The sequence below is a fragment of the Xanthomonas citri pv. citri genome, from assembly GCF_000961215.1.
In the GTDB taxonomy this organism is placed as follows: domain Bacteria; phylum Pseudomonadota; class Gammaproteobacteria; order Xanthomonadales; family Xanthomonadaceae; genus Xanthomonas; species Xanthomonas cissicola.
In genome coordinates, this window is sequence record NZ_CP008998.1 from 3,166,340 (window position 1) to 3,397,025 (window position 230,686).

The window sequence follows — 230,686 nt, forward strand, 5'->3', positions numbered from 1 at the left end:
GACTGCGCCACCGCATGGCTGGACTCGAGCGCGGCAAGAATGCCTTCGGTATGCGCCAGCAGATGGAAGGCGGCCATCGCCTCGTCGTCGGTGATGCCCTGATACACCGCGCGACCGCTGTCCGAGAGAAACGAATGCTCCGGGCCTACACCGGGGTAATCCAGGCCAGCGGAAATCGAATGGGTCTCGGTGATCTGGCCGTCGTCGTCGCAGATCACATAGGTGCGATTGCCGTGCAGCACGCCCGGGCGCCCGGCGGCGATGGAGGCGGCATGGCGGCCAGTGGCGATGCCATCGCCGGCCGCTTCGGCGCCATAGATCTTGACGCCCGGATCATTGAGGAAGGCATGGAACAAACCGATCGCGTTGCTGCCGCCGCCCACGCAGGCACTGATCGCATCCGGCAGCCGGCCATAGTCCTGCAACATCTGTTCGCGCGCCTCGCGGCCGACAATGGCGTTGAAGTCGCGCACCATGCGCGGGTATGGGTCCGGGCCAGCCACGGTGCCGATGATGTAGAAGGTGTCGCGCACGTTGGTCACCCAGTCGCGCATGGCTTCGTTGAGCGCGTCCTTGAGCGTGGCAGAGCCGGAGGTCACCGGGATCACCGTGGCGCCGAGCAACTTCATGCGGTAGACGTTGATCTTCTGCCGCTCGATATCGGTGGCGCCCATGTAGACCACGCATTCCAGGCCCAGGCGTGCCGCCACGGTGGCACTGGCGACGCCGTGCTGGCCGGCGCCGGTCTCGGCGATGATGCGGGTCTTGCCCATGCGGCTGGCCAGCAGGGCCTGGCCGATGGTGTTGTTGATCTTGTGCGCGCCGGTATGGTTGAGGTCTTCGCGCTTGAGCAGGATCTGCGCCCCACCCACTTCACGGCTGAGCCGTTCAGCGTGGTAGATCGGGCTGGGCCGGCCGACGTAATGCTTGAGGTCCTTGTCGTATTCGGCGATGAAACTCGGATCTTGCCGTGCCTGATCGTAGGCGGCGGACAGTTCCTGCAGCGGGCCGATCAAGGTTTCGGCGACGAAACGGCCACCGAACTTGCCGAAGTGGCCGGCAGCATCCGGATAGGCGTAAAAGTCACTGATGGGCTGGGCCGACATGAAAATCCTCTGCAGCAATGCGTCATACGAGAGGCATCACTCTAGCGCAGCCGCGGCATGGGATAAATCGATAAGATTGCTGCAACCTGTGACCTGGAATCACATATGAATGCTTCGCTTCCCCCGTTGGCGGCGCTGCGCGCGTTCGAAGCTGCCGCGCGCTTGCAGAGCGTCAGCCGTGCTGCCCAGGAACTGCACGTCACCCATGGCGCCGTCAGTCGGCATGTGCGTTCGCTGGAACAGGCATTGGGCACCGCGCTGTTTGCGCGCCAGGGCCGCGGCCTGATGCTGACCGCTGCAGGGGTTCGGCTTCGCGATGCCACCGGCGAAGGCTTTGGCGTGATTGGTCAGGCCTGGGCGGCATTACAACGCCCGGCCGCCGGAGCGCCGCTGGTGCTGGGATGTTCGGGCAGCTTGTTGGCGCGCTGGGTGATTCCGCGCCTGGGACTGCTGCAGCAAGAGCTGCCGGACGTGCGCCTGCATCTGTCGGCCAGCGAACAGCCGCCTGGACCGGACCTGGACGGTCTGGATGCCGCCCTGCTGCTGGACACCCCACCCTGGCCGGGCGAATGGCAGGTACACGCGCTGGGCGTGGAGTGGATTGGGCCGGTGCTGAGTCCGCAGCTTGCATCGACCTTGCAGATCGAGGGGAGCGACCCGGCCGTGCTCGGCGATCACGCGCTGCTGCACACCCGCTCGCGCCCGCAGGCCTGGCCGGAATGGGCACAGGCGCACGGGCTGGCACCTGAGGCGCTGCGCTTCGGCACCGAATTCGAGCACCTGGTGTATCTGCTGGAAGCCGCTGCCGCTGGCCTGGGGATCGCGATTGCGCCGCAGCCGTTGGTCGCCGCGGACCTGGCAGCCGGGCGCCTGCTGGCGCCGTGGGGATTCGCCGCCACGCATGGCCGCTGGGTATTGTGCGCCGCCAAGCGCAACCCCGATCCACGCATCGAACGGTTGGCCGGCTGGCTGGGTAGAACACTGGCGACAGACCAGCACACCTCTTCGACCATGAATGTGGCGAAGAACTGAGCCACCATCGCGCGCGATCGCCACATGACCACATCACCAATAGCAGGGGATTGCGAACACACGCAGGGAGGAAGCGACTGCCCAGTGGACCCAGACGCAGCGGCGCTGCGCGCAACAAGCAGCGCTCAGACGCCTTGGCGTAGCCGCTGCTGCGAATCCCGAATCCCTACCCCCACCTTCACGACATCTCGTGACAATCCGCCCGCCGTACTTCCTCGACGAACTTGCGCATCTTGTGGCCGTCCTTGATGCCAGGCGCCAACTCCACGCCACTGGAAACATCCACGCCCCAGGGCAACGTGGCCACGATGGCGTCGAACACGTTGTCGGCGTTGATGCCACCGGCCAACAGGAACGGACGATGCAAGCCGGTGGGCAAGCGCGACCAGTCGAAGGTCTTGCCGGTGCCGCCGCCAGCGCCGGGCGCATGGCTGTCGAACAGAAAACCCGCGGTATTGGGATAGGACAGTTGCAGCGTGCGCGCGTTGGCGTCTTCGCCATTCACGCCGCTGCTGCCCATCGGCACCGCCTTGAGATACGGCAGGTTGAAGCTACGGCAGAACGCGTCGTCTTCCTCGCCATGGAACTGCAACAGGGTCGGGCGCACGGTGCGCACCACTTCGCGCACTTCTTCTTTCGAATTGTTGCGAAACAATGCCACCACATCGACCATCGGCGCGGTGGCCTGGCGCATCGCGCGCGCCTCGGCCGGCGCCACGCGCCGCGGACTGCCATGCGCAAAGATGAAACCTACCGCGTCCACACCCAGTTCGCCGGCCAGCCGGATATCGCCGGCGCGGGTCATGCCACAAAACTTGATACGGGTGCGGTACAGCGATCGATTCATTGGGTCACCTCAGCAGGCAGATGCCACTCTGCAGGATACAGAGGTCCGATAAATACCAGACCTTGTGGCGGCGCTGTCGGGCCGGCCACAGTGCGGTCGCGTCCGGCGAGCAACGTCGCGATCCAGTCGGCCGGCTGTTCGCCGGTACCGACCAAAATCAGCGAACCCACAATATTCCGCACCATGTGATGAAGGAATGCATTGGCCTGGACCTGCACCTCCACCACCTCGCCGATACGCTGCACATGGATGGCCTGCAGGTGACGGCGCGCGTGCAAGGCCTGACATTGCACGCTGCGGAACGCGCTGAAATCGTTCTCGCCCAATAACGCCTGCGCTGCGCCATGCATGGCATCGGCGTCGAGCGGGCGACGCTCCCAGCTCAGGGTCTGCCGATACAGGGCCGGGCGAATCTGCCGATTGAGCAGGCGATAGCGGTAACGACGCGCGCGCGCGGAAAAGCGCGCGTGGAAGTCATCGGCAGCCGGTACGCACCAGCGCACGGCGATCGACGGCGGCAGGCGCGCAGTGGTGCCCAGCATCCAGCCACGCGGCTCGCGGCGCGCATCGCTGTCGAAATGCACCACCTGGCATTCGCCGTGCACGCCGGCATCGGTGCGGCCTGCGCACACCACCTGCACAGGGGCATCGGCCACCGACGACAAAGCTGCCTGCAGGCTGGCCTGCACGCTCGGCCCGCCATGCTCGCCCAACTGCTGCCAGCCCTGGAACTCGCTGCCGTCGTATTCCACGCCCAGCGCGTAACGCATCGGTACCTGCCCTATGAGTGAATCGATGAAATCTGCGTCCGGTCATGCTGCCGCCATCGCCGGCGATTGCCAGCACAGCCCCGCCGCTGCAAAGAAGGTGAAGTGTACGAGCCGCATTGCCTGGTGTGTGCCGAGCCGCTGCAACGCGCGCGCGGCCGGCACGCAAGCGCGTGGTCAGTCGCCGGACGCGACGCTGCGCTCGGACCACACGGCCAACGTGGTGCCGCCGGGCTCGCGGAAATGAAACCGGCTGCCGCCCGGAAAGCCGAAGACCGGCTTGACGATCACCCCGCCTGCGCCACGCACGCGCTCGATCACCGGGGCCAACGCGTCGGCATACAGCACAACCAATGGTCCACCCTCGTCCGGCGCTGGCGCGGCTGCACGGTAGAAGCCGCCGTCCAGGCGGCCATCGTTGAAGGCCAGATAGTCCGGGCCGTAGGCCTGGAATTGCCAACCGAACACCGCTTCGAAGAACGCACGGCTGGCGTCCGGATCGATGGAGGCGAACTCCACATAGTCGATCCGGCGCTCGCGTGCGTCACTTTCCTGCGCCGGGAGGCGATCGATCGCCGGGCTCATGCCAGGCGTTCCAGCAGTTCGGCGGCTTCGGCGCGGGTGGCGTCGTCGCCGGTGGCGGCAACTTCCAGCAGCAGGCCGCGCGCGGTGTCCTTGTCGCCCAGGTCCAGGTAGGCCGCTGCCAGTTCCAGGCGATCGCGCCCGGCCGAGGCGACGTCCCGGCTGCTGGCCGACGGGCCGGGCGCGGTACCCGGTGTCGCAGGCGAACGCTCGAAATCCAGGCTGTCTTGCGTGGCCACCGCGACAGGGGACACCGCAGACGGGACATCGCGGATCGTAGGCGCGACGTCTGCGTGGCTCGTCTCCACAGCCTCGGACGCCAGGTGCGGCGGAGCCTGCGCCTCGTCGACGGGCGTGGTGTGCGGCGCCGGCGTTGCCGCCACCGGCGGCGTGGCACGCAGCGCACGCCAATCGTCGCTATTGACCGCCGTGGGCGCAGCAGCCGGTTCAGACGGCAGCGGCTCGCGACGCAGCACGTCCGACAACGGTTGGTGCGCGTCCTGGGCGCGCTCTTCGTCGCGCAGATCGGCCTGCTCGAATTCGGTCTCGTGCACCACATCGCGCTCGCTGGGCTCGGCGGTTTGCGTCGCCTCTTGCGGTTCGGCGGCCTGCACCGGCGCGCCAGGCAGGACGAAGTCGAACTGCCGACGCGGCAACGGCGGCAGCGGTGAGGGCTTGCGACGACGCGCGGCCAGCCACGCCACCACGGCAGCGACGATCAACACCAGCCCGCCGATCAACCACAGCGGAAAACCGCCCCCCTGTTGCGCGGCCGCAGGGGTTTCCGACAGGCGCTTCTGTGCGGCCGCCAGATCGCTGTCCTTCATGGCGATCAGCGCTTGCTGTTGCTGCTTGAGCTTTTCCAGATCCGCCACGCGGCTCCGCAGGTCCTGCAACTCCGCATCGCGGGTGGCGATGTCTTCCTTGGCCTGCTGCAACTGTTGATTGGCCGCCATCTCGCCCTCGCCTTCGGCACTGGTGCCGGACGTAACGCCGGCCTTGTTGGTCTGACTCGCCACTGCAGGGGCGATTTCGAGCCGCGCGCCGTTGCCGGCCGCTGCGGCAGGCGTGGCGGCCGGCGGCGTTGCGGCAGCGGCAGCGGCAGCGCCGGCCTCGGCCGGTTGCGGCACCGCCGATCGCGCCTGCCGCCACTGGGCGGCCTGCTCACGCACCATGACCGCCGCTTCGGCCGCACCGACCTGGGCAAGCGCATCTTCCTGCGGCGTGCGCAGCACCGCGCCCTGCTTCAGGCGGTTGATGTTGCCGTTGATGAAGGCGTCCGGGTTGGTGCGCAGCAACGCCAGCATGGTCTGGTCCAGCGAATGCCCGCTGGAACGCGCCACCCCCGCGGCGATCTCCGACAAGGTCTGGCCCGCGCGCACGGCCGGCAACGCATCGCCGGCCTGCGTGGCAGCCGCAGCAGATGCACTGGCAGTTGCACGCGCGGCGGCTTCGGTCCTGGCGTTGTCTTGCGCGGCGCGGTCGGCGACCGGCGCCGGCTCGCGTGCAATCGCATTGCTGGAACCGGCACGCGGCGCTTCGATGGCCGGCTCGGCAATCGCGGCCGCGGTGTTGGGCGCATCGACCAAGGCGGAATATTCGCGCACCAGCCGGCCCTGGCCCCACTCCACTTCGATCAGGAAGTTGATCGCCGGCTGGTCCACCGCCTGGCTGCTGGTCACGCGGATCACCGCACGCCCGCGCGCGTCCTGCGCGAACTGGAACTGCAGATTGCTGACCAGCCCTTGCGGACGCTCCAGGCCGACCCGCGCAAACGTAGTGGCCGATGCCAGTGCCACACGCGCGCTGTCGAGTTCGCCCGGCTCGTTGGAGATGACCGGAATCTCGGCCACCAGCGGTTGCCCGGGCTTGGACAGCACCCGGATATCGCCCAGTCCCAACGCCATTGCAGCGCCGCTGCAGGCCATCAGCAGCAACGCACCTATGCCTTGTATCGGACGCATCGCGCCCCCGCCCCTATGTTTCATGGGCATCAATATAGCCGCTGGATGAGCGAAAAAGTCGGTGCCGTGACGCAGAGCGCTGCGACGGCGACACTGCCGCAGTGCGGCATGCATGCGTGGCCAATGCAAACCGGCACGCGCTGATGGGCGATGACACTGCGCGAGGCATCAAGCGTGCAACGGCTTGTCGGCAGCTTGCGTGGTGCGAGGCGACACGCGCACGTGCGTATGTCTGCAGGCGCGCGATGGGCAGCGCGCCTGCAGGTTGAACTTTGGTTGAGAATCGAGCCGACCTTCCACGCGCCGACCTGCACCCAGCCGGAGCGCTTGCGCGCGGTGAGTCTCTTTGGAAAGCATCGTCGCGCGCCGGAACGCTCCAGCACGTGCACGGCGGTCCAGAACGCCAACAACACGTCTCGACCGGTCGTCATGCGGGTGCGGACGGCGCGCTCGGCACCGCTGTGGCCGGGTGATGCCTGCACCGGCCACGCCCGCATAGCGGCTGCGCGGTCGCTTTTATCGCGACCCTCAGCCTTCCTGTGCGACCAGTTCGGCCAACTGCACGGCGTTGAGCGCGGCGCCCTTGCGGATGTTGTCGGAGACGATCCACAGGTTCAGGCCACGCGGGTGCGAAAAGTCTTCGCGGATGCGACCGACGAACACCGCGTCCTTGCCCGAGGCGTGCGTGACCGGCGTCGGGTAGCCGCCGGGGGCGCGCTCGTCCACCACTTCCACGCCCGGCGATGCTGCCAGCAGCGCGCGCGCCGCTTCCACGGTGATCTTGTCGCGGGTTTCGATCGCCACGGCTTCGGAGTGGCCATAGAACACCGGCACGCGCACCGCGGTGGGGTTCACCTGGATGCTGTCGTCGCCGAGGATCTTGCGGGTTTCCCAGACCAGCTTCATCTCTTCCTTGGTGTAGCCGTTGTCCTGGAAGTCGTCGATGTGCGGAATCAGGTTGAAGGCGATCTGCACCGGGAACCGCTGCGGGTCTATGTCCTGGAAGCTCAGCAGCTCGCTGGTCTGCTTGCCCAGTTCTTCCATCGCCGAGCGCCCGCCGCCGGAGACCGACTGGTAGGTCGCCACATTGATGCGCTCGATGCCGTAGGTGCGGTGGATCGGGCCCAGTGCCACCAGCATCTGCATGGTCGAGCAATTGGGATTGGCGACGATGCCGCGCGGGCGCTGCTTGAGCGCTTCAGGGTTGACCTCGGAGACCACCAGCGGCACGTCGTCGTCGTAGCGGAACGCCGACGAGTTATCGATCACCACCGCGCCGGCAGCGGCGAACTTGGGGCCGTATTCCTTGGACACGCTGCCACCTGCGGAGAACAGCGCGATATCCACGCCGGCGGGGTCGAACTCGGCCAGGTCCAGCACATCGACCTTGCCGCCATTGAACTCCACCTGCCCGCCGGCCGAGCGCGCCGACGCCAGTGCGTACAGGGTGGCGACCGGGAAGTTGCGCTCGGCCAGGATGCTCAGCATGGTCTCGCCGACAGCGCCGGTGGCGCCCACGACCGCGACGTTGAAACGACGGTTTTCGTTGCTCATGAGTTTGTCTTTATCGAAAGGGGAAATGAGGAAGCACTGCGCGCTGGGTTCGGGGAACCTCCAATGCTGGCCGCGGAGGTTCCCTATCGTTTGGTCGAGATGGTGCCGGTGACGCCGGCTTTTTTCGCATCCGCGCCGGTGCCGCCACGTTTGGCAGCGGCAACCGCGGCGGCATTGAGCGCGCTCGGCGGATGGCCGGCACGAGGGCCCTTGCCCAGCGCAGCGATCAGGTTGTCCACCGCCAGTTGCACCATCGCGCGGCGCGTGGCCAGGCTGGCGCTGCCGATATGCGGGGTGAGCACCACGTTATTGAGCGCCAGCAGCTCCGGCCGCACGCGCGGCTCGCCCTCGTAGACATCCAGGCCGGCGCCAGCCAAACGCCCGTTGGCCAGCGCATCGGCCAGCGCCAGCTCATCGACGATGCCGCCGCGCGCGATGTTCACCAGTGTGGCGGTGGCGCGCATCTTGCCCAGCGCCGCCGCGTCGACGATGTGGTGCGAGTCCTTGGTGTATGGCAACACCAGCACCAGGTGATCGGACTGCGCCAGTAGGGTGTCGAAATCCACGTACCGTGCGCCCAGCGCCTGTTCGGTAGCGGCCGGCAACTGGCTGCGGTTGTGATACAGCACGCGCATGCCGAAGCCGTGCGCGCCGCGCCGTGCGATGCCCTGCCCGATCCGGCCCATGCCCAGGATGCCGAGCGTGCTGCCATGGATATCGGCACCGAGCATGGTCTTGAACGACCATTGCCCCCATTGCCCGTCGCGCAGCCAGCGCTCGGATTCGGTGATGCGGCGCGCGGTGGCCATCAGCAACGCAAAACCCAGGTCGGCCGTGGTTTCGGTGAGCACGTCGGGCGTGTTGCTGGCCAGGATGCCGGCCGCGCTCAGCGCATCCAGATCCAGATTGTTGTAGCCCACGCCGACATTGGCGATGGCGCGCAACTGCGGGGCCGCCGCGATTTCGGCCGCGCCGATGCGCTCGTTGAGGGTGATCAGGGCGCCGTCCAGCGGTGCCAGCTGCGCGGCCAGTTCGGCCGGCGAATACGCGCTGACGCGCTGCGTGGTGGTCAGCTCGAAATGCTCGCCCAGCTGCGCGACGACATCGTCGAACAACGGCTGGCTGACCCACACCCTGGCGCGACGGCCGTCAGACATCGACCTGACCGGGAATGCGCGGCGACACCTCACCTACATCGCCGCACTGCGCACGGTGGCGCAGCGCCTGGTCCATCAGCACCAGCGCCATCATCGCCTCGGCGATCGGGGTGGCGCGGATGCCCACGCACGGGTCGTGCCGGCCGGTGGTGATCACATCGACCACGCTGCCATCGGCATCCACCGTGGCGCCGGGCAGGCGCAGGCTGGAGGTGGGCTTGAGCACCATCGAGGCGGTGACCGCCTGGCCAGTGGAGATCCCGCCCAGGATGCCGCCGGCATGGTTGCTGAGAAAGCCTTCCGGGGTGATCAGGTCGCGGTGTTCGGTGCCCCTCTGCGCGGCGCTGGCGAAGCCGTCGCCGATCTCCACGCCCTTGACCGCATTGATGCTCATCAACGCAGCGGCAAGTTCGGCATCGAGCTTGCCGTAGATCGGCTCGCCCCAGCCTGCGGGCACGCCGCCGGCCACCACGTCCACGCGCGCACCGACCGAATCGCCGGATTTACGCAGCGCGTCCATATAGGTTTCCAGCTCCGGCACCTGCGCGGCATGCGGCCAGAAAAACGGGTTGTCTTCCACCGCATCCCAGTCGAAACCAGCGGGACGGATCTCGCCCAGCTGCGACAGGAACCCGCGCACCAGCACGCCATACCGTTGCTTGAGCCACTTCTTGGCGATCACGCCCGCGGCGACGCGCATGGTGGTTTCGCGCGCCGACGAGCGCCCGCCGCCGCGCGGATCGCGAATGCCGTACTTCTGCCAGTAGGTGTAATCCGCATGGCCCGGACGGAACTGCTGGGCGATGTTGCTGTAATCCTTGCTGCGCTGATCGGTATTGCGGATCAGCAAGCCGATCGGCGTGCCGGTGGTACGGCCTTCGTACACGCCGGACAGGATCTCGATCTCATCGGCCTCGCGGCGCGCCGAGGTGTGCCGGCTCTTGCCGCTGGCACGGCGCTGCAGATCGTGGGTGAACTCTTCCGGCGCAATCTCCAGGCCGGGAGGGCAGCCGTCGACGACGCAGCCGATCGCCGGCCCGTGCGATTCGCCAAAGGTGGTGACAGTGAACAGCTTGCCGAACGAATTGGCACTCATGCGCGCAGGCTCATCGCTGCGCGGCCAGCTCGGCGATGCGGGCGCCGTGGGCGATCAATTCGCGGCATTCCACCGCGAAGATGCCCATCTGCCCGACCTTGAACTCGACCCAGGCCAGATCCACTTCCGGCAACAGCCTGACCAGGTGCTGCTCGGATTCGCCCACTTCGCAGATCAGCAAGCCGTCTTCGCTCAGGTGCTGCGGCGCATCGCGCAGGATCTTCAGCACCAGGTCCAGGCCATCGTCGCCGGCACGCAGGCCGAGTTCGGGCTCGTAGGAATACTCCTGCGGCAGCGCGTCGGTTTCCTCGTTGGTCACGTACGGCGGGTTGGTGACGATCAGGTCGTACTGGCGACCGCCCAGACCGCTGAACAGGTCCGACTTGAGCAAGGTGATGTTGTCGGCATGCAGGCGCGCCTTGTTTTCGGCCGCCAGCGCCAGCGCATCGTCGCTGATGTCCACGCCATCCACGTCCCACTGCGGGTTGTAGTGGCCCATCGCAATGGCGATACAGCCCGAACCGGTGCACAGGTCCAGCGCTCGGGTCACTTCGCGGCCGCCCAGCCAGGGCTCGAAGCCGGCTTCGATCAGTTCGGCGATCGGCGAACGCGGCACCAGCGCACGCGCATCGCTCTTGAAACTCAGGCCGGCAAACCAGGCCTCGCCGGTCAGGTACGCCGCCGGCACGCGCTCGCTGATACGGCGCTCGAACAGGCCGAGCACCTGCTCTTTTTCCGAACGCAGCAAGCGCGCCTGGCCATAGGCCGGACCCAGATCGTGCGGCAGATGCAGGCTGTGCAGGACCAGTTGGGTGGCTTCGTCCAACGCATTGTCGTAGCTGTGGCCGAAGGTCAGACCGGCTGCATTGAAACGGCTGGTGCCGTAGCGGATCAGGTCGATGATGGTGTGCAGTTCGTCGGCCGCGGCGGCAGTCATGGCAACAACTAAAGAGGAATCGGCCCCCGATTATAGAGGTCGGATCGGTATCATGAGCGTCCGTTGCAGTGGAAACCGCCATGTTCAATCGCAATACCGGCATCGTGCTGCTGGTGGCCCTGGCCGCTGGCCTGGGGATGTTGCTGGGCCAGAAGTTCCTTGGCGGCGCGCCCAGTTCGCCATGGCCACCCACCAAGACCATCACCTTTTATCCGCAGCCGCGCCCGCTGCCGCAATTCAGCCTGCGCCAGTCCGACGGCACCCAACTGGTGCCCGGCGAGCTCAAGGGACATTGGACGCTGGTGTTTCTGGGCTTCACGTTCTGCCCCGATGTCTGCCCCACCACCTTGACCGATCTGGCGGTGGCGCAACAGCAATGGGAAGCCATTCCCGATGGCTTGCGCCCGCGCGTGCTGTTCGTGTCGGTGGACCCGCAGCGCGATCCGCCTGCGCGCCTGGGCGAGTACGCGCATGCCTTCCACAAGGACACCCTGGCCGCCACTGCCGACGTGCCGGCGCTGGAGCGCTTCGCCACCGCGCTGGGCTTCGTGTTCCAAAAGGTCCCTGGCAAGGGCTATGCGCAAAATCCCAACGACTACAGCATGGACCACTCGGCCGGCATCGCCGTGCTCGATCCGCAGGGCCGCCTGGCCGGCCTGATCCGCCCCCCGCTCGACCCGAAGGCGATTGCCGCCGACCTCCAACAGCTGACCAAGGTAACCGCTCCGTGAGTCTTGTCACTTCCCTGACCTACGTGCTGCCGCACCGGCTGCTGTCGTCGCTGGCACGCGCGCTGGCCTATTCGCAGACACCGTCCACCAAGCAGTGGTTGATCGACACGGTGACGCGTAAGTTCGGTGTGGATCTGAGTGAAGCGCAGGAGCCGGATCCGCACGCCTACCCCACCTTCAACGCGTTTTTTACCCGCGCCTTGAAGCCCGGCGCGCGCGTGCCGGATGCCGACCCTTCGGCAGTGCTGATGCCGGCCGACGGCCGCATCAGCCAGCTCGGCCCGGTCGAGAACGGCCGCATTTTCCAGGCCAAGGGGCAGTCGTTCACTGCTGCAGAATTGCTCGGCGACGAAGCCGCGGCAGCGCCATTCAACGACGGCGTGTTCGCCACCGTGTATCTGTCGCCCAAGGACTACCACCGCGTGCATATGCCGTGGACCGGCACCCTGCGCGAAACCGTGCATGTGCCCGGCCGGCTGTTCAGTGTGGGCCCGGATGCAGTGCGCAAGGTGCCGCGCCTGTTCGCGCGCAACGAGCGGCTGGTGTGTCACTTCGACACCGAGTTCGGCCCGATGGCTTCGGTGATGGTTGGCGCGTTATTGGTCTCGGGCGTGGAGACGGTCTGGAGCGGCGTGGAGATTCCGCGCTATGGCGACCGCATCACGCGCAAGGACTATCGCGGCAAGGGCGTCGTGCTGGAGAAGTTCGCGGAGATGGCGCGCTTCAACTACGGCTCGACCGTGATCGTGTTGCTGCCGCCGGGTGTGGCCACGCTCGATGGCGGACTTGCGGCCGAAACATCGGTTCGTCTTGGCCAGGCACTCGCCCGTCGTCAGTGAATTGCAACGACGCGTCGTAGGAGCGGACCTGGCGCGGCCAGGCATTCCCGACGATGCGCCGCCCTACGCGCACGCCATCTTGCTCAGCTTCAGATAAAGAACATCCGGCATAAAACGGGCTATTTGCACGGCTTCGTCGCGGCCGGGTCCGCCCCTACGGCAACCAGGCTTGTCGTGCGCTCGCCGCCATCGGTAGGAGCGGACCGGGCCGCGACGAAGCATTCCGGACAACGCGTCGCGCACCCACGCGCCGTTTGCCAAACCTTACGACTGCAAACACGCTGCCCGTGCCGGGCTAGCAAAAACGGCGTTCGCGCGGCTGGCCTGCCCCACGCCAGGGTTCAGGCCGATGCGCACCGCCGTCTAGAGGGTGCGGCGATCAGCACGGCACCGCCAGCGCACGGTTCAGCGATCGCAACCCGCCAGTTTGATGCTCTGACCCGGCTTGAGCGCATACGACGGCGCCTTCAAGCCGTTGGCCTTGGCCAGCTCCTTGATCTCGCATTGGTATTTCTGCGCAACGCGACCGAGCGTGTCGCCCCGGGCGATGGTGTAGCTGCGCACCTGCTTGGCCTTGGGCTTGGCAACTGCCGGCTGACCGGTGGCGACGGTGGTCGGGACGCCCGCCATCTGGCTGACATCGCCCACCGCCACGCTTGGCACGTACTCGGGCGCGCTGCTGCTGCGCACGATCGCGCTGTTGAGATCGGCAGTGATCAGGGTGCGCGCCAGATCCGCACGCGGGCCATTGACGCAGTAACGGGTGTAGAGGTTGACGATGCGGTTGGTGGCATTGATGACCGTGCCGGCCGGAATCCAGCCATCGGATTCGTAACGCGGGTTGAGATTGCGCAGCGCACGCATGTAGCCGTCGCGTGTACCCATGCTGCCCAGGCAGATGGTGAGTTCGTAGATGGTGGTCGACTTGGCCAGCTTGAGCGTGGCCGGCTGCGCATCGAGCTTGGGGAAGTCCACCCCATACTGGCGCGGGTGCAGGAAGATCCACGCCGCCGCGATCACCATCGGCACGTAGTCCTTGGTTTCGGCCGGGAACTGGTTGTAGACGTCCTGATCCCAGAAGCCGCGCCCGCCGCTCTGCGAAAACACGCGCGCGGCACGGCCTTCGCCACCGTTGTAGGCGGCCAGCGCCAGTTCGATGCTTCGGTTAAGCCCGGCCATGCGCTCGTTGAGGTAGGCGGCGCTGGCTTCGGCGGCGCTGCGTGCATCGAAGCGCGTATCGAAGCCGGTGCCGTCCGGGCCCAGCCCGAAGCGACGTCCGGTGGCGGGCATGAACTGCATCAACCCGGCTGCACCAGCGCGCGAGCTGGCGTGCACCTTGCCGTTGGATTCCTTGGCCATGATGCCGAACAGCAACGCTTCGGGAAGGCCGCGCTTCTGCCATTCCGGCCACATCACGCCGCGCAGGTTGCTGTAGTTCTCGTAGCTGGTCAGCAGCGCCGGGCGCATATCGGTGAGCCAACGCCGGATACCGGCCTGCACGGCCGGGTTGTACTGCACCATCTTGTCGAAGTCGTGGCGCTGGTCGTTGAGCAGCGTGGCGGCACGCGCGGCCTCGGGCACGCCGTTCGACGCCGGGCCGAGATGGTCCGGGTCGGCTTGCAGCAGGGTGTCGTCGTCTTCCGGATCTTCGGCGGCCGGCGCCTCGGCATCGGCGCGCGCCTTGAGCAGTCGCTTGTAGGTGGCCAACTGATTGGACACCAGGCAACCGCGCTGCTTGATGCAGGCGTCGATGATGTCTTCCATGTCCTCCAGCGCGGCATCGCCTTCGGCAGTGCCCTTGGGGTCGGAGTTGTTCACCAGCACCAGCGCATCGCGATAGCGCTTTTCGGCGGCGGCCATGCGCGCATCGAGCGCGGCGGCCTTCTCCGTGTCGCGTTTGGAGATGGCGTGGGCGGCGGGGACGACAGACATCAGCGCCACCACGGCCAGGACAGGCCATGGGCGCAAACCAAAATGAGCGAGCGGCATCGTAGGCAGTACAGCGGAAAGGCAGGCAGGGTAGCTGCCGGGGCAACATCGGGGCAAGGCAGCGGGGCCGCCGGGGTCAGTGGGCCGTTAGCTTGGTGGGCGCGATCGATGCAGGCGACACCTGCAAACCGGCTCATCGCCGCGATGATTTGAGTGAGCCTGCGGCGCAGCGTGGCGTGTGCGTGGTCGCCCGTTCGACCCAGCCTGCCTGCCAGAATCCGCTGAGTTGACGGATGGCGTTGCCCGCCGGGATTGCCCGCTAGAATCGGCCCTTTCCCACCGGATCAGCGCAATGGCCTCGTTCCTGCTCGGCAAAGGCGTCACCGACGACATCCCGGTTGTGCTGGAAGCCCGCTTCGGCAATCGCCACGGGCTGGTGGCCGGCGCCACCGGCACCGGCAAGACCGTGACCCTGATGACCCTGGCCGAAGGCTTCTCGCGGCTGGGCGTTCCGGTGTTCCTGGCCGATGTAAAAGGCGATGTCGCCGGCCTGGCCGTGGCCGGCGACGGGGCAGCCGGCGTGCTGCAGCGCGCCAACGATACGGGCATGACCGACTACGCCCCAGCGGCTAACCCGGTGGTGTTCTGGGACCTGTATGGCCAGCTCGGGCATCCGGTACGTACCACCGTCAGCGAGATGGGCCCCACCCTGCTCGCCAGGATTCTGGAGCTCAACGACACCCAGTCCGGCGTACTCGACATCGTGTTCAAGCTGGCCGACGACCGCGGCTTGCTGTTGCTGGACCTGGACGACCTGCGTGCACTGCTCGCGCTGGTGGTCCAAGAGCGCAAGGAGCTCTCCACCAGTTACGGACTGGTGTCCAGCCAATCGGTGGCCGCCATCCAGCGCGCCTTGCTGCGCTTGTCGCAGGACGGCGGCGAACAGTTCTTCGGTGAACCCGCGCTGGAGCTGGCCGAACTGATGCGCGTCACACCGGATGGCCGTGGCGTGATCGGCATCCTGGCTGCCAACCAATTGGTGCTCAAGCCGAAGCTGTATTCCACCTTCCTGCTGTGGCTGCTGTCGGAACTATTCGAACGCTTGCCCGAAGTGGGCGACCTGGAACAACCCACACTGGTGTTCGTCTTCGACGAGGCGCACCTGCTGTTCGACGATGCGCCGGCGGCGCTGGTGCAGCGCATCGAACAGGTGGTGCGCCTGATCCGTTCCAAGGGCGTGGGCGTGTATTTCTGCTCGCAGTTTCCCGATGACATTCCCGACAATATCCTCGGCCAGCTCGGCAATCGCGTGCAGCACGCGCTGCGCGCCTACACGCCGCGCGACCAGAAGGCGGTGAAGACCGCCGCGCAGACCTTCGTCGGCAATCCCAAGCTCGATGTCGCCACCGCCATCTCCAGCCTGGGTACCGGCGAGGCGCTGGTATCGCCGCTGCAGGGCAAGGGCGTACCGGCGCCGGTGCAGCAGACATTGATCGCCCCGCCGCGTTGCCGTATGGGCGCCATCAGCGAGACCGAACGCACGCAGGTGCGCGCCACCAGCCCGGTCGGCACCCGCTACGACACCGCGATCAATCGCCAATCGGCGGCCGAACTGCTGGCGCGCCGTGTCGAACAGGTGGCCGAACACAACGCAGCACCACCTGCCCGCACTCGCGCAGACGACGACGCGCACGACAGCGGCTTCGGTCAGGCGGTCAAGGACGCGGTCTTCGGCACCAACCGCCGCCAGGGCATGCTCGAAGCGATGGCCAAGCAGACCTCGCGCACGGTAGGCAACAAGATCGGGCAGCAGATCGTGCGCGGCATCTTCGGTAGCATTTTTGGTGGGAAGCGTTGATCGGCTTGATCATCGCCGCCGACACGTCTCGATGACACCGTCGCCCTGAAGGGCTATCGCGCGTTGGCGTGGATGGACTCCAACACACCATGCAACTTTGCGTACTGCAACAGCATGATGGTCTTGGCATCGGCGATCTCACCTGTGCCGATCATCGCCAATGCTGCATCCAGGGACAGCTCCAGCACTTCGATCTCTTCGCCGTCTTCTTCGAGTCCACCGCCATCACCAACCTTGTCGGCGTCGAAGTATTCGCCGACGAAGAAGTACAGGCGTTCGGTGACCGAGCCAGGGCTCATGAAGGCCTCGAACACCTTGCGCACGTTGTCGATCCGGTAGCCGGTTTCCTCTTCGGTTTCCTTGCGGATGCAGGTCAGCGCATCGTCCTGGTCGAGCAGGCCTGCGCAAGCTTCGATCAACATGCCATCCGGGTTGCCATTGAGCAGCGTCGGCAGGCGGAACTGGCGGGTGAGCATCACCGTCTGCCTGGCGCGGCTATACAGCAAAATGGTGGCGCCATTGCCACGGTCGTAGGCCTCGCGCGACAAGGACTGCCAGCGGCCGTCCTTGCGCTGGAAATCGAACGTCACCTTGCGTAGCACATACCAATTGTCCGAGAGCACATCGATGCTGCGAATGCGGACCTGCGGGTTGCCGGTGGCAGAGGGAATCAAGCGACACTCCTTGTGATGCGAGCGATGGCAGTGCCACGGTTGCGGCGCGCGGTCGCTCGTAGGACCGCGAGAGTGCGGCGGGCCACCATTTTACCTGTCGCTCCGCTGGAACCTCAGACAGTCACGCACGCAACGCATCGACGGTCTGCCGATGCGCTTACGGTGCTGTCGGACACAGCATGCTCCGATGCAATGCCGGCACTGATGCACGGCCTGGCCAGCAATATCCAGACCATGCCCGCGACATGTCGCCAGTCGCTGGCGATCCTGGTTCGTCGGCTTGCCCCCCGCCCCAATTGCGTGGCGGCGCACGTCACCGCACAATCCGATCACACCACACGCCTGGGGAGCGTCATGGAAGACCGTTTTCGCGCACGCACGGTGGCCGCGCAGGCTGCGCCCGCACCGTTCTGGACGCGCATTCCCGCCATTGCCACCTACCCGCTGCGTGGCTCGGCGCTGTATGCGCTGATCGCATTGACGCTGTGCGGCGCTTTGCTGGTGCTGCCGGGCATCCTGAAACTGGTGATTGCCGGGGTGCTGGGCATGGCGACCTACACCTATGCCTTCGACATTCTGCGCCACACCGCCGATGGCGAGCCCGACGCGCCGCGCCTGGGCTATAACAGCTTCGACAGCGCGGTACTGCGCCTGATCCTGCTGGCCATCGCGCTGGGCATCGTGATCGGCGCGGGGGCCGTGATCGCCGGCCCGTTCGGGCTGACCATCGCCTATCTGGGCACCATGTTGCTGCTGCCGGGCATGCTGATCTCGCTAGCCATCGACGGCAGCCTGCGCCGGGCGCTCAATCCCGCCGTCTCGATCGACATGGCGCTGCGGATCGGCTGGCCATATCTGGCCGCCTACGGCCTGCTCTACGTGATCCAGGGCAGCGGTACGGCAGCGGTCTTTTTCGCTATCACGTACCTACCGCCGCTCGTGCGCGCAGCCACGGTCATGGCGACCTCGATCTGGACGCTATTCGCCAGCTTTCACCTGCTGGGGTATCTGGTGTACCAGTACCACGAGGAGCTGGGCTACGTGCCCAGCAGCGGAGAAGCGCACGAACGCCGCGACCCGGATCAGCGCCTGCTCGACGAAGCGGAACAGTATGTGCGCGACGGCCATTCCGACGAAGCCTTTCAGGCCTTGCGTGGCGCGGTGCGCTCGCGCGCGGTGAGCCTGGCGGTGCACGAGTTGTATCAGCGCCTGCTGCGCCAACACCATCGCAACGACGAGCTACGCGAACACACCCGCCAGTACATCAATCGCCTGTTGCAGGAAAAGCAGGAACGGCGTGCGCTCGCGCTGCAGCGCGAAGCGCTGGACATCGACGCAAGGTTTACGCCGCTGACGCCCGAGCAGGCCAACCTGCTGGCCGAGCGCGCAAAGATGGCCGGGCAGTTCCAACTTGTCACCGATGGCCTGCTGGCCGCCATCGCTGCATGGCCGCGCGACCCGATGCTGCCTGCCTGGTCGCTGGACGCCGGCGTGCTGCTGGCCGAGCGCTTCGGTCGCGACGATCAAGCGCGCGCCGTATTGCAGGACGCCATGGATCGCTGCGACGACGAAGCACTGCGCGCGAAGCTGGATGCAGCACTGAAAGCGGTGACGATTCAGCCGGCGTGATCGGCTGAAGACCCCTTCTGCAGGATCCAGGCGGACAGATCCCATCAAGCGCAGAACCATGCATGCCAGCCAACTCGACCGGTCTTTGCCCGCCCAGCGTCGCGCGAGTCAGAGAGCACGCCTCGAGCAGAAGCCGCTCACCCGTTCTCAAGCAAAAAGCGCGCCTTGTTCGCCTGTCCCTGCCCGGGAAACTGATCCAGCACTTGTCGCAACAAGCGCGTACGTTGCGCACCGTCTTGCAGTTCACCGTGACGCAAGGCAAGCACGAACCACTGTTGGGCCAATTCGTCGCGAGGCGTACTCAGTTCGCTTTCTTTCAATAGACGCTCGGCATCGGCCAACAGGCCGTTACGCATGCACGCAGCGATCAGCGCCCTGCGCGCCGTCAGACTGCAGGCAGTCTTGGCCTTGCTGAGTTCGGCGGCGACTGCCAGCTGGATGCGTGTCTGTTCGGCGCTATGGGCCTGCAGGGCCAGCAGCGTCTCGGCATGGCGCAGGCTGTCCTGGCTGCGACCTGCATGACGCGCCGCGCGATAGCGCGCAAGCGCAACCTCTAGATTGTGCGGCTGCTCGCGCGTCAACTCCGCCAGCAAATGTTCGGCCTCGGCGTTTTCCATCCGGCCCAGATGGCGCTGCGCACGCTCCCAGCGATCGTCCACCGCAACCGTGTCGCCCTCTTCCATAAATGCCGGCCGGGTTTGCCGCAATACCACCAGCAAGGCGCCCAGCAACGCACCGCTCAGCAGTCCCCCCGCATGCGCTTCGAAGGCGACTGCACCGTCGTCGCTGGATGCCAGGCTGTACAACTCCCAGCCCAGCCACAGCGGCAATAGCAGGATCGCTGGGCCACGCGCGTAATTGAAGACCACGAAGAACCAATAGAAAAAGCGCACCCTGCGCCTGCCCCATACCATGCAGAACGCGCCCATCAGGGCGGCGATGGCGCCGGACGCCCCCAAGCCGCCGCCAGGCTCGCCCCAACGCCACCACAAGCTGGCCAGGCTGGCGCCGAATCCGCCGAGCAGATACAGCGCCAGGAACCAGCCGCTGCCGATTGCGCCTTCCAGCAAGGTACCCAGGGCAAGCAGAAACAGCATGTTGCCCAGCAAATGATCGAAGCTGCCGTGCAGGAACGTGGCGGTCAGCATGCGCGCTGGCGACCATTCGGAACTGCGCTGCACATGGCGCAGCGTAAATATCCTGGACAGCCGCGTGTCGTAAGGCGCACGCAATGCGCGCCATTCGCGCAGACGCGCGTCGTCGTTGAACAGTGTGCCGCTGCGCAGTGCGTGTTCGAAGGCGACATCGTGCATCGTCAGGTGCGCCAGATACGCGATGCGTTGCGGTTCAGGCACGCTGCCCAGCTTTGCCTGGCGCGCCGCGCGCAGCTTGGCGTCGGCGGTCTGCTGCAGGTAACGGGTATGTGCATCGGCCTCCAGCGCGCCCAAGCCGGAGTGCACGTAATAGTGCACGGCGCTCTCGACCAGGCTGTCGTCCTTGCGCTGGTAGCCCATGTAGACCGCCACATTGATCAGCACCAGCAGCAGCGTCACCCATGGGATGTTCTGGCGCGACCAGGGTTTGTGCAGCGGCATGATCAGCATGACAACGTCCGTGTCCGAGAATGGCGCAAAGCTTCGCTGTGCGGCGGAAGATGCGCAAGCACGTCATGCGCGCTAGCATCGCGGGCCCGCCGTTCTAACCTCCCTGCCCCATGAGCCGCTGGCGCCCACCTGCCGAAAAAAGCACTGCGCTGATCACGCCCGAAGGCCACGCCCGCCTCAAGGCCGAGCTGGACGACTTGTGGCGCGTGCGCCGCCCCGAGGTGGTACGGGCCCTGGCGGCAGCGGCCGCCGAAGGCGATCGCTCGGAAAATGCCGAATACACCTATCGCAAGAAGCAGCTCGGTGAAATCGATCGGCGTGTGCGCTATCTGAGCAAGCGACTGGAAGCGTTGCGCGTGGTGGATACCGCACCTACCGACGCGAACGCAGTGTTCTTCGGCGCACAGGTGGAGCTGGAAGACGCCGGCAGTGGCGAGCTGCTGCGCTACCGCATCGTCGGCCCGGACGAAACCGATGCCGGACGCGGCTGGATCAGCATCGACTCCCCCCTGGCGCGCGCCCTGCTGAAAAAGCGCGTGGACGACGAATTCGACGCACACTTGCCGGCCGGCAAGCACACATTCGTCGTGGTGTCGGTGGATTACGCCTCGCTGTAGGGGATACCCAAGGGGCGGATCGATCCTGGCGCCGTGCATCAGCAACGACAGTGATCGACACCCGGAGAACCGAACACCCAGTGCCCCAGGACTGCATCGTGGCCTGCTGATACGCACACACGCCGGCTACCCTCATCCGGCGATATCATGCCTAGCGGCGATGTTGGCATTGCAGCGCGTCGTGCCGGGACGGATGCGCGTGGCAAGCCTCGTCGCGCGCAGGCACGCTCCTACCGGTTGGCGTGCCCACCGGGGCATGTGCGGCGACGGTGCGGCACAGTCTGGCGCCGACGCCATCGGCCAGCCGGCGCCCTGCTGCGGCTAAACGATCTGCAGGTTCAATGTCCGCCCTGGCTGCACCGCATGGCCAGACGGCAGTGCATCGCCAAACAGATCGTGCTCGTCGCTGTCGGTGATTTCAACATCCACCAGATCGCCCACCTTCAAGCCGAGCTCGCCACCGTTCTGGATGTGCACCAGCCCATCGATTTCAGGCGCATCGGCACGCGAGCGGGCCACCGCGATGTCGTCTTCGATCACATCCACCAGGCACTGCTGCACGCTGCCGATCTTGGATTCCAGACGCAACGCAGAGATCTGCGCCTGCTTGGCCATGAAGCGCGCCAGGCGCTCCTGTTTCACTTCTTCGGGCACCTGATCCGGCAGCGCGTTGGCGCTGGCGCCATCGACCGGCGAATACGCAAACGCACCGACGCGGTCCAGCTGCGCCTGATCCAAGAAGTCCAGCAAGGATTCGAATTCGGCATCGGTCTCGCCGGGGAAGCCGACGATGAAGGTCGAGCGCACGGTGATCTCCGGGCACATCGCCTTCCAGCGCTGCACGCGCTCCAGGGTTTTTTCCACCGCGCCGGGGCGCTTCATCAACTTGAGAATGCGCGGGCTGGCGTGCTGGAACGGAATGTCCAGATACGGCAGCAGCTTGCCTTCGGCCATCAGCCCAATCACATCGTCCACGTGCGGATACGGGTACACGTAATGCAGGCGCGTCCACACGCCAAGCTCCGACAACCCCTCGCACAGCGCCTTCATGCGGGTCTGGTACAGGCGGTCCCGCCACGGACGCTCGGCATATTTCAGGTCCACACCGTAGGCCGAGGTGTCCTGCGACACCACCAGCAATTCCTTGACGCCACCGCGCACCAGCCGCTCGGCTTCGCGCAGCACTTCATCGACCGGACGCGAGACCAGATCGCCGCGCATCGAGGGAATGATGCAGAAGCTGCACCGGTGATTGCAGCCTTCGGAAATCTTGAGATACGCGTAATGGCGCGGCGTCAGCTTGATGCCGTAGTCCGGCACCAGATCCACGAACGGGTCGTGACGCGGCGGCAACGCGGCATGCACTGCCTCCATGACGCTCTGGTAGTCCTGCGGGCCGGATACCGCCAGCACTTGCGGGTACGCCTCGCGAATCTGCTCCGGGCGCTTGCCCAGGCAGCCGGTGACGATGACCTTGCCGTTGGCGTTCATCGCCTCGCCGATCGCGTCCAGCGATTCGGTCACTGCCGAATCGATGAAGCCGCAGGTGTTGACCACCACCACATCGGCAGCGTCGTAGCTGGGCACGATGTCGTAGCCCTCTACGCGCAGCTGGGTGAGGATGCGTTCGGAATCGACGAGCGCCTTCGGGCAGCCAAGGCTGACGAAGCCGACTTTAGGGTTCAGCTGGGACATGGAAGCAGGAGCCTGGGAAGCGGAGCGGCCTGGGGCCTGAGCGGGCCAATTATAGCGGTGTGGGGGCGGCGCTCTGAACCGCATGCCGCGCACGCGGGGGCATCTTAGCGGAACCCTCACCTTCGCCCCCGCCGATCCGGTCGATAATGCGCGCCTCCCCGGACTGCAGCAGGAGTTTCCATGGGTCACTGGACCACGCTCGACACCCCCGACGGCCAGGTTGCCGCCTGGCACGCCACGCCCGCTTCCAGCCCGCGCGGCGGCCTGGTGGTGATTCAAGAAATCTTCGGTGTCAACGAACATATCCGCGCAGTGGCCGACGACTACGCCGCACGCGGCTATGAGGTGCTGGCACCGGCCTTTTTCGATCTGGAAGAGAAGGACGTGCAGTTGCCGTACGACCAGGAAAGCCTGCAGCGGGGCCTGGCGCTGGCCAATGCGGTGGGCCTGGAGCGCGCGGTGGAGGTGGTGAAATCTGCCGCCACCCTGCTGACCCGCGCCGGCAAGGTGGGCACGGTGGGCTACTGCTGGGGTGGCTCGGTCGCACTGCTGTCGGCGATACGCCTGGGACTGCCGTCGGTGAGCTACTACGGCGGCCGCAACACCCAGCTGCTGGACGAAACCCCCAAGGCACCGGTGATGTTCCACTTCGGCGAGCGCGATGCCAGCATTCCGCCCGAAGCGATCCAGGCCCACCGCGAGAAACTGCCGCAGATGGAAACCTTCGTGTATCCGACCGGACATGCCTTCAACCGCAGCATCGACCCCACCCACTACGACGCCGACAGCGCCGAGCGCGCATTGGAGCGCACCCTGGGCTTCTTCGCGGCGCATCTGGGATGAGCGACACCGCACCGGGCACGCCGGCGGGCGGTTTCCTGCTCGATCCGCGCCTGGCGGCCGACACGGTGTTCGTCGCCGACGGGCCGCTGTCGCAGGTGCGGCTGATGGACGACGCCCGCTTCCCGTGGCTGGTGCTGGTGCCACGGGTGGCCGATGTCAGTGAGTGGATCGATCTGGATGGCGGCCAGCAGCGTTTGTTGCTGGCCGAAATCAACCAGCTCTCGCAGTTGCTGCGCGCCGAACCTGCGGTCAGCAAGCTCAATATCGGCGCGCTGGGCAATATCGTGCGGCAGCTACACGTGCATCTGGTCGGCCGTCACCCCGGCGATGCCGCGTGGCCTGGGCCCGTCTGGGGCAGCGGCAGTGCGCAGCGGTTTGTGCCCGAGACGTTGCAGCAGCATGTCGCGGCGTGGGCGCAACGGCTACGATAGGCGCCTGTCCTTCAACCAGTCTCCCGCATGAAATCCAATGTCGTCGCCGCGCTGATCCTGATCCTCGTCGGCCTGCTGTTCCTGGCCAACAACCTGGGCTGGACCAATCTCAGTCTTGGTCGCTTGATCGCCACCTGGTGGCCGGCTGCGCTGGTCGCTTGCGGGATCGGCATGCTGTTCGGGCGCGGCAAGTAAGCGGAGCCGGGCTTGGGGACTTGGGAGCCGGAATTGGTCACAGCGGGCTATCGGCGCTGCTGACATTCCAGCGGAATGGCGGAATGGCAGATTGGCGGATTGGCGCTTGCGAGTTGAGGTGCGGTACTGCGCTCGGGTGGCGCGGTCGCTGACTGCGCTGGCGGCAGTTCGGTTTGACGGCCGATCTGTTATCTACGCTGACCACAGCATCAGTGGCGACGGAGTTGGGCGGATTTAGCCCTCACTGATTTGGCATCGCCGTCGCCCGTCGCCTGCCTGCAGTCTTCGTCGCCTGTTGGGACATTGTCCTCCTTCATGGAAGTGCAGGTGCCCCAAGGGCCGGACAGGGGTACGGGCGACGCCTGGTGGGCTGTCGATTGCGCCTCAGAACGTTGGGGCTGCGACCGGACTGCGTCGGCTATCGCATCGGCAACGGCCAATCACATGCGGCACAGCCCTCACCTCTGCCCGTCCCGCCGGTGAGGCGACCGACATGACGTTTGTCATCTGCGATTGTTGACTTCCGGCACCTGATCGTGGGGCGCATCCGGCGCAGCATGGCCTCATACCCAACGAGGACCTCGCCATGAACTACCGTCTGATCCCCGCCCTGTTCCTGATTGTCATGGGCGCGCTGTTTCTGCTGGACAACCTGGGGCTGGCCCATATGGACGTGGGCAACCTGATCGCGACCTGGTGGCCGGTGTTTCTGATCGCCGCCGGCGTGCGCCAACTGCTGCGCTACCGCCAGAGGGCTGCCGCGACCTGCTGAGGGTCACGGCCGCGCCATTGCACCAGGAGCGGCCAAAAAACCCGGCGAGCAGCCGCCAGACGGGCATGGACGAACCGGAGTGCACGCGTGGCACAGCCGATTCCGAGTATCGGTTGCGCCCGCCTGGCGGCGAGCGCAGTCGTTTCGGTCGCTGCTCTAAGTGCGCGGCAGGGTTACACCGGTCTGGCCCTGATACTTGCCGCCGCGGTCCTTGTACGAGGTTTCGCACACTTCGTCGGACTGGAAGAACAGCATCTGCGCCACGCCTTCGTTGGCATAGATGCGCGCCGGCAGCGGCGTGGTATTGCTGAATTCCAGCGTCACGTGGCCTTCCCACTCCGGCTCCAGCGGGGTCACGTTGACGATGATGCCGCAGCGTGCGTAGGTACTCTTGCCCAGGCACACCACCAGCGTGTCGCGCGGGATGCGGAAATATTCCACTGTGCGCGCCAGTGCGAAGCTGTTCGGCGGAATGATGCAGACATCCGATTCGATATCGACAAAGCTGCCGGGATCGAAGTGCTTGGGATCGACGATCGTCGAGTTGATGTTGGTAAAGACCTTGAACTCGCGCGAGCAGCGTACGTCGTACCCATAGCTGGAGGTGCCGAAGCTGACGATGCGCTGCCCGGCGGCATCGTGCTTGATCTGGCCGGGTTCGAACGGCTCGATCATCGCGTGCTGTTCGGCCATGCGCTTGATCCAGCGGTCGCTCTTGATGCTCATGCGGTGTTCCTTGAAGACGGAAGGCGGCGGGCCGAGCGGCCCGCGCGAAGACGGCGAATTCTACCAGCGGCCGGCACCCGCAGCCGGCCGGACGCGTTACAGCAGCGACGCCGAAATCGGGATGCTGGCGCGTGGGCGCTTGCCCAGTTCCTCGGCAAGCCGCGTCGCCGCCGCCAGGTAGGCCTGGGCTGCCACCGACTCCGGCGCGGCTACCACGATCGGCTGACCGACATCGCCTTGCTCACGGATTGCAATCACCAGCGGCAACGCCCCCAATAACGGCACGCCGTACTGCGCCGCCATGCGCTCGCCGCCGCCTTCGCCGAACAGATGCTCGCGGTGACCGCAGTTGCTGCAGGTATGCACCGCCATATTCTCGACGATGCCGAGCACCGGCACCTCGACCTTTTCGAACATCTTCAAGGCCTTGCGCGCGTCCAGCGTGGCGATGTCCTGCGGCGTGGTGACGATCACCGCACCGGCCACCGGAATCTTCTGCGACAGGGTCAACTGGATGTCGCCGGTGCCCGGCGGCAGGTCGATCAGCAGATAGTCCAGGTCGTCCCACAGGGTGTCGTTGAACAGCTGGGTCAGCGCGGACGTCGCCATCGGCCCGCGCCAGATCATCGGGGTGTCCTGATCGACCAACAGGCCGATCGACATCGCCTCGATCCCGAACGCACGCAGCGGTTCGATCGACTTGTTGTCCGGGCTATCCGGCCGCCCGCTCAGGCCCAGCATCGCCGGCACGCTGGGGCCATAGATATCGGCATCCAGCACGCCGACGCGCGCGCCCAACTGACGCAGCGCCAGTGCCAGATTCACCGCAGTGGTGGACTTGCCCACGCCGCCCTTGCCGGACCCCACCGCAATCACGTTGCGGATGCGCGGGTGCGGCGCCAACGCCCCCTGCACCGCATGCGCGGCGATTCTGCGTTCGCCCGTCATGCGCCAACCGCCTTCGCAACAGCGCGCGCCGCCCAGAAACCACTTTGCACCATCGTGTTCATCGCCTACCCGAGTTGTCGTGTGCCACCGCGAGCGACTCAAGCATCGCTTTGCGCCGCATCAAAGAGGGGCATGAGTGTACCGGCTCGGTCGGAAGCAGCCGGCCTGTCTGCCAACGCAACACAAACGCACGCGCAGCCAGCACGTGACATTCAGTGACAAATTTCGCAGATATGGACACAAGATTAAAGAATTGTTACGGTCAAAACACAGTTCAGCTGGCGCTCAGCGAGCCCAACTGCGCGAATCGAATCTCAGCAAGGAATCTGCGAAATCATGTCGAGCCGTACCTCGCAACGCATCCGTCGCCACCGCCTTAGCACTGCACTTTTCGGCGTACTAGCCGCATCCGCAGGCACTGCCGCCGCCCAGTCCGACAACGGGGTCGCACCCGATACGACCGATCTGGACAAGGTCACCGTCACCGGCTCGCGCATCGCGCGTACCGGATTTGTCACGCCTTCGCCCGTGACTGCCATCAGCGCCGAAGAAATCCGCGCCACCGGCGCGACCACCATCAGCGACCTGATGGCGCGTATGCCGGCGCTGGCGCCGAGCTACACGCTGGGCAACTCCACCCGCTTTATCGGCACTGCCGGCCTGGGCCTGCTCGACCTGCGCGGCATGGGCGTTGACCGCACATTGGTGCTGGTCAACGGGCGTCGCCATGTGGGCTCCAGCCCTGGCTCGACTGCGGTGGACGTCAACACCATTCCGGTGGAATGGGTCGAGCGCGTGGAAGTCATTACCGGCGGCGCGTCGGCGGTGTACGGCGCCGATGCCGTGGCCGGCGTGGTCAATTTCATCCTCAAGAAATCGTTCACCGGTTTCGAGACGCGCGCGCAGACCGGCCTGGCCGACGAAGGCAATTACAACCGCTCATTTGCCAGCTTTTCTGCCGGCACCGATTTCGCAGGCGGCCGCGGCAATATCGCGGTGTCCGGCGAATACAGCAAGCAAGATCGCTTCGGTCGCGGCAACCGCGCCATCGGCCGCGAGTACCTGGTGAGTGTGCCCAACCCCGCGTTCGACCCCACCCTTCCGCCGAGCGAGCGCAACCCGCAGAACGTGCTCAGCGGCCCCGGTGGCAACCATTCGACCTCCTACGGCGGCACCTTCAATCTGGGCACGTTCGATTTCCGCAACCCGGCAAGCTACGGCAACCGTTATCTGTTCAACGACGATGGCAGCTTCCGTCGCAACCGGTACAACGGCACGGTGGTGAGCAACACCTCGTGCGTGGATTGCGATTTCGTCGACCTCAACGCGGTGGCCGACCTGCAGCCCGGCTTCGATCGCAAAAGCGTCAACACCATGATCAACTTCGAGATCAGCGAAAACCATCGCGTGTTCTTCGAAGGCAAGTACAGCGAAACCGATTCGGAATTCTTCGGCCAGCCCGCATTCGACAGCTCGCTGCGCGTGCGTCGTCAGAACCCCTATGTCAGCCCCGAACTCGGCGCCCTCATGGATTCGCGCGGCGCCACGCAGATCCTGATGAACCGCTTCAATGTCGATGCCGGCCGCCGCGGCGAAAACATCGAACGCAAGACCTACCGCGCCGTTCTCGGCGCCGAAGGCAACGTCACCGACAACTGGACCTACGACGTGTCGGCCAACTACGGCAAGACCACGGTGGACCGCCTCAACCTCAACAACCGCATCAACGAACGCTGGCAGGCCGGCATCGACGCCGCACGCGATGCCAGCGGCGACATCGTCTGCCGCACCACGCTGGATCCGACTGCGGTCAATCCCCATACCGGTCGCGTGTACTCGGCACTGGCCCGCGAAGGCTGCGTGCCCTTCAGTGTCTTCGGTAACGGCGCGGTCACCCCGGAAGCAGCTGCGTGGTTCAACACCACCGCGCGCTCGCAAGCCAAGATCCAGCAGACCGTGTTCAGCGCCTCGGTGGCCAACAGCAACCTGCTGTCGCTGCCGGCAGGCGACATCGGCTTCGCCGGCGGCGTGGAATACCGCAAGGAACAGAGCGAGGAAGTCACCGACCCGTTGGCCGCGTCGGGCGCGACCTTTCTCAACGCCATCCCGAACAGCGGTGGCGACTACAGCGTCAAGGAAGTGTTCGTCGAGAGCACCATCCCGTTGCTGGCCGGCCTGCCGGGCGTGGATCGTCTGGCGCTGGACGTTGCAGGACGCTATTCGGACTACAGCAGTATCGGCTCGACCAAGACCTGGAATATCGGTCTGGACTGGACCATTATTCCGTCGCTACGGTTGCGTGGCACCCTGGCGCAGGCGGTGCGTGCGCCCAGCATTGGCGAGCTGTACGACTCGCAGAGCGAAAACTTCGCCACCATCAACGACCCCTGCAATTACCTGCCCACCAATACCAACCGTCCGGGCACTGCGGGCGATGTGGGGTTGCGTCAGGCCAACTGCAGCGCACTGGGCATTCCGGTGGGCTGGATCGACACCTACACCGCTACCCGCCCGGGCGTGAGCGGCGGCAATCCGGAACTCAAGCCGGAACGTGCGCGCAGCCTGTCGTACGGACTGGTGTGGCAGCCGGAGTTCTTCGAAGGGTTCGGCATGTCGATCGACTACTGGCGCATCGACCTGCGCGATGCCATCGGCGCCGTGACGGCAGAGACCAATGCCACGCGCTGTGTGGATAACCCCGGCGGCATCGGCAATAGCTTCTGCGGTTTCGTGCAGCGTGCACCGCTGGGTGGCTTCACCGACCCGCAGGGCCGCATCTATCCCGAACACAGCATCATCGGGTGGCAGGCGCTGAACGAAAACCTGGCGCGTTCGCGTCGCGTGGGCGTGGATCTGGAAATGGACTACCGCTTCCAGCTCGGCCAAGGCAATACCGTGCTGCGGTTTGTCGGCACCCGCCTGATCCAGTCGCGCGAGTGGGTATTCCAGGACTTTCCGCAGGAATACGACGAGTACGTGACCTACGTGACCGACCCGCGCTGGCGTGCGCAGTTCCAGACCAAATACAACTGGAACGCGTGGCGCGCGTCGTGGGACATGAACTACGTGGACGGCAACCTGCGCGTGACCCCGGAGAGCTATAACAGCAATCCTGGTTCGGCCAGCCCGATCAAGAACGGCTCGTACGTGTACCACAACTTCCAGTTCGGCTATCAATTCCCCGGCTCGAAGATCGACGTGTACCTGGGCATCGACAATGCCTTGGACAAGGATCCGCCGCGCAACTACTTCGGCTCGGATTTCACCTCTGCGCTGTACGACAACGTGGGCCGGTTCTTCTATCTGGGAACGACCGTGCGATTCTGACGGCCTCACGCGTGTCGAAAAAGCCCCGCGTGTCGGGGCTTTTTTGTTGCGGCTTGGCAACGCGGTGGATCTTTCGCTCGCGACAACGGACACCCAGGGACGTTCGATCTGGTCGTACAGGCGACGCAATCTGTATCGAACGTAACTATTAATCCGAGAGCCCGCTCCAGGTCGTTTGCCCAGGTGTGCGACACAACGCCATTTTGTGCCGAATTCCTCACTTCCGATGCGGATTTGAGTTATTTCATTAACAAATCATGTCGGATGCTTGCACTCGGTAGCAGGCATTCATTACGTTCGGGTTAAGGCCATCTGACTCCCCGATGACCGCCCTTATCCGAACTCCAGTTGAAAGGTCAGGAATGAGCAATCAGTTTCGTCGCCAAGTCCTCAAACGCACCGCCCTTGCTGTCGTGCTCGGTGCTTGCCTAACCAACGGCGCGGTCTATGCGCAAAGCACCACCGGCAGCATTTACGGCAGCGCCCCGTCCGAAGCCGGCAGCACGATCGTGGTGCAGAGCGACACCGGTCTCAGCCGCACCATTACGGTGGATGCCAATGGCCGCTACAACCTCGGCTCGCTGCCGGTGGGCGCCTACACCGTCACCCTGAAGCGCGGCGATCAGGTCGTCGACACCCGCAAGAACGTGCAGCTGCGCGTCGGCTCGGGCACCGAGGTCTCCTTCGGTGGCGCGGCCGCATCGGGCGGCAATGCCGATGCAACCACGCTCGGTGCGATCACCGTCACCGCCGCCAACGCGCCGAAGATCGATGTCAGCTCGACCAGCTCGCGCTCGGTGATCACGTCCGAGCAGTTGGCTACGCTGCCGCTGGGCCGTAGCGCCGAAGCGATTGCGTTGCTGGCGCCGGGTGCCATATCCGGAAGCGGTGCGTTCAACAATGGCTCGCGCTCCACGATCTCCTTTGGCGGCGCAGGTGTCACGGAAAACGCTTATTACATCAACGGCGTCAACGTCACTAATCCCTTCAATAATCTTGGGGGCTTGAGCCTTCCCTACGGTGCCATCGACCAGCAGGAAACCTATACCGGTGGCTACAGCGCCAAGTACGGCCGTTCCACCGGCGGCGTGATCAGCCAGGTCGGCAAACGTGGCACCAATGAGTGGCACTTCGGCGCGCAAGCGGTGTGGGAACCGAAGTCACTCGCCAGCTCACGCGGCGATGCGTGGTACCCGAACAGTACGCTGCCCGAAAATTATGGGTATGAGGACGACACCTTGCCCGGCACTATCTACCGCCGCGGTAAAGACGATGTACAGAGCAGAACGGTGTACAGCGCATATGCTGGCGGTCCGCTGATCGAAGATCGGCTGTTCTTGTTCGTCGCGGGCGAGTCCGACAAGGTCGACGGAGCGACCACAAACACTGCCACGGCGGCAGGCAATCAAGGCCGCAACCACTACGACAATAGCTCGCCCAAGTTTTACGGCAAGCTGGACTGGAACATCAACGATAGCAATATCTTTGAATACACACGTATCGAAAACACCGATCGCCGTTCCGGCGTCTACAGCAATTACGATTATTCGACGTACACGGATCAGGGTCCATCCGGACTGTTTACTGACACCTACAAGCTGAAGGACAGCGTCGATATCCTGAAGTTCACCAGCTACCTCACCGACGACCTGACCTTTAATGCGACCTGGGGCCGCGACACCCAGCACAATCAACAGTGGAACCCCGGGGCGTCGTCGTTGCCCAATATCGCCAGTTCGAATCTGCAAGATCCGACGATCACGGGTGGCAGGCGCATCATCAATGATCAGGCCACGACCACGGTCAAGGCACGCGACCCCATCAATAAGAGCCGCAATCTACGACTGGAGTTGAACTATCGCCTGGGCGACCACGACCTGACCGCAGGTGTGGACAACATGTACTTCAACGCCTACGACGAAGGCGTGTTCACCAGCGGTCCGGGCTATCGCTGGATCTATGGCAAACAGGACGATCCCACCCAAGCGATCAATGGCGCTCTCGGTGTTGGTCCATCGGGCGGTCAGGGCTACTTCGTGAACCGCCGTATCTTTACCACGGTCACCAGCATGTCGGTCGAGCAGAAGGCCTACTACCTTGAAGACCGTTGGCAGGTCAGCGACAACTGGCTGCTGACATTGGGCATCCGCAACGACAAGTTCACCAACTACAACAGCGATCACGTGGCTTACGTGGACAGCGGTGACCAATGGGCTCCGCGCCTGGGCGTCAGCTGGGACGTTTTTGGCGACTCTTCTTTCAAGGTATTTGCCAACGTCGGCCGGTACTATTTGGCGTTGCCGAATCAGGTTGCCATCCGCGGAGCATCCGCCTCGACGTATACCAATGAGTACTTTAGTTACTCGGGGATCAACGCCAATGGTGAGCCAACCGGCCTCACGGCACTCGGCCCGGGCCCTGTTTCTTCCAACGGAGAATATGGTGAAGCGCCGGATCCGAACTCGTTCGCTCCAAGCGATCTGAAGTCGCAGTATCAAGACGAGTTCCTGGTCGGCTTCGAAAAGACACTCGGCGAGAAGTGGAATTCGGGCGCCAAAGTCACCTACCGCAAGTTGCAGACCGCGATCGATGATGTCTGCGATCCAGGACGAATGTACGATGCGCTCGAAGCGGCTGGCGGCGACCCGAGCAGCGTGACCATTCCTGGTTGCGTGATGTTCAACCCTGGTGAAACCAATACCTACAACCTTGCCAACAACGAGGGCTCTGGCTATACCCAGCTGCGTATGTCGCAGTCCGATTGGGGCTTTACGGACAAGGCCAAGCGTAACTACGTAGCCGTGGACCTGTTTATCGAGCATCCTTTCGACGAAAAATGGTATGGCCGCGTCGACTACACCTGGTCGCATCTCTATGGAAATACCGAAGGACAGGTGAAGTCGGATCTTGGGCAAGCCGACATCTCCAAGACACAGGATTGGGATGCGGCACAATTGATGTATTACGCGGGTGGCAACCTAGCCAACGATCGTCGACATCAGTTGAAGGCATTTGGTGCCTATCAGTTCACGCCTGAGTGGCTGGCATCGGCAACGGTGCGCGTCACGTCTGGCACACCGAAGTCGTGCCTGGGTTACTACGAGGGCCCTGACGCCGCAGCTGTGGATTACGACCCGGTGGGCTATGGGTCTGCCTACCACTATTGCTATGGCCAACCTGTATCTCCGGGCGGTGCTGGCGAGACTCCATGGATCAAAAATCTGGATCTAGGCGTCACCTATCGTCCAGGCTTCGCCGATCACAAGCTGGCGTTTTCGCTGAATGTGTTCAATGTACTGAACGACCGTTCGGTCAATCGGATTTCCAGCACCAATGAAGTCACTCGCCGAACCGTATCCAACACTTATGGGCTGGGCACCGAAGCGTGGAGCTACAACCAGCCGCGCTATATGCGCCTAACTGCGTCATACGATTTCTGATCGTCTGATCGCGAGCGAAGGTGAAGTTGGCTCATTTCGCCTTCGTACTGCAAGCGTACTGTCTCTGGCCCCGGTTTTTCCGGGGCCTTTTTTGGCTGCCATCTTTTTGGAGCCATTGCCAACCACCTCACCCACCCAAGATCACCCGCGCCGCGTTATGCCCAGGCGCACCCGTCACGCCTCCACCGGGATGGGTCCCGGAGCCGCACAGATACAGCCCTGGCACCGCGCCGCGATACGCACCCTGGCCCAGTAGCGGGCGTGCGCTGAACAGCTGATTGAGGCTGAGGGCGCCGTGGAAGATGTCGCCGCCAACCAGGCCGAACATGCGTTCCAGATCGAGCGGGCTCAGCACTTGCCGGCCCAGTACCGATGCGGCGAACCCGGGCGCGTAGCGTTCCACCGTGGCGATCATCAGATCGGCCACCTCTTCGCGGTGATCGTCCCACCGCCTGCCGTCGGGCAGTTGCGGGGCCACGTGCTGGCAGAACAGGCTGGCGACATGTTGGCCAGGTGGCGCAAGGGTGTCGTCCAGGGTGCTGGGAATGAGCAGTTCGACCACCGGCTCACGCGACCACCCGAAAGCGCGCGCGTCGTGCCAGGCGCGGTCCATGTAGTCCAGGCTCGGCGCCAGGATGATGCCGGCGGTCAGATGATCGCCATTGCCGGGTAATGCCGCGAAGTCCGGCAGGCGCGAGAGCGCGACATTCATGCGGAAGGTGCCCGACCCGCAGCGGTAATGCGCAATACGTTCGCGCGTTGTCGCAGGCACGTCGTCTGGCCGCATCAGGCGCTGATACAGCAGTTTCGGGTTGACGTTGGCCACGACCGCGCGAGCGCGGACGGTTTCGCCGGCGGTCGTGACGACACCGACCGCATGCCCCTGCTCTACCAGCACGCGCTCCACCGCGCAGCCGGTACGCAGTTGCGCCCCGTACTCGCGCGCGCTGGCGGCCATGGCCTGAGTGATCGCGCCCATGCCGCCAATGGCGTGGCCCCACGCCCCCTTGACCCCGTTGCTCTGCCCGAACACGTGGTGCAACAACACGTATGCGGTGCCCGGCGTGTGAGGGCTGGCGTAATTGCCGACGATGCCATCGAAGCCGAACAAGGCCTTGATCGGCGCGCTTTCGAACCAGCGATCCAGATACTCGGCCGCTGAAATCGTGAACAGGTCCAACAGCTCCTGACGCAATGTCAGCGGCAGGCCCTGCAACTGCAGTCCGAGCTTGCCTGCCCGCCATAGCTGCGGCAATGCCTGCAGCCAGCCGCCATCGGTGACATCGGGCGGTGGCTGCAAGGCCAGCGCACGCAATACATCGGCCAGTTGCTCCAATCGCGCTTCGTAGGCGGGCAAGGCAGCCGCATCCCGCGCTGAGAACCTGGCGACGTCCTGTGCCGTGCGCCCTGCCCCGGCAAGCAGATAGTCGCCGTTCGGCAACGGCAGAAAGTTGTTGATGCGTCGCGGCACCACCCGCAGGCCATGGCGCTCCAGTGCCAGATCGGCGATGACCCTGGGCTGCAGCAACGACACCGTGTACGCCGCCACCGAATTGCGGAAACCGGGATGAAACTCCTCGGTCACCGCCGCACCGCCGACCACCTCGCGCGCTTCCAGCACCAGCACCCGTTTGCCGGCCCTGGCCAGATAGGCAGCGCACACCAGCCCGTTGTGGCCGGCGCCGATGATCAGTGCATCCAGGGGTTCAGAGGCGATGGCCATGCACCGGTATATAGCACCGCTCACCCGCGCCCACCATCTGGCAGCGGCAGCGCATGCACGCCCGCCCGTCGCTATCGACGCAACACCGCGCCGGCGCGTGCAGTGGTAGGCGAGGAACAGCCGCTGCAAAGTGCGGATGGTGTTTGCTGCAGCAAGTGCCGCGCTCGATGATTCGAGGTTGAGCACGCCGACGCGTCCAGCCGGCAGCTGCACGTTGTGTGATCGGCAGTGCCGCCGTTGCCCGTTGGCGATGGCGGGGCGGCTCAACTCGTGTAAGGGACCACCGCGCCCCCCAAAAGCTGGTGCCTCGCCCGGCCCCCTACGCCCCGCACCCATGACCTTCGACACCATGCCATCCGGCTGGCGAGGCGTAGAGTGCCGGCCACGGCCCCGGCGACGGGGCTTCCCATTGATGCCTCTGGAGTCCTTCGTGATTCGTACACCTCATTTATTGACGCTGACCCTGGCCGTGGCCACCGCCCTGAGCGGTTGCAAGAAGTCCGAAGACGCCGCACCTGCGGCCCCGGCGGGCGACACCGCGGCCGCTACCCCGGCGGCGCCCAAGGCGCTGACACTGGACCAGAGCAAGCTGCCGGCAGTGAACCAGTTCACCGCGGCCGACCTGGACCCCAACAGCAATGCCTGTACCGATCTGAACGCCTACGCCAATGCCAAGTTCCTGGCCGCCAACCCGGTGCCGAGCGACCGCACCAGCTGGGGCGCGTTCGAGATGCTCGACGAGCGCTCCAATGCGATCCAGCGGCAGTTGGTGGAACAGGCCGCCGCCGACAGCAAGGCCACCGGCGTGGAAAAGATCGTCGGCGACCTGTGGTCGACCGGCATGGACGAAGCCAAGATCAACGCGCAGGGCATCGAGCCGCTGAAGCCGGAACTGGCCGCCATCGACGCCATCAGCGACCAGGCCAAGCTGGTCGACTACCTGCGCAGCAGCGCGGCCAAGGGCAACAACGCGCTTTTCGGCTTCGGCGCCGAAGCGGACTTCAAGAAGTCCAGCCAGAACATCGCCTATGCCATGCAGGGCGGCCTGGGCCTGCCGGACCCGGAGTACTACACCAGCCCCGCCAACAAGGCCAAGCTGGAGGCGTATCAGGCGCACGTGGCCAAGGTGCTGGAACTGTCCGGCGTGGCTGCGGCCGATGCCGCCGCGCAGGCCAAGCAAGTGGTCGCTTTCGAAACCCGCCTGGCCAAGGTCTCCAAGACCAGCACCCAGATGTCGCGCGACGCCTCGCTGGCCTATAACCCGATCTCGCCGGCCGAGGCCGACAAGCTGACCCCGAACTGGTCGTGGACCGAGTTCTTCAAGTCGCAGGGCGTGGCCACACCGGAGATGTTCTCGCTGGCGATCCCGGCCTTCCACCAGGAAGTGAGCAAGATGATCGCCGACACCGACCCGGCGATCTGGCGCGCGTACCTTCGCTTCCACACCGTCGATGGCGCTTCGCCGTTCCTGAGCCAGCCGTTCGTCGATGAGAACTTTGCGTTCTACAACAAGACCATGCGCGGCCAGAAGGAAATCAAGCCGCGTTGGAAGCGCGTGCTGGCCACCATCAACGGCCAGGCCGGCGAAGCGCTGGGCCAGCTGTACGTCAAGGTCGCCTTCCCGGCCGATTCCAAGGCCAAGATGGAAACCCTGGTGACCAACCTGCGTACCGCGCTGAAGGCCCGCATCGAAAAGCTGGACTGGATGAGCCCGGAGACCAAGACCAAGGCCATCGCCAAGTGGGAGAGCTTCACGCCCAAGATCGGCTATCCGGAAAAGTGGCGTGAGTGGAACGGCCTGAGCACCGGCCGCGACAGCTACCTGGGCAACGTGATGGCCGCCCAGGAGTTCAACTACAAGTGGAACCTGTCCAAGATCGGCAAGCCGGTGGACAAGACCGAATGGGGCATGAGCCCGCAGACGGTCAACGCGTACTACAACCCGCTGCAGAACGAAATCGTGTTCCCGGCCGCCATCCTGCAGCCGCCGTTCTTCGACCCGAATGCGCCGGAGGAAATGAACTACGGCGGCATCGGTGCAGTGATCGGCCATGAGATGACCCACGGTTACGACGACCAGGGCAGCCGCTTCGGCGCCGATGGCAACTTCATCCCCGATCCGGGTTGGTGGACGCAGAAGGATCTGGACGCGTTCAAGGCACGCACCGGCAAGCTGGTGGCGCAGTTCGACGGCTACCGCACGCCGGCCGGCGACAAGGTCAAGGGCGACCTGACCCTGGGCGAAAACATCGCCGACCTGGGTGGCCTGAACACCGCCTACGACGCCATGAAGGCCGCCACTGCCGGCAAGGACGACCCCAAGACCGACGGCATCACCCGCGACCAGCGCTTCTTCCTGAACTGGGCCACGGTGTGGCGTCGCAACTTCACCCCGGAAGAACTGGTCGTGCGCCTGAAGACCGACCCGCATGCACCGGCGAACTTCCGCGCCATCGGCGCACCGTCGAACATGCCGGCATTCGCCGCCGCGTTCTCGTGCAAGGCGGGCGATGCGATGGTGCGTCAGGGCGACAAGCAGGTCGTGATCTGGTAATTGCGCAGTCGCGGTAAAACGACGGGCGGCCATCGAAAGACGGCCGCCCGTTTTCTTTGTACGCCCGGTATTTCCCGCATCGTCTTTTCCATATCCGCCAACCGGCGCCAACGACCGATGCAGGCCATGCCCCGGCAATGGATGACCTTTCCTGCACACACACGTCGCCAGACGCATGCCGACCGACGCGTACAACGCACATCCTGCTGCCACGCCATCGCTGCGCCTGGCCGCAAGCGCAGGCTGTACGCAAGACCCGCAAACACCAGCTGCAATGCGGTGCGATCTGCAATCGCGCCTGCATGCAAGCCTCAACAAACCTCAACACGTGCGCTCCTGTTGATGGGTCCGCTTATGCTCGGCGTTTATCCCAGCCACTGGCGCCCATGTCACCGACCAAGACCTCCACGCTTGCCCTTGCCCTGCTGGTCGCCCTGACAGGCTGCCAACGCGAAGCGCAAACCAGCAGCACACCGGAAAAAAACGCAACCTCGGCACCCGCAGCGACGCCAGCGGCAGCGAAACCTGCGTTCGATATCGGCGAACTGGATGCAACCACCAGCGCGTGCCAGAACCTGGACGATTTCGTCAATGGCCGTTGGAAAAAAGCCAATCCCATCCCGGCCGACCGCACCAGTTGGAGCGTCACCGACGTGCTCGTGGAGAACAGCCTGACCACCCAACGCCAGATTGTCGAAGACGCCGCAACGCAGTCGGGTACCCAACCCAATCCTGTCGCCCACAAGATCGGCATGCTGTATGCCTCGGGCATGGATGAAGCGGCCATCGAAGCGGCTGGCGACCAGCCGATCAAGCCACAGCTCGACGCCATCGCCGCGCTGACCTCAGGCAAGGACGTTGCCGACTACATCACTCATCGTTTTGCCGAAGGCGATAAGCATGTCTTCGACTTCGGAGCGGCTGCCGACTTCAAACATGCAGACAGGCAGATCGGGTTCGCGCAGGAAGATGGGCTAGGCCTGCCGACCAAGGAGTACTACACCGCGCCCGAATACGCGCCCATTCGGAAGGCATATCTGGCGTATATCGCCAAATCCTTCGAACTCACCGGCAGCACCGCCGATGCCGCCAAGGCGCAGGCGAGCCAGGTCCTGGCGCTCGAAACGCGGCTGGCGGCCGCCTCGCTCACGCGCACCGAGGCGCGCGACCCCAAGAACCAGTATCACTTCGTCAGCACGGCCGAGGCCGACAAACTCACGCCGCACTTTGCATGGAGCAATTTCTTCGCTGTGCAAGGCCTCGACGGCGGTGCCGGCTTTTCCCTGTCGCAGCCGCGGTTCTTCGCTGAATTCGATCGTCAGCTGGCGAATGCTCCGATCGCACAATGGCAGGCCTACCTGCGCTTCCACACCATCGACGATGCATCCAGGCAGCTCAGCAAGGCGTTCGTCGACAACAACTTCGCCTTCTACGGCAAAACGCTATCCGGGCAACCCGAACAGCAGCCACGTTGGAAACGCGTATTGCGCACGGTCAACGGCGCAATGGGCGAAGGGCTGGGGCAACTCTACGTCGCCAAGGTGTTCACGCCGGAAGCAAAACAGCGTGCCAGCGACTTGGTCGACAACGTGCGTGCCGCGCTCAAGGCACGCATCGAACGCGTCGACTGGATGAGCCCGGAAACCAAAGCCAAGGCCATCGCCAAGTGGCAAACATTCCTGCCAAAAATCGGCTACCCCGACACCTGGCGCGACTGGTCGGGGCTGGAGATCGTGCCCGGCGCGTATTACCGCAACCTACAGGCGGCAGCGAAGTTCAACTATCACGACGACATCGCCCGGATCGGTAAACCCACCGACCGCATGCGTTGGTCGATGACGCCGCAGACCGTCAATGCGTATTACAACCCCAGCACAAATTCCATCAATTTCCCGGCCGGAATTCTGCAGCCGCCGTTCTTCGACGCCAGCGCAGACGATGCCTTGAACTACGGCGGCATCGGCGCGGTGATCGGGCATGAAGCCACGCACGGCTTCGACGATGAGGGCAGGCAGTTCGACGGCGCCGGCAACAATGTCGACTGGTGGACGCCGCAGGATCGCAAGGCCTTCGAGCAGCGTGCCGACCGACTGGTCAAACAGTTCGATGCCTACGTGCCGCTACCCGACCACCCTACGGTGCACGTCAATGGCAAGCTCAGCCTGGGCGAGAACATCGCCGATCTGGGCGGCCTCAACGTCGCCTACGATGCGTTGCAGGCAGATCTGCGCGCGCACCCGGAACGCGCCATCGCGATCGACGGGTACAGCCCGGATCAACGCTTTTTCCTGAACTACGCACGCACTTGGCGTGGGCAGACACGCGAGCAGCAGCAGCTGGTCTACCTGGCGAGCGACCCGCATGCGCCGGACAACCTGCGCGCCATTGCCCCGCCCTCGAACATGCCCTCTTTCGCCAAGGCATTTTCCTGCAAGGCCGGCGATGCGATGGTGCGGCCAGAACAAGACCGCGTGGTGATCTGGTAAGCCTGCACAGGCGGCGGCTGCAAGCGCTTCCACCACGATGGCGCCCGGCACAGGCCCGCACGCGCGGGCCTGTCGCATTCATGCAAGCGGCCGGCAGCGAGCACGAACCGGCGCGCGCGCCTGCCTGCGCGGCACGCAGCCTTGCTAAACTCCGCCGACTTCAATCTGGCCACCCTTCTTCTCGATGCCCACCATTCGTCCGCTTGCCCTCGCTCTTGGCTTCAGCCTGATCTCGCTGCTGTCCGCCCCCGACGCCGACGCCGCTCGCAAGAAGAAGGCCGCGGCGCCCAAGGCTCCGGCCGTCTCGGCGGCCTGCACCAATTTCTACGACTACGCCAACGCCAGCTGGCTCAAGGCCAACCCCGTGCCGCAGGCCGGCGCCGTCACCGCGCTGGGTCAATTGTCCGAGCGCGCCCTGCAGCAGCAGCGCGAGTTGCTCGACGCATCGATGAAGTCCCCGCAGGGCAACGTGCAGAAGCTGCTTGGCGATTTCTGGGCCAGCGGCCTGGACGAGGCGGCTGTCGAAAAGGACGGCTCCAACCCGATCGCCCCCCTGCTCTCGCGCATCGACGCGATCAAGAAGGCCAAGGATGTGCCCGCTTCCATCGCCGCGTTGCATCAGGTCGGTATTCCGGTCGGCTTCAATTTCGGCCCGGACGTGGACCTGAAGGCGCTCGATCGCCATATCGGCTACTTCATGCAGGGCGGCATGGGCCTGCCCGACCCGGCCTTCTACACCCGCACCGACGCCGACACCCAGGCGCTGATGGGCCGCTACCGCGCCTACGTCAAGCAGATCCTGGCGCTCACCGGCACCGCCGCCGACAAGCTCGACGCCGACGCCGCCTCCGTGCTGCAGATCGAAACCGCGCTGGCGCGTAGCGCGCAGTCGGTGCAGGGCATCAACAACCCGTTCAACAACTACGCACCGATCGCCACCAAGGAACTGGGCAAGCAGTACAAGAACCTGCGCCTGGCCGACTTTCTGGAAGCGCAAGGCGTCAAGGACGACCTGGTGTCGATGGCCGACCCGGCCATGTTCAAGCAACTCGACAGCATGATCGTCAGCATCAAGCCGGACCAGTGGAAGGCCTACCTGCGCTGGCGCGTGGGCGATGCGATGGCGCCGTACCTGTCCAAGAGCTTCCACGATGCCGAATACCAGTTCCGCGGCCGTCTGCTGCGTGGCGATGCGGTGCCGCCGCAGCGTTGGCAGCAGGTGCTGGACGCGATCAACGTGGCCGCCGGCCCGATGCTCGGCCGCGAATACGTGTCGCGTTATCTGAGCAGCGACACCCGTCGCCAGGCCGAAGCCATCGCCGACCAGGTGCGCGATGCGCAGCTGGCCGCGCTGGAGCGCACCGGTTGGGGCAACGGCGAGGTGGTGGCCGAAGCCAAGGCCAAGCTGGCTGCGATGAAGATCGAAGTCGGCGCGCCGCGACGCGACCTGGATTACACCGTGCAGCCGATGGGGCGCGGCAGCTTCGGCGGCAACATGCTGATCGCCTCGACCTGGCGCCACCGCGAAGAGATGAAGCGCATCGGCAAGGGCAACGCCGACCGTCGCTGGGACGTGCTGCCGCAACAGCCGGCGGTGGCCTACGACATCGCGCAGAACCGCCTGATCGTCACTGCCGCCGTGTTGCAGGCGCCGGTGTTGACCACCGGCGGAACGCAGGCGGCGCAGTACGGTGCGTACGGTGCGCTGGTCGCACACGAGATCACCCGTGCGATCGATGCCAAGGGCTCGCTGGTCGATGCCAAGGGTGAATTGCGCAGCTGGTGGACGCCGGCCGAAAAGGCGAGCTGGACGATGCTGACCAACAAGGTCGCCACGCAGTTCTCGGCCTACCCGTATCCGGGCGTGCCCAACGCCAAGGTCAATGGTGCGCAGACCGCCGAAGAGAACCTGGCCGATCTGGCCGGCGTCGAATTGGCCTGGCAGGCATTCAGCAAGGCGCAGCCGGCAGCCACCGAGGCCGACAAGCAGGCCTTCTTCACTGCCTGGGCCGGGCTGTGGGCGCAGCAGTTGTCGCCCAACGAAGCGGTACAGCGCGCAAGCGCCGACATCCGCGCACCGGGCCAGTGGCGCACCAACGGCCCGCTTTCGAACCTGCCCGAGTTCGGTGCAACGTTCAGCTGCAAGGCCGGCCAGCCGATGCAGCGCGTGGATGCGGACCAGATCAAAGTCTGGCGCTGATCCTCGCCGAGGTTAGGCCATCAAAAAAGAGCGCGGATCCCGCGCTCTTTCTTTGTCTGTGGCATTCGCGGGAAAGCGTGTCAGCTACGATCCGTGCTGGCTTCTGCGACGTCCATCCATGTAGGAGCGGCCCAGGCCGCGATGAGGTGTTCCCGATGATGCCCATCGCGGCCAAGGCCGCTCCTACGGATCACGCGCAACGAAGCAGCATTGCCCGACTCAACGCACCACGCGTAACGGCGGCTTGCGCTTCCCACCGCCCTTCCTTCCGCCGCTGCCGCCGAATGGCGACTGGCCGCGCCAGTAGCGGATCATCAGCCAGCCGAACAGCATGCCGCCCAGATGCGCGAAGTGGGCCACGCCAGGCTGCCAACCGGTCGCCCCCAGCAATAACTCGATTGCGCCGAACACGATCACGAAGGTCCGCGCCTTCATTGGAATCGGCGGGAACAGCAGCATCACGCGCTGATTGGGGAACAGCATTCCGTACGCCAGCAGCAAACCGAACACGCCACCCGATGCGCCCACGACCGGCGCACCGCTTTGCGTGAACCAGGCCATCAACAACTGGCACAGCCCGGCGCCGGCCACGCACACGAGGTAGTAGGTCAGAAAGCGCTTCTGGCCCCAGGTCTGTTCCAACGGCGCGCCAAACATGAAAAGCGCCAGCATGTTGAAAAACAGATGGTTGAAGCCGCCATGCAGGAACGCGTAGGTCAGCAGCTGCCACGGCATGAAGCTGGCGCCCGGCGAAAATGCATCGAAGCCGTTGGACAGCGGCCACAACATCAGCCACGACAACACGCTGTCCGATGGCAACACGCCGGCGCCCAGGTCGCCCACCGCCCATTGCAGCAGGAACAAGCCGATGTTGGCGATCAGTAATGCTTTGGTGATGGGCGGTAGTTGAGGCATGGTGGCTTCCTTCGGAATGCTGCCGATGATAACGGCAGGCTTATGAAGGCCCCCACACGGCCGCATCCAGCCGCTGTGCGGCGCTGGCCCGGCGCACACGGCCCCGTTCCACCTGGACGCCCTCGGCGCGCAGGCGCTGGCATTGCTCCCGGTAGCCTGCCGAGCCTTCGGGCAAGGCAATCCGGCCATCGCTACGCAATACGCGATGCCAGGGAAGCTTTGGGTCGTCGTTGCCGCTGAGCACGCGTGCCACCAGACGCGCACGGCCCGGCAGGCCGGCGCGCCGGGCAACTTCCCCATAACCGGCGACCTCGCCCGCGGGAATTGTGCGGATTATCTGGACAATCCGCAGCCGCGCCTGCTCGCCGGACAGTGACTCACCCTTGGAGCCGGCACGCACAGCAGGGCTGGTGGATGGGCGCGACGCTAGATGGCGAGATTTGGACATCGCGCAAGCATGCCAGCTGAGGGGCGTGCGTGTGCGCATCGAACCCTTCCACGCGGAGGGGAGGCTAAAGCCCCTCTCCCTCCGGGAGAGGGGTTGGGGTGAGGGTACGGGCGCAGCCACGCACAGACGATTAGGCAATGCGCTCAGTTGTCATTCGACCCTGGATACCGGCTCGACCAATCTTAAGTATCAGATCGAGTTGAATCGATGAGTCGCGTGTACCGAACCCTCACCCCAACCCCTCTCCCGCAGGGAGAGGGGCTCTCATCCCTTCTACCTGCCGGAGATTGTGCCCCCTCATGGGGAACAGGTGGCGCGCAGCGCCGGATGAGGGTACGCCGCTTACGAAAACCACAGCTCGATGCTAGATCGCGGCAGGGTCCGCTGCTGCTGCCATTTTTTGCGACCTGCGATGGTGCACCGATCAGAGCGTCACCAGCCCGCTAACCTGCCACCTCCGGCCACCTCGGCCTCAGTGCATCAACACAATCTCTTCAGACGAGGTGGGATGAATCGCCACGGTTTCGTCGAAGTCGCGCTTGGTCGCGCCCATCTTCACCGCCACCGCAAAGCCTTGCAGCATTTCGTCGGCGCTCTCACCCAGCAGATGCACGCCGACCACACGTTCTTCTTCGCCCACGCACACCAGCTTGAACAGGCTGCGCTGCGGCGCGTCCGCCAGTGCGTGCAGCATCGGGCGGAAATTGCTGCGGTACACGCGCACCGCCCCGTTGTAGCGCGCACGTGCCTGTTCTTCGGTGAGCCCGACGTTGCCAAGCGGCGGGTGCGAAAACACCACGCTGGGCACGTTTTCGTAATCCATGCGCGCATCCGGTTGGTGACCGAACAGGCGGTCCATCAGCTTGCGCCCCGCCGCAATCGCCACCGGCGTCAGTCCGACCTTGCCGCCCACATCGCCGATTGCGTGAATATTCGGCACGTTGGTGGTCTGCCTGTCGTCCACCACCACTTCGCCCTTGTCGCCAAGCGCAACACCCACGGTGTCCAGACCCAGCCCTGCGGTATTGGCGCGGCGGCCCACCGCGAAAAACACCTTGTCGAAGACGTCGTTGCCCTGCTCGCGCGGATGTACGGAATGCCCATGCACGCGCAGCGCACCGTGCATATCGCGCTCCAATGCGGTGGTGGTGAAACCGAAGTGCAGCCGCACGCCCAGATGGCGCAGGTTGTCGGCCAACTGCAAGGTCAGTTCCGCATCGAAGCGTTCCAGCAAGCGCTCGCCCTGCACGAATAGATGCACGCGGCTCCCTAAGGCCTGCAGCAGCCCGGCGATTTCCACCGCGATATAGCCGCCGCCGATAATCGCGACCTGCTCGGGCGCATGGCAGAGATTGAAGAAATCGTCGGAGACCTCGCCATGCTCTGCGCCCTCCACGTCCGGGCGTAACGCGTGCGCGCCAGTGGCGATCACGATGTGCCCGGCGGTGACCGGCACGCCGTCGCTGCCCATGACGGTATGGCGGTCCTGCAATACGCCGCGCTGCGGGATCAAGACCACGCCATCTTCGTTGAGGCGGCGTCGATAGCTGGCGTGGATGTTGGCGATGTACCCCTGCCGATGCGTGACCAGCTCCTGCCAGACCAACGTCGGGCGCGGCACATCGAATCCCAAGGCGCTGGCCAACTCGATCTTGCCGGCCAGATCGGCGGCCAGCCACATCGCCTTCTTCGGCACGCAACCGAGATTGACGCAGGTGCCGCCCAATTCGTCGGGCTCCATGATCGCCACGCGCGCGCCATGTTTTGCCGCGCGAAATCCCGCCGCGAGGCCGCCGGACCCGCCGCCCAGAATCACCACATCGTAGTCGTAACGCGCACTCATGCGAAACGCTCCGCCCGGTAAGGATGCGGGTCCAGCGCAGGTGCGCGGCCCGTGATCAGGTCGGCCATCAATTGTCCGCTTGCAGTGCTCATGCTGATGCCGAGCATGCCATGCCCGGCTGCGAGCCAGACGTGAGGATGGCCTGGCACCGCGCCCAGGACCGGCACGTCGTCCCAGGTCATCGGCCGCCATCCGTACCAGCGTTCGATCACTGCAGGTCCGCGTGGCGTATGCAGATATTCGGCCGCCGCGCGCTCCAACGCAGCCAGGCGCGTGGCATTGAGCTGCGTATCGCGCCCGGAAAATTCCATCGTGCTGCCGATGCGCAGGCGGTCGCGCCACGGCACCACGAACACCCAGCGGTCCTTCAACACCACCGGGCGACGCGGCATCAGATGCGGCGCGCTGTAGGTAATCGAATAGCCCTTGCCGGCCTGCACCGGCAGGCGCAGACCAAGTTGCGCCGCCAGCGCCGGCGACCATGGTCCGGTTGCGATCACTACCTCGCGCGCACGGCGCTTGCCGTGCTCGGTCTGCACGCAGCTGCCGCCTCCATCGGGCACGATTGCCTGCACGCGGCAGTGCGCATCGATCACCCCGCCACGTGCGCGCAGCACTCTCGCAAGCTCTGCGGTGTATTGCTCCGGGCGTAGATGCGCATCGCCCGGGAAGTGGATCGCGCCAGCGATCCCATCGCGAAATGCGGGATCCTGACGCATATAGTCCGCACCATCGATGACCTCTGCCCGGATACCCCACTGCGCCAGCAGCGCGCATTCGTCGCGGTATTGCGCAAAGCGGCGCGCATCGCCGAACACGTAATCCAGCCCGTCGTTGCGAAACTCGCACTCCAGCGCGTACCGCGCCACCCACGCGTCGAAACGCTGCCGCGCATCGCGCAACAGCGCCGCCCGCGCCTGTGCACTGGACTGCCAATCGCGTGCATTGCAGCATCGTGCGAAGCGCAGTAGCCAGCGCCACAACTCCGGATCCAGACGGGGCGGGATATACAGCGGGGCATCCGGGGTGAACATCCATTTCAGTGCCTGCGCGATCATGCCGGGCGCGGCCAGCGGCGGTGCATGGCTCGGCGTGATGGTGCCGCAATTGCCGTAGGAAGTCGCCGCCCCAGTCGCACCGGCATCGAGCACACGCACCTGCCGGCCCGCTTCGACAAGTGCCAGCGCGGTGGCCAGGCCAATCGCGCCCGCGCCGATCACCAGCACATCATCGCGGCTGCCGTGCATGCAGGCGCTACCCGGCGCGCCCGGCGCCACGCCACATCGGCGGCACCTGCAGATAGGTCACGCTGCGCCATAGCCATTCCATCGGCCCGAAGCGGAACCAATGCAGCCAGCACCGGCTCAGCAGCACCTGCAGCGCGAACAGTGTCAGTGCGAACGGCAGTTGCCACACCCGCGGCAGCTGTTCGAAATAGCCCAGCCCGTAGCCGTAGAAGATGCCGGTGCAGACCAGCGATTGCAGCAGATAGTTGCTCAATGCCATCCGCCCTGCTGGCGCAAGCCATGCCAGGCGCGATGCCAGGCGCACCACCCATGCGGCGTAGCCCAGGCACATCAACGGCCCTGCAATCAGCGACAGCGCGAAGGCGCCGGACAGGCGCAGGTCCAGACGCGCCGGATCGATCCACGGCTCCAACGCATAACTTGCCAGCATCACGCCCAGCCCTAGCGGCAATACGCCATAGCGTAGCGTCGCAAACAAGCGTGGGAAGCGCTCGGGCGTGGCGATCGCACCGCTGCGCACGAACCAGCCACCGAGCAGGAACATGCCGAGCATGGCCGGGCCGTTGATGCTGAGGCCGGTCATCGCTTCCTGAAAGTCATGCCAGCGCTGCACCGTCGCTTGCAGGTAAGTGCCACTGCCGAATGCGGCGCGCTGCGCCTGCACATTCGCCAGCGCCTGCTGCGCGGCGTCGGCCATCGCCGCTTTCCACTGCACCGTCGCGGCAGGATCGGCCTGCGCCAGCTCGCCTGCCACGCCATACAGGAGGGTCAACCCAGGTGCACACAGGTACACCAATGCAGCGAACCACGGCAGCGTCACCGTCGGCACGTTGCGCGCGCTCAGCAGCAGCAACGCCAGCAGGGCATAGGTCACCAGAACATCGCCGGACCACACCAGCAATGCATGGGCAAGCCCGATCGCCAACAGCCCGAGGGTGCGGCGTAGATACAGGCCGAAGAATGCGCGCCCGGCCTGTGCGGCGCGCTGCGCCATCACCGCAAAGCCCATGCCGAACAACAGCGAAAACAGCGTGTAGAACTTGCCTTGCACGAACACGTAGATCAGCGCATCGGCAACCCGGTCGGCGCCATGCCAATGCGGCTCCACGCCGGTCATGGCCAGATCGAGCGGCCCGACGAAGGCTTCCATGTTCATCAGCAGGATGCCCAGCAGCGCCACGCCGCGCAGGACATCCAGCACGACGATGCGTTCGGTCGCAGCAATGGGAAGCAGCACGTCGCGGGATGTCATCACGGCTCAGGCAACCAGACGCGGCGGCGCGCGCCGCAGAATGCAAACGGCCCGCCGATGGGGCGGGCCGTCAGGAACAGCAATCATGCACGCACCGCGGCAACCCACAGGCATGGGCCGATGTGCGTGTGGCGCGCATGCACCACCGTCGCGCCGGATGGCCGGCCTACGTCAGTGGTGCGCATGCGTCCCATCCGTCCAACCGCCACGCGAGCGCGTGCGTGCGTGACCGACCTTAGTGGTGATGACCGCCGTCGCCGTGCACATGGCCGTGGTCGCGTTCTTCCGCGGTGGCTTCGCGCACTTCGACGATCTCCACGTCGAAATGCAGATCCTTGCCGGCCATCGGGTGATTGAGGTCCACATCGACCACGCTCATGCCGACCTTCTGCACCGTCACCGCGCGCCGGCCGAAGTTGGTCTGCAGCACGACCTGGGTGCCGGGCACCAGCTTGGTGGCGCCGAAATGCTTCTTGGGCACGCGCTGGCTCAGGCCTTCGCGGTATTCGCCATAGGCTTCGGTGGCCTTGACGTCAACGCCGAAGCTCTCGCCGGCTTCCTTATCCATCATGGCCGCTTCCAGGCCCGGGATGATGTTGCCGTGGCCGATCATGATCGCCAACGGGTCACGCTCCTTGGAGCTCTCGATCGGCTCCTGGCCGATCTCCGAAACGGTGTAATGGAAGCGGACGACGCTGTCTTTTTCGATCTTCATGCCTGGCTCTGAATGGGCTGCCCGGTGGCAGACGGTTGAGGACGGCTTGTCGGCCGCCGGGTGCGCCGCCATCATGGCGACCTTTCGAACCGCCCATTATCCCGGCTCCATGCATATCACGCCAGTTTTCGCCGCCAGCGCCCGACGCGCCGCGGCCAGCCTGTTGCTGGGCCTGCTGCTCCTGGGGGGCTGTTCGTCGCATGCGCCAGTGCGGCGCCCGGCCGCGCCACCACCGGCTGCGCGCGTATGGCCGCAGGTGCCGCCGGCCGACCCGGCCGCCGCCAACAACATCCTGATGCGCGCGCTGGGGCTGGTGGGCACCCCGTACCGGTTTGGCGGCAATACGCCTCAGACCGGCTTCGACTGCAGCGGGCTGGTCACCTATGTCTACCAAGACGTATTGGCCCTGGCGCTACCGCGCACCTCGCGCGAACTGGCCGCGATCCAGGGCCCGCGCATCCCGCCCGAGCGACTTGCCACCGGCGATCTGGTGTTTTTCGGCGCTGGAGGCAACGTGACCCATGTTGGCATTTATGTCGGTGAAGGCCGCTTCGTGCATGCCCCTACCACCGGCGGTACGGTCCGCTTGGATTTTCTGGATGGAGCTTACTGGCGTGACCATTATTCAGGTTCAAAGCGGGTTTTGCACTAAAATGTGATGAACATCACAAGTCATAAAACGGAAAGTTAACTTTTTTTGAACGTAACGATTCTTTCACCAGGGCATCATCTCGCATCGACAGCAGAACTGTGATTCCCGCGTGACGAACGACGAACAGATCAAACCTGGCGCCGCACCGCTTCCGCCCCGGAAACCGCTCCGCCTGCTATGCGCCACCGCGTTGTTGATTGCAGCACTTCCTGCATTCGCGCAGACCGCCAGTAGCACGCCATCCGCTCCGCAGACGACCACGCCGGACAGCGCCGTCGCCGCCGAGAAGGCCGCAACCCGCAGCCGCGCCGACGCCGCTGCCACCGCAACACTGGCCGCCCTGCTTCCGCACCTGGCTGCCAACGACGCCATTCCGCTGATGGACCGCTCGGCGATGTTCGCTGGCGATCTCAGCCGCCTGCTCGCTAATTACGACGTGTCGCAGAGCGCAGCCAATGCTGCTCAGAACGCCGTGGCCGATAGCCGCGTGCAGGTGATCCTGCAGCGCGCCATGGCCCTGCTCGGCACTCCGTACGTCTGGGGCGGCGAATCCACCGAAGGGTTCGACTGCAGCGGCCTGGTCGGCTATGTATTCAAGACTGCGCTCGGCATCGACCTGCCGCGCGTCTCGCGCGACATCGCCCGCGACGAATCGGCCGAACTGATCAAGGACCCGAGCGCGCTGAAAGCTGGCGACCTGGTGTTCTTCGGCAAGCGTGGCCGTATCGACCATGTCGGCCTGGTGGTCGGCGACGGCAAGTTCCTGCACGCGCCCAGCCGCGGCAAGGACGTGCGCGTGGATTCGCTGGCCAGCGGCTACTGGAGCGAAAAGTTCATCCAGGCGCGCCGGGTGCTGTAACGCTCGGTTGCTTTCGACTCATTCGAAGAGGGCCGCGACGATCTCGCGGCCTTTTGTTGCGCGGAACCGGGCCGCGACGTCCATGTGCGACCGCGCAGCCTCTATCGGCGCCTACCGGCCCACTCGCCAGGCGCACCAGGAGCCGCGCTGCCCGCACCGCCTACGCCGTCATCGGGCAGATGATCTACCGGTACACGGGATGCGGCTTACTGCGAGGCGTCGGCCTTGTACCGTGCCATGGTGTCCTCGATGCCCTTGCTCAACTCCATCACCTTGAGCGCGTATTCCGCCAGGCGTTGATCTTCCGGGGTATCTGGCCGCCAGGACGGCACTTCCACCGGGGTGATCCCGTCCGGATCCATCGCCACGAACACGATGATGCAATGCGTGCACAGGCGCGAATCGCCGCCCATCGGACTGCGCGCGCGTACATCGATCGCGAAATGCATGCTGCTGCGGCCGGTGTAGACGAGTTTGGCCGACACGGCCACCAGATCGCCGATGCGCACCGGCGCCACGAAGCGGATACCGCCCACCGCCACGGTGACGCAGTAATGCCCACTCCAACCACTGGCCGCCGCAAAACCAACCTGGTCGATCCACTTCATCACCACGCCGCCATGCACCTTGCCGCCGAAGTTGACGTCGCTGGGCTCGGCCAGAAAACGAAATGTCAGATCACGCTGTTGGCCAATCACAGCCCGCCCTCGTCAATGAATGAGCTGGAAGTGTGCCATGTGGGTGGAACTCGTCGTACCCACGACGCGATTGCCATACCGGTCGACGTGAGCGCAACGAAGATCGGCACAAGACCTGTCATCAGCCAAGATGCGGGATGCCTTGAAATTCGTCCCGTGAGCCTGAGCAGCGCCATCGTCAGATCGCCCGACTCCCGCTGCCCCGCGTGATCGAACAACGTCAACAAGCACGCTCAGCCGCCAATCACCTCAAGGTTGTCCCGCTTGCGCAGACACAGCCACGGGAAATGCGGCTGCGGCAACCCGAACGCCTTTCGCATACGGGCGCTCCAACGACGCGGGTCGAACAACCACTGCACCGCAAAGCGGTCGAACGTCGCGTAGGTATGCTGGTGGTAATGCGCAGCCAGTTCCGGAACGCCCAGCTCGGTGAAGTAGCGCAGGCTGCGTGCGGCACTCTCTTGGCCCTGCTGCGGCGTGGCGTAGAGCGGGCTATCGAGAATATGCAGCACGCCATCCTCGCGCAGATGCGCGAACAAACGCTCGATCAACGCGCCAGGATCAGCGAAATATTGCACGCAGGCGGGCAGCACGATGATGTCGAACACCTCGCGCGGCAGTGCCACGGTCTGGATGTCGCCAGCGATGAAACTCAGGCCCGTTGCATGGCCGAACACGCGTGCGGCCTGGCTGAGCTCGGTGCGATTGACGTCGATGCCGCAGACCTCGCGTTGCAGCGACTGCGCCAGCAAGTGCGATAGCCAGCCATTGCCGCAACCGAGTTCGAGGATGGCGCCCTCGCCGGCATGCGTGGCCAGGTGCTGCGCCAGCAAACTGCTCGACAGCGCGCGCACGCGCCATTCCAGCGTTGCCCCCAGTTTTCCGCCCGGACGCGGCAGGCTGCGCACCTGCGCATCGGTATAGAGTCGGCCTTCCTTGCGCCGGATCTCCAGGTAGTGCGTCTCGAAGGGGTCATCGGCCAAGCCGCGCTGCACCAACACGCCATCCATGCGCTCCAGCTCGGGCAACTGCTGCAGCCGTTCGCGCAGGTGTGGAGATCCGGCACGCATCAAGCTGCCTCAGCGCAGTGGTTTGGCGCTGTCAGCCGGCGGTTCTTCCAGTCCCACATTGGTGGAGGCGGATTCGTAGATGCTCTTGTCGAGCAGGCCGGTTTGCTTGGCCACCAGCACCGGCACCAGCATCTGCCCGGTGACGTTGGTCATGGTGCGCATCATGTCCAGGATGCGGTCGATCGCATACAGGTACCCGATCACTTCCAACGGCAGATTGGCCGCACTCAGCACCACCGTGGCCATGATGACCGCCGTGCCCGGTACGCCGGCCGTGCCGAAGCTGCCGAGCACCGAGGCGATCAGCACCACGAAATACTGGTTGGCGGTCAGGGGGACGCCGGTGTATTGCGCGATGAACACCGCGCACAACGCCGGAAAGATTGCGCCGCAGCCATCCATCTTGATGCTGGCGCCCAGCGGTACCGCGAATGCAGCGTAATCCTTGCTGACCCCCAGGTTGTGGGTAATCGAACGCATCGCCACCGGCATTGCCGCAAAGCTCGACGAACTGACGAACGCCACCTGCATGCCAGGCGCGGCACCGCGGAAAAACTTCCACGGGTTGAGCCCATGTGCGAGCAACAGGCTGCTGTAGACCACCACAATGTGGATCGCGCAGGCCACATACAGCGCCAGCACGAAATTGCCGAACGGCAGCAGCTTCGAAAAGCCGTAGCTGCCGACCAGGCCAGCGATCAGCCCAAAGGTGCCGAGCGGAGTCATCTCCAGCACGAAGCGCGTCACCTGGATCATGATGTCGCTCATCTGCCCGGTGAGCTTGCGCGCCTCGGCCACACGCTCGCCAAGCTTGACCATCGCAAAGCCCAGCAACGCGGCGAAGAAGATCACCGGCAGGATCGAGCCACGCCCCGCCGCCAGCACCGTTTCGCCGGCCGCGTTGGTCTTGGTGCCGATGCCGGTCAATGCGTAGAACGGGTTGGACGGCACCACATCCAGCAGCACTTGGACCGGGCTGGGCACATCGCGCGGTTTCCAGCCCGAATCCACGCTCAAGCTGAAATGGCCGGCACCCGGCTGCATGATCGTGCCGACCGCCAGGCCCACGGCCACCGCCAATGCTGCGGTGATCACAAACCACAAGAACGTGCGCCCGCCGAGTGCGGCAACCGACTTTTGCCCGTGCAACGACGAGATCGCATTGATCACCGCAAAGAACACCAGCGGGATGGCGATCATCTTGATCAGCGTGACGTACAGGTCACCCAGGGGACCGAACCACACATCGGCCGCCGGGCCCATGGCCCAGCCGACCAGCGCGCCGAGGACGAAGCCGGCCACCACGCGCTGCCAGAACGGAATGCGCAACCACGCCGCAACCAGTTTCATGTCGTCGAATCTTCCGGGGGAAAGTGCATGCACCATAGCCCAGGGCTGCCCTGCTCGCGAGACCACAGCTGGAACAGCGCTGTGTCATCGGTGTGACACCACCCAGCGCGGCATAATGGGGATTGATTCAGTCACGAGTTCGATGCCGATGCGTTACCGCCTGCCTACCCTCGCCGCCCTGACCACGCTGTGCGTCGCTGCCTGCGCTTCCACCACCGGGAGCGGCACCTCCGCACCCGCGTCGGTCCGCGTGGAGGTGCCGCCGGTCACGCACCCGGCCGGCGAAACCCCGCAATGGTGGTACCGCTCGGGCGCCGCCCGCGCGGCCGGCAACGGCGCCATGGCCGGCAAGGCGCGCAACGTGATCCTGTTCCTGGGCGATGGCATGAGCCTGACCACGGTGGCCGCCGCGCGCATCCTGGACGGCCAGCGCAAGGGCGGCCCAGGCGAAGAGAACCTGCTGTCGTGGGAGCAGTTTCCCGCCACCGCCTTCAGCAAGACCTACAACACCGACTCGCAGACGCCGGATTCTGCCGGCACCATGACCTCCATCACCACCGGCGTGAAGTCGCACATGGGCGCGATCGGCGTCAGCAGCGGCAACCGCAGCGACTGCGCCGACAGCTTGAACAAGGGCCTGCTGAGCTGGCTGCAGCTGGCCGACAGCGCCGGCATGGCCACCGGCATCGTCACCACCACGCGCCTGACCCATGCCACGCCGGCGGCAACCTATGCGCATTCGCCGGACCGCAACTGGGAAAACGACACCGACCTTCCCGAGTCGGCGCGTGCTGCCGGTTGCCAGGACATTGCCCAGCAATTGCTCTCCACCGCCCGCTACGGCCGAGGCCCGCAGGTGGTGCTGGGCGGAGGACGCAGCCAGTTCCAGAGCGTGCAGGAGCGCGACCCGGAATACGACGACAAGGTGGGCCTGCGCCTGGACGGTCGCGATCTGGTCGCCGAGTGGAAACAAGCGCACCCGCAGGGCGCCTATGTCTGGAACGAGCAGCAATTGCAGGCAGCGTCCGGTGCACCTGCGCTGCTGGGGCTGTTCGAACCGGACCACATGCAGTTCGATCACGACCGCAACCGCACCCCGCAGGGCGAGCCCAGCCTGACCGAGATGACCCGCACCGCGATCCAGTCGCTGTCGCGCGAGCCGAATGGGTTCGTACTGATGGTCGAAGGCGGCCGCATCGATCACGCCAACCACGCCGGCAACGCCTACCGCGCGCTCGATGAAACCGTGTCGCTGTCCGATGCCGTGCGCGTTGCTGTGCAGACTGCGCCACCGGACACGCTGATCATCGTCACCGCCGACCATTCGCACACGCTCAACTTCGTCGGCTACCCGGTGCGCGGTAACCCGATCCTGGGCAAGGTGCGCGGCACCGGCGGCGAAGAAGGCGACCGCAGCCAGCTGGCCACCGACCTGGCCGGCCAGCCGTACACCACGCTCAGCTACGCCAACGGCCCCGGCTATACAGGTGCCAGCAACGCGCAGCCGGCCGGTCCGAAGAAGTATCCGCACGAACCCAGCAGCAGCGAGCCGGCCACTGGCCGCCCGGACCTGAGCCATGTCGACACCGAAGCCCCCAGCTACATGCAGGAAGCGCTGGTGCCGACCAAATCCGAAAGCCACGGCGGCGAAGATGTCGGCATCTGGGCCACCGGCCCCGGCAGCGCGGCATTCCGCGGCACGCTGGAAGAGAACGTGATCTACCACGTCATCGTCCAGGCCACTCCGCGCCTGCGCGAGCGCCTGTGCAAGGCCGGCACCTGCAATGCCGCTGGTGTGCCGGTGGAATTGCCCAAGCCGGCCACGTTCGAGGCTGCGGTCAAGCGCTGATGCGCAGGCGGCGCTGCAGCGATGGCGGGCGAGCCGGCGCATGATGCGGTCGACGCATCGCCGCTCGACCTGCCTGCCTGGCGTCGCCAATGCCGTGTGCGAGCACGTCTGCAAACGGCCGCAGTCCCCGGCTGTCGGTGTGGTGCTCAGACGGGCCGTCGCGGAGCGATGCGGTAACCGTGCACGGCAGCCAATTGCAGCCAAGGCTGCAGCTGCGCACCGTTGTTCGCGCTGTGGGACGCCGAGAACACTGGAATCGTCGCTGTATCTTCAGCAGGCAACACCGCAGGCAGGCGACCGACCGGCCATCACGCAGCCGGGACGGCATCTGCTCACCAGGCGCGCAGGATGCGCTGCGAGGTCGCGCCTGTGCTGACCGGCACCCCGCTGCTGCCAGCCACCCCGCCTGGCCCGGTGCTGCTGGCCTACAGCGGCGGGATGGATTCCAGCGTACTGCTACATCTGCTGGCGGCGAGGCCGCGCTATCGACACGCAGGATTGCGCGCGCTGCATGTGCATCATGGGTTGCACGCCGATGCCGACGCCTGGGCGGCGCATTGCCAACGCACGTGCGACGCGCTGCAGGTGCCGTTGCAGATCGTGCGGGTGCAGGTGGCACGCGACAGCGGGCTTGGGCTGGAAGCGGCAGCACGCAATGCGCGCCACGCGGCTTTTGCGCAGGCCCTCATTGCTGGCGAATGGCTGGCGCTGGCGCATCATCGCGACGACCAGGCGGAAACGTTCCTGCTGCGTGCGCTGCGCGCGTCCGGCCCCGAAGGCCTGGCGGCGATGCGCCCGCAGCGCCCGTTCGCCAGCGGCACGTTGTGGCGCCCGATGCTGGCGCATGCGCGCGCCGATCTGCTTGCCTACGCGCATGCGCACCGATTGCGCTGGATCGATGACCCCAGCAACACCGACCCACGCCACGACCGCAATTTCCTGCGCTCCCAGGTGTTGCCGTTGCTGCAGCAACGCTGGCCGCAGGCGACCGACGCGCTGGCGCGCAGTGCGCAACTGAGCGCCGATGCCAGCGCGTTGCTGCTGCAGCAAGACATGGCGTTGCTGCCAGGCGTGCTTACCGCCAGCGGCGCGCTGGATCTGCAAGCATTGCGCGCGCAATCTGTGGAACGAAGGGCAAGGCTGTTGCGCGCCTGGGTGAGTGCGGCGCACGCGCCGCCGCTGCCTGCGCACGGCGTGGCCGCACTGGAGCAGGAAATCGACAATCACGCTGCAGATCGGCACGCCTGCTTTGCGTGGCAGCAGGTAGAAGTACGCCGCTGGCGCCAGTGCCTGTTTCTGCATCGCCCCGCTGCGGCCTGGCCGTCGGACTGGCACGCGCAGTGGGACGGCGCAGCGCCCCTGCAACTCCCCGACGGTGCGCAGTTGCGGTTGCTCGGCGCACCGGGCCTGCGCTTTGCGCAACCGCTGCTGGTTCGGGCCCGCCAGGGCGGCGAGCGCATCGTGTTGCCGCAGCGCGGGCATTCGCACCAACTCAAACATCTGCTGCAGGCGCTGGATCTACCGCCGTGGGAACGCGAGCGCCTGCCGGTCCTGTGGGAAGGCGCGCAGGTGCTCGCCGCCGGCGACTGCATCATTTCCGGCACCTTGGACGCATGGCTGCAGGCCAATGCCGCAGCGCTGCAGTGGCGCACGGCTGCCGATGCGAATTGACCCGCCTGCGCGCGCGCCGCACACTTTAGCGATGGCCAAGAAGTCCTTGAACGAAACGTCCCCGGTTGCCCGCTTCGAACAGTCGCTGGAAGAACTCGAGCAACTGGTGCAGAAGATGGAAGTCGGCGATCTGAGCCTGGAGCAATCGCTCACGGCCTACGAGCGCGGCATCGGCTTGTACCGTGATTGCCAGCAGGCGCTGGAACAGGCCGAACTGCGCGTGCGCCTGTTGACCGACCCCGCCCGCCCCGAGCTTGCCGAAGCCTTCGAACCGCCGTCGCTGGACGGCTGAGGTGAGCTCGGCGTTGTTCGACCACTGGATCGCCCGCACCGAACGCAGCCTGGAGGCCGGCTTGCCGAGCGCCACGCATGCGCCGCAGCGCCTGCATGCAGCGATGCGCCACGCCGTGCTGGGCGGGGGCAAGCGCATGCGGCCGCTGCTGGTCTACGCAAGCGGCGCATTGTTCGGTGCCGCTGAGGATCAACTCGACACGCCCGCGGTGGCAGTAGAGCTGATTCACGCTTATTCGCTGGTGCACGACGATTTGCCGGCGATGGACGACGACGCGCTGCGACGCGGCCAGCCCACCGTGCATATCGCCTTCGACGAGGCCACCGCGATTCTGGCCGGCGATGCCTTGCAGACGCGCGCGTTCGAATTACTCGCCGCTGCCTCTGCCAGCGCCGAACTGCGCGTGGGCTGGATGCAGAGCCTGGCCACCGCGGCGGGCGCGGCCGGCATGTGCGGCGGCCAGGCGCTGGACATCGATGCGACCGGGCAACTGCAATCGCTGCAGCACCTGCAGCGCATGCATGCGCTCAAGACCGGCGCGTTGATCCGCGCAGCGGTACGGATGGGCGCACTGACCGGAGGCGCAGCGTTGGCCGACCAGCAGCGCCTGGACGAATTTGCCGACGCGCTGGGCCTGGCCTTCCAGGTGCGCGACGACATCCTGGATGTGGAATCGAGCTCGGCGCAGCTGGGCAAGACCGCCGGCAAGGACGCGGCGCAATCCAAATCCACCTACCCCGCCCTGCTGGGGATGGACGGCGCCAAGGCGAAGCTGGCCGAACTGGCCGCGCGCATGCATGACGTCCTGCAGCCCTACGGGCAACCAGGCGAGACATTAGCCACCTTGGCCCGGTTTGCGGTGAACCGCGCGCACTAGGCGCCGTTGCCAACGCCGCTACGCCGCAGCAAGCGGGGGCGGCCGATGCCCAATGGATCTGAAGTTCCTGCGTGCCGCGACGGCGCGCTGGTCGCTCGCGGCCACATCTCGACCATTGACGACATAAATCGGACGCAAAGGACATGATTTGCGCACTCCGTGCGCCAGCGCACGGTCAACGCCTGCAGCAGCCGCGACCAACCAGCGAACTCGGTCACACATTGCAACTTTTCTTGGGTGCGTTTGTGCCAGTCGTTGACACATTCGAAGTCGCAGCACGTCACCGAATGCACATTTAAAGCTGAATTGTCGACATTTGTGATATTTCGGCACCGTGCATAAGTTCGATACGAACAAAAATATTCGCAATTGAATAACTTGTCGCGTTCGCTCGTCCTGCCTAGGTTTGGCTTGCCCGCATCCGCGGACATCCCCCGATCACACGGAGAGTTACTGGTGAAGAACGTTTCTTTTGCATCGTTTGCAGCAGGCACGCTGGCCGTTGTTGGCGTCTTCGGATCGGCGCAGGCGCAGTCCGTGCGCGGCCCGGTTCCGTTGACCATCGAACTGTCGCCAGTGGCCGACCAGGCTGGGCGTCATCAGGGCAAGATCGCCGTCACCGTCACCAATAATGGCAGCCGGATCGCGCGCGTGCCGACCTATCAGCTGCCGCTGAAATCACTGGATAACGGCATTCTGGAAGTGAGCCGCGACGGCAAGCCAGTGGACTACACCGGGCGCCTGGTCAAGCGCGGCCTGCCCAAGGCCGCCGACTTCACCGTCCTGCAGCCGGGCCAGAGCGTGAAGGGCGAGGTCGATCTGGCCGGCGCCTACGATCTGTCCACCAGCGGCAACTACACCATCCAGGTGCGCTCGGCGCTGCAGTACGCCTCCTTCTCCGACGGCAGCCTGATGAAAGCGGCCAACGGCGAGCCGGCCGTGGCCACCAGCACCCCGCTTACCGTCTGGCTGGACGGCGCGCGGCGCGGCGTGCAGCGCCAGCTCGCAGTCGGCCCGACCGCCGTGGTCAACGGCATCAACTACCTCAACTGCAGCACCACCCGCACCAGCCAGGCCGGCAGCGCCGTCACTGCCGCGCGTAACTACTCGCAGAACGCGCGCAACTACCTCAACGCCGGCAGCACTGGTGCGCGCTACACCACCTGGTTCGGCACCTATAACGCCTCGCGCTACAGCCGGGTGAGCTCGAACTTCGTCAACATCGACAATGCGCTCGACCAGAACAACGGCCAGCTGACGATCAACTGCAGCTGCGAGGCGGATCTGGCGGATGCCTATGCCTACGTCTATCCAAACCAGCCGTATGAGATCCACGTCTGCAACGCCTTCTGGAGTGCATCGACCACCGGCACCGACTCCAAGGCCGGCACGCTGGTGCACGAGACCAGCCACTTCACCGTGGTGGCCGGCACCCAGGACCGCGTGTATGGCCAGTCCGGCGCGCGCAGCCTGGCGATCAGCAACCCCGCGCAGGCCATCACCAATGCCGACAGCCATGAGTACTTCGCAGAAAACACCCCGGCGCAGAACTGATCGCTCCATCGCCTGACACGACAAAGGCCCGGCATCGCTGCCGGGCCTTTGTTGTTTCCACTGCACCAGTTACTTGATCAGACGCAGCGCGAACGGGTAACGGTAATGCTCGCCATTATTGGCCTTGACTGCGGCCAGGATGCACAGCACCAGGTTGGCAATCCACACCAGCGTCGGCAAGAAGAACAGGATGCCGAACGAGACAATGGTCAGAATGATCGCTGCCACGGTGGCAATGAGCACGGTAATCTGGAAATTCAGCGCTTCCTTGGCTTGATCGGTCGCAAACGGCTTGGACGGGCTGGCGTCCTTGCTGATCAACCAGATCACCAACGCGCCGACGAACGAGCTCACGATGCCGAGCAGATGCGCGGCCAGCGCGAGCGTGCGCTCCTCCGACGGACTGCTGGTGCCCACCGGCGGCGGTGGTGGCGGTGCGGCGTGCGATTCGAATTCGCTCATCATGTCTCCCCGTGCATGGTTGTGGTGCGGCGGACTATAGCAACGATTCAACCAGCCACCAGTGCGGAAAGACATGGGCGCACGGCCCGGCCGTGGCTGCAATGGGCGACAAGACCGCCCTGCCTTGCGGCGAGCTAGCGCCGCTCACAAGACGCAGATGGCTTATTCAATAGCGTCGTAAGGTGCGCAGATAGCGCTCGCACGTCGCGCGCGCCGCCGCATGATCCATACCCTCTTGCATCGCGCGTCCGAGAACGCGGGGGCGAACCGTGACTGCCCGCTTCGGCCCCACGCGCATGCACCGTCAGGCTCGAACGACTGCTCGCGCGACGTGCGCCGACACAACAAGCCGCCGCTTCGGAAACCGGTGAAGCCGGTACAGCCGATGCCGCTCAGCTGTCGCCTGCCACCGTCATGCGGTTGATCAGCACCGAGCCGATCTTGACGTGCGAGCGCGGATCGACATCGCTGCCCACCGCTTCGATGCCGGCGAACATGTCGCGCAGATTGCCGGCGATGGTCAGGCCATCGACCGGATAGGCAATCACGCCATTCTCGATCCAGAAGCCACCAGCCCCGCGCGAATAGTCGCCGGTGACGGGATTGACGCCATTGCCCATCAATTCGGTGACCAGCAGGCCGCGCGACATGCCGGCAATCATCGACGCCAGATCGCCTGCATTGGCGGTGACCTGCAGGTTGTGGACGCCGCCGGCATTGGCGGTGGTCTGCAGGCCCAGCTTGCGTGCCGAATAGCTGCCCAGCACATAGCGCTGCAGCACGCCGTCGGTGACCAGCGCCGAACGCCGCGTCGCCACGCCTTCGCCGTCGAAGGCGGCCGAGCGCAAGCCGCGGCGCAGGTGCGGCAGCTCTTCGATGTTGAACCAGTCCGGGAACAACTTGCTGCCGACGCTGTCGAGCAGGAAGCTGGCGCGGCGATACAGCGCGCCGCCGGATACCGCACCGAGCAGGTGGCCGACCAGCGAGCGCGCCACTTCCGGAGCGAACAGCACCGGCAACTGGCCGGTGGGCAGCGAACGCGGCTGCAAGCGCGCCACGGTACGCGCGGCGGCATGGCGGCCGATGGCGTCGGGCGCTTCCAGGTCCTCGCGTGCCAGTGCACTGCTGTACCAGCCGTCGCGCTGCATGCCGTCGCCCTGGCCGGCGATCAGCGCACAGCTGATCGAATGATGGGTACCGCGCTCGCGGCCGACGAAGCCATGCGAATTGGCGTACACCGACAGGCTGAGCCCGGTGCTGGCCGAGGCGCCGTCGGAGTTGCTGATGCGCGCATCGGCGTCGCGGCCGGCGGTTTCGCAGGCCAGCGCCAGATCCACGGCGGTGTCGGCGTCCAGCGCCCACGGGTGCCAGCTATCCAGCTCGGGGAACTCGCGCGCCATCAACTCCGGGTCGGCCAGGCCGGCGGCCACGTCGTCCTCGGTGAAGCGGGCGATCGCGCAGGCCTGCGCCACGGTGGATTCCAGGCTGGACTCCTGCAGGTCGGCGGTGCTGGCACTGCCCTTGCGCTTGCCGAAGTAGACCGTGACCGCAATGCCGCGATCGCGCGTGGATTCGACCGTCTCCACATCGCCCAGCCGCACATTGACGTCCAGGCCGCGCTCTTCGCTGCAGCTCACTTCGGCCTGCGTGGCGCCGGCCGCGCGCGCGCGCTCGAGCAGGCGCTGGGAGATGTCGGTGAGCGCATCCAGGCGCTGCAGGCTGTCGTCGGTGACGCGGATTTCGGAGGAGAGTACGTTCAATGCTTTATCCTTGGAAACGCGGATCCGTCCGCGAAAGCCCGGCTGTCCATGGCCGGAGTGTTTGAATTCGGTGCGGAGTTGTTCCGCCGACGCCCGGCCGTTCGAGGCCGGAGATGTTTATCAACCAAGTTTCGGGATGTGGTGGCAATGCGCGGACGCGATGAAGAGACCGGTGAATTTCGCGGCGCCAGCCGCAGCCAGCAGCGGCGCGAGGCGCTGGAGATTTTCGACCTGGGCGAAAAGCTGGTGGCGCTGACCCCGGCGCAGTTGGCCAAGTTGCCGGTGCCCGAATCGCTGATCCCGCATATCGAAGAGAGCAAGCGGATCACCTCGCATATCGCGCACAAGCGGCAATTGGCGTTTCTGGCCAAGCACATGCGCCGCGAGGACGAGCAGACCCTGGCCGCGATCCGCGATGCGCTGGACGCCAATAGCGACACCGCGCGCCGCGAAGTGGCGGCGATCCACCGGGTCGAGCGCTGGCGCGAACGCCTGCTCGCCGAAGGCGACGTGGCGCTGGCCGAACTGCTGGAAGCCTACCCGGCTGCCGACCGCCAGCAACTGCGTCAGCTGGTACGCAACGCGATCCACGAACGCGCCAAAAACAAGCCCCCGCGCGCCTACCGCGAACTGTTCCAGGTGCTGCGCGACCTGTCTCAAGAGCAGGGATTGGAGAGTGGGGATTCGGAATTGGAAGACGGCGAATCGGCGTCGGAGGACGACGAATAAGGATCCGCTCGATCCATCAATCGAGGCAACGGCCATCCCAGCCGTTGCCAATTCCAAATCCCGACTCCCGATTCCCCTCTGCTGAACCGGCAAACGGCAAAGGCCCGACGCGCTGCTCTGCGCTCCTGCCGCTGCGATTCCCCTATCCCGATTCCCGATTCCCCGCATCTCAGGCCTGCGTTCCGCCAACCGTGATGCCGTCGATCAACAGCGACGGCTGGCCGACGCCGACCGGCACGCTCTGCCCGTCCTTGCCGCACACGCCCACGCCTTCATCCAATGCCAGGTCGTTGCCGATCATGCGTACCTTCTGCATGGTCTCCGGGCCGTTGCCGATCAGGGTGGCGCCCTTGACCGGTGCGGTGACCTTGCCGTCTTCGATCAGGTAGGCCTCGGTCGCGGAGAACACGTACTTGCCGCTGGTGATGTCGACCTGGCCGCCGCCGAAGTTCACCGCATAGATGCCCTTCTTGACCGAGCGGATCATCTCTTCCGGGTCGTGCTGGCCGGCACGCATGTAGGTATTGGTCATGCGCGGCATGGTCAGGTGCGCGAACGATTCGCGGCGGCCGTTGCCGGTGGGCGCAACGCCCATCAGGCGCGCGTTGTGGCTGTCCTGCATGTAACCCACCAGCACGCCGTCTTCGATCAGCGTGGTGCACTGGCTGGGCGTGCCTTCGTCGTCGATATTGAGCGAGCCGCGACGGCCGTCCAGGGTGCCGTCATCGACGATGGTCACGCCCGGCGAGGCCACGCGCTCGCCGATGCGCCCGGCGTAGACGCTGGTGCCCTTGCGGTTGAAGTCGCCTTCCAGGCCGTGGCCCACCGCCTCGTGCAACAGCACGCCGGGCCAGCCCGGGCCGAGCACTACCGGCATCACCCCGGCCGGCGCCGGGATCGCATCCAGATTCACCAGCGCCTGGCGCAGCGCTTCGCGCGCGAAGCCTTCCGGGCGGCCGTCGGCGAACAGGTCGGCATAGCCATAGCGCCCGCCGCCGCCGGAATAACCGGATTCGCGCCGGCCGCCCTGTTCGACGATCACCTGCACGTTCAAGCGCACCAGCGGGCGCACGTCCGCTGCCAGCACGCCATCGCTGCGGGCGATCAGCACCGTGTCCACGCCGCCGGACAGGCTCACCATCACCTGCTTGACGCGCGGGTCGGCAGCGCGCAGGAACTGGTCGATCCGGCGCAGCAGGTCCACCTTGGTGGCGCTGTCCATGTCGTCGATCGGGTCGGTGGCCGGGTACAGCGCACGGCCACTGCCGCGCACCAGCGAGCGGGTGGATTGCGCGCCGCCCTCGCGCGAGATCGCGCGCGCGGACTGCGCTGCTTCGAGCAGGGCATCGCGATGGATATCGTCGGAATAGGCGAAGCCGGTTTTCTCGCCGGCGATTGCGCGCACGCCCACGCCTTGCTCGATGGAGTGCGCACCGTCCTTGACGATGCCGTCTTCCACGCTCCAGCTCTCGCGCCGCGAATGCTGGAAATACAGATCGCCGAAGTCGATGCCCGGGCCCAGCAGGGCGCCGAAGGTGCGGTCGAGATGGCCGGCGTCCAGGCCGGAGGGAAGCAGCAGCCGGGTTTCGGCCAGAGTGAGAGCGTTATCGGTCATGCGGTCAGGATGGGGCCCGGACGCCGGGGAGACAAGTCGTTCGGCTGAACATGCGGCGCAGCTATCATCGTCGGTCAGCTCTTCACCGATCGCCCGCGCATGAAGCTCATCGCCCACGTTCTGGACGGCCACACGCTGGACATCCGCCCTGCCCCGCACGAGCGCGCGTGGATGGACGCCACCGAACAACGCTACGCCTACCGTTGCCTGCCGCTGGCGATCGCCAACGCGCATGGCTGGGAGCTGCTTTGCCAGTCCGGCTTCGAGGCCAGCTGGGACGGCAGCAACGCGCTGGCGGCGATCACCATCAGCGCCGATGCAGACACGCAGGCACCGGCGATCAGCCACTTCGGCTATGGCGTGCTGACCTTCCACGTCCCGTGCCTGTTCCGCACCGACACCGGCATCGACCTGTTCGTCACCGGGCCCCTGAACCGGCCCAAGGACGGCATCGGCGCGCTGAGCGGCATGGTGGAAACCGACTGGAGCCCGCATACCTTCACCATGAACTGGCGCTTCACCCGGCCCGGGCGGGTGCGCTTCGAGGCGGGCGAGCCGTTCTGTCATCTGTTCCCGCTGCAGCGACAGTTGATCGAGCAGGTGCAGCCGCAGTGGAAGCCGCTGTCCGAGGCGCCGCAGCTGGCGCAGCAACACGCCGACTGGACGCGGAGCCGCACGCGCTTTCTCGATGACCTGCCCGATGCGCAATCGGCCGCGGCGCGCGAGAAATGGCAGCGTGGCTACTTTCTTGGCGTGGCTGCACCCGCGCAGCCGCCAGTGCCGGGGCATCGGTCGCGACTGCGCTTGCCGATGTTTACCCGTGCCGGCAGCGAGGACACGCCCGCAGAGTGAGGCCGACGGACTCCGTCAGCGCTGCGTCGGATCGGTCTTGCCGGACTTGCCGGAGGGCGCGGCCGGTTTGCTCGGCGGCCGCTCGCGCGCCTCGCGCTCCACCACGTCCACCTGCGGGTCTTTCCACGGCCCGGTGACGTGATAGGTCTTGGCACCGATGGCACCGAGCGGTTTGCCGAGCACTGCGTTGGCCGCTGCGCCGACGGCGGCACCCACCGGGCCACCGGCAACCGCGCCGACCACGGTCAGCAGGTTGCCGGCCTTGGGGTTCACGTCCACGGTCTGGTCGAAGGTCTGCGCGCGCAGGTCGGTCTGGCCGCGGATCGCGATGTCGGCGGCCGGGCCTTCGATGCGGATGGCATCGGTCCGCGCGAAGCCCTCGCCGAAGCGCACCTCGCCGGCCAGCTTGTTGAAGGCCAGCCCCTTGGAGAAGAAATCGCGGAAGTCGAACATCAACCGGCGCGGCAGCTGCGCCACGCTCAGCAGGCCGAGCACGCGACCGGCGCCCGGGTCCACTTCCAGCAACTGGCCGTTGCGCACATCGACCTTGAGGTTGCCGTCCAGCGAACCGAGCGCGAAACCGGTTGGTGAGCCCTGCCAGCCGGCATTGAGTTCCAGTTGCCCCTCACCGCCGCGCAGTTGGCCGCCCAGGGTGAGGTTCTGCAGCAGATTGCCCAGGTTGCGGCTGTCCACGCGCGCCGACAGGCGCGTGCTGGCCGCCTCGCCCTTGCCGCGCCAGGCCCCGGTGAGGCCGATGTTCTGATCGTCCGAGCGCAGCTGAAGCTGATCCACCTGCATGCCATCGGTGAGCCGGCTGCTGCGCAGGGTGGCCGCACCGAAGGTCATTTTGCCGATCTGCAGATCGTCGATATCCAATGCCAGCGGGGGGATCGACACCGGGTCGAATTCGGCCACTGCACGACGCGCGGGCTCCGGCAACGCGCCTGCCAATGGGTCGCCAGGTTCGGGCGCGGCCGGCTCGGCAGGCGCCTCCACCGGCTGCCAGTGCACGGTCTTCAACGTGCCCTGCACCGTTGCGCCGTCGGCATTGGGAACGGTGAGCTGGCCGGCCAGCGAGGGTCCGTCCAGCGTCACCGCCACGGTATCGCGGGTGGGGCGCAGACGCAGACGCGTCTGCGGGAACACCCCACCGATCATCAGCAACCGGTCTGCCTGCACATCCACCTGCTGCAACGGCATCGGGTCTTTGCTGGGCACGGCCGGCTGGCCGGGCAGCGGTGGCATGTCGGCGTCGCCGCTGCTGCCGCGCGCCAGGCTGATCCAGTCGATCGCATCCAGCGACGCGGCACGGCCGGTGACCACCAGCCCGTTGGCGGGTGGCCGTTCGGTGACGGTATCGGTGCCCATCACCACACGCACGCCGGTCTGCGCGCCATGGCTGCTGGCCTTGAGCGCCACCAGCTTGCCGAACCCCACATCGATGTCGCCATCGCCCAGCGGCAGCGCAACCTTGACCCGGGTATCCAGTGGCTCGCTGGCTGCCTTGTCCAATGGCGCGGGCAGATCCAGCGTGGTGCCGACCAGAGTGGAGCGCAGCGTCAGTACCGCGTTCGCATCGGTCTGTCCCGGCGGCGGCAGCGGCACATCCACGCCCACCTGCCAGGGCGCACTGCCATGCACGTACGGGCGCAGCCATTCCATCTGGGGTGCACGGTCGAACAGTTCCTTGGCATCCAGGGTGGCGCCAAGACGTGCTTCGAAGGCTTGCTTCGGGTCCTGCACCAGCCCGCCAGCGCGCAACGACAATTCGCCGCTGCGGCCTTCGTGCTGCACGCTCAACCGCTCGGCGGCAAAGCCGGTGTCGCGATACTCGGCCTGCCCGCTGACCTGATCGAAGGCCAGATCCCAACGCGCGTCGGCCAGCTTGGCGCCCTGTAGAGCCACCGTGCCCTGCAGATGGCCACCGACGCCATGCGTCCGCAACGGACGCAGCAGGTCGAAGGTCACGGCGGCCGGCCCGGACACGGTGAGATTGCGCAAGGTGTCGCCATAGCGCCGCTCCAGCGGACTCTTGCGCAGCATGCCGAGCAATTGCGCCGCATCGGCCTGCGTGGAGGCGCGGACGTAGAGTTCGGAGGTGGCAAAGCTGGGAATGCCAGCTTCCAGCTGCGCGATCGGGGTACCGGCAAGATCGCCCTGCCCGTGCAGCGAGAAGCCGTTGCCGATGAAGCTCAGGTTGGCCTGGACCTGCTCCATCGCCGGCCAGTCCGGCTGAAAGCGGATCACGCCATCGCGGATCTGCCCGAACGCTTCGAAGCGCCCGTCGTTATTGTCGAAAGGCCAATCGTCCAGATCGCCGCTGACCAGGCCAGTGCCGCCGGTGACGGTACCGCCGGCGACGGCCATGTCGAGCCAGTCGATGGCGGCCTCGCTCATCTTGGAGCGGATCCAGAACTTGCGCGCCACCGGCAGCGCCACATCGTCCAGCTGGGCCGCCAGCTGCATGCGCGGGCGGCTGCCATCGCCCTGGAACCACAGCCCGCCACGCACGTTGGCGCCGTAGTCCTTGCCCTGCACACGCAGCGCCGGGGTGGCGACCTGCCAGCCAGCACCTTCGCGCCAGCCGACGATCTTGCCGGCCAGTTGGATCTCGTGCACCACGCCAAAGCCGGTCGGCCAATCGAAACGCAGCGTGGCGTCGGGCGCGGGGTCCAGCTCGACGCCCTGCGCATCGCCATCGATGGTGCCGCGCAGGCCACTGATGCCAGGCGCATTGCCCACCGGCAAAAACCCCAGCTCCTCGATCTGGCCCTGCGCGCGCAGTGCGCCGCCCGGCTCGCCGGCGACCTGCAGGTCGGCCACGCGCAGCTGCGGTTTGGACAGGCTCAGCCAGCGCCGCAAGGCCGGCGACAACTGCTCGCTCAGGGCGGCCGCTGCGATCAGGCCCGAGGCATCCACATGCCTGCCCATCACCGCGTAGCGGCGCCCGCCGGCAATGCTCAGCCCGTCCAGGCGCTGCAGTTGCGCCGCCTGGCCCAGGCGCAGTAGCGGCGCGTCCACGCGCCAGCCGCCATCGATGGCCTGCCAGCGCGCACGCGCCTGCAGCCGTTCCCAGGTGAGCGTGCGCCGCGCGGTCTCGTCCGGCAGCGCGGCCCCGGACAGGCGTAGCTGCTGCAGGTCGACATCCACGTTCACCGCAGCGATCCGGCGTGCGCGCAGTTGCGCCCAGGCCTGCAAGCGCCCCCCACCACCATCCACGCGCATGCCGCCGAACTGCAGCAGCGACGCCCATGCGGACAGGTCGGCCGGGTCGGCTTGCACATAGGCGCTGCCGTCGCCGCTGTCGCGATCGAATTCCAGCACCGCCGTCAGCGGCGCGCGCTTGAGATCGATCCAGCTACGGCTACCCACTTTCACGGTCGAGCCGCTGACGCGCAGGCGCAGGTCGATGCGCGGCAGCGTGGTGTCCAAGCCGATCGAAGGCGCGGCCACATGCAGGCGCGCTTCGGCCAGCTGGATCTCGCCAAGCCGGCGCAGCGCATCCAACGGATCGGAGTTCCCGCCGCTGGGCATGCCCTGGACCGACCACACACCGTCATCGCTACGCTGCAAGGTCAGCGCCAGGCCACGCAGGCGTATTTCGGTCAGCGAATGGCCCGGCAGCAACCCGGCGTACATCGCCAGCAGCACCTCGGCCTGGCCAACGCGCACCTCGCCGTGCCGACCGATGCGCAACCCATCCAGCCGCAGCAGCGGACCGCGCCGGGTCCATTCGGTTTGCAGCCGATCGAACGCAATCGGCTGACCGGCACGCTGGCTCAGCCACTGCGCAATCTGCTGCGGATGTTCCTCGGCCAACGGCAGCGCCTGGCTGGCCGCGCCCACCAACAACGCGACCGCCACCAGCGCAAGCGCGCAGGCAGTGATCGCATAGCGGCGAAACAGACGGAGACGGCGGCGCAGCGGGGTGGGCATTAACGGCTGGGAATGGGGAATGGGGAATAGGGAATCGTAAGAGCACCAGCGCAGGCGCACGACCGGTTAGCCGCCCGCCTGCGCAACGAAGTTGAAGTGGTACCAAAGGTCCCGTGGAGCGGCTGTTGCTCCACACCCATTCCCCACTCCCCATTCTCCATTCCCGGCCTCACAACAGCACCACATCGAACTGCTCCTGCAGGTACTGGTCGTCGGACTGGAAGCGGATGCTCTTGCCGAGGAACTCCTCCAGCTCGGCGACGGCTGCCGATTCCTCATCGGTGATGCGCGCGACCACCTTGGACGAGGCGATCACCAGCAGGCGCGCGGCATCGAACTGGCGCACGGCGCGGGTGATCTCGCGGAAGATTTCGTAGGTCACCGTTTCGGCGGTCTTGATGGTGCCTCTTCCGCCGCACTGGCCGCAGGTTTCCGAGAGCTGGCGCTCCAGGCTTTCGACGGTGCGCTTGCGGGTCATCTCCACCAGGCCCAACGGCGAGAACTCGTACACGGTGGTCTTGGCGTGATCGCGCGCCAGCGCTTTTTCCAGGGTGCGCAGCACCTGCCGGCGGTGCTCGGAGTCGTCCATGTCGATGAAGTCGATGATGATGATGCCGCCCAGGTTGCGCAGGCGCAGTTGCCGCGCCACCGCCTGCGCGGCTTCCAGGTTGGTGCGGAAGACGGTTTCTTCGAGATTGCGCTGACCGACGAACGAACCGGTGTTCACGTCGATTGTGGTCATCGCCTCGGTCTGGTCGATCACCAGATAGCCGCCGGATTTGAGCGGCACCTGCTTGTTCAGCGCGCGCCCGATCTCGTCTTCGACGCCGTACAGGTCGAAGATCGGGCGGTCGCCGGTGTACAGCTCCAGCCGCTCGGCCAGCACCGGCATGTACTTGGCAACGAAGGCCTGCAGTTGCACGAAGGTCTCGTTGGAATCGACCTTGACCTTTTCCACGTCGCGGCGGATCAGGTCGCGCACCGCACGCAGCGGCAAGCTCAGGTCTTCGTAGATGATGCTGCACGGCGGCGCTTCGCGGCCGCGGCGCTCCACCACGTTCCAGACCCGCGACAGGTAGGCGATGTCCTCGGCCAGTGCCTCGGCCGGCTGGCCTTCGGCATTGGTGCGGATGATGTAGCCAAAGCCGCCATGCTGGGCCGAGACCTCGCTGACGATGGTCTTCAGGCGCAGCCGCTCGGCTTCGTCTTCGATGCGCGCCGACACCCCAACGACCTTGGACTGCGGCAGCAGCACCAGATAGCGCGAAGGAATGCTGATCTGGGTGGTCAACCGCGCACCCTTGGTGCCGATCGGATCCTTGACCACCTGCACCACGATCTCCTGGCCGTCGCGCAGCAGCTCCACGATCGGCACCGACGCCGGCGGCGGCGGCGGGATCGGGGTCTCTTCGGTATCGACCACGCTGGCCGGCGCCGGTGCCAGACGGACCACGTCGTTGGCGTGCAGGAACGCGGCACGCTCCAGCCCCACTTCGACGAAGGCAGCCTGCATGCCCGGCATCACCCGCTGCACCTTGCCCTTGTAGATATTGCCCACCACGCCCCGCCGCCAGCCGCGCTCGATATGCAACTCCTGCAGCATGCCGTTCTCGATCACCGCCACACGGGTCTCGCGCGGGGTGACGTTGACCAAAATCTCTTCCGACATCAATGCGCTCCGAAGGCTGTGAGCAACTGCGAGGTGTGGTACAGCGGCAATCCCATCACGCCGGAATAGCTTCCGGACAGATGGCGGATGAAGCGCTCGGCGCGGCCCTGGATCGCATAGGCGCCAGCCTTGCCCATCGGCTCGCCGCAGGCGGCGTAGGCGGCGATCTGCGCATCATCGAGGGTGTCGAAGGCGACCTCCGACACCACCAATGCCCGCGCCGGCGCGCGCTGTGCGCAGACTAGAACCACCGCCGTGAGCACTTGGTGGGTGCGACCGGACAACTCACGCAGCATGGCGATGGCATCGTCCACATCGACCGGTTTGCCGAACACCCGCTCGCCCAGCACCACTTCGGTATCGGAACCCAGCACGATGGCGTCGGGGTCGGCGGCCTGTACCAGCGCCAGCCCGGCGTGGGCCTTCTCCAACGCGACGCGCTGCACGTACTGGTCGGGCGATTCATCGGCTGCGCGCAGCTCGGGCACATCCAGTTGCAATGTCTGGAACGGCACATCCAGGCGTTGCAGGAGTTCTTGTCGGCGCGGCGAACGGGAAGCGAGATAGAGCATCCGTCCAGCATACCTGTTGCCCGCACTCGCCCGCTTGCCTGGTGAACGCACACACCGTTGCCGACGGCGTGGCCGTGCTCGACTCACAACATATTCATCGACCTGCCAACACGCTCGCCACACAGACAAGGAGATCTCATGCGTACCCATCTCAAGCCGTTGTTGCTGGCCCTGTCCATCGCTGCCGGAACCGCCATGACTGCCCACGCCCAACCTGCGTCGAGCTATACCATTCCCAGCGACGGCACCCTGCTCAACGTATCGGCCGAGGCCGAGGCCAAGCGTGTGCCGGACATCGCCACGCTGTCTGCCGGGGTGGTCACCCAGGCCGCCGACGGCAATGCCGCCATGCGCCAGAATGCCGAGCAGATGAGCAAGGTCATGGCCGCCGTCAAGGCCGCCGGCATCGCCGACAAAGACGTGCAGACCAGCGGCATCAATCTGAGCCCGCAGTACACCTACAAAGAGAACGAAGCGCCCAAGATCAACGGCTACCAGGCCAGCAACACGGTCAGCCTCAAGGTGCGCGACATCACGCGCCTGGGCAAGGTGCTGGACGCCCTGGTCGCGCAAGGCGCCAACGACATCAACGGCCCCAGTTTTTCGATCGACCAACCCGAGCCGGTCTACGATGAAGCCCGCGTTGCCGCACTGAAGAAGGCCCAGGCGCGCGCCGACACTTATGCGAAATCGCTTGGGCTGAAGGTGCGCCGCATCGTCAGCATCTCCGAGGGCCGCAGCGGCGGCGCGGTTCGCCCGATGATGATGGCCGCCTCGATGCGCTCGGCAAAGGCCGAGATGGACACCCCGGTCGCCCCCGGCGAGAGCACCTTGTCGATCAACCTGGATGTGACGTTCGAACTGGGGCGTTGACAGGGTAGCCCCACCCTCAAGCCTCACGTGTTGCGTTTGCATTGCCCTCTTCGGAGGGCAATGTCGTTTGCACGCTTGGTAGAGCGCACCTCACTTCTGGCCGCCGCCAGTCGATGGTGGTTGCCAGTGACTGGGAGCCAGCCATATTTCCCCTAAGAAACAAAAAGATTGCCTGGCTGCAAGTGCCCAGAGTCATGAGGACCTGGTCTGAATACGCGTTTTTAGCTGTTTGTGCTTAAAAAAACATGAAATTTAGCGAAATTATTCTTTAAGCAGGCGCGACCGCTCTCTAGCATCGGTTGTCAGCGCACCGTCATCTTCGTGACGGCGCCCATCTGGAGAGCGATAGAGATGACCAGCCACGCCGCGCGGCAACGCCGCCCGTTTCGTTCCACGTCGCCTGCGCGCTATGGCCGCATCAGCATGCTTGCGCTTGCCCTGAGCGGCGCCGTGGGCATGCTCGCCACCGGCACTGCGGCCGCGCAAAGCACGACCGCCGGCATCTACGGAAGCGCGCCGGCCAGTGCAGGCGCCACGGTCACCGCGCAGAGCGACACCGGTTTGACGCGCACTGCAACCGTCGATGCCAATGGCCGTTATGCCATCGGCAACCTTCCGGTGGGCACCTACACCGTCACCCTGCAGCGCGAAGGCCAGGCCGCCGAGACCCGCAAGAACATCGCGCTGCGCGTCGGCGCCGGCACCGATGTGTCCTTCGGCAGCAGCAATGCGTCCGACGACACTGCCACCCTGGGCACCATCACGGTGACCGGCAAGAACATCTCGCCGGTGGACGTCTCCGCCACTGCTTCACGCACCGTCATCACGGCCGAGCAATTGCAACGCCTGCCGCTGGCGCGCTCGGGCGAAGCGATCGCGCTGTTGTCGCCCGGTGCGGTGCAAGGCAGCGGCTATTTCGGCAACGCCATTTCCTTCGGCGGCGCCGGCGTTACCGAAAACGCCTATTACCTCAATGGCTATCTCAGCTCCAATCCGCTGACCAACATCGGCGGTGTCACCCTGCCGTTTGGTGCCATCGATCAGCAGGAAACGTATACCGGCGGCTATAGCGCCCGCTACGGCCGCTCGGCCGGTGGCGTGCTCAGCCAGGTCGGCAAGCGTGGCACCAACGAGTGGCATTTTGGCGCGCAGGCCTTGTGGCGTCCGAGGTCGCTGTCCAGCGACTACAAAAATGTCTTCTACCCCGATACCGCACCGCCTGCCGGCTATGAGTACAGCGACGAAAGCCTGCCAGGCACGCTTTACCGCAGCCGAAAGGACGACACCTTCTGGAACACGGTCTACAGCGTCTACGCTGGCGGCCCGCTGGTCGAAGACCGCCTGTTCGTGTTCGTTGCCGCAGAGCAGGAACGCACCGAAGGCGTTTCCACTGCACGCAGGGACGACCCGGTCATCGGCCGCAACAACTATCGCATTGATGAGCCGAAGGTCTACGCCAAGATCGACTGGAACATCAACGACAGCAATATTCTCGAACTGACCGGCGTCAAGAACAATTCTCGCGAAGGCGGTGCCTATACCGATTTCAACGGATACCCGGACGTTGTCAGCGACGCCAACGGCGCATTCGCCGATACGGTCAAGGTCAACGACCGCTACTACATCGGCAAGTACACCAGCTATATCACCGACGATCTGACACTGAGCGCCACTTACGGCAAGAGCCGCCAGACCGACTTCCGCAACAACCCCAGCACCGCACCGCTGCTGACCAACACCAATCTGCAGGACCCGGCCATCACCGGTGGCAGCGAGATACGCAACAACCAGACCTCCAGCCAGGCACGCGACGGCGAAAACAAGACGCGCGGCCTGCGCATCGATCTGGAATACGTGCTGGGCAGCCACACACTGACCGCAGGCGTGGACAACATGTATTTCAATGCCAACAACGAGGGCGTCATCACCACGGGTCCAGGCTACCGCTGGATCTATGGCCGCTCTTCCCGCCCCACCTCGCCCATCAGCGCTGCACTGGGCGTGGGTCCGGCCGGTGGCAACGGCTACTACGTGTATCGCTCGGTGTTCAATACGGCGACCAGCATGTCAGTCGCGCAGAAGGCTTACTTCCTCGAGGACAAGTGGCAAGTCAACGACAAGCTGTTGCTGACATTGGGTATCCGCAACGACAAGTTCACCAACTTCAACGATGCGGGCGAGGCTTACGTGACCAGTGGCGACCAATGGGCGCCGCGCCTGGGACTGAGCTGGGATGTGTTCGGCGACTCGTCGCTGAAGGTGTACGGCAACGCAGGTCGCTATTACCTGGCGTTGCCCAACAGCGTGGCCATCCGTGGCGCATCGCCGTCCACTTTCACGCGCGAATACTTCACCTACTCCGGCATCGATGCGCAAGGCAGCCCGACCGGACTGACGCCGGTCGCAGTGGATCCATCCGCCGGGTTCTCCTGTTCGGGCAACATCGTGTCGTCCAATCTGGAATGCGGCCAGGCACCGGATGCCGCCGGCATCGCCGCCACCGACCTGAAGTCGATGTACCAGGACGAGTTCATGCTTGGCTTCGACAAGACCCTGGGCGAGAGTTGGGTCACCGGCGCCAAGGCCACCTATCGCACGCTCGGCGCCACCATCGACGACGTCTGCGATGCGGACCGCATGCGGACAAAGTTGACGGCATCGGGCGTCGACCCGAGCACCGTCAACGTGCCCGGTTGCATCATCTTCAATCCCGGCGAAACCAATTCCTTCAGCCTCGCCAATCTCGATGGCTCGGGCCGCACCTCGGTGACGATGTCGCCGTCGGACTGGGGCTTCGACAAGAAGGCCAAGCGCACGTACCTGGCGGTGGACCTGTTCCTGCAGCATCCATTCGACGGCAAGTGGGAAGGCCGTATCGACTACACCTGGTCGCGCAACTTCGGCAATACCGAGGGCCAGGTGAAATCCGATATCGGGCAGACCGATGTGTCCAAGACCCAGGATTGGGACGCTGCTGCGCTGATGTGGTACTCGGGCGGGTATCTGGCCAACGATCGCCGCCATCAGATCAAGCTTTACGGCTCCTATCAGATCGCACCCGAATGGCTGATCGCGGGCAATATCCGCATCCTGTCCGGCACCCCGAAATCCTGCCTGGGATATGTGAGCATCAACGGCATCAGCGAAGATTCCGATGCCGGCGATCCGGTGGGCTATGGTTCTTCGTACCACACCTGCAATGGCCAACCGTCGCGTCCGGGCGATGCGGGCCGGTTGCCGTGGACCAAGATCGTCGACCTGGGCCTGACCTATCGCCCGGCGTTCGCGGACAACAAGCTCGCCATGACCTTGCAGGCCTTCAACATCTTCAACGAACGCAAGCCGCTGCAGGTGGATTCGACCTGGGAGGATAGTGCCTTCACGCTGTCCAATACCTACGGAATGGGGCTTTATTTCACCCAGCCGCGTTACGCCATGTTCTCCGTGTCGTACGACTACTGACGCACTCTCCCGTCAGCGTCGCTTCCCCAGCCCTGCAAAGGGCTGGGCTTTTCTTCGATCCACGCCCAGCTTCGGCTGGGCGTTTCGTTTGCGCGGATGAGTGCCGCGGCTGACCCATGCGACACGCGTGAGCGGCGAGGTATCGCCGAGCATTACAAGGATGACGCGTGCCGCGTTGACGGTTCGGCGCAGCCACGCAATCGTGCGTGGCGCTTGTGCGGTCGTTACCGCTGCGGTAAACCTACGCTACCGGATGGTGATGTGCGTCCGGGTCGCGCTGGTCCTTTCCGCAGTTCCGTTCTGGAGGTGGATGATGGTTCGCACGCAATCGCAGGTTTCTTCCCGTCCCCTTGGCATCGACCCCTCGCGCGTTCTGGCGATGAGCACGGCCGTGGCATTGCACCTCCTGGCGGGCGGGTTGTTGTTGATTCCGCTCTCGCACCGGGCCATTCCACGGCAGACCGCGCCAAAAGAGCGCTGGCTCATGCCGGTCAGCATCCCGACGCCGCCGCCACCGCTGGCGTTTCCAGTCGAAGTAACGTTCACGCCGAAAACGCATTCACCGACCAAGTCGCTCCCGCTGCCGGTACAGACTCCGGTGGTCAGTGAAACATCCCTGGTCGACAGCGCACCGTCTGCCGTTGCCGCAACGGTCTCCGACGTCGTTGCAGACAGTGCCCCGACGACCACCGCACCCAGTGGACCGATCGAAGCAGGTCGATTGCAGTATCTGAGTTCGCCAGCGCCGAGCTATCCGGCGGCCGCACTGCGCGCAGGTCAGCAAGGCACGGTCCTGCTGCGCGTCCTGGTCGGCACCGATGGGCGTCCGGCCGAAGTCAGCGTGCAGACCAGCAGTGGTCATCGCATGCTCGACCTGGCCGCGCGTAGCCAGGTGCTGCGCAACTGGCGCTTCCAGCCGGCGATGCAGAACGGTCAGGCCGTGCAGGCCTATGGTCTGGTGCCGGTGAGTTTCTCGCTGAATTGAGCGGCGACCGGATGCGGCGGCCTGCAACCGCAGCCGCCGCATCGATATGGCGCTGCACACACGTTTCGTCAGCCGCTCTTATGCGCGGTGATACGGATGGTTGGCCAGCATCGCCGCGGCGCGATACAGCTGCTCGGCGACGATCAGGCGCACCAGCATGTGCGGCAGGGTGAGTGGGCCGATCGACCAGCTTTCGCTGGCGCTCTTGAGCACCTCTGCCGCGTGGCCTTCCGGGCCGCCGATGAGAAACGCCAGGTCGCGGCCCTGCCCGCGCCAATGCTCCATGCGCTGGGCGAGCTGCTCGGAACTGAGCGGGCGCCCCGGCACATCAAGCGCCACCACGTAGGCGTTTTTCGGCAGCGCGGCGAGCACGCGGCGGCCTTCGTCGTCGGTCGCGCGCTGCGCATCGCGGCCCTTGCCGCGCATGCCGGGTTCGATCTCGACCAGCTCCAGCGGCATCCAGTGCGAAAGACGCTTTTGATATTCGGCAAAACCTTGCGCCACCCAGCTCGGTGCGCGCTCGCCGGTAGCGATGAGTCGGCATTTCATGGCGACATGATATCCGCGTCACAGCCCGGGCAGCCCGCGGCGATTTGTCACTGCGTGTCATGGTGTGGTTACAGCTGGCAATTAGTGTCGCCCGACCACCCAGCCACGCAGGAGTCGTTCGATGCCGATTTTCGATCCCGCCCGCCGCCAGGTTCTCAAGGGCAGTGCTGCCGTCATGGCCGCCGGCGCCCTTGGCAGCTTGAGCGCGCTGCAGTCGCGCCAGGCCCAGGCCGCCACCTCGCCCTCCACGCAACTTGCACCGGTCCCGAGCCGGTACGGCCCACTCGCCCCGGTCGCCGACCAGAGCACCGGTTTGCCACTGCTGCAGCTGCCACAGGGTTTCAGCTATCGCTCGTTCGGCTGGAGCGGCGACCGCATGGACGACGGCCAGCCCTGCCCCGACCGACATGACGGCATGGCCGTGGTCGGCCTGCGCCGACCCGACTGGCGTCCCGGCAGCGACCCGTTGCGCGGCCTGGAATACGTGCTGATCCGCAACCACGAACGCGGCGCGGGCAGCCCGTTCCGCGCCCCGGCGATGTACGACACCGGCACCGTCAGCGGTACTCAACAGGCCGGCGGCGGCACCACCACGCTCAGTTATGGCCGGCGCGGCTGGGGCAGCCTGGAGCCGAGCCTGGGCGGCACGCTGGTCAACTGCGCCGGCGGCCCTACGCCATGGGGCACCTGGCTGAGCTGCGAAGAGATCAAGACCAATGCGGTCTCCAGCACCGGCCGCAAGCATGGCTATGTGTTCGAGGTGGACCCGGACAGCCACCGCACCACCGGCCGCCCGCTGGTGGGACTTGGCCGTTTCAGCCACGAAGCGGTGGCGGTCGATCCGCGCACCGGTATCGTCTATCTCACCGAAGACGACCGCAACAAGGCCGGCCTGTACCGCTTCGTTCCCAACGACCGCCGCGGCCGCAACGGCTCGCTGGAAAACGGCGGGCGATTACAAGCCGCGCGCGTGCGCGGGCGCCGCAATGCCGACCTCACCGTGGCCAGCATCGGCCAGCAATTCCAGCTCGAATGGGTGGATATCTCCGAGCCCGACCTGGACAGCATCGCCGCGCCGGCCGGCTTTGCCGATATCGGCGCCAACGACACCCTGAGCGGCCCGTTCGCACAGGCCTGGGCCGATGGCGCGCTGCGCATGAGCCGCGGCGAAGGCATCTGGTACAGCTACGGCAAGATGTTCATCGTCGACACCAGCACCGGCGTGGATGCGCAGGGTCGTCGCGGTTACGGCAACGGTGCGGTGTGGGTGCTGGACCTGTTTACCCAACGCCTGAGCGCGCTGTTCGTCAGCGGCAATCAGCTGGCCGCGCACAATCCGGACAATGTGACGGTGAGTGCGCGCGGCGGCGTGGTGTTGTGCGAAGACGGCGGCGAAAGCCCGGACGAATACGGCCCTGGCGCGCGTCTGCTCGGCCTGACGCGCAACGGCCAGTCGTTCTATCTGGCCAAGAACAACGTACAGCTGACCTCGCAGCAGATTGCCGATGCCGGCAAGACCATTGCCGAAGGCGACTACCGCGACACCGAGTTCTGCGGCGCGTGCTGGGACCCGTTGGCGCGCACATTGTTCGTCAACATCCAGACGCCGGGCATCACCCTGGCCATCACCGGGCCGTGGGAACGCGGACCGCTGTAACCGCATGGCGCCACGCGCCGGCGGTGTGCATGCCCCGAACGGCGCGTGGCTCAGGAATGCACGACGCCGGCCGATTGCGCAGCGAACGTCCCAAACGATAACGGCGCCCAAGGGCGCCGTTATTGACTCTGCACGAATGCTGCGCGCCTGCGCAGACTCAGCGCAGTTCGTCGGACTCGTCTTCGTCGGACGGACGTTGATCGCCCACGGTCCACAGACGCTCCAGCGCATAGAACTCGCGCACGCGCGGCAGCATCACATGCACCACCACATCGCCCAGGTCGACCAGCACCCATTCGGCTTCGCGCTCGCCTTCCACGCCCAGCGGCATCACGTCCAGGCGCTTGGCGAACTTGACCACTTCGTCGGCGATCGACTTGACGTGGCGGGTCGAGGTGCCGGAGACCACCACCATGTAGTCGCAGACGCTGGACTTGCCGCGCACATCGATCTCGACCACGTCCTTGGCTTTGAGTTCTTCGACAGCCTCGCGCACGGTCGCCAACAGGGCCGGCACGGATGGCGGCGGGTTCGGGAGGGAGGTCTTGATGACTTGGGCTTGGCTGGTCAAAGCGGCAACTCGATGGAATTGGCGTGAATTATAGGCCGGTCCGGCCGGACGCGTGTTCAGGTAGCCGGGCGGACGCTGCGGTACAGGCCTTCGCGCTGGATCATTCCGGCCACCGGCGGCGGCACCAGACTCTGCCATTGCGCACCGGTGGCGATGCGTGACCGGACCGCACTGGCCGATTCGCCATGCAGGGGCTGATGCAGCAGATACAGGCGGCCGGCCGGCGCGCCGACCAGCTCGTCGGCGCCGGCGACCCAGCGGCCCTGCGCCGCCGTGGCCAGCTGCGGTGCGTCGGCCAGCGTCAATGGTGTGCCCGGTCGGGCGGCAACCACGAAATGCGCCAGCCCGAACAACGCCTCCCACTGATGCCAGTGGTGCAGCCCGGCGAAGGCATCGGCGCCGAGCAACCAGGCGATCGGCGCCGCAGGGCCGAGTTCGGCACGCAGCCCGCGCAGGGTATCGACCGTGTAGGACGGCGCATCGCAATGCGCGGCGCGCTGCAGTTCGCGGGTATCCAGTTGCAGCCCTGGATAGTTGGCCAGCGCCAGTTTCAGCATCTGCGCACGTTGCGTGGCGGTGGCACCGGGTGCAGGACGATGCGGCGGGTCGGCAGCCGGCACCAGCCGTACGCACGCGCCCAGTTCGTCGCGCGCCGCGCAGGCGATGGCCAGATGGCCCAGGTGGATCGGATCGAAGGTGCCGCCGTAATAAAGATGGAGCTGGGAATCGGGATTCGGGATTCGGGAATCGGAAGAGCCGGGGTCCGCAACGTGGTCGGGATGGGAGCGTTGCTGTTCCTGCGATCCGGAAGCGCTGATTGCGGGGCTGGCCTGCGCAAGCTGGTCGGAATGGGCTCGCTGCCGGTCACCCTGCCCTTCCCGGCTCCCCGGTCCCGGGTCCCGGGTCCCGGCATCCCTAGCCTTCACGCCAACAATCTCACCGCGCGGGCTTCGGCCACGGCCACGAGCAGGCGTTCCAGACCAACCCAGGCATCGCCGTCGGCGCGGCCCTTGGCCATGCGATCGACCAGCCCGGCTTCAGCGACGAAGCGTTCCCAGCGGTGCGGTTCGGGGTGACGCTGCAGCGCGCGCTTGAAGGGCGCCTGGCGCGACTCCCACAGCCCCTGTGCCTTCATTTCGGCAGCCAGGTTGCCGCCGTTGGCCTGCACCTTCGCCAATGACGCGGTGCGTAGCAGTTCCTTGATCAGGATCGGCATCAGCGCGGCGACCGCCTCGCCTTCGCCGCGCAGGCCGGCAAGCATGCGGATCACCGCGGCCGGCTGCCCGGAAAAAGTGGTTTCGGCCAGCCGGAACACGTCGTAGCGCGCGGCATCGGCCACCAGCGATTCCATCGCCTCCAGATCCAGCGTCTTGCCGTCGGCCAACAGGGCGAGCTTGTCGATTTCCTGCGCGGCGGCGAGCAGGTTGCCTTCCACCCGCTCGCTCAGGCGCTGCACGGCAGCGGCGTCGGCGCGCAGGCCGTGCGCGCGCAGGCGGCGCTCGATCCAGTCGGACAGTTCGTGCGGTTTGATGGCCCAAGCCACTGCGATGGTACCGATGCGGCCGACCGCCTCCGCCCACTTGCCGTGATGCGCCTTGCTCCAGTCGTTGGCGGTGATCAGCAGCACCACGTCCGGCGGCGGGTTGGCGCAGAAGCGGCTGATGACCTCGGCCCCGTCCTTGCCGGGCTTGCCGCTGGGCAGGCGCACTTCGACCAGGCGGCGCGGACTGAACAGGCTGGGCGCATTGAAGCTGGCGTCAAGCTGATTCCAGTCGAACTCGCGGCCATCGGCATCGAACACTTCGCGTTCGCCGATGCCTTCGGCGCGCGCGCGCGCGCGCACCGCATCGGCGGCCTCAAGCACACGCAAGGTCTCGGGGCCGGCGATCAGATACACCGGCTGCAATGGCTGGCTGGACTGGCCGGCCAGCTGCTCTGGGCGAAGTTCCATGACCGGAAACGCGGGGCGCGGCTTAATTGCCCGACGTGGACGCGGGCGGCAACGAGGCCGGCACGCTGGATTCGGGCGTCGTGGTCGGCTGCGCTGGCGCCGTCGGGGCCGGCGGCAATGGCGCGGTCGGCGTGCTCTCCAGACCTTCCCCGCGCTGCAGGCGTGCCCGCACCACGCTGTCGATACGGCGCAGGATCGAGGCCGACATGTCCCTGCGCAGTTCGTCGGCAAGGATTTCGCGCTCGGTTGCCGTACCGGTGGCGTCCACCGGTGGCGACACGTAATCGCGCGACAGCTCGATCACCTGCTGCGGCACCAGCACCGAGCCGTTGGCGGTGGTGACGGTGAAAATGGCCGCGTAGCGCAGGCTGTATTCCTGTGCACGGCCCTGGCTGTCGATGGCGATCGGCAGATCGCCCCAACGCTCGGACAACACCTGCACCTGCGCAAAGCCGGTCTTGGCATCATCGTCGGCCAGCGTGGCACCGGAGGCCTTGAGACCCCGCCGCAACAGCTTGGCCAGCTCGCTGTACTGCACGGCGGACTGCACCTTCACCGCCGGTGTATCGGGCGGCAACGCCAGCGCATTGCGCAAATGGAAGCCGCAGGCGGTGAGGCTCGAGACGAGCACGAGGGACGCAGCGAAGGCAGTAGGAAATCGAATCATGGGCACAGTCTGGATGAGCGCCCCGGCGGCGGCAACAGGCGGCTAGCCTGCCCGAGACCGCGTGAACGGGGCTTGAGAGGGCGCCGCGAAAAACTGCGGCGCCCCAGGAATGAAAAACGCGTCGCCACGCGCCAGTGAAACGGATGGTCAGAAACCGCTGCAAACTCCCCCAAGCGCCCGTGCGCGCCAGCGAAGGGCAGTGTCGAAAACGAAAGCCGTGCCCACGTAAGCCACGCCACGCGCCGATGCAGTGGTTTCCCTAAAAAGCCCAGCAGCGCGTCGTCACGCACTGATGGAACAAACGCCGCAGACGCCTGGCGCTTCGCGCCGGTCACCTCTCGCCTTCGGTGTTGCCGCGCGCCCACGCAGTGCATGACCAGAGCCGTCGCAACGGCACGCCCGCACATCGCACGCCGGTGCGGTGTGCAGCAGCCACAGCGGCAACATCACCGATGCGTCCTGACCGCGTCAGCACACACATGCGCGCTGGAACGCCCCGCCACCATACAACCCCGTTGCCACGCCGATCCGGCGCACTGCCCGGGCCGGCGAAGGCAACCCAACGGATCGGCAAGGCTTACCCCGCGACGATGTTCACGATCTTGCCCGGCACGATGATGATCTTGCGCACGCTCAGGCCTTCGAGGAACTTGGCGGCGTTCGGCTCGGCCTGCGCCAGCGCTTCGATCTGTTCGCGGGTCGCGTCGGCAGCGACGTCGATCGTGCCGCGCAATTTTCCGTTGATCTGCACTGCCAGCGTCAACGCATCGCGCACCAGCGCGCTGGCATCGGCCTGCGGGAAGGCCACGTTCTCCAGCAGCGTCTCGCCACGGCCCAGGACCTGCCACAACGCGTGGCTGGCGTGCGGGGTGATCGGATTGAGCAGCAGCACCATCGCTTCCAGCGCTTCCTGGCGCACCGCGCGGCCCTGTTCGCTGGCGTCGTCGAACTTGGCCAGCGCGTTGGACAATTCCATCACTGCGGCAATGGCGGTGTTGAAGCTGTGGCGGCGGCCATAGTCGTCGCCGACCTTGCCGATGGTTTCGTGGGTCTTGCGGCGGATCGCCTTTTGTTCGGCACTCAATGCGGCGACATCCAGCGCGACCGCCGTGCCCTCGCCCACATGCTTGTGTACCTGCGCCCACAGCCGGCGCATGAAGCGCGCCATGCCGTCCACGCCGGCCTCGTTCCACTCCAGCGACTGCTCCGGCGGTGCAGCGAACATCGAGAACAGCCGCACCGTATCAGCGCCGTACTTGGCCACCATCGACTGCGGGTCCACGCCGTTGTTCTTGGACTTGGACATCTTCTCGGTGCCGCCGATCTGCACAGGCTGGCCGTCTGCGATCAGCACCGCACCGGTGACGCGGCCACGCTCGTCGCGCTGGATCTCGACGTCGGCCGGGTTGATCCAGTCCTTGCCGCCATTGTCGGCATCGCGATAGAAGGTGTCGGCGATGACCATGCCCTGGGTGAGCAGATTGGTCACCGGCTCGTCGCTGTCCACCAGCCGCGCATCGCGCATGAGCTTGTGATAGAAGCGGAAGTACATCAGGTGCAGGATCGCGTGCTCGATGCCGCCCACATACAGGTCGGCCGGCATCCAGTAATTGGCGCGGCGGTCGACCATGTCGCGCGCCTTCGGGCTGGTGTAGCGCGCCACATACCAGCTCGATTCCATGAAGGTGTCGAAGGTATCGGTTTCGCGCTCGGCCGGGCCGCCGCAGTCCGGGCAGGTGGTCTGGCGCCAGGTCGGATCGGTCTTGATCGGCGAACCGGTTCCGGAGAATTCCACGTTCTCCGGCAGTACCACCGGCAACTGGTCTTCCGGTACCGGCACTGCGCCGCACTTGGCGCAATAGATCACCGGAATCGGGCAGCCCCAGTAACGCTGGCGGCTCACGCCCCAGTCGCGCAGGCGGTAATTGACCCGGCGCTGGCCCTGGCCCTTGCGCTCGAAGCGCTCGGCCAGTGCTTCGAAGGCGCCGCCGAAATCCAGGCCATCGAACTCGGCCGAATTGATCAGCTCCAGCTCGCGGCTCTTGTCGGTGTACCAATCGCGCCAGTGGGTGGCATCCCAGGTCTGCTCTTCTTCGTTGCGCGGCTCGCGCAGCTTGACCACCTGCACGATCGGCAGGCCGTACTTGTTGGCGAATTCGAAATCGCGCTGGTCGTGGCCGGGAACGGCCATCACCGCGCCGGTGCCGTAGCCCATCAGCACGAAGTTGGCCACCCACACCGGCACCTGCTCGCCGCTGATCGGGTGGACCGCGGTCAGGCCGGTGGCCATGCCGCGTTTTTCCTGGGTTTCCAGCTCGGCTTCTGACACGCCGCCGTGCTTGAGCGTTTCCAGCAGCGCGGCCAGTTCCGGGTTGGATTTGGCCGCGTGCAACGCCAGCGGATGCTCGGCGGCGATCGACACGAAGGTCACGCCCATCAACGTGTCCGGGCGGGTGGTGAACACACGCAACGGGTCCAGTGTGGCGCCATCGGGGTCGCGCACGTCGAACTGGATTTCCAGCCCTTCCGAGCGGCCGATCCAGTTGCGCTGCATCGTCTTGACCGAATCCGGCCAGCCGTCCAGCTGGTCCAGGCCGTCGAGCAGTTCCTGGGCATAATCGGTGATGCGCAGGAACCACTGCGGGATCTCGCGCTTTTCCACCACCGCGCCGGAGCGCCAGCCGCGGCCGTCGATGACCTGCTCGTTGGCCAGCACGGTCTGGTCGATCGGGTCCCAGTTCACCACCGCATTGCGGCGGTACGCCAGGCCCTTGCGCATCAACCGGGTGAACATGCGCTGCTCGTGCACGTAATAGTCCGGCGTACAGGTGGCGAACTCGCGCGACCAGTCGATGGCGTAGCCCAGCGATTTCAGCTGCGCGCGCATGTGCTCGATGTTGGCGTAGGTCCACTTGGCCGGCGCGGTCTTGTTCTTGATGGCAGCGTTTTCCGCCGGCAGCCCGAACGCGTCCCAGCCCATCGGCTGCAGCACGTTGTGGCCGGTCATGCGCTTGTAGCGGCTGACCACGTCGGAGATGGTGTAGTTGCGCACATGGCCCATGTGCAGCGCACCGGACGGGTACGGCAGCATCGACAGGCAATAGAACTTGGGTTTCTCCGAGTTCTCGTCGACCTGGAAGGCGCGGGTGGCATCCCAGAACTGCTGGGCGGAGGTTTCGACCTGCTGCGGGTCGTAGACGTTCGGTTCGACGGTGGACATTGGGAGCGGATGCTCGGGCGGTGCAAAGCGGTACAGGGTACCGCAGTGCAGCAGGTGGACCAAACCGTTACCGCAGCGTGGCCGGCTTCTGCGGCCAGCTCCAGCCCGCCACTGCCAGCCAGCCGACCCAGGCCAGGAACGCCAGCCGTTGCGCAATGGCCTGGCGCATCAGGCCCGGCGGGCCGAATGCCAGCACCGCCACCAACAGTCCTGCCGCCAGGCTCAACCAGGCCAGCCTGCGGGTCGTGGCATCGTTGAGCAGCGCGGCGGCAATCAACAACATACCGGGCACGAACGCCACGGCCCACAACAACCAGGCGGTGGCGTGGGCCTGGCTGGCGCGGCCATCCAGATCGGCGGGGTCCAGCGGCAGCATGCCCATGCCCAGAAAGGCCAGGCCGGCCAGCACGATCAACTGCCCGCCCACGCGCAGACTCCAGCTCGCCTTGGGCGGCATGCGCGCCAGCAGGCTGACCCCGGTGGCCATGCCCAGCGCGCCCACCAGCACGAAGGCGACCAGATTGAAGCCCAGCGCATGCGGCACCCCCTGCGCGCCCAGCAGCGCCACCGGATGGCTGGCCTGCAGATAGCCCGGCAGCGTGACGCCGAAACCGGCCAGCGCCAGCACGAAAACCGTTGCGGCGATCAGGCCCATGTAGCGCTGTGCGCGCTCGGTGGTTGCCATTGGCTTACTCCAACTCGGGGCGCGAAGCGCCACCAGAACGCGGCATTGTCGTGCCGGTCGGGCGCGGCGTGAACCCCTGACGCTGCCACGGCCATGCGGAAGGCGCCTGACCCGGGCACGTGCGCGGGTCATCGCGGCTAGGCTTGTGTCAGCCGCGTTTGCCACCATTACCTCCCACTGTTGCCGCACTTAACTTCTGGAAGCCCATGTCCGACAAGCCGCATGTATTCGATGCCACCACCGACACCTTCGAGACCGAGGTCCTGCAGAAATCGTTGACGACACCGGTCCTGGTGGACTTCTGGGCCACCTGGTGCGGCCCCTGCAAGTCGTTGACGCCGATCCTGGAAAAGCTGGCCGGCGAGTACAACGGTGCGTTCGAGCTGGGCAAGGTCGATGTGGACAAGGAACAGCAGATCGCTGCGGCGTTCCAGATCCGCTCGGTGCCGACGGTATTCCTGGTCAAGGGCGGCGAGATCGTCGACGGCTTCCCCGGCGCGATGCCGGAAGGCCAGGTGCGCGAATTCCTGACCCAGCACGGCGTGCTGCCGGCCGAACCGCAGGTGGCCGAAGAAGACGTGCCGCTGGCGCCGCTCGACCCGCAGGCGCAGGCCGCGGCGCTGCGTGAGGCGATCGCTGCCGAGCCGGACAAGGACGAACTCAAGCTGGACCTGGCGCTGGCGCTGCTCAAGACCGGCGACACTGCCGAGGCCGAGCGGTTGATCGACGCCCTGCCCGCCAACCTGGCCACCGACGACCGCGCGGTGCGCGCCAAGGCGCGGCTGAGCTTTGCCAATGTCCTCAAGGACGCCCCGGACGCCGGCACCTTGCAGTCCGCCGTGGATGCCAACAGCGCCGACCTGCGCGCGCGTCACCTGCTCGGCGTGCGCCATCTGCTCGACGGCAACGACGAAGCGGCGCTGGAGCAGTTCCTGGAAATGCTGCGGCAGGACCGCACGTTCGACGACAACCTGCCGCGCCGTAGCCTGATCGATGCGTTTCGTGTGATCGAGGACGAAGATCTGGTCGGCCGCTATCGTCGCAAGATGTCGGCGCTGGTGTTCTGACAGCCGATGGCGCTTCGGCGCCACACGGACACGTAGGAGCGGACCCGGCCGCGACCAGGGGGTACTCGCCAGTCCCCGATAAGGTATTCCCGGGAGCGCGCCGTCGCGGCCAGGTCCGCTCCTACGAAGGCTGCACCACCACGGTGGGCTCTTGCCCGGTGTGCACAAAGCGGCAATGCACACCATGCGACTGCGAACCGGAGATGACACACCGTCTGGACCGGGCTTGCAGTACGAACACGACCGCCTCGATGTCGGCATGCGGCAAAGCCTCCATACGCATGCGAATGTTATGCTGAGCACTTCCCTCGCCAAGGAAACAGGCCCGCATGCGCGCATCGCTGTTCAAGTTAGGCATCAATCTATGGCCGCCGTTTTTATTCGCCGGCATCCACGTCACCGTGCTCTCGGCCGACTACCGTTTTGCGCGGGTGGAGCTGCGCCAGCGCCCGTGGAATCGCAACTATGTCGGCACCCATTTCGGCGGCAGCCTGTTTGCGATGACCGACCCTTTCTGGATGCTGCTGACCATGCACAACCTGGGCCGCGATTATTATGTGTGGGACAAGGCCGGCAGCATCGAATTCGTCAAGCCCGGGCGCGGCACGGTAACGGCGGATTTCGTTATCGACGACAGCGTGCTGGCGCAATTGCGCCAGGCCACTGCAGACGGCGAGAAACATCTGCGCTGGTTCGAGAACGACGTACATAACCGCGACGGCGAGGTGGTGGCACGCGTGCGCAAGCAGCTCTACGTCAAACGCAAGCCGGCACGTTGAGGATGACGGCAGTGATCGCCGCCACGCCAGCTGATCCGACGCTACATGCTTTCGCTCGACCCGCCGCTCACGCAACGGATGATGCCGGAGCGAGACACCTGCACGCCCTCATGACCAGGTGCTAATGCCGCAGCAGCAACGCGCAGAACCTTTGCGATGTGAGCAGCGCTAGTCGCTCCCCCGCAGCCGCAAGCGTGCTGGCCCATTGCTGCACTTGTCGCGCAAAGCACATCGGTTTCGTATCAGGCCGTAGGCGGCATTCACGTGGAACCCGTTGCGCAGAGACAAGCCTGCGTGCCGGCATGCAGATAACGCCGAGCTGACGCCGGCGCTACGGGCCTCAGTCCAAGCTGCAACTCATAGCGCTTGCGTTTGGTAATGGCCCTGGCCAAGCCCGCGTCTGGGCGGCGCTCAAGGTCTACCCTGTTGCCACTGCTGCAGCCCCTCCTTCTGACGCAAAGCCGCGCCAAGCGCGTTCAATTGCGCAGACGATTCTGCGATTACCGCGCGGCCTTCGCCTTCAACCGCGACGGGGAGATCGGCCAGCCGGCCAAGCGCATCGTCGATGGTCGCAATCGAGACCGCTTGCGCAGCCACCTGGCCTCTCAGCTGCTGCAACGCATCGCGCAATCGGCCGACGTCGGGGCTGAGCGGCACAGGCACGCCCATGCCCTCTTCCATGGCGCGCGCCAGCTCGCCCTGGGCCTGCGGCCAAAGCAAGCCAAGCGCCGTGTCCAAGGGCCCGGCGAGCTTCTGCAAAGGCGCGTGAGATCGTTCTGTCCTGCTCGGCCGCCGCAATGGCGCGCTCCTGATCCAGCTTGCCTGTTTACTCAAGTCAGCTATCAAGGCTGTAGTGGCCGCAGATTTTTTCCGCACCTCAGGCCATACCACTCTCGAATGACCGGCGCTTCGCACGCAGTTCGGTGCGGCCATCTCGAAGCCCAGCGCCATGGCATGCATCCGCGACGACCTGCTCGCCATGGACGCGCATCTTGGATATTGCCGACGAGACAGGGACGGGCCGATCGCCGAATTCCAGTGCATTAAAAACCGCCCTTCTATCACGCACCAAACATTGATTGCGTACCAAGCGCCGTTGCGGAACCTGATTTGGTTCGCGTACGGCGATAGAAAATCTGCTGTACAGACAGGTGGCATGCGCGTCTGGTAGTTCAATTTTCGCGCAGTGCATTCACCACTTCGCTTCCATCAATACCGGCAGGCTCCGGATTGCACCAGGAACTTCGCCAAGGGAGGGAGGTTCCACGGCATCTGCGATGCAATCCATGCGATGCGCACCAATCGTCTGGTACGCAAGCAATCTATCTGCCGTATACACGTCAGGAGATATATCCAATGAAGTCATCTGCATCCGTCGATCCGGCCAGCCGCAGTGCGAGGACGCACTCGCAAGAGATTCAGGAAACAGAGCTCGCCGTTCCCTCCACCTCTGCGGGGGTTACCCACCAATCCTCGCCTGATCCCGCACTCAGCCCACTTGGGCGCGCGCCCGTCAGGCGCAGTAGCGGAACCACGTTAGAGGCGCTGCTAGCCAGGCCCGAGCAAGACGCACAGGCCCTCGCTCCGCAACCGGTCACGTCATCGAATGCAGCGACAGCGACGCTGGCACGGCTTCGTCGGCAGTTGGCCTCGGACAATGCACGCGCAATCGCACCGGAATTGGCGGCCGATCTGATCAGCAGGCTCAGGCCGATGAAATCGCCCGGCGCCACGGGTGCGCAGGCACGCGCGGCCACGCATGCGGACCTGGTCAGCCGCATCAGCGAACACGATGTGATCGATTGGTACAAGGCGCAGGGGCTGAACGAAAACGACGTGGCCACGCTGCGACGCACCGCGCTGCTCTCCGGCCTGCCCAACCCGAGCGGCAGCTTCCTCACCAATGCCATGCAGTACATCGTCTCGCCGTGGATCAACTATGCGACACGCCAACCGTGGGCCGGTGCTGGGTTCGGCCTGGCGACCATGCTGGTCCCCGCACCTGTGAATGCCGGCCAACAATCGGCGGTTGTCAGCCTGTGCGAGTCGATTCGCGAACACGGCGCTCACGTCATCGTGCCGGACAAGAAGCAGATCAATGACAAGCACTGGCTCCCCGAACTGGCAAGCGCCCTCGAGGAAAAGATCGAAACGTTCGCCAACGCCTGCGACAGGTTTCGCGAGATTCAGCGTGACCCAAATTCCCCAAGTGACGCACGTGCGGCGGCAGCCGACGCCTTGCTGGCAGCAGAGAAGGACCTGCACCAGGCCCAGCATGATTTCGTCATGACCCAGGGCGCGCACGATCGCCAGTGGCAGGGCAACCGCTGGCAGGCCATTCCCCGCATCTTGCGTTCGCCGGTCGCCAGCACGCTGGGGCTGCTCAGCAAGACAGGCGCGATGCGTGCGCTGTCGCCGACGGCGCAGACCGTTGGCGCGATGTTGATGACCGCTGCGCAACATGTGGCCGCCGGCTTCGACGAGCAGGCCAAGCAGGAAGCCAACAACAAGCTCAACCTCCTGTACGCCGATGTCCTGACCCCCGCAGGCAAGCAGAAGCTGGCCAGCGGCACGGCGGTCAGCGCAGAAGACATCAAGGCCGACAAACTACGCAGCCTGATCCAGTCGCCCACCCAAGCCCTGGTCAAGCGCGTCACCGCCGGGGTCGCCGAGCTGGAGAAGCTGCTGGCGGATGCGGTGACAGCAGAGGATGCGCAGCACGGCGCAATCACGGCAGACGACCGCGACATCGAAGCCGGCGACGCCAGCAAGGCAATGCAGGACCTGCGCTTGCTGCGCAACGACCTTGAGGCTTTGCGTGAGGGCAGGCTCGACGAAATCGACCCGAACGGCACCGCATCCAAGCTGCTTGTCGGTGCCGAAAAATCCGTGCTGTCGCAGCAGCTGTTCAACGATATCGCCAAGAAATACAACTATCTTGAGTTCACCGCGCAAACCGCACAGCGCATCGGCCAGATGTTCCATCTGGTCTTTTTGGGCAGCGCCGCATCCTCGGTGATCAGCAAACTCGTTTCGGCCGCCCAGGGCGGGACCCGCAATGTTCCGGTCGGGGAAAGCCTGGCGGTCTCGGCGATATCCGGGGGCATGGCCGCCGTTGGCGCCCTGAACCAGCACACCGCCATCACCATCAAGAACAACCGTCGCGAGGGAAGCACCGACATCGGGCTGCGGGAGCAGGTCAGCCGCGGAATCATGGGCGCCATGCTTGAAACGCTCTCCCAGCGCCGTGCGACCAAGGCCAGCAAGGCAATCAACGCCTTGTTGGATGGCAATGATGTTGAAGCGCTGCTAGCAGCGGCAAGAGCGTTGCCTGCGCAGGAGGCAAGCGCCTCTTCCAGCCAGCCACAGGATTTACCATCGACATCCAGGGCGGCACCGCCGCGCCGGGAGCATGTTTCGGCCCCGAGTAGCCCGAACCGATCGAGGCTGGGGCAGACGAGCAACGAGATAACGCGGTCCAAGAGTGCTCGGGACTTGGGGATGGAACTCCACCAGTTCGCCCGCATGGCCGGCAAACACGCCAAGGACTTGATGTGAGGTGATCATCCGGCATGTTGCGAAGGCTTTGCCTCCCTGCAACATGCCGGATGACGTGCCCCGAGCGCTGGACGAAGCCATCGATCGGCAAAGCGCAAGCCACACGCACTGCCGACATGCAGACAGCGTGGTCCCGATGCGGGCTCTGTTCGATAGATGTCGCGATTGTGGAGCCGCCCGACTGTTCATCGCAGCGCAGGTGCGCACCTTACTGCAATGTGCGAAGGCCGTTCGACTGCCGGCCTCATCACGCCTCGCAGTCGACGGATGCAAACGCCAGTTCACAGCGGTCGGAGTGGCGCTCACGCTGTTTCGCTCGCCGGAACGATTTCGGAAACCTGCGAAGCCAGCCGCCGCACCGGACGCGGCCTTATCCGTTGTCTTTGTCGTTGTCCATGTCGATGTCGATGAGTGTGCTGCTCCCTTGGCAGCCGCGCTGGCGGGCGGACGCCGAAGCGGACTCAGTGCCGGATCAGAGGCAGCGTCAGGCGGAAGATGGATGCCGCTGCATCGTTCGCCTCGACGGTGAACGATGCGATATCGCCCCGATCTGAGGTCGGATCGCCTCCGGTCTGCCAAGGCATCGATCATTCGGCGCTCGTGCGGCTGGCGACCGTTGCCTGGGCGCGCCGACACCGCGTGCAGGTCAGGCGGTTGTGAGCGACATGTGTGCAAAGCGCACCGCAAGTGGGCGACGCTCACGGGCCGCTCGCTGGGGCATGCGGAGTCTGGGGTCTCCCAACCCACATGGAATGCTTTCATGAAAACGATCAACGTCATCACTCTGGTGCTTCTTATCGTCGGTGGCCTGAACTGGGGGCTGGTCGGCCTGTTCCAGTTCGATCTTGTCGCCGCACTATTCGGCGGGCAGGACGCGCTGCTGTCGCGCGTGGTCTACACGCTGGTCGGCATCTCTGCGCTGCGGCAGCTGGTACCGTTGTTTCGCAACAACCATGACACTGCCGAGCATCACACCAGCCCGCACGTGCGCAACAATCCGTAACCTCCTGCCTGCGGCAGGTCTTCGCATCTCGGGATGACGCCGGCGCACCGCGTCGGCGTCATCCCATGCGATGCATGCTTTGCGTCCGGGCGCGTGGTCGGCAAGAATCGCAGGCACCTCCCTGCTGGCTGCCTTCATGCCCCTGCGCACCGTTGCTTCTGCCTGCCTGCTCGCCCTGCTGTTACCCGCAGCCGCCGATGCGGCTTACCGTAGCCCGCAACAGATTCTCGACAGCTCGCCGGCCAGTGCGTGGCGCGTGCTCGATCCGGACCGCACCCTGTACCTGGAACTGGATGCCGGGCGGGTCATCATCGAGCTGGCGCCGCAATTCGCGCCAGAGCACGTCGCCAACATCGGTACGCTGGCGCATGAGCGCTTCTGGGACGGGCTGAGCATCTATCGCTCGCAGGACAATTTCGTGGTGCAGTTCGGCGACCCGGATGGCGAGACGCCAGCCAAAGCCAAATCGCTCGGCTCGGCCAAGACGCATCTGCCGGCCGAATTCGAACGCGCATCGCAGGGCCTGGATTTCCAGCCCCTGCCCGATAGCGATGGCTGGGCGCCTCAGGTGGGCTTTGTCGACGGCTTCCCGGTCGGCCGCGACACGACCACCGGCAAGACCTGGCTGGCGCATTGCTACGGCACCCTGGGCGCGGGCCGCAACAACGACGAAGACAGCAGCATCGGCGCCGAACTGTATGTGGTCACGGGGCAATCGCCGCGCCAGTTGGATCGCAACATCACCGTGGTCGGGCGTGTGGTCAGAGGCATGGAATTGCTCAGCGTCACGCCACGCGGTCCCGACCCGATGGGCTTTTACGAAGACCCCGCGCAACGCGCACCGATCCGCGCAATTCGGCTGGCCAGCGAAGTGCCTGCGCCCGAGCGCACACCGCTGCAATTGCTGCGTACCGACAGCCAGACCTTCCGCGATGTGGTCGAAGCGCGCCGCAACCGCAAGGACGATTTCTACAAGCGCCCGGCCGGGCACATCGACCTGTGCAATGTGCCGTTGCCGGTGCGGGTGCCGCCTGCTGGTTGAATCGGGAATCGGGAATCGGCAAAGCAGAACCGGTTTCGGACATCTGCGGAACGACGAGCGCGCTCAGTCAGCGGGCGCGCTGGCTGAAGGCGACGCTGCCGAGGATCAGCACCGCAGCGACCAGCATGGTCCAGGTGAGCGGTTCGCCCAGCAGCGACCATGCCAGCAGCGCGCCGAACACCGGCACCAGATAGGTCACCGTGGACGCACGCGCCGGGCCGATGCGCTGGATCAGCCGGTAATACATCAAGAACGCCAGCCCGGTGCACACCACGCCCAATGCGGTGGCGCAGGCCCACGCCACCGCCGGCACCGGCGTGGTCGGCCATTGCCACCAGGCCAATGGCGCCAGCAATAGCGCACTGCAGCCCAGGGTCGACGCCGCCGACGCAGCAGGCGGCAAATCGCCCATATGGCGCTTCACCAGGTTGTAGCCGATGCCATACAGCAGCGAAGCAGTCGCGCCAGCCAGCGCTGCCGGCCCGACGCTCAAACCGGCGGATTTGCCGGTGGCCAGCACCAGCACGCCGATGAACCCCACCAGCAAGGCCAGCGCGCGGCGCGTGCCGATCCGTTCGCCGAAAAACAGGAAGGCGATCAGCGCGGTAAACAACACCGTCATCGCATTGCAGATCGCCCCGACTGCCGCCGGTGCGTGTTGCGCGCCCCAGGCGAACAGCAGGAACGGCAATGCCGAGTTGAGCACACCGATGGCCGCCAGCATCGGCCAGCGATGCAGCGGAAAACGTTCGCGCGCCAGCCACAGGAACGGCAGCAGCACCAATGCACCCAGCGCCAGGCGAATTTCCACCAGCACCACGGTGCCGAACTTGGGCGCGGCCACGCGCATGAACAAAAACGAGCAGCCCCACACGACTCCCAGAAAACCAAGCTCAAGCGGGGTACGCCATTGGCGTACCGCAAGCTCGGGCTGCACCGACGATTGGGCGCTCATGACCGTGCTCCCGAACCCCGCCATGCGGGGATGAAACGGCGGAAGACAGCAGCGGGCAGACTGAGAGACATGGCACGATCGTCGCGAGGGGATGACCCAGCATCGGTTGCCACCGTGGGCGCGACAAGCGCGTAGTATCGGGGCGAGCCACAAATCTCACTCATGCCTCGATGAATCTGCGCCCTACCCTGTTGCCCGCGTTGGGCGTGTTCGCCGCTGCCGCCCGCCACCAGAATTTCGCCCACGCCGCCGAAGAACTGCACCTTACCGCCAGCGCAGTCAGCCACCATGTGCGCAAGCTCGAAGCGCTGCTGGGTGCGACCTTGTTCCAGCGGCTACCGCGCGGCGTCAAACTCACCGCCGAAGGCCGCCAGCTGGCCGATGCGGCCACCGCCGCGCTGGCAGAGATCGCTGCGGTGGCAGGCAACCTGCATCCACGCGAAGACGCCATTCCACTGCGGGTCACCACGTTGCGGTCGTTGTCGTACTGCTGGTTATTGCCGCGGTTGCCGCGCTTTTGCCGCGCCTATCCGCATATCCGCATGGACCTGCAATCGGATACGGCGTTTTCGCGTTTCGAAGAAGGCGGCCCGGACCTGGGTATTCGTTATGGCCAAGGCGCTTGGCCCGGGCTAACCTCGCACCATCTGATGGACGACGAGCTGTTCCCCGTGGCCTCGCCGTCGTTGCCGGAAGTGGCTGCACTGCGCACGCCGGCGCAGATCGCGCAATTGCCGTTACTGACCGATATGTCGCCGCAGGGTTGGCGCGACTGGTTCCGCGCAGCCCAGGTCCGCGGCACCACCGTGCCGCCGATGCATACCTTCAACGACAGCACCGACGCGATGCGCGCCGCCGTGTATGGCCTGGGCGCGGTGCTGGCGCGCAAGCACATCGCCCAGCCCTACCTGCAACGTTACGAACTGGTACGCCTGCCCGGCCCCACGCTCAAGGCGCGTTACGCGTACTACATCGTGCACCCCAGCCACCGCGAACTCAGCCCGGCGGCGGCATTGTTCATCGACTGGCTCAAGCGCGAAGCACAGGACGAACGCACCCCGATGCCGGCACTGCCTGCCGAATTGGTGGCGTTGCCGCCGGGCGAAGGCGTGCAGGAGCCGCGTACGCGGCGGCGTTTGCGGCAAGCACCGGCAACGGAATGAAGGAAGCGGCAATCTGGCCTTCGCTAAGAACGGGGCGATCCCGGCCGCTTCCCGGTGCTGGCACGACGCAGCGACGCCGATGGACAGCAAGTGCAGATCGCACTGGGCGCCGACGACAACCATCTGCGCTTCCGCTCGTCGGCTGCATTGCGGCGGGTCGGCACGCATGAGATCGCGCTGACCATGGCCACACGGGTGAGCTGCCGCAACATCCATCATGCGCATCACCATGACGTCATGCCGACGATGCTGCGCGCCGCAGTAGGCCGCGCGTTGCATGCCGAGCCCCTCACAAGCCAGGCATGGCCGGCACAGCCCGCGTGACGCAAGCAACGCACACCATCACCTCGTTTTGTCCTCGCGATGCCTAGGCTTGATGTCCCCAATCCACAGGACATTCCCATGCCTACCCTCCGCATGCGCATCACCGGCACCGACGACGACGCGCGTGCCATTGCCAACCTGCTGCAAAGCATCGACGGCATCGAGCACGTGGAAGAAGTGGACGATCTGATGCCGCACCTGGACGACGAAGATTCCAGCTCGGCAGGCCTGTCGGACGACGAAGGTCCGGGCAGCCACGAGTTCGAAGTGGAAGCCGGCAATGAGGCCACCGCGCAGAAGGTCCGCGACGCGGTGCAAGAACTGGCACTGCAGCTGGACGTGTTTGTGGAATACGAAGTCGACGAAGGTTGAGCCGGGCTCAGCCTACGTGCGGCCACAGTGCTGCATTGCTGGATCGCACGTGATGCCGTGATGCGTCCTGCTGCATTTGGGCATGCCGCCAAGCCTCTCAAGCGACGTGCGACCCAGCACCAACGACGCACGCCGCATGCAATGACAAGTCGGACTTTCCCGCAGCTGCACGGCAGGGCCGCGCAGCTGCGGTGCCTCAGGACATCCGGCGCCGACGTACGCGCCAGCGCCATGCCTGCAGCAGCAACCAGCCGGCGATCAGTGCGAGCGCAACCACCGGCAACAGCGCCGCCACCGCGCGGATGACGAATGCCACGCTGCTGGAAAATACCTCGCCGAACTCGGCGGCGGCTTCTGCGATCTCGCCCCTGCCCTGCGCGCCACCGGTACTGCGGAAATTGAGCGTCAGCAACTGCGTGCGCACCCTGCGTTGCTGCTGCGCGGCCTGCTGCTGGGTCTGCTGCGCTTCGGCTTCGATCTCGGCCAGCCGCTTGGACAAGGCCAGCAGATCGGTCACCGCCAGATCGCGGCGCTGCTGCAATTCCAGCAGGCGCGCATGCTCTTTCTGCAATCGCGCCTGCGCCAGGCTGGTGTCGGCGATCTGCTGCGCCAGATCTTCGGCCCGGGTGCTACGCGCGGCGACATCGCCGTGCTGGCCGGCCAACTGCACCATGGGTTCGATCCCGTCCGGTGCCAGCCGTACGCTGACGCGCCCACTGGGATCGCGCCCGCCTTCCTGCTCGACCGCCAGCAAGGCGCAATCGCCGAACTGCGCGCCCTGGCAGGCAGTGCGTATCGCGGCGATGCGCTGGCCGATCTGGTCTGCAGGCAGCTCGATGCGCACATCGTGCTCGTAGGCCAAGGCATTGCCCTGCGCGGCGGGCGGTGCCGGCGCCGCAGCGCCGCCGTCGGCCGCCATCTCTACGCGATGCTTTGCACACCCGCACAGCGCCCATCCCAGCAGCATGGCCGTGGCATACCGCTGCATGGCGCGGCTCATCGGCTGGCCCCGTCGACTGCATGCACCTGCAGCCCGGCAAGATCCAGGGCCGGCAGGCAACGCACGTTGACCGCGACGCCCATTGCGCCGGTCTTGGGGTTGAGGCCCTCGCTGAAGGGCGCGATCCCGCACTGCGGACGATCGTGGTGATCGATGTGGTGCTGATTGAAGCGGTAGCTGCCGAGAGCTTGCGGCACGGCCTGAAGCTGCAGCTGCGTACGCGCGCCGAACCAGAGCAAACCGCCGCGGCGGCGACACAGCGAACAGTTGCAGTCGTAGACCTCGGTGATGGGCGCTTCGGTCTGCAGATCGAACGCGATGCGTCCGCAATGACAGCTACCGGCATAGTGCATGTGATCCTCCTTGGGACAGGCCACCGTGCGGGTGGCAAGCATGATGTTGCGTGTACGCGCCGCCTGGGTAGCGAGGCGACGCCCGGGAACCGGAGTGTACGAACGATCGCGCCCGCAAGGTGCACCCGTCGTGTGCCCCGGGCGATCGCGCCACTGCACGGCTGGCAGGATCGGAGCGGCCACCCACACGTGAGGCTCTGTCAGGGAACATGGAGGGCGCGCAGAAGCCCGGTGCAAGCGGCACAAGCTGGTCCAGGCCTCGGCCGCGCCCGCCTGGCGGTGAGCGCCGTCGACTTATTGGCTGCCCTACACCAATGGCGGATGCGCCCGCGCGCGCAGATGCCTATGCTGGCGGTTTGATTCCACCAGGACCCACGATGCGTCAACGCCTGCTTGTCCTCGCCCTGCTCACCGGCCTCACCGCCTGCCAGCAACAGCCCCAATCGCCGCGCGCCGATGCAACCGCGCCTGCCGCCAACCAAGCACAGACCCCAGATGCGCGCTTTGCCGCATTATCCAAGCAGGCCCTGGACACCTGGATGCAGCTGTCGCCGGTGACCGCCACCCAGACCGGCGACCACCGCTTCGATGCGCAGATCGACGACCTGAGCGCCGGCGGCCGTCAGCGCAGCGTGGACGCGGGCAAGAAGCTGCTGGCCACCCTGGATGCGATCGAGGTAGCCAAGCTCTCGCGCGAGAACCAGGTGGATGCGGTCATTCTGCGCAACCAACTGCAATCGGAGATCTGGAACACCGAGGTGCTGCAAAGCTGGGCCTGGGACCCGCAGGTCTACAACGGCCTGGCCGGCAGCGCGCTGTACAGCCTGATGGCGCGCGAATTCGCGCCGCTGCCCGAGCGCCTGACCGCGGCCACCCAGCGCATGGAAAAGATCCCGAGCATCTTTGCGCAGGCACGCGAGAACCTGGATCCGGCGCGCGTGCCGAAGATCCATGCCGAAACGGTGGCCAAGCAGAACAAGGGCATCCTGAGCATCGTCGACAGCTTCATCGCCCCCAACATCAGCCAGCTTGGCCCGATCGAGGCGGCGCGTGCGCAGGCGGCCATCGACAACCTGCGCAAGGCAGTGGCCGAGCAGCAGACCTGGCTGGACACCGTGCTGGTGCCCAATGCCAAGGGCGACTTCCGCATCGGTGCCGAAAAATACGACCAGAAGTTGAAATTCGCGCTGCTGTCGTCGCTGTCGCGTGCCGATATCAAACAGCGTGCCGAATCCGAGCTCAAGCGCGTGCGTAGCGACATGTACCGGATCGCGCGCACCGTGCTCAAGGACACGCCCGGCGCGCCCAAGTTGCCCGAATCGCCCAACGACGACCAGCAGCAGGCGGCGATCGAAGCGGCCCTGGAACTGGCGTATGCCGACAAGCCGGCGCGCGACAAGGTGGTGGACGCGGCCAAGGCGGCGCTGGCCCAATCGACCGAATTCGTGCGACAGAAGGATTTGATGACGCTGCCCGATTCGCCGGTGGACATCATCCTGATGCCGGAATTCCAGCGTGGCGTGGCGGTTGCGTATTGCGATTCGCCCGGCCCGCTCGACAAGAACCTGAAGACGTTCTACGCGGTGTCGCCGATTCCCGACGACTGGAACGACAAACAGGTCGATTCGTTCCTGCGCGAATACAACACCCGCATGATCCAGCTGCTCAGCATCCATGAGGGCACGCCGGGGCACTACCTGGAAGGCTGGCATTCGGCCAAGTTCCCCTCCACGCTGCGCGCGGTGCTGCGTTCGGGCATGTTCGCCGAAGGCTGGGCGGTATACACCGAGCGCATGATGCAGGAGCAAGGCTACCTGGATAACGACCCGCTGTTCCATCTGGTGCAGCTCAAGTTCTACCTGCGCACCATTGCCAATGCCATTCTCGACCAGGGCGTGCATGTGGACGGCTGGGATCGCGACAGGGCGATGCACCTGATGACCCACGACACCTTCCAGCAGGAAAGCGAAGCCTCAGGCAAGTGGGTGCGTGCGCAGCTCTCCTCCGCGCAGCTCCCGACCTACTTCGTCGGCGTGCAGGAACATCTGGACACGCGCAAGGCGGTACAGGACAAGCTCGGCGAGACGTTCAACCTGAAGGCCTATCACGACAAGATGCTGTCGTACGGCGCCCCGCCGGTACGCTTCGCCCGCGAGCTGATGCTGGATCAGCCGATCGAGTGATTGGTCCTGCTCCCGCGCGCGGGAGAAGGTGCCCGCAGGGGCGGATGAGGGGGCGCCTGGCGAAGGTGTGACCGCCTGCGATGTCAAACGCGTCGCTACGCGCCTTCGGAATGACACGGCAGCTGGCTGCGTCCGCGCCCTCCCCCCAAACCCCTCTCCCGCACGCGGGAGAGGGGCGACGGTCGCGCCGAGTTCGCGCACAGCTTTCAATCACGCATCCGCAGCAACAAATCCACCGGTCTGCCGCGCCCAAAGCCGCGCGTAAAGGCCGCCATGCGCGATCAGTTGCGCATGCGTGCCTGTCTCGACGATCTTGCCGGCATCCATCACCACCAGTCGGTCCATGCGCGCGATGGTCGAAAGACGGTGGGCGATCGCGATGACGGTCTTGTTGCCCATCAGCGCGTCCAGGCTGTCCTGGATGGCGGCCTCCACTTCCGAATCCAGCGCCGAGGTGGCTTCGTCCAGAATCAGGATCGGCGCGTCCTTCAGCAACACCCGCGCAATGGCGATGCGCTGGCGCTGACCGCCGGAGAGCTTGACCCCGCGCTCGCCAACATGCGCATCGAAACCGCGGCGGCCTTCGCCATCGATCAGCGTGTCGATGAAGCTGTCGGCGCGGGCCTTGCGCACGGCGTCGAGAAGTTGCGCCTCGCTGGCCTGCGGCCGCCCGTACAGCAGGTTATCGCGGATCGAACGATGCAATAGCGAGGTGTCCTGCGTCACCAGGCCGATCTGTCCACGCAGGCTCTCCTGCGTCACGGTTGCGATGTCCTGCCCGTCGATCAGGATCCGGCCCTGCTCCAGGTCGTACAGTCGCAGCAACACATTGACCAGGGTGGATTTGCCGGCACCGGACGGCCCGACCAGGCCGATCTTCTCGCCTGCACGCACTTGCAGGTCCAGCCCGGCGATCACCCCACCGCGCTTGCCGTAATGGAAATGGATGTGCTCGAACCGCACCTGCCCCTGCGTTACCTGCAGCGGCACCGCATCGGCTGCATCCTGCACCTGCACCGGCTGCGAGATGGTCTGCATGCCGTCCTGCACGGTGCCGATGTCCTCGAAAATGCCGTTGACCGTCCACATGATCCAGCCGGACATGTTGTGGATACGGATCACCAGACCGGTCGCCAGGGTGATCGCGCCCACGCTGATCTGCCCGCGGCTCCACAGCCACAGCGCCAGCGCGCAGGTCCCCACGATCAAGAAGCCGTTCGCCACTGCGATGGCGGTGTCCATGGCGGTGGTCACCCGGGTCTGACCGCGGTGCTTCACTGCCAGCTCGTCGATGGCATCGCGCACATACGCCTGTTCGCGGCCGGCATGGGCGAACAACTTGAGCGTGGAAATATTGGTATAGCCATCGACGATGCGGCCGGTCGCCTTGGAGCGCGCGTCCGATGCAACCCATGCGCGCGCCTTCATGCGCGGCACGAAGAACGCCATCAGCGCCACGTACACCACCAGCCAGAGCAGCAGCGGCGCCATCAGCCAGGGGTCTGCCTGCGCGAACAGCCACAGTGCACTGCCGGTGTAGACCACGATGTACCACAGCGCATCCACCATCTGCACGGCCGATTCGCGCAGCGAGGTGCCGGTCTGCATCACCCGGTTGGCGATGCGCCCGGCAAAATCGTTGTTGAAGAAACCCAGGCTCTGGCGCACCACGTAGTTGTGCATCAACCAGCGCGAACGGTTGCTCAGGCCCGGCACGATCGCCTGGTTGACCAGCAGATTGTGCAGGCCGGTGAAAAGCGGCCTTGCCACCAAGGTGATCACCGCCATCCAAATCAGTTCGCCCGCATGCTGCCGGAAAAAGTCCGGCCCTGGCTTGCCGGCAAGCATGTCGACGATGCGGCCGAGGAAGTCGAACATCGCCACTTCCACCAGCGCCAGCAGCAGCCCGGCGATCAACGTGGCCAGCAGGATCGGCCACAACGGCCGCAGATAATGCAGATAAACGCGCCACACGCTGCGTGGCGGCATCTCCCGCTCGATGGGCGGGAAAATATCGATCAGGGACTCGAACCAGCGGAACATTGCGCAGACTTCGGAAACACCGGGATCTCAGGCTAGCCGATCGGGCGTCAAGCCGCAGTGGCGCTGGTCGGCAGGCGCGGCCTGATCAGGCCACGCAAGGCGTCAAGCCCTGGCGAGGAGAACAAGAGGCGAGGTTTGTAGCGCCTTCGCCCATGAGGCGCCCACCGCTGTCACTCGCGCACGCGCGCGAGCAAGCGATTGACCTCTGCCAGATCGAAATGCCCGGGCTCGAAGCGCCCGCCCAAGGTCGCCAATTCCTGCACATGCTGCGGATGGTCCGGGTCGGCGATGATCTGCACCAGCACCCGATAATCGGCAATACCGCCACTGCTATCTGGCGGGCAGGCATGGGCCCCGTCCACGCAGCGCGCTACGCGCAGACTCGCATCTGGCGGCAACAGCGCTTCCACTTGCAGGCGATGCTGCCAGCCAGGGCCGGCGCCGTAGAAGTAATCGAAGCCATTAAGTTCGCCCACCGCGCTTTCCAGCGTGACACGCCCGGCGTGCTTGAGCCGGGGGCGCTCGGGCACATCCAGCCCGGATTCGCCGTAACGCCCGCCGCCGAAGTCGAACTCGTACGGATGGGCGCCATTCCAGCCCATTACCGGCTGCAACACGCGATGCAGCGTGGCCAGGCGTACTGCGCCCGACACCAGCAGGCGCCGCCAGATCGGCGGCGCACTGCCGGTCAATGCCACATGCAGTTGATACAACGGCGCAGGTGATTGCAGCGCTTGCTGAGCGGATTTCTTTTTTGCCTTGGTCATCGTGTCGTGCATTCGTCTGCCCGTTATCAGTATGGCGTGCGAGGCAGGCGAATGCAGACGCTGTTTAGATCAGCGATAAAACAACAGCGCAACCGCCAGGCGGGCGCGGCCGGTGCCCGGGTCGGGATGTACCGCTTGTACATCCCGGTTCCGAGTGCCTCGGCCACGCCCGCGTGACCATCGCTCGCCACGGTTTGTTCGCCACGCTCAGGCACTGCGGCGCAGGCGCAAACCGAACAGCAGGTCATACAGGATCGGAATCAGGCCCAGCGTCACCAGAGTGCCCAACGCCAACCCACCGATCATGGTGATGGCCATGCCCGTCCATAGCGGGCCCGCAAACAGCATCAGCGGCACCAGGCCAACGATGCAGGTGAGCTTGGTCATGACGATCGGGCGCAACCGTTTGACCGCGGCAGCCACCACCGCTTCGCGGCGCGGCAGGCCATCGGCAAGTTCGGCTTCGATGCGCTCCAGCAGCAACACCGCGTTGTTGACGATGATGCCGGCCAGCGCCAGCAAGCCGAAGGTCGCCATGAAGCCGAATGGGTAACCGGTCATCACCAGCGCCAGGGCCGCACCGATCAACACGAACGGCACCGCCGACAGCACGATGAACAACTTGCGGAACGAGTTGAACTGCCAGACGAACAGCAACAGGATCGCGCCCAGCGCATGCGGCATGTAGTGCAGCAAGGCCTGATTGGCTTCGGCCGAATCCTCCAGCTCGCCACCAATCTCCACGCGGTAGCCGGGCGGCAATTTGAGCGCGGCGATTGGCGCCGACAACCGTTCGACGATCTCGGTCGCGGTCAGTTGCGGGTTGCGTGCGGTCACGGTGATGGCACGGCTGAGATTGCGCCGCTGGATCGCCGACGGCTCGCTGTCGCGCAGCACCGTGGCGACCGCCGCCAACGGTACCGGTGCGCCGCCTGCCTGCGGGTACACCAACGTATCGGCGGGATTGCCGTTGGCGGCACGCTCGTCGGTGCTGCCGCGCACGACAACCGGCACACCGGTGCCATCGTCGCGGATCAACGTGGCATCCACACCGCTGTATCGCCCCTGCAATGCCTGCGCAATGTCTTCGCTGCTGACACCGGCGCGGCGGGCCTTGAGCTGGTCCACCTGCACCACATAGCGCGGAATGCGCGCCTGCCAATCGTCCTGCACGTCCACGGTGCCCGGCACGGCCCGCAAGGCCCTGGCAATCGCAGCAGCGCTGCTGCGCAGGACCGCCTCGTCCGGACCCACCACGCGATACACCGCCATCCCGGCTTCGGTGGCGCCCAGCGAAAAGCGTTTGGGCTCGGCGCGCAGCGCGGGGAAGTGGCTACGCACATGCGAGCGCACCCGTGCGATCACCGCATCGATGTCGGTCCCCGGCCGCACGCTGACCGTGAAGTACGCCTGGTTGGCCGCCGGCAGCGGCGGGTTCAGGCCCAGCACGATGCGCGGCCCGCCATCGGCAACATACCCGATGCTGTCCACCACCTCGGGGTTGGCGTGGCGGTCGCCCAACCAGCGGCTGAGTTCACTCACCGTGCGCAGGGTCTGGCGTGCATCGCTGCCGGCCTGCAATGTCACCGGCATCTGGAACTGCAGGCGGTCGGACTTGGGCAGGAAATCGTATGGAATGGACACCAGCACCGTGACCGCCACCGCCAGCATCGCCGTCATCGCACCGATGAACAGCAGCTTGTGCTGCAGCACGCGTTCGATCACGCGGCGGTAGCCGCGATAGAACCGCGATTCGGCTGCGTCGCTGTTCTTGGTGACATGCACCTTGGCGAAGTACATGCACAGCAGCGGCGTCACCGTGATGCTCAGCAACCACGACCCCAGCAGCGTCACGCCGAGCACGGTGGCCAGCGAGCGCAGATATTCGTTGGTGCTGGTCTGGCCGAAGAAGAACGGCGAGAACGCCAGCACGATGACCAACGACGAGGTCAGCAAGGGTGTCGCCAACGTCCGGCCCGCATCGATACAGGCCTGGCGACGTTCCTCGCCGGCCACCAGACGGCGCTCGATGTCTTCGGCAATCACGATGCCGTTGTCCACCAACAAGCCCAGCGCAAGAATAATGGCGGCAATCGAGACCGTTTGCAGCTCCACGTTCAGCACACGCATGACGATCAACGAGGCGAAGATGGTCAACGGCACGATCGCGCCGACGATCAACCCGGTGCGCCAGCCCAGAAACAGCATCACCACCGCCATGACGATGACGATGGTCTCGCCCATGACGTGATGCATCTTGCCCATCTCGCGCTCGACCACATCGGCCTGGAAGCTCACCACGTGCTGGGTGAAGCCGACAGGCAGCTCGTGTGCGGTGTCGTCGAGCTTGGCGCGTAGCGCCTTGCCGAAGTCGGCGACATTGGTGCCCGGCTGCATCGAGACCGAGACCACCACCGCCGGCTGGCCCTGGTAGACGGCCGCGCTTTGCGGAGGGTCGGCCGGCATCACCTGCACCTGTGCCAGTTCGCCCAGGGTCACGTCGCGGGCACCGCCGGCAGGCGCGCCAGGCACGCTCAGCAGGACGCCGCGCAACTGCTCGGGCGTGCGGATTTCGCCGGACGTGGCCACGGTCAGCGCCAGCCCGGACACCGCGACCTGCCCACCGGAACCCACCACATTCTGCGCGCGCAACTGCGCCATCACGCTGGACGGCGTCAAGCCGCTCGCCAGCAACCGCGCACGGTCAAACGACACGTACACCGATTCGTCCTGCAGGCCATACAACTTCACCTGCTCCACGCCGGGCAGGGCGTACAGCTGTTCGCGCATGCGCCGCAACGGGCCGCGCATTTCGCTCATCGAAAAGCCCGGTGCGGTCACCGCGATCGACGCCACCGACACGCGCCCGAAGTCGTCGTCGACAAAGGGACCAAGGGTGCCCGCAGGCAATTGCGCGCCGGCCTCCGCGGCCTTGGCGCGCACGCGCTGCCAGAGCGCCGGCAGATCCTGCACATCGTCATAGGCGGTCAGCTGCACGATCGCGCTGCCCGGATGCACCGTGGTGACGATGCGCTTGATGCCGGCCAGCTCGCGCAAGCGCTCCTCCACCGGTCGCGCCAGCAGGTTCTCCACCTGTTCGCTGGGCATGCCCGGATAGGCCACCGACACCAGCGTGTCGCGCACGGTCACCGACGGTTCTTCCTGCGATGGGAAACCGAGAAACGCCACGATGCCGCCGATCAGGATCATCGCTGCGGCAAACAATGTCAGGCGGCTCGAGCGCATCGCCATCTGGGTCAGCTTCATGGCGTGCGACCTCCGCTCAACTGCGTCTGCGCCTGCAGTGGCGTCACCGGCTGGCCGTTGACCAAGAAGCCCACGCCGGCGCTCACCACCTGCTCGCCTGCACGCAGCCCGCGCAGAATCTGCACGCGCTCGCCGACGATCGTTCCCAGGTCGACCGCGCGTTCGATCACGGCCCGCGTTGCCGGCTGGTAAACGAACACGCTGGCCTGTTGCCGGTTGAGCCGGGGCAATACCGCCGACAACGGCACACTCGGCGTGGAAGCGGCAGGCGTCGGCAGCGTCAGCATCACGCTGTCGCCGCTGCGCAGCGAAGGCGCGGCGCCGAGCGGTTCCAGCAAGGCCTGTACCGTCGTGGCATTGTCCAGGCGGCTGGAAAGACTGCGCAGACGCAGTTCGACCGGCGCGTCGCCCGCATCCACCACGCGGGCATGCACGGTTTGCCCTGGCACCAGACCGGCACCGGCAGTTGCCGGCAGCGTGGCGACCAGTTGCACATGGCCCTGCCCTTCCACCTGCAGCACCGTCTGCCCTGCCGCCACATCGGCCTGCGGTTGTTGCAGGCGCGCCACCACGCTGCCATCGAAGGGCGCGCGGAGCTCGCCCAGACGCGTGCCGCGGCGTGCCATGGCCAGGTCGGCCCTGGCCACCTGCAGCTGCGCGGCGGCCGCATCTGCCGCCGCGCGCGCGGCAGTCAAGGTGGCGTTGGAACTGGCACCGTCATCGAACATTGCCTGTTGCTGGCGCAATTGCAGCTGCCGTTCGCCGGATTGCGCCAGTGCCGCGCGCACGTTGGCATCGGCCTGCTGTTCGCGCAGGCGCAGCGGTTCATCGTCCAGCCGTGCCAGCAGTTGCCCGCGGGTCACCCGGTCGCCGACATCCACCAGCACTGCCGACAGACGGCCTGCCCCTTCGAACCCCAGCTCGGCGCGTTGTTCCTGGCGCACCAGCGCCGGCACCTGCAGCGGGTTATCGCTCCCGCTGCCGAAGCGCTCCAGCTTCACCGCGCGCGGTGTCTCGCTGGCCGGCGCATCCGGCCCGCTGCATGCGGCCAGTCCCAGCAGCAACGTGCCGCACACCAGGCCGCGATAAAACATCGTCATCATTCGATCCCCCGGTGTATGCCGCTCAGCGGCTGTAGGTCAATGCGAGATTGCCGCTCACCACGCTGCGGCGTGCCACCAGCGGGCTGTCTTCGGCGTTGTCCAGGTAGCGCGTTCCGGTGACCCCCACCGTGGTGGCCCAGTGCTCGCCCAGCGAGTGCGTCCAGCTGCCACCTACCGCGGCGGCATACGCACCGGACCCGGCATTGAAGGCGGCAAAGCGGGTGCGCGCGGCTTGCGCATCGCTGACACCGAAGTAAGCCTGATTGAAGCGGCGGTCGCCGCCATGCACGTCCAGGTCCAGGGCGACCGTGTCGTTGGCGCTATGCAGCAGGGTGAACTCCATCCCGGCGCGATAGCGGTTGCGGCGCGCAGCATCCTTGAGCGTGAATTCCGCCTCCGCATTGACGTTCATGTAGGGCGTCACTTGCTGCATCACCAGCGTGCGCGACGTCACCGAGCCAGGCACATCGCCCATGCCGGCCAGCAGGCGCGAGCCCGGCCGCCAGTTGCTGTCGCTTTGCAGCCGTCCCAGGTCGTAATACAGCGATTGCGATATGTAGAAACCGGACTTGCTCTGGAATTGCAGGCCGCCGCCGCGGGAGGTGTCGAAGAACAGCACGCCGCGCTGCACCACCAGCACCGGGTTGAATTGCACGCGCGCGCGCTCGGCGCCGGCATACTCCGGCGTGGCAACCGCTGCGGCGCCTGCCGTGATCTCGGTGCGGTCTCCCAGCAGGCGCGAACTCCCGGTCAGATCGGTTTGTGCGTGCGCGACGCACGGAATGGCGCTCATGCAGGCAAGGACGCCGGCGCGAACGGCATGGTTGCCACGCAGGCGATTGAAGGACGATACGTTCATCGAAGGTCTCCGTCGGAAGTCAGGAAGCGGTGGGCAGGCGCACGCCATAGAACGCCTGAAACAGCGCAATACGGCTCAGCACGCGTTGGCGTGCGGTATCCAGGTAATCGAGTTCGGTCTGAGCGATGCGGGTCCGCTCGGCCAGCAGCGCGCTGCGGTCTTCCAGACCGGCATCCACGCGTTCATGCATTCGCGCAAGACGCAGTTGCTCGCGTTCGACCTGCTCGCGCGAGCGCGGTTCGGCCTGCGACAAGGTGGCGTGGGCGTCGAGCGCGTTGGCGACCTCGCGGAATGCAGCTTCGATTGCCTGTTCGTAGGCAACGACATCGGCGCGTTCGCGCACCTGCGCCAGATCCAGATTGGCGCGATTGCGGCCGCCATCGAACAACGGCAGGTTCAGCTGCGGCATGAAGCTCCACACGCCATGGCCTGCAGAAAACAAGCCGTTCAATCCGTCGCTGGCAGTACCCACGCTGCTGCTCAAGGTGATCGACGGAAAAAACGCCGCGCGCGCCGCACCGATGTCGGCATTGGCCGCGCGCAACTCCAGCTCGGCCTGCTGGATGTCCGGGCGTTGCAGCAACAGCGACGAATCCAGGGCGTGCCACGCACTGGCAGGCGTATCAGCGGCGATCAGACCCTGCAGATCGCCGGGTACCGGAGTGCTGTCGTAGCCGGCCAGCAACTGCAGCGCACGCACCGCCGCAGCGTGGTTGTCGTTGCCCTGCAGGGCCGTCACATGGGCCTGGTCGGCCTGTCGCCGCTGCGCATCGCGCTCGTCGCGCGCAATCAGCCCTACCTGATATTGCCGCTCGGCAACGGCAAGCAACGCAGCGCTGTCGGCATCCAGCGATTGCAGCTGTTGCAGCGCCTGCGCCGTGGCGCGCTCGGCGGTGTAGGCGCGCAGTACCTCTGCAATCAGAGCGCCACGCGCCGCGTCGCGGCCATAGGTACTGGCCAGGTAGCGCTGGCGTGCGGCCTCGGACATCGCCTGCAGCTTGCCGAAAAAGTCCACTTCTAAATTGCCGATCCCCGCATTGGCAATCACCAGATCCTGCTGGTACCGCGCATCCAGCGTCGGGTTGTCGAAATGTTGCCGCAGCTGCTGTGCGCCGACGGCGAGCGTCGGCAGGCGCGACGCCTGCGCGATGCCGTACTGCGCACGCGCCTGTTCTACCTGCAACGCCGCACGGCGGAAATCGCCGTTGTGCGCCAAGGCACGCTCGATCAGGGGCCGCAGGTCGCGGTCTGGCGCGAAGGCCTGCAGAAACGCGCGCTCTTGCGCGTTCAGAGCGACGGCGGCGGTCGCATTGGCGTCGGGCTGACCGGATGCCGGTGCGGATGCCGCCTGCGGGCTGCCGAAGGTGGCCGGCACGCTGACCACCGGGCGCTGGTAGGCCGGCGTCAGCGAGCAGCCAGCCGACAGCGCCGCACTGGCGGCGACCAGGCACAGGCAAGACCAACGATGCGGAATAATTTGTGGAATCATGATGTCGGAGCACAGAGCCAATCTCGACCGACATCCTCGACCCGCAGCGTCCAGGTTGTTTTCGGGAATTATCCAGATTTGATCGAGACGACAGGGCAACACGCCATGACAGGCAAAAAGGTTCTGCTGGTGGAAGACGACAGCGATAGCGCCAGCATTCTGGAGGCCTATCTCCGCCGCGACGGCTTCGATGTGGCGGTGGCCGGCGATGGCGAACGCGCCATCCAGCTGCACCGGCAATGGGCACCGGATCTGGTGCTGCTGGACGTGATGCTGCCCAAGCTCAGCGGCATCGAGGTGCTGTCGACGATCCGCCGCGCCGGCGACACGCCGGTGATCATGGTCACCGCCATTGGCGATGAGCCGGAAAAGCTCGGCGCCCTGCGCTACGGCGCCGACGATTACGTGGTCAAGCCGTACAGCCCCAAGGAGGTGGTGGCGCGCGTGCATGCCGTGCTACGCCGCAGCGTGGCGATGCGCGCGCCGGGCGAACCATTGCAGCACGGTCGGCTGAGCGTGGATCCGGCCGCCGTGGTCGCCAGCGTGCAACACGAAAACGGCGACAGCGTGGCGCTGGATCTGACGCCGACCGAATTCAACCTGCTCGCGCTGCTGCTCAAGACCCCATTCAAGGCCTTTACGCGCAGCGAACTGCTCGACGCCTGCCTGCCCGACAGCGATGCATTGGAACGGGTGGTGGATTCGCACATCCACAACCTGCGTCGCAAACTCGAAGTGCATGGCATCACCGGTGTACTGGTCACCGTGCGTGCAGTGGGATATCGCTTTCAATGAACGTGCTGCGGCGGTTTCATGCCTGGCGCAACCAGGCGCCCCTGTGGTGGTGGGTCGGACTGCGCATGAGCGCGCTGGCGGTGGTGACCATGATGGTCATCGCGTTCGGCATGTGGTGCTATTTCAATCTGCGCTACAGCCTGATCCTGAGCAATGTGCCGGCCGAACCGCGTGCCGAGATTTCCCAGCTGATCGAGCAACCCAGGGCCAACCAGGCCCGCCTGTGGGAGCTGTTCCAGCGCTATTACGACATCGAAAATTTCCTGCCCGGGCTGGCCAATCCGGACTGGTGGATGCTGGGCGCCATGATGACCATCTCGGTGCCGGTCATCCTGTTCTGCGGCCTGCTCGCGTCGCGGCCGCTGTCGCGGCAATTTTCGCAGGTGGCTTTCGCGGCGCACCGGGTCAGCGATGGCGATTTCGGCGCACGCGCACAAGTGGTGCGCGGCGCGCCGGACGAGCTCACTGCCCTGGCCGACGACTTCAATACGATGAGCGGCAGGCTGCAGCAGTACGAGCGCGAATTACGCGACTCCAGCGCGATGCTGGCGCATGAATTGCGCACTCCGCTCAATGCCGCGATGGGACGCGTGCAAGGCATGCTGGATGACGTCTTCCCGCGCGAACCCGAGCAACTGCGGCTGGTGCATCGCCAGCTGGAGCAGATCAATCGCCTGATCGGCGACCTGCACCTGGTGTCGCTGGCGCGTGCCGGCCAGCTGGTGCTGGAGCCGGAAAGCGTCGAGCTGCGGGAGCTCGTCGCCGAGCGCATCGAATGGGCGGGGCCGGCGCTGCGCGAGGCGCAGATGACCATCCACTACCCCACGCATCCGGCGCTGCGCCTGCATGCCGACCGGCACCGGCTGGGCCAGGTGCTGTCGATCCTGATCGATAACGCGTTGCGCTACGCCGCCGCCGGCAAGCTGCTGGAGATCGAGGTGCGCCGCGATGGCACCGGCGTGCAGCTCACCGTCGGCGACCGCGGCCCCGGCGTGGCGCCCGCGCAATTGCCGCACCTGCTGGACCGCTTCTGGCGCGCCGACAGCTCGCGCGCGCGGCATTCCGGCGGCAGTGGCCTGGGCCTGGCGATCGCCTCGGCCATCTGTCAGGCGCACGATGGCCAACTGGTCGTCAGCAATCGCCCCGGCGGTGGCCTGCTGGCCAGCGTGCAGTTACCGCTGGGGCGTTGACGCAACGCCCGGCCACGCGCACGCCGACGCAACTGCCCGCACCTGCGGGCAGTTGCGCAACCGATCACCGCGACTGCAGGCTCGGCACCGCGTCGCTCACATGGGCGTGGCGGCGCATGATCCAGTTGAACAACGGCGTGGCCATCAGCGTGGACAGGATCGCCATCAGCACCAGCACCGAGAACAGGCCCTGCTCGATTACACCCGCCTGCAAGCCGATGTTGATGATGATCAGCTCCATCAACCCGCGTGCATTCATCAGCGAACCGATCGCCATGGCGTCGCGGTTGTTCTCGCCGGTGGCACGCGCCGCGGCCCAGCAGGCCACACCCTTGCCGATGAACGATGCGGCCAGGATCGCCACGCCGGCCAGCATGATCTGCGGCTGCAGCAACACGCTGAGCTGGGTTTTCAAGCCCGAATAGGTGAAGAACATCGGCAGCAACAGCACCACGACGAACGGCTGCAGCATCTCGCGCAGCTTCTCGGTCAGTGCGCCCCTGGGCAGGCAGACACCGAGCAGGAAACCGCCGAACACTGCATGGATGCCGATCGCATCCATCGCCCAGGCGCTGGTGCAGAACAGGATCAGCACGACCGCCAGGACACTGTTGCTCAGCGGCTGGCCGGGCACCACATGATCGGCCAGCCGCTTGAGCAGATGCCGGCCGACGAAAATCATGAAGACCGCATAGCCGATGCCGCCGCCGATGGCCAGGTAGGCACTGCCCCAACTGCCGCCGAAACTGGCCAGCACCACGGCCAGAATGCACCACGCTGCGGCATCGTCGAACGCGCCAGCGGTCAGCGCCAAGGTGCCCAACGGGCTATTGGTCAGACCGCGTTCGTGGATGATGCGCGCCAGCATCGGAAAGGCGGTGATCGCGATCGCCGCGCCCAGGAACAACGACGCTTCGGTCAGCTTGGCCTTTTCCGAAAACAGGCCATCCACGTTGATCAGCCACGGGCACATGGCGAACGCCAGCAGGAACGGCACCGCGATGCCCGCCATCGACACGCTCATGGCGCTGCGATAGCGCGCGCGAAAGTGGTCGCCGCGGAAATCGGTTCCGACCAGGAACATGTACAGGCCCACGCCGAACTGCGCGAACACATACAGCACGTCCATGGTCTGCTTGGGGAACAGGGCCGCCTGCACGCCTGGCGCCAGCAAGCCGAACAACGAGGGCCCCAGCATCACGCCGGCAATCATTTCCCCCACCACCTGCGGTTGCCCGAGGCGCTTGGCCAGCATGCCGACCAGCCGGCATACCAACAAAATCGCGGCCGCCTGCAAAAAGAAGTACACCGACATCTGCGGAGTGGTCATGCGTGCGGCAACATCCGTGAAAAGTGCGCAGATCGTAACCGGAGCTGCCGCACTTCGATAGCGTGCGGCTGCCGTGGCGATCCAAGCCCACCTGCGCGCTTGGGCCCGCCAGGCGCAGCGCGAAGGTCATCCGCGCTTGCCTGCATCATTTGCCCGCAGCGGTCGGCATCGGCACCGGCGTCAGCACCAGGTCCTGGAAATCGAAGCTGAAATCGGTCAACGGCGAAATCGGCTCCATGCGCATCTCGCGCACCGCGCCATCCGGGGTCAGCGCGAAATTGACGAAGGCATCGGCATTCAAGGAGCGGTCGTCCCAGCGCACGATGAAGCTGTCGTGCTGCCAATGCTCCAGCGTGCCCACCAACTGGGCGGTCCTGGCGAACTGCAGGCGCAGCCGCTTGCCGTCCTGCACAATCGCCACATCGCCGTACCAGGGGTCGCGATAGGTGGCCGCGTAACTGCGCAGCGGCAACGACGGCGTGGACCGCGACGCACGCGCGTCCTGGTGCTTGTTCCAACTCGCGTCCGCCTCGCTATCGGCCTTCTCCACCAGCTTGGCGTAAGCGGCGGTCCAATCGGTGGACGGCACCTGCAAGAACGCATCCAGCACCTGGAAGGTCACCGCATTGAACGCAGCGCCCACCTCCTGATTGGTCAACACCACCACACCCAGCTTCTGATCCGGCAGCAGCGTCAGGCGCGACACCATGCCGGGCCAGCCGCCGGTGTGCCAGACCATGCGATGGCCGCGGTAATCGCTCAGGCTCCAGCCCTCACCGTAGCCGGCGAAGTTCGGCCGCGCCGCGGCAAGCTCGGGCACCTGCACCTCGCCGATCGGGATCGGCGTGATCATCGACCACATTTCCTGCTGACGCTTGGCGCTGAACAGGGGTTTGCCATCGGGCAGGATGCCGCCGGCCAGTTGCACATTCATCCACAGCGCCATGTCGTGCACGCTGGAATAGATGCCGCCGGCGCCGGAGTTGTTGGACCAGGTCAGCGGCGCCACCGTGCGCAGCTCGGTAAAGTCGTACTTGGCATGCCCGACTGCGGCGTGATCGCCGGGCTGCAGATGGTCGGCGTTGAAGCGCGTGCCGCGCATGCCCACCGGGTCGAAGATGCGTTGCTGCAGAAATGCCGCGTAACTCTGCCCGGAGACCTGCTCGATCACCTTCTGGGCGACTGCGTACAGGATGTTGTCGTACGCATAGCGGTCGCGAAAACCGCCCTTCAGCGGCACCTTGGCCAGGCGCTGCACGACCTCTTCGGTGGTGTAGCTGGTGCTGGGCCAGAACAATAAATCGCCTGCACCCAGGCTCAGGCCGCTGCGGTGCGCCAGCAGATCGCGGATGCGCATCTGCCCGCTCACATACGGGTCGGACATGCGGAACCACGGCAGATGGTCGATGACCTTGTCATCGAGCGAGAGCTTGCCTTCATCGGCCAGAATCGACAGCGATGCGGCAGTGAACGCCTTGGTATTGGAGGCAATCGCAAACAACGTGTCGGCCTGCACCGGCGCGGGCTTGCCGGTCTCGCGCACGCCGTAGCCGCGCTCCAGCACCACCTGGCCGTCCTTGACGATGGCCACCGCAATACCGGGCACGTCGAACTGCTTGCGCACGCGTTCCATCTGCGCATCGAACTGCTGCATGCCGGCGGGGAGTTCGGCCGCGTGCGTTGTCGTCGCCAAGCTTGCCACCATCAGCACGCCCCCACTCAGCCATCGGTTCAAGGTCACTGCATCACCTTCAGGTTATTGGTCAGATCGATCCGCCGGCGCCATCCAGCGCCAACGGTTGCGGCGCCACCAGCACGCCATTGGCATCGGCGTACAGCCAATGGCCCGGAACGAAGGGCACGCCGGCAAAATTCACCGGCACATCCACATCGCCCAGATCGCGTCGCTCGGTGCGGCGCGGACAAGCCGCCAGCGCCAGCACCCCCAGCGGCAACGTGGCAAGAATCTCGACATCGCGCACGCAGCCGTGAATCAGCACGCCGGCCCAGCCGTTCGCGACCGCGTTGGCCGCGATCTGGTCGCCCAGCAGCGCATGCTTCAGCGAGCCCTGCCCGTCCACCACCAGCACGCGGCCGTCGCCCGGCGTTGCGGCCAGCTCGCGCACCCGCGAGTTGTCTTCGAAACAGCGCACCGTGGCCAACGGTCCGGCGAATGCCGTGCGCCCGCCGAAGTGGCGGAACAGCGGCTCGGCGATCATCGCGTCGGGGTAGCGGTCACACAGATCAGGCGTGGTCCAGGTCATCGGGGCGATCTCGCGCGGCAGAGCTGGCATGGTGGCCGGCTATGGCGGCGCGCGGGCGATGGGTGACCGATGACCGATACCCGATAAAGCGACATGCAGGCGCGCACGCGCAGCGAAGGTGCGCGCACGCGGACAACGCTGCGTTCGCCGTGTCGTGATGGTCGCCGCAAGGCAGTCGCCATGCGGCGCTTGCCGCGCATGGTCTCCACCAATGCGCTGCTGCGCTAGCGTCCAGGGCATCGGCTTAAGGTAAGCACTGCGAATGCGCCGAACTGCGGCATCGAGACGCGTCATGCAGCCGACGCGGGTGGCGGCAGCTGCGCCGTTGGCGTCTTGCGCAGCCCACCTCGAGCAGTTTGCAACGCCGACACGGCAGACCCGCGCAGGGGCAACGCCCAGGCACGACGACCGCCAGACTGCCATGCAACGTTGCGCCGTGCAGGCTCAACCATTGCACTGCGCAACGGCGCCCCATTGGCAACCGCATCTTCTCATCGCGCCACGCGCGCCACGGCTATGATCGGGCGGCGCGCGTTGCATCCACTGAAGCATCCGCAATGGCGCACGACCTCGCCAGCGAGTATCCATGCAATGACCGATCTGTTCGCTTCCGCACCGCCCGCCCTCGAAGGTATCCACATCGGTATTGGTGGCTGGGTCTATGCGCCGTGGCGCGCGGGCATGTTCTACCCGGACGGGCTGGTGCAGCGCCGCGAGCTGGAATACGCAAGTCGCCACGTCACCGCCATCGAGATCAACGGAACCTATTACGGCACGCAGAAGCCGGCCACCTACGCAAAGTGGCGCGATGAAGTGCCGCCCGGCTTCGTGTTCTCGGCCAAGGCGCCGCGCCGCATTACCCAGTCGCGCAAGCTGGCTGGCACCCAGGCGCAGGTGGAAGATTTCATCGGCGGCATTGTCGAGCTCGGCGATACCCTTGGCCCGCTGGTGTGGCAATTCGAACAAGGGCACCGGTTGCAGGCCGACGATCTGGACGCGTTTTTGTCGTTGCTGCCCAAGCGTGCAGGCACGCGTGCGCTGCGCCATGTGCTGGAGATCCGCGACCACGATGCGGTGGATGCTTCGCTGCTCGCATTGGTGCGCGGCCATGGCGTGGCCACGGTGTTTACCGATTCGGACGAGCACCCCTCATTCGCCGATCTCTCCACGGATTTCGTTTATGCGCGTCTGATGCGCAGCCAGGCGCGCCTGACTGCGGGGTATCCGGCGCCGGCACTGGCGCGCTGGGCGGAGCGCATCCAGGCCTGGCGTCGTGGCGAAGACCCGGCTGACCTGCCGCACGTGGATGCTTCCACCGCGCCGGCACGGCAGCCGCGCGAGGTCTTCGTGTTTTTCATCAGTGCGGCGAAAGAACGCAACCCGGCGGCGGCGATGGCGCTGTTGAAAGAATTGTCGGCGCGTTAGAGCAGTTCGCAACGCGACTGCACAGCTGCGATGCGGGCGCCGCCGGCACTTCGGACCCGGCAGGTTCCACGCGTGCGCTCGGCGTCTGCATGCGGCATCCACAGCCATCTGACGACGGGTTGCTGTTGTATCAGCCGCTCTTGGTCCGCGCATGCAATCGGCGACGATCGATGCGGCCGTCTCTGGAGCGCAGCGTTGATCGAAGAGGTGCAGCGATCGATCGCGGCGTGAGGCGGTGCATCGCTCGTCGGCCATCTTGCCGTGATGCAGGCCGGTCGATGGCTGGCGGGTCGCGCGATGACGGCTCGACAGCCGGGTCAGCCATCCCCTCGCCCGGCCGCTGCACACTGGCGCCGCTTCCCTCGCAGCGCAACATCACGCACTTTTCGGCGACAATGGCGCATGCCCACGACCGACCTGCGCAAGGCGCAACTGCAAATCCACTTCTGCGTCCTGCTTTGGGGCATCACCGCGATCCTGGGCAAGCTGATCACGCTGCAGGCTTTGCCGCTGGTGTGGTGGCGCATGTTGATCGTGGTGGTGGCACTGGCCTTGTGGCCACGCGTGTGGCGCGGGCTGCGCGGCTTGTCCGGGCGTGTGGTGCTGGGCTATTGCGGCATCGGCGCGCTGGTGGCCTTGCACTGGCTCACCTTCTACGGCGCCATCAAGCTGGCCAATGCGTCGGTGGCGGCGACCTGTATCGCACTGGCGCCGGTTTTCACGGCAGTGATCGAGCCATTGGTCACGCATCGCCCGTTCCGTCCGCGCGAGTTGTTGTTCGGGCTGGCCGTATTGCCCGGCGTGGCGCTGGTCGTCGGCGGGGTGCCGGACGGCATGCGGGCCGGCGTGGTGGTGGGCGCGATTTCGGCGGTGTTCGTCGGGCTATTCGGCTCGCTCAACAAGCGCATGGTGGCGCATGCCGACCCGCTCACCGTCACCGCGCTGGAACTGGGCGCCGGCACGTTGACCCTGACCCTGCTTGCACCGGCGATGCCGCTGCTGCTGCCGGCGTTGCATGGCGATCTGCTGGTGGTGCCCAGCCTGCACGATGGCGTGTTGCTGCTGGCGTTATCGCTGGCCTGCACCTTGCTGCCCTTCGCGCTGGCGCTGGTGGCGTTGCGGCATCTGAGCGCCTATTCGGTGCAACTGGTGACCAATCTCGAACCGGTCTACGCCATCGTGCTGGCGATCGCGCTGCTGGGCGAACAACGCGAACTGACCCTGCAGTTCTATCTCGGCGTGGCGATCATTCTCGGCGCGGTGTTCCTGCATCCGGTCCTGGAGCGTCGGCGCACCGTTGCGCACCCGGAATTGCTCGGCACAGCCGAGGCGAAGAATATCGTCGACTGATTGCACGGCGCTGCAAGACCACGCTTCTCCACAGCGACCGCTGCGTTGAAGCACGCCGATGTTCAAGCGGCATCGCGCGGCGTCAGCATCCCGGCGCGCAGCAATCGACGTTCCATGCGCTTGCCAGGCCACCTGCATCGGAAGGCGCGCAACCACGCCCACCCTACTCCAGCGCAACCACCTGATCGCGCCCGCCGCGCTTGGCCGCATACAGGGCCTGGTCGGCGCGCTTGATCACCGCCTCCACGCTTTCCTGCGGGTACAAGGTCGCCACACCGATACTCACCGTCACCGGAAGCGCGATCGTCATCGCCGCCACGCTCTGGCGCAGGTATTCGCATTGCACGCGTGCCTGCAGCAGATTCGCATTGGGCAGCAGCAACACGAATTCCTCGCCGCCATAACGGGCGATGGTGCCGGCACCGGCCATATGCGCACGCAGCAGGGTAGACAGTTCGCGCAGCACGGCATCGCCCTGATCGTGCCCATGCACATCGTTGACGGTCTTGAAATGGTCCACGTCCAGCAGCGCGACCGACAGCGGTTGGCCCACCGCGCGCGTCTGTTCGGTGGCCGCCGCCAATGCCACCGCGAACGCACGCCGGTTGGGCAGGCCGGTCAAGGGATCGGTGCGGGTCTGTTCGACCAGGTCGGCGTGCAACGCATCCATCTGCGCGTAATAGCCGGCCATCTGCTGTTCGTACCATTCGCGCTCGTGCAACTGCTGGCGCAACTGCCGGCCGGCCAGCCGCAACTCAAGCAGCTGCGAGGCCTGCCGCGACAATGCCTGCAAGGCCTCGCGCTGGTCTTCGCGCAGATGCGCCGGGGCCTGGTCGAACACGCACAGCGAACCCAGCGCCATGCCCTGGCTGGTCACCAGCGGCGCGCCGGCGTAGAAGCGCACCCCACCGCTGCCGACCACCATCGGGTTATCGTGGAAGCGTGGGTCCAGCAAGGTGTCGTCCACCATCAGCACTTCGTCCGGGCGCAGGATCGCGTGCGCGCAGAACGAGATATCGCGCGGTGCTTCGCTGCGCGGCGCACCGTGCGCAGACTTGAACCACTGCCGGTCTTCGTCCACCAGCACCACCGCCGCCATCTGCGTCTCGCACAGCGTGGAGGCAATCATGGTCAGGTCGTCGAATGCCCGTTCGGCCGGCGAATCCAGCACGTCGTACTGGCGCAGCGCGGCCAGCCGCTCGGCCTCGTTGCTCGGCAATTCCGGTTTGATCACTGCCGCCCCCTGGCTGTTATCTGTGAAAGTATGCCGGAGCCCAGCCAGTGCCACCATCGGGCGGCCCCCCACTCTGCAGCACCGCAAGCGCCGCCCTGGCCGGCATCGGATGTTTCGAAGCGTGATCCATAGAGCGGGCGCAAACGCCCGGCACGGCGTTGCCCGTTGGGCGCGGCAGCACGGCACTGCAGCGCGGGCATGTGCCGTGTCCGAAAGGCCGGCTGCGCTGGCCTAACAGCGATGCAGTCGGCCCGGCACAGGCGCTTACCAGTCGGTGCGTTGCGGCAGCAGCCCGCGCAATTCCGCATCGCTGAGGTTGCGCCACTGCCCCGGCTTGAGCGCAGCCAGCTTGATGTTGTCGATGCGCACCCGGCGCAGTTGCGTCACCCGGTAGCCGAACTCGGCAGCCATCAGGCGAATCTGTCGATTCAGGCCCTGCTCCAGCACGATGCGGAAGCCGAACTTGGCAATGCGCGCGGTGCGGCACGGCAGCGTGGTTTCGTTGTGGATGCGCACGCCGCGCGCCATGCCGCGCAAGAATTCGTCGGTGACCGGCTTGTTGACCGCGACCAGGTATTCCTTCTGGTGACGATTTTCCGCGCGCAGGATCTCGTTGACGATGTTGCCGTTGCTGGTCATCAGGATCAGCCCTTCGGAGTCCTTGTCGAGCCGGCCGATCGGGAAGATGCGCTGCTCGTGACCGACGAATTCGACGATATTTCCCTTGACCGAACTCTCGGTGGTGCAGGTGATGCCCACCGGTTTGTTGAGCGCGATGTAGACGTGCTTGCGACCACCGAGCTTCTTGGCCTCGCGTATGCGTAGCGGCTGGTCATCCACCAGCACGGTATCTTCCTCGCCGACCACCGCGCCGGTACCGGCGGGCACGCCATTGACGGTGACCCTGCGTTCGCCGATCAGACGATCGGCCTCGCGGCGTGAGCAAAAGCCGGTTTCGGCGATGTATTTGTTGAGTCGGATCGTCATCTGCCAATTATCGGCGATTTAGAGCAGCCGACAAAACTACCGTGCAGCCGCCAGAGGCGTGTACACGCAGCACCGGCATGACGCTGCGGGAAGTCGCCTGGGTCAAGCGCGCTTACCCGGAGACGGCCACCAGCTGCGGCGTGTGCAACAGCTCTTCCAGCGGGCATGGACGATGCAGGCTGAAACCCTGCACCTGGCCCACACCGGCTTCGCGCAGCCCGGGGATGTCGGCCTCCGATTCCACGCCTTCGGCGACCACCTCGATGCCCAGCGCCAGCCCGACCTGGGCGATCGAATGCACCGCCGCGCGATCCACCGCATCGTGCGCATAGTTGCGGACGAAGCCGCAATCGATCTTCAACACGTCCACGGTGAATTGCTTGAGATAGCCGAACGAGGCCAGGCCGCTGCCGAAATCGTCCAGCGCCACGTGGCAGCCGTGCGCGCGCACGCTCTGCACGAAACGCTGCGCGTGTTCCAAATCGCCGATGACCGCGGTCTCGGTGATCTCCATGCACAGCTTCGGCACCAGTGCCGGGTAGCGCTCGAACAGGGCGCAGACGACGTCGAGAAAATCCGGTTGCGCGATCGACTGCGCAGACAGATTGACGTGGCACAGGTCCAGCGTCGCCACATGCATCGGGTTGGCCGACAACTGCGCGCACAGCGCTTCCAGCACATAGGTATCGACCATGCGCCCCAAGCCGTAACGCTCCACTGCCGGCAAGAATTCACCCGGAGTCAGCACCCGTCCGTCGCTGGCGCGCATGCGTACCAGCACCTCGTACTGCAGGCGTCCCGGGTCGTTCAGCACCTGGATTTTCTGCGCGTACAACAGCAAACGCTCTTCGGCGATCGCCTGTTGCACCGCACTGATCCAGCCGCCATCGTGGCGGCGCTGCGCCAGTGCCAGATCGTTTTCGTTGAAGCAGCGAATGCGGTTGCGCCCTTCTTCCTTGGCCGCATGACAGGCCAGATCGGCGGCGGTCATCAAGGCATTGAGGTCGCCGACGCCCTGGCGAATCTCCACCACGCCAAAACTGCAACTGGGCGTCAGCGGCCGCCCGCCTTGATGGCTCCACGGTTGCCCGAGCGCGCCGTGCATGCGTTCCAGCACGATTTGAGCCTGCGCCAGATCGGTATTGGCCAACAGGATGGCGAACTCATCGCCGCCCAGGCGCCCCAACCAATCGCCGGAACGCAGCTGCATGGTGATCACATCGGCGAAGTGGCACAGGAATCTGTCGCCGACCGCATGCCCGAAGGTGTCGTTGACCAGCTTGAAATGATCCAGGTCGACAAAGCACAGCGCGTGGCACATCTGCGGCGATTGCGGCAGCTCGATCAGGCGCAGCAGCCGGCGTTCGATTTCATGCCGATTGATCAGCCCGGTCATCGCATCGTGGCGCGCATGGAAGGCCACTTCGTCGGCCAGCTCATGGGCGTGCGAGACATCTTCGATCACCGCCAGCACCAGGGTCGGCTCTTCCGGCCCCGGCTCGACCAACGAGGCGCTCCAGCGGCCCCACATCACCCCGCCATCGGCACGCACGAAGCGCAACTCGCCGGACTGCAGCAGCTTGGGCCAATCGAGCATGCCGCGGCTGTCCAGCTTGATGTCTTCCGGATGCATCACCTCGGCCAGCGTGCAGGCCTGCAGCTCTTCGGGGCGGTAGAGCAGCACATTGGCCATCGACGCGTTCGCATCCAGCACGTTGCCGCGCAGATCGAACTTGACCATGCCCAGCGCCGCCTGCTGAAACGCGGTGCGGAAGCGGCCTTCGTGCGACAGCAGATAATCGCGAATGCGCCGCATCGCCAGTACGCAGGTGATCAATACCAGCAGCAAGGTGGCCAGGCTGCAGACCACCATCACATCGTGCAGCAGCCGCGCGCAGCGGGTCAGGTAGGCCAGGAATTCGGAGGCGTCGCGGCGCATGCGACCGTCCAGCAGATGCAGTTCATCGCGCAGTGCCTGCAGCGCACGCGGGTCGGGCCGGTTGGCGGCCTGCACCGAAGCGGCACGGTCGGCCAGGTCGCTCAGTTGCAGGATGCCGACGTCGGTGCGCTTCCACAGCGCGATGGCGTCGCCGAGATACGGAATTTGGTGCCCGTAGCGATACAACCGCACCATTTGCGGCATGTCTTGATGAGCATTACGCCCAGCGCCCAGACCGGCGTAGACCGCGTCCCAATCGATCACCGGTTGTTCGATCGCCACGCGTGCGGCACGGTCGCCCAGCGGCACTTCCAGCGCGCGGCAGGCGGCCTGCAGATCGGCCGTATCGCCGCTGCCCAGGTAGCGCTCCATCCAGTACACCGATTCTTGCTGGGCGTTGGACCAATGGTTTTGGCCGACGATCCAGGCAGTAGCGCCGGACTGGACTTCGATCACCAGCGCCGACACCACCGTCATGCAGACGGCGATACCGATCAACAGCGCCAGAGGAAGCGTCAGCCAGCCACGCACCAGATGCATGGTCTGCCCACCGCCCTTGCCGCGTATCGCCTGCGCCATCGCCGTCCGTCCTTCGCCGCCCTAGTGCGATTCAGGCACCCACTGGGCGCCTGAAGGCAGTAACGGCCGCAACGGCCGAGTCTGTATGGCTATGCCCGCTTGGCGTAGTGCATTCGGGGTTAGCGACGCTGACTAGATCAGCCTGATCGCCGCCGCCTTCAGGCGCCGTAGCGCCCCACCCGCTCGCTATGCTCTTTAATGCATAGCGATACTGGGCAACCCTACCGTCTGCAGGATCCCTGCGGGCGGTGCCGAACAGGCCTACTCGCCGCGCGGCTTTGGCGGACCCTTGCGGTGCGGTGCGCCGGCGCGGTCCATCGGACGGCCCGGGCCGTTCGGACGACCGGACGGCTTGCCGCCACGCGGGAAGCGCGGCTTGGACGCCGCAGCGGCCGCTTCGCCGTCTTCCAGCTTGCGCATGTTGAGCTGCTGACCGGACACCCAGACCTTCTTCAGGTGGGCGAGCAGTTCGCGCGGCATGTCGGCCGGCAGATCCAGGATCGAATAATCGTCCTGGATGTCGATACGACCGATATAACGGCTTTCCAGCCCGGCTTCGTTGGCGATCGCGCCAACGATGTTGGCCGGCTTCACGCCGTGGCTGTGGCCCACTTCGATGCGGTAGCTCTCCATGCCGAACTCGGGCTCTCCGCGTGGGGCCGGCTCGCGGCGCGGACGCTCGCCGGTATCGTCGCCGCGCGGCGGACGCGCAGCGCGTTCGCCGTCGGCACGCGGGCCACGTTCGAACGTGGGTTCGAAACGCGGGCGCTCGCCCCGGTCGGCTCGCTCGTTGCGCTGGCGCGGAGCGGACTCTTCGCGCACACCGCGCACCGGCGGGGTCAGCAGGAACGGGGCATCGCCCTGCAGCAGCTTGGCCAGCGCGGCAGCGATATCGATCGCCGGCACGTTGTTTTCGGCCTCGTAGCGCTGCAGCAGATCGCGATACATGTCGATCTGACCACCGGCCAGGGTCTCGGTGATGCGGGTCATGAAGCGCGCGACGCGGGTGTCGTTGACCGCGTCCACGCTCGGCAGCTGCATCTCTTCGATCGGCTGACGGGTGGCGCGTTCGATGGAGCGCAGCATGCCCTTCTCGCGCGGCGTCACGAACAGGATCGCGTCGCCGTTACGCCCGGCACGGCCGGTGCGACCGATGCGGTGCACGTAGCTTTCGGTGTCGTAGGGAATGTCGTAGTTCAGCACGTGGCTGATGCGCTCCACGTCCAGACCGCGTGCGGCCACGTCGGTGGCGACCAGGATGTCCAGCTTGCCGTCCTTGAGCTGGGCGATGGTCTTCTCGCGTGCGGCCTGCTGCATGTCGCCGTTGATGGCCGCTGCCGCCATGCCGCGCGCCTGCAGCTTCTGCGCCAGCTCTTCGGTGGCCGCCTTGGTGCGCGCGAAGATGATCATGCCGTCGAACGGCTCGACCTCGAGAATGCGGGTCAACGCATCCAGCTTGTGCAGCCCGCTCACCCACCAGTAGCGCTGGCGGATGTTGGCCGAGGTGGTGGTCTTGGCCGCGATGGTGACTTCGGCCGGGTCCTTCAGATAGGTCTGCGCGATGCGGCGGATGGCCGGCGGCATGGTGGCCGAGAACAACGCCACCTGGCGCTGCTCCGGCAGTTTCTTCAACACCGCTTCGACATCGTCGATGAAGCCCATGCGCAGCATTTCGTCGGCTTCGTCCAGCACCAGCGTCTTGAGCTGGGACAGATCCAGGGTGCCGCGGTCCAGGTGATCGATCACCCGGCCCGGGGTACCGACCACCACATGCACGCCGCGCTTGAGCGCGCTCAGCTGCTGGGCATAGGGCTGGCCGCCATAGACCGGCAGCACGCGGAAGCCGGGAATGGCTTCGGCATATTTCTGGAACGCCTCGGCGACCTGGATGGCCAGCTCGCGGGTCGGGGCCAGTACCAATGCCTGCGGCTTGACCTGGTTGAGATCGGCGTTGGACAGCACCGGCAGCGCGAACGCGGCGGTCTTGCCGGTGCCGGTCTGGGCCTGGCCGAGCACGTCGCGGCCGGCCAGTAGCGCGGGGATGGTGGCGGCCTGGATCGGCGACGGCGACTCGTAGCCCACATTGGCAACGGCCTTCATCACAGCGTCCGAGAGGCCGAGATCTGCAAACAGCAGCGGCGCGGAAGATTCTTGGGTCATGGGTAACTCCGGAGGCGCCGCACGGAGCCGGCAGGCGCAAAGCAGCATAGTGTGCCTCTTCAGCCCCCTTGCTGTCGAAATTTTCGTGACAGTCCATTCAGGTTGTGAGGAATCGCGCTCCTGCGCGAATCATCCCGTGTCGTCCCTTCACCTGCCCGACCGGAGCCATGCCCCTGGACACAGATCTGCACACCCGCTTCAGCGCCCTGCTGCAGCAGCATCGCGCCATCGTGCTGAAGGTGGCGGCCAGCTATTGCCGCGACCGCGACGACCGCGACGAACTGGCGCAGGAAATCGCTACGCAATTGTGGCGGGCATTTCCCGGCTACGACCCGAGTCGGCGCTTTTCCACCTGGATGTACCGCATCGCCCTGAACGTGGCGATCAGCGATCTGCGCGGCCGCCGCGCGGCCGGCGAGCCGATCGCGCTGGACGCGGTGGTGGAGCGCATCGCCGATCCATGCGCACACGACCCTGTACGCGAGCAACAGGTGGCCGCGCTGTATGCCTTCATCGCACACCAACTGCCGCTGGAACGCGCGCTGCTGTTGCTCTATCTGGACCAACACAGCTATCGCGAGATCGCCGACGTGCTCGGCATCAGCGAAACCAATGTCGCCACCAAACTCAGCCGCCTGAAATCGCGCATCCGCGCCGAGCTGTGAACCCCACCAATCCGCAACCGGAGCAAGACATGGAACTGGACGACATCGCCGTGGCCTGGCGTTCGCTGGAACAACGGCTGGATCAACACGCCGCACTCGCCGGCCAGGTGCTCGGCGACCTGCGCAGCCACGCAGCCCGCGCGCACCTGCGCCCGTTGTGGCTGAGCCAGTCGGCGCAACTGCTGTGCGCCATCGCATTGAGCGGCCTCGTTGCCCACAGCTGGCTTGCGTTCCCCGAACAGGCGGCAGCCATCGTCGGCGGAGTATTGCTGCAGATATGGTGCGTTGCGCTGGCAGCCTCTGCGGCCCGTCAACTGTGGCTGTTGTCGCAGTTGGATTTCGCCAGGCCACTGCTGCAGACACAGCGCGCGCTCGCGCAGCTGCGGCGCTGGCGCACGCGCGTGGCGCCGTGGCTGGGCGTAGCGTTCTGGGTGCTGTGGGTAGCGGTGGCAGACGCTGCGTGGCGGGCCCTCACCGGCCGGTCGTTGCCGTACGCCTGGCTGCTATGCAACCTGCTGGTCGGCGTACTCGGCGGCATCGGCACCTGGCTGGGCTATCGACGGCTGCAGCGCAGCGGTCACCCCTGGCTGGAACGCCTGGACACCGTGCACGCCGGCCGCAGCGTCGCTCGTACCGAGACCCTGCTGGAACAGATCGCGCGTTTCCAGCGCGAGTAGGCGGATAATCGCGGCCTCCCTGCGACCGAGCGCACCATGCAATACCTGGAATTCGACCTGGACGGCGACTACATCGAACTCAACCAGTTGCTCAAGCTGGCCGGCATTGCCGACAGCGGCGGCCAGGGCAAGGCGATCGTCGCCAGCGGCGCGGTCAGCGTCGACGGCATGCAGGAGCTGCGCAAGACCGCCAAGATCCGCCCCGGCCAGCTGGTACAGCTGGACGGTGTGGAAATTCGCGTACTGGCATGGAACCCGGACGCCGAGCCTGACGCATGAAGGTGGTGGAGATCAGCCGGCGCAACAACGCACCTTCGGCCGACGATCCGATCCACGACGTCTGTGTTTTTTCGATCGCCATCGACTCGGACCAGCCGTTCTGGCTGGAGCAATCCATCGGCGGCGGCCATGCCGAGCGAGGCGGCTGCAGCATGCTGGCCTTGCACGAACTGGACACCTGGCGCGGCCACTGGTGTGCACATGTGACCAGGGCCGGTTGCGCCTGGGTGATTCCGATCCTGGAACAAGCCCTGCGTACCGGCGATGCGCAGGCGGCCATCGCTGCAATCTTGGCGCGGGTGCAAGCGACTGATTGAAGCTCGCACCTGCCGGCGACGCTGCATCAAATGCCCAGCAGTGCGCGCACCAGTTTGATGATGCCCCAGAACGACACCACCCAGATGGCGCTGCGCAGGTACGCAATACCCGCGGCATACACCGGCACATAGGCCACGCGCGCCCACAGGTAGAGCTGCACGGCGAGTGCTGTGTCTGCGCTGGTGCGCCCGGCCACGCTCACCGCCAGCACGGCGGCCGCGAAGATCGGAAAGGTCTCCAGATAGTTGCGGAACGCGCGGTCCAACCGGGCGGCCACGCCGGTCAGCGGCTTGGCCTCGCCATCGCGTGCGCTGGCGTTCCACTTGGTGCCGCGTTGGGCGGTCATGCCGGCCGAGGCAGCCAGCAATTGCACCAACCCGAGCACCATCGCCCAGCCCAGCATCTGCAGTTCGATCGTCAGTTGCATACGTTTCTCCCGGCCGATGGAAACATCACTTCACCGCCGTGCGCAGGCTGTAACCGGCCAACCGCCAGGTCTTGTCTTCGTCCAGACGGAACGACACCAGCTCGCGGACCGGCTGCTGTGCCTTGGCGAAACGGGTCGGAAAGCTGACGTTGACATACAGGCCTTCGGGCACCTGCGCGCCGGGACCGTACTTGACCCGCGTGACCGAGCCCTGCCCGCGCCCCACCACCGCACCCAGCCGCGCGCGTTCGGTACCGATCTGGCTGACGAAGACATCGCGCTTGACCGCGGTCTTGGCCACCTTGGACGCGCCATCCCACAGCGAAGCGACCTGGTTGCCGTCCACCATCTGCGCCACGCGCAAGGCGGCCTGGGTCATCTCGGTGTTCTGCTTGGTCAGCTGCGCCTGCTGCGCCGGGCTGAGGGCCGGCTGCCCGGCGGGCGCTGCAGGTGCCGGTTGCGCCGCAGCCGGGCTGGCGGGGCGACTGGCGGCCTGCGGTTGTTGAGCGAACGCCAGCGCTGGAGCCAGTGCCAACACGATAACCAGACGAGAACGAAGCATGGGACGGGGACCTTGTACGGATCGGGTGGAAAGGAAGAGGCGCCGCCCACCCTTTGGTGGGTAGCGCAGTCTAGGACGCGTCGTGCGCAACACAAGTCTGCGGATGCAGGTCCGGGGGACGGCGCTGAAGGCAACACGGCAAGCGCCGACGCGCCTCTTGGACAACGCACTTCTCGAGTTGGACAACGCACTTCTCGAGCACGCAAGCGGCGAGCTGGGACCTCTGGCCACGGCCGCGCGCATTCGACGTCATCAGTCTGGCAGCGGCGTTTTCATCCTTCTGTTGAAGTGGCAGGCATGCTGCAGATGGCAGCATCGGCTGGGTGCGATGCGTGCGGCAATGTCTTGGAGTCATCAGGGGCCAGTCGCGAACAGGGCCCCCTTGAAGTCCCATCGCCGTTGTCTGCGCGATCTAGGCCTCGCCTCCGGAAGCCGGCGGCACGGCCGTCACGCCACGCGGCCGCCACAGACGCCAACTGACCCAGAAGGCACGCGCGATCGCGGCGATCAGCGCCGCCAGACTCAGCCAGGCTGCCAGCGTCGCCGGCCATTGTTCGTGCATGGCCGCAGCGGCCAGGCGCAGCAACTCGGCCACGCCGAAGCCAACCAGCACCAGCAGGGCCGACGGTAGATATGCCAGTAACACACCCTTGGTCTTGCCTCGCATACGCCCCCCGGCTCGGTTGTGATGCAGCGACGATAGGCAGCGCGCAGTGCGATGCGCGTGAAGCCCATCACTGCGCTCAGCCGTCGGGGTGCGGCGCGGACGGCGGGCCGGCCTGGGCGGCATCCTGTGCTGGCGCGGAGTCCGGCTCGGCTGCAGGCGTTGCCGCACCTGCGGCATCGCGCTGGGCTTGGCCGTTCTGTGTCTGGCCGTTCTGCGCCTCATCGGTCTGCGTCTCGGCCGTCGGGCTGGCCGGTAGCGCCGCGGCATCGGTTTCGGCCAGCGGGCTTTCTTCCGGGCAGGCCGCATCCGGAAAGCCGAAGCGCTGCTTCAAGGCCAGGCCGCAGGCATTGACCGCGTCCAGGTCCGCGCCTTCGCCCTTGCACTTTTGGTCGAAGGCGACCAGAAACGCGTCCTTGCGGCGCACGAAGGCATCGCCGCACTTGCGCATCTGGCGGATGCGTTCCAGATCGTCCTGCACGGCATTGGTGCCATCCAGCCCGTATTCGCGCAACTCTTCCATGCTGAGCAGGCGCAGGCTGCGGTTGGGCACGGTCATCATCAGGTCGGCCACCGCCACCGCCACGCCGTTGCGCTCCAGGTAATCCTTGACGTTGCCGTAGACCTCGCGCAGTTCGCGATTGAGCTCGGCGCGCGAGGTCGCCTTGGAGCTGATCCGCATCATGCGGTGAATACCGACCTTGCCGGCGACCAGGCGGTTGTCGCCGGCCGCCAGCACGAACACGCAGGCGCTGTGGCAGATCGAGCCTTCGCGCACCCAGATGGTCCAGTTGGATTCGCCGATGGTGTCGCCGGCGCGGATCGCCGCCTCCACCTGCCCGCCACTGGAATCCAGGTCCAGGATGCGATGCGGCAACTTCCACTGCTCCGCGACCGAGGCCAGACGCCACACCAGGGCCGCAAAACCTGCGTTGATCTTGCCGGCGTAGCGCACCCGCACCAGCCCGGTCTCGCGACACGGCGCCAGCGCCGCTTCCACGCTGGCCCGGTCCAGTGACGGCAGTAGCGTGCCGTCGCCGGCCTCGCGGCTGTAATCGGTCGCGCAGCTGATCCAGGCCTGGCCCGATTCCAGTTCCGCCTGCGGCCAGCCTGCCTCGCCCGCCTGCGTGCGCGGGCGCGACGGCGGGACCGGGTCGGGCGTATCCACCGACACCATGTGATCGCCATCGCCCGCCTGCCCTGCACCACTCTGCTGCGCAACCGCTGCATCGGCCGAGGTCGCCGACCGATCGCAGGCGGCCAGCAGGAGCAAGCAGGCAAGGGACAGACAAACCGATTTCAGCATGATGTGGGGCACGGAGCGCGACGGAGATCACCCGCAGTCTATGGCTGAATGGATCGATGGGTTGACCCGGCCATGAACGCGCAGGTCCGCCGCAACCGCGTCCGAAAACGGCCAGCCGGCGCGGGGGCGAGCGCATAGACTGGCGACATGCAGACCGCAACGCCCGACCGAACCCAATGCGACCGCGCCCGCCTGGCACGCGATGCGCGCTTCGACGGGCTGTTTTTCACCGCCGTGCGCAGCACCGGCATCTATTGCCGCCCGGTGTGTCCGGCGCCGCCGCCGAATCCGTCCAATATCAGTTACTACCCCACTGCCGCGGCGGCCAGCGCCGCCGGCTACCGGCCATGCCTGCGCTGCCGGCCGGAGCTGTCGCCGCAGGCGCAGCAGCATCTGGGCGAAGAAAGCGTGCAGCGTGCGCTGGCGATGATTGCCGACGGCGCGCTGCAGGAGCAGCCGGTGCAGACGCTGGCCGACGCGGTGGGCTTGAGCGCGCGCCAACTGCAGCGGCAATTCGTGCAGCAGCTGGGCGCCACGCCGATCCAGGTGCACGGCACGCATCGGCTGCTGCTGGCCAAGCAATTGCTGACCGAAACCGCCCTGCCGGTCACCGAGGTCGCGCTCGCGGCCGGCTTCAACAGCCTGCGCCGCTTCAATGCGGCCTTCCTGCAGGGCTGCGGCATGCCGCCTTCTGCACTGCGCAAGCAGCGTGCCGAGGTGCCGGGCGGCGAACTGACATTGCGCCTGGGCTATCGCCCGCCGCTGGACCTGCCGGCGATGCTGGCCTTCTTGCAGCGCCGCGCGATCCCGGGCATCGAGCAGGTCGATGCGAACGGCTACCGGCGCGTGATCGGCGCGCCGGGCAACGCCAGCGTGATCGAGGTCAGCGCGGCACCGCAGCGCGCGGAGCTGCTGCTGCGCATCGGCGCCACCGACCCGCGCCAGATTCCGCAGATCGTGCGACGCGTGCGCCGGCTGTTCGATCTGGATGCAGACCTGCAGGCCGTGCACGCCACGCTCGCGCCGGAACCGCTGCTGGCCGAGGCAATCGCGCGCCGACCCGGCCTACGCGTGCCCGGTGGCTGGGACGGCTTCGAAGTGGCGGTGCGTGCGGTCCTGGGGCAACAGATCAGCGTGGCCGGCGCGGCCACGCTGGCAGCGCGGCTGGTCGACCGCCACGGCGGCCATCATGCCGACATGCCCCCCGGACTGGATCGCAGTTTCCCCATGCCCGAACAGCTGGCCGACGCGCCGCTGGAACAGCTCGGGCTGCCGCGTGCGCGCGCCGCCACGCTGCGTGCGCTGGCCTCGGCCTGCGCGCAAGGCCAGCTGCACTTCGGCGCCGGACAGCGCCTGCCTGATTTCATCGCCGCCTGCACCGCGCTGCCCGGAATCGGACCGTGGACCGCGCATTACGTGGCCATGCGCGCGTTGTCGCATCCGGACGCGTTTCCGGCCGGCGACCTGATCCTGCAGCAAGTGCTCGGCGCCCCCGGGCGCCTGAGCGAACGCGCCACCGATGCCCGTTCGCAAGCGTGGCGACCGTGGCGCGCCTACGCCGTGCTGCACCTGTGGCATCTGGCCAACGACCGCAAGGACACCCGCGCATGAGCACACTGCACTACGACACCTTCCCCTCGCCGATCGGCGCGCTCAGCGTGGCCGCCGACGACAAAGGCGTGCACCACATCCTGTTTGCGCAGAACCGCTACGACGCCATCGGCCGTGCGCGCTGGTTGCACGACCCCGATGCGCCGCTGGTGCGCGAAGCACGCGAACAATTGCTCGATTACCTGCATGGCGGGCGACGCAGTTTCGATCTGCCGCTGGCGCCAGTCGGCACACCGTTTCAACTGACGGTCTGGCGCACGCTGGCGCAGATTCCATTCGGGCAGACCTGGAGTTATGCGCAACTAGCGCAGGCGGTCGGCAAACCGGCCGCCAGTCGCGCGGTGGGCGCCGCCAACGGACGCAACCCGCTGCCGATCGTGCTGCCCTGCCATCGCGTGATCGGCGCCAATGGTGCGTTGACCGGCTTCGGCGGCGGCCTGCCGACCAAGCAGGCGTTGTTGCAGTTGGAAGGCTGGTCGCCGCGTAGCGCCGCGCGCGCCGACGATCTGTTCGCACCTGCCTCGGCAATGCGCACCGGCTGACTTCGCGGCGTCATCGCTGCGCCGTAAACTTACGCCATGATCGACCGACGTTTTGGAGTTGCCGCAGCGGCGCTGGCCTTGCTTGCGGCCTGCAGCAGCCCCCCATCCGCGCGCAGCGCGCCCACGCAGTTGCCGACTGCAGCGCCCGGTACCGCATCGGCCAGCACCCCGCACGCATTGCTGCTGATCTCCATCGACGGCCTGCGCGCGGACATGCTCGATCGCGGCATCACGCCGAACCTGTCGCACCTGGCACGCGAAGGCGTACGTGCGCGCTGGATGGCGCCATCGTATCCGTCGCTGACGTTTCCCAATCACTACACCCTCGTCACCGGGCTGCGCCCGGACCACCATGGCATCGTGCACAACAGCATGCGCGACCCGACGCTTGGGGGTTTCTGGTTGAGCAAGTCCGAGGCGGTGGGCGATGCGCGTTGGTGGGGCGGCGAACCGGTGTGGGTGGGCGTGGAGAACACCGGCCAGCATGCCGCCACCTGGTCGTGGCCAGGCAGCGAGGCGGCGATCAAGGGCGTACGCCCGTCGCAGTGGCGCCATTACCAAAAAGGCGTGCGCCTGGACACGCGCGTGGACGCGGTGCGGGGCTGGCTCGCAACAGACGGTGCCCAGCGCAATCGCCTCGTCACGCTGTACTTCGAACATGTGGACGAAGCCGGCCACGACCACGGCCCGGAATCGCGCCAGTATGCCGACGCCGTGCGCGCGGTCGATGCGGCCATCGGCCGGCTGCTGGCTGGCATGCAGCGCGACGGTACCCGCGCGCGCACCAACATCATCGTGGTCTCCGACCATGGCATGGCCGAGGTGGCGCCAGGGCATGCGATCAGCGTGGAAGACATCGCGCCGCCGCAGATCGCCACCGCAATCACCGATGGCCAGGTGATCGGTTTCGAACCACTGCCCGGGCAACAGGCCGCTGCCGAGGCCAGCGTGCTTGGCGCGCACGACCACTACGACTGCTGGCGCAAGGCGGAGCTGCCGGCACGCTGGCAGTACGGTAGCCATCCGCGCATTCCGTCGCTCGTGTGCCAGATGCATGAAGGCTGGGATGCGCTCTTCCCGGACAAGCTTGCCAAACGCGCGCAGCGCGGCACGCGTGGCTCGCACGGCTATGATCCGGCATTGCCATCGATGCGCGCCGTGTTCCTGGCGCAAGGCCCGGATCTGGCGCAGGGCAAGACACTGCCAGGCTTCGACAACGTGGATGTCTATGCGCTGATGAGCCGGCTGCTGGGTATTCCGGCCGCACCCAACGACGGCAACCCGGCAACCTTGCTGCCGGCCTTGCGCATGCCGCCAGCACCCGACGCCCGGTAGAGGCGACCGGCATCGGCAACAATGCCGGCGTGCGCACGCGTGCGGCTGCAACACCGAAAACGCGCATGCAGGCAAGACGCGGCTCCAAGTCGCCGCCGCATACCTCATGTTGGCGACAGCGCAGGAATGTGGGTCGCTGTCGACACCGCTGCGGCCCAGCAGTGCGACAATGACGGAATGTCTGGTTCCAAACTCCCCCCGCGTCGCTTGCGGCCGCTGTTGTCCAGCGAAGGCTGGCGTCGTCGCGCTGCACTGTGGGGCGGCGCGATTGCGGTGGCGCTGGTGGCGATCGTCTTCGCAAAGGCCAGCGACGCGGCCTTCCATCTTTTTCAACGCATTACCGCGCACTCGATCTGGTGGGCGCTGCTGCTGACGCCGGGCATCTTCGCCCTGCTTGCCTGGCTCACCTCCGGTGCGCTGCGGCCCACGCGCGGCAGCGGCATCCCGCAGGTGATTGCCGCGCTGGAACACCCCGACCCGGCATTTCGCGACAGCAACCTCTCGTTGCGCGTGTCGGTCGGCAAGCTCGCGCTGACCACCTTGTCGCTGCTCGGCGGCGCATCGGTAGGACGCGAAGGACCCACCGTGCATGTCGGCGCCAGCCTGATGCATGTGTTCGGGCGCTGGTTCGGTTTTCGCGGCCCACGCGAGCTCTCGCATTTTCTGCTCGCCGGCGGCGCCGCCGGTATCGCGGCCGCGTTCAATACGCCGCTAGCGGGTGTGGTATTCGCGATCGAAGAACTGAGCGGGCGTTTCGAGCACCGCTTTTCCGGCACCTTGCTCACCGCGGTGATCGTTGGCGGGGTGGTGTCGCTAGGCCTGCTGGGCAGCTACACCTATTTCGGCAAGGTGGCGGTGGCCTTGCCCTTGGGCCAGGCCTGGTTGGCGATCGCCTTGTGCGGCAGCGTGGCCGGGTTACTCGGTGGCCTCTTCGCGCGGATGGTGCTGGCCAGCGTCAGCGGCAAACCGCGCTGGCTGGGTGCGCTGCGCCAACGGCATCCGGTGCTGCTGGCCGCGCTGTGCGGCGTTGCCCTGGTCGGGCTGGCGCTGGTGTTCGGGCAAGGCGCGTTCGGTACCGGCTACGACCAGGCGCGCAGCCTGGTGCAGGGGCATGCGGTGGTCGGCCACGAGTTCGGCATGATGAAACTCATCGCCAATCTGGTCTCGTATCTGGCCGGCATTCCAGGTGGCCTGTTTTCGCCGGCGCTGGCAGTGGGTGCCGGCATCGGTCACAACCTCTCGGTGCTGATGCCCAGCGTGGATCCACGCACCTTCGTGCTGCTGGGCATGTGCGCCTATCTCACCGGCGTGACCCAGGCGCCGCTGACCTCGGCGGTGATTTCGCTGGAGCTCACCGACACCAACCAGATGCTGCTGCCGATCCTGGCCACCGTGCTGATTGCGCGCGCAGTCTCCGGGCTAGTCTGCAAGACGCCGATCTATCGTGGCCTGGCAGAGCAATTGCTGGCCGTGCCGGCGCCCGCTGCAGAGCGCGCGTCGACGTCGCAGCGCCAGACCTCGGCTGGAAACAGCGGCCAGGACGACGCTCCCCCACGAACATGAGCTGCCGCACCGCTCGCCAGCGGTGCAGCACGGTAGACCCCCTCCTCATCGTGCTGCTTCCCGAGGTTGCGTATGCGCGCAATGCACTTCGAGCGTTTTGAACAGGTTCCGGAAATTCTGCAGCTCCCCGACCCGACGCCAAGCGATGACGGCGTGGTGATCAAGGTGGCAGCCACCGGCATCTGCCGCAGCGATTGGCACGGCTGGATGGGGCACGATCCGGACATCGCATTGCCGCACGTACCGGGACATGAGTTCGCCGGCGAAGTGGTCGCCATGGGAAAACGCATCTCGGGCTTTGCGATCGGCACCCGGGTCACCGTGCCGTTCGTGTCAGGGTGCGGGCGCTGCGCGCAGTGCCATGGCGGCAATCAGCACGTGTGCTCGAACCAGTTCCAGCCCGGCTTCACCGCATGGGGATCGTTCGCCGAATATGTCGCGATCGATTTTGCCGAGACGAATCTGGTCAGACTGCCGGAAAGCATCGACGATGCGACGGCGGCAAGCCTGGGATGCCGGTTTGCCACCTCGTTCCGGGCCGTGGTCGATCAGGCCAGAACCGGCCCAGGGGAATGGGTCGTGGTCCATGGCTGCGGCGGCGTCGGGCTTTCGGCAGTGATGATCGCAGCGGCGCTGGGGGCGCAGGTGGTTGCGGTGGACATCTTCGACGACAAGCTGGCGTTCGCCGTCGAATGCGGCGCGGTCGCAACGGTCAACGCGTCGAAAGCGGCCGACACGGTGGAGGCGATTCGCGAGATCACCAAGGGCGGCGCGCACGTTTCCATCGATGCGCTCGGCAGCCCCGCGACCTGTTTCAACTCCATCAGCAACCTGCGGCGGCGCGGCCGTCATGTCCAGGTGGGACTGATGCTGGGCGAACACGCCACGCCCAGGATCCCGATGGCGCAGGTGATCGGCCACGAACTGGAGATCTACGGCAGCCACGGGATGCAGGCGTGGCGGTACGATGCCATGTTGGCGATGATCCAGGCCGGGAAGATCGCACCTCAACGGCTCATCGGCAAAAGAGTGGGCCTGGACGAGGCCATTGCGGTGCTGACCGGCATGGACGCTACGCGCGACCTCGGCATCAGCGTCATCGATCGCTTCCAGCCCGTATCGCCGCCGGCATCCTAGGCACCTGGTGGCACACCTTGATGGGCCGGACAGGCGCGTAAACGACCGGCCTGCACAACGAAAAACGCGGCGCAAGCGCCGCGTTCCGGTGTCGCGAAGCGAGCTGGGATCAGCTGGCCTTGGCGACGGTCTTCTTGGCGACGGCCTTCTTGGCCGGGGCCTTGACCACGCCCTTCTTGGCAACCGGGGCAGCTGCACCCACGACAACCTTGCTCACCGCGTGCGAACGCGAATTGCCGTAGCTGGCGTTGTAGCGCTTGCCCTTGGCGGTCTTACGGTCACCCTTACCCATTTCGTCGACTCCTGAATGTGAATACAAATTCCCGTGCTGGCACAGGTCTGGCGAGGTTTCACCGGCGGCGCCCTCGCGCGAGGCCGACAAGCCTACCACGGCGGCCCCGGCGCGCGTAGCTGGGCAGCGCCCGCCCCACTTGCGGAGCTGGCCGACTCCAGCACGATGCCTGCGGTTGTGAACTGTGATCGGCTGCGGGTGGAAAGCCGCAGAGCAGCGCGAAGGTGCGGGTGGCAGACGTCGATGATCTCCGCTGTCCGCATCGGCGTGGCGGCGACGCAACCGCCCTACGACAGAGGCTTAGAGCGGCCAACAAACGTAGCGAGCAGCTGTCAGGTGGGCGCGGACGGCGCGCAGGAACCAGAGCGTGCGAGTGCTGCATGCCGATTCCGAGCACCGGCCGCGCCCGCCTGACGGCTGCGCAGTAGTTTTGTTAGCCGCTCTTAGTGCGCGCAGCTGGCGTCGTGCACATGCCCATGCCCGTGATTCAGGCGAAGATTGACCAGGTGGGCGATACCGACCAGGGCGCCACCCAGCGTCATCACCACCGCATGCGGCACCACCGAATGATGGAGCGGGTCGTACAGCAGGCCCAGCCACAGCAATGCCAGACCGGGCAATAGCAACGCCAGCGCATGCAGCGCTTTGTGCCGGCGATACCCGAGCACCAGGCTGAAAAGGCCCAATAGCGTCACGAACACCACGATGGCCAGTTCCACCCCGTCGCCCAGCCAGAACGACAGGCCCAGCGAAGGCGCCAGCGCCAGCACCAGTGGCAATACCGCGCAGTGCACGGCGCACAATAGCGAGCCGGTTGCGCCGAAGCGGTCAAGAAGGTGGCGAAGGGTTGGTAGAGGCATGACGTCCAGCAGGGTATTCGCGGCGACGTGGAATAATATAACATCTTACTGTTCCAGCCCCGCATCGATGCATCGCGCAGTCATGCGGGTTCGCCGCCGGCGCAGTAGGCAAGCTGCGCCTCACCACTGATACACAGTAACAATTACAGAGTCCGGCCCACCATGCCCCCTTTTGCACACCCGTTCCGTCGTTCCGCGCTCTCGCTGGCCCTGGCCAGCCTGCTGACCCCTGCCCTGGCCATGGCCGAGGACGCTCCGGTCGCTGCCGATGGGCAGACCCCGCCCAGTTCGGACACACGCCACGATGCCAGCCCCTCCAGTGGGCGCCATATCAAGGATCTGGACAAGGTGGTGGTCACCGCCAGCCCGTTGCGCGATGCGGCCGGTGAGTTGAGCCGCCCGGTGGAAGTGCTGGCCGGCGAGCGTCTGGACGAGGTGCGCAGTTCCAGCCTGGGCGAAACCGTGGCCAGCCTGCCCGGCGTACAGAGTTCCAACTTCGGGCCCGGCGTGGGCCGGCCGATCATCCGCGGCCTGGACGGCCCGCGCGTGGCAGTGCTGCGCGACGGCCTGTCGACCCAAGACGTGTCCACCGTCAGCCAGGACCATTCCCCGGCAATCGAGCCGTTCCTGGCCAACCAGATCGAAGTGCTGAAGGGTCCATCGACGCTGCTGTACGGCTCCGGCGCCATCGGCGGCGTGGTCAACGTGGTCGACGGGCGCATCGCCGAGACCCCGGTGGACGGCTTCAGCGGCCGCGCCGAAGTACGCTTCGACGGCGGCGACAAGGACGGCAACACCGACATGTTCCGCGTCGATGCCGGCAATGGCAGCGGGCTGTCGATCCACGCAGATGGCGTGTATCGCAACCAGAACGACTACGACACGCCGAAGGGCCGCCAGCTCAACAGCTGGGTCGATTCCAAGGTGGGCTCGATCGGTGCGTCGCTGTCCGGCGATTGGGGTTTCGTGGGTTTGTCGGCATCGCGTTTCCGCGATAACTACGGCAACCCGGGCGAGCCGGGCGACCCGTCCATCGGCGAGCGCGGGGTGTCGCTGAAGTTGCAGCAGGACCGCTACGACCTCAAGGGCGGGCTGACCGATCCGTGGGGCGAAGGCAGCGCGCTGCGTTACAGCTTCGGCCATACCGATTACGCGCATACCGAATTCGAAGGCGCCGAAGTCGGCACCGTGTTCACCAAGCGGGCCAACGAAGGCCGCGTGGAAGCCTCGTTTACGTTTGGTGGCGGCTGGCAGACTGCATTCGGCCTGCAGGGCAGCGACAGCACCTTTCAGGCGATCGGCGAAGAATCCTTCGTGCCCAAGACCGATACACGCTCGCTCGGCGCATTCGCCGTTGCACGCAATAGTTGGGAGCGCGTCACCGCCGAAGTCGGCGCGCGCGTGGACAAGGTCAAGTACCAGACCGATATCGGCGTGGACCGTGATTTCACTCCGACCAGCTTCTCGGCCAGCGGCGGTTTCCGCTTCAACGAACAATGGCGTCTGACCGCCAACCTGGACCACGCCGAGCGTGCGCCGGCCGAAGAAGAACTGTTCGCCAACGGCCCGCATATCGCCACCCTCGCCTTCGAAATCGGCGATGCCAATCTGAAGACCGAGAAGGCCAACCAGGCCGAGCTGGGCTTGAATTTCCAGAACGAATGGGTGGATGCCAAGGTGGCGGCGTACTACAACCGCTACAACGACTTCGTCTACATCGTCGACACCGGCGGCCAGTGGTTCAACGAAGAAGACAACGACTTCCTGCCGATCCGCCAGTGGACGCAGGCCGATGCGATCTTCCACGGTTTCGAAGGCGAGGCCACCTTCCACCTGGCCAACAACGATAACGGTGCGTGGGACCTGCGCGTGTTCGGCGATACGGTGCGTGCGCGTCTGAACGATGGCGGCAACCTGCCGCGTATCGCACCGGGACGTTTCGGTGCGCAGCTGCGCTGGGATGCCGACCAGTGGCGCGCATCGCTTGGTGCCACCCGCACCCTGAAGCAGGACAAGGTGGCAGTGAACGAAACCCCGACCGACGGCTACACCTTCGTCGATGCGCATCTGGCGTATCACGTGGACCACGGCAGCGCCGCGTGGGAAGTGTTCCTGGACGGCAATAACCTGACCAATCAGGACGCACGCGTGCACACCTCCTTCCTCAAGGACGATGTGATGCTTCCTGGCCGCAGCGCTTCGTTCGGCGTGCGCTTGTTCTTCTGACAGCAGTCTCTCTCCCCTGCTGAGTGGAAGGAAGGCCGCCTTCGGGCGGCCTTTTTGTGTGCGTTGCCGACCTATCAGCGCCTCCTGCGGAGTGCTGCACTGTCCTGCAGTCGCGTTCGCCACTGCGTGGATCTGCACGGCACACAGGACGGGAGCTTGGTCGCGCTCCACGCAGGCACAGCCTTCTTCCAAGTGCAGAAGCGCAACCCAATGCTGCTGCGTCGCACAACAGGCTGCGGCGCATCTGGGGTTAAAAGTTCATTAGCACTGCGCTGACAGGGGGCGCAAGCGACGCGATAGCGCGGGCGCGCGCGTGCACTGGCTGCCGATGCCTGCACACCGCGGCGTGGCTCGGCAGCGTTCTTGCACTTCAAGACAAGGAGCCTTGCGCATGCGTTTTTCATCGCCCCGCTATACCCTCTCGCTCGCCGTCGCTGCCGCGCTGCTAGCACCTGACGGCCGCACGCAGACCGCCCCGCCTGCATCAGGCAATCAAGAGGCCACCACGCTGGATGCGGTTATCGTCAGCGGCACCGCGCGCTTCAAGGGCTTGGCCAAGCGCGACGCCAGTTTTTCGATCACCACGGCCAGCCCGGAACAGATCCAGCAAGCGGTGCCGCAAAGCACTGCCGACCTGCTCAAGATCGTGCCTGGCGTATGGGCCGAGCCCAGCGGTGGCGGCACCGGCGCCAACATCTTCGTGCGCGGCATGCCGTCGGAAGGCGATGCGCCGTTCGTGACCATGCAACTGGATGGCTCGCCGCTGTTTCCGCCGCCGACCTTGTCGTTCCTGGAGAATTCCACGCTATTCCGCGTCGATGACACTGTCGAACGCATGGAAGTGCTGCGTGGCGGCTCCAGTCCGATCTTCTCCAACGGCCAGCCCGGCTTGACCGTCAATTTCATCCAGAAGAAAGGCCAGGACGAACCCGAAGGCAGCGTGCGCCTGACCGGCGGCAACAACGCATTGCGCCGCATCGATGTGTTCAACAGCGGGCCGATGGGCAATGGTTGGTACTACAGCGTGGGCGGCTTCTTCCGCGAAACCGACGGCGTCCGCGACCCGCAGTTCTCCGCCGACAAGGGCGGCCAGTTCAGCGCCACGTTGAGCAAGCGTTGGGACAGCGGCGAGCTGTCGCTCTACGCGCGCCACACCGACGATAACAACGCGTTCTACACCGCGATCCCGTTGCTCTCGCGCAACAACGGCAACGATCTTTCCAGTTTCCCCGGCCTGAACGCGCAGACCGGCACCCTGCTCGGCCGCGACTTCCGCAATGTGGATCTGTTGGTCGGACCCAACGGCCAGACGCTGCGGCGCGATCTGGCCGACGGGCGCGGCGTCAACATCGACGTGTTCGGCGGCGAGTGGAATTGGGAGAGCGGCGGCTGGACCGTTGCCGACCGCTTCAACGTGATCAGCGGCAGCGCGCCGACCTACGCGCTCTTTACCGGCGATGCGCCGCAACGCCTGGGCGATGTCATTGCCGGTTACGGCAGCGGCGGCAGCGCCAGCTACACCAATGGCGGGGGCGCGGTGGACCCTAACCAGCAGGTACTCGAAGCCGGTTGGTGGTCGGTGGACAAGCGCCTGAATTCCTTTACCAACGACCTGCGTCTGAGCCGCGAGCTGTTTGCCGGCAATACGCTGACCGTAGGCGCCTATTACGCCAAGTATTCGTCTGCCGATACCTGGTACCTGGGCAACACCATGCTGCTTACCGCGCAAAACAACGCGCGCCGCATCGATGTGGCGTTGGACGATGGCCGCCAAGCCACCCGCCAGGGTTTCACCAGTACCGCGTTCTTGAACCTGCGCGCCAAGTACGACGGCGAAAACATCGCCGCCTTCGTTGCCGACGAGTGGGAGCTGAGCGAACGCCTGCGCCTGGACCTGGGCGCACGCTACGAGCGCCAGAGCGTCACCGGCGATGTGCACGACACCACGACCGTGGATCTGGATGGCAACCCGGCCACGTTGTACGACAACGCCACCTCGCTGGCGCTGGCAACCACCCGGCGCATCGATCAGGACGATGAAGCGTTCTCGTGGACAGCCGGCCTGAACTTCACGCTGGACCAGAACAACAGCCTGTTTGCGCGGGTCAATTCCGGGGTGAAGTTTCCCGGCTTCGACAACCTGCGCGATGGGCAGGACCGCGTGCAGGACGTGGATCAATACGAGCTGGGTTTGAAGTCCGGGACGAGCGCCTACGACCTGTATCTCACCGCGTTCTACAACACCTTCAAGAACTCGCCGTTCCAGGCGTTCCTGGCCAATGGCGAGAACTTCACCGCCGTGGGCGATTCGCGCGCACGCGGCCTGGAAGTGGAAGGTGCAATCCGGCCGTTCGGCGGGTTCGAGCTGGCTGGCACCGGGGTGTGGCTGGACGCCAAGTACCGCAATTATCGCGAATTCACCGGCAACCAAGTGATGCGCCAACCCAAGCGCCAGTTCCGCATCACGCCTAGCTATTACTGGATGCTGCCGTTCGGCGACCTCAAGGTGTTTGCCACCTATTCGTACATCGGCGAGCGCTTTGCGGACCTGGCCAACAGCCAGCGCCTGCCCTCGTACGACATGCTGGATGTCGGCGCCAACCTGCATGTGGGCGAACATTGGGAAGTGACGGCCAGCGGCAGCAACGTCACCGACACGCTGGGCCTGACCGAAGGCAACGTGCGCGTGCCTGGCGCAGCCACCGGTGGTGTCTTCATGGGCCGCCCCATCGCCGGCCGGCAGTACCAGATGTCGGTGGCGTACCGCTGGTAGTTCGCCGTCACACCCTGAGCCGCGCAGCAGCCCAGACTGCTGCGCGGAACTTCGCTACCGCATGCGTCGATGCGCAGCCTGGCGACACCGGCATGCCCGGCGTTGCCAGACGCTGCGGGCGCCATGCGTCTGCCACGCGCGACAGACGGTGCAACACCGTGATGACGGGGGCGGAGGCGAACAAAACCGCATGCGAAGCACAACGACGCATCGTGATCGCTTATTTCGATCGAAATGACCGCCACTGCCAAGTTTTCTGCAATTTTCGTCGGCAGAACTTCGCATGCAAGGCATCACCCGACACGCCCGTCGTAAATTGCGCGATGTGTCACGAAGATGTGGTCGCTGGCATGCCTTGCAGACAATGCTGTCCCCATTTGTAATCCAGGCGTTCTTGGTGCAGACGCATCGACAACATCGGCTGCGTCGACACGCACAGGGGAGCCGACGCAGGACCTGACCGCAGCGTCCGTCGGCAGAAATGCGCTTGGTAACTCAACTGGGATAAACGCACATGGCTCTTGTTGCTGCCTCTTTTGCATCGATGTCGCACGCCCCGGGCATCGACACGCGGCATCTTGCTGCCTGCGGTGCGGCTCTGCTTGCAGATCGCGTTGCCTGACGGGCTTTCCGGATCCGGCTGGTATCTGCCGGGTCCTTCACTCGCATTCCTCTTTCGGCTCCACCAACACCGGCTTCACAGGCGCGAGCTTCGTGGAGTGGAGCAGTTGCAAGGGCCGATCGCGCGGTTGGCCTGACGGAGGACTGCGTCACTCGACGGCGCCCACCATTCGACTGGAATCAAACGGAATGAACTCTCTTCGCAGGCGACCTCTCGCGCTGTTGATAGCGGTCCTCCTGACCGGCGGCACGCCGCTGTCGGTACTTGCTGCCACCCAGGCAACGGCTGCCACCACCCCGGCCACTACCAGCGCCAAAGCGAAAGCCACAGGCAACGACCCATTACTGCGGTACCAGTGGCATATCTCCAACCAGGGGCAGGCCGTGATCGGCGACAGCCGTCCGGTCGCTGGCGTGGACATGGATGTGGACATCCTGCATGCCCTGGACATTCGCGGCCGCGGCGTGCGGGTCGGCGTGGTGGACGATGGGCTGGAATTGGGCCATGAAGATCTGGCAGACAACATCCTGCCAAACGGGTCGCACAATTTCGGCGATGGGTCGCACGACACCACGCCGATCGATCCGAGTAACGGGCACGGGACGTCCGTCGCCGGCATCATCGGTGCGGTGGGCTGGAATGGCCGCGGCGGACGCGGCGTGGCGCCAGAAGTGCAGCTGGCAGGATTCGACGTTTTTGCGCGCGATTCTTCGGTCACCGATGCCAGCATCAGGTATGCATGGGGCGATGGCCCGGAGGCGCGCAATATCGATGTCTTCAACAACAGCTGGGGGTCGGTTGCCCCGTTCTACTTTGATTTTTCTGTGGAGGACCAGCGCACCTGGCAAGCATTGATGGGTTCGACACGTGGCGGCCTTGGCGGCATTTATGTCAAATCCGCTGGCAATAGCTTCCTGCGCTTCCTTGAGCCCGACGAGAACGGAAACCCCGTCAATGTCTGCAGCGAACAATCGCGCGCATTGCAGGTCGGCTGCTCGCTGGCCAACATCGATCCCTTCGCAAATCTGCCCGGAACCATCGTCGTGGCCAGCCTGAATGCCAAGGGCACCCGTGCCTCGTATTCGTCCACAGGCTCTGCGTTGTGGGTTTCCGGTCTTGGCGGCGAGTTCGGCCGTCAACGCAAGTTCTATCCCGACGCAGCGTCCACCTTTTTCCCGGATTCGGCGCCCTATGCCTACGATCCGGCGATTGTCACCACCGATCTCAGCGGCTGCACAGCGGGCGAGAACGTCGAAGATCCCGACGTGGTCTACAACGCATTGGATGGCAGCAAGTCGAAGATCGATGCGTCGTGCAACTACAACGCGATCATGAACGGGACCTCGGCCGCAGCGCCTACCGTGTCTGGCGTGGCTGCGTTGATCCTCGGTGCCAATGCGAGCCTGAGCGCACGCGACGTCAAATATATTCTTGCGACAACCGCGCGCCAGATCGACCCATGGCAGCCGCGGGTGGTCTACCAGGGCAGCGTGATCGATCCGGGCTGGATCACCAACGCAGCCGGGCACCGTTTCAGCAATTGGTACGGCTTCGGTCTGGCCGATGCCGCGGCCGCGGTCTACAAGGCGCGCTATTTCACACCGCTGCCGCCCATGCGTGATACCCAGTGGGTCAGCTCCACCGATGCGGCCAGCCAGATCGGTGGCCCGGCGCGCCCGGGCAAGCTGCGCATCCGTGTGCAGCAGGCGATGAAGGTGGAAGCGGTGCAGCTGTCGCTGCAGTCGGCGCACAAGACGCCGTCCAACCTGCGTGTGGTGCTGGTGTCCCCGAGCGGGACGCGCAGCGTCGTCGCCACGCCGTTTTCCGTCCTGGATCCGGCTGCTTATGCGCAGACGGGGTTCTATATCGACCTGACCTCCAGCAATGCGTTTCTGGACGAGAAATCGCGCGGCATCTGGACCCTGGAAGTGACCGACATGACCGATCCCAGGAGCACTGTCGCACTCAACGCTTTCAAACTTCGCATCGTGGGGCACTGATATGAAACCGACGATTCTTGCTTGCCTGCTGACGCTATCACTCGCCGCAACCGGTGCTGCCCAGGCAGCGCAATACATGGACGCCAAGACCCTGCGTGCGGCAGCGACCGGCGTGCGGTTCAAGTCCGGGCAGGACATGTTCCGCATGCTGCCGGGCACAGTGGTGAGCGAGCACACGCCGCCGCGGAACGCGACATCAGCGCAGCGATCGGCAGCCAAGGCCGGCATTACCGGTGCAGTGTCCCCCGGCGACAAGGTCGCCGCGCGCATCGGGCCGTATGCGGTCGTACTGGATGCGCCTGCGGGTGCTGCGCGCAGTCTTGCCACCGATGCCGAACGCCCCATCGCCGCTGCGGTGAATGAGCGCAACGGTCGTGTCGTGCTGGTCAACCCGCAGGTGAAACTCACCGGCACGACGCCCGCCACTGCAAAATCGCTGGCTGCCAGCAGCGGCGGAACCATTGCCTACGCCTCGACGGTGGACGGCAGCGCGGTGATCACCTATGCATCGGTGGAACAGGCCCAGCGTGCACTCCCCGGCCTGCAGCGCAGCAGCGGCGTCGCGCAGGCGGCGCTGGTGGTCATGCAGGCGGTCATGCAACCGATGTAAATAGACCGGCCGCAGGCTGATCCCTGCGGCCATTCCACGTCGGGCGGCATGCAGGCCCATTTGGCCGACACCTGCATCTGCGTGCGCCCCATTACCGATACCATCCCATGACAACCTCTCCCCTGCGGCGATTGCCGCTGCTGTGCGCGTGCCTACTGGCGCTCGGACCCTTCTCGCTGACCGCCGATGCTGCGGCAACCGGTGTCGATGCATCGATCAGGACGACGCAGAACACACGCAATGCCAGCGACCCGTTGTTCCGCTACCAATGGCATCCAAGGCCAGCCGGTGTTCGGCGACCAACGTCCGCGGCCAGGCGTCGATCTGGATGTGGACATCCTGCACACGCTCGGCATTCGCGGAGCCGGAGTCAAGGTGGCGGTCATCGATGATGGGCTCGAGATTGCGCATGAGGATCTCGTCGACAACATCGTTGCCGGCGGCTCGCATAACTTCTTGAATGGTTCCAACGATCCGACGCCGCCTGCGGACGAAATCGACAATGACCACGGCACCGCGGTCGCCGGCATCATCGCGGCACGTGGATGGAATGGTCTGGGTGGACGCGGTGTTGCACCAGAGGCGAATGTGGCTGGCTTCAACGCACTTTCCATACTCGATGGCAGCAAGCAATACGTGGATATCCGTTACTCCTGGGGCGATGGCGCAGAAGCCCGTGCGATGGACGTGTACAACAACAGCTTCGGCATCTCGACAGCGGTCTATCCATTCAGCGATCTCGACGAGCAGCGCTCTCTGGAGAAACTGATGCGTGCCCAGCGTGGTGGCAAGGGCGGCATCTACGTCAAGGCAGCTGGCAATGATTTCAATACGCTGCTCGATGTGGATGCACAGGGCAAGCTGATCGATCGTTGCAGCGACCAGACCCGGCAACTCGGCGTCGCCTGCAGCAGCGCCAATATCGACAACCTCAACAGTCTGACCACCATGATCGTGGTGGGTGCGGTCAACGCCAACGGCGTGCGTGCGAGCTATTCATCGCCCGGATCCGCGTTGTGGGTGTCCGGTCTCTCCGGCGAATTTGGGTTCCAGCGTCGCTTCGACCCGCATCCTGAGACTTACAGTCCGTTGTATACACTGCTCGCTGCGCAGGGCCCGCAACCATTCTTCTCACCGGCGATCGTCACGACCGACCTGAGTGGATGCGCTGCAGGCAATAATCGCGATCGGACGCGCGCGCCGCAGAATGCGCTGGATACCAGCCACTCCAAAATCGATGCCTCGTGCAACTACAGCGCACGCATGAATGGCACCTCCGCCTCCGCACCAACGGTTGCAGGCGTCGCGGCGCTGATGCTGGGCGCCAACCCGCAGCTGACGCTGCGCGATGTCAAATACATCCTGGCAACGACGGCGGTGCAGGTCGATCCCCATCAGGCCAAGGCGTTCTACAAGGACGCCGTGATCGAGCCCGCCTGGATCACCAACGCGGCCGGCCACCGTTTCAGCAACTGGTATGGCTTCGGTTTGGTGGATGCAGCCGCGGCGGTGGAGCGTGCGATGCATTTCACTCCGCTGCCGGCGATGCAAGACACCGAGTGGACCGTCTATGACGGCGAGAGCAGCACCATCGGCGGTATCGGCTCGCCCGCGCGATTAGCGATCGACATCAAGCAGTCCTTCAAGGTGGAAGGCGTACAGCTGTACTTCGCAGGGACGCACAAGCATCCTCGCCAACTGCGCGCCGTGCTGGTATCGCCCAGCGGCACCCGCAGCACCGTGATGACGCCGTTCTCCACGCTCGACCCGGGTGATGGCTTCGTGGTCTTCCTGACCTCCAGCAATGCCTTCCTGGACGAGGCGGCAGCCGGTCGCTGGACACTGGAGGTGGACGACATGCTCGCCGACAACGGCAAGGAACAACTGCAGGAATTCGAAATGCGCGTGGTGGGCCACTGACATGAAAACTTCTCTGATCACACTGCTGTGCGTCGTTGCCGCCAGCATGTCTGCACCCGTCTCGGCACAGGTGTTCGATCGCGCCCGCCTGCGTGCTGCCGCAACCGGGCAGACCGTTGTGGTGGACCGGGCCAGCTTCCGGCTGATTCCAGGAGCAGTGGTACGGCTGGCCGACGCCACGCGCGGCGCTGCCGCCACGCAAACGCTAACAAGCACGCAGACACGCACCAACGCACCGGTTGCCCGCGTCGATCGCTACGCGATCTATCTCGACACCAGCGGCGCGGCGGACGCAGTCGCGCGCACCACGCGCAGCGAACCATCGGCGACCGTCGTGGCCGCGCTGGAAACGCGTAGCGGCCAGCCGGCACTGCTCGGTGCTTCGATCAAATTGTTCGATACCACGCCAGCCATCGCGCGTGCACTGGCCACGCATACGGGCGGCAGGTTGCTCTATGCCTCCGCCACCGACGGCAGCGCGATGATCGGCTACGACTCGGCGATGACGGCATTGGACAATTGCCGCCAGCTGCAAGGCAGCCACGGCGTGGGAGCGATCAAGCCGGAAGTGATCGTCCCGGCGGCACGGCCGTTGTGACGCGGCTGCTCTAGAACCGCCGCAGCCACGCGTGCCACGCTGCTGCATTGGTCGCAGCGTGGCGCGTTGGCGCAGCCCGCCTCACAGCGGCAGTGGGCTGCGTTCTGCAAACTGCCCGCGCCAATAGGGGTAGTACGGGTACGGCGGCTCCACTGCGCTGACCTGATCCAGGCGGGCACGCTGGTCACCGGTCAACGACCAACCCACCGCACCCAGGTTTTCGCGCAGCTGCACTTCGTCGCGTGCGCCAATCAGCACTGTGCTCACGGTCGGCCGCTGCAGCAGCCAGTTGATGGCGATCTGCGGCACGCTGCGGCCGGTCTCTGCGGCAATGGCATCGAGCGCCTCGACGATGTCGAACAAGCGCGCATCGTCGATCGCCGGGCCGGCCGCGGCAGTGGCATGCAGACGGCTGTGTTGCGGCAACGGCTGGCCGCGCCGCAGCTTGCCGGTCAGCCGCCCCCAACCGAGCGGGCTCCACACCACCGCACCGATGCCTTGGTCGATACCCAGCGGCATCAGCTCCCACTCGTAGTCGCGCCCGGCCAGCGAGTAATACGTCTGGTTGGCGACGAAGCGGTTCCAGCCATGCGCATCGGCGACCGCCTGCGACTTCATCAGCTGCCAACCGGAATAATTGGAAGCGCCCAGATAGCGCACCTTGCCCGCGCGCACCAAGCCATCGAGCGTGGACAGGGTTTCTTCCATCGGCGTCATCGCATCGAAGGCGTGCAGCTGCAGCAGATCGATGTAGTCGGTGCGCAAGCGTCGCAAGCAGGCCTCCACCGCACGCAGCAAGCGAAAGCGCGACGCGCCGGCATCGTTGGGGCCATCGCCCAGGCGCAGGCCGGTCTTGGTCGAAAGGATCACCTGATCGCGGCGGCCTTGCAGCGCCTGGCCGAGGATGTCTTCGGACGCGCCATCGGAATACACATCTGCGGTATCGAACAGGTTGAGCCCTGCATCCAGGCACAGGTCGATCATGCGCCGCGCCTGCGCCACATCGGTGTCGCCCCATGCAGAAAACAGCGGCCCCTTGCCGCCGAACGTGCCGGCACCCAGGCCAAGCACGGGCACCTTGAAACCGGAACGGCCGAGTAGACGGGTTTCCATCGAAGAAGTCCTTGCAACGTTGAATGGAAGATGCGCTGCGTTATCGTTGGCCGCTAGCGCCTGTGGCGTGTTGATGGCGAAACCAGCGTCGATGCACATCGAGAGCCGCCTGACGCGCACTGCGCCAGCGTGGCCAATGACCAGTGGGTACTCAACTCACCCCATCTGCGTGCAGGTCAGTGGCGCAGCCGCGCGGCGTCGTTGCAACTGCACGCTCCACAGCGCGATACCCAGCCCGACGGCACTCAACAGCGCGGCCACCCAGGGCGTTGCGACCAGGCCCGCCTGCGTGGCGATCACCACACCACCCAGCCATGCGCCCAGCGCATTGCCCAGGTTGAAGGCGGCGATATTGAGGCTGGAGGCCAGGTTCTAGCCGGCGCCGCGCGCGTGTTCCAGCACGCGCAACTGCAGTGGCGCCACGGTGGCGAAGGCAGCCACGCCCAGTAGCCCGACAAAGGTCACCATGGCGGCCTTGCTGTGCAGGACGCATCCCAGTGCGCCCAGCACGACCACCAGGGCCGCCAGGCTGCCCAGCAGGGCCGCGGTGGGGCGACGGTCCGCCAGCCGCCCACCGAGCAGATTGCCGACGATCATGCCCACGCCGAACACCAGCAGCACCGGCGACACCGTCGATTGCGCAAAGCCGGTGACCTGCAGCAGCAGCGGCTGGATGTAGGCGAACACGGCGAACACACCGGCGTAGCCCACCACGGTGATCGCCAGCGCCAGCAGCACCTGCCCCCGCTGCAATACCGCCACTTCCTGCCGCCACGACACCGGCGTGGCAGCACCTGCCGCGGCCGGCACCCACACCGCGACCGCGGAAGTGGCCAGCACACCGATCGCAGCCACCGCCCAGAAGGTCGCGCGCCAACCCAGTTGCAGCCCCAGCCAGGCACCGGCCGGCACCCCGAGCAAGGTGGCCACGGTCAGCCCGGCGAACATCAGCGAGATGGCCGATGCACGGCGTTCGGCCGGCACCAGCGACGTCGCCACGACGGCGCCGACGCCGAAAAACGTGCCGTGGGCCAGCGACGTCAGCACCCGCGCAACCATCAGGCTGGTGTAGTCCGGCGCCAGCGCGCAGGCCACGTTGCCGACCGTGAAGATCAGCATCAGACCGACCAGCACCGCCTTGCGCGGCAGGCGTGCGCTGGCCAGGGTCAGCACCGGCGCACCGACGAACACACCCAGCGCATAACCGCTGATCAACAGGCCCGCCGCGCTGAGCGAAACGCCCAGATCCGCGGCTACCTGCTGCAGCAGCCCCATGATCACGAACTCGGTCGTGCCAATGCCGAAGGCACCGATGGTCAGTGCCAGCAACGCCGGCGGAAAGCGCGATGAACGCGCAGAGGTGAGGTTGGACATGGGCAGGGCCAGGGAGGACTGCGCACAGCCTGCGCCCCGCGTTTACTTTCAAAAACCCCTGCTATGCTGATTCACTTTCAATCAATCATTGAGAATCGGATGGACCGTCTTGGCGACATTGCCCTGTTCCTGCGCGTGCTCGACCTGGGCTCGATCACCGCGGGCGCGCGCAGCCTGGATCTGTCGGTGGCGGTGGCCAGCCAGCGTCTCAAGCGCCTGGAACGCGAGCTGGGCGTGCGCCTGCTGCACCGAACCACGCGCCGCCTGCATCCCACTGCCGAAGGGCAGCGGCTGGCCGAGCGTGGCCGCGTGCTGGTGGAAGATCTGGACGCGCTGGCCGAGGATCTGCGCGAAAGCGCGCACGATGTGGGTGGCGTGCTGCGCATGACCATGTCCGCCTCATTCGGGCGGCAATACGTATCGCCGCTGCTGCCGGAATTCCAGGCCCGCCATCCGCGCCTGCGCATCAGCGCGCACCTCAGCGACGACCTGGTGGACCTGGTCAAACAGGGCTTCGATCTGGCGATCCGGATCGGCCCACTGGAGGACTCCGGGCTGGTGGCCCGGCGTATCGCCGACAACCGCCGTACCCTGGCGGCCTCGCCCGCCTATCTGCAGCGTCACGGCACGCCGCGCACGCCGGACGAGCTTGCACAGCACGCCGGCGTGTTGCTGATGGGCCGTGACGGCCGCCAGGACGTGTGGACACTGCAAACGCCCGACGGCGGGCTGGTGCGCGTGCGCATGCAGAGCCGCTTCGAAAGCAACTTCGGCGAACTGGTGCGCGACGCCGTGGTCGCCGGCCAGGGCATCGCGGTGCATTCGTATTGGCACATCGCCGACGAATTGCGCAGCGGCCGCCTGGTCCACGTCATGCCCGATTACCCGCCACCGGCCTCGCAGATCAGCGCAGTGATGCCGGCGCGCCAGTTGCAACCGCCGCGCGTGCGCGCGTTCGTGGATTTCCTGCAGGAGCGGCTAGGCGAGCAGCCGCCTTGGGAACTGGCGACATAGCGCCCGCCGCGGCGCGCATGGGACCGGGCGGCAGCGGCGGTTGCCGTGCGGATGGCCCCGCAGCGAGACGCGCGCGCCTGTGCTGGACGCCGGCGTACGTGGAGGTCTGCGGCATGCCAGCCATCATTGGAAAGACGGCATCGATGCGTTGTACGCGGCGTCTCATGCGCGCCCACTGCGCGACTGGCCGGCAGCCCGAACGCGCAGCCTTCAACCGCATGACGGGCTGGCCAGCTGTTACATCGGCTCTCAGCATCACCGTGCACGACCACAAGCTGAGGCCGGCTGCGTGCGAACCGTCGAGGCAATCGCTGCCCCGGATCAACGTCCGCCGCGCAGCAGGCGTTTGTGCAGGCTACGCCGCTGCGCGGCGCTCAATAGATGTCCATGCGTCCGCAACAGCCCCAGGATCTGCAGATGGGCCTGCGCGGTACGCCGTGCCAATTCGGTGGCGGCAGCGGCTTGGAGCCGCTTCCACTCGGCGGGGCTGGTCGGCGTTGGAAAGCTGGAACGTTTTGCGGGCATGGCAGCAGGCGGATGCGAGAGACCTCGCCATGATACGGCCGGTCCGTGATCGCCCTATCGGGCCGATGCGCAGTTCACGCGCAGGCGGCCACGACTGCTGCGCGCTTTCCAGCGGGCGCAAGCCCGCGACCCGCGCAGCGGACCTTGCCGCCCGTACCACCTGCACTCTTGTACGATCGGTGCCTTCGCGGCTGGACCGCATTGCACCGTCGACGGGTTGTTGCATGTCTTCGCTGACCGAGTTGAGCACGATATTGCTGCGTCATGCGCCTGGCGACGGCATGCATCCCACGCAGATCGCCGGGTTGCAGATCATGCGTAGCGCATCGCCGACCGTAGCCATGCCCACTGTCTACACACCCATGCTGTGCCTGGTGGCGCAAGGCCGCAAGCAGGCAATGCTCGGCGCGCAGGCGTACTTCTATCACCCGCAGATGTACCTGGTGGCGTCGGTGGATCTGCCCATCGTCGGCTCGGTAATCGAAGCCAGCGGCGCGCAACCGTATCTATGCTTCTGCCTGGACCTGGACACCGCGGTGCTCAGCGAGCTGGCGATCAACCATCCGGAACTGGTGGACACGCAGCGCGATGCGGCATCGGCCGGGCTGTTACTCAATCGCAGCACGCCGCAGTTGCAGGACGCGCCGCTACGGCTGGCGCGCCTGCTCGATCAACCGCATGAAATTGCCGCGCTCGCGCCCTTGATCGTGCGCGAACTGCTGTACCGCCTGATGGCCGACCCGGCCAATGCGGCGGTGCGCCAGATGGCCATCGCCGACAGCCGGCTCAACCAGATTTCCAGGGCCATCGTGTGGTTGCGCGAACACTATGCGCAGCGCTTCAGCATCGAGCAGATCGCCGATCTCTCGGCGATGAGCCGCTCCACCTTCCATGCGCATTTCAAGGCGGTGACCACGATGACGCCGCTGGACTACCGTTCGCAGCTGCGCGTGCACGAAGCACGCCGCCTGATGGTGGCCGATGCGCTGACCGCTGCCGACGCCGGCTTCCGGGTTGGTTACGAGAGCGCGTCGCAGTTCAGCCGCGACTACGCACGCATTCTCGGCATCTCGCCTGCGCGCGATGCGCAACGGCTGCGTGCCAACGCGCAGGACGCCACCGAAGCGGCGTGAGGTCTGCCATGCTCAGCACGGGCCGCACAGCGGCCCCTGCAATCCGCCGCCGCGTTCGCTCGCGCTGAGACGGCACCATCGCCGCGCCAGCATCGGCATCGGCATCGCAGCTGTCTACTCCGCTGCATACTGCGCCTCGCTCACCTGCTCCAACCAGGTGACGGGCGCACCGTCCTGCGATTCGGCGACGGCGATATGCGTCATCGCCACGTTGGCATTGGCGCCGTGCCAATGCTTGACGCCGGGCGGAATCCACACGATATCGCCCGGGCGGATCTGCTGCGCCGGCTTGCCCCACTCCTGCACGCGCCCGGCGCCGGCTGTGACGATCAGCGTCTGGCCCAGCGGATGGGTATGCCATGCGGTGCGTGCGCCCGGCTCGAAGGTGACGGTGGCGCCGCCGACGCGTGCCGGCGCGTCGGCCTGGAACGGTGCGTCGATGCGCACCTTGCCGGTGAAATACTCGGCCGACCCCACGACCGATGGCGCACCGCCCGCCCTGCTCACCCTGATCCGCTGCGCAGCCTCATCCGGTGTCACGGCGGCCATCATGGAGACAGATATCGCGGTCGCGAACAGATTCATTGCAGCGCTCCTTCATTTTTAGTCTTGGCACTGTAGCGCGCTGGCCCACCGCCATGACCTGGGCACGCACGACTGCTGCATCGCACGCCGGCCGGCCTAGAATTCGCTGGGCAATTCGCGCTTGCTATCTCCCCCTGGCACCACCGCGTCCGGTCGATACGCCCGCAGGAACAACGCCACCGCGCCGCTGACATACGCATCCAGCTGCACCGACCGCGCACCTGGCGCATCGTCGCGCGCAGCGGCGGTGGCCGGCCGCCCGGTCATCAACCCAAAGAAATGCACCGATGCATCGGGCACGTTGTCGATCACCAATGCCCCGCGTTGCACCTCGCGCGCCAACAACGTGCGCATCATGGTGTCGTAGCGCTCGAAGCACAGCGTCCACATTTCCTCGCGCATCTGGCTAGGCAGCAGTGGCGGGCGTACCAGGCCATACGCGGCATCCTCCCGCATGCTGCTGGCAGACACGCGCAGCACTGCATCGGCCACCGCAGCCAGGCGTTGCTCCAACGGCCCCTGCAGCGCCAGCAAGGCCGTCCAGCGATTGGGCGAGGCCTGCGCCAGCGCTTCCAGGGTGGTGCGGAACAGCACCTCCTTGGACGCGAAATGCGCATACACCGTGGCCTTGGACACCATCGCACGCTCGGCGATGGTGTCCATGCTGGTCCTGTCGAAGCCGTGCTGTTGAAACAGCACGCGTGCCGCCGCCAGGATGGCGCCACGCTTGTCGTGTGGCGCACGTGCAATGGGCGGCGCGTCATCATCCACGCGGCGGCTCCGCTGCTGGGCTCGCGACGGCAGTGGGCGCGGCGGTTTGCAGCCAGCCACCGCCCATGGCCTTGTAGAACGTCACCAGGTTGGTGAAGCGCGACAGCTGGGTGTTGATCAAGGTCTGCTGCGCGCTGTACAGCGAACGCTGCGCATCCAGCGCCTGCAGATAGCTGTCGATGCCCCGTTCGAAACGCGCCTGCGACAGCCGGTAGCTATCGGCAGTGGCATCCACCAGCGCTTGCTGGGCCTGTAGTTGCCTGCCCAGCGTGTCGCGCTGCGCCAACGCGTCGGAGACCTCGCGGAACGCGCTTTGGATCGACTTTTCGTAGCGCGCCACTTCGATATCGCGGTTGGCCTTGGCCATGTCCAGATTGGCGCGATTGCGCCCGGCATTGAAGATCGGCAAGGTCAGCGTGGGCACGAAGCTCCAGGCACGCGTGCCGGCATCGAACAACCTCGAGAGGCTACTGCTGGACGAACCGGTCGATGCGGTCAGGCTGATGCTGGGGAAGAACGCCGCCCGCGCCGCCCCGATATTGGCGTTGGCCGCACGCAAGTTGCGCTCGGCTTCCAGAATGTCGGGGCGACGTTGCAGCAACTGCGACGGCAAGCCGGCCGGCACGCTGGCCAACACATTGCCTTCCACGCTGGCGTTGTCCGGCAATGCATGCGGCAGCAATTCCACCGGCACTTGCGTGCCGACCAGCAGCACCAGGGCGTTGCGATCCTGCGCCACTTGGGCGGTGTAGCGCTCCACGTCCACGCGTGCGGTTTCCACCGTGGTCTGCGCCTGACGCAAGGTCAGTTGCGAGGCCACGCCCAGTTCGAAGCTGCGCTGCTGCAGGCGATAACTGTCGCTCTGACTAGTCAGGGTGGATTGCGCCAGCTGCAGCAACTGCTGGTCGGCCGCCAAGGTCAGATAGGCGGTGGCCACTTCTGCCACCAGACTGATATGCGTACTGCGGCGCGCCTCGGCGGTGGACAGGAATTGCTGCAATGCCTGTTCCTTCAGGCTGCGCACGCGCCCGAACAGGTCCAGCTCATAGGCACTGATGCCGATGTTGGCGCTGTAGGTGCGGAACACCTGCGGCTGGCCGGGAATGGCCAGCTCCGACGGCGTGCGCGCATTGTTGGCGGTACCGGTGCCATCGATCGCGGGCAGCAACGCGGCGCGGTCCACCCGATATTGCGCGCGTGCCACCTCGATATTGAGCGCAGCCACGCGCAGGTCGCGGTTATTGTCCAGTGCCAGCGCAATCACCTGCTGCAGCGTCGGGTCGGTGAAGACCTGGCGCCAGCCGATATCGGCAATATAGGCCGTGTCGGCGTTGTTGCCGGTATCGGCAGTGGCAGCGGCAGCCGGAGGGGCTACCGACACGTCGGTGCCGGCAAATTGCGCTGGCACCGGTGCGTCGGGCCGCGTGTAGCGCGGCATCAGCGTGCAACCGGAAAGCACGCTGGCCACGCCAAGCGCGCAGAGTGTCGTGCGAATCGTGGTCATGTCAGTGTCCTGTCGGTTGCGGTGCGGGCGAAGCAGGCTGTGGACGGCGCTGGAACAGGCCACACACCAGCACGAAGAACAGCGGCACGAAGAAGATCGCCAGCACCGTGCCGGAGACCATGCCGCCGATCACGGCCGTGCCCAGCGCGTGCTGCGCGCCGGCGCCGGCGCCACTGGTCAACACCAGCGGCACCACGCCGAGGATGAAGGCCAACGAGGTCATCAGGATCGGTCGCAAACGCATGCGCGCCGCTTCCAGTGCTGCAGCCACCAGGCTCTTGCCGCCTTCGTGCAACTCCCTTGCGAACTCCACGATCAAGATCGCGTTCTTCGATGCCAGGCCAATGGTGGTGAGCAAGCCCACCTGGAAGTACACGTCGTTCATTTTCCAGGTCAGCATGGCTGCCAGCAACGTGCCGAACACGCCCAGCGGCACCACCAGAATCACCGAGAACGGAATCGCCCAGCTTTCGTACAACGCGGCCAGGCACAGGAACACGATCAGGATCGAGACGCTGTACAACAGCCCGGTCTGGCCGGACGAGGCTTTTTCCTGCCGCGACAATCCGGTCCACTCGAAGCCGATGCCCGGGGGCAGCTTGGCGGCTGCGGCTTCGACGATCTGCATCGCCTCGCCGCTGGAGGCCGCACCCGGCAACGCCATGCCCAGGATCTCCATCGACGGCACGCTGTTGTAACGCTCCAGGCGCGGCGAACCGGATTGCCAGCTTGCCGTGGCGAAGGCGTTGAATGGCACCATGGTGCCGGCGCTGTTGCGCACGAACCAATGGTCGATGTCCTGTGGGTTCATGCGGTATGGCGCAGCGGCCTGCAGCATCACCTTCTTGACCCGGCCCTTGTCGATGAAGTCGTTGACGTAGGTGCTGCCCCACGCGCTGGAGAAGGTGTCGTTGATGTCGGAGATCGACACGCCCATCGCCTGTGCCTTATGCGGGTCGATTTCCAGCTTGAATTCCGGCGTGTCTTCCTGCCCATTCGGGCGTACCGCCACCAGACGCTTGTCCTGGGACAGTTCGGCCAACAATTGATTACGCGCCTGCATCAACGCGGCGTGACCCAGATTGGCGCGGTCCTGCAGCATCAGATCGAAGCCGGTGGCATTGCCCAACTCCGACACCGCAGGCGGTGCGAACGCAAACACCTTGGCATCGCGGATACCGGAAAAAAATGCCCCGGCCTTGGCCGCCACGTCGGTGACGCTCTGGCCCTTACCGGTGCGCTCGTCCCAAGGCCGCAACTTGACGAAGGCAAAGCCCACGTTCTGGCCGCTACCGGCAAAACTGAAACCGGTCACGGCGAAGACACCGGCAACAGACTCCTTCTGATCGACCAGGAAATGATGCTCCACCTGCTTGAGCACATCGCTGGTGCGCGCATTGGTGGCACCGGGCGGCAACTGCACCAGCACGAACAAGGTGCCCTGGTCTTCGTCCGGCAGGAATCCCACCGGCAATTTCATGAACCCGAACACCACCAAGGCCAGCAACGCGGCGTAGGCGAGCATGTAGCGCCAGCCCTTGCCAAGCATGTGCCGCACCACGCCCTGGTAGCCGGTGTTGCCGCGATCGAACAGGCGGTTGAACCAACCGAAGAACCCGGTGGTCGCCAGGCCATGGCCCTTGTGGACCGGCTTGAGCAAGGTGGCGCACAAGGCCGGGGTCAGGATCATCGCCACCAGCACCGACAAGGTCATGGCCGAGACAATCGTGATCGAGAACTGCCGGTAGATCACGCCGGTGGAGCCGCTGAAAAACGCCATCGGGACGAACACCGCCGCCAGCACCAGCGCCACGCCGATCAATGCGCCGGAAATCTGGTCCATCGATTTACGCGTGGCGTCCTTGGGCGATAACTGCTCCTCGCCCATCACGCGTTCGACGTTTTCCACCACCACGATCGCATCGTCCACCAGCAAACCGATCGCCAGCACCATCGCGAACATGGTCAAGGTATTGATGGTGAAGCCGAACGCCGCAAGCACACCGAAGGTGCCCAGCAGCACCACCGGCACCGCAATGGTCGGGATCAGGGTGGCGCGGAAGTTCTGCAGGAACAGGTACATCACCAGGAACACCAGCACCACCGCCTCCACCAGCGTGTGTACCACCTGCTCGATGGAGATGCGCACGAACGGGGTGGTGTCGTACGGCTTTTGCACCTTCATGCCGGGCGGGAAGAACTTTTCCTGCTCTTCCAGGCTTTTATCGATCGCGCGCACCGTATCCAGCGCATTGGCCCCGGTCGCCAGCTTGATCGCCAGACCGGCCGCCGGCTTGCCGTTGTAACGGCCCACCGTGTTGTAGCTTTCGCTGCCCAGCTCGATGCGCGCCACATCGCGCAAGCGCACCTGCGAGCCATCGGACTGCGTGCGCAGCAGGATATTCTCGAATTGCTCGGCGGTCTTCAGCCGGGTCTGGGCAGTGATGGTGGCGTTGAGCTGCTGGTTGGCCAGCGCCGGCAATGCGCCCAACTGGCCGGCGGAAATCTGCGCGTTCTGTGCCTGGATCGCGTTGCGCACATCCACGGGCGTGAGGCTGAAATTGCTCAACTTGTTGGGGTCCATCCACACCCGCATCGCGTACTGCGAACCGAACAAGGTGGTGTCGCCCACGCCTTCGAGGCGGCTGATGGTTTCCTGCACGTTGGCAGCCACGTAATCGGACAGGTCCGAATCGCTCATGCTGCCGTCTTCGGACGTAAAGGCCAGCACGTTGAGGAAGTTGGTGGCCGACTTGGTCACCGTGACGCCCTGCTGCTGCACTTCCTGCGGCAACAACGGCGTGGCCAGCGACAACTTGTTCTGCACCTGCACCTGCGCGGTGTCGGGGTCGGTGCCGTTTTCGAAAGTCAGGGTGATGGTCACCGCCCCGCTGGATTCGCTGGTGGACGCCATGTAGCTGAGGTGATCCAGCCCCTTCATCTTCTGCTCGATGACCTGGGTGACGGTGTCTTCCAGCGTCTGCGCCGAGGCGCCCGGGTAGTTGGCGGTGATGGCGACAGCCGGCGGTGCGATGGCGGGGTATTGCGCAATCGGCAAGGTGGCGATGGAGAGGATGCCGGCCAGCATCACGATGATGGCCAACACCCAGGCGAAGATCGGACGATCGATAAAGAAACGTGCCATGACGTGATCCCGCCTCTAGTTCGCCGCACGCGGTGCGGTCGGGGCAGAAGGACCGGCAGCATTCCCGGCGGCGGGCGTGGCCTTGGGCTGCCACGGCACGGTCTTGACCACGATGCCATCGCGTGCGCGCGACGCGCCTTCGACGACCACTTGCTCGCCGGGCTTCAGGCCGCTGCGCACCAGCCACTGGTCGCCCACCTCACGGTCGGTTTCCAGCGCACGCAACTGCAGCTTGTGGTCGGCGCCGACGACAAAGGCGGTGGGTTTGCCGGCGCCGTTGCGCGACACCGCCTGCTGCGGCACCAGCACGCCCTGCTCCTTGACGCCTTCCTGCAGCACCGCGCGCACGTACATGCCCGGCAACAGCTCGGCGTTCGGATTGGGGAAGACCGCGCGCAGGGTGATCGAGCCGGTGTTCTGGTCGACTGTCACGTCGGAGAACGCCAGGTGCCCCTGCAGCGGGTAGGTGCTCCCATCTTCCAGCAGCAGCGACACCTTGGCCGCACCGTCGCCGGCTTGTTCCAGATCGCCGCGTGCCATCGCCTGCCGGAGGCGCAACACCGCACTGCTGGGCTGGGTGACGTCGATGTAGATCGGGTCCAGCTGCTGGATGGTGGTCAGCGCGGTGGCCTGGTTGGCGGTCACCAGCGCACCCGGGGTCACGCTGGAGCGGCCGATGCGTCCGGAGATCGGTGCGTCAAGCCGAGCAAACGCCAGGTTGATGCGCGCGGTCTCCACGCTCGCCTTGCCGGCTGCCACGTCGGCCTTGGCCTGGCCTAGCGCGGCATCGGTGTCGTCGCCTTCCTGCTGGCTGATCGCTTTGATCTGCGCCAGCTCCTTGTAGCGCTCGGCCTTGAGCTGCGCGGTGCGCAGGGTCGCCTCGGCCTTGGCAAGGGATGCCTGCGCGCTGGCATAGCTGGCGCGGTACTGGGCCGGATCGATCTGGTACAGGGTCTGGCCAGCCTTGACGTCGCCGCCTTCGGTGAACTGGCGCGACTGGACGATGCCTCCCACTTGCGGGCGAATTTCGGAGATCAGGTACGGGACGGTGCGCCCCGGCAACTCGGTAGTGAGCGTCACCGGTTGCTGCTTCACGGTCAGCACGCCCATTTCCGGGGTGCCTTCCTGTGGCGGCGGGCCTCCCGGCGGGCTGCCGCAGGCGCTGAGCAAGGCGGTGGCGGCAACGGCAACAGCAAGCAACGACAGGCGAAACGAGGCATGAGGACGCACGGGCAGTCTCCAACGGGAGGTGTGATGATTAAATCTAAACGGTACGGTTTGGTATCCTAATAAGCGCATCCAGAGCCGTCAAGCATTTCTACCCAGTCGGTATACTTATGAATTATTGGGAGAACCTGATGCGGGTCAGAACAGAAGAAAAGCGCGAGGCCATCGTCCAGGCGGCCAGCGAGGTCTTCCTCGAGCTGGGCTTCGAAGGCGCGTCGATGTCGCAGATCGCCGCCCGCGTGGGCGGCTCCAAGCGCACGCTGTACGGCTATTTTCCGTCAAAGGAAGAGCTGTTCGTGGCCGTCGCCAACGACATGTCGGACCGCTATTTCGACCCGTTGCTGCATGCGCTTTCGCAAAGCAGCGGCCCGGTCGATGAGGCGCTGCAGCGCTTCGGCGAGGATGTGCTGACGTTCCTGTGCGCCCCGCCCAATATCACCAGCTGGCAGACCATCATCGGGGTATCCGGCAGATCTGCGGTCGGCGCGCTGTATTTCAGCGCCGGCCAGGAGGAAGGCATACAACGCTTCGCCGAATACCTGCAGGCACAGGTGGACTGCGGCCTGCTCCACTGCGAAGACACCCTGCTTGCCGCCCACCAGTACGCTGGCTTGCTGGAATCGGAAACCTTGATGCCCTGCCTGTTTGGCGCACTCAAGGACCCCACGCCCGAGTTCCTGCGCGAAGCGACGCGACGTGCGGTGCAGACGTTTCTGGCCGCGTACGGCGGCAAGGCAGGCAAAGCGGCGTGACGTCGGTTGCGACTTCACTGCATTGCTGCGCGACGACGCGCAGTGCGCGCGTACAGACGCCAAGCCTGCGGTCCACTCGGGCGTCTACCCTACCCCGCCGCGTCGGTGGCTTGAACGCAGCATCCTCATCACCGCATGACGCAACCAGGCAGCGATGCTGCGCTGCGCGGTCAGCGCAGGAATGCTGCTGCGGCGATTGAACGGTGTTGCGACCGCGTGTCAACACCTTGCCATCGCACGCATGCTGTCACCCGGGCATTGCGCCACGAGCGCCTTGAAACAGGTCGTGCTCTACGCACGACCTGGCAGCCGATTACTCCGCCACTGCGCATTTCGCGCACAGGCCGTGCACTTCCAGCGTCTGTGCCTGCGGCTGGAAACCGAGCGCCTTGGCGCGGGCTTCCAGTTGCGACACGACGTCGCGATCTTCCAGTTCCACCGCGCTGTGGCAGCGGTCGCAGATCAGGAACGGCACAGAGTGCTGGGCGCTGTTGGGGTGGTGGCAGGCGACGAACGCATTGACCGATTCGAGCTTGTGCACGAAGCCGTTGGCCATCAGGAAATCCAGCGCGCGATACACCGTAGGCGGTGCGTCGGCGCCGACGCCCTTGCCTTCGCGCACCCAGTCCAGCAATTCGTAGGCCTTGACCGGCTTGCCGGCGTCGGCGATCACCCGCAGCACGTTCGCGCGGATCGGCGTCAGCCGCAGGCCGCGTTCGCTGCAGGCACGCTCCACCGCGCGCACGAAGCCGTTGGCGTCGTCGACGTGGTGATGCGGTGCAGTGCAGGCGAGGTCTGGTGCGTGGGTGTGCTTGGTCATACAGGCTCCGGCGTCAGGCCGCTCCAATCTTGATGAGTGCCGCATCGATGCGTTTCAAGGCACCCTCGCGTCCGGCCAGGTACACCGTTTGCGAAATGTCCGGGCTGACCTGGGTGCCGGTGATGGCCACGCGCAGCGGCTGGGCGACCTTGCCCATGCCCAGTTCCAGCGCGGCAGCGGCGTCGTGCAGCGCAGCCGAGACGCTCTCCACGCTCCACGCATCCACGGCAGCCAGCAGTTCGCGCGCCTTGCCCAGCGGCACCTCGGCGCCCAGCTTGAGGTGTTTCATCACCGCCGCTTCGTCATAGGTTTCCAGCGGCTGGTACCAGACCACGGCTTTTTCGGCCATTTCCTTCAAGGTCTGCACGCGCTCGCGCAACGCCACCACCACATCGGCGGCGGCCGGGCCGGCGGCGATGTCCACACCGAGCTTGGCAAGCTGGTATTCCAACTGCGGGGCGATGCTGGCCGGGTCGTCGGTCTTCAGATAATGCTGATTGACCCAGCCGAGCTTGGCCATGTCCAGGCGCGCGGCCTTGGAATTGACGTCCTTGACGTCGAACAGGTCCAGCAACTCCTGCTGGGTGAACAGCTCCTGGTCGCCATGCGACCAGCCCAGGCGGGCCAGATAATTGATCAGCGCATGCGGCAGATAGCCGGCATCCTTGTACTGCATGACGTCGGCCGCGCCGGTGCGCTTGGACAGCTTGGCGCCCTGCTCGTCGAGGATCATCGGCATGTGCGCGAACTTGGGCACCGGTGCATCCAGCGCTTCATAGATATTGATCTGGCGCGGGGTGTTGTTGATGTGGTCGTCGCCGCGGATGACCTCGGTGATGCCCATGTCCCAGTCGTCCACCACCACCGCAAAGTTGTAGGTGGGAAACCCGTCCGGGCGGAAGATCACCATGTCGTCGAGCTCGCTGTTGGCGATCTCGATGCGTCCCTTGATCAGGTCGTCGAACACCACCGTACCGCCGACGGGATTCTTGAAGCGGATCACGCGATTGGGGTCGTCGCGATACGGCAGGTTCTGCTCGCGGGCAGCGCCGTTGTAACGCGGCTTTTCCTGCTTGGCCATGGCGGCCTCGCGCATGGCGTCGAGTTCCTCGCGGGTTTCGTAGGCGTAATACGCCTTGCCCTGCGCGAGCAATTGCTCGGCGACTTCTTGATAGCGGGCAACGCGCTGGGTCTGGTAGATCGGGCCTTCGTCGTAACCCAGCCCCAGCCAGTCCATCGCTTCCAGGATGGCGTCGATCGCTTCCTGCGTGCTGCGCTCGCGGTCGGTGTCCTCGATGCGCAGCACGAACTGGCCGCCGCGGTGGCGTGCCTCCAGCCAGCAATACAAGGCGGTGCGGGCGCCGCCGATATGCAGGTAACCGGTGGGGCTGGGAGCGAAACGGGTGCGGCAGGTCATGGAGCGCTCGGCAAAACGGGAGTCGCCCGATTTTACCTTGCGCAGCGTGGCCCTGCCCGGCCCGTGGCTCAGCGGTTGCGCAGCAGGTCGCCGTACACCACGCAATCGCCGCCGCTGCGTGCCGTGCCCGGAGCGTCGTACAGCACCAGCCAGGTGGGAATCTTGCCGGCCAGGTGTCTGGGCAGGTTGCAGATGGCCTCGGCGCGGTCGCAGTCCTTGCCATGCGGCAGCACTGCCGATTCCAGCAGGTCGTGCTGAAAGCGCACCGGTGCGCGGTTGGCGGCCAGCACGGTGCGCGCATCCGGCCATTTGAACAGGCGGATTTCGCCGTTCAGGACCATCGTCGGCCCGGCCAGCAGGTACAGATCGTCGCCGGAATAATGCAGGTCGCGTACGCCCAGCCCGCCCAGTTGCAGGAAGTGCTTGCGCAGCAGGGTGCCGTCCTCGTCCAGCGGGACCAGGCGCAGGTGGTCGCCGTGGGCTTGCACCTGGATCTCCAGCAGTGCCGTCCAGCCACGCAGCACCGGCCCGCGCAGCCCCAATAGCAAGCGCTGGCCATCGACCACGATGCCTTCGATATCGAAGCCGTTGTCCTTGCCGGGGATCTTCAGGAACGGACCGAAATGCGGGTCGTCGGCCAGCAGGTCGGTGAGCTGGTTGTGCTTGGCGTCGCCCTTGAGCCGCAGCGCACGGCGGCCGTCGGCCGCTTCGCGTACCAGCTGCGGGGTGCCGTCTTGCGCATAGTCGATGGGCAGGCAGGCCAACAGGCGGCGATTGGCATCGAGCTTCAACTTGGTCAGGCGTTTGGCGTTTTCGGCGTCGTCGCGGCCGCGCTTGGCGTTCTTGCGTTTGCTGCCGTGCGAACCGATGACCCACAAAAATCCGTCCGACAGGCCCATACCTTCCAGGTCCGCCTCCTCGCCGTCTTCTCCCGGCAGATCGAGCAGGTTCGCCAACGCAAAGCTCTGCCCCTGGCCGAAGCGCAGCGCCTCCCGCTGTACGGGGTCGAGCTTGCGCAGCCGGTCTACCGCGCAGGCTTCGTCGCCGGCCACCCACAGCCAATCGTCGGTGAAGGCGGCGCCGGACAGATTGCTGTGCACCAGCGCACCGGGCGCGAATTCAAGCCGGACGCTATGCGGAATCAGGGTTTTCTTGGCCATGGGTACCTGGGACGAGGGATCAACCGAACGCGACCAGCTTGGCATGCGTCACATCGGGCGCCAACTGCCCCGGCCAATCGCGGTCGTTGGCCACCTGCGCCTGCGCACGGCTGGCCTCGAACGCCGCGAAGTCCAACTCGGCCAGTGCCCACACTGTCTGGCCCTGCGTCTGCGCCAGCACGCCGTCGGAGGGGAAGCCGACATCCATCGGCGCAAACACCGCCGCCTCGCCGGTATTGATGTCCAACGCCGGGCTCCACGGCGCTTCGCCAGCAGTCACCGACTGCGCGACGAACACGCGATTTTCCAGCGCGCGCGCCAGGCAGCCGACACGCACGCGCATGGCGCCGGCGGCGGTGTCGGTGCAACTGGGCACGATCAACAACCGCGCACCGGCCTCGTATTGCGCACGCACCGGCAGCGGGAACTCGCTGTCGTAACAGATCGCAATCGCGGCGCGAATGCCGTCCAGTTCGAACACCTTCACTGCATCGCCCGGCTCGATCAGCCCGGTGGCTCTTTCGAAACCGGTGAGCTGCAACTTGTCCTGCCAGCCATGCAGGCCCTCCGGGGTGAACCAGTCGCTGCGGTTGCGGTAACGGCCATGGCCAATATCCAGCAGAAAACTGCCGGCAATCAGGTGCAGCCGATGTTCCTGCGCCAAGCCGGCAAACAGCTCCAGCCACGGCGCGCGCAGCGCCTGGATGGCTGCCAGCGATTCGGGCAGGCCGGCAGAAATATGCGTGTCGAACGTTGCGCCCAGCTCCAGCGACAGATATTCGGGCAGCACCGCCACCCGCGCACCGGCTGCGGCGGCTTCGGCGATCAGGGCCGATTGGCGTGCCGCAAACGCGGCGAAATCGACAGGCTTGCCGATGGGGTATTTGGCAACGGCAATTTTCATCTGGTGGCCTTTGGATGATTGAATCGAGGTGGCGAAGCAATCAGGCCGGCAAGCGAACGCATGGTGCAGCGACCTTGCAGCCTGCTCGCGACGCCTGTCAGTCGCCGTAGCGCGCTAGCCGCGCTCACTGCGGCAACACACGTGTCCACACAGACAAGCTGTGGTCGATCTCGCCATGTTGCAACTCCGCCCAGTGCAGGTGCACCCGCATGCCCGGCTGCGGGGCGTAGCCACGTTTGCGCCAGAACGCATCGTTGGGGCGGTAATCGGCTGGCTTGCGCGGGTCGTCGGGCGCCCGTTCCACCGAACAGAACGCGGTCAATGCAAAGCGGCCCCGCGCGCGTGCATGCGCTTCGCGCCGGTCGAAGAATGCATGACCGATACCTTGCCCGCGATACGCCGGCAGCAGCACCGATTCGCCGAAATAGAACACGCTGGCCGGATCGATGCCGGCCGCGCGGAACGGTGCGTGGAACGCGTCGCTGTCATCGAGCAGCGGCAACCCGGTCGATGCACCGATCACCGCATCGCCATCACGCGCCAGCACGAAGACGCTCTCCGGCGATGCCGCATAGGCCGCCAGATAGTCGCGCTCGTATGCGGCATCGCCTTGGTACAGATACGGCCAGGCGGCGAACACGCTGATGCGCAGCTGCGCCACCGCATCCAGATACGGCAGCACCTGCGTGCCGCGCACCGTTTCCACCATCGGCGAGGAGCGAGTCATGCCGGCCATGGTAAGCCAGCAAGAGGTGGCTGCAACGCCATGCTTCAACGCAGCCAATGACCGTGGTTCCAAACGCGGGTCTGCGGCTGTTGCCACAGCAACCACACCGCCGCTTCGTCGGTGGCCAGCAGTACCCCGAGCAGCGCATCGGTGCTGCGTGCCCAATAGCTGCCGTTGCTCAGCCGTTGCCACGGTCCATAGCTGCGTGCCCATGGGTTGCCGGCGCGGATGTGCTGCGCTGCCGCCTGCAAGAACGCATGCCCGCCGATGCGCAGGTGCTGCGCGGTGCGTGCGTGCAGCTGCAGGCCCACCACCCCGCCGCGCCTGTCGCGGTTCAGCGGCAAGGCCGACAGCGCCGAGCTTTCCCAAGCGTGCGGCAGCGCTGCGGGAAGCAGCGCCACCGTGTCGATGCCGGCGGGCAGCAAACGCTGCGCGCGCCGGTGCAAGTGTGCCTGCGCCAGCATGCCGGCCTCAGCGCAGGCTGTTGCCAAGCTCGTACCAATCGAGCTTGCGGGTGACCCACATGATGCTGGTCAGGATGCCGAACAGCAGCAACGATCCCATCAGCAGCGCGTTGTCCTCGGAGATCAACAGGCTGTAGAGCACCGCGTACAAAGCGGTGAGCATCACCGAAAAGCCAGCCGCACGGATCCAACTGCGCAACACGCCGGACAGATAGAAGAACTGCAGGCCGATACACGCCGCCGCCGACACCAGATAGGCCTGCCAGAACGCGATGTGTTCGGAAAGGCTGAGCAGCAGCAGGAAGAAGATCGCCAGCGCCAGGCCCACCAACAGGTACTGCAAGGGGTGGATCGGCAGGCGCTTGATCAACTCGAACAGCACGAAGGCCACGAAGGTCAGCACCACGAACAGGATGCCGTACTTGCTGGCGCGGTCGGCCTGGGTATACACGTCCACCGGGTCGACCAGGCGCACTTCCAGCGTATCCAGCGCCGCATGGCTGGACTGCAACTGCGTCTGCGCACCGGTGGCCAGCGACGACAGCGACCAACTCGCATCGAAGCCCGTCGGTCCGATGCTCGGCGCATTCGGCAGGAAGCGGCCGCCGAAGGACGGGTGTTGCCAGGCCGAGCGCAGGGCGATCTCGTTGTTGTCGGCGATCGGCGCGATGGCCAGCCGGCGCGTGCCGTCCAGCACGAACTGCATGTCCACCACGTTGCCGTCCTGCAGCCGGCCGGCGACCGGGTCGGCCAGCGGGCCCAGTTGGGCATGGATGCCCGCCGAACGGTCGGCCAGTGCGCCTGCACCGCTCTCCAGCGCCAACGTGCGGCCATCGACCTGCAAGCGCGGCGTGCCCACCAACCCGCGCACGTCGGACATACCGATTGCCAGGTACGGCTGGCCATACGCACGGGTCGGCGCAGCCGCGTAGTCGAAGGAGTCGTATTCGGCATGCAAGGTGGCTTTCCAGGAATACACCTGCACCCGGTACAAGCCCACCTCGCGCACCGAGGGCACCATTTCGCCGCTGAGTTTCAGGCGACGCGGCGTTTGCAGCAGCGTCCCTTCGCGCTTGCGCCAGACCTTGCGCTGGTTGCCCTGCTCGTCCGGCTCGGTGACCTGCACGTCTTCGGTATACGGCAGTACCCGCACCGGCGCGATGAACTGCTGCTCGCCAGCCTTGCTCTGCGCCACCCGCTCCACCGCCTCGTCGCGGTAGCGCGCGCGGTCCTGCACCGCGCCACGGATCAGGAGCAGCGGAATCAGCAACAGCAGGATCAGCCCACCGATGGTGGCGAACCGCAATAACAGTTTCAGGGATTTCATCGGCCATCCTCATCTTGGGAGGTGGCCAGGGTGCGCTGCGCCGGTGTCGCAGGTTTGAGGCGAATCTGAAGCGAAGGTGAAGTGCGCGACCCGGTTATTCGACGACCGCCACTGTGACGCATTGACGAAATACGGTTTTCAACTCTCCAAAGTGCAACCCGTGCCCAAAACAGGCTTCCGTTTGATCGGCAGCACTTCGCCTTGCCGCCGCACGCGTCGCCTTCACGCGTAACGATGCATGGGCAGGTGCGCAGCCCCGAATCCCTCCTTTTATCTGATCGCCGCTTCCAGTTCGCTGTTCTTCGATGAGGTCTTCAGCCGCATGCGCTGCTTCGGCGCTGTCATGGCTGCATGCCGATTCGGCAGTGGTTTGGTCACTGCGCACGACTGCATTCCTCTCTTGCCTGGAGCTGTCTTCCATGAACACGCACCGTTCGCTCGCCCTTTGCCTGCTCGCCGCCCTGAGCCTGACCGCTGCCACCGCGCAGGCGGCAGTGCACGGCATGGGCCTGAAGCCTTCGTCGTTAATGCAGCCGGTCACCCCGTTGTTCGGTACCGCAAGCGTTAGCACACCGCTGCCTGCCAGTGTCGACCTGACTGCATGGGCGATCACGCCGGGCGACCAGGGCCAGATCGGAGCATGCGCGTCATGGGCGGCCGCTCACACCTTGACCGGTTGGTATGCCAACGCCAACAAACAGGCCCAGACGCGCTTTGCCCCGATGTACCTGTACAGCCAGGTCAACGGCGGCGTGGATGAAGGCTCCACCCTGGAAGCGCCGCTGGAGATCGCGCTTGCGCAGGGCATCGACACCGAGCAGCACTATTCGTGGGGCAACTACGACTGGAAACACCAACCCACTACCGCCGACAAGGCCAACGCTGCCAAGAACCCGACGCCGTATCGCCACTACACCGTGCTGTATTCGGGCAACGGCAATGGGGGACGCGCCTTGATCGAACAGATCAAGCTCGCCCTTGCCTCTTCCACGCCGGTGGCGATCGGCTTCTATGTGCGCCAGGGCTTTGAAGACCTGACAACCAAGAATCAGGTCGATTACGACGTCAAGACGCCGATTCTGGGTGGGCATGCCGTGATCGCGCTGGGCTACGACAGCGAAGGACTGATCGTGGAAAACAGCTGGGGCACCGAATGGGGCAACAAGGGTTTCGGCAAACTGTCCTGGTCGGTGGTCGCCAAGGATGTGATCGGCGCCGACGTGGTGTACTAGGACAGCGCGGCCACGCGCCGTACGCTGCGTGACGCAGGCGCGGCATGTGCTCTGGCGCATGCCGCAGCCTTGAACGCACGGCTGCCACAGGCGCCAGCCACCGCGGCAACTCAGCCGATCGGCAGGCGCAACACCGCACGCGCACCGCCACCGTGGCGATTGCCCAGCGTCACGTCCCCGCCATGCAGGCGCGCGACCTCGCGCACGAACGGCAAGCCAAGCCCGGAGCTGCGCTGGCCGGTCTGCGGACGTGCCAACGAATAGAACCGCTCGAAGACGCGCTCGAGCGCGTAATCGGGCACGCCGCTGCCACGGTCTTCGACCACCAACTCCCAGCGTCCATCGTGCAGCCGCGCCCGCAGGCGCACATGGCTGTTTTGCGGCGAAAACGCGATGGCGTTTTCGAGCAGATTGATCAGTGCCTGTCGCAGCAGAAAACCATCGCCAAGTACGTGGTGACCGCCTGACGCGCCAGGCCCCGCATCCACCTCCACGGTGACGCCCGCCGCCGCGGCACGCAGCGCCACTGCGTCCGCTGCAGCCTGCAGCAGCCCGTCAATACCGACGCGCTCGCGCTTCTGCAGCCAGCCGTGCTGCTCCACCTCGGCCAGTGCCAGCAGCTTGTCGATGGTTTCGGTGAGCCGGCGCTCCTGCGCGCGGATGGTGGCAACGAAATGCTGGCGGTCGGCCTCCGGCAGTGGCTCGGCCAACAACTCCGAGGCACCGCGAATCGCCGCCAGCGGGCTTTTCATCTCGTGCGTCAGCGACTGCACGTACTGCTCTACATACGCCTTGCCTTCCAGCTTGCGGCGCATGCTCTCCAGCGCCTGGCCCAGATCGCCGATCTCGTCGCCACGCGGTTCGGGCGGCGGTACCGGGATGCCGGCGCTCACCGCCTGCGCATAGCGATTGAGCCGGCCGATGCCACGCATCAACCACCAGGTCATCAAGATGCCGATCAACGCTGAAATGCCGATCAACCAGGCGCCGCGCTGCAGGATGTTGCGCTGGCTGGCCTCGATAAACGGGTCGATGCTGCGATTGGGCTGTGCCAGGGTCAGCACGCCGATCAGTTGCCCGGGGTCATCCGGTGCGTAGATCGGCGCGGCCACATGCATCACCGTGGCGGCGGGGTCGCCATCGATCTCCGGGCTGGAACGCGCGCCATATTCGCCGCGCAACGTGCGGTAGACATCGTTCCAGCGCGAGTTGTCGCGGCCCACGTCGCGGCCAAGCGAATCGAACACCACCACGCCGCGCGCATCGGTGACGGTCACGCGGTAATCCACCGTGTTCTTGCGAAAGCGCCATACCCATGCCTTGGGGTCGCGCTGCTGGGCCCTGGCCACGTTGCGCGCGAAGCGGCCATCGGCAAGCGTGCCGGCAGCCAACTCGCTACTGGCGACTTCTGCCAGCACATTGGCCGCATCCACCAGCGTGGATTCCATCGCCTGGCGCACCCCCGGCTTGACCTCGTTGACGAACACGCGCATCACGAAGAACGCGGCCAGGCCCACGATCAGGAAGAAGCCCAGAAACAGCTTGAGACCAAGCCGCATGTCAGCCCGCGGCCTCGCTCAGTTCACCAAGGAAGTGCCGGCGCATGCCTACACTTCCAGCGCGTAGCCAAGGCCACGGTGGGTGCGGATCGGGTCGACCGGCACGCCGGCCAGGCGCAGCTTGCCGCGCAGCGTCTTGATGTGGGTGTCGACGGTGCGGTCGGCACTGTCGGCGCTGGCGTCCCAGCCGCGGTCCATCAGCTGCGCACGGCTCAGGATCGCACCAGGGCGCTGCAGCAACGCTGCCAGCAATGCGTATTCGTAGCGTGTCAGCGGCAGCAGGGTCTCGCCGTAGCGGATGCGGCTGCCCTCGCGGTCGATCGCAAACGCGCCGTGCGGCTGCCAGCCCAATTCGGCCGCCGCGCCCGCATGGCGTCGGCGCAGGCGCGCACGCACGCGCGCCACCAGCTCGCGCGGCGAGAACGGCTTGGCCATGTAATCGTCGGCGCCGAGCTCCAGGCCAAGCACGCGGTCGATCTCGTCGTTGCGCGCGGTCAGGAAGATCACCGGCACCTCGCTGAAACCGCGCAACGTGCGGCACACCTCGAATCCGTTGATGTCCGGCAGGCCCACGTCGAGGACCACCACATCGGCCGGATCGGCGCGCAGACGCGTCAGCGCATCGCGGCCCAGCAGGCAATGCTCAGGCGCGTAGCCTTCGCTGCGTAGTGCGTAGAGCACGGTATCGGCAATGGCGGCTTCGTCTTCGACGACGAGCACGCGGGCGGCAGACTCTGACATGCCGCGCAGCATACCGGCATGCGGGCACCGCCTGCAGGACGAGGTGGTCCACGCACGGCATGGCACGACGTGACGTGCGCTTGCGCCGCGTCGCCCGGAATGGGCAGCAACAAATCGCGCCGCAGCCTCTACACTGCCGCGATGAACTATCGCCACGCCTTCCATGCCGGCAACCATGCCGACGTGCTCAAGCACATCGCCCTGCTTGCCCTGATCGACACCCTCAAGCGCAAGGAGACACCGTTCTTCGTGCTCGACACGCACGCCGGGCGCGGCCGCTACCAACTCGGTGGCGAAGAGAGCCGCAAGACCAACGAAGCCGATGCCGGCGTGATGCGGCTGATGGCAGAGGCCAGCTTGCCCGAGGTGGTCGAGCGCTATCTGCGCGCGGTGCAGGCCGACAACCAGTCCACGGCCCGCCACGCCACGCCCGGCCAGAAGCCCACCCGCCCCACCGCCGGCATCCAGCTCAACTACTACCCCGGCTCGCCGCTGCTGGCTGCGCAAGCGCTGCGCGAGCAGGACCGCATGGCATTTTGCGAGCTGCAGCCCGACGAAGCCGAGGCGCTCAAGGCCCTGTTCGCGAGGGACAGCCGGGTGCGCGTGCACGCCGGCGACGGCTACGCGGCAATCCGCGCCTTCCTGCCGCCGCGGGCTGGCGAAACCAAGATCGGCCGCGGGCTGGTGCTGATCGACCCGCCCTACGAATCGCAGGACGCCGAATACCCGCAGATCATCCATAGCGTGCGCGAGGCGCTGGCGCGCTGGCCGCAGGCGATCTGCATGGTGTGGTACCCCATCAAGCTGCGCCGCAGCCTGCAGCCGTTCATGCGCAAGGCCGCCGCGCTGCCGGCCAAGTCGGTGCTGGTCGCCGAGCTGCAGGTGCGCCCGGACGACTCGCCGCTGCGCCTGACCGGCAGCGGGCTGCTGATCGTCAACGCGCCCTGGCAGTTCGACCAGGTGCTGGCGCCGGCGTTGCCGGTGCTCAAGCAGCATCTCGGCGAGCCCGGCGCCTCGACCCGGCTGGAGTGGCTGCGCCAGGACGGCTGAGCCGGCAGAGGTGTGCACCTCCCCATCGTGGTGGGTAGGCCCGCGTCGTCGTTGCACCGCTGCAATGGCCAGGGCCGCGCGGGCCGCGTCGGCGACATAGCAGTTGTCGCGAGCACCTTCGGCGCAGCGCAGACAAGCGGGCGCTGCACCGGATACGCATGTCTCAGGAAGCCGGGCCGGGTGACGAAGGCCTTCCGGCGGCCCAGCTGCTTGCACTCGCTGCCATAGTGCGCGCCACATCACGCTCACGACCGGCTCACGGCTCCGCTCGTTACAGTGGTGTGGGAAGCACTGCCACCTCCCTGTCGGCTCCCGGCGGCACACCGGATTCATTCACGGTTGCGCGCCGGGCTGGTGCCAGAATCTTCCGATCTTTAAGGAACACCGGTCATGGCCATTCGCAATCGCATGCCTCCCTGGCATGAAAACTTCAGCCTGCCCAATGGCCGCACCCTTCTGCTTCGCCCGATCCGTCCCGAGGATGGTCCGCCGCTGCAGGGAGCTTTCAGCCTGTTGGGACCGGAGGAAATTCGCGCGCGCTTTGTGCGCTCCTCTACCGAAATCACCCCGGAGATGGTGCAGCGCCTGACCCATCCCAATCCCAAGAGCGAGATCGTGCTGGTCGCCGCCGAGCAACTGCCGCCCGGCGAAGCGCTGGTCGGCGCGGTCGCGCGCGCCGCGCTGGTACCGGGCACCCGCCAGGCGGAATACACCATCCTGGTCAGCAGCTTCGTCGCCGGCCAGGGGCTGGGACGGCAGCTGATGCGCAAGCTGGTCAAGTGGGCGCGGCGCAAGTACCTGGATTGCCTGTTCGGCGATGTGCTGCAAAGCAATGTGCCGATGCTGCAGTTGGCAGAATCGCTGGGCTTCAAGCCGCAGGCGCATCCGGAGTCGCCGGAGCTGGTGCGGATGGTGTTGGCGCTGGATGCTTGAGTTGCCGGGATTCGGGATTCGGGATTCGGGATTTGGGATTTGGGATTTGGGATTTGGGATTCGTAAAAGCGGTTTAGCTTGTGGTTTGCTGCGGTCCTTGCCCACTCGCCATCGCAGGAGTCGGTGCAAGTAAGTCTTCGTAGGTGCAATGCCGCTCTCCTTGGCCGCCAGCGCCCTTAAGTAGTGCGGCGTCCTCACCGATTGCGGGACCGTTGGCGGCCTGGATGCCGCCATCGCGCCTCCATGGATGGATTCACGGCGTGTCCCGCAAGCGGTGAGGGCATCGCGCACTCGATCAACGCGGCTTTTGATTTTCTAGACGCCGCACGGCTTACGTTACGGTCAACCACGGAACACCTTCCTGCGCGCGCCCACCGCCTTTCACGCCAGATGGACCGGCCACGGCAGGGGCTCTGATAAAATCGCCGGCTGATGCCGTCGCCTACCTTCCCCTCTCCGCCGCTGCCCAAGTCCGGCCAGCTCCGCGCCTACTGGCGCGCGCCATCCTCACCGACTGCGCTGGCATGGTCGATTGCGCGGGCAGCCGAGGCGCATGCCGGCCCGCTGCTGGTGATCGCCCGCGATAACCAGAGCGCGCACCAGATCGAAGCCGACCTGCATGCCTTGCTCGGCGAACACTCGGCGCTGCCGGTGGTGCCGTTTCCCGATTGGGAAACCCTGCCCTACGACCAGTTCAGCCCGCACCCCGAAATCATCAGCCAGCGTCTGGCCGCCCTGCACCGCCTGCCCGGCCTGACCCGCGGCGTGGTGATCGTGCCGGTGCAGACCTTGCTGCAGCAGCTGGCTCCGCTGAGCTACATCGTCGGCGGCAGTTTCGATCTCACCGTTGGCCAGCGGCTGGATCTGGATGCGGAAAAGCGCCGCCTGGAAAGCGCCGGCTACCGCAATGTCCCGCAGGTGATGGACCCGGGCGACTTTGCCGTCCGCGGCGGCCTGCTCGACGTGTTCCCGATGGGCGCGGACACGCCATTGCGGGTCGAGCTGCTGGATGAGGATATCGATTCGATCCGCGTGTTCGACCCGGAATCGCAGCGTTCGCTGGACAAGGTGGACGCGGTCAAGATGCTGCCTGGCCGCGAAGTACCGATGGACGATGCCAGCATCGAGCGCGTGCTGGCCTGCCTGCGCGAACGCTTCGACGTGGATACCCGGCGCAGCGCGCTGTACCAGGACCTGAAATCCGGGCTGGCGCCGTCGGGCATCGAGTATTACCTGCCGATGTTCTTCGCCAAGACCGCAACGCTGTTCGATTATCTGGACAAGCGGGTACTGCCGGTGATCGCCACTGGCGTGTCCAATGCCGCCGACGCATTCTGGACCCAGGCGCAGAACCGCTATGAACAGCGCCGCCACGATGTGGAACGCCCGCTGCTGCCGCCGGACGAGCTGTACCAATCGCCGGATGCGCTGCGCGAGCGGCTCAACAAGCTGGCGCGTATCGAAGTGTGGGCCAGCGATCATGCGCGCATCGACGAGGCCGCTCCGCTCGGCGACCAACCGTTGCCGCCGCTGCCGGTGGCTGCCAAAGACGCTCCCGCCGGTCAGGCGCTCGCATCGTTCCTGAGCCATTACCCGGGCCGCGTGCTGGTCGCTGCCGATTCGGCCGGCCGCCGCGAAGCCTTGATGGAAGTGCTGGCCGCCGCGCAGTTGAAGCCGGAGCTGGTCGCCGATGTGCCGGCGTTCCTGGCCGGGACGCTGCGGTTCGGCATTACCGTGGCGCCGCTGGAAGACGGCTTTGCACTGGATCAGCCGCAGATTGCGCTGCTGACCGAACGCCAGCTGTTCCCGGAACGGGCCAACCAGCCGCGCCGCGCGCGCCGGGTCGGACGCGAGCCGGAAGCGATCATCCGCGATCTGGGCGAGCTGTCCGAAGGCGCACCGATCGTGCACGAGGACCACGGCGTCGGCCGCTACCGCGGCCTGATCGTGCTCGATGCCGGCGGCATGCCCGGCGAATTCCTGGAAATCGAATACGCCAAGGGCGACCGGCTGTATGTGCCGGTGGCGCAGCTACATCTGATCAGCCGGTATTCCGGCGCCTCGGCCGAGACCGCGCCGCTGCACTCACTGGGCGGCGAGCAATGGACCAAGGCCAAGCGCAAGGCGGCCGAAAAGGTCCGCGACGTCGCCGCCGAATTGCTGGAAATCCAGGCGCGCCGACGCGCGCGCGCGGGTCTGGCGTTGCAGGTGGACCGGGCGATGTACGAGCCGTTCGCGGCCGGATTTCCGTTCGAAGAAACCGGCGACCAGCTTGCCGCCATCGATGCGACGCTGCGCGATCTGGGCAGCAGCCAACCGATGGACCGTGTGGTGTGCGGCGACGTCGGTTTCGGCAAGACCGAGGTTGCGGTGCGCGCCGCCTTCGCCGCCGCCAGCGCCGGCAAGCAGGTCGCCGTGCTGGTGCCGACCACGTTGCTGGCCGAACAGCATTACCGCAATTTCCGCGACCGGTTCGCCGATTACCCGATGAAGGTGGAAGTGCTTTCCCGCTTCAAGAGCACCAAGGAAATCAAGGCAGAACTGGAAAAGGTCGCCAGCGGCGACATCGACGTGATCATCGGCACGCACCGGTTGTTGCAGCCGGACGTGAAGTTCAAGGATCTCGGGCTGGTGGTCGTCGACGAAGAACAACGCTTCGGCGTGCGGCAAAAAGAAGCGCTCAAGGCGATGCGTGCCAACGTGCATCTGCTCACGCTCACCGCCACACCGATCCCGCGCACGCTCAACATGGCCATGGCAGGCCTGCGCGATCTGTCGATCATCGCGACCCCGCCGCCGAACCGCCTGGCGGTGCAGACCTTCATTACCGCGTGGGACAACACACTGCTGCGCGAGGCCTTCCAGCGCGAACTCAGTCGCGGTGGTCAGCTGTATTTCCTGCATAACGATGTGGAAAGCATCGTGCGCATGCAGCGTGATCTCTCCGAGCTGGTGCCGGAAGCGCGCATCGGCATCGCGCATGGGCAGATGCCCGAGCGCGAGCTGGAACGGGTGATGCTGGATTTCCAGAAGCAGCGCTTCAATGTCTTGCTGTCGACCACGATCATCGAATCGGGCATCGACATTCCCAATGCCAACACCATCATCATCAACCGCGCCGACCGCTTTGGCCTGGCGCAGCTGCATCAGTTGCGCGGCCGCGTGGGTCGCTCGCATCACCGCGCCTACGCGTACCTGGTGGTGCCTGACCGGCGCTCGATGACCTCCGATGCAGAAAAGCGCCTGGAAGCGATCGCCTCGATGGACGAGCTCGGCGCCGGCTTCACCCTGGCCACGCACGATCTGGAAATCCGCGGCGCCGGCGAATTGCTGGGCGAAGACCAGAGCGGCCAGATGGCCGAGGTCGGTTTCAGCCTGTATACCGAACTGCTCGAGCGCGCAGTGCGCAGCATCCGCCAGGGCAAGCTGCCCGACCTGGACGCCGGCGAAGAAGTGCGCGGCGCCGACGTCGAGTTGCATGTGGCCTCGCTGATTCCCGAGGATTATCTGCCCGACGTGCATACGCGCCTGACCTTGTACAAGCGCATTTCCAGCGCACGCGACACCGATGCGCTACGCGAACTGCAGGTGGAGATGATCGACCGCTTCGGCCTGCTGCCGGACCCGGTCAAGCATCTGTTCGCCATTGCCGAGCTCAAGCTGCAGGCCAACGCGTTGGGCGTGCGCAAGCTGGATCTGGGCGAAAACGGCGGGCGGCTGGTGTTCGAGGTCAAGCCGGCGATCGACCCGATGACCATCATCCAGATGATCCAGAAACAGCCGAAGATCTACACGATGGACGGCCCGGACAAACTGCGCATCAAGCTGCCGATGCCCGAAGGCGCCGACCGTTTCAATGCCGCACGCGGCTTGTTGGCGGCGTTGTCGCCGGGGTAAGCAAACACCCGCGTCTGCGCATGCAACCAGCGGCAGTGCATGCCGCGTAAGCCGCAACTGCAGAACGGTTTTTACTGCGAAGGCGATGCGCGCAATGCGATGACGCGGTACTGGCCCTGATCGCCATAGCGCGCGCCCTTCTTCTCGACAACGGCGCAGAGCCGGTCTGCGCCACATGGCGCCAGGTCGGCGCGGGCGACGCGATCCAGATACCCAATCTCGGCACGATGCTGCGCGGCTTGGGCCAAGCCAGCCTGTGCGGCCTTCAGCGCGTAGGCGGCGCCACCCACGCACAGCAGCGCCCCGATGATGATCACACTCAAGCCGATCCACATGCGGCGAGTGACCATTGCTTGCAGGGATTGCTGTGCTTGCGCATACCGATGGGTTGCATGCTGGAGCGTCTGGTCTGCATCAACCATCTTCTTGTTGAAGCGTGTGACTGCCGGTTCCAGAGACTGCGTCAACGCCTGGTTGCTCAGTTGCGTCAGCCGAGGCAGTGCATCCTGCACGACCTGACTGACGCGTTGATCGGCGCGGTTGGCCGCTTGCTGTAGCAGCTGCAGCTGCTGGCGCACCAGATCTTCCAGGGCCTGCTCTCGCCGCTGCAGCTGGCCGATCAGTGCCGCCATCGCCTGGATCGAGTCCCGCATTGCGTCTTGCGCATCTTCGCTGTATCGCAACGGTGAGGTGTTCTGTATGTCCATGGTCGCCTCTTGAGAATTCAACTCGCCGCACGGGGCTGCGCTAACCACCTCCACCACCTCCACCACCTCCACCTCCGCCACCTCCGCCACCTCCACCTCCGCCACCTCCACCCCCTCCACCCCCTCCACCACCGGCTCCACTGCCGCCATCTCCACCAGGAGTTCCGCCTGGCGGGCTGCCCTGCATTGCAGGCCCGTGCGCGAACTGCGGCAGTGTCATCACCATCACCGGGCCACGGCTGGTCTGCACCTCTGTCGAGACGTCCATGTTCAGTGCCTGGCGCGTACTCCCTGCTCCTGGGCTTCCTGCATCGCCTGTGCATCCAGAAACTCATGCCCTTGTTTGGCAAGGGCCTGGCTGTAGGGGCTGTTGGCGACCCGTTTCAAGGCCTGTTCGATCGCCAGTTCGTTCTTGCAGTCGATGGCGTACAGCAACTCGTCCACATCCGGATCGCCAGTGATGCTTTTACGCTGGGGCTGCGGCCGATCTTCCTGCTCGCCAGCGGCAAGAGACTGTGGCGCGGTGTCGGCCGGCGGGGCGCGGGGTGGTCTCAGTCCAGAGGGGCCATCCGGATCGTACCCATCACGTAATTCCAACTCGGTAAACGGCCGCTCACCACGGTCCACGCGCGCCTGCCGCGCTTCTGCGACGCGGTTTTCTGTTTCGAGCTCCTGTTCGAGTTGGATGCGCAGCTCACGCATGGAGCGCTCTATTTCCTCCCAGGAGTTCGGATCGGCGGGCACAGCGGCAGGACGGTCGTGCTCATCTGCCAGGGACGCGGAAAGCGGCTCGCGCGCATCGGCCGCGCCCTCGGGGGCCTCGGCGGAGCGGCCAGCGCTCGGTAGGTCCAGTGATGGCCCTGTCGCTTGCGCGAGGTGTGCGGACACTGGCAACGCTGCCGCGGGATCTGGTGCTTCCAGTGCTTGAGCCTGTGGCGTGCGCGCCTCTTGCTCGTCGCGCTGTTCTGCGGCCACCGCGGTGGCGAACGATGGCGCGGAAGGCGGGAGCGCCGCCTGGGCCAGGTATGCGTCCGCCGGCTGCTCGGGCTGCTGAGCAGGTGCATTTTGCTGCGCATCCGAGGCTTGCGCCGTCATCGGCCGTTGGCCGCTGTGCAGGTCCGCAACCTGCTGCTGATTTGCCGGTGCTGACTGCGCGATCGCCGCGCTCTGCGCTGTCTGCTGCTGGGCTTCCTGCGGGCGCTCTTCTTGCGCGTGTTGGCTTTGCGGCCGCTGCTGCGCTACGTCGGATGCCTGTGCTTGCGCAGGCTCTGCCAACTGCGCCTGGGGCCGTTGGGCGAGGTCATCCGGGGTAGACCGCTGCTCGGGCTGGCGCGGCGATGTGTCTTGCGCATGGAGCGAAGACGGCTCGTGCGAGACGGCCTCATTCTCCGGCTCTTGCTCGCGTTGTGGAGCCGCTTGGGCATGCAGCGGCTGTTGCTCGGGATGTTGCGCATCCTGCGCTTGCAGGCGTTCCTGCTGGCTCTGCTGGGCGTCCTGTGCCTGGCGTGTTTGCTGCTCGCGCTGCTGCGTCTGCTGGGCCTGCTGCTGCGCTTGTTCGCGCTGCTGGGTGTCGTGTGCCTGCTGCTGGACGTGTTCGCGTTGCTGGACAGCCTGTGTCTGGCGTTCTTGCTGCTCCAGCTGTTGCGACTCTTGCCGGCGAAGCTCCTGCAATGCATGCGCCTGCAGCGCCTGAGCGTCCTGCGCTCGGTCTTCGTGTGAGGTCTGCTCGTGCAGCGTGTGCGCGCGTGCCTGCGCCAGCTGTTGGTCTTGCGCTTGTCGGTCCTCCTGCTGCCGTTCCTGACGCTCCTGCGCGGCGCTGGCCGCCTGGCCCCGCGCCTGCACGTCGAGGGCATGCTGGTTGGAAGGGGCGGAAGACGACGTGTCCGCATCTGCGGATCCGTCCGACGAGCGAGGCGCAGCGGCCAGCTGCTGTGTGGGGGCGGCCGGTTGCTGCCGCGCCTGCACATCCCGCAGCGCCTGGCGGATGTCCTCGCTGCTGGTGACCGCTGCAATACGCTCTACGCCATCGGGGCCGCGTTGCAGATGCGCAATCGGGCTATCGGCGCCAAAGGCGCCACCAGGCCCGCGCTGCAACTGCATCGCGCCGTCGCCGGCAAGTCCCTCTGCCTCGCGGGTGCGTTGCGTCGCCAGTTCGATCGCTTCACGCCACTGCGGCTGCAACTCGGTGCCGACGATGCGATAGCGGTAGAGCGTCTGCTCGCCCTGTATGTCCTGCGGAGACTACGGATCCTGCGGAGCGGGCGCATCTTTGAGGGCGAGCGCTGCAGCGGCATTGGTGGCCTGGTAATTGAGTTCGCGTGCCTTCTCGTAGCTGGCGACGATGGGCATGGCTGTGGGGTTGTCTACCCCGTCGTTGGTGGTGTCGGCCTTGCCCTCGCGCGCCCAGGCGGTGCCGTTGAACGACCACTGGGTGCCGGCGCGATCGGTCTGGGTGTAGATGGCGCGGTTGTCGAGCAACGCGGCGGCCTTCTCGCCAGCGGTACTCAAGAAATACGCATCGGCTGCGATCAGCACCATCGGCCCGGCGCCCGAGCTGCCCAGCGCGTAGGCAGCTGCGGTACCGCCGGCCCAGCCACCGACATTGCGGCCGGCGAAGTGCGCAAGCTCCGATTGCGCGGCCAGCGGATTGTCTTGGCCGAGTAAGTGTGTGGCGCGCTGGCCGGTCATCACCGTGTCGGCGGCGGTGGCGAGTAGGCCGGCAGTGCGTAGCGCTTGGCCTGCGGAAAGATCGCCGGCAAGTAGCTCGGCGGTGGTGAAGCCGCGTTGCGACAGCGGGGTATACGACGGATGCGGGATGGTGGCTACGCTTTGGCGAATGCCGCGCGCAGCGCTGCCTATGTTCGTCGGCGTGTCATCCAATACTTGCTTGACCAAGGCCGCATTGGACTCGGATAACCGCACACGCCCGGCGTCTTCGGCGTGCGCGATGGCCATGCGGAACTCTTCGCGACCGGCGATTTCTCGGGTAATGGCATCGGGCTCGCCTGGGACGGCGACCAGATTTTTGCCGGTCGTGCGTGCGTCATCGATCACCTTGACGATGCGCTGCTCGGAGTGGGTGATGGCGAACCATTCGGATTCGACGTTGCTCATGGCGCGCAGCGTCTTCAGCTGGTCGGCGTGAGTGGTGCGGTATTGCTCGTACTCGGAGAGCGTGCTGCGGTTTTGCGCGTTGGCCTCCGCCTTGGTCAAGCGATCCGGAGTCGTAGCGAACATATCGCCATTGATCAGGGCGACTTTGAGGGTATCCTGCAGGTCGTGGACTTGGGCGGCGACGCGCTTCAAAGCAGCAGCGTCATTGCGCATGGCGGCGTCGCCGTCTGGGGAGTCAAGGATATCGTTCAGGGTGTCGTTAATTCCATCCGTATAAGAACTTCTCGTTCTCCCCCGGTGTGGCGAGGTTTCAAGCTTATCAGCCAGGTCGCCCTCTACTGGAAGGTAGAGCCGATTGGTCGATACATCCTTGTCGATCAAGCCATGCTCGACCAATTTATTAAGAAGCCGATTTCTGAGAAAAGTACTGTTTTCAATGACGTGGTGACTTTGAAGAATGACATTGCTGGTCGGCATATGCCTCGGCTCCATGCAGTCAAAAAAGAGATCAGATCAGTAGTCTGCCGCATCTATCACTCGAACGCCGCGCGTCCTTGGGGATTTTCCGAATCCGTACTCGATCAAGGTATCGCGTAAAAATCGGTCGCAAAAAGCGTCTGCCGTATAAGGCGTTCGGAAGACGTGTGCAGCCCCGATTACCTCTTTCTTGAATGCCAACTCGGCACCGCCCCTAAGACTGTAATACTTGCCATTCCGATGTCCGGCCAACACCTTGATGGTGGACGCCTCCTCGTCGATGGCGTCGATAATCCGCACCACCTCACAAAGATAGTGCGGTGCCGCGGGCGTACCGTCTTCCAATCGGAAGTCGCATAGCGCGAAGGCAAATCCTTCCGGGTCCGCAGCTTCGAGTAGCTGTTTTAGCGGTTCGGAGACCAGCCAGTAGTCCTTCAAACCACTCTCAAGATCATTAGGCATATCGCCTATGTGGCTGTCGTAGCGCACGCGCGGGGGCTCCTTCAATGCGGCCAGCCCCGCGTCTTCCCCCGGCAGGCTGTAGGCAATGGAAAACGGCACCGCATCCTCATTCTCAAGCTTCACCCCAGGTCCGCGCCCGCCGCCACGCATGTCGGGTCTGAGAATATAGAACTCGCCTTTCCTGGGTGCATTCTGAGTAGACACTTGTTTCTCCAAGATGCTTATCGATCAAGCGTAGCAAAGTGGTTCGCTTGAGATGGCGGGGAGTGCCAATAGCTCGCAAGCCGCTTAGTCTTTATGGGCCAAGCTCATCACCAGTTCACCCTCGCGCATGCGGATATCCAGCTTACTGCCAACGACAAAGCCCAGTTGCTCCAGCCAGCGGCCGCGCAGGCGCACCGTCGGCACGTATTGCTGGGTGGCGGCATAGTAGCCATAGCCAATGGTGCACTGCTGCGGTGGACGCGGGCGACGTCTGGCCCGTTGCTGACGTGCAAGATCGGCGGCATTCGCGGCCGCTACTTCGTCGACTGTGAGCATGGGAGGAGGCGATGATTCCACGACGCGCCACACCGCGTCGCGCTTGGGCTGATGCCGTACACGCTTGCGCGCATTGTTGGGGCGGGACGGCGGTTGACGCATGACAAATCCTCCTCGAAGGGCATCGACCCGCCGCCAAATGGCGACGGGATGTCGGGAGGTTAGAAACCGCGAACAGTCGGCGGGCGTATTTCCCCAAAGGGTGTTGTATTAGCCGCCCTCCCGACGCAGGGATCGCGTCGGCTGCACCTACCAAAAAGCAGGCACAAAAAACCCACCGGTTTGACGGAGGTGGGTACCGCTGTTCGAGGAGTTTCTACGCTCCTTGGAATAGAGCTTGCTGCTGGCCGATTGGGTTGTCAACTGAAAGGGATTGGCAGATTCAGTGCTCAGCTTAGTCGCCCTATGCGTGGTGTCAGGAATGGTCGTGATGATCGAGAACATCCGAAGATCTGCTGCCGATGACAGAAGGCGCCGACCGTCTCAGCGCGACAACGCGGCCTGTTGGCGGCGTTGTCACCGGGCTGAAGCACTGCGGCGCCGGCAAGCGACGACCGCACCGAGCACGATCACCACGTGTAAAACGCGACCAGGCAGGCGGGCAGTCCACTGCCTGGTCGCGTTTGCCCGTCATGACTACCGCAGCCCGCGCGCCGGTGCTTTATGCGCACAAGCAAGCCGGGGCGTCACCTGCAACGCCGTGCCGGAACGGGGCGAACTGTCCGATGGGACAGGCTCGAACAGCCCCCCTGAGCCTGCTTCCGACAAAGCTGAGCAATTAATCCACAGTCGGTGACGGGTTTCGCAAATCCGTCATCGCACTGAATTTTGCCTAAATATTTCCGTAAGGCGCCGATACCTGCATAGACCGGCATGGCCCGTGTGCAGCGCTGCTCACACCCGTCCAGGCGGTCGCGACCTTCCCAGGCCATGGCACGCACCCGTGCGCCATCGCACCGCTTGAGGCACCAATGAACACGCCACTGTCCGATCTACCCGCGCCGCTGACCCTTGCCCTGGAGGGCGAGATGACCATTCGTCGCGCGGCCGAGCTCAAGCCGTTGCTGCAGCCGGCCTTGCTGCATCCGGGTGGATTGCATTTGGACCTGGCCGCCGTCAGCGAGATCGATACCACCGGTCTGCAATTGTTGCTGGCCACCAAGCAGGCGATCCAGGCCGATGGCCGCCCGTTTTCGCTGACCGATTCCAGCCGTGCGGTGGTCGATGTCATCGAGCTGCTCGGCCTGCTCGAGGCCCTGTACCCGCATGCGGTTGCAGGCCTGGGCGAACGAATTCACTAACGGACTGGCGACGCGCGCATGGACATGAACCAGCTGATGCAGACCTTCTTGGCCGAGAGCCGGGACCTGCTCGAAGACATGGAACGTCATCTGCTCGAGGCCGAGCGCGGCGAATCCTCGCCAGATGCGGTCAATGCCATTTTCCGCGCCGCACACACCATCAAGGGCTCCGGTGGCCTGTTCGATCTGCCGCAGCTGGTCGGCTTCACCCATGTGGTGGAAAGCGTGCTGGATCTGGTACGCGACGAAGCGCTGAGCTTGAGCTCGGAACTGATCGGGCTGCTGCTGGTGTGCTGCGACCATATCCATGCCCTGGTGGAAACCGCCGCAGACCCGAGCCACGCCGACCCGGTCGCGCTGGCCGCCGAAGCCGAGCCGCTGCTGGCGCAACTGCAGACGTATCTGCAACGCAGCGCCTGCGGCGTCACTGCAGCCGCCATTGCCCAAGGCGCACCGGAAAAGCAGAGCGGTTACTGGCGCATTACCCTGAAACTGTTTGCCGACGCACTGCGCTTCGGCAATTCGCCGCTCAAGCTGATTCGCAACCTGCGCAGCCTGGGCTCGGTCGAATCGATCAACACCGATATCAGCCAACTGCCGGCATTCGACGACCTGGATCCGGAAGCCAATTACCTGGGCTTCCAGATCCTGCTGCGCAGCGATGCCGACCGCGCCGCCATCGAAGAGGTGTTCGAATTCGTCCGCGAAGATTGCGATCTGGAGATCGTGTCGGTTCCGGCGCCATCCGATGCCGCTGACCTGCTCACCGCCGAGACGGCAGCCAGCTCCGCGCCGAACAAGCCGCTTGCTGCAGTACCCAGCGCCGCCTCGGCGCCAGGCCGCGCCGCGCCAGACGCTGCAGCGCGTAACGCCGATGCGCGTTCCATCCGCGTGGATGCCGACAAGCTCGATCGCATGATCGATCTGGTCGGCGAACTCATCATTGCCGTCTCCAGCACCAACGCCAATGCGCAACGCACCGGCGATGCGCAGCTGCTGGAATCGGCCTCGATCCTGGCTGGCCTGGTCGAAGACGTGCGCGAAAGCGCGTTGCAGCTGCGCATGGTCAAGATCGGCGGCACCTTCAGCCGCTTCCAGCGCGTGGTGCACGATGTGGCCCGCGAACTCGGCAAGGACATCGCGCTGGTGGTGGCCGGCGAAGACACCGAACTGGACAAGTCGGTGGTGGAAAAGATCGGCGACCCGCTCACCCACCTGGTGCGCAATGCGATGGACCACGGCATCGAGCCGGCGGACGTGCGCGTGGCGCGCGGCAAGCCTGCGCGCGGCACCGTCGGGCTCAACGCGTATCACGACTCCGGCAGCATCGTCATCCAGATCACCGACGACGGCGGCGGCTTGAACCGCGACCGCATCCTGGCCAAGGCGCTCGAACGCGGCCTGATCGAACCCGGTCGCCAGCTCAGCGACCGCGACGTATTCGCGATGATCTTCGAACCGGGTTTTTCCACTGCGGAAAAGGTCACCAATCTGTCCGGACGCGGCGTGGGCATGGACGTGGTCAAGCGCAACATCACCGCACTGCGCGGCACGGTCGAGATCGACAGCGCCGCCGGCGTGGGCACCACCATCTCGGTGCGCCTGCCGCTGACGCTGGCCATCATCAACGGCTTCCAGGTGGGAGTGGGCAAATCGGTCTTCGTGGTGCCGCTGGATGTGGTCGAAGAGTGCGTTGAGTTCACCCCCGACTACGCCAGCGATTACATCGACCTGCGCGGCAGCGTGTTGCCGTACGTGCGCCTGCGCGAACTGTTCGCGCTGGGCGGCAAGACGCCGGCGCGCGAAAGCATCGTGGTGATCCGACAGGGCGCGCAGCGCTTCGGCCTGGTGGTGGACACCCTGCTCGGCGAATGGCAGACGGTGATCAAGCCGCTGTCCAAGGTGTTCGCGCAGGTCAAAGGCATCAGCGGCTCGAGCATTCTCGGAAGCGGCGATGTCGCACTGATTCTGGATGTGCCCAGCCTGATTCAGCAGTTGCATCCCAACCAGGACGCGCTGGCGGCCTGAACGCCCGCGCCATCGCTCCGGTCCGAACCATCGTTTGTCGTTACCTGACCCCAGGAAGCTACCGTCATGTCACACCGTCTCCCGATCGCTACGCAGTTGTGGTTCACCGCCGCGCTTGCCGTCGCCCTGCCCGTCGTCGTGGCCGTCGCCGGGGTTGCGCTGACGCTCTCGCACGCAGCCTTACTGGGCACCAGTATCGTTGCAGCATTGATCAGCGGCGCCTTGCTGGTCTGGGCAATCCGTATCGCCAGCGCGTCGCTGGAGATGGCCACCACCACGCTGGACGCGTTCTCGCGCGGCAACTTCGACGTGGCGCTGCCGCAAGGGCGCGACGACCAGGCCAGCGATGTCCTGCGCGGGCTGCGCAAGGTGCAGAGCGGCATCCGCCACGTCAACGAGGAAATCAACCGCGTTTCGCGCGAACACGATGCCGGCGAGATCGATGCGCGCATCGATGTGGCGCGCTTCGATGGCGATTTCCGCACCATGGGCGATGGCATCAACCGCATGGTGGCCAGCCATATCGCGGTGAAAAAACAGGCGATGGCGTGCGTGGCCGAGTTCGGTCGCGGCAATTTTTCCGCCGAACTGGAACGGTTGCCGGGCAAGAAGGCCTTCATCAACGAGATCGTCGACCAGATCCGCGGCAACCTCACCGGCATGGTCGCCGAGGTCAACCGCATGTCGGCCGAGCACGATGCCGGCGATATCGACGTGGTCATCGACACCCAGCGCTTCACCGGCGATTTCCGTCGCATGGCCGAGGGCATCAACGCGATGGTGGCCAGCCATATCGCGGTCAAGAAGCAGGCCATCGCCTGCGTCAGCGAATTCGGCCGCGGCAACTTCACCGCACAGCTGCCGTTGCTGCCGGGCAAGAAGCGCTTCATCAACGACACCATCGAACAGGTGCGCGGCAACCTCACCGGCCTGATCGCCGAGATCAACCACATGTCGGCCGAACATGAAGCCGGCGATATCGACGTGGTCATCGACAGCAGCCGCTTCGATGGCGACTTCCGCAGCATGGCGCTGGGCATCAACCAGATGGTGGGCGCGCATATCGCGGTCAAGAAACTGGCGATGGGCGTGGTGGCCGAATTCGGCCGCGGCAACTTCGATGCACCGCTGGCGCAGCTGCCGGGCAAGAAGGCCTTCATCAACGACACCGTGGAGCGCGCGCGCGGCAATCTGCGCAGCATTTCCGAAGTGATCCAGGTCATGGGCGCGATGGCCGAAGGCGACCTCACCCACACCGTGGAAGGCCGTTACGAAGGCGCATTCGCCGACATGCAGCGCTATGTCAACACCACCATGAGCCGCCTGACCGAGATCGTCGATGAGGTCAACCGCAACGCCGAAAACCTGGCCAGTGCGTCGGAAGAGGTCAGCGCCACCGCGCAGGCGCTGGCCCAGGCCGCCAGCGAACAGGCGGCCGGCGTGGAAGAAACCAGCGCCTCGCTGGAGCAGATGACCGCCTCCATCGCACAGAACACCGAAAACGCGCGCGTCACCGACAGCATGGCGGCCAAGGCGGCCAGCGAAGCGGCCGACGGCGGCGACACCGTGCGCGCCACCGTGGTGGCGATGAAGGAGATCGCCAAGAAGATCGGCATCATCGACGACATCGCCTATCAGACCAACCTGCTGGCGCTCAATGCCGCCATCGAAGCCGCGCGCGCCGGCGAACACGGCAAGGGCTTTGCGGTGGTGGCCGCCGAAGTGCGCAAGCTGGCCGAACGCAGCCAGATCGCTGCGCAGGAAATCGGCGAAGTGGCCGAATCCAGCGTGGAACTGGCCGAAAGCGCCGGCCGCGTACTTGGCGAGATGGTGCCTTCGATCCGCCGCACCTCCGACCTGGTGCAGGAAATCGCCGCCGCTTCCGAAGAACAGACCGCCGGCGTCAGCCAGATCAATACCGCCGTGGGCCAGTTGAACCAGACCACCCAATCGGCCGCCGCCAATGCCGAAGAACTGGCCGCCACCTCGGAAGAGATGAGCGCACAGGCCGAACAGCTGCAGCAGCTGATGGGCTTCTTCCGGCTGGGCAACGGCGGCCGCGGCGCCGTGTCGGGCAGCAGCAGGCAGGGACCGCGCAGGATCGCAGCGCATGCGCCTGCCATCGTGAGCAGCGCGCCGCCGCGACGCACCAATGTGCGCCAGATCAGTGCGGTGGCCGCCACCGCCGATGCGATCGACGAATCGCAATTCGCCAGCTTCTGAGGAGCCGACGATGCAAGCGCGCCCCGCAACCAACCACCAGATGCCGTCATCGACGGCACCGCAGCAATACCTGACCTTTCTGCTGGGCCGGGAGATGTTCGGCCTGGGCATCCTGGGCATCAAGGAAATCATCGAATACCGCGTGCCGACCGATGTGCCGATGATGCCGCCGGCGCTGCGCGGGGTGATCAATCTGCGTGGCGCGGTGGTGCCGGTGGTGGATCTGCAGCAACGCTTTGGCCGCAACGCCAGCGCGATCACCAAGCGCAGCTGCATCGTGATCGTGGAGATCGCGCATGGCGAGCTGCATCAGGTGCTTGGGCTCTTGGTGGATGCGGTCAGCGAAGTGCTGGAAATCGCGCCCTCCGACATCGTCGACACGCCCAGCTTCGGCGCCGGCATCGCGCGCGACTTCATCCACGCCATGGGCAAGATCGGCGAGCGCTTCGTGATCCTGCTCGATGCCGATGCCGTGCTGGGCAACGACACGCTCGCCCAGCTGCCAGCCGCCGAGCTGGCAGCCTGACCTCACGCATGCACTCAAGGACTCCCATGCGCCCCGCCCTTCTCTCCTGCAACTGCACGCTGGCCGGCCCGGTCCTGGTCGTGGACGACAGCGTGGTCCAGCGCGAACACGCCATGGCGCTATGTCGCCAGCTCGGCGCAAGCGTGGTCGACGGTGCCGTCGACGGAAACGCGGCCCTGGAGTGGCTGACGCGCGCCCAGGCGCCATCGTTGCTGCTGGTGGATCTGGAAATGCCGGGCATGGACGGCGTGCAGTTGCTCGACGCCCTGGCGCGCGGCAAATACAGCGTGCCGGTAGTGGTGGTCTCGCAACGCGGCGGTGCCTTGATCGATGCGGTGATGCAACTCAGCCGCAGTGCCGGCGTGCGCGTGCTCGGCGGCATCGAAAAGCCGATGAACCTGCAGGATCTGGCCACCGTACTGGAGTGCGAACCGGAGCCGGCCGCCGACGCACCGGCGTTCGCGCCGGTGGCGATTTCGCCGCTGATGTCCAGCGGTGGCGCCGCCGCCTCGCGGCTGGATCGCGCCATGCGCCGCGGCGAGATCCGCGTGGCCTACCAACCCAAGCTCGATCTGAAGGACGGCCGCCTGCGTGGCGTGGAAGCGCTCGCACGTTGGCGCCGCCCGCAAGGCGACATGATCGGCCCGGACCGTTTCATTCCGCTGGCCGAACGCGAAGGCTTGATCCACGCGTTGACGCAGCAGGTCATCGACAAGGCGATCGCGCAATTGGTGGACTGGCGCGCCGAAGGCTTCGACCTGAGCCTGGCCCTGAACCTTTCGCCCCGGCTGCTGGGCGAGGACCATTTCCTCGAAGAGCTATGCGCCAAGCTGGGCGAGAACGGCCTAAGCCCGGCCGATCTGGTACTGGAGCTCACCGAAAGCGCCATCGTGGAGCCGGCCAATGCGCTGAGCATGCTGGCGCGTTTGCGCCTGCACGGGTTCGGCCTGTCCATCGACGACTACGGCACCGGCTTCTCCTCGCTGCAGCGCCTGGCCAGCATTCCCTTCACCGAACTCAAGCTGGACCGCAGCTTCGTGCATGCGGCGCATCGCAGCCGCAGCCAGCGCACCGTGCTCGAATCCACGCTGGAACTGGCGCACCGGCTCGAGCTCACTGCCGTGGCGGAAGGCGTGGAAACGCCCGACGACTGGCGGCTGCTGCGCGAACTTGGCTGCGATCTGGCACAAGGCTATCTGATGGCATCGCCGATGCCCGGGCCGATGCTGTCGGAGTGGTGGCGCGAACACGCCGTGCGTATCGCACGCCTGAGCGACAACACGTTCCACAGCGATGCGGACGTGGCCTGAGCCGATGAGCACCGCCACCGCCATCACCGAACAGGAGTTCGGCCGCTTCCAGCGCTTCATCTTCGAAGCGGCCGGCATCACCATTTCCTCCGGCAAGAAGGCGATGCTGTGCGGCCGCCTGGGCAAGCGTCTGCGCGAACATCAGTTCAGTACCTATACGCAGTACCTGCAGCTGTTGGAAAGCCGCCAGGACCGCAGGGAAATCCAGACCGCAATCGACCTGCTCACCACCAACGAAACCTATTTCTTCCGCGAGCCCAAGCATTTCGAGCTGCTGCGCAAGCTGGCCGGCGAACACCGTGGCGGGCTGCCGTTCCGTTGCTGGAGCGCGGCCAGTTCCAGCGGCGAAGAAGCCTACAGCATGGCGATGGTGCTGGACGACACCTTGCAGGGCCGCCCGTTCGAAGTGGTCGGCAGCGACATCAGCACCCGCGTGCTGGCCAAGGCACGCACCGGCCATTACGCGCTGCAACGTATCGACGGCATCCCGCAGGCCTATCTCAAACGCTATTGCCTGCGTGGCCAGGGCGAGTACGACGGCACCTTGCTGGTGGAACGGCGGCTGCGCGAGCGCGTGCAGTTCGTGCACGCCAATCTCAATGCCGCGTTACCGGCACTGGGCAGCTTCGATGCGATTTTCCTGCGCAATGTGATGATCTATTTCAACGGCCAGACCAAGCGCGAAGTGATCCTGCGCGTGCTGTCCAACCTCAAGTCCGGCGGGCATTTCTGCATCGGCCATTCGGAAAGCCTGAGCGAACTCGACATCGATCTGGTCCAGGTGGCACCCTCGATCTTCCGCAAGGCATGACCCAAGGATTCAACGTGTCGACAGCGCTCCATCGCCCCGCCGCCAACCCCGCTCCCATCAAGGCCATGGTGGTCGACGATTCGGCAGTGGTGCGCCAGGTGCTGGTGGGCGTGCTCAACGACGCGCCGGGCATCGACGTCATCGCCACTGCCGCCGACCCGCTGCTGGCGATCGAAAAAATGCGCCAGCACTGGCCGGATGTGATCGTGCTCGACGTGGAAATGCCGCGCATGGACGGCATCACCTTTCTGCGCAAGATCATGAGCGAGCGGCCCACGCCGGTGGTGATCTGCTCCACGCTCACCGAAAAAGGCGCGCGCGTCACCATGGATGCGCTGGCCGCCGGCGCGGTGGCGGTGGTGACCAAACCCCGCCTGGGTCTGAAGCAATTTCTCACCGACTCTGCCGACGAACTGGTGGCGACCGTGCGCAGCGCCGCGCGCGCCAACGTCAAGCGGCTGGCCGCGCGCGTGACTGCCGCGCCGCTGGAAGCGGAGGTCAAGCACACCGCCGATGTCATCCTGCCGGCGCAAAGCGGGCGTGCGCTGGCGCAGACCACCGAACGCATCGTCGCCATCGGCACCTCCACCGGCGGTACCCAGGCCCTGGAAGAAGTGCTCACCGCGCTGCCGCGCGTCTGCCCGGGCATCGTGATCGTGCAGCACATGCCGGAGAAATTCACCGCTGCCTTCGCCGCACGTCTGAACGGCCTGTGCCAGATCGCCGTCAAGGAAGCCGCCAACAACGACCGCGTGATGCCGGGCCGCGCATTGATCGCACCCGGCGGCAAACATCTGCTGCTGCGTCGCAGCGGCGCGCAGTATTTCGTCGAAGTGCTGGAAGGCCCACCGGTCAACCGGCATCGCCCGTCGGTCGACGTACTGTTCCGCTCGGCCGCGCGCGCGGCCGGCAGCAATGCGCTGGGCATCATCATGACCGGCATGGGCGACGATGGTGCCGCCGGCCTGCTGGAAATGCGCCAGGCCGGCGCACGCACGGTGGCGCAGGACGAACACACCAGCATCGTGTTCGGCATGCCCAAGGAAGCGATCAAGCGCGGCGGCGCGGACCGTATCCTGCCGCTGGGCGCGATGGCGCGCGAGATCGTGACGCAGCTGCAATAACGCGACAGACGTCCACGTCGCACGCTGAACGTACTGACAGAACCCGCGTCTTCTTCGCGACAGACCCACTGCACTGCTCGACAGAGCCTGTGCATCTGCTGGACACAACCCTGCGCCTGTTCCAACGCAACCACTGCGCCTGCGCAGGATCGACGCGCATTTCTCCCGTCCATGAAAGACCGCCACATTCCCTTCTCCCGCCCGCGGGAGAAGGTGCCCGAAGGGCGGATGAGGGCAACACCCTGAGCAGACCTACAGCTGCGACTCCAGCGGCAACCAGCCCATCACCGCTGCTGCACCACGTCGCCACACGCTCGCGGCCGGCTCGCGCGACCACACCTCGGGCGGCTGCGCGGCATCGTCGTGCCAACGCAGTTCGCCCCGGTCCAGGGTGACGCGGTAACTCACTGGCGCACTGACCTTGTGGTTGTACAGCCGCTCCAGCTCCGCGGTGACCACACGGTCGTTGAACAACAGGCCCATTTCGGTATTGAGGTTCATCGAACGCGGGTCCAGGTTGAACGAGCCGATGAAACCGCTGCTGTCGTCCACGACAAACGCCTTGGTATGCAAGCTGGCACCGCTGGAACCGAACAGGCTGCCGTCCGGCTTGCCCATCGGCTTGAGCTCATGCAGGCGCACGCCCAGCTGCAGAAGCGGCACGCGATAGCCGGCGTAGCCGCTGTGCACTGCCACCACGTCGTTGGCTGCCAGCGAATTGGTCAGAATGCTCACGCGCACGTTGCGCTGGCGCAGATGGCCGATCCAGCGCATGCCCTCGTCGCCCGGCACGAAATACGGCGAAATCACTTTCAGTTCGCGCTGTGCGTGCGCCATTTCGCCGATCAGCACTGGCGTCATCCAATCGGCTTGCGGCGGCGCACCTTCGGCTTTTTCCGGCGGGTCGGAAACGATGCGCGCCTGCGACACCCAGTGCACCGGGCGGTCGCCCTGCATCAGTTCGCGCACGCTTGGGGAGCGCTTGAGCCGCTCCACATACGGATGCGCGCGCACCGATGCCATGCCGGCGTCCAGGCTGCCACGCAAGGCCTCCAGTGCCTGCGGTTTTGCGGTGACCAGCGCAGACAGCGGCAAGGCATTGGGGCTATTCCAGTACGCATCGAATACCTGCTCGGCCTGGCCCACCGCCGGCCCCATCAGCGCCGCATCCATATCCATGAAATTGGTGTCGCGCGCCGCATCGAAATATTCGTCGCCCACGTTGCGCCCACCCACCACCGCGATGCGGCCATCGGCAATCCAGGCCTTGTTGTGCATGCGGCGGTTGATGCTGAACATGCGCAGCACCATCTCCACGCCGCGCATCAAGGTGCCTTCGCGCGCGCGGGTCGGGTTGAACAGGCGAATCTCGATCAGCGGATGGCTATCCAGGGCGGCCAGCACCGAATCGCTGCCATGGATATTCATGTCGTCCAGCAGCAATCGCACGCGTACGCCGCGATCGGCCGCGCGCAGCAACTCGTTGTGCAGCAGGTTGCCGGTGAAATCGGCGTGCCAGATGTAGTACTGCAGATCCAGGCTGCGCCCGGCCGCACGCGCGGTGAGCGCACGTACCGCAAATGCATCGACGTTGTCCGGCAGGATCACCATGCCGGTCTGATCGGCATGCGCCTGTTGCAATGGCGCCACCACCTTGTCGATGGGCGTCGCGACCGCCGTGGCAGGCAGCACATGACTGACCGGCCCGCGTTGGCGGTCGGCAAAGCGCCCGTAGCCGTACAGCGATAACGCGCTGGCCAGCACCAGCACCAGCAGCGCAATGCCGAACCATTTGAAAAATTTCCGCTTTGTCACTGCCGATTCCGCGATGCGCAGCGCGGCAGTGTAGAGCCCACGCGGGCAGACCGGTGTGCAGACGCCGCCACAAGCAACCTCGACAATTCCCACAAGCACCAGACGGGTGTCGTGGACACAAGGACTTGCAGCACCGCGTGCCGCACACGGCGAAGGTGGTGGTTTACGCCGTCATCGGCGGTGTGGCGCGCGAGCTGGCGAAGCACCAGCGCGCGCCCACGGCGCTTACCAGATGGTCACCCGCTCCTTGTCGCCACGTACCATCGCATCGCCGGGCTTGCACTGGAAAGCCTGCGCAAACGCCGGCATGTTCGACGGCGCACCGTTGGCGCGGAAATTCGCCGGTGCGTGCGGGTCGGTGTTCAGGCGCACGCGCAATTCGCCGTCGGTGAAGTTGCGGCGCCAGACCGTGGCCCAGTTCATGAAGAACCGCTGGTCCTGCGAATCGCCATCGATCTGCTTGTTGGCGGCCGGCTGCTCCTGCAATGCCATTTGCAGGGCATCGTACGCCACGGTCAGGCCGCCCAGATCGCCGATATTCTCGCCCAGCGTCAGCTTGCCTTTGACGTGCACACCCTTGATCGCTTCATAGCCATCGAACTGGGCCACCAGCTGGTCGGTGCGCTCGGTGAACAGCTTGCGGTCTGCATCGGTCCACCAGCTGTCGAAATTGCCCTTGGCATCGAACTGGCTGCCGGAATCGTCGTAGCCGTGCATCATTTCGTGCCCGATCACCGCACCGATGCCACCGTAGTTCAAGGCCGGGTCGGCCTTGGGGTCGAAGAACGGCGGCTGCAGGATCGCGGCCGGAAACACGATCTCGTTACGCGTGGCGTTGTAGTACGCATTCACCGTCTGCGGGGTCATGTGCCACTCGCGCTTGTCGACCGGCTTGCCGATCTTGTCCAGCATGTAGCGGTAGTTGAATGCCTGTGCGGCCTGCATGTTGGCAAGAAAGCCGTCGCCACGCGTCTGAAGGCCCGACCAATCGCGCCACTGGTCCGGGTAACCGATCTTGGGAGTGAAGCTGGCCCATTTTTCCAATGCGCGCTGTTTGGTTTCCGCGCTCATCCAGTCGAGCTTTTGCAGCCGGGCCTTGAGCGCCGCCGATAGGTTCTGCACCAGTTGCTGCATCTGCTCCTTCGATTCGGCCGGAAATGCGGATTGCACGTATAGCTGGCCCAAGGCCTCGCCCATCGCCTCGTTGACCGCATTCAAGGTGCGCTTCCAGCGCGGCAGCATGTCCTGCTGGCCACGCAGGGTCTTGGCGTGGAAATCGAAATTGGCCTGCTCGAACGGCTTGGCCAGGTACGGCGCCGCTTCGTCCACCGTATGGAAGCGCAGATACGCCTTCCAGGTATCGACCGGCGTATCGGCCAGCATCGCATCGAGCTCGGCGAAATAGCCCGGCTGGCTCAGCGAGAAGGTGCCGGCCGGCACCTCGAGCGCCGCGAAGAACGCCTGCCAGTCGAAGTGCGGCGTGATGGCGTTGGCGCCGGCCACGTCGACCGGGTTGTAGCGCTTGGCCGGGTCGCGCAGTTCGATCCGCGACAACGACGCATTGGCCAGGCGCGTCTCGAACGCCATTACCGCCTTGGCCTGGGCGGCTGCCTGCGGCGCCGGGATGCCCGACAGCTCCAGCATCCGCGCGATGTAGGCCACGTACTGCTCGCGGATCTTTGCCTGCGCCGGATCGGTGTAATAGCCCTTTTCGGGCAAGCCCAGACCGCCCTGCCCTGCGTAGGCGATCATCTGCTCGGAATTCTTGTAGTCGGCATTGGCACCGAACGAAAACACCAAGCCCTGGCCTTGCGCATAACTGTTGCGCAACCAGGCGGCGATGGCTGGCGCATCGGTCAATGCATCGATGTCCTTCAACTGCGGCTGCAACGGCGTAATGCCGGCTTTGTCGATCGCCGCTTCATCCGAGCCGGTCCGCCACAGGTCGGCGAGCTTGGCATCCACCGAACCGGCCGACAGGCTGCCGCGCGCCAGTTGCTCCACCAGCGCGTGCTGGATGGTCAGCGAGCGCTCGGCCAGCACCTCAAAGCTGCCCCAGCTGGTGCGATCGGACGGCACCGGGTTGGCCTTGAGCCACTTGGCGTTGACGAACCCGTTGAGGTCCTGACACGCAGCGATGCTCGGGTCCAGATCGCTGCTGCTGAATGCCACGATCGGCGCATCGAGCTTGGACACATCCACCTTGGTCGGTACCGCCTGCGGCGCGGCAGGCGCCACCTTGGCGGCGTCATCGGAGGCGCCGCACGCAGACAGCGCGACCACGATGGCGACCGCGAGCGATAGCGGAGCTAACTTGCGCAACTTCATTGAATTCTCCAGGGCATGACCGCGCAGGCGCGATCGAAAAAAGTCGACATCCGGTCGGCAAGCGCTGGCGAAGAACCGCGCAGCGCAGGCGCTTGCCTCTTCGTCAGTCGCTTTGCAACCGGCCAGACCACATCCGTGCAGCGGCACCGCAACATCACCTGCGATGCCGTGCCGTATGAAAGTCCATTGCATCTGTACACAACGTGCGCGTCTGTCATCGACATCGCGGCGCGCTGTTTCCACCCACACCGGCGCAGCTCGCGCCATCGCATGCGCTCAACGCCGCGCGTAGAACGGCGCCATCAACAGGTACACCGGATACGCCAACACCATCAGCACCAGGGCGACCTCGTGCCCCGACGCCGCATCGGCCCACGCTTCCATCTGTCGCGACGGCCCAGCGACGCCAAACCCCAGCAGTAGTATCCCCACGACGCAGATCAGCAGCGCCAGCCCCGCGCCGGAGATGTCGCCGGCAGCCAAGGCGGCGCCGCCGGCGACCAGTATGCCAAGCGTCACCAGATACGCGCGACAGTAAACGGCGTCATCCGCCGGGTTCCACGTTTGCGTGTGCCTGACATCGTGTCTCGCCGGCACTCGGCGGAGCGCGCATCGCACCCTCGCACCGCTTCCATTCACCACCGCACGCAGCCGCTTGCAGCTGCGTGCCGCGCAAGAACTCGCGCTGCGCGCACCGCACGCAGCGCTGCAAGCGCCAGCGGCGATTACTTCGCCTTGCCCTGATTGGCCACCGCTTCGGCCGCGCGCTTGGCCGCCTCCGGGTCGCCCAGGTAACGGAAGCTGCGCACCTGCAGGCTGTCGTCCAGCTCGAACAGCAACGGGATGCCGGTGGGGATGTTGAGCTCCAGGATCTGCTCATTGGAGACATCGTTGAGGTACTTGTAGAGCGCGCGCAGCGAATTGCCGTGCGCGGTCACCAGCACGGTCTGCCCGGCCTTCAACTGCGGCGCAATCGCGTCGTGCCAATACGGCAACACGCGCACCAGCGTGGTCGCCAGCGACTCGGTGCCTGGCAATGCATTGCGGTCCAGCGTGGCGTAGCGACGGTCGTGGCACGGGTGGCCCGGGTCGTTGACGTCCATCGCCGGCGGCGGGATGTCGTAGGAACGGCGCCAGATCTTGACCTGCTCCTCGCCGTGCTTTGCCGCGGTTTCGGCCTTGTCCAGGCCTTGCAGGCCACCGTAGTGGCGCTCGTTGAGGCGCCAGCTCTTGGACACCGGCAACCAGTCCTGGTCGAGTTCCTTCAACGCGCCCTGCAGCGTGTGGATGGCGCGCTTGAGCACCGAGGTGTGGGCGACATCGAACTGCAGCCCTTCGTCCTTCATCAGCCTGCCGGCCGCCACAGCTTCCTGGCGGCCCTGGTCGGTGAGTTCCACATCCACCCAGCCGGTGAAACGGTTGTCCAGATTCCATTGGCTCTGGCCATGGCGCAGCAGTACGAGTTTGCGGGTCACTACGGTTCTCCGATTGGGGCCGATCAGCGTGCGATTGTAGCGGCAGCGCGTGCATCGCAGGCGTGCACGAGATCGCCACATGCAGCGCGCGATGCTTTGGCAATGCAGACCAACGACCCCGTCTTCGCCGGTTGGGACGGCAGCGTGATCCAGGCGCGACAGTTGCAACGGCAACTGGCACGCCGCGTGGTACTCGATGACGCGGTGAGCGCCACGCCGCAGTTGCTTGCAGGGTTCGATGTCGGTTTCGAAGACGATGGCCAGACCACCCGCGCGGCCGCCGTGTTGCTGGATGCGCAGACGTTGCTGCCGCTGGAAACGCACATCGCGCGCGTGCCGACCTCGATGCCGTATGTCCCTGGCCTGCTCAGTTTTCGCGAATTGCCGGCATTGCTGCAGGCCCTGGCGCTGCTGTCGCGCACGCCGGACCTGGTGTTCATCGATGGCCAGGGCATCGCGCATCCACGCAAGCTTGGCATCGCGGCGCACTTCGGCGTGGTGACCGGCCTGCCGTGCATCGGCATCGCCAAGCAGCGCCTGGCCGGCAGCTTCGCCGAGCCTGGGCCCGAGCGCGGCGACCACACGCCGATCCTGCTGGGCGGCTCGCAGATCGGCTGGGCGCTGCGCAGCAAACCGCGCTGCAATCCCTTGATCGTCTCGCCCGGCCATCGCGTGTCGATGCAAGGCGCACTCGACTGGACCCTGCGCACGTTGCGCGCCTATCGCCTGCCCGAGCCCACGCGCCTGGCCGACCGGCTGGCCTCGCGCCGCGGCGAGGTGACGGTGCCGGCAGGCTATTCCGGCCACCTGCTGTGAGCAGACGTTCAAGCCGCGTCAGGCGCCGCATGCACGGGCGGACGCACTGACACGGCGCTGAGGCGATCAATCAGTTTTCAGTGATGGCGATGCGACCGGCACCGTCGATCCGGAAGAAAACCATGTTCTTGTTGGATGGGGGCTGGAAGTTCACGGAATACCCGACTGCGTAGGGCTGATCCCTGCATGAGGAAGACGAAGAAACCACCTGATAGTTGACCGCACTGCTGAGGGTCGGCCCTGCAACGCTCCTGTTGGCGTAGACCGCATAGCAGGCAACCGTCTTTCCATTCGCCGAGAAGGCCAGCGAGCGGACACCAGGGGCCACACTGATGATGCGGCTGGAGACGGCATGCTGGACGCTCTGGGCAGTACCAAGGGTTGGCACCGACGCCGCCATTACCAGAAGAGCAGCGATTTGGTTTTCTTTCCTGAGATCGATGAGACCATGAAGGTAATTCCTCAGATTGGGAATGAGAATCTCAAACGCATCGAGTAAAACGTGAGAGCGCGAGCGGCTTGCCGCCAGGTGCGCACCGCGGACTCTGCGCCGCGAGCGACCGTTGCCGATCCGGCAGCCGTGGATCGTGCAAGGGCCGCCATTATTCATGGCGCGATGACACACGTGACTTGGCACCATGCATTTAGATTGCGCTGGTACGCTTCCCGCAATGCAACTTCGCTCGTGTTGAAACTTCGCCGCTGCCAGAACCTGCCAACCGATGCTTCGCGGCAGCAACGGCGGCGAGGTCTGGACACGGCCGCTTGCGGTGGAAGATCAGGCCAGCCATGCTGGCCACAAGCGCCTCCGGCCTTGCCGATTGGACATGCGGAAGGGAATGGCGCCCGCGCCTACGCCTCAATGTTGCGGCCTGCCTGATCCCGGACCGCAGCGCTGGATGAGTCGTCTTCGCTGGCAACAATGTCCACGTTGGCAACGCATCTGCCTGCAAGGGACCAGGGCGTTCTCGCCACGAACCGCTGCTACGCCATGCCATGCCATGCCCGGATGGCGTTCGCGGTGCGGTGCCAGCTCGCGCCGATGGCGCATTCCCCGACGCGCATGAAGCGCCATGACTCGGACACTGCGTTTTACGCCACGCGCCCGTCTCGGCCACCGCGCATGCCAAGCTCGTGCCCACGTCATCACTCCGCGAGACCGCGCATGACCACCCTGATCGCTCCACGCGTCCATGACATCGGCGGACTGGAAGTGCGCCGCGCCGTGCCCACCCTGCAGGCGCGCAGCGTCGGTCCATTCGTGTTCGTCGACCACATGGGCCCAGCCGTACTGGAGCCAGATCACGGCATCGATGTACGCCCACATCCGCACATCGGCCTGGCCACGGTCACGTTCCTGTGGGCCGGCGAAATCGGCCACCGCGACACGCTGGGCTCGGATCAGGTGATCCGCCCAGGCGACGTCAACTGGATGACGGCCGGCCGCGGCATCGCCCATTCCGAACGCACGCCAGGCCCGGAGCGCGCACGCGAACACGCCTTGCACGGCATGCAGACCTGGATCGCCTTGCCGCGCTCGGCCGAAGAAACCGCGCCAGCCTTCCATCACCACGCGGCGGCAAGCTTGCCGCAGCAGCGCCGCGACGGCGTGTGGCTGCGCGTGATTGCCGGCCGCGCGTACGGTGAGGAATCGCCGGTGCAGGTGTTCAGCGGCACGCTGAATGTGGCGCTGGATCTGGCGCCCGACGCCGAACTCGATCTGGATACCGGGCACACCGAGCGCGCCCTGTACATCCTGGAAGGCGAAGCGCAGCTGGATGGTGCCGACGTGCCAGCTCGCCACCTGATCGTACCCTCGCCCGGCGCCCGTGGCCGCTTGCGCGCCAAGACCCCGCTCAAGGCGATGCTGCTTGGCGGCGAGCCGCTGGATGGGCCGCGTCATCTATGGTGGAACTTCGTTTCCAGTTCCAAGGAACGCATCGAGCAGGCCAAGGACGACTGGCAGGCCGGCCGCTTCGGCAGCATTCCCGGCGACGACGATGAGTTCATTCCGCTGCCCGAGTCACTGGCCCCGAAACCGGTTAATTACCCTTGAAACCGTGCGCTGCGCGGGTGGACTGACACGCGCGATCACCAGGTCTCGTAACGGAAGTGCCAAGCTGCACATGCGATGCCAGGCACATGCGCGACATCACTTGAGCTGATTCGCAAAACTGTGGTAGTGATGGCCTTGTAGACGGAGCGCGTTGCGTGGACGGCAGTCCTTGAGCGGGGAGTTCGAGGCACTGCAACGGCACGAAATAGGCGCGCCCGCATCGTCATCCAATGCCGGGGAATCGTGTATGAAGTCTGCATCCTGCCTTGTTGGCCTGAGCTTGCTGCTGGCCGCTGCCACCGCCCACGCCCAGACCTCGCCAGTCTGCCCGCCATTGCCACCGGCTTCCGGCCTGCAATGGAACGAGCTCGCCGGTGCCGATTACCTGGTCTGCAAGGCCGTGACTGCCGATGGCCGCCAGGTGGTGGGAGTGATGCTCACGACCCGCGACCCGGCGATGACGTTGGCACGCGATCGCCGCGCCGAAAAGGGCCAGATCCAGCAGGAAGATTTCTACTGGTACAAGCTCGATCTGGGCGGCCGCGACATGCCGGGTACGGAATCGCGCCGCGTCACCGTGGTCGAACTGGGCAAGAAGCGCTACGCGCAGCTGTGGATCGATGGCGCCAGCACCGAAGAACTCGCCTCGATGCAGGCGATGGTGCAGAACATGGATCTGCAGCCGGCCAGCCTGGCGCTGCAGCGCTGACGCAGCGCGCGTCACAGCGCTGCGCACTGCTGCTGCAACAGCATTGCAGCGCGCGGGTCTGCCCGGCGCGCTGCAGACATTCGTCTGACGAGACCTGCCGCTAGCGTGTCGCCGCAGATCACCATTGCGCGCTCGATGCTTGTGCCCCACGCGTGTCACGCCGACGCGCGTGATGCGACGACCAACGACGTGCACATGCACCTGGCGCGCCGGATGCGTCCATCAGCTCAACGGTTTTGATTCTGGCGGACACCATGTGCGGCGGCGACGCGCGGGAGAACGCTCACGGTTGCGAACGTTGGAGCAGCGGCTCCCCTCGGCGCATGCCCGGAATCGGCGCGGACCGATCGCCCGTTCCGATTCCGATTTCGCATTCACCGCACTCAAAGACCGCCGGCAAGCGTCTGTCAGTCGTGCCGAATCGCCATGTCTCCACCGCCGCCAACCGCCTGCAACCGAGTCTCGATGCGCACCTCGCCGGTGAGCAGGCGATGGATCGGGCATTTGTCGGCCACTTCCATCAACCGTGCGCGTTGCTCGTCGTCCAGTGCCCCGTCAAGCACCACGTCGCGGGTGATCGCCGTGCCGGCAGCGCCGCGCTGCGTGTAATGCAGATGCACGTGCACCGCCGTCAGCGGCCACTGCTTGCGCGCGGCCACCATCGACACCGTGATGGCAGTGCACGCTCCCAGCGCGCCCAACACCTGCGACCCGGGATCCGGCCCGGCGTCGCTGCCACCATTGGCCAGCTGCGTATCGCCGCCCCAGGTGTGCAGCCCGTCGTGGATGCTGACCGTGTACGGCACTGCGCCGGTGCGCACGCTGACGGGCCGGTCACTCATTGCCGGCTCCTGCTGTCGGGCGCGAGCCAGTTCAAAACCGCCCTTCCTGGAAATCGACGAACGCCTGCATCAGCTCCTGCTTGGTGTTCATCACGAACGGGCCATGCCGCATCACCGGCTCGTTGAGCGGGCGGCCCGCGACCAGGATCAGTTGCGCACCATCGGCACCGGCGTGCAGGCGCAGGCGCTGCCCACCGCCCAGCACGGCTAGCTGCTGCGCCGGCAACACGCGCGCGGTGTCGCTCTCGCCCACCGTCAGTGCGCCCTCGAAGGCATACGCGAACGCGTTATGCCCGCTGGGCAGCTGATATTCCCATTCCACGTTCGGTTCCAACGCGATATCCAGGTACACCGGGCTCGTTGCAGGTTGCACGATCGGCCCGACCACCTCGCCCACCGCACCGGCAATCACCTTGACCGTCACGCCGGATGCCGGATGCGCCACCGGAATGTGGTCGGGTGCGTACTCCTGATATTTGGGGTCGGTCATCTTGTCGCGCGCCGGCAGGTTCACCCACAACTGAAAGCCGCGCATGCGCCCGGATTCCTGCTCCGGCATTTCCGAATGGATCAGCCCGCGCCCGGCGGTCATCCACTGCACGCTGCCAGGAGTCAGCAGGCCTTCGTTGCCGTGGTTGTCCTTGTGGCGCATGCGCCCGTCGAGCATGTAGGTCACGGTCTCGAAACCGCGATGCGGGTGGCTGGGAAAACCGGCCAGATAGTCTTCGGCCTTGTCGGTGCCGAATTCGTCCAGCATCAGAAACGGGTCCAGCTCCGGCAGCTGCTGCGTGCCGATGACGCGGGTCAGCTTGACCCCGGCCCCGTCGGAGGTCGGCATGCCGCGAATGGTGCGCAGCACGTGCGCTGCCGTGGTGGTCGTGGTGCTCATCGCTTGTCCCTGTGCTGTGTGGCGAAGCGCCAATGATGGGTGCGCGCGGGCCGCCGCCCAACCGCAACCATTGCAACCGATCGTTCCAAACGCCACCAGCGCGGGCAGCGCCCTAACCGATCTGTGACCGTAGCACCCTACGACCAAAGTTTTACCCCCTTGCATCCGGCTGGCATTGACCGCGGCCGGGCGTGGGTGGACCCTTGAACGAATCGTTCCTGAGGGGCATGCATGAAAGGGTTCTCGAAGCTGGCCTGGGGCGCGTTGGCGCTGCTGGCCGCGTTCTGCCTGGGTACCGTTGCGCTGCGGCGTGGCGAGCACATCAACGCGTTGTGGATCGTGGTGGCGGCGGTATCGATCTACCTGATCGCCTACCGGTTCTACAGCCTGTTCATCGCCGACAAGGTGATGCAGCTGGACATCACCCGCGCCACCCCGGCAGTCGCCAACAACGACGGCCTGGATTACGTGCCCACCAACAAGCACGTGCTGTTCGGCCACCACTTTGCTGCCATCGCCGGCGCCGGCCCCCTGGTCGGCCCGGTACTCGCCGCGCAGATGGGCTACCTGCCCGGCCTGCTGTGGCTGGTGGTCGGCGTGGTGTTCGCCGGTGCGGTGCAGGACTTCGTGGTGCTGTTCCTGTCCAGCCGTCGCAACGGCCGCTCGCTAGGCGACCTGGTGCGCGAGGAGATGGGCCAGGTGCCCGGCACCATCGCCCTGTTCGGCGCATTCCTGATCATGATCATCATCCTTGCCGTGCTGGCGATGGTGGTGGTCAAGGCGCTGGCGGAAAGCCCGTGGGGCATGTTCACCGTCATCGCCACAATGCCCATCGCGCTCATGATGGGCGTGTACATGCGCTACATCCGCGTCGGCAAGATCGGCGAGATCTCGGTGGTGGGGTTGATCCTGCTGCTGGGCGCGATCTGGCTGGGCGGCAAGGTGGCGGCGGACCCGACCTGGGGCCCGGCCTTCACCTTCACTGCCAAGCAGATCACCTGGATGCTGATCGGCTACGGCTTCGTCGCATCGGTGCTGCCGGTGTGGCTGCTGTTGGCACCGCGCGACTACCTGTCCACCTTCCTCAAGATCGGTACCATCCTGGCGCTGGCGATCGGCATCCTGGTGGTCATGCCGGACCTGAAAATGCCGGCGCTCACGCAATTCGCCTCCACCGGCGATGGCCCGGTCTGGAAGGGCGGCATCTTCCCGTTCCTGTTCATCACCATTGCCTGCGGCGCGGTCTCCGGCTTCCATGCGTTGATCGCTTCCGGCACGACGCCCAAGCTGCTCGCCAATGAAGGCCACATGCGCTACATCGGCTATGGCGGCATGCTGATGGAATCGTTCGTGGCGATCATGGCGCTGGTGGCCGCGTCGATCATCGAGCCGGGCATCTACTTCGCCATGAACAGCCCTGCCTCGCTGGTCGGCAGCGACACTGTCGCAGTCGCTGCCAAGATCAGCGAGTGGGGCTTTTCGATCACACCGCAGGTGCTCGAGGCCACGGCACGCGATATCGGCGAGCACAGCATCCTGGCGCGCGCCGGCGGGGCACCGACGCTGGCGGTGGGCATCGCGCAGATCCTGCACCAGTTGCTGCCGGGCGAAGACACCATGGCGTTCTGGTATCACTTCGCCATCCTGTTCGAAGCACTGTTCATCCTGACCGCGGTGGACGCCGGCACGCGCGCCGGCCGCTTCATGCTGCAGGACCTGCTGGGCAACTTCATCCCGGCGTTGAAGAAGACCGAGTCGTGGACCGCCAATATCATCGCCACCGCCGGCTGCGTGGCGCTGTGGGGCTATCTGCTCTACACCGGCGTGATCGATCCGTTCGGCGGCATCCAGACCTTGTGGCCGTTGTTCGGCATCTCCAACCAGATGCTGGCCGGGATCGCGTTGATGCTGGGCGCGGTGGTGCTGTTCAAGATGAAGCGCGACCGCTACGCGTGGGTCACCATCGTGCCGGCGCTGTGGCTGTTGCTGTGCACCACCTATGCGGGGCTGATCAAGATCTTCGACAGCAACCCGGCGCAGGGCTTCCTGGCACAGGCCCACAAGTTCCAGGCGGCCATCGCCAGCAACACCATCACTGCGCCGGCCAAGACGGTGCCGCAGATGCAGCAGATCGTCACCAATGCCTACGTCAACACCGGGCTGACCGTACTGTTCCTGTTCGTGGTCGGCTCGATCCTGATCTATTCGATCAAGACGATCGTGGCGGCACGCCGCAACCCGCAGCGCACTGACCGCGAAACCCCGTACGTGGCGTTGCAGCCGCACCAGATGGCAGACCTGTAATGGGCACGCAACTCGTCCTGGCCAGTCACTATCAGGCGCATCGCCGCATCTGGCGGCGCCTGATCCAGACCGCGCGGCTGTGCTGCGGCATCCCCGACTACGACAACTACGTGCGCCACATGCTGGAAAAACATCCCGACAAACCGGTGATGGACTACCCCGCCTTCTTCCGCGAGCGCCAGGATGCGCGCTATGGCGGCAAGAGTGGGTTTCGGTGTTGTTGAATGGCTGATTGATTGATGGGTGATCGATTGATCAAGAGGTAGAAACGCAACAGGGCGCGATGCGAATCGCGCCCTGTTGCGTTGATGTGGCCGAAGGCAACTGGGCGGGCTAGGCGCTATTGATAAAAGCGATTCTTGGCGTGCTCAAGCACTGCGATAGATCGGTTACACAGCGGCTGATCTGAGGTCTTGCTGCAGGGCCCTTGCCCGCCCACCAGCGCGGGACACGCCGTGAATCCATCCATGGAGGCGCTTACGCGGCATCCATGCCGCGCAAGGTCCCGCGCCTGTGGGCGGGCAAGGACCAGTCGAGTTGGTCGGTATCCTTGGCGCAAGCAGCGCATCGCACGATCAATCAACGAGATTGCGTGTTAAGTCGGTCGATGTCTGTCGCCGCGCTTATCGGATGTCGTGGCCAATAGATCCTCAGCAGCCCAATCGGGCCATGCAGCATTTGTTCGTCGCAGTGAACTGCTTTTCGTTCGCTGTCAGCCAACTCGCTGGTGCGGTGTCCTCACCGATTGTGGGACCGTTGGCGGCATGGATGCCGCCATCGAGCCCCCAGGGACGGGTTAACGGCGTGTCCCGCAAGGGGTGAGGGCACCGCGCACTCGACTAGCCGAGCTTTCGACTGCATCTAAACCGGACCATGATTCGAATCACTGTTACTTGACATGATCGGACAGTGCAGCAGATCCACAGCTGAGTTACGGCTCTGCGCGCTTCTGCAGCGCCCTTGGTTGCATGAATGACACGCAAGAACGTCCATGGACGGATCCACTATGTGTCGCGCAAGCGCTGAGTACCCCGCACACTCCGCTCACCAAGCTATCGCCTTACCCGGCGCGCTTTTGCGCCAGCAGCGCAAACAACGCAGGCAAATCACGCATATCGTCGAACACCTCAAGCACACCGATGCGGCGCAAGGTATCGCCATGCCCCGGTGGAATGTGGCTCGCACCGGCAAACCCCACCACCTGCATGCCGGCCGTCACGGCCGCCGTTGCACCGGTCGGGCTGTCTTCGATGACCAGACAACGCTCCGGTGCGACCCCGGCGGTGCGTGCCGCCAGCAGATACACGTCCGGTGCCGGCTTGGGCCGCTCCACCATGTCGGCGCTGAAAATACGTCCCGCCGCACGTGCGGTGAGCCCGGCCCGTTCCACCGAGGCAATCACATTGTGGCGCCGGCTATTGGAGGCGACCGCCAACGGCAGCGGAATCTGCTCCAACGCCTCGCGTACGCCTGCGATCGGCTGCACCTGCGCCTGGATCAATGCCTCGCTGCGCACCTGGATCTGCGCCAGTAACGTCTCCGGCAACCGCAGCGCAAAGCGCTCTTCCACCCGCCGCAACACCTCGCGTGTGGTCTGCCCGAAGGTGGTTTCCAGCAGATGTTCCAGCGGCTCGCTTGGCACGAAAGACGCCAGCGCCTCACGCATTACCCGGTCGGCCAATATCTCGCTGTCGACAAGAACGCCATCACAGTCACTGATCAGTAGCTCGTACGCCATTGCACCCATCTGCTCGCAAAGCGCCATTATGCCGGCCCCGGTGTGACCGTCGGCTGTGGGGCAGCAGGCTGTGGCGATGGATACCGTCGCCGCTCGCGGCATGCGCGCTGCCAGGACAGGCGGCCCCGAGCATGCGGCCCGCCCTGCCGTCATGTCACGAAATCTTACCGCAAGCGATTTTTGCAGCTGCTAGGATCTGCCCCGCTGCGGCGGGACTTGCCGCAGCGTCATCAGGAATGCGATCAGGAGAAGGAGATTTCGATGCAACCGCGATTCCCCGCCCTGCTCGTTCTTGCGACCTCGTTTTTCGCGGTCTCATGCACCGCCTCGCCCGGTGCCAAGGAGCAAACCACCATGTCAGCTACGCTGCAGGACCACACCGTCGCCTTCCGCGACCCCGCCCTGACCGATATCGCCAGAGCCATTGCGCACGGTGATGTTGCCCGGATCAAGGCGCTCGCCCCTACCGTCGATCTCGCCGCGCATGGCGATCAAAACGTCACCTTGCTCGAATGGGCCATCTGGAACGAACAGCCGCGCGCCTTGGCGGCATTGCTCGATGCAGGCGCAGATCCATCATTACCCGGCATGGACCAGGAAACGGTCGTGCACATGGCCGCCATGGCTCAGGACCCGGAATATCTGCAGATCCTGTTGCAGCACAAGGCGCCGATCGATGTCGTCAGCGCGCGTGCGGGCTGGACGCCGCTGTTTCGCGCGATGCAGAGCAAGCGCGATGCGCAGATCGATTTGCTGATCAAGGCCGGTGCGGATGTACAGCGCGTCGACCACACCGGCAACAGCCTGCTGCACCTTGCAGCGCAAAGTGGTGCAGCTAGCCCTGCAGTGCTCACCTTGCTCAACGCCGGTGTCGATCCCGCCGTGCGCAATGCCCAGCAGAAGACCTTCCAGGCGTATTTCTTCACCACGCCGGATCGTCTGCTCAATGCCAGCGGCCAGCAGGTGAGATCGGAGGTGCGCGCGTGGTTGAACGCCCACAACATTCCCGTGGAAAGCAGCCGCTAAGCGCGCTTTTCGCATGACGAACGCAAGGAGCCGCGCATGAGCCCGTCAGAATCCTCTTCTTCTTCCACCCCGTTCGCAGAATCGATGCGCGGGCAACAACCGCACCCGGAGGACCGCCAGTTCCCCGCGATGCTGCAAGACCTCTACGCCACCGCCGCCCAACGACGCGAAGGCGGCGCCGAAACCTTTGCCGCCTTGCCCAACGGCTGGTGGCGCATGGACGACCGCGCGCTGCAGCAGGCAGGCATCGACCCTGCCCTGCTGCACGACGCCAAGAGCGGCTTCGACGCCGCGTTCTATCGCAATGATCAGGGGCAGGTGGTGCTGGGCTTCTGCGGCACCGACGAAGGCAAGGATTGGAAGCACAACATCGGCCAGGGCCTGGGCTTGGACGATGCGCAATACGCTTCGGCGATCCAGCTCGGCAGCCAGGCCAAACAGGCGTTCGGCGACCAGGTGGTGATCAGCGGGCATTCGCTGGGTGGCGGCCTGGCCGCGGCGTCGGCAATGGTCAACGACATTCCGGCGGTGACCTATAACGCTGCCGGCGTCAACGACCGCACGCTGGAGCGCCAAGGTCTGGATGCATCGGCGGCCAAGGATTACGCCAATAGCGAATTGATCCGCGGCTACCACGTCAAGAACGAAATCCTGACCCATCTGCAGGAAGACAGCATCCCGCTCAAATGGGCCATGCCCAATGCGGCCGGTCATCAGATCGAACTGCCGGAGCCGGACCCGTTGTCCTTCGGCCAGCGTCTGGTGCCGGGCATGATGCTCAAGCATCGGCTGGATCTGCACGGCATCGATTCGGTGATGAAGGCGCAGGACATGCAGTTGCAGGGCCAGGCGCGCGGCAACGCATTGCAGCCCGGCAGCCAGCTGTTCAACGACGCGGTAGTGAAACTGGATGGACAACGCGACCGCCTGGGTCTGCGCGACGACACCGCGTTTCTCAATACCGCCGCCAGCGTGGCCGCGCGTGCAGGCAACGATGGCCTGCAGCGCATCGATCACCTGGTGCCCAACCGTGATGGCGACAGCCTGATCGCGGTTCAGGGCCGCATGGACGACCCGGCCCATCTGCGCAGCCATGTGCAGACGGCGTCCGCAGCCAACGAGCCGGCCCAGACCAATGTCAGCCAGTTGCAACAGCACAATCAGCAACACACCCAGCAGCCGCCGCAACAGCAGCAAGAGCAGCGTCGGGTGATTCAGCAGTAATGCTCCGGTGGCCCGCGCACTGCCGCGGGCCACTCTTTGTCAACGCACGCGGCCGGCGACAGCGCGTCAAGGCTTGCGCATGATCGCTGCCGGCGTCGCGTAGCGGACGGTGTTTCGGGAATGGCCCGCGCATTTGAACCATGGCGCGACGTTATTGACACCGTGTCATAGGAGTCGTCAGCCGATCGCGAACGGTGCGCAGAGCGGCGTGCCTGGCGCGGTACATAGCGCAACGCCGAGCATCGCCCAACATCGCCCAGCCGCGCTGGCGATTGCACGCAGCGAGATACCGCACCCAGTCGCTTAATCGTGGCGCTGCAGATCGCGGCGCGCATTATCCAGCGCCCGCCATCGCCCGCAAAGTGATGCCGACCAGATATGCCAGATAGGTGCCGGTGGCGTAGCCCATCGTGCCCAGCAACACACCCACCGGCGCCAGTGCCGGGTGAAACGCCGAGGCAACCACCGGCGCGGAGGCTGGGCCGCCGATATTGGATTGCGAGCCGATCGCAAAGTAGAAGAACGGCACCCGCAACAACCGGCCAAAACCCCATAACACGGCAATGTGCACGGCAATCCAGATCAGGCCAAGCAGCAACAACCATGGCCGGTCCAGCAGCGCCAGCAGGTCCATCTGCATGCCGATGCAGGCGATCAGGAAATACAGCAGCAAGGTGCCGATTTTGGACGCGCCTGCGCCCTCCAGCGTGCGTGCGCGGGTGAAGCTCAGCAGCAGGCCCAGGCTGGTCGCCAGCACCACCACCCACACGAACGGCGTGTCCAGACTGAACTGGCTGGCCCAATGCAACTGCGCCTTGCACCACGCGGCGAGAGGATTGGCCAGGGCATGCGCAAGGCCGACACCGCCGAACGCCACCGCCACGATCACCATCAGGTCGGCCAAGCTGGGAATGCGCGCATGCTCGGCCTGGAAGCGCGCCATGCGCTCGCGCAAGGCATCCAGCGCCCGGGTGTCGGCACCGCTGCGTGCATCGATCTTGCGCGCGCGGCCGGCCAGGAAGATCAGCGTCGCCATCCACACATAGCCCACGCCGACATCGACCACCGCGAACTGCCCGAACGTGGTTGCGTCCACATCGAACACTTCGCGCATCGCCAGCATGTTGGCGCCGCCGCCGATCCAGCTGCCCGCCAGCGCTGCCATGCCGGCCCAGGTATCGCCGGCCACGGTGGCCGGATGCAGCCAGCGCATCACCCAGAACGCCACCACCGCACCCAGCATGATGCTCAGCGATGCGGCCAGATACATCGCGACCAGCTTGGGGCCGAGCCGCAGGATCGCGCGCAGGTCGATGCTCAGGGTCAGCAGGATCAACGCGGCAGGCAGCAGCACGTCACGGGCGATCGGGTCGTACAACCGTGTGCCGGCACCGTCGATCAAACCGGCCGTGTTGTAGATGCCTGGCAGCAAATAACACAGCAACAAGGCCGGCACCAACGCGTAGAAACGCCGCCAGAACCCTTGTTCGCGCGCGGCTGTCCAGAACACCGCGCCCAGGGTGGCGGCGATCAGGCCGAACACGACAATATCGTTTTGAATCAGCGCAGCACCGGCAGCATTCACGACAGGCGGATATCCAGGAAAGTAGCCGCCAGAGCGCGGACCGGACCAAGGTGGCCGATGCCTCGAATCTAGCCGACCCGGACGTCTGCGCAAACCCGGCACAGCGGCGCACAGCCGCCACTGTCGGCAATGACGTACTGCAGCAAACAGCCGCGTTCCTTACGGCCTCAGCCGTAGCGCCGCACCACCCGATCGCCGCCGCCGGTGTTGACCACCACGCCGCTGGGCTGGCCGGTGGTCAGGCAGTGCAGCTTTGCCATCAATTCGGCAAAGTCCAGGGCGCCCTGCTCGCGCAGATACCGCAACCGCGACCAGTGCGGGCGGGTCACCCACCAGCCGCCCTGTGCGGGATGGATGCGTACGACATAACGAGACTCGTCCATCAGGCCTCCGGCCAGTGCGCATAGCGGTCGAGCGAGGCGCACGGGGCATAGGCCCGCAGTGCGCGAGGAATGGGAACGCCTTCTCTCGTGCGGTATGCCGGCGTGCCCTTACTCAAGGGGCCGCGGGAGAGTAGCCAATGGCCCCGCGTCCGGCATAGCCAGGATGTTCTTTTATGCATGCCAATGCCGTCGGGCTGACACTGGCAGGGCGGTAGGAAAATTCTTACGTGACACACATCACGTCCAACGCTACATTCGGTCAGGACCGGTGAACGCCGCGTCATCAGTCATCGTCAGACGAGCGTGGACGATGCGCAGTGGGTGATCAGTCGCTCTTGAAGACGGCCTCTGGGGAGGGGTTGCATGCATCTGCTGAGGAAATTCCAGTTCTCGATCAAGACCGCCATGGTGATTGGCTATGTGTTGGTGATCAGGGAAGCGGTTGTGTTGTGGTCGTAAGGCTGCGGCACGGTCGAACGCGTCGGCCCGGCATGTCGCTTGGCGGGCTGCAAAGGATAGGTAACGCGCCTGGACCGGTGTCGGTGATCGACACCGATGACGCCAGCGTGCGTGCAGTGACCATGCCCGCCGCTTACGGTGCGGCCGCCGCGCTATGGTGTCAGGCTGCCAGGGATTTGCGCGCATACCCGTCATGGCGTCTCACTCCGCATCGACCCAGCCGCGCTGCTGCGCGGTGGCCAGATCGGCCGGCGTGTCGATATCCAGCGCCAACGCCGGGGCGCTGACGCACCCCAGGCTCTGCATATCCAGGCTGGCGAACAGGCCGCGCAGGCCGCTATCGGCCTGCAATGGCACATCCGCCCAAGCCGTATGCGTGACCACCGCGGGAATGCCGCGCACGCCGCTGTAGCCACTGGTGGCGCATCCGGAGACGGCGCGATCGGCTTCTTCCAGCAGGGAGCGCAAATGCGGGGCATCCAGCGCAGGCTGATCGCACCCCAGGATCAGGCTGCGTCGCAATGCCGGGTCGCCCTGCACATGCCGACGCAACGCGGCCAGGCTGGAGCCCATGCCCTCGGACCAATCGGGATGCCGGAGTATTTCGATATCCAGATCCTGCAACACCTCGCTCAACGTATCGGCGTCGGCACCCAGCACGACCACGCAGCGGCGTGGCGCAGTCAGTAATGCAATGCGTGCGGCGCGGCGCAGCAACGGCTCGCCATCGCGCATCAGCAGTTGCTTCGAGCGGCCAAGCCGGCGCCCTGCTCCGGCGCCCAGCACCAGCGCCGCGTGATCGCCACTCATGTGCCGCACGCTGCTGGCATGGCGGCAGCCGCGTGCGGTGCTGGTTGCGAGACGGTGGGAGCGTGGCGCGTTCCGGCGTAGTCACCACGTGCGCAATGGTTGGTGGCGAAGAAGCTAAGGCGAACAGCATTACGCGATACGTCGACGTGGGGATCTGGAACAGGGGTGGTAATCCCCCCACTTCTAGCGGTCGCCAGAAGTGGAGCTAAGCGGCCATCGCCAACTTCATGGCAGGCGTGATGCCGCCGAGCGCCATATTCGGGCGCTCGTGGTTGTACGTCCATAGCCAGCGGGTGGCTTTGTCCTGCACCTGGTCGATGGTGTCGAACAGGGTGCGGGCGAGCCAGGCGTAGCGGATGGTGCGGTTGTAGCGTTCAACGTAGGCGTTCTGCTGTGGCTTGCCCGGCTGGATGTGCTCGACCCGGATGCCAAGCCGCTGTGCCCAGGACAGCAACGCGCCACTGATGTATTCAGGGCCGTTGTCGCAGCGGATCACGGCGGGCTTGCCGCGCCACTCGATGATCTGCTCCAGCGATCGGATCACCCGGGCTGACGGCAGCGACAGATCCACCTCGATCCCCAGCCCCTCGCGATTGAAGTCGTCGAGCACATTGAACAGCCGGAAGCTGCGGCCGTCGGCCAACTGGTCGTGCATGAAGTCCATCGACCAGACCTGGTTGATGGCCTCCGGCACCGCCAGAGGCTCGGGCCGCTCACGCACCAGCCGCTTCTTCGGCTTGATCCGCAGGTTCAACTCCAGCTCGCGGTAGATCCGGTAGACCCGCTTGTGATTCCAGCCAAAGCCCTTCACGTTGCGCAGGTACAGGTAGCACAGGCCAAAGCCCCAGTCGCGATGGGCGCTCGTCAGGCGGACCAGCCAGTCGGCGATCCGGGCGTTCTGCTCGCTGGCCTTGGCCTGGTAGCGGAAGCAGGTCTGGCTCACCGCGAAGGTCTGGCAGGCGTGGCGGATGTTCGTGCGCCCGCTCGTGACTGCCGATTGGGCCATCTCGCGTCGCTGAGATGGCCTCACCATTTTTTTGCGAGCGCTTCCTTCAGCAGGTCGGTACTGAGCTGCGCCTCGGCGTACATCTTCTTGAGCCGGCGGTTCTCCTCCTCCAACTCCTTCATGCGTGCGACCATGGACACGTCCATGCCGCCGAACTTGCTACGCCACTTGTAGAACGTGGCCGAGCTGATGCCGTGCTCGCGGCACAGCTCCGGCACGGGCGCACCGGCCTGGGCCTGCTTGAGCACGGCGATGATCTGGCTGTCGGTAAAGCGGGACTTCTTCATGGAACCTCCTCGGGAAAGGGTACGAGAAAATTCCACTTCTGGCGTCTGCTAATGGGCGGGGGGATTACCGGGTCATGGCGACGTACTGCTTGAATGGAAGACCGCTGCAGCCTAGAGCGCCAGCTGTGCGTGCAAGGTGACCGACCTTTGCGTGCGCTGTCCATACATCGGCGAAGGCCTGCCAATGGCGATGCAGATTGCGGCGTGCTGTCGCAGGCCAGCGACGATAGTGCTCGGAAGCAGCCGTGTTTCACTCGACCGGCTGCAAGGCGCCTTGATGACTGACGCACGCGGCAGAAGCAGCTAGCGATTTATCAGCTTGCGGTAACGGCCTGCACATCTGCCACCGCCTGCATGGCTTCGGCGATGACGCCGAGCGCGATGGTATGCGGCGAGGAGCGTCCCATGCGCCAGCCCGCCGGCAAACGCAGACGCGCGAGCGAGGTGTCGCTATACCCCAGCGCACGCAGCGCCTGTAGACGACCTTCGCGCTTTTGCCGGCTGCCGAGGATGCCGATGCAGGCGACGGGGGACGCCAAGCCGCGCCGCGCAACCTGCAGGTCGATCTCGGCATCGTGGGCCAGGCTGTACAGTGCGCTATCGGCATCCAGATGCAGATCCCGCAGTGCATCGCCCAGCGCACGTCGGTCGTAGTGCTCGGGCGCCAATCCTGGCGGCGGTTCCCCCGGACCATGCGGCCGCAACACGCGCACTTCGATGCCCATCTGGCTGGCCAACGACACCAGCGCCAGTAGCGACGGGTCGGCGCCAACCAGCACCAGCCGTAGCGGCGGACGATGGGTGCGCACGAATTCGCCCGCACGCGCGTCCTGTGCATGTGCTAGGTAACGCACCATGCCGGAGGCACGATCCAAGGCCACATGAAATGCGCGCCGATGCTGGCGCGCGTTACGCCAACGCGCGAGGTGCTCGCCCAGATCCGGCACCGGCCACACCAGCACGCCGATGCGCCCCCCCGCAGCTGAGCTGGATGTCCAGCACTTGGCTGCCTTCGCCATAGTCCAGCCAGCGCGGCTGACCATCGCGCAGCGCTGCCATGGCTTCATGCGCCACCGCCGCTTCGACGCAGCCGCCTGAGACATAGCCTGCCACGCGCCCGTCGGCGCTGATGGCCATCTCGCTCCCCAACGGGCGGGGTGAGGAGCCTTGCACATCGATCAAGGTCGCCATCGCCACGCGCTGCCCGGCGCGCTGCCATGCGCTCAGCGTTGGCAGCAAATCGTCGAGCAACGCGTAGCCCGGCCATGCCGGCCACGCCGGCGGCGCATGCGTGACGGGGGCAACGAGCGCGCTCACGCGCGCAGCATCTCGGGCAGGTGCGGCAGCAGTTTGTCGAGGGTGACCGGGTAGTCGCGCACACGCACGCCGGTTGCGTTGTAGACCGCATTGGCGATCGCCGCTGCCACGCCGCAGATACCCAGCTCGCCCACGCCCTTGGCCTTCATCGGCGACGACAACGGGTCGTTTTCTTCCAGGAACACCACCTCCTGATGCGGGATATCCGCATGCACCGGCACTTCATAGCCGGCCAGGTCGTGGTTGACGAAGAAGCCCAGGCGTTTGTCCACTGCCAGCTCTTCCATCAGTGCCGCGCCGGCGCCCATGGTCATGCCGCCGATGACCTGGCTGCGTGCGGATTTGGGATTGAGGATGCGCCCCGCGGCGCACACGGCAAGCATGCGCCGGATGCGCACTTCGGCGGTTGCGATATCCACGCCCACTTCGACGAAATGCGCGCCGAACGTGGAGAGCTGGTGCGTTTTGCTGAGGTCGCCGAATTCGATCTTGTCTTCCACCACCAGCGCGCCATTGGCCGCGGCATCGCCGAGCGCAACGCGCTTGCCGCCGGCACGCACATAGCCATCGGCAAACTCGGCACTGGCCGGATCCAGGCCCAGTTGCTTGGCCACCGCTTCGCGCAATTTGACTGCGGCTGCATAGACGCCTGCGGTAGAACTGTTCGCGCCCCACTGCCCGCCGGAGCCTGCAGAGGCCGGAAAGCTCGAATCGCCCAGGAGCACATCGACCCAGTTGAGTGGGACGCCCAGCATTTCCGCAGCGGTCTGCGCAATGATGGTGTAGGAGCCGGTCCCGATATCGGTCATGTCGGTTTCCACCACCACGCGTCCGCCCTGCTCCAGCCGCATGCGTGCGCCGGAGGTCATGACCGGCGCGTTGCGAAATGCCGCCGCAACACCCATGCCGACCAGCCAACGACCATCGCGCGTACTGGCCGGCTTGGCCTTGCGCTTGGACCACCCGAATCGCCTTGCGCCATCTTCCAGGCACGTGACCAGCTGACGCTGCGAGAACGGTCGCTGCGGATTTTCCGGGTCCACCTGGGTGTCGTTGACGATGCGGAACTTGACCGGGTCCATGTCGAGCTTTTCGGCCATCTCGTCCATGGCGATTTCCAACGCCATCAACCCTGGTGCCTCGCCCGGCGCGCGCATGGCGTTGCCTTCGGGCAGATCGAGCACGGCCAGACGGGTCGTGATCAGGCGGTTAGCACCGGCGTAGAGCAATTGCGTCTGCGCGGCGGCGATTTCCGGGCTGCCGTCGGGCAAGTCGCCCGACCAGCTTTCATGCGCGATCGCCGTGAGCTTGCCGTCGCGCCCGGCCGCAAGCCGGATGCGTTGCAGCGTGGCCGGGCGGTGGGTGGTGTTATTGGCGATCAGCGGCCGCGGCAACATCACCTTGACCGGCAGTCCGACCTGACGCGCGGCCAGCGATGCCAGCACTGCATCGGCACGCAGGAACAGCTTGCCGCCGAAACCGCCGCCGACGTACGGCGACATGATCCGCACGTTCTCGCGCGGGATGCCCAGCGTCCTGGCCAGATCGCCGGCTCCCCAGTTGATCATCTGATTGGAGGTCCACACGCTGAGCTTGTCGCCATCCCACATCGCGATGGAAGCGTGCGGCTCCATCATCGCGTGCGAATGATCGGGTGTGCTGTATTCGGCATCCAGTTGCACTGGCGCCGTCGCGAAGGCAGCGTCGAAGTTGCCGACGTTGCTGTTGGGCGCGTCGCCCTTCTTGGTCACCGTGGCGCCGGCGCGGGCCTTTTCCAGGTCGTAGGCGCCCACGTGACGGCCGTAATCGACCTTGATCAACTGGCCGGCCGCACGCGCCTGCTCGAAGGTCTCCGCCACCACCACTGCAATGGCCTGGTGGTAATGCGCGATCTCGGGTCCGCCCAAGAGCTTGGCGGTGTTGAACTTGCCCTTTTGCAGCTTGCCGGCGTTCTGCGCAGTCACGATGCCCAGCACGCCTGGCGCCTTGCGTGCCGCACTCAGATCGATACTGCGGATGGTGCCCTTGGCGATGCCTGCGCCCACCACATGCCCGTAAGCGGCTTGGCCCGGCAAGTCATGATGTTCGTAGGCATACGGCGCCTGCCCGGTGGTCTTGAGTGGCCCGTCGATACGGTCGACGGGCTTGCCGACGACCGTAAGCTGATCGATGGGATTGGTGCCGGCGGGAGTGTCGAATTTCATATCAGGCCCTCGTGTCGGCCAAGATCGCGGTCAAGGTGCGCTCAACCAGCGGCACCTTGAATGCGTTGTGTTCGGTGGGCCGTGCGCCGTCGAGCAGCACGGACGCAATGGCGCGGGCACCCTCCTTCGATCTGGCTTCGGCGGCTTCGCTGCGCCATGGCTTGTGCGCGACGCCGCCGACTGCGACGCGTGCGCTGCCATCGCGCTGGACGACGGCGGCCACCGACACCAGGGCGAAAGCATACGAGGCACGGTCGCGCACCTTGCGATACACATGCGTGCCACCGAGCGGCTTGGGCAAGGTGACGGCGGTGATCAATTCGCCGCGCTCCAGCACGGTTTCCAGATGCGGCGTCGTTCCCGGTGCACGGTAGAACTCGGACAAGGCCACGGCGCGTGTCTGGCCATCCGGGCGCACCGTTTCCACGACCGCATCGAGCAGGCGCATGGCAATGGCCATATCGCTGGGATGGGTGGCGATGCACGCCTCGCTGGCACCAATCACTGCCAGTTGACGGTTATAGCCGCCGATGGCCGCGCAGCCGCTGCCAGGCAGTCGCTTGTTGCATGGCTGGTTGGTGTCGTAGAAATAGGGACAACGCGTCCGTTGCAGCAGGTTGCCTGCCGTGGTCGCACGGTTGCGCAGTTGTCCCGAGGCACCGGCCAGCAATGCGCGCGACAACACGGCGTAATCGCGGCGCACGCGCTGGTCGGCCGCCAGATCGGTGTTGCGCACCAATGCGCCGATGCGCAGGCCGCCCTCAGGCGTGGCGTCGATGGTATCCAGGCTCAGGCCGTTGACATCGATCAGGTGCGACGGTGTTTCGATCTGCAGCTTCATCAGATCGAGCAGGTTGGTCCCGCCTGCGATGAACTTGGCACCGGGCTGGCGCGCGGCCTTGGCGGCGGCATCGGCTGGCGAGCTGGCCCGTTCGTAGCTAAAGGCTTTCATGCGCGGCCTCCGGCAACATCGTCGATGGCTTCGACGATGTTGGAGTACGCACCACAACGGCAGATATTGCCACTCATGCGTTCCTGCAATTCCGGCGTGGTGAGTCTGAGCTTGCCGGTGAGGTCTTCGGTGACATGGCTGGGGATCCCGCGCTTCACCTCGTCCAGCACGGCCACTGCCGAACAGATCTGCCCGGGCGTGCAGTAGCCGCATTGGTAGCCATCGTGCTTGACGAACGCCGCCTGCATGGGGTGCAGCTTGTCCGGCGTGCCCAGCCCTTCGATGGTGGTGACCTTGGCGCCCTCGTGCATCACTGCCAGCGACAGGCACGCGTTCATGCGTTGCCCGTCGACGATGACCGTACATGCGCCGCACTGGCCGTGATCGCAGCCCTTCTTGGTGCCAGTGAGATGCAGATGTTCGCGCAGCGCATCCAGCAAGGTGGTGCGGTTATCCAGCGTCAGCGTGACCGGTTTGCCGTTCACCTCGAAGCCGACCTGGCTGGATGCATTGGCGGGCTCGCTTGCGGGCCGCTGCGACATCGCAGTGGCGGCGGTGGCGGTCATCGATTGGGTTGCGGCAACGCTGGCTGCGGATGCCGTCCCCGCGATCAGCACCTCGCGACGGGTCATCTTGATGTCTCTCATGGCTGGCATCTCCAACAATGCTGGCTTTTACAGTTCTCAATCAATGTGCAGCGCTGCTGGTCACAAGCGCGTGAGTGCGCGGCCGCGACTGCGGGCGTGACGCAGTGCATTGCCCGATTCTAGTTCCCGCTTTTGTCCGCATTAGCGCTGGTGGCTGCATGCGCCTATGAAAGACGCTCATCACTGCGAGTCACCAACCCATGCGCCGATGACGTTGGAGTCGGACGGGCCGGCCGAACAGTTTCTTGAATGTTGCGCGTGCAGCACGTGGGTTGGCCGCAGTGAAGGAAGCGAAGAAACCCGAGGAGTATTGGTTGCGCTTGCCAGCAACGTCATGCAGGCGGCGGCCTTTGCACACGTCGAAATAGTGAATTCGCGCGTCGGCGGTGCGGAGCATCACCGACGCTCGGTGCCGCGGGCTGGATCAGAACTCCAGCGCGATCTTGCCGAGGTGGCCACCGGACTTCTGCAGCGCGAAGGCTTCACCGATCTCATCCAGCGCGAAGCTGCGATCGATCACCGGCCGCAGCGGCAAGCTGTCGAGTGCGCGCACCAGGTCCTGTTGATGCTTGCGGCTGCCGACGACCAATCCCTGCAGGCGTTGCTGGCGCCCCATCATTTCGGCAGTCGGAACCGGCCCTCCGGCACCGGTCAAAACGCCGATCAAGGCGATATGCCCACCTACGCGCGCTGCACGGATCGATTGCGTCAGCGTGCCCGGCCCACCGACCTCGACCACATGGTCCACCCCACGTCCTTCGGTGATGTCCAGCACCTGCGCCGACCATTCGGGATGCTGTCGATAGTTGATGACGTGGTCGGCACCGAGCGCTCGCACCTTCTCCAGTTTCTCGTCGGATGAGGACGTGGCGATCACGCGCGCGCCCATCGCTTTGGCCAATTGCAGCGCAAAGATCGACACGCCACCGGTGCCCAGTACCAGCACGCTGTCGCCGGCCTTGAGCCCGCCGTTGACTGCCAGTGCACGCCACGCGGTGACGCCGGCGGTGGTCAGCGTCGCAGCCTCGGCGTGGCTGTAACCACGGGGTGCGTGGGTGAATGCCCGTGCATCGGCGACGACCGCCGAGCGCGCATAGCCATCGACGCCGTCGCCTGGAGTGGTGGCAAAACCGGCGTGCAACGGCTCGCCGTCCAGCCACTGCGGGAAGAAGGTGGACACCACCTGATCGCCCACTGCGAACTCGTCAACCTCCGGCCCGACCGCTTCCACCACGCCTGCGCCATCGGACATCGGAATACGCCCGTCTGCGGTTGGCATCTGCCCGAGCACCACGCCCAGATCATGAAAATTGAGCGAACTGGCATGCAGGCGCACGCGGATCTGACCGCGTGCAGGCTGCCCCGGATCGGGCAATGCAACCGACTGCAGCGATGCGATGGCAGCCGGATGGCGAAGACGAATGGCTTGCATGGAGAACTCCTGAGCGTGATTCAGTGCTCGGCATAGCATGCTGCCCGTTATGCAGCCGCAGTCGAGCTGGCTCTGACATCTGTCGCCGTGCGCGTTGAGGTGATTCAGCGAGCGCTGCTGCGGCAGCCATTGCGCGTCGCGACGCGATCAAGCGGGCTGTTGCGTGTAACGTGAGGCATCAATCACAGATCTGTCATTGCACGTGTCGACGCGCCTGGGAATGCATGCCGCGACGCGTAGGGTGGCACGGCGGTTGCATCGCTCTGGTATCCAGACAGGTAGCCACAGTGACGTCAACAACCAAGCGGCGGCGCCAACGTGCTCAGCGCATCGCGCTGCATTTCGTGCTGACTGCGTCTTGGATGCTACTGCTCGGTTCGGAATATTGGTCCATCCACGAAGAGCGCGCGACCGCGCTGCGCAGCGCCCAGGCGCAGTCGTTGAACCTGGCCAATTCGCTGGCGCAGCATGCCAGCGACACCCTGTCCATCGCCGACGCAGTGCTGTCCGGGCTGGTGTCGCGGGTCGAACACGACCAAGGCTCCAGGGCCGCGCGTTCTGCGATGCATGAGTTCCTGGTGCACGAAGCGCGCCGCTCCGATCGCCTACATGGCATTTTCATCTATGCCGCGGACGGCAGTTGGGTTAGCTCGTCGCTGGGCAGCACCCCCAGGACGCACAACAACGCCGACCGCGCCTATTTCAAATACCACCGCGACCATCGCGACGCCTTGTCGCTGGTCGGCCCGCCTGTGCAAAGCCGTTCGGACGGCTCCTGGGTGCTGACATTGAGCCGCCGCCTCGACGCCCCCAGCGGCGAGTTCGCCGGCGTGGTGCTGGTCACCCTGCAGCTGAAGTATTTCCAGAACTACTACAGCACCTTCGAGGTCGGCCCGCACGGCACCATCGGCATGACCAACGACGATGGCATCGTGATGGTGCGCCGGCCCGACAAACAGGGCGTGATCGGCACCTCGATCGCGGGGACGTCGATCTACGTGACCATGCGCGCACGCAAGCACGGCACCGCCACCTATCGCTCGCCGATCGACCGCGTTGAGCGCATCTCCAGCTTCGCACCGGCGCGCCCCTATCCGCTGACCGTGCTGACCGGCTTTTCAGTGGACGATGCGTTGGCGAACTGGCGGGAAACCGCGCGCCAGCGCATCGTGGTGGCCGCGCTGGGCTGCACCCTGCTGCTGGGCGTGGGGATCTGGCTGGACCTGCAACTGCGCCGCATGCACCGCAACGAAGCCAAGCTGAGTACCGAAGCCTGGGTAGACGCATTGACCGGCATCGCCAACCGGCGCGCCTTCGACCACCGGCTATCGCGTGCGTTGCAGGACGCGGTTCGCCTGGAGGCGCCATTGTCGGTGCTGATGATCGATGTCGATCACTTCAAGCTCTACAACGACACCTATGGTCACGTGAACGGCGATGCCTGCCTGCGTTTGATCGCAGGCGCCATTGCCGGCTGCTCGCGCCGCAGCGAAGACCTCGCCGCGCGCTACGGCGGCGAAGAGTTCGGCATGATCCTGCCGCATACCGATGCCGCCGGCGCGCTGCGCCTGGCCGACGCCGTGCGCAATGCGGTCGCCGAGCTGGGCCTGATGCACCTGTCCAGCCCCACCAGCGCGCACGTCACCGTCAGCATCGGCGCAGCCACCTTCGAACCGGGCGAAGCGCCGCTGAGCCCCAACGCCATCGTGCACGACGCCGATTCGGCGCTGTATCGCGCCAAGCAGAAGGGACGCAATCGCACGTCTGCCTAGACCTGCCGAGGGGCGCTAACGGCCTGCCGTAGGGATCACGCTGCTGCTGCGCGCTGGACGTTGCGAGCTTGAGCAACGCATGGACGGCGCGCCCACGCTGCGTGCGTTGCGCGTAAGCCTGCAATAGGCGCTGCACGCACGGCGTGCCTGCCTCCGAGCACGCATAACGCCCGCGAGGCTCTGCCACCATTCTGCCAAAACCGGCCAATGTCCGGGCGTCATCGCCATAACGCAGAAGGCCCGCGCAATGCGGGCCCTCGTGGATGACACAACGACGGGCAGTCCTCAAAACGGGATATCGTCGTCTGCGAAATCGTCCATTGGCGGCGCCGACTGCTGCTGGGCCGGCTGCTGACGACGCGGCGCGTAGTCCTGACCACCGCCACCGCCACCGCCGCCATATCCGCCACCACCCTGCCCGCCACCGCCGCCCTGCTGACGCGGCGCCGAACGCTGCGGGCGATCGCCGCCCATCCCACCACCGCCGCCTTCGCCACGGCCGCCGAGCATCTGCATCTCGTTGGCGACGATGTCGGTGCTGTACTTTTCAACGCCGTCCTGGCCGGTGTACTTGTCGTAGCGCAGTTCGCCTTCGACATACACCTGCGAGCCCTTGCGCAGGTACTCGCCGGCGATTTCGCCCAGCTTTCCGAAGAACACCACGCGGTGCCACTCGGTGCGTTCCTGGTTATTGCCGTCGCGGTCCTTGCGCATGCTGGTGGTGGCCAGGCTCACGCGCGTGATTGCCATGCCGGCCTGGGTGTACTTGGTGTCGGGATCGTTGCCGAGGTTGCCGACGAGGATGACTTTGTTGATGCCGCGGGCCATAGGTGCTTCCGAGATGATGCGCTGGCGCCGGGAGCGCGCAACGATGAATGTCTGTGCGGCAATGTTACCGCACCTGCCGCTCGGCGGTCCTGGCAGGTTGCCGCGCGGCGCTGCCGGGCAAGCGCCCTGCCAAGGGTCGGAAATCCAGCCCGTACAGGCCTTGCGGCTTTGACGCGACCACGTGAAGCCGCAAATGTGAAGACGCCGGTTGTGCCCGGCGGGACGGATCCGGCCGGGGCACCTATAATCGGCCCACATCACGAACGCCTGCGCATGACCATCGCCGAAGACCTCCCCACCGTGCTGGGCCTGCCCCAGATCCAGTCCCTCGCCGCGCCCGACATGGCCGCGGTCGACGCACTGATCCGCCGCCGTCTGGCCTCGGACGTCGTGCTGATCAACCAGATCGCCGATCACATCATCTCCGCCGGCGGCAAACGCCTGCGCCCGATGCTGGTGATGCTGGCCGGCCATGCCGCTGGCGGCTCCGGCCCGGAGCACCACCAACTGGCGGCAATCATCGAATTCATCCATACCTCCACGCTGCTGCACGACGACGTGGTGGACGAATCGGACCTGCGCCGCGGGCGCAGCACCGCCAACGCGCTATGGGGCAATGCGCCCAGCGTATTGGTGGGCGACTTCCTGTACTCGCGTAGCTTCCAGTTGATGGTCGAACTGGATCGCATGGAAGTCATGCAGATCCTGGCCGACACCACCAACCGCATCGCCGAAGGCGAAGTGCTTCAGCTGTTGCATGTGCATAACCCCGACACCGACGAAGCGGCGTACCTGCGCGTGATCGAGCGCAAGACCGCAGTGCTGTTCGCCGCCGGCACGCGTCTGGGTGCGCTTGCCTCCGGCGCAAGCGCGCAGGTGCAGCAGCAGCTGTACGACTACGGCATGCAGCTGGGCTTCGCCTTCCAGATCGCCGACGACGTACTCGACTACGCCGCCGAGGCCGCGGACCTGGGCAAGAACCTGGGCGACGATCTTGCCGAGGGCAAGGCCACCCTGCCGCTGATCCACGCGATGGCGCACTCGGATGCGACCACCCGTGAGCGCCTGCGACAGATCGTCGAGCAAGGCGATGCCGCGGCGATGCCGGAAGTGCTGGCCGCCATCCGTGCCACCGGCGGGTTGGACTACAGCCGTCAACGCGCGGCCGAATACGCCGCCGCCGCCGAACAGGCTCTGGAAACCCTGCCGCACAGCGCTGCCGTGGCGGCGCTGCGCGGCCTGGCGCGCTACGCGGTCGAGCGTACCCACTGATCCGGAGCGCCCTGCGCGCCGGATGGGATTGAGCATTTGAGATTGGGGATTCGCAAGGGCGGCTAGTTCGCGCGTTGACGAATCCCGCATCCGTTAGCCGAATGATTGGTCAGCGCCCTCCCCCGGAGCACAAACTCCGGGGGGTGATGCGTTGAAGCACGGGACCCGCGCTCTTGCGAATCCCAAATCCCCAATCCCGGCTACTGACCAAACCGCTCTTCGAAGAAGTCGCCCAGCATGCGGTACGCACGCTTGGCCGCCCGCGGGTTGTACAGGCAGCCCGGCGGGCTGTTGGCGTCGGCCTCGGCAAAGCAATGCACCGCGCCGCTGAAATTGACGAATTGCCAATCCGCGCCGGCTGCATTCATTTCGGTTTCGAACGCGGCGATATCCGCCTTGCTCACGCTCTTGTCGTCGGCACCGTTGAGCACCAGCAGGGGCGTCTTGGCAGAGCCGGCCGCAGCCGGGCTGGGAGTCGCGATGCCGCCATGCAGGCTGACCACACCGGCCAGCTGCGCGCCTGAGCGCACCAGCTCCAGCACCGTCGTACCGCCGAAGCAGAAGCCCACAGCACCGATGCGCGCTGCGTCCAGCGGCGCCTTGCCGGCCTGCGCCTTGAGTACCTCTACCGCCTTGAGCGCGCGTGCGCGCAGCTCCGGCGGATCCTTCTTCAGGGCGCCGGCGAACTGTCCAGCCTCGCTGTCGTTGGCGGGGCGCTTGCCCTTGCCATACACGTCGGCCACCAGCACCACGTAATCGTCGCCGGCCAGTTGCTTGGCCTTGCTCACCGCCGAGTCGTTGACACCGCGCCAGTTGGGCACCATCACCAGGCCCGGGCGCTTGGCATCGCCGGCATCGTCATACACCAGCACGCCGCTGTAGGTGTCCTTGCCGATCTTCCATTCCAGCGGCTTGGCCTGCATCGCGGCCGCTGCAGGGAAGGCCAGCGAGGCCAGGACACCGATCAACCCAACGCCACGCCATGTCCATTGCTTGTGCATGTGCTTGCTCCCAGGATGGTGCGGCGAGTGTAGGCGCTGGCGCCGTGCAGGAGAGGTCATCGTCGCCGCTGCCGGCAACGGTGGCGGCAGGTCGTCGGTCCAATGCGCCTGCGCGTTTCTCATGCGCTGCGCGTGCGCGCTTTCGAGGCAATCGCGCCACCGCGGCGGCGCTGGCGTTAGCGCGGCGACCAATAGGCAGCGAGCAGCCATCAGGTGGCCGGAGAACAGCGCGCAGGCACAGCGGTGTATGAGCGGCACATGCCAGTTCCGAGCACCTGCCATGCCCACCGGCTGATGAGCGCAGCCGGTGCGTTAGCCGCCTTCAGTGCACACCCAGTCCGTCAATCGCGCTGATCGCCGCCGGGTCGAAGCCTGCCAGCTGTGCGAAGTGGCGGCCGCGCGCAACGTAATCGCTGTAGGCGCCGAAGCTGGGCGCCCCCGGCGAGAGCAGCACCACACCGCCCTGCTCGCCCAGCGCATTGCGCGCCAGTCCCATGGCGTGTTCGAGATCGTTGGCGGCATGCAGGCCGAAGTGTCCCGCTTCGGCCAGCGGCGCCAGCAATGCATGGATGCGTGGGCCATTGGCGCCCATGGTCACGATTTCCAGCGGCGCCTGCTGCGCCATCTGCTGGGCGAAATCGTGCCAATCCAGCCCGCGATCATGGCCACCGACCAGCAAGGCCACGCGTCGCCGCGCAAAGCACGCCAGTGCAGCCAGCGAGGCATGCGGCGTGGTGCTGATCGAATCGTTGACGTAGCTGATGCCGTCCACGCTGCCGAGCAACTGCAGGCGGTTGGGCAATGGACGAAAGCTCGCTGCCGCCGGCGCAAGTGCCGCTGCATCCAGGCCCAAGGCCTCTACCGCCGCCAGCACCGCGCACAGGTTGCGGCGGTTGTGCTCGCCCGGCAGCGGCACATCGGCAGTATCGAAAATGGCCTGTTCGCCGCGATAGACCACCTCGCCACGCAGATGCCAGCCGGCGGGCTGATTGAACCAACGCACCTGGCTATCGGGCAATTGCAAGCCGGCAAGCAGCGGGTCGGCAGCGTTGAGCAAGGCGATCCGCGGCCGGCCTTCGGTCACCAGCGACAGCTTGTCGCGCACATAGCGCGCCTCGTCGCCATGCCAGTCCAGATGCTCGGGAAACAGATTCAACACCAGTGCCAGCTGGGGACGCGCGCCGCTGCGCCCGACATCACCGGTCTGATAGCTGGACAACTCGACCGCCCAATACGCCGGCGGCGGCTGCGGTGCCAGCACTTCCAGCAGGGGCTGGCCGATATTTCCGACCAAGGCGGTGCGATGCCCGGCTGCGCGCAGCACGTGCGCCAGCAGCGCAGTGGTGGTGCTCTTGCCCTTGGTGCCGGTGATGCAGACGACGCCAGGCACGCTGCCGTCCGCCTGCGCGTGTTCGGCAAACCACAGCGCGGTGCCGCCAATGAAATGCGTGCCCTGCGCAGCGGCAGCCAGTGCCTCGGCGCGATACGGGCTGATGCCGGGCGACTTCACGACGATCTCGAATCGTCCCAGCGCCTGCGCGCTGGCATCGGTTTCCACCTGCAAGGCCGCATCTGCCAGCGCACCGATCTCACGCGCCTCTTCGGCGTTGCAGAACACCGTCAGCGCTTGAGTCGGCAGGCGCGCCCGCAGCGCACGATACGCCGCACGTCCTTCGCGCCCCCAGCCCCACAACGCAACAGCCTTGCCTTCAAGCTGCGAAATTCGCACGCACGCGCTCCCACAGCGCCGGCGGAATCCGGTGCTCGCCATCGATGGCCATGAGTGGCTGGACCTGCAGATCATTCGAGTCGAGGTGCGGCTGGATGTCGCGGATGAAGCGCTTCACCAACGCGTCCTCCTTCCACTCCGCGCGGCTGGCCAGCACGGCCATCGCCGCGCGCGATTCGCGGCCTTCGCCCACGCATTCGAACGGCTTGTGGTCCTGGAACTCCAGCAGCGCATCGTAGCCGCCGGCCTGGGTCGCATCGTCGAGCAGATTGCGCCCGAAGATGTTGACCAACCGCGTCTTGGGCATGAACGGCGCCAGCGCCAGGAACACGAAATGGCACTTCGGGCACACGCCGCACCAGCGATGCACCGGGCGCTCGCCCATGATGTGGAAGTTGCGGTTGCAGCTGGAAAAGTGCGCGTCGTAGTGATCTGTCTTGGCGAATTGCCGCGCCACCGCCAACTCGGAGAGCGGCCGCAGCAACGAGTAGTAGCGCAGATCGGCCGCCACCTGCCGCTGCACGTAATCGCCGAATGCCTGTTCGAACGCCCAGCCCTTGGACCACTGGTGATTGACCTCGCCGGTGCCGGGAATCTGGCTGCCGTAACTGGCCGAACGTTCGTTGGAGAACACCACCTGGTCGATCCCATTGAGCAGCGCCGCCAGCACCAGGATGGCCGAGTTCACCGCGGTCACCGGGATATGCCCGTTCCACGCGCCCTGGCGATTGAGTTCGAACAGTTCCGGGGCCAGCACGCGGCCGATGTTGAGTACCGGCAACCCGGTGCGTTCTGCACAGGCACGGATGAGTTGCGAACCGCCGATCCAGCTGACGGTCTGCGCCACGCCGGCCTGGCGCAGGGCCTCGATGCTGACCAGCGAATCCTTACCGCCACCGATCGCAACCAGCGCATGCTCGCGCAACCCCACTGCCGGCGCAGCATCAGACGCTTGCGCGGCGACCGGAAAATGAATCTTGCCATGCAGATTCAATCCATTGCGATAGGCAAATTCGCCCAGGCCGTGCAGGTACACGCTTTCCACCAGCGCAGCGGTTTCGGCATCGATGCTGTAGCTGTCGATGGCGATGTTCGGCGGCACCGCAGCTTTGAAATAACTGACTCCTGCAATGAGATGCAGCAGCCGCAGCGCCTGTTGCACGGCAGTCGCCTGCGCGCCCTCCAGGACGAACGGTGCGCCCGGCACCGCAACGGTCTCGACCAGCTCCGGCCCTTGATCGAAGGCATACACCAGCGTCGCCACGCCGGTCTGCACGTCGAGTGCGCAACGCACGAAACGGAAGGTGGACATCTGATGTTTGTCGAAAGCGCTCATGGACTACCTGCAGAAACACGTACACGACGCAGATAGCGTCGGCACAGGAGATATTCAATCATGGAAAACGGCACCGCCGCCCATAGCAGCGGCAGGCAACCGATCACGAACAACAGCAGCATCACTTCCGAGCGAATCACCTTTGCATCGCCGGTGATCGCCAACGCGACCAGCAGATACAGCAGCAATGCGGGCAAATAGCCAAGCGCGCTGAGCACCACGGTGCGCAGCGCCATGCCACCGGCACGCTGCGCCAGCGCGCGCTCGGCGCGCCGTGCCTGCCAGAACGCTGCGCTCCAGGCACCGACGCCGGCAGCAATCAACCCTGGCAGCACCCACCGCAGGCTGTCGGTCCACGGCACCCGTTGCCCGGCCATGTCGATGGCGGTGGAGAACACCATCGCCACGCCACCGGCCAGCGTGCTGAGTACGACGAACTCAGCCAGTGGGCGCATCGATCACCTCTTCGCGCGGCAATTCGCGCTGGTTGTAGGTGCTGGCCATCGAGTAGCCATAGGCGCCGGCATCGGCGACCAGCACCACGTCGCCTGGTGCGGTGGCCGCCGGCAGGCGGCGGCGCTTGCCGAACACGTCCGACGATTCGCAGATCGGCCCGACGATATCGAACGTGCCATCGGCCGGCGCGTCGAGTTGGCTGAGGTTTTCGATGTCGTGCCCGGCGTCGTACAACGCCGGGCGAATCAGGGTATTCATCCCCGCATCCAGGCCCACGCGGTGCACGCCGTCCTTCTCGATCACCTGGGTGACGCTTGCGAGCAATACGCCGGCTTCGGCCACCAGATAGCGGCCCGGCTCGATCGCCAGGCGGTAGCCCGGATGCACGGCCTTGACCTCGGCCAGGCCCTTGGCCCACACCTCCAGATCGAATGGCTCGTCTTCGGCGCTGTACGGAATCGGCAGGCCGCCACCGATGTCGATGGTCTCCACCGTGCCGATACGGCGCGCGAAGCCGGCCAACTCGTCGTACATCATCCGCCAGTGCTCGCCGGTCTCCACGCCACTGCCCAGGTGCGCATGCACGCCGGTGATGGTGACCTCGAGCGTGCGCGCCACCTCGACAAATTCATCCACCCGCGTGGACGACAGGCCGAACTTGGAAGCCTTGCCGCCGGTGTTGACCTTCTCGTGATGGCCGTCGCCGTGCCCCAGGTCGATGCGCAGCCACACATTGCGGCCACGGAACACCTCGGGCCAGTTGCGCAGCGCCTCGACGTTGTCCACGGTCACCGTCACGCCCAGCGCGAAGGCCGCTTCGTATTCGGCCTTGGGCGCAAAGCTCGGCGTGAACAGCACGCGCCGTGGCGACAGCTCCGGCAGCGCCTGGAATACGCGGCGCAATTCGCCGTGCGAGACGCATTCCAGCCCGAAGCCGGCCTGCTCCAGCGCCATCAGGATGGCCGGATGCGCATTGGCCTTGATCGCGTAATAGCGCTGATCCACCGCGGCTATCTGCGCCAGCGCATGCGCACGCTCACGCACCGTGGGCAGGTGGTATGCGTAACGCGGCGTCCCGGCCCTGGACAGCGACAGCAGATGCGCGCGCTCGGCATGCCACCACGGCGTGGGTCGGGGACGTACCGAGCCGATGATCTGCCGCCAGCGCGGCCCGAACACCTCGCCCTCGCTGACCGGCATCGCACCGCTGTCGATCAGTTCCGCGTGCAGGATCGGCAGCAAACCGTCGGCATCGGCTTCGTCGATGACGAAGGTCAGGTTCAAGTCGTTGGACGACTGCGAAATCATGTGCACGCGTTCCTGCCCGAACGTGGCCCACACGTCGGAGAGCTTGTGCAGCAGCGAACGCATGCCGCGTCCGACCAAGGTGATGGCCGCGCAAGGAACGATGATCTTGACCTTGCAGATCTGCGAAAGATCGGCCGACAACGCCGCCAGCACATCGGTGTTGACCAGGTTTTCCGAAGGATCCAGCGACACGGTGACGTTGGTCTCGGCCGAACCGATCAAGTCCACCGACAGGCCGTGCTTCTTGAACAGCGTGAACACGTCGGCCAGGAAGCCGACCTGCTGCCACATGCCGATGCCTTCCATCGACACCAGCACGATGCCATTGCGGCGGCTGATCGCCTTGACGCCCAGCACCAGCTCGGCATTGCCGTCGATGCTGGTACCCGGCAGATCCGGGCGCTCGGTGTCCAGAATCGCCATCGGCACGCCGGAATCGCGGCACGGCTTGATCGAGCGCGGATGCAGCACCTTGGCGCCGGTGGTGGCGATTTCCTGCGCTTCGTAATAGTCCAGCCGGGTCAGCAGCCGCGCATCCGGCACTTCTTTCGGGTTGGCGCTGAACATGCCAGGCACGTCGGTCCAGATTTCCACCCGGCTGGCGCCGAGCAGCGCGCCGAAGTACGCCGCCGAGGTATCCGAACCGCCACGGCCCAGAATCGCGGTGCCGCCATCGGCATGACGCGAAATGAAGCCTTGCGTGATCAGCAAGCGTGTCGGTTGCGCGGCGAAACGCGTGCGCCAATCGGCATCGGACTGCCATTGGCACGAGACCGACAGCCGCTTGGACCATTCGCTCTGATTGGGCTGCGGCGGCAGTGCGGACAGCCACTGGCGCGCATCCAGCCACCCCATGTCCAGGCCGCTGGCATGCAGATACGCCGCGCCGATGGTGGACGACAGTAACTCGCCCTGCCCCAGCACCTCGGCTTGCCAATCCAGCGTGCGCGTTGCAGCGCGCGCATCGCCCAGCAATGCGTGCAGTGCGGCCAGGCGCTCGCCCAGCACTGCATCGGCGTCCAGTTCGAGCTCGGCCAGAAACTCGCGATGGCGTTGGTCCAGTGCCGCCACGCGCTGCGCGCTATCGGCGGCGCCGTCGGCAATGGCGGTGAGCTCGTTGGTCACGCCCGACAATGCAGACACCACCACCAGCACGCGGCCGCCGGTTTCGTTCGCCCGTTTGCTCGCCAGTTTTCCAATCGTGTCCCAGCGATGACGACGCGACACCGAAGTGCCGCCGAACTTGAGGACGATCCAACGATCGGTAGAGTGGGGAGCTGACATTGAGATAGGCGTTTAGGATGGGGGGAAGATGCCCGGGATGCCGAGCGGAACCTCCGATTCTA

At 65.6% G+C, this 230,686-nt stretch carries 180 protein-coding genes, 3 other RNA genes and 6 pseudogenes (1 of these 189 only partly in view); 80 read left to right on the forward strand and 109 right to left on the reverse strand.

All coding sequences use genetic code 11. The features are described 5' to 3' along the window. On the reverse strand, window positions 1–1,106 hold the 5' portion of the coding sequence (gene trpB, locus AMD14_RS14245; RefSeq protein ID WP_005914297.1) for a tryptophan synthase subunit beta. It extends 112 nt beyond the left edge of the window; only the first 1,106 of its 1,218 coding nucleotides appear in the window; the start codon lies at window positions 1,104–1,106; its stop codon lies off the left edge, out of view. A 105-nt stretch (window positions 1,107–1,211) separates the two neighbouring features. Here trpB and AMD14_RS14250 point away from each other — a divergent pair, with 105 nt between their 5' ends. Then, a complete protein-coding gene (locus AMD14_RS14250; RefSeq protein WP_011051783.1) occupies window positions 1,212–2,138 on the forward strand; it encodes a LysR family transcriptional regulator in 927 nt (308 codons plus the stop codon). A gap of 178 nt (window positions 2,139–2,316) precedes the next feature. On the opposite strand, the gene AMD14_RS14255 is transcribed toward AMD14_RS14250, so the two are convergent. From AMD14_RS14255 to prmB, 9 genes are all read right to left on the reverse strand, one after another. After that, window positions 2,317–2,985: a phosphoribosylanthranilate isomerase gene (locus AMD14_RS14255; RefSeq protein WP_003485511.1), complete on the reverse strand. Its 669-nt coding sequence runs from the start codon at window positions 2,983–2,985 to the stop codon at window positions 2,317–2,319. Beyond that, window positions 2,982–3,755 carry a tRNA pseudouridine(38-40) synthase TruA gene (gene truA, locus AMD14_RS14260; protein WP_003485510.1) on the reverse strand — a complete coding sequence of 258 codons (774 nt, stop codon included), beginning with the start codon at window positions 3,753–3,755 and terminating at the stop codon, window positions 2,982–2,984. Before truA ends, AMD14_RS14255 begins: the two co-directional genes overlap by 4 nt. 174 nt (window positions 3,756–3,929) lie before the next feature. Then, the gene (locus AMD14_RS14265) at window positions 3,930–4,337 is read right to left on the reverse strand and encodes a VOC family protein (RefSeq protein WP_005914300.1); all 408 of its coding nucleotides are present in this window, start codon (window positions 4,335–4,337) and stop codon (window positions 3,930–3,932) included. Then, the gene (locus AMD14_RS14270; RefSeq protein WP_015471867.1) at window positions 4,334–6,298 is read right to left on the reverse strand and encodes a motility hub landmark protein FimV; all 1,965 of its coding nucleotides are present in this window, start codon (window positions 6,296–6,298) and stop codon (window positions 4,334–4,336) included. Before AMD14_RS14270 ends, AMD14_RS14265 begins: the two co-directional genes overlap by 4 nt. A gap of 401 nt (window positions 6,299–6,699) precedes the next feature. Further along, a non-coding RNA gene (locus tag AMD14_RS23600) (sX9 sRNA) lies at window positions 6,700–6,776 on the reverse strand. 50 nt (window positions 6,777–6,826) lie between these two features. Then, window positions 6,827–7,852, reverse strand: coding sequence for an aspartate-semialdehyde dehydrogenase (locus tag AMD14_RS14280; RefSeq protein ID WP_003485500.1), 1,026 nt, complete (start codon window positions 7,850–7,852; stop codon window positions 6,827–6,829). An 83-nt stretch (window positions 7,853–7,935) separates the two neighbouring features. Next, entirely contained in the window at window positions 7,936–9,009 is a 1,074-nt protein-coding gene (locus AMD14_RS14285; protein ID WP_011051785.1) for a 2-hydroxyacid dehydrogenase, read from the reverse strand. Next, complete coding sequence (aroC, locus tag AMD14_RS14290; protein ID WP_011051786.1) at window positions 9,002–10,105, reverse strand: chorismate synthase; 1,104 nt, start codon at window positions 10,103–10,105, stop codon at window positions 9,002–9,004. Before aroC ends, AMD14_RS14285 begins: the two co-directional genes overlap by 8 nt. A gap of 10 nt (window positions 10,106–10,115) precedes the next feature. Then, window positions 10,116–11,042, reverse strand: coding sequence for a 50S ribosomal protein L3 N(5)-glutamine methyltransferase (gene prmB, locus AMD14_RS14295; RefSeq protein ID WP_011051787.1), 927 nt, complete (start codon window positions 11,040–11,042; stop codon window positions 10,116–10,118). 80 nt (window positions 11,043–11,122) lie between these two features. Here prmB and AMD14_RS14300 point away from each other — a divergent pair, with 80 nt between their 5' ends. Both AMD14_RS14300 and asd read left to right on the forward strand, forming a co-directional pair. Next, a complete protein-coding gene (locus AMD14_RS14300; RefSeq protein WP_015463397.1) occupies window positions 11,123–11,773 on the forward strand; it encodes an SCO family protein in 651 nt (216 codons plus the stop codon). After that, a complete protein-coding gene (gene asd / locus AMD14_RS14305) occupies window positions 11,770–12,612 on the forward strand; it encodes an archaetidylserine decarboxylase (protein WP_011051788.1) in 843 nt (280 codons plus the stop codon). Before AMD14_RS14300 ends, asd begins: the two co-directional genes overlap by 4 nt. A gap of 405 nt (window positions 12,613–13,017) precedes the next feature. On the opposite strand, the gene AMD14_RS14310 is transcribed toward asd, so the two are convergent. Further along, complete coding sequence (locus AMD14_RS14310; RefSeq protein ID WP_005914309.1) at window positions 13,018–14,601, reverse strand: transglycosylase SLT domain-containing protein; 1,584 nt, start codon at window positions 14,599–14,601, stop codon at window positions 13,018–13,020. Between the two features lie 292 nt (window positions 14,602–14,893). Between AMD14_RS14310 and AMD14_RS14315 the strand changes: the two genes are divergently transcribed. Beyond that, on the forward strand, window positions 14,894–16,399 hold the full coding sequence (locus AMD14_RS14315; protein ID WP_011051790.1) for a helicase HerA-like domain-containing protein: 1,506 nt from the start codon (window positions 14,894–14,896) through the stop codon (window positions 16,397–16,399). Between the two features lie 53 nt (window positions 16,400–16,452). Here the strand turns inward: AMD14_RS14315 and nudK are convergent, their stop codons facing one another. Then, entirely contained in the window at window positions 16,453–17,073 is a 621-nt protein-coding gene (nudK, locus tag AMD14_RS14320) for a GDP-mannose pyrophosphatase NudK (RefSeq protein ID WP_011051791.1), read from the reverse strand. A gap of 354 nt (window positions 17,074–17,427) precedes the next feature. On the opposite strand from nudK, the gene AMD14_RS14325 reads away from it, so the two are divergent. Next, window positions 17,428–18,702: a DUF4013 domain-containing protein gene (locus tag AMD14_RS14325; RefSeq protein WP_011051792.1), complete on the forward strand. Its 1,275-nt coding sequence runs from the start codon at window positions 17,428–17,430 to the stop codon at window positions 18,700–18,702. 137 nt (window positions 18,703–18,839) lie between these two features. Here the strand turns inward: AMD14_RS14325 and AMD14_RS14330 are convergent, their stop codons facing one another. Continuing rightward, window positions 18,840–20,306, reverse strand: coding sequence for a rhomboid family intramembrane serine protease (locus AMD14_RS14330; RefSeq protein WP_015463399.1), 1,467 nt, complete (start codon window positions 20,304–20,306; stop codon window positions 18,840–18,842). A gap of 110 nt (window positions 20,307–20,416) precedes the next feature. On the opposite strand from AMD14_RS14330, the gene greB reads away from it, so the two are divergent. After that, window positions 20,417–20,923, forward strand: coding sequence for a transcription elongation factor GreB (greB, locus tag AMD14_RS14335; protein WP_003485476.1), 507 nt, complete (start codon window positions 20,417–20,419; stop codon window positions 20,921–20,923). A gap of 321 nt (window positions 20,924–21,244) precedes the next feature. Here the strand turns inward: greB and rimO are convergent, their stop codons facing one another. Then, window positions 21,245–22,618 (reverse strand): 30S ribosomal protein S12 methylthiotransferase RimO, encoded by a 1,374-nt coding sequence (gene rimO, locus AMD14_RS14340; protein ID WP_011051794.1) that lies wholly within the window; start codon window positions 22,616–22,618, stop codon window positions 21,245–21,247. 180 nt (window positions 22,619–22,798) lie between these two features. Here rimO and AMD14_RS14345 point away from each other — a divergent pair, with 180 nt between their 5' ends. From AMD14_RS14345 to AMD14_RS14360, 4 genes are all read left to right on the forward strand, one after another. Continuing rightward, window positions 22,799–23,461, forward strand: coding sequence for a dienelactone hydrolase family protein (locus AMD14_RS14345; protein ID WP_003486902.1), 663 nt, complete (start codon window positions 22,799–22,801; stop codon window positions 23,459–23,461). Further along, entirely contained in the window at window positions 23,458–23,892 is a 435-nt protein-coding gene (locus AMD14_RS14350; protein ID WP_005912999.1) for an HIT domain-containing protein, read from the forward strand. The genes AMD14_RS14345 and AMD14_RS14350 overlap by 4 nt, the downstream gene beginning before the upstream one ends. 27 nt (window positions 23,893–23,919) lie before the next feature. Next, a complete protein-coding gene (locus AMD14_RS25075; protein WP_003486900.1) occupies window positions 23,920–24,087 on the forward strand; it encodes a LiaI-LiaF-like domain-containing protein in 168 nt (55 codons plus the stop codon). A 586-nt stretch (window positions 24,088–24,673) separates the two neighbouring features. Beyond that, a complete protein-coding gene (locus AMD14_RS14360) occupies window positions 24,674–24,859 on the forward strand; it encodes a LiaI-LiaF-like domain-containing protein (protein ID WP_011051795.1) in 186 nt (61 codons plus the stop codon). A 156-nt stretch (window positions 24,860–25,015) separates the two neighbouring features. Here the strand turns inward: AMD14_RS14360 and dcd are convergent, their stop codons facing one another. Together dcd and apbC are read right to left on the reverse strand one after the other, a co-directional pair. Beyond that, window positions 25,016–25,585 (reverse strand): dCTP deaminase, encoded by a 570-nt coding sequence (gene dcd / locus AMD14_RS14365; RefSeq protein WP_005912996.1) that lies wholly within the window; start codon window positions 25,583–25,585, stop codon window positions 25,016–25,018. A gap of 96 nt (window positions 25,586–25,681) precedes the next feature. Next, window positions 25,682–26,533, reverse strand: coding sequence for an iron-sulfur cluster carrier protein ApbC (gene apbC, locus AMD14_RS14370; protein ID WP_003486893.1), 852 nt, complete (start codon window positions 26,531–26,533; stop codon window positions 25,682–25,684). Window positions 26,534–26,869: 336 nt separating this feature from the next. On the opposite strand from apbC, the gene AMD14_RS14375 reads away from it, so the two are divergent. Beyond that, on the forward strand, window positions 26,870–29,860 hold the full coding sequence (locus AMD14_RS14375; protein ID WP_011051796.1) for a TonB-dependent receptor plug domain-containing protein: 2,991 nt from the start codon (window positions 26,870–26,872) through the stop codon (window positions 29,858–29,860). 362 nt (window positions 29,861–30,222) lie between these two features. After that, window positions 30,223–33,300: a TonB-dependent receptor gene (locus tag AMD14_RS14380; RefSeq protein WP_011051797.1), complete on the forward strand. Its 3,078-nt coding sequence runs from the start codon at window positions 30,223–30,225 to the stop codon at window positions 33,298–33,300. A 127-nt stretch (window positions 33,301–33,427) separates the two neighbouring features. Here the strand turns inward: AMD14_RS14380 and AMD14_RS14385 are convergent, their stop codons facing one another. Beyond that, complete coding sequence (locus AMD14_RS14385) at window positions 33,428–35,023, reverse strand: phytoene desaturase family protein (protein WP_015463400.1); 1,596 nt, start codon at window positions 35,021–35,023, stop codon at window positions 33,428–33,430. A gap of 451 nt (window positions 35,024–35,474) precedes the next feature. On the opposite strand from AMD14_RS14385, the gene AMD14_RS14390 reads away from it, so the two are divergent. The 3 genes from AMD14_RS14390 to AMD14_RS14400 all read left to right on the forward strand — a co-directional run bounded on the left by AMD14_RS14390 (window position 35,475) and on the right by AMD14_RS14400 (window position 42,263). Next, on the forward strand, window positions 35,475–37,577 hold the full coding sequence (locus AMD14_RS14390; RefSeq protein WP_040147600.1) for a M13 family metallopeptidase: 2,103 nt from the start codon (window positions 35,475–35,477) through the stop codon (window positions 37,575–37,577). Between the two features lie 386 nt (window positions 37,578–37,963). Further along, on the forward strand, window positions 37,964–40,063 hold the full coding sequence (locus tag AMD14_RS14395; RefSeq protein ID WP_011051800.1) for a M13 family metallopeptidase: 2,100 nt from the start codon (window positions 37,964–37,966) through the stop codon (window positions 40,061–40,063). A 184-nt stretch (window positions 40,064–40,247) separates the two neighbouring features. Continuing rightward, entirely contained in the window at window positions 40,248–42,263 is a 2,016-nt protein-coding gene (locus AMD14_RS14400; RefSeq protein ID WP_003486881.1) for a M13 family metallopeptidase, read from the forward strand. Between the two features lie 219 nt (window positions 42,264–42,482). Here the strand turns inward: AMD14_RS14400 and AMD14_RS14405 are convergent, their stop codons facing one another. From AMD14_RS14405 to AMD14_RS14430, 6 genes are all read right to left on the reverse strand, one after another. Then, the gene (locus AMD14_RS14405) at window positions 42,483–43,178 is read right to left on the reverse strand and encodes a rhomboid family intramembrane serine protease (protein WP_003486879.1); all 696 of its coding nucleotides are present in this window, start codon (window positions 43,176–43,178) and stop codon (window positions 42,483–42,485) included. A gap of 40 nt (window positions 43,179–43,218) precedes the next feature. Beyond that, complete coding sequence (locus tag AMD14_RS14410) at window positions 43,219–43,626, reverse strand: MGMT family protein (protein ID WP_011051802.1); 408 nt, start codon at window positions 43,624–43,626, stop codon at window positions 43,219–43,221. A gap of 472 nt (window positions 43,627–44,098) precedes the next feature. Next, window positions 44,099–45,469 (reverse strand): glutathione-disulfide reductase, encoded by a 1,371-nt coding sequence (gene gorA / locus AMD14_RS14415; protein WP_011051803.1) that lies wholly within the window; start codon window positions 45,467–45,469, stop codon window positions 44,099–44,101. Beyond that, window positions 45,466–46,746, reverse strand: coding sequence for an NAD(P)/FAD-dependent oxidoreductase (locus tag AMD14_RS14420; protein WP_171843842.1), 1,281 nt, complete (start codon window positions 46,744–46,746; stop codon window positions 45,466–45,468). The genes gorA and AMD14_RS14420 overlap by 4 nt, the downstream gene beginning before the upstream one ends. Beyond that, the gene (locus AMD14_RS14425) at window positions 46,724–47,968 is read right to left on the reverse strand and encodes a DUF418 domain-containing protein (RefSeq protein WP_040107643.1); all 1,245 of its coding nucleotides are present in this window, start codon (window positions 47,966–47,968) and stop codon (window positions 46,724–46,726) included. Before AMD14_RS14425 ends, AMD14_RS14420 begins: the two co-directional genes overlap by 23 nt. A 235-nt stretch (window positions 47,969–48,203) precedes the next feature. Continuing rightward, window positions 48,204–48,683, reverse strand: a complete 480-nt coding sequence (locus AMD14_RS14430; RefSeq protein WP_040259655.1) for an FKBP-type peptidyl-prolyl cis-trans isomerase — start codon at window positions 48,681–48,683, stop codon at window positions 48,204–48,206. Between the two features lie 109 nt (window positions 48,684–48,792). On the opposite strand from AMD14_RS14430, the gene AMD14_RS14435 reads away from it, so the two are divergent. Further along, the gene (locus tag AMD14_RS14435) at window positions 48,793–49,335 is read left to right on the forward strand and encodes a C40 family peptidase (RefSeq protein WP_003486869.1); all 543 of its coding nucleotides are present in this window, start codon (window positions 48,793–48,795) and stop codon (window positions 49,333–49,335) included. Window positions 49,336–49,444: 109 nt separating this feature from the next. Then, complete coding sequence (locus AMD14_RS14440; RefSeq protein WP_003486867.1) at window positions 49,445–50,194, forward strand: C40 family peptidase; 750 nt, start codon at window positions 49,445–49,447, stop codon at window positions 50,192–50,194. Between the two features lie 206 nt (window positions 50,195–50,400). On the opposite strand, the gene AMD14_RS14445 is transcribed toward AMD14_RS14440, so the two are convergent. The 3 genes from AMD14_RS14445 to AMD14_RS14455 all read right to left on the reverse strand — a co-directional run bounded on the left by AMD14_RS14445 (window position 50,401) and on the right by AMD14_RS14455 (window position 53,312). Then, on the reverse strand, window positions 50,401–50,892 hold the full coding sequence (locus AMD14_RS14445) for an acyl-CoA thioesterase (RefSeq protein ID WP_003486865.1): 492 nt from the start codon (window positions 50,890–50,892) through the stop codon (window positions 50,401–50,403). Between the two features lie 233 nt (window positions 50,893–51,125). Continuing rightward, window positions 51,126–51,962, reverse strand: a complete 837-nt coding sequence (locus tag AMD14_RS14450; protein WP_015463405.1) for a class I SAM-dependent methyltransferase — start codon at window positions 51,960–51,962, stop codon at window positions 51,126–51,128. Window positions 51,963–51,971: 9 nt separating this feature from the next. Further along, a complete protein-coding gene (locus AMD14_RS14455; protein ID WP_011051808.1) occupies window positions 51,972–53,312 on the reverse strand; it encodes a dicarboxylate/amino acid:cation symporter in 1,341 nt (446 codons plus the stop codon). A gap of 142 nt (window positions 53,313–53,454) precedes the next feature. Between AMD14_RS14455 and AMD14_RS14460 the strand changes: the two genes are divergently transcribed. From AMD14_RS14460 to AMD14_RS14480, 5 genes are all read left to right on the forward strand, one after another. Further along, window positions 53,455–55,161 carry an alkaline phosphatase family protein gene (locus tag AMD14_RS14460; RefSeq protein ID WP_011051809.1) on the forward strand — a complete coding sequence of 569 codons (1,707 nt, stop codon included), beginning with the start codon at window positions 53,455–53,457 and terminating at the stop codon, window positions 55,159–55,161. A gap of 369 nt (window positions 55,162–55,530) precedes the next feature. Beyond that, window positions 55,531–56,832: a tRNA lysidine(34) synthetase TilS gene (gene tilS, locus AMD14_RS14465; RefSeq protein ID WP_015471858.1), complete on the forward strand. Its 1,302-nt coding sequence runs from the start codon at window positions 55,531–55,533 to the stop codon at window positions 56,830–56,832. 31 nt (window positions 56,833–56,863) lie between these two features. Beyond that, window positions 56,864–57,124 (forward strand): exodeoxyribonuclease VII small subunit, encoded by a 261-nt coding sequence (locus tag AMD14_RS14470; protein WP_003486852.1) that lies wholly within the window; start codon window positions 56,864–56,866, stop codon window positions 57,122–57,124. Between the two features lies 1 nt (window position 57,125). Further along, window positions 57,126–58,001, forward strand: coding sequence for a polyprenyl synthetase family protein (locus AMD14_RS14475; protein ID WP_003486850.1), 876 nt, complete (start codon window positions 57,126–57,128; stop codon window positions 57,999–58,001). 456 nt (window positions 58,002–58,457) lie between these two features. Then, complete coding sequence (locus tag AMD14_RS14480; RefSeq protein ID WP_015463406.1) at window positions 58,458–59,555, forward strand: M35 family metalloendopeptidase; 1,098 nt, start codon at window positions 58,458–58,460, stop codon at window positions 59,553–59,555. Between the two features lie 69 nt (window positions 59,556–59,624). Here the strand turns inward: AMD14_RS14480 and AMD14_RS14485 are convergent, their stop codons facing one another. Further along, a complete protein-coding gene (locus tag AMD14_RS14485) occupies window positions 59,625–60,092 on the reverse strand; it encodes a DUF4870 domain-containing protein (protein ID WP_016849602.1) in 468 nt (155 codons plus the stop codon). A gap of 317 nt (window positions 60,093–60,409) precedes the next feature. Next, window positions 60,410–61,777: a metalloprotease PmbA gene (gene pmbA, locus AMD14_RS14490; RefSeq protein ID WP_011051812.1), complete on the reverse strand. Its 1,368-nt coding sequence runs from the start codon at window positions 61,775–61,777 to the stop codon at window positions 60,410–60,412. Between the two features lie 147 nt (window positions 61,778–61,924). Between pmbA and yjgA the strand changes: the two genes are divergently transcribed. Then, window positions 61,925–62,506, forward strand: coding sequence for a ribosome biogenesis factor YjgA (gene yjgA, locus AMD14_RS14495; RefSeq protein WP_005933477.1), 582 nt, complete (start codon window positions 61,925–61,927; stop codon window positions 62,504–62,506). Window positions 62,507–62,675: 169 nt separating this feature from the next. Here yjgA and tldD read toward each other — a convergent pair whose 3' ends face one another. After that, a complete protein-coding gene (tldD, locus tag AMD14_RS14500; protein WP_003486839.1) occupies window positions 62,676–64,121 on the reverse strand; it encodes a metalloprotease TldD in 1,446 nt (481 codons plus the stop codon). 99 nt (window positions 64,122–64,220) lie between these two features. Between tldD and AMD14_RS14505 the strand changes: the two genes are divergently transcribed. Further along, a complete protein-coding gene (locus tag AMD14_RS14505) occupies window positions 64,221–64,973 on the forward strand; it encodes a DUF6065 family protein (protein ID WP_005912956.1) in 753 nt (250 codons plus the stop codon). Between the two features lie 15 nt (window positions 64,974–64,988). Here the strand turns inward: AMD14_RS14505 and AMD14_RS14510 are convergent, their stop codons facing one another. From AMD14_RS14510 to AMD14_RS14520, 3 genes are all read right to left on the reverse strand, one after another. Further along, window positions 64,989–68,909 (reverse strand): YhdP family protein, encoded by a 3,921-nt coding sequence (locus tag AMD14_RS14510; RefSeq protein ID WP_011051814.1) that lies wholly within the window; start codon window positions 68,907–68,909, stop codon window positions 64,989–64,991. A 169-nt stretch (window positions 68,910–69,078) separates the two neighbouring features. Then, window positions 69,079–70,578: a ribonuclease G gene (gene rng, locus AMD14_RS14515; protein ID WP_003486835.1), complete on the reverse strand. Its 1,500-nt coding sequence runs from the start codon at window positions 70,576–70,578 to the stop codon at window positions 69,079–69,081. Then, the gene (locus AMD14_RS14520; protein ID WP_011051815.1) at window positions 70,578–71,150 is read right to left on the reverse strand and encodes a Maf-like protein; all 573 of its coding nucleotides are present in this window, start codon (window positions 71,148–71,150) and stop codon (window positions 70,578–70,580) included. Before AMD14_RS14520 ends, rng begins: the two co-directional genes overlap by 1 nt. Before the next feature lie 138 nt (window positions 71,151–71,288). Between AMD14_RS14520 and AMD14_RS14525 the strand changes: the two genes are divergently transcribed. The 3 genes from AMD14_RS14525 (at window position 71,289) to AMD14_RS14535 (ending at window position 76,470) form a co-directional block, all read left to right on the forward strand. After that, the gene (locus AMD14_RS14525; protein ID WP_003486831.1) at window positions 71,289–72,023 is read left to right on the forward strand and encodes an SIMPL domain-containing protein; all 735 of its coding nucleotides are present in this window, start codon (window positions 71,289–71,291) and stop codon (window positions 72,021–72,023) included. Window positions 72,024–72,374: 351 nt separating this feature from the next. After that, window positions 72,375–75,485 (forward strand): TonB-dependent receptor domain-containing protein, encoded by a 3,111-nt coding sequence (locus AMD14_RS14530; protein ID WP_003486829.1) that lies wholly within the window; start codon window positions 72,375–72,377, stop codon window positions 75,483–75,485. 310 nt (window positions 75,486–75,795) lie between these two features. Continuing rightward, window positions 75,796–76,470, forward strand: a complete 675-nt coding sequence (locus tag AMD14_RS14535) for an energy transducer TonB (protein WP_011051816.1) — start codon at window positions 75,796–75,798, stop codon at window positions 76,468–76,470. Between the two features lie 78 nt (window positions 76,471–76,548). Here the strand turns inward: AMD14_RS14535 and rlmH are convergent, their stop codons facing one another. Then, a complete protein-coding gene (rlmH, locus tag AMD14_RS14540; RefSeq protein WP_011051817.1) occupies window positions 76,549–77,019 on the reverse strand; it encodes a 23S rRNA (pseudouridine(1915)-N(3))-methyltransferase RlmH in 471 nt (156 codons plus the stop codon). A 121-nt stretch (window positions 77,020–77,140) separates the two neighbouring features. Between rlmH and AMD14_RS14545 the strand changes: the two genes are divergently transcribed. Further along, window positions 77,141–78,676 carry an alkaline phosphatase PhoX gene (locus tag AMD14_RS14545; RefSeq protein WP_011051818.1) on the forward strand — a complete coding sequence of 512 codons (1,536 nt, stop codon included), beginning with the start codon at window positions 77,141–77,143 and terminating at the stop codon, window positions 78,674–78,676. A 157-nt stretch (window positions 78,677–78,833) separates the two neighbouring features. On the opposite strand, the gene rsfS is transcribed toward AMD14_RS14545, so the two are convergent. From rsfS to AMD14_RS14575, 6 genes are all read right to left on the reverse strand, one after another. After that, entirely contained in the window at window positions 78,834–79,247 is a 414-nt protein-coding gene (gene rsfS / locus AMD14_RS14550) for a ribosome silencing factor (RefSeq protein WP_005912943.1), read from the reverse strand. 56 nt (window positions 79,248–79,303) lie between these two features. Then, a complete protein-coding gene (gene nadD / locus AMD14_RS14555; protein WP_011051819.1) occupies window positions 79,304–80,173 on the reverse strand; it encodes a nicotinate-nucleotide adenylyltransferase in 870 nt (289 codons plus the stop codon). Next, window positions 80,170–81,198, reverse strand: a complete 1,029-nt coding sequence (gene holA / locus AMD14_RS14560; RefSeq protein ID WP_005919407.1) for a DNA polymerase III subunit delta — start codon at window positions 81,196–81,198, stop codon at window positions 80,170–80,172. Before holA ends, nadD begins: the two co-directional genes overlap by 4 nt. 22 nt (window positions 81,199–81,220) lie before the next feature. After that, window positions 81,221–81,865: an LPS-assembly lipoprotein LptE gene (locus AMD14_RS14565; RefSeq protein WP_011051820.1), complete on the reverse strand. Its 645-nt coding sequence runs from the start codon at window positions 81,863–81,865 to the stop codon at window positions 81,221–81,223. 577 nt (window positions 81,866–82,442) lie between these two features. Further along, window positions 82,443–85,085, reverse strand: coding sequence for a leucine--tRNA ligase (leuS, locus tag AMD14_RS14570; protein WP_011051821.1), 2,643 nt, complete (start codon window positions 85,083–85,085; stop codon window positions 82,443–82,445). Window positions 85,086–85,152: 67 nt separating this feature from the next. Next, window positions 85,153–85,770 (reverse strand): DUF998 domain-containing protein, encoded by a 618-nt coding sequence (locus tag AMD14_RS14575; protein WP_003486809.1) that lies wholly within the window; start codon window positions 85,768–85,770, stop codon window positions 85,153–85,155. A 206-nt stretch (window positions 85,771–85,976) separates the two neighbouring features. On the opposite strand from AMD14_RS14575, the gene trxA reads away from it, so the two are divergent. Next, window positions 85,977–86,837, forward strand: coding sequence for a thioredoxin (gene trxA / locus AMD14_RS14580; RefSeq protein ID WP_011051822.1), 861 nt, complete (start codon window positions 85,977–85,979; stop codon window positions 86,835–86,837). 329 nt (window positions 86,838–87,166) lie between these two features. Further along, a complete protein-coding gene (locus tag AMD14_RS14590) occupies window positions 87,167–87,616 on the forward strand; it encodes a DUF4442 domain-containing protein (RefSeq protein ID WP_011051823.1) in 450 nt (149 codons plus the stop codon). Window positions 87,617–88,027: 411 nt separating this feature from the next. Here the strand turns inward: AMD14_RS14590 and AMD14_RS14595 are convergent, their stop codons facing one another. Beyond that, complete coding sequence (locus AMD14_RS14595) at window positions 88,028–88,375, reverse strand: hypothetical protein (protein WP_015463410.1); 348 nt, start codon at window positions 88,373–88,375, stop codon at window positions 88,028–88,030. Between the two features lie 597 nt (window positions 88,376–88,972). On the opposite strand from AMD14_RS14595, the gene xopN reads away from it, so the two are divergent. Next, complete coding sequence (gene xopN / locus AMD14_RS14600; RefSeq protein ID WP_011051825.1) at window positions 88,973–91,174, forward strand: type III secretion system effector XopN; 2,202 nt, start codon at window positions 88,973–88,975, stop codon at window positions 91,172–91,174. Between the two features lie 91 nt (window positions 91,175–91,265). Here the strand turns inward: xopN and AMD14_RS25080 are convergent. Further along, window positions 91,266–91,444 (reverse strand): annotated as a pseudogene (locus AMD14_RS25080) (DUF1328 domain-containing protein); the annotation flags it as partial. A 490-nt stretch (window positions 91,445–91,934) separates the two neighbouring features. Here AMD14_RS25080 and AMD14_RS14605 point away from each other — a divergent pair. Both AMD14_RS14605 and AMD14_RS14610 read left to right on the forward strand, forming a co-directional pair. Beyond that, window positions 91,935–92,177: a DUF378 domain-containing protein gene (locus AMD14_RS14605; RefSeq protein ID WP_011051827.1), complete on the forward strand. Its 243-nt coding sequence runs from the start codon at window positions 91,935–91,937 to the stop codon at window positions 92,175–92,177. 70 nt (window positions 92,178–92,247) lie between these two features. Further along, window positions 92,248–93,219 carry a peptidylprolyl isomerase gene (locus tag AMD14_RS14610; RefSeq protein ID WP_040259660.1) on the forward strand — a complete coding sequence of 324 codons (972 nt, stop codon included), beginning with the start codon at window positions 92,248–92,250 and terminating at the stop codon, window positions 93,217–93,219. Window positions 93,220–93,286: 67 nt separating this feature from the next. Here the strand turns inward: AMD14_RS14610 and AMD14_RS14615 are convergent, their stop codons facing one another. Then, window positions 93,287–94,174 (reverse strand): DMT family transporter, encoded by an 888-nt coding sequence (locus tag AMD14_RS14615; protein WP_005919389.1) that lies wholly within the window; start codon window positions 94,172–94,174, stop codon window positions 93,287–93,289. A 170-nt stretch (window positions 94,175–94,344) separates the two neighbouring features. On the opposite strand from AMD14_RS14615, the gene AMD14_RS14620 reads away from it, so the two are divergent. From AMD14_RS14620 to AMD14_RS14630, 3 genes are all read left to right on the forward strand, one after another. Continuing rightward, on the forward strand, window positions 94,345–95,337 hold the full coding sequence (locus tag AMD14_RS14620) for a LysR substrate-binding domain-containing protein (protein WP_003487609.1): 993 nt from the start codon (window positions 94,345–94,347) through the stop codon (window positions 95,335–95,337). 90 nt (window positions 95,338–95,427) lie between these two features. Continuing rightward, a complete protein-coding gene (locus AMD14_RS14625; protein WP_026006913.1) occupies window positions 95,428–95,661 on the forward strand; it encodes a hypothetical protein in 234 nt (77 codons plus the stop codon). 78 nt (window positions 95,662–95,739) lie between these two features. Further along, window positions 95,740–96,033 (forward strand): hypothetical protein, encoded by a 294-nt coding sequence (locus AMD14_RS14630; RefSeq protein ID WP_005912915.1) that lies wholly within the window; start codon window positions 95,740–95,742, stop codon window positions 96,031–96,033. Window positions 96,034–96,229: 196 nt separating this feature from the next. Here AMD14_RS14630 and AMD14_RS14635 read toward each other — a convergent pair whose 3' ends face one another. Both AMD14_RS14635 and AMD14_RS14640 read right to left on the reverse strand, forming a co-directional pair. After that, entirely contained in the window at window positions 96,230–97,033 is an 804-nt protein-coding gene (locus AMD14_RS14635) for a DUF4349 domain-containing protein (RefSeq protein WP_011051831.1), read from the reverse strand. After that, window positions 97,030–97,428 carry a GFA family protein gene (locus AMD14_RS14640; protein WP_011051832.1) on the reverse strand — a complete coding sequence of 133 codons (399 nt, stop codon included), beginning with the start codon at window positions 97,426–97,428 and terminating at the stop codon, window positions 97,030–97,032. Before AMD14_RS14640 ends, AMD14_RS14635 begins: the two co-directional genes overlap by 4 nt. A 335-nt stretch (window positions 97,429–97,763) precedes the next feature. Between AMD14_RS14640 and AMD14_RS14645 the strand changes: the two genes are divergently transcribed. Beyond that, on the forward strand, window positions 97,764–99,569 hold the full coding sequence (locus AMD14_RS14645; protein WP_015463413.1) for a DUF885 domain-containing protein: 1,806 nt from the start codon (window positions 97,764–97,766) through the stop codon (window positions 99,567–99,569). A 210-nt stretch (window positions 99,570–99,779) separates the two neighbouring features. Here the strand turns inward: AMD14_RS14645 and AMD14_RS14650 are convergent, their stop codons facing one another. Together AMD14_RS14650 and AMD14_RS14655 are read right to left on the reverse strand one after the other, a co-directional pair. Continuing rightward, a complete protein-coding gene (locus AMD14_RS14650) occupies window positions 99,780–101,612 on the reverse strand; it encodes an ABC transporter ATP-binding protein (RefSeq protein ID WP_011051834.1) in 1,833 nt (610 codons plus the stop codon). Between the two features lie 170 nt (window positions 101,613–101,782). Continuing rightward, window positions 101,783–102,379: a plasmid pRiA4b ORF-3 family protein gene (locus tag AMD14_RS14655; RefSeq protein ID WP_011051835.1), complete on the reverse strand. Its 597-nt coding sequence runs from the start codon at window positions 102,377–102,379 to the stop codon at window positions 101,783–101,785. Between the two features lie 126 nt (window positions 102,380–102,505). On the opposite strand from AMD14_RS14655, the gene AMD14_RS23635 reads away from it, so the two are divergent. Further along, a non-coding RNA gene (locus tag AMD14_RS23635) (sX9 sRNA) lies at window positions 102,506–102,582 on the forward strand. A gap of 4 nt (window positions 102,583–102,586) precedes the next feature. Here the strand turns inward: AMD14_RS23635 and AMD14_RS14660 are convergent. From AMD14_RS14660 to AMD14_RS14675, 4 genes are read right to left on the reverse strand one after another with little or no spacing between them, the layout of a single operon-like run. Beyond that, window positions 102,587–105,646 carry an efflux RND transporter permease subunit gene (locus AMD14_RS14660; RefSeq protein WP_011051836.1) on the reverse strand — a complete coding sequence of 1,020 codons (3,060 nt, stop codon included), beginning with the start codon at window positions 105,644–105,646 and terminating at the stop codon, window positions 102,587–102,589. Beyond that, a complete protein-coding gene (locus AMD14_RS14665; protein ID WP_011051837.1) occupies window positions 105,643–106,749 on the reverse strand; it encodes an efflux RND transporter periplasmic adaptor subunit in 1,107 nt (368 codons plus the stop codon). The genes AMD14_RS14660 and AMD14_RS14665 overlap by 4 nt, the downstream gene beginning before the upstream one ends. Window positions 106,750–106,771: 22 nt before the next feature. Next, complete coding sequence (locus AMD14_RS14670) at window positions 106,772–107,608, reverse strand: MipA/OmpV family protein (RefSeq protein ID WP_015463417.1); 837 nt, start codon at window positions 107,606–107,608, stop codon at window positions 106,772–106,774. A gap of 19 nt (window positions 107,609–107,627) precedes the next feature. Further along, a complete protein-coding gene (locus AMD14_RS14675; protein WP_011051839.1) occupies window positions 107,628–109,097 on the reverse strand; it encodes an efflux transporter outer membrane subunit in 1,470 nt (489 codons plus the stop codon). A gap of 105 nt (window positions 109,098–109,202) precedes the next feature. On the opposite strand from AMD14_RS14675, the gene AMD14_RS14680 reads away from it, so the two are divergent. Both AMD14_RS14680 and AMD14_RS14685 read left to right on the forward strand, forming a co-directional pair. Beyond that, window positions 109,203–109,892 (forward strand): response regulator, encoded by a 690-nt coding sequence (locus tag AMD14_RS14680; protein ID WP_011051840.1) that lies wholly within the window; start codon window positions 109,203–109,205, stop codon window positions 109,890–109,892. Further along, window positions 109,889–111,082, forward strand: coding sequence for a sensor histidine kinase (locus AMD14_RS14685; protein WP_011051841.1), 1,194 nt, complete (start codon window positions 109,889–109,891; stop codon window positions 111,080–111,082). The genes AMD14_RS14680 and AMD14_RS14685 overlap by 4 nt, the downstream gene beginning before the upstream one ends. Before the next feature lie 64 nt (window positions 111,083–111,146). On the opposite strand, the gene AMD14_RS14690 is transcribed toward AMD14_RS14685, so the two are convergent. The 3 genes from AMD14_RS14690 to rraA all read right to left on the reverse strand — a co-directional run bounded on the left by AMD14_RS14690 (window position 111,147) and on the right by rraA (window position 114,676). Continuing rightward, window positions 111,147–112,412, reverse strand: coding sequence for a cation:proton antiporter (locus AMD14_RS14690; protein ID WP_011051842.1), 1,266 nt, complete (start codon window positions 112,410–112,412; stop codon window positions 111,147–111,149). 145 nt (window positions 112,413–112,557) lie between these two features. Beyond that, window positions 112,558–114,153 (reverse strand): serine hydrolase, encoded by a 1,596-nt coding sequence (locus AMD14_RS14695; RefSeq protein WP_011051843.1) that lies wholly within the window; start codon window positions 114,151–114,153, stop codon window positions 112,558–112,560. Window positions 114,154–114,175: 22 nt separating this feature from the next. After that, window positions 114,176–114,676, reverse strand: a complete 501-nt coding sequence (gene rraA / locus AMD14_RS14700) for a ribonuclease E activity regulator RraA (RefSeq protein ID WP_011051844.1) — start codon at window positions 114,674–114,676, stop codon at window positions 114,176–114,178. Between the two features lie 591 nt (window positions 114,677–115,267). Here rraA and AMD14_RS14710 point away from each other — a divergent pair. After that, window positions 115,268–116,101, forward strand: coding sequence for a DUF72 domain-containing protein (locus tag AMD14_RS14710; RefSeq protein WP_011051845.1), 834 nt, complete (start codon window positions 115,268–115,270; stop codon window positions 116,099–116,101). Between the two features lie 402 nt (window positions 116,102–116,503). Further along, window positions 116,504–117,451, forward strand: a complete 948-nt coding sequence (locus tag AMD14_RS14715; protein WP_003487571.1) for a DMT family transporter — start codon at window positions 116,504–116,506, stop codon at window positions 117,449–117,451. 163 nt (window positions 117,452–117,614) lie between these two features. On the opposite strand, the gene AMD14_RS14720 is transcribed toward AMD14_RS14715, so the two are convergent. The 4 genes from AMD14_RS14720 to AMD14_RS14735 form a co-directional block, all read right to left on the reverse strand. Continuing rightward, complete coding sequence (locus tag AMD14_RS14720; protein WP_005912888.1) at window positions 117,615–118,742, reverse strand: GGDEF domain-containing protein; 1,128 nt, start codon at window positions 118,740–118,742, stop codon at window positions 117,615–117,617. A gap of 207 nt (window positions 118,743–118,949) precedes the next feature. Next, a complete protein-coding gene (locus tag AMD14_RS14725) occupies window positions 118,950–119,672 on the reverse strand; it encodes a pseudouridine synthase (protein ID WP_011051846.1) in 723 nt (240 codons plus the stop codon). Between the two features lie 112 nt (window positions 119,673–119,784). Continuing rightward, entirely contained in the window at window positions 119,785–122,190 is a 2,406-nt protein-coding gene (locus AMD14_RS14730) for a putative bifunctional diguanylate cyclase/phosphodiesterase (RefSeq protein WP_015463420.1), read from the reverse strand. Between the two features lie 261 nt (window positions 122,191–122,451). After that, on the reverse strand, window positions 122,452–124,350 hold the full coding sequence (locus tag AMD14_RS14735; RefSeq protein ID WP_011051848.1) for a DEAD/DEAH box helicase: 1,899 nt from the start codon (window positions 124,348–124,350) through the stop codon (window positions 122,452–122,454). A gap of 167 nt (window positions 124,351–124,517) precedes the next feature. On the opposite strand from AMD14_RS14735, the gene AMD14_RS14740 reads away from it, so the two are divergent. The 4 genes from AMD14_RS14740 to AMD14_RS14755 are packed head-to-tail and all read left to right on the forward strand — an operon-like array spanning window position 124,518 to window position 126,288. Then, entirely contained in the window at window positions 124,518–125,015 is a 498-nt protein-coding gene (locus AMD14_RS14740; protein ID WP_005912883.1) for an RNA polymerase sigma factor, read from the forward strand. A gap of 29 nt (window positions 125,016–125,044) precedes the next feature. Continuing rightward, window positions 125,045–125,692, forward strand: a complete 648-nt coding sequence (locus AMD14_RS14745; RefSeq protein ID WP_011051849.1) for a hypothetical protein — start codon at window positions 125,045–125,047, stop codon at window positions 125,690–125,692. 36 nt (window positions 125,693–125,728) lie between these two features. Continuing rightward, window positions 125,729–125,971, forward strand: a complete 243-nt coding sequence (locus AMD14_RS14750) for an RNA-binding S4 domain-containing protein (protein ID WP_003487558.1) — start codon at window positions 125,729–125,731, stop codon at window positions 125,969–125,971. Further along, a complete protein-coding gene (locus AMD14_RS14755; protein WP_003487557.1) occupies window positions 125,968–126,288 on the forward strand; it encodes a hypothetical protein in 321 nt (106 codons plus the stop codon). Before AMD14_RS14750 ends, AMD14_RS14755 begins: the two co-directional genes overlap by 4 nt. A 26-nt stretch (window positions 126,289–126,314) precedes the next feature. On the opposite strand, the gene AMD14_RS14760 is transcribed toward AMD14_RS14755, so the two are convergent. The 4 genes from AMD14_RS14760 to AMD14_RS14775 form a co-directional block, all read right to left on the reverse strand. Then, window positions 126,315–126,716, reverse strand: a complete 402-nt coding sequence (locus tag AMD14_RS14760) for an MAPEG family protein (protein ID WP_003487555.1) — start codon at window positions 126,714–126,716, stop codon at window positions 126,315–126,317. Window positions 126,717–126,741: 25 nt separating this feature from the next. Next, the gene (locus AMD14_RS14765; protein WP_015471842.1) at window positions 126,742–127,278 is read right to left on the reverse strand and encodes a DUF4019 domain-containing protein; all 537 of its coding nucleotides are present in this window, start codon (window positions 127,276–127,278) and stop codon (window positions 126,742–126,744) included. Between the two features lie 412 nt (window positions 127,279–127,690). Next, window positions 127,691–127,945: a hypothetical protein gene (locus AMD14_RS14770; RefSeq protein ID WP_003487551.1), complete on the reverse strand. Its 255-nt coding sequence runs from the start codon at window positions 127,943–127,945 to the stop codon at window positions 127,691–127,693. 76 nt (window positions 127,946–128,021) lie between these two features. Continuing rightward, window positions 128,022–129,248 (reverse strand): COG3904 family protein, encoded by a 1,227-nt coding sequence (locus tag AMD14_RS14775; protein WP_015471841.1) that lies wholly within the window; start codon window positions 129,246–129,248, stop codon window positions 128,022–128,024. A gap of 147 nt (window positions 129,249–129,395) precedes the next feature. On the opposite strand from AMD14_RS14775, the gene AMD14_RS14780 reads away from it, so the two are divergent. From AMD14_RS14780 to AMD14_RS14800, 5 genes are all read left to right on the forward strand, one after another. Continuing rightward, a complete protein-coding gene (locus tag AMD14_RS14780; protein WP_011051853.1) occupies window positions 129,396–130,859 on the forward strand; it encodes an AlkA N-terminal domain-containing protein in 1,464 nt (487 codons plus the stop codon). Continuing rightward, window positions 130,856–131,401: a methylated-DNA--[protein]-cysteine S-methyltransferase gene (locus AMD14_RS14785; RefSeq protein ID WP_011051854.1), complete on the forward strand. Its 546-nt coding sequence runs from the start codon at window positions 130,856–130,858 to the stop codon at window positions 131,399–131,401. Before AMD14_RS14780 ends, AMD14_RS14785 begins: the two co-directional genes overlap by 4 nt. A 36-nt stretch (window positions 131,402–131,437) precedes the next feature. After that, window positions 131,438–132,736 (forward strand): alkaline phosphatase family protein, encoded by a 1,299-nt coding sequence (locus AMD14_RS14790; protein WP_011051855.1) that lies wholly within the window; start codon window positions 131,438–131,440, stop codon window positions 132,734–132,736. A 126-nt stretch (window positions 132,737–132,862) separates the two neighbouring features. Continuing rightward, window positions 132,863–134,299, forward strand: a complete 1,437-nt coding sequence (locus AMD14_RS14795; RefSeq protein ID WP_015463422.1) for a chloride channel protein — start codon at window positions 132,863–132,865, stop codon at window positions 134,297–134,299. Between the two features lie 72 nt (window positions 134,300–134,371). Continuing rightward, on the forward strand, window positions 134,372–135,436 hold the full coding sequence (locus AMD14_RS14800; protein WP_015463423.1) for a zinc-dependent alcohol dehydrogenase family protein: 1,065 nt from the start codon (window positions 134,372–134,374) through the stop codon (window positions 135,434–135,436). A gap of 109 nt (window positions 135,437–135,545) precedes the next feature. Here the strand turns inward: AMD14_RS14800 and AMD14_RS14805 are convergent, their stop codons facing one another. The 3 genes from AMD14_RS14805 to AMD14_RS14810 all read right to left on the reverse strand — a co-directional run bounded on the left by AMD14_RS14805 (window position 135,546) and on the right by AMD14_RS14810 (window position 136,588). Next, window positions 135,546–135,728, reverse strand: coding sequence for a 30S ribosomal protein THX (locus AMD14_RS14805; protein WP_003487537.1), 183 nt, complete (start codon window positions 135,726–135,728; stop codon window positions 135,546–135,548). Window positions 135,729–136,035: 307 nt separating this feature from the next. Further along, window positions 136,036–136,110, reverse strand: a non-coding RNA gene (locus AMD14_RS23645) — sX9 sRNA. A 61-nt stretch (window positions 136,111–136,171) separates the two neighbouring features. Further along, entirely contained in the window at window positions 136,172–136,588 is a 417-nt protein-coding gene (locus AMD14_RS14810; RefSeq protein WP_003487534.1) for a MerC domain-containing protein, read from the reverse strand. A 162-nt stretch (window positions 136,589–136,750) separates the two neighbouring features. Between AMD14_RS14810 and AMD14_RS14815 the strand changes: the two genes are divergently transcribed. The 6 genes from AMD14_RS14815 to AMD14_RS14840 all read left to right on the forward strand — a co-directional run bounded on the left by AMD14_RS14815 (window position 136,751) and on the right by AMD14_RS14840 (window position 147,337). Then, a complete protein-coding gene (locus AMD14_RS14815; RefSeq protein WP_011051858.1) occupies window positions 136,751–138,814 on the forward strand; it encodes a TonB-dependent receptor in 2,064 nt (687 codons plus the stop codon). 391 nt (window positions 138,815–139,205) lie between these two features. After that, entirely contained in the window at window positions 139,206–141,587 is a 2,382-nt protein-coding gene (locus tag AMD14_RS14820; RefSeq protein ID WP_003488587.1) for a TonB-dependent receptor, read from the forward strand. Window positions 141,588–142,430: 843 nt separating this feature from the next. Next, window positions 142,431–144,209: a S8 family peptidase gene (locus AMD14_RS14825; protein ID WP_040107646.1), complete on the forward strand. Its 1,779-nt coding sequence runs from the start codon at window positions 142,431–142,433 to the stop codon at window positions 144,207–144,209. A gap of 1 nt (window position 144,210) precedes the next feature. Continuing rightward, window positions 144,211–144,819 (forward strand): hypothetical protein, encoded by a 609-nt coding sequence (locus tag AMD14_RS14830; protein WP_011051860.1) that lies wholly within the window; start codon window positions 144,211–144,213, stop codon window positions 144,817–144,819. A gap of 240 nt (window positions 144,820–145,059) precedes the next feature. After that, window positions 145,060–146,739, forward strand: a complete 1,680-nt coding sequence (locus tag AMD14_RS14835) for a S8 family serine peptidase (RefSeq protein ID WP_015463425.1) — start codon at window positions 145,060–145,062, stop codon at window positions 146,737–146,739. A gap of 1 nt (window position 146,740) precedes the next feature. Then, on the forward strand, window positions 146,741–147,337 hold the full coding sequence (locus tag AMD14_RS14840) for a hypothetical protein (protein WP_011051862.1): 597 nt from the start codon (window positions 146,741–146,743) through the stop codon (window positions 147,335–147,337). Between the two features lie 81 nt (window positions 147,338–147,418). On the opposite strand, the gene AMD14_RS14845 is transcribed toward AMD14_RS14840, so the two are convergent. Both AMD14_RS14845 and AMD14_RS14850 read right to left on the reverse strand, forming a co-directional pair. After that, window positions 147,419–148,450: an aldo/keto reductase gene (locus tag AMD14_RS14845; RefSeq protein WP_011051863.1), complete on the reverse strand. Its 1,032-nt coding sequence runs from the start codon at window positions 148,448–148,450 to the stop codon at window positions 147,419–147,421. A gap of 156 nt (window positions 148,451–148,606) precedes the next feature. Next, window positions 148,607–149,824 (reverse strand): annotated as a pseudogene (locus AMD14_RS14850) (MFS transporter). A gap of 99 nt (window positions 149,825–149,923) precedes the next feature. On the opposite strand from AMD14_RS14850, the gene AMD14_RS14855 reads away from it, so the two are divergent. Further along, a complete protein-coding gene (locus AMD14_RS14855) occupies window positions 149,924–150,838 on the forward strand; it encodes a LysR family transcriptional regulator (protein WP_003488572.1) in 915 nt (304 codons plus the stop codon). A gap of 321 nt (window positions 150,839–151,159) precedes the next feature. On the opposite strand, the gene AMD14_RS14860 is transcribed toward AMD14_RS14855, so the two are convergent. Continuing rightward, window positions 151,160–151,363, reverse strand: a complete 204-nt coding sequence (locus AMD14_RS14860; RefSeq protein ID WP_003488570.1) for a hypothetical protein — start codon at window positions 151,361–151,363, stop codon at window positions 151,160–151,162. Window positions 151,364–151,587: 224 nt separating this feature from the next. Here AMD14_RS14860 and AMD14_RS14865 point away from each other — a divergent pair, with 224 nt between their 5' ends. Further along, window positions 151,588–152,496 (forward strand): AraC family transcriptional regulator, encoded by a 909-nt coding sequence (locus AMD14_RS14865; RefSeq protein ID WP_015463427.1) that lies wholly within the window; start codon window positions 151,588–151,590, stop codon window positions 152,494–152,496. 114 nt (window positions 152,497–152,610) lie between these two features. Here the strand turns inward: AMD14_RS14865 and AMD14_RS14870 are convergent, their stop codons facing one another. The 5 genes from AMD14_RS14870 to AMD14_RS14890 all read right to left on the reverse strand — a co-directional run bounded on the left by AMD14_RS14870 (window position 152,611) and on the right by AMD14_RS14890 (window position 159,731). Further along, window positions 152,611–153,081: a (R)-mandelonitrile lyase gene (locus tag AMD14_RS14870; protein ID WP_015463428.1), complete on the reverse strand. Its 471-nt coding sequence runs from the start codon at window positions 153,079–153,081 to the stop codon at window positions 152,611–152,613. Between the two features lie 96 nt (window positions 153,082–153,177). Next, a complete protein-coding gene (locus AMD14_RS14875; RefSeq protein ID WP_003488562.1) occupies window positions 153,178–153,852 on the reverse strand; it encodes a TetR/AcrR family transcriptional regulator in 675 nt (224 codons plus the stop codon). Continuing rightward, on the reverse strand, window positions 153,845–155,356 hold the full coding sequence (locus tag AMD14_RS14880) for an efflux transporter outer membrane subunit (protein WP_011051867.1): 1,512 nt from the start codon (window positions 155,354–155,356) through the stop codon (window positions 153,845–153,847). Before AMD14_RS14880 ends, AMD14_RS14875 begins: the two co-directional genes overlap by 8 nt. Before the next feature lies 1 nt (window position 155,357). Next, the gene (locus AMD14_RS14885) at window positions 155,358–158,501 is read right to left on the reverse strand and encodes an efflux RND transporter permease subunit (RefSeq protein WP_011051868.1); all 3,144 of its coding nucleotides are present in this window, start codon (window positions 158,499–158,501) and stop codon (window positions 155,358–155,360) included. Window positions 158,502–158,516: 15 nt separating this feature from the next. Continuing rightward, on the reverse strand, window positions 158,517–159,731 hold the full coding sequence (locus AMD14_RS14890; RefSeq protein WP_003488557.1) for an efflux RND transporter periplasmic adaptor subunit: 1,215 nt from the start codon (window positions 159,729–159,731) through the stop codon (window positions 158,517–158,519). 107 nt (window positions 159,732–159,838) lie between these two features. On the opposite strand from AMD14_RS14890, the gene AMD14_RS14895 reads away from it, so the two are divergent. Next, window positions 159,839–160,480 (forward strand): TetR/AcrR family transcriptional regulator, encoded by a 642-nt coding sequence (locus AMD14_RS14895; protein WP_040107647.1) that lies wholly within the window; start codon window positions 159,839–159,841, stop codon window positions 160,478–160,480. Between the two features lie 313 nt (window positions 160,481–160,793). On the opposite strand, the gene AMD14_RS14900 is transcribed toward AMD14_RS14895, so the two are convergent. The 8 genes from AMD14_RS14900 to AMD14_RS24715 form a co-directional block, all read right to left on the reverse strand. Beyond that, window positions 160,794–161,300 (reverse strand): transcriptional repressor, encoded by a 507-nt coding sequence (locus tag AMD14_RS14900; RefSeq protein WP_045714603.1) that lies wholly within the window; start codon window positions 161,298–161,300, stop codon window positions 160,794–160,796. 13 nt (window positions 161,301–161,313) lie between these two features. Next, a complete protein-coding gene (gene gltX / locus AMD14_RS14905; RefSeq protein ID WP_011051870.1) occupies window positions 161,314–162,717 on the reverse strand; it encodes a glutamate--tRNA ligase in 1,404 nt (467 codons plus the stop codon). A 68-nt stretch (window positions 162,718–162,785) separates the two neighbouring features. Further along, window positions 162,786–163,877: a DUF3616 domain-containing protein gene (locus AMD14_RS14910; RefSeq protein ID WP_005912826.1), complete on the reverse strand. Its 1,092-nt coding sequence runs from the start codon at window positions 163,875–163,877 to the stop codon at window positions 162,786–162,788. A 19-nt stretch (window positions 163,878–163,896) separates the two neighbouring features. Next, entirely contained in the window at window positions 163,897–164,781 is an 885-nt protein-coding gene (locus tag AMD14_RS14915) for a carbon-nitrogen hydrolase family protein (protein WP_003488549.1), read from the reverse strand. A 124-nt stretch (window positions 164,782–164,905) separates the two neighbouring features. Beyond that, entirely contained in the window at window positions 164,906–165,556 is a 651-nt protein-coding gene (locus tag AMD14_RS14920; protein ID WP_040107648.1) for a GNAT family N-acetyltransferase, read from the reverse strand. Next, window positions 165,553–165,972 carry a hypothetical protein gene (locus AMD14_RS14925; protein ID WP_003488546.1) on the reverse strand — a complete coding sequence of 140 codons (420 nt, stop codon included), beginning with the start codon at window positions 165,970–165,972 and terminating at the stop codon, window positions 165,553–165,555. The genes AMD14_RS14920 and AMD14_RS14925 overlap by 4 nt, the downstream gene beginning before the upstream one ends. Before the next feature lie 7 nt (window positions 165,973–165,979). Beyond that, window positions 165,980–167,299, reverse strand: coding sequence for a cell envelope integrity protein CreD (creD, locus tag AMD14_RS14930; protein ID WP_005929861.1), 1,320 nt, complete (start codon window positions 167,297–167,299; stop codon window positions 165,980–165,982). A gap of 94 nt (window positions 167,300–167,393) precedes the next feature. After that, the gene (locus tag AMD14_RS24715; protein WP_003488542.1) at window positions 167,394–167,720 is read right to left on the reverse strand and encodes a hypothetical protein; all 327 of its coding nucleotides are present in this window, start codon (window positions 167,718–167,720) and stop codon (window positions 167,394–167,396) included. On the opposite strand from AMD14_RS24715, the gene AMD14_RS14935 reads away from it, so the two are divergent. After that, a complete protein-coding gene (locus AMD14_RS14935; protein ID WP_011051873.1) occupies window positions 167,719–168,531 on the forward strand; it encodes a C1 family peptidase in 813 nt (270 codons plus the stop codon). The genes AMD14_RS24715 and AMD14_RS14935 overlap by 2 nt on opposite strands. Window positions 168,532–168,641: 110 nt before the next feature. Here the strand turns inward: AMD14_RS14935 and creC are convergent, their stop codons facing one another. Continuing rightward, window positions 168,642–170,090, reverse strand: a complete 1,449-nt coding sequence (creC, locus tag AMD14_RS14940; protein WP_011051874.1) for a two-component system sensor histidine kinase CreC — start codon at window positions 170,088–170,090, stop codon at window positions 168,642–168,644. A 48-nt stretch (window positions 170,091–170,138) separates the two neighbouring features. Then, the gene (gene creB / locus AMD14_RS14945; RefSeq protein WP_171843843.1) at window positions 170,139–170,843 is read right to left on the reverse strand and encodes a two-component system response regulator CreB; all 705 of its coding nucleotides are present in this window, start codon (window positions 170,841–170,843) and stop codon (window positions 170,139–170,141) included. Between the two features lie 129 nt (window positions 170,844–170,972). Here creB and AMD14_RS14950 point away from each other — a divergent pair, with 129 nt between their 5' ends. From AMD14_RS14950 to mfd, 3 genes are all read left to right on the forward strand, one after another. Then, window positions 170,973–171,881 (forward strand): 23S rRNA (adenine(2030)-N(6))-methyltransferase RlmJ, encoded by a 909-nt coding sequence (locus AMD14_RS14950; protein WP_003488534.1) that lies wholly within the window; start codon window positions 170,973–170,975, stop codon window positions 171,879–171,881. Between the two features lie 390 nt (window positions 171,882–172,271). Next, window positions 172,272–172,814: a GNAT family N-acetyltransferase gene (locus tag AMD14_RS14955; protein ID WP_011051876.1), complete on the forward strand. Its 543-nt coding sequence runs from the start codon at window positions 172,272–172,274 to the stop codon at window positions 172,812–172,814. Window positions 172,815–173,246: 432 nt separating this feature from the next. Continuing rightward, entirely contained in the window at window positions 173,247–176,711 is a 3,465-nt protein-coding gene (gene mfd, locus AMD14_RS14960) for a transcription-repair coupling factor (protein ID WP_011051877.1), read from the forward strand. 71 nt (window positions 176,712–176,782) lie between these two features. On the opposite strand, the gene AMD14_RS14965 is transcribed toward mfd, so the two are convergent. The 4 genes and pseudogenes from AMD14_RS14965 to AMD14_RS14985 form a co-directional block, all read right to left on the reverse strand. Next, window positions 176,783–177,568: a hypothetical protein gene (locus AMD14_RS14965; protein ID WP_045713596.1), complete on the reverse strand. Its 786-nt coding sequence runs from the start codon at window positions 177,566–177,568 to the stop codon at window positions 176,783–176,785. Continuing rightward, window positions 177,459–180,928, reverse strand: a pseudogene (locus AMD14_RS24720) (hypothetical protein). The gene AMD14_RS14965 and the pseudogene AMD14_RS24720 overlap by 110 nt, the downstream one beginning before the upstream one ends. 117 nt (window positions 180,929–181,045) lie before the next feature. Beyond that, complete coding sequence (locus AMD14_RS14980; RefSeq protein ID WP_005913222.1) at window positions 181,046–181,675, reverse strand: imm11 family protein; 630 nt, start codon at window positions 181,673–181,675, stop codon at window positions 181,046–181,048. An 84-nt stretch (window positions 181,676–181,759) separates the two neighbouring features. Then, complete coding sequence (locus AMD14_RS14985; protein WP_005913224.1) at window positions 181,760–182,113, reverse strand: SymE family type I addiction module toxin; 354 nt, start codon at window positions 182,111–182,113, stop codon at window positions 181,760–181,762. A gap of 869 nt (window positions 182,114–182,982) precedes the next feature. Here AMD14_RS14985 and AMD14_RS14990 point away from each other — a divergent pair. The 7 genes from AMD14_RS14990 to AMD14_RS15020 all read left to right on the forward strand — a co-directional run bounded on the left by AMD14_RS14990 (window position 182,983) and on the right by AMD14_RS15020 (window position 191,334). Continuing rightward, window positions 182,983–183,312, forward strand: coding sequence for an STAS domain-containing protein (locus AMD14_RS14990; RefSeq protein ID WP_003488096.1), 330 nt, complete (start codon window positions 182,983–182,985; stop codon window positions 183,310–183,312). An 18-nt stretch (window positions 183,313–183,330) separates the two neighbouring features. Further along, the gene (locus AMD14_RS14995) at window positions 183,331–185,340 is read left to right on the forward strand and encodes a chemotaxis protein CheA (protein WP_011051882.1); all 2,010 of its coding nucleotides are present in this window, start codon (window positions 183,331–183,333) and stop codon (window positions 185,338–185,340) included. Between the two features lie 66 nt (window positions 185,341–185,406). Continuing rightward, on the forward strand, window positions 185,407–187,563 hold the full coding sequence (locus AMD14_RS15000) for a methyl-accepting chemotaxis protein (protein ID WP_015463431.1): 2,157 nt from the start codon (window positions 185,407–185,409) through the stop codon (window positions 187,561–187,563). A gap of 10 nt (window positions 187,564–187,573) precedes the next feature. Beyond that, window positions 187,574–188,089 carry a chemotaxis protein CheW gene (locus AMD14_RS15005; RefSeq protein WP_005913227.1) on the forward strand — a complete coding sequence of 172 codons (516 nt, stop codon included), beginning with the start codon at window positions 187,574–187,576 and terminating at the stop codon, window positions 188,087–188,089. Window positions 188,090–188,115: 26 nt separating this feature from the next. Further along, a complete protein-coding gene (locus tag AMD14_RS15010; protein ID WP_011051884.1) occupies window positions 188,116–189,399 on the forward strand; it encodes an EAL domain-containing response regulator in 1,284 nt (427 codons plus the stop codon). A 4-nt stretch (window positions 189,400–189,403) separates the two neighbouring features. Continuing rightward, window positions 189,404–190,210: a CheR family methyltransferase gene (locus tag AMD14_RS15015; protein WP_003488107.1), complete on the forward strand. Its 807-nt coding sequence runs from the start codon at window positions 189,404–189,406 to the stop codon at window positions 190,208–190,210. Continuing rightward, a complete protein-coding gene (locus AMD14_RS15020) occupies window positions 190,207–191,334 on the forward strand; it encodes a protein-glutamate methylesterase/protein-glutamine glutaminase (protein WP_015472415.1) in 1,128 nt (375 codons plus the stop codon). The genes AMD14_RS15015 and AMD14_RS15020 overlap by 4 nt, the downstream gene beginning before the upstream one ends. A 252-nt stretch (window positions 191,335–191,586) precedes the next feature. Here the strand turns inward: AMD14_RS15020 and AMD14_RS15025 are convergent, their stop codons facing one another. The 4 genes and pseudogenes from AMD14_RS15025 to gpmA form a co-directional block, all read right to left on the reverse strand. Beyond that, entirely contained in the window at window positions 191,587–193,149 is a 1,563-nt protein-coding gene (locus tag AMD14_RS15025; RefSeq protein WP_011051886.1) for a phospholipase D family protein, read from the reverse strand. A gap of 225 nt (window positions 193,150–193,374) precedes the next feature. Continuing rightward, a complete protein-coding gene (locus tag AMD14_RS15030; protein WP_011051887.1) occupies window positions 193,375–195,477 on the reverse strand; it encodes a M13 family metallopeptidase in 2,103 nt (700 codons plus the stop codon). A gap of 276 nt (window positions 195,478–195,753) precedes the next feature. Further along, window positions 195,754–196,058 (reverse strand): annotated as a pseudogene (locus tag AMD14_RS15035) (hypothetical protein). Between the two features lie 144 nt (window positions 196,059–196,202). Beyond that, a complete protein-coding gene (gene gpmA / locus AMD14_RS15040; protein ID WP_005913239.1) occupies window positions 196,203–196,952 on the reverse strand; it encodes a 2,3-diphosphoglycerate-dependent phosphoglycerate mutase in 750 nt (249 codons plus the stop codon). A gap of 102 nt (window positions 196,953–197,054) precedes the next feature. Here gpmA and nfi point away from each other — a divergent pair, with 102 nt between their 5' ends. Further along, on the forward strand, window positions 197,055–197,768 hold the full coding sequence (gene nfi, locus AMD14_RS15045) for a deoxyribonuclease V (RefSeq protein ID WP_011051889.1): 714 nt from the start codon (window positions 197,055–197,057) through the stop codon (window positions 197,766–197,768). 70 nt (window positions 197,769–197,838) lie between these two features. Here nfi and AMD14_RS15050 read toward each other — a convergent pair. Continuing rightward, a pseudogene (locus AMD14_RS15050) lies at window positions 197,839–198,218 on the reverse strand (hypothetical protein). A gap of 715 nt (window positions 198,219–198,933) precedes the next feature. Between AMD14_RS15050 and AMD14_RS15055 the strand changes: the two are divergent. Next, window positions 198,934–199,824, forward strand: coding sequence for a pirin family protein (locus AMD14_RS15055; protein ID WP_011051891.1), 891 nt, complete (start codon window positions 198,934–198,936; stop codon window positions 199,822–199,824). Window positions 199,825–200,071: 247 nt separating this feature from the next. After that, window positions 200,072–200,533 (forward strand): hypothetical protein, encoded by a 462-nt coding sequence (locus tag AMD14_RS15060; RefSeq protein WP_003488124.1) that lies wholly within the window; start codon window positions 200,072–200,074, stop codon window positions 200,531–200,533. Between the two features lie 407 nt (window positions 200,534–200,940). Here AMD14_RS15060 and AMD14_RS15065 read toward each other — a convergent pair whose 3' ends face one another. Both AMD14_RS15065 and AMD14_RS15070 read right to left on the reverse strand, forming a co-directional pair. Continuing rightward, window positions 200,941–201,375, reverse strand: coding sequence for an OsmC family protein (locus tag AMD14_RS15065; RefSeq protein ID WP_011051892.1), 435 nt, complete (start codon window positions 201,373–201,375; stop codon window positions 200,941–200,943). 31 nt (window positions 201,376–201,406) lie between these two features. Next, window positions 201,407–202,264, reverse strand: coding sequence for a pirin family protein (locus AMD14_RS15070; RefSeq protein WP_011051893.1), 858 nt, complete (start codon window positions 202,262–202,264; stop codon window positions 201,407–201,409). Window positions 202,265–202,495: 231 nt separating this feature from the next. On the opposite strand from AMD14_RS15070, the gene AMD14_RS15075 reads away from it, so the two are divergent. Then, the gene (locus AMD14_RS15075; protein ID WP_011051894.1) at window positions 202,496–204,568 is read left to right on the forward strand and encodes a carbon starvation CstA family protein; all 2,073 of its coding nucleotides are present in this window, start codon (window positions 202,496–202,498) and stop codon (window positions 204,566–204,568) included. After that, window positions 204,568–204,792 carry a YbdD/YjiX family protein gene (locus AMD14_RS15080; RefSeq protein WP_003488133.1) on the forward strand — a complete coding sequence of 75 codons (225 nt, stop codon included), beginning with the start codon at window positions 204,568–204,570 and terminating at the stop codon, window positions 204,790–204,792. The genes AMD14_RS15075 and AMD14_RS15080 overlap by 1 nt, the downstream gene beginning before the upstream one ends. Before the next feature lie 836 nt (window positions 204,793–205,628). Here AMD14_RS15080 and AMD14_RS15085 read toward each other — a convergent pair. After that, window positions 205,629–206,333, reverse strand: coding sequence for an HAD family hydrolase (locus tag AMD14_RS15085; RefSeq protein WP_015472421.1), 705 nt, complete (start codon window positions 206,331–206,333; stop codon window positions 205,629–205,631). Window positions 206,334–206,522: 189 nt separating this feature from the next. On the opposite strand from AMD14_RS15085, the gene AMD14_RS15090 reads away from it, so the two are divergent. Both AMD14_RS15090 and AMD14_RS15095 read left to right on the forward strand, forming a co-directional pair. After that, window positions 206,523–207,332 carry an ankyrin repeat domain-containing protein gene (locus tag AMD14_RS15090; RefSeq protein ID WP_040107649.1) on the forward strand — a complete coding sequence of 270 codons (810 nt, stop codon included), beginning with the start codon at window positions 206,523–206,525 and terminating at the stop codon, window positions 207,330–207,332. Window positions 207,333–207,368: 36 nt separating this feature from the next. Beyond that, window positions 207,369–208,556, forward strand: a complete 1,188-nt coding sequence (locus AMD14_RS15095) for a Tle-like phospholipase domain-containing protein (protein ID WP_011051896.1) — start codon at window positions 207,369–207,371, stop codon at window positions 208,554–208,556. A 334-nt stretch (window positions 208,557–208,890) separates the two neighbouring features. Here AMD14_RS15095 and AMD14_RS15100 read toward each other — a convergent pair whose 3' ends face one another. The 9 genes and pseudogenes from AMD14_RS15100 to AMD14_RS15150 all read right to left on the reverse strand — a co-directional run bounded on the left by AMD14_RS15100 (window position 208,891) and on the right by AMD14_RS15150 (window position 219,638). Beyond that, a complete protein-coding gene (locus tag AMD14_RS15100; protein ID WP_011051897.1) occupies window positions 208,891–210,141 on the reverse strand; it encodes a DUF819 family protein in 1,251 nt (416 codons plus the stop codon). A gap of 167 nt (window positions 210,142–210,308) precedes the next feature. Then, window positions 210,309–210,524: a hypothetical protein gene (locus AMD14_RS15105; protein ID WP_011051898.1), complete on the reverse strand. Its 216-nt coding sequence runs from the start codon at window positions 210,522–210,524 to the stop codon at window positions 210,309–210,311. 660 nt (window positions 210,525–211,184) lie between these two features. Then, a complete protein-coding gene (locus AMD14_RS15115; RefSeq protein ID WP_015463436.1) occupies window positions 211,185–211,793 on the reverse strand; it encodes a nucleotidyltransferase family protein in 609 nt (202 codons plus the stop codon). A gap of 205 nt (window positions 211,794–211,998) precedes the next feature. Further along, window positions 211,999–213,086, reverse strand: a protein-coding gene (locus AMD14_RS15120) for an IS3-like element ISXac2 family transposase (protein WP_087943923.1) whose coding sequence is annotated in 2 segments (ribosomal slippage) — window positions 211,999–212,834 and window positions 212,834–213,086 — 1,089 coding nt in all. Because the reading frame shifts where the segments join, the coding sequence is not laid out codon by codon here. Between the two features lie 314 nt (window positions 213,087–213,400). Next, window positions 213,401–214,403: pseudogene (locus AMD14_RS15130) on the reverse strand (XdhC family protein). Next, window positions 214,400–216,607 (reverse strand): aldehyde oxidoreductase molybdenum-binding subunit PaoC, encoded by a 2,208-nt coding sequence (gene paoC / locus AMD14_RS15135; RefSeq protein ID WP_015463437.1) that lies wholly within the window; start codon window positions 216,605–216,607, stop codon window positions 214,400–214,402. The pseudogene AMD14_RS15130 and the gene paoC overlap by 4 nt, the downstream one beginning before the upstream one ends. A 1-nt stretch (window position 216,608) precedes the next feature. Then, window positions 216,609–217,559, reverse strand: coding sequence for an FAD binding domain-containing protein (locus tag AMD14_RS15140; protein WP_011051903.1), 951 nt, complete (start codon window positions 217,557–217,559; stop codon window positions 216,609–216,611). After that, the gene (gene paoA / locus AMD14_RS15145; protein WP_015463438.1) at window positions 217,556–218,206 is read right to left on the reverse strand and encodes an aldehyde dehydrogenase iron-sulfur subunit PaoA; all 651 of its coding nucleotides are present in this window, start codon (window positions 218,204–218,206) and stop codon (window positions 217,556–217,558) included. Before paoA ends, AMD14_RS15140 begins: the two co-directional genes overlap by 4 nt. A 424-nt stretch (window positions 218,207–218,630) precedes the next feature. Then, window positions 218,631–219,638, reverse strand: coding sequence for a zinc-dependent alcohol dehydrogenase family protein (locus AMD14_RS15150; protein WP_011051905.1), 1,008 nt, complete (start codon window positions 219,636–219,638; stop codon window positions 218,631–218,633). A 224-nt stretch (window positions 219,639–219,862) separates the two neighbouring features. Here AMD14_RS15150 and AMD14_RS15155 point away from each other — a divergent pair, with 224 nt between their 5' ends. Then, window positions 219,863–221,410 (forward strand): GGDEF domain-containing protein, encoded by a 1,548-nt coding sequence (locus AMD14_RS15155; protein ID WP_171843845.1) that lies wholly within the window; start codon window positions 219,863–219,865, stop codon window positions 221,408–221,410. Between the two features lie 285 nt (window positions 221,411–221,695). Here the strand turns inward: AMD14_RS15155 and AMD14_RS15160 are convergent, their stop codons facing one another. After that, window positions 221,696–222,238 carry a single-stranded DNA-binding protein gene (locus AMD14_RS15160; protein ID WP_011051914.1) on the reverse strand — a complete coding sequence of 181 codons (543 nt, stop codon included), beginning with the start codon at window positions 222,236–222,238 and terminating at the stop codon, window positions 221,696–221,698. A gap of 273 nt (window positions 222,239–222,511) precedes the next feature. On the opposite strand from AMD14_RS15160, the gene AMD14_RS15165 reads away from it, so the two are divergent. Then, window positions 222,512–223,510, forward strand: coding sequence for a polyprenyl synthetase family protein (locus AMD14_RS15165; protein WP_003488167.1), 999 nt, complete (start codon window positions 222,512–222,514; stop codon window positions 223,508–223,510). Between the two features lie 200 nt (window positions 223,511–223,710). On the opposite strand, the gene AMD14_RS15170 is transcribed toward AMD14_RS15165, so the two are convergent. The 5 genes from AMD14_RS15170 to AMD14_RS15190 form a co-directional block, all read right to left on the reverse strand. Beyond that, window positions 223,711–224,511, reverse strand: coding sequence for a dienelactone hydrolase family protein (locus AMD14_RS15170; RefSeq protein WP_015463439.1), 801 nt, complete (start codon window positions 224,509–224,511; stop codon window positions 223,711–223,713). 322 nt (window positions 224,512–224,833) lie between these two features. Further along, window positions 224,834–226,240 carry a UDP-N-acetylmuramoyl-L-alanine--D-glutamate ligase gene (gene murD, locus AMD14_RS15175; RefSeq protein ID WP_011051916.1) on the reverse strand — a complete coding sequence of 469 codons (1,407 nt, stop codon included), beginning with the start codon at window positions 226,238–226,240 and terminating at the stop codon, window positions 224,834–224,836. Next, window positions 226,221–227,576 carry a UDP-N-acetyl-alpha-D-muramoyl-L-alanyl-L-glutamate epimerase gene (gene murL / locus AMD14_RS15180; RefSeq protein ID WP_011051917.1) on the reverse strand — a complete coding sequence of 452 codons (1,356 nt, stop codon included), beginning with the start codon at window positions 227,574–227,576 and terminating at the stop codon, window positions 226,221–226,223. The genes murD and murL overlap by 20 nt, the downstream gene beginning before the upstream one ends. Next, window positions 227,573–228,031 (reverse strand): hypothetical protein, encoded by a 459-nt coding sequence (locus AMD14_RS15185; RefSeq protein ID WP_003489947.1) that lies wholly within the window; start codon window positions 228,029–228,031, stop codon window positions 227,573–227,575. The genes murL and AMD14_RS15185 overlap by 4 nt, the downstream gene beginning before the upstream one ends. Next, window positions 228,015–230,624 carry a bifunctional aspartate kinase/diaminopimelate decarboxylase gene (locus AMD14_RS15190; RefSeq protein WP_011051918.1) on the reverse strand — a complete coding sequence of 870 codons (2,610 nt, stop codon included), beginning with the start codon at window positions 230,622–230,624 and terminating at the stop codon, window positions 228,015–228,017. Before AMD14_RS15190 ends, AMD14_RS15185 begins: the two co-directional genes overlap by 17 nt. Between the last annotated feature and the right edge of the window lie 62 nt (window positions 230,625–230,686).

What these genes read in the sequence shown, in the direction of transcription:
- AMD14_RS14655 (WP_011051835.1), bottom strand. Translation starts at nt 102,379, where the DNA reads ATGACCAAGGCAAAAAAGAAATCCGCTCAGCAAGCGCTGCAATCACCT.
- tldD (WP_003486839.1), bottom strand. Translation starts at nt 64,121, where the DNA reads ATGACCGATAACGCTCTCACTCTGGCCGAAACCCGGCTGCTGCTTCCC.
- AMD14_RS14250 (WP_011051783.1), top strand. Translation starts at nt 1,212, where the DNA reads ATGAATGCTTCGCTTCCCCCGTTGGCGGCGCTGCGCGCGTTCGAAGCT.
- AMD14_RS14505 (WP_005912956.1), top strand. Translation starts at nt 64,221, where the DNA reads ATGAAGCTCATCGCCCACGTTCTGGACGGCCACACGCTGGACATCCGC.
- leuS (WP_011051821.1), bottom strand. Translation starts at nt 85,085, where the DNA reads ATGTCCACCGTCGAACCGAACGTCTACGACCCGCAGCAGGTCGAAACC.
- rng (WP_003486835.1), bottom strand. Translation starts at nt 70,578, where the DNA reads ATGTCGGAAGAGATTTTGGTCAACGTCACCCCGCGCGAGACCCGTGTG.
- AMD14_RS14685 (WP_011051841.1), top strand. Translation starts at nt 109,889, where the DNA reads ATGAACGTGCTGCGGCGGTTTCATGCCTGGCGCAACCAGGCGCCCCTG.
- AMD14_RS15070 (WP_011051893.1), bottom strand. Translation starts at nt 202,264, where the DNA reads ATGAGCACCACGACCACCACGGCAGCGCACGTGCTGCGCACCATTCGC.
- AMD14_RS15190 (WP_011051918.1), bottom strand. Translation starts at nt 230,624, where the DNA reads ATGTCAGCTCCCCACTCTACCGATCGTTGGATCGTCCTCAAGTTCGGC.
- AMD14_RS14265 (WP_005914300.1), bottom strand. Translation starts at nt 4,337, where the DNA reads ATGAGCCCGGCGATCGATCGCCTCCCGGCGCAGGAAAGTGACGCACGC.
- AMD14_RS14725 (WP_011051846.1), bottom strand. Translation starts at nt 119,672, where the DNA reads ATGACGATCCGACTCAACAAATACATCGCCGAAACCGGCTTTTGCTCA.
- AMD14_RS14535 (WP_011051816.1), top strand. Translation starts at nt 75,796, where the DNA reads ATGATGGTTCGCACGCAATCGCAGGTTTCTTCCCGTCCCCTTGGCATC.
- AMD14_RS24715 (WP_003488542.1), bottom strand. Translation starts at nt 167,720, where the DNA reads ATGGAAGACAGCTCCAGGCAAGAGAGGAATGCAGTCGTGCGCAGTGAC.
- AMD14_RS14870 (WP_015463428.1), bottom strand. Translation starts at nt 153,081, where the DNA reads ATGAATCTGTTCGCGACCGCGATATCTGTCTCCATGATGGCCGCCGTG.
- AMD14_RS14405 (WP_003486879.1), bottom strand. Translation starts at nt 43,178, where the DNA reads ATGCCTCAACTACCGCCCATCACCAAAGCATTACTGATCGCCAACATC.
- AMD14_RS14325 (WP_011051792.1), top strand. Translation starts at nt 17,428, where the DNA reads ATGGAAGACCGTTTTCGCGCACGCACGGTGGCCGCGCAGGCTGCGCCC.
- AMD14_RS14485 (WP_016849602.1), bottom strand. Translation starts at nt 60,092, where the DNA reads ATGTCTTTCCGCACTGGTGGCTGGTTGAATCGTTGCTATAGTCCGCCG.
- AMD14_RS14310 (WP_005914309.1), bottom strand. Translation starts at nt 14,601, where the DNA reads ATGCCGCTCGCTCATTTTGGTTTGCGCCCATGGCCTGTCCTGGCCGTG.
- AMD14_RS15140 (WP_011051903.1), bottom strand. Translation starts at nt 217,559, where the DNA reads ATGAAAGCCTTTAGCTACGAACGGGCCAGCTCGCCAGCCGATGCCGCC.
- AMD14_RS14615 (WP_005919389.1), bottom strand. Translation starts at nt 94,174, where the DNA reads ATGAGCGCCCAATCGTCGGTGCAGCCCGAGCTTGCGGTACGCCAATGG.
- AMD14_RS15150 (WP_011051905.1), bottom strand. Translation starts at nt 219,638, where the DNA reads ATGCAAGCCATTCGTCTTCGCCATCCGGCTGCCATCGCATCGCTGCAG.
- gorA (WP_011051803.1), bottom strand. Translation starts at nt 45,469, where the DNA reads ATGAGTGCGCGTTACGACTACGATGTGGTGATTCTGGGCGGCGGGTCC.
- AMD14_RS14345 (WP_003486902.1), top strand. Translation starts at nt 22,799, where the DNA reads ATGGGTCACTGGACCACGCTCGACACCCCCGACGGCCAGGTTGCCGCC.
- AMD14_RS14630 (WP_005912915.1), top strand. Translation starts at nt 95,740, where the DNA reads ATGCCTACCCTCCGCATGCGCATCACCGGCACCGACGACGACGCGCGT.
- AMD14_RS14750 (WP_003487558.1), top strand. Translation starts at nt 125,729, where the DNA reads ATGCAATACCTGGAATTCGACCTGGACGGCGACTACATCGAACTCAAC.
- rimO (WP_011051794.1), bottom strand. Translation starts at nt 22,618, where the DNA reads ATGTCCCAGCTGAACCCTAAAGTCGGCTTCGTCAGCCTTGGCTGCCCG.
- AMD14_RS15080 (WP_003488133.1), top strand. Translation starts at nt 204,568, where the DNA reads ATGGGCACGCAACTCGTCCTGGCCAGTCACTATCAGGCGCATCGCCGC.
- AMD14_RS14730 (WP_015463420.1), bottom strand. Translation starts at nt 122,190, where the DNA reads ATGGCGCAGGCGATACGCGGCAAGGGCGGTGGGCAGACCATGCATCTG.
- AMD14_RS15095 (WP_011051896.1), top strand. Translation starts at nt 207,369, where the DNA reads ATGAGCCCGTCAGAATCCTCTTCTTCTTCCACCCCGTTCGCAGAATCG.
- AMD14_RS14530 (WP_003486829.1), top strand. Translation starts at nt 72,375, where the DNA reads ATGACCAGCCACGCCGCGCGGCAACGCCGCCCGTTTCGTTCCACGTCG.
- AMD14_RS14855 (WP_003488572.1), top strand. Translation starts at nt 149,924, where the DNA reads ATGGACCGTCTTGGCGACATTGCCCTGTTCCTGCGCGTGCTCGACCTG.
- AMD14_RS14760 (WP_003487555.1), bottom strand. Translation starts at nt 126,716, where the DNA reads ATGCAACTGACGATCGAACTGCAGATGCTGGGCTGGGCGATGGTGCTC.
- AMD14_RS14720 (WP_005912888.1), bottom strand. Translation starts at nt 118,742, where the DNA reads ATGGTGGCACTGGCTGGGCTCCGGCATACTTTCACAGATAACAGCCAG.
- gltX (WP_011051870.1), bottom strand. Translation starts at nt 162,717, where the DNA reads ATGACCTGCCGCACCCGTTTCGCTCCCAGCCCCACCGGTTACCTGCAT.
- AMD14_RS14330 (WP_015463399.1), bottom strand. Translation starts at nt 20,306, where the DNA reads ATGCTGATCATGCCGCTGCACAAACCCTGGTCGCGCCAGAACATCCCA.
- AMD14_RS25075 (WP_003486900.1), top strand. Translation starts at nt 23,920, where the DNA reads ATGAAATCCAATGTCGTCGCCGCGCTGATCCTGATCCTCGTCGGCCTG.
- AMD14_RS14360 (WP_011051795.1), top strand. Translation starts at nt 24,674, where the DNA reads ATGAACTACCGTCTGATCCCCGCCCTGTTCCTGATTGTCATGGGCGCG.
- AMD14_RS14910 (WP_005912826.1), bottom strand. Translation starts at nt 163,877, where the DNA reads ATGGCCAAGAAAACCCTGATTCCGCATAGCGTCCGGCTTGAATTCGCG.
- AMD14_RS14935 (WP_011051873.1), top strand. Translation starts at nt 167,719, where the DNA reads ATGAACACGCACCGTTCGCTCGCCCTTTGCCTGCTCGCCGCCCTGAGC.
- AMD14_RS15015 (WP_003488107.1), top strand. Translation starts at nt 189,404, where the DNA reads ATGAGCACCGCCACCGCCATCACCGAACAGGAGTTCGGCCGCTTCCAG.
- creD (WP_005929861.1), bottom strand. Translation starts at nt 167,299, where the DNA reads ATGAAATCCCTGAAACTGTTATTGCGGTTCGCCACCATCGGTGGGCTG.
- AMD14_RS14460 (WP_011051809.1), top strand. Translation starts at nt 53,455, where the DNA reads ATGCCGATGCGTTACCGCCTGCCTACCCTCGCCGCCCTGACCACGCTG.
- AMD14_RS14925 (WP_003488546.1), bottom strand. Translation starts at nt 165,972, where the DNA reads ATGCTGGCGCAGGCACACTTGCACCGGCGCGCGCAGCGTTTGCTGCCC.
- xopN (WP_011051825.1), top strand. Translation starts at nt 88,973, where the DNA reads ATGAAGTCATCTGCATCCGTCGATCCGGCCAGCCGCAGTGCGAGGACG.
- AMD14_RS14840 (WP_011051862.1), top strand. Translation starts at nt 146,741, where the DNA reads ATGAAAACTTCTCTGATCACACTGCTGTGCGTCGTTGCCGCCAGCATG.
- AMD14_RS15105 (WP_011051898.1), bottom strand. Translation starts at nt 210,524, where the DNA reads ATGGACGAGTCTCGTTATGTCGTACGCATCCATCCCGCACAGGGCGGC.
- AMD14_RS14740 (WP_005912883.1), top strand. Translation starts at nt 124,518, where the DNA reads ATGCCCCTGGACACAGATCTGCACACCCGCTTCAGCGCCCTGCTGCAG.
- AMD14_RS14525 (WP_003486831.1), top strand. Translation starts at nt 71,289, where the DNA reads ATGCGTACCCATCTCAAGCCGTTGTTGCTGGCCCTGTCCATCGCTGCC.
- AMD14_RS14590 (WP_011051823.1), top strand. Translation starts at nt 87,167, where the DNA reads ATGCGCGCATCGCTGTTCAAGTTAGGCATCAATCTATGGCCGCCGTTT.
- AMD14_RS14765 (WP_015471842.1), bottom strand. Translation starts at nt 127,278, where the DNA reads ATGCTTCGTTCTCGTCTGGTTATCGTGTTGGCACTGGCTCCAGCGCTG.
- AMD14_RS14455 (WP_011051808.1), bottom strand. Translation starts at nt 53,312, where the DNA reads ATGAAACTGGTTGCGGCGTGGTTGCGCATTCCGTTCTGGCAGCGCGTG.
- AMD14_RS14645 (WP_015463413.1), top strand. Translation starts at nt 97,764, where the DNA reads ATGCGTCAACGCCTGCTTGTCCTCGCCCTGCTCACCGGCCTCACCGCC.
- AMD14_RS14950 (WP_003488534.1), top strand. Translation starts at nt 170,973, where the DNA reads ATGAACTATCGCCACGCCTTCCATGCCGGCAACCATGCCGACGTGCTC.
- AMD14_RS14860 (WP_003488570.1), bottom strand. Translation starts at nt 151,363, where the DNA reads ATGCCCGCAAAACGTTCCAGCTTTCCAACGCCGACCAGCCCCGCCGAG.
- AMD14_RS14510 (WP_011051814.1), bottom strand. Translation starts at nt 68,909, where the DNA reads ATGCCCACCCCGCTGCGCCGCCGTCTCCGTCTGTTTCGCCGCTATGCG.
- AMD14_RS14575 (WP_003486809.1), bottom strand. Translation starts at nt 85,770, where the DNA reads ATGGCAACCACCGAGCGCGCACAGCGCTACATGGGCCTGATCGCCGCA.
- mfd (WP_011051877.1), top strand. Translation starts at nt 173,247, where the DNA reads ATGCCGTCGCCTACCTTCCCCTCTCCGCCGCTGCCCAAGTCCGGCCAG.
- AMD14_RS14915 (WP_003488549.1), bottom strand. Translation starts at nt 164,781, where the DNA reads ATGAAAATTGCCGTTGCCAAATACCCCATCGGCAAGCCTGTCGATTTC.
- AMD14_RS14380 (WP_011051797.1), top strand. Translation starts at nt 30,223, where the DNA reads ATGAGCAATCAGTTTCGTCGCCAAGTCCTCAAACGCACCGCCCTTGCT.
- greB (WP_003485476.1), top strand. Translation starts at nt 20,417, where the DNA reads ATGAGCCGCTGGCGCCCACCTGCCGAAAAAAGCACTGCGCTGATCACG.
- AMD14_RS15010 (WP_011051884.1), top strand. Translation starts at nt 188,116, where the DNA reads ATGCGCCCCGCCCTTCTCTCCTGCAACTGCACGCTGGCCGGCCCGGTC.
- paoA (WP_015463438.1), bottom strand. Translation starts at nt 218,206, where the DNA reads ATGAGAGACATCAAGATGACCCGTCGCGAGGTGCTGATCGCGGGGACG.
- AMD14_RS14620 (WP_003487609.1), top strand. Translation starts at nt 94,345, where the DNA reads ATGAATCTGCGCCCTACCCTGTTGCCCGCGTTGGGCGTGTTCGCCGCT.
- truA (WP_003485510.1), bottom strand. Translation starts at nt 3,755, where the DNA reads ATGCGTTACGCGCTGGGCGTGGAATACGACGGCAGCGAGTTCCAGGGC.
- creC (WP_011051874.1), bottom strand. Translation starts at nt 170,090, where the DNA reads ATGCGGCTTGGTCTCAAGCTGTTTCTGGGCTTCTTCCTGATCGTGGGC.
- nfi (WP_011051889.1), top strand. Translation starts at nt 197,055, where the DNA reads ATGCAGACCAACGACCCCGTCTTCGCCGGTTGGGACGGCAGCGTGATC.
- AMD14_RS14990 (WP_003488096.1), top strand. Translation starts at nt 182,983, where the DNA reads ATGAACACGCCACTGTCCGATCTACCCGCGCCGCTGACCCTTGCCCTG.
- AMD14_RS14400 (WP_003486881.1), top strand. Translation starts at nt 40,248, where the DNA reads ATGCCCACCATTCGTCCGCTTGCCCTCGCTCTTGGCTTCAGCCTGATC.
- AMD14_RS14425 (WP_040107643.1), bottom strand. Translation starts at nt 47,968, where the DNA reads ATGACATCCCGCGACGTGCTGCTTCCCATTGCTGCGACCGAACGCATC.
- AMD14_RS14315 (WP_011051790.1), top strand. Translation starts at nt 14,894, where the DNA reads ATGGCCTCGTTCCTGCTCGGCAAAGGCGTCACCGACGACATCCCGGTT.
- AMD14_RS14680 (WP_011051840.1), top strand. Translation starts at nt 109,203, where the DNA reads ATGACAGGCAAAAAGGTTCTGCTGGTGGAAGACGACAGCGATAGCGCC.
- murL (WP_011051917.1), bottom strand. Translation starts at nt 227,576, where the DNA reads ATGAGCGCTTTCGACAAACATCAGATGTCCACCTTCCGTTTCGTGCGT.
- AMD14_RS14665 (WP_011051837.1), bottom strand. Translation starts at nt 106,749, where the DNA reads ATGATGACGATGTTTTATCGCGGCCTGGTGTGCGGCACGTTGCTGCTG.
- AMD14_RS14880 (WP_011051867.1), bottom strand. Translation starts at nt 155,356, where the DNA reads ATGACCACGATTCGCACGACACTCTGCGCGCTTGGCGTGGCCAGCGTG.
- AMD14_RS15030 (WP_011051887.1), bottom strand. Translation starts at nt 195,477, where the DNA reads ATGAAGTTGCGCAAGTTAGCTCCGCTATCGCTCGCGGTCGCCATCGTG.
- AMD14_RS14255 (WP_003485511.1), bottom strand. Translation starts at nt 2,985, where the DNA reads ATGAATCGATCGCTGTACCGCACCCGTATCAAGTTTTGTGGCATGACC.
- yjgA (WP_005933477.1), top strand. Translation starts at nt 61,925, where the DNA reads ATGCGCGGACGCGATGAAGAGACCGGTGAATTTCGCGGCGCCAGCCGC.
- AMD14_RS14995 (WP_011051882.1), top strand. Translation starts at nt 183,331, where the DNA reads ATGGACATGAACCAGCTGATGCAGACCTTCTTGGCCGAGAGCCGGGAC.
- AMD14_RS14985 (WP_005913224.1), bottom strand. Translation starts at nt 182,113, where the DNA reads ATGCGTCAACCGCCGTCCCGCCCCAACAATGCGCGCAAGCGTGTACGG.
- AMD14_RS14755 (WP_003487557.1), top strand. Translation starts at nt 125,968, where the DNA reads ATGAAGGTGGTGGAGATCAGCCGGCGCAACAACGCACCTTCGGCCGAC.
- AMD14_RS14800 (WP_015463423.1), top strand. Translation starts at nt 134,372, where the DNA reads ATGCGCGCAATGCACTTCGAGCGTTTTGAACAGGTTCCGGAAATTCTG.
- AMD14_RS14710 (WP_011051845.1), top strand. Translation starts at nt 115,268, where the DNA reads ATGACCGATCTGTTCGCTTCCGCACCGCCCGCCCTCGAAGGTATCCAC.
- AMD14_RS15085 (WP_015472421.1), bottom strand. Translation starts at nt 206,333, where the DNA reads ATGGCGCTTTGCGAGCAGATGGGTGCAATGGCGTACGAGCTACTGATC.
- AMD14_RS14300 (WP_015463397.1), top strand. Translation starts at nt 11,123, where the DNA reads ATGTTCAATCGCAATACCGGCATCGTGCTGCTGGTGGCCCTGGCCGCT.
- AMD14_RS14660 (WP_011051836.1), bottom strand. Translation starts at nt 105,646, where the DNA reads ATGAAGCTGACCCAGATGGCGATGCGCTCGAGCCGCCTGACATTGTTT.
- AMD14_RS14385 (WP_015463400.1), bottom strand. Translation starts at nt 35,023, where the DNA reads ATGGCCATCGCCTCTGAACCCCTGGATGCACTGATCATCGGCGCCGGC.
- AMD14_RS14810 (WP_003487534.1), bottom strand. Translation starts at nt 136,588, where the DNA reads ATGCCTCTACCAACCCTTCGCCACCTTCTTGACCGCTTCGGCGCAACC.
- AMD14_RS14835 (WP_015463425.1), top strand. Translation starts at nt 145,060, where the DNA reads ATGCCAGCGACCCGTTGTTCCGCTACCAATGGCATCCAAGGCCAGCCG.
- rraA (WP_011051844.1), bottom strand. Translation starts at nt 114,676, where the DNA reads ATGACCTGGACCACGCCTGATCTGTGTGACCGCTACCCCGACGCGATG.
- AMD14_RS14820 (WP_003488587.1), top strand. Translation starts at nt 139,206, where the DNA reads ATGCGTTTTTCATCGCCCCGCTATACCCTCTCGCTCGCCGTCGCTGCC.
- AMD14_RS14675 (WP_011051839.1), bottom strand. Translation starts at nt 109,097, where the DNA reads ATGATTCCACAAATTATTCCGCATCGTTGGTCTTGCCTGTGCCTGGTC.
- AMD14_RS14430 (WP_040259655.1), bottom strand. Translation starts at nt 48,683, where the DNA reads ATGAAGATCGAAAAAGACAGCGTCGTCCGCTTCCATTACACCGTTTCG.
- AMD14_RS14865 (WP_015463427.1), top strand. Translation starts at nt 151,588, where the DNA reads ATGTCTTCGCTGACCGAGTTGAGCACGATATTGCTGCGTCATGCGCCT.
- AMD14_RS14450 (WP_015463405.1), bottom strand. Translation starts at nt 51,962, where the DNA reads ATGCGTGCCGGATCTCCACACCTGCGCGAACGGCTGCAGCAGTTGCCC.
- AMD14_RS14900 (WP_045714603.1), bottom strand. Translation starts at nt 161,300, where the DNA reads ATGACCAAGCACACCCACGCACCAGACCTCGCCTGCACTGCACCGCAT.
- aroC (WP_011051786.1), bottom strand. Translation starts at nt 10,105, where the DNA reads ATGAGTGCCAATTCGTTCGGCAAGCTGTTCACTGTCACCACCTTTGGC.
- AMD14_RS15160 (WP_011051914.1), bottom strand. Translation starts at nt 222,238, where the DNA reads ATGGCCCGCGGCATCAACAAAGTCATCCTCGTCGGCAACCTCGGCAAC.
- AMD14_RS14745 (WP_011051849.1), top strand. Translation starts at nt 125,045, where the DNA reads ATGGAACTGGACGACATCGCCGTGGCCTGGCGTTCGCTGGAACAACGG.
- creB (WP_171843843.1), bottom strand. Translation starts at nt 170,843, where the DNA reads ATGCTGCGCGGCATGTCAGAGTCTGCCGCCCGCGTGCTCGTCGTCGAA.
- AMD14_RS14690 (WP_011051842.1), bottom strand. Translation starts at nt 112,412, where the DNA reads ATGACCACTCCGCAGATGTCGGTGTACTTCTTTTTGCAGGCGGCCGCG.
- AMD14_RS14545 (WP_011051818.1), top strand. Translation starts at nt 77,141, where the DNA reads ATGCCGATTTTCGATCCCGCCCGCCGCCAGGTTCTCAAGGGCAGTGCT.
- AMD14_RS14650 (WP_011051834.1), bottom strand. Translation starts at nt 101,612, where the DNA reads ATGTTCCGCTGGTTCGAGTCCCTGATCGATATTTTCCCGCCCATCGAG.
- AMD14_RS14395 (WP_011051800.1), top strand. Translation starts at nt 37,964, where the DNA reads ATGTCACCGACCAAGACCTCCACGCTTGCCCTTGCCCTGCTGGTCGCC.
- AMD14_RS14955 (WP_011051876.1), top strand. Translation starts at nt 172,272, where the DNA reads ATGGCCATTCGCAATCGCATGCCTCCCTGGCATGAAAACTTCAGCCTG.
- AMD14_RS15165 (WP_003488167.1), top strand. Translation starts at nt 222,512, where the DNA reads ATGACCATCGCCGAAGACCTCCCCACCGTGCTGGGCCTGCCCCAGATC.
- dcd (WP_005912996.1), bottom strand. Translation starts at nt 25,585, where the DNA reads ATGAGCATCAAGAGCGACCGCTGGATCAAGCGCATGGCCGAACAGCAC.
- AMD14_RS15005 (WP_005913227.1), top strand. Translation starts at nt 187,574, where the DNA reads ATGCAAGCGCGCCCCGCAACCAACCACCAGATGCCGTCATCGACGGCA.
- AMD14_RS15065 (WP_011051892.1), bottom strand. Translation starts at nt 201,375, where the DNA reads ATGAGTGACCGGCCCGTCAGCGTGCGCACCGGCGCAGTGCCGTACACG.
- AMD14_RS14410 (WP_011051802.1), bottom strand. Translation starts at nt 43,626, where the DNA reads ATGTCCAAATCTCGCCATCTAGCGTCGCGCCCATCCACCAGCCCTGCT.
- AMD14_RS14375 (WP_011051796.1), top strand. Translation starts at nt 26,870, where the DNA reads ATGTCGAGCCGTACCTCGCAACGCATCCGTCGCCACCGCCTTAGCACT.
- AMD14_RS15115 (WP_015463436.1), bottom strand. Translation starts at nt 211,793, where the DNA reads ATGAGTGGCGATCACGCGGCGCTGGTGCTGGGCGCCGGAGCAGGGCGC.
- AMD14_RS14635 (WP_011051831.1), bottom strand. Translation starts at nt 97,033, where the DNA reads ATGAGCCGCGCCATGCAGCGGTATGCCACGGCCATGCTGCTGGGATGG.
- AMD14_RS14715 (WP_003487571.1), top strand. Translation starts at nt 116,504, where the DNA reads ATGCCCACGACCGACCTGCGCAAGGCGCAACTGCAAATCCACTTCTGC.
- AMD14_RS14605 (WP_011051827.1), top strand. Translation starts at nt 91,935, where the DNA reads ATGAAAACGATCAACGTCATCACTCTGGTGCTTCTTATCGTCGGTGGC.
- AMD14_RS14795 (WP_015463422.1), top strand. Translation starts at nt 132,863, where the DNA reads ATGTGGGTCGCTGTCGACACCGCTGCGGCCCAGCAGTGCGACAATGAC.
- AMD14_RS14285 (WP_011051785.1), bottom strand. Translation starts at nt 9,009, where the DNA reads ATGTCTGACGGCCGTCGCGCCAGGGTGTGGGTCAGCCAGCCGTTGTTC.
- AMD14_RS14280 (WP_003485500.1), bottom strand. Translation starts at nt 7,852, where the DNA reads ATGAGCAACGAAAACCGTCGTTTCAACGTCGCGGTCGTGGGCGCCACC.
- AMD14_RS14670 (WP_015463417.1), bottom strand. Translation starts at nt 107,608, where the DNA reads ATGAACGTATCGTCCTTCAATCGCCTGCGTGGCAACCATGCCGTTCGC.
- AMD14_RS14845 (WP_011051863.1), bottom strand. Translation starts at nt 148,450, where the DNA reads ATGGAAACCCGTCTACTCGGCCGTTCCGGTTTCAAGGTGCCCGTGCTT.
- AMD14_RS14790 (WP_011051855.1), top strand. Translation starts at nt 131,438, where the DNA reads ATGATCGACCGACGTTTTGGAGTTGCCGCAGCGGCGCTGGCCTTGCTT.
- AMD14_RS14640 (WP_011051832.1), bottom strand. Translation starts at nt 97,428, where the DNA reads ATGCTTGCCACCCGCACGGTGGCCTGTCCCAAGGAGGATCACATGCAC.
- AMD14_RS15075 (WP_011051894.1), top strand. Translation starts at nt 202,496, where the DNA reads ATGAAAGGGTTCTCGAAGCTGGCCTGGGGCGCGTTGGCGCTGCTGGCC.
- AMD14_RS14805 (WP_003487537.1), bottom strand. Translation starts at nt 135,728, where the DNA reads ATGGGTAAGGGTGACCGTAAGACCGCCAAGGGCAAGCGCTACAACGCC.
- AMD14_RS14270 (WP_015471867.1), bottom strand. Translation starts at nt 6,298, where the DNA reads ATGCGTCCGATACAAGGCATAGGTGCGTTGCTGCTGATGGCCTGCAGC.
- AMD14_RS14965 (WP_045713596.1), bottom strand. Translation starts at nt 177,568, where the DNA reads ATGGCGGCAGTGGAGCCGGTGGTGGAGGGGGTGGAGGGGGTGGAGGTG.
- AMD14_RS15155 (WP_171843845.1), top strand. Translation starts at nt 219,863, where the DNA reads ATGCCGCGACGCGTAGGGTGGCACGGCGGTTGCATCGCTCTGGTATCC.
- AMD14_RS14520 (WP_011051815.1), bottom strand. Translation starts at nt 71,150, where the DNA reads ATGCTCTATCTCGCTTCCCGTTCGCCGCGCCGACAAGAACTCCTGCAA.
- AMD14_RS14470 (WP_003486852.1), top strand. Translation starts at nt 56,864, where the DNA reads ATGGCCAAGAAGTCCTTGAACGAAACGTCCCCGGTTGCCCGCTTCGAA.
- AMD14_RS14350 (WP_005912999.1), top strand. Translation starts at nt 23,458, where the DNA reads ATGAGCGACACCGCACCGGGCACGCCGGCGGGCGGTTTCCTGCTCGAT.
- AMD14_RS15170 (WP_015463439.1), bottom strand. Translation starts at nt 224,511, where the DNA reads ATGCACAAGCAATGGACATGGCGTGGCGTTGGGTTGATCGGTGTCCTG.
- holA (WP_005919407.1), bottom strand. Translation starts at nt 81,198, where the DNA reads ATGGAACTTCGCCCAGAGCAGCTGGCCGGCCAGTCCAGCCAGCCATTG.
- AMD14_RS14435 (WP_003486869.1), top strand. Translation starts at nt 48,793, where the DNA reads ATGCATATCACGCCAGTTTTCGCCGCCAGCGCCCGACGCGCCGCGGCC.
- AMD14_RS14785 (WP_011051854.1), top strand. Translation starts at nt 130,856, where the DNA reads ATGAGCACACTGCACTACGACACCTTCCCCTCGCCGATCGGCGCGCTC.
- AMD14_RS14565 (WP_011051820.1), bottom strand. Translation starts at nt 81,865, where the DNA reads ATGATTCGATTTCCTACTGCCTTCGCTGCGTCCCTCGTGCTCGTCTCG.
- AMD14_RS14610 (WP_040259660.1), top strand. Translation starts at nt 92,248, where the DNA reads ATGCATGCTTTGCGTCCGGGCGCGTGGTCGGCAAGAATCGCAGGCACC.
- AMD14_RS15020 (WP_015472415.1), top strand. Translation starts at nt 190,207, where the DNA reads ATGACCCAAGGATTCAACGTGTCGACAGCGCTCCATCGCCCCGCCGCC.
- AMD14_RS14770 (WP_003487551.1), bottom strand. Translation starts at nt 127,945, where the DNA reads ATGCGAGGCAAGACCAAGGGTGTGTTACTGGCATATCTACCGTCGGCC.
- AMD14_RS14775 (WP_015471841.1), bottom strand. Translation starts at nt 129,248, where the DNA reads ATGCTGAAATCGGTTTGTCTGTCCCTTGCCTGCTTGCTCCTGCTGGCC.
- AMD14_RS15185 (WP_003489947.1), bottom strand. Translation starts at nt 228,031, where the DNA reads ATGCGCCCACTGGCTGAGTTCGTCGTACTCAGCACGCTGGCCGGTGGC.
- rlmH (WP_011051817.1), bottom strand. Translation starts at nt 77,019, where the DNA reads ATGAAATGCCGACTCATCGCTACCGGCGAGCGCGCACCGAGCTGGGTG.
- AMD14_RS14895 (WP_040107647.1), top strand. Translation starts at nt 159,839, where the DNA reads ATGAATTATTGGGAGAACCTGATGCGGGTCAGAACAGAAGAAAAGCGC.
- apbC (WP_003486893.1), bottom strand. Translation starts at nt 26,533, where the DNA reads ATGACGGGCGAACGCAGAATCGCCGCGCATGCGGTGCAGGGGGCGTTG.
- AMD14_RS14830 (WP_011051860.1), top strand. Translation starts at nt 144,211, where the DNA reads ATGAAACCGACGATTCTTGCTTGCCTGCTGACGCTATCACTCGCCGCA.
- AMD14_RS14735 (WP_011051848.1), bottom strand. Translation starts at nt 124,350, where the DNA reads ATGACCCAAGAATCTTCCGCGCCGCTGCTGTTTGCAGATCTCGGCCTC.
- prmB (WP_011051787.1), bottom strand. Translation starts at nt 11,042, where the DNA reads ATGACTGCCGCCGCGGCCGACGAACTGCACACCATCATCGACCTGATC.
- AMD14_RS14815 (WP_011051858.1), top strand. Translation starts at nt 136,751, where the DNA reads ATGCCCCCTTTTGCACACCCGTTCCGTCGTTCCGCGCTCTCGCTGGCC.
- AMD14_RS15055 (WP_011051891.1), top strand. Translation starts at nt 198,934, where the DNA reads ATGACCACCCTGATCGCTCCACGCGTCCATGACATCGGCGGACTGGAA.
- AMD14_RS15060 (WP_003488124.1), top strand. Translation starts at nt 200,072, where the DNA reads ATGAAGTCTGCATCCTGCCTTGTTGGCCTGAGCTTGCTGCTGGCCGCT.
- AMD14_RS15000 (WP_015463431.1), top strand. Translation starts at nt 185,407, where the DNA reads ATGTCACACCGTCTCCCGATCGCTACGCAGTTGTGGTTCACCGCCGCG.
- AMD14_RS14780 (WP_011051853.1), top strand. Translation starts at nt 129,396, where the DNA reads ATGCAGACCGCAACGCCCGACCGAACCCAATGCGACCGCGCCCGCCTG.
- AMD14_RS14885 (WP_011051868.1), bottom strand. Translation starts at nt 158,501, where the DNA reads ATGGCACGTTTCTTTATCGATCGTCCGATCTTCGCCTGGGTGTTGGCC.
- paoC (WP_015463437.1), bottom strand. Translation starts at nt 216,607, where the DNA reads ATGAAATTCGACACTCCCGCCGGCACCAATCCCATCGATCAGCTTACG.
- trxA (WP_011051822.1), top strand. Translation starts at nt 85,977, where the DNA reads ATGTCCGACAAGCCGCATGTATTCGATGCCACCACCGACACCTTCGAG.